The organism is Pontibacter lucknowensis, from assembly GCF_900156415.1.
Classification (GTDB): Bacteria; Bacteroidota; Bacteroidia; order Cytophagales; family Hymenobacteraceae; genus Pontibacter; species Pontibacter lucknowensis.
Genome location: NZ_FTNM01000001.1, coordinates 518482 through 749167, shown reverse-complemented (window position 1 = coordinate 749167; position 230686 = coordinate 518482). Strand labels below are relative to the sequence as shown.

222 protein-coding genes, 6 tRNA genes and 1 riboswitch (2 of these 229 running past the window's edge) are annotated in these 230686 nt (G+C 49.3%); of the genes, 129 read left to right on the top strand and 99 right to left on the bottom strand.

From position 1 onward, the window contains the following. Positions 1 to 93, bottom strand: the beginning of a protein-coding gene (locus BW972_RS03335; protein ID WP_007657364.1) for a GNAT family N-acetyltransferase. 339 nt of this gene lie to the left of the window's left edge; only the first 93 of its 432 coding nucleotides appear in the window; the start codon lies at positions 91 to 93; its stop codon lies off the left edge, out of view. 176 nt (positions 94 to 269) lie between these two features. On the opposite strand from BW972_RS03335, the gene BW972_RS03330 reads away from it, so the two are divergent. The 4 genes from BW972_RS03330 (at position 270) to BW972_RS03315 (ending at position 4704) form a co-directional block, all read left to right on the top strand. Further along, on the top strand, positions 270 to 767 hold the full coding sequence (locus tag BW972_RS03330; RefSeq protein ID WP_007657366.1) for a YajQ family cyclic di-GMP-binding protein: 498 nt from the start codon (positions 270 to 272) through the stop codon (positions 765 to 767). A gap of 28 nt (positions 768 to 795) precedes the next feature. Continuing rightward, complete coding sequence (locus tag BW972_RS03325) at positions 796 to 1578, top strand: TerC family protein (protein ID WP_007657369.1); 783 nt, start codon at positions 796 to 798, stop codon at positions 1576 to 1578. A gap of 149 nt (positions 1579 to 1727) precedes the next feature. Next, on the top strand, positions 1728 to 4043 hold the full coding sequence (locus BW972_RS03320) for a M28 family peptidase (RefSeq protein WP_076421029.1): 2316 nt from the start codon (positions 1728 to 1730) through the stop codon (positions 4041 to 4043). Positions 4044 to 4149: 106 nt separating this feature from the next. After that, the gene (locus BW972_RS03315) at positions 4150 to 4704 is read left to right on the top strand and encodes a DUF4142 domain-containing protein (protein ID WP_007657375.1); all 555 of its coding nucleotides are present in this window, start codon (positions 4150 to 4152) and stop codon (positions 4702 to 4704) included. A gap of 15 nt (positions 4705 to 4719) precedes the next feature. Here BW972_RS03315 and BW972_RS03310 read toward each other — a convergent pair whose 3' ends face one another. Next, entirely contained in the window at positions 4720 to 5388 is a 669-nt protein-coding gene (locus BW972_RS03310) for a hypothetical protein (protein ID WP_007657377.1), read from the bottom strand. A gap of 84 nt (positions 5389 to 5472) precedes the next feature. Between BW972_RS03310 and BW972_RS19825 the strand changes: the two genes are divergently transcribed. Further along, on the top strand, positions 5473 to 5679 hold the full coding sequence (locus BW972_RS19825; RefSeq protein ID WP_155800870.1) for a hypothetical protein: 207 nt from the start codon (positions 5473 to 5475) through the stop codon (positions 5677 to 5679). Between the two features lie 163 nt (positions 5680 to 5842). Here BW972_RS19825 and BW972_RS03300 read toward each other — a convergent pair whose 3' ends face one another. From BW972_RS03300 to BW972_RS03290, 3 genes are all read right to left on the bottom strand, one after another. Then, positions 5843 to 6850 carry a dipeptidase gene (locus tag BW972_RS03300; protein WP_007657381.1) on the bottom strand — a complete coding sequence of 336 codons (1008 nt, stop codon included), beginning with the start codon at positions 6848 to 6850 and terminating at the stop codon, positions 5843 to 5845. 138 nt (positions 6851 to 6988) lie between these two features. Next, entirely contained in the window at positions 6989 to 9457 is a 2469-nt protein-coding gene (locus tag BW972_RS03295; RefSeq protein ID WP_076421027.1) for a TonB-dependent receptor, read from the bottom strand. Between the two features lie 377 nt (positions 9458 to 9834). Beyond that, a complete protein-coding gene (locus BW972_RS03290) occupies positions 9835 to 10365 on the bottom strand; it encodes an RNA methyltransferase (protein WP_007657384.1) in 531 nt (176 codons plus the stop codon). Positions 10366 to 11010: 645 nt separating this feature from the next. Between BW972_RS03290 and mutS the strand changes: the two genes are divergently transcribed. The 4 genes from mutS to BW972_RS03270 all read left to right on the top strand — a co-directional run bounded on the left by mutS (position 11011) and on the right by BW972_RS03270 (position 15345). Further along, the gene (gene mutS, locus BW972_RS03285; protein ID WP_076421026.1) at positions 11011 to 13641 is read left to right on the top strand and encodes a DNA mismatch repair protein MutS; all 2631 of its coding nucleotides are present in this window, start codon (positions 11011 to 11013) and stop codon (positions 13639 to 13641) included. 165 nt (positions 13642 to 13806) lie between these two features. Then, positions 13807 to 13879: transfer RNA gene (locus BW972_RS03280), tRNA-Gly, on the top strand. A gap of 81 nt (positions 13880 to 13960) precedes the next feature. Further along, a tRNA-Leu gene (locus BW972_RS03275) sits at positions 13961 to 14044 on the top strand. A 419-nt stretch (positions 14045 to 14463) separates the two neighbouring features. Further along, entirely contained in the window at positions 14464 to 15345 is an 882-nt protein-coding gene (locus BW972_RS03270; RefSeq protein ID WP_234986278.1) for a class I SAM-dependent methyltransferase, read from the top strand. Positions 15346 to 15448: 103 nt separating this feature from the next. On the opposite strand, the gene BW972_RS03265 is transcribed toward BW972_RS03270, so the two are convergent. The 31 genes from BW972_RS03265 to BW972_RS03115 all read right to left on the bottom strand — a co-directional run bounded on the left by BW972_RS03265 (position 15449) and on the right by BW972_RS03115 (position 43525). After that, the gene (locus tag BW972_RS03265; protein WP_007652394.1) at positions 15449 to 15730 is read right to left on the bottom strand and encodes a DUF4242 domain-containing protein; all 282 of its coding nucleotides are present in this window, start codon (positions 15728 to 15730) and stop codon (positions 15449 to 15451) included. A 299-nt stretch (positions 15731 to 16029) separates the two neighbouring features. Then, positions 16030 to 17355: a rod shape-determining protein RodA gene (gene rodA / locus BW972_RS03260; protein ID WP_007652393.1), complete on the bottom strand. Its 1326-nt coding sequence runs from the start codon at positions 17353 to 17355 to the stop codon at positions 16030 to 16032. Between the two features lie 3 nt (positions 17356 to 17358). Further along, positions 17359 to 19188 carry a penicillin-binding protein 2 gene (mrdA, locus tag BW972_RS03255; RefSeq protein WP_076421022.1) on the bottom strand — a complete coding sequence of 610 codons (1830 nt, stop codon included), beginning with the start codon at positions 19186 to 19188 and terminating at the stop codon, positions 17359 to 17361. Then, positions 19185 to 19709: a hypothetical protein gene (locus BW972_RS03250; protein WP_007652391.1), complete on the bottom strand. Its 525-nt coding sequence runs from the start codon at positions 19707 to 19709 to the stop codon at positions 19185 to 19187. The genes mrdA and BW972_RS03250 overlap by 4 nt, the downstream gene beginning before the upstream one ends. Continuing rightward, on the bottom strand, positions 19702 to 20565 hold the full coding sequence (mreC, locus tag BW972_RS03245) for a rod shape-determining protein MreC (protein WP_076421020.1): 864 nt from the start codon (positions 20563 to 20565) through the stop codon (positions 19702 to 19704). Before mreC ends, BW972_RS03250 begins: the two co-directional genes overlap by 8 nt. 9 nt (positions 20566 to 20574) lie before the next feature. Beyond that, positions 20575 to 21600 (bottom strand): rod shape-determining protein, encoded by a 1026-nt coding sequence (locus BW972_RS03240; RefSeq protein ID WP_007652384.1) that lies wholly within the window; start codon positions 21598 to 21600, stop codon positions 20575 to 20577. 273 nt (positions 21601 to 21873) lie between these two features. Continuing rightward, positions 21874 to 23397, bottom strand: coding sequence for a bifunctional phosphoribosylaminoimidazolecarboxamide formyltransferase/IMP cyclohydrolase (purH, locus tag BW972_RS03235; protein ID WP_076421017.1), 1524 nt, complete (start codon positions 23395 to 23397; stop codon positions 21874 to 21876). Between the two features lie 77 nt (positions 23398 to 23474). After that, complete coding sequence (gene purN / locus BW972_RS03230) at positions 23475 to 24062, bottom strand: phosphoribosylglycinamide formyltransferase (protein WP_076421014.1); 588 nt, start codon at positions 24060 to 24062, stop codon at positions 23475 to 23477. Positions 24063 to 24143: 81 nt separating this feature from the next. Continuing rightward, positions 24144 to 24599 (bottom strand): DUF1801 domain-containing protein, encoded by a 456-nt coding sequence (locus tag BW972_RS03225; RefSeq protein ID WP_076421012.1) that lies wholly within the window; start codon positions 24597 to 24599, stop codon positions 24144 to 24146. Between the two features lie 49 nt (positions 24600 to 24648). Further along, positions 24649 to 25188 carry a DUF1697 domain-containing protein gene (locus BW972_RS03220; RefSeq protein ID WP_076421010.1) on the bottom strand — a complete coding sequence of 180 codons (540 nt, stop codon included), beginning with the start codon at positions 25186 to 25188 and terminating at the stop codon, positions 24649 to 24651. Positions 25189 to 25202: 14 nt separating this feature from the next. Continuing rightward, on the bottom strand, positions 25203 to 25706 hold the full coding sequence (locus tag BW972_RS03215; RefSeq protein ID WP_143731823.1) for a PaaI family thioesterase: 504 nt from the start codon (positions 25704 to 25706) through the stop codon (positions 25203 to 25205). Positions 25707 to 25762: 56 nt separating this feature from the next. Beyond that, the gene (locus tag BW972_RS03210) at positions 25763 to 26206 is read right to left on the bottom strand and encodes a Fur family transcriptional regulator (RefSeq protein ID WP_007652374.1); all 444 of its coding nucleotides are present in this window, start codon (positions 26204 to 26206) and stop codon (positions 25763 to 25765) included. A gap of 149 nt (positions 26207 to 26355) precedes the next feature. Further along, positions 26356 to 27201 carry a geranylgeranylglycerol-phosphate geranylgeranyltransferase gene (locus BW972_RS03205; protein ID WP_007652371.1) on the bottom strand — a complete coding sequence of 282 codons (846 nt, stop codon included), beginning with the start codon at positions 27199 to 27201 and terminating at the stop codon, positions 26356 to 26358. A gap of 114 nt (positions 27202 to 27315) precedes the next feature. After that, entirely contained in the window at positions 27316 to 27510 is a 195-nt protein-coding gene (locus tag BW972_RS03200) for a cold-shock protein (RefSeq protein WP_007652369.1), read from the bottom strand. Positions 27511 to 27628: 118 nt separating this feature from the next. After that, a complete protein-coding gene (locus BW972_RS03195; protein ID WP_007652367.1) occupies positions 27629 to 28126 on the bottom strand; it encodes a KdsC family phosphatase in 498 nt (165 codons plus the stop codon). Positions 28127 to 28219: 93 nt separating this feature from the next. Then, positions 28220 to 28462, bottom strand: coding sequence for a Fe-S cluster assembly protein IscX (iscX, locus tag BW972_RS03190; RefSeq protein WP_007652365.1), 243 nt, complete (start codon positions 28460 to 28462; stop codon positions 28220 to 28222). Between the two features lie 66 nt (positions 28463 to 28528). Next, complete coding sequence (locus BW972_RS03185; RefSeq protein ID WP_007652363.1) at positions 28529 to 28858, bottom strand: 2Fe-2S iron-sulfur cluster-binding protein; 330 nt, start codon at positions 28856 to 28858, stop codon at positions 28529 to 28531. Between the two features lie 110 nt (positions 28859 to 28968). After that, the gene (locus BW972_RS03180) at positions 28969 to 29748 is read right to left on the bottom strand and encodes a Rossmann-like and DUF2520 domain-containing protein (protein ID WP_076421008.1); all 780 of its coding nucleotides are present in this window, start codon (positions 29746 to 29748) and stop codon (positions 28969 to 28971) included. Beyond that, positions 29745 to 30971 (bottom strand): glycosyltransferase, encoded by a 1227-nt coding sequence (locus BW972_RS03175; RefSeq protein ID WP_007652360.1) that lies wholly within the window; start codon positions 30969 to 30971, stop codon positions 29745 to 29747. Before BW972_RS03175 ends, BW972_RS03180 begins: the two co-directional genes overlap by 4 nt. A 100-nt stretch (positions 30972 to 31071) precedes the next feature. Next, complete coding sequence (gene ccsA, locus BW972_RS03170) at positions 31072 to 33669, bottom strand: cytochrome c biogenesis protein CcsA (RefSeq protein WP_076421006.1); 2598 nt, start codon at positions 33667 to 33669, stop codon at positions 31072 to 31074. Positions 33670 to 33761: 92 nt separating this feature from the next. Then, on the bottom strand, positions 33762 to 34187 hold the full coding sequence (locus BW972_RS03165) for a cytochrome c maturation protein CcmE domain-containing protein (protein WP_076421004.1): 426 nt from the start codon (positions 34185 to 34187) through the stop codon (positions 33762 to 33764). Between the two features lie 114 nt (positions 34188 to 34301). Further along, complete coding sequence (locus BW972_RS03160; protein ID WP_234986277.1) at positions 34302 to 34577, bottom strand: CcmD family protein; 276 nt, start codon at positions 34575 to 34577, stop codon at positions 34302 to 34304. After that, on the bottom strand, positions 34564 to 35229 hold the full coding sequence (locus BW972_RS03155; protein WP_007652357.1) for a cytochrome c biogenesis protein: 666 nt from the start codon (positions 35227 to 35229) through the stop codon (positions 34564 to 34566). Before BW972_RS03155 ends, BW972_RS03160 begins: the two co-directional genes overlap by 14 nt. Positions 35230 to 35414: 185 nt before the next feature. Next, positions 35415 to 36056, bottom strand: a complete 642-nt coding sequence (locus BW972_RS03150) for a heme exporter protein CcmB (protein WP_007652356.1) — start codon at positions 36054 to 36056, stop codon at positions 35415 to 35417. A 292-nt stretch (positions 36057 to 36348) separates the two neighbouring features. Beyond that, positions 36349 to 37023 carry a phosphate signaling complex protein PhoU gene (phoU, locus tag BW972_RS03145; protein ID WP_007652355.1) on the bottom strand — a complete coding sequence of 225 codons (675 nt, stop codon included), beginning with the start codon at positions 37021 to 37023 and terminating at the stop codon, positions 36349 to 36351. 60 nt (positions 37024 to 37083) lie between these two features. After that, on the bottom strand, positions 37084 to 37848 hold the full coding sequence (pstB, locus tag BW972_RS03140) for a phosphate ABC transporter ATP-binding protein PstB (RefSeq protein WP_007652354.1): 765 nt from the start codon (positions 37846 to 37848) through the stop codon (positions 37084 to 37086). A gap of 10 nt (positions 37849 to 37858) precedes the next feature. Beyond that, positions 37859 to 38716 carry a phosphate ABC transporter permease PstA gene (pstA, locus tag BW972_RS03135; protein WP_076421002.1) on the bottom strand — a complete coding sequence of 286 codons (858 nt, stop codon included), beginning with the start codon at positions 38714 to 38716 and terminating at the stop codon, positions 37859 to 37861. Beyond that, the gene (gene pstC / locus BW972_RS03130; protein ID WP_076420999.1) at positions 38709 to 39584 is read right to left on the bottom strand and encodes a phosphate ABC transporter permease subunit PstC; all 876 of its coding nucleotides are present in this window, start codon (positions 39582 to 39584) and stop codon (positions 38709 to 38711) included. Before pstC ends, pstA begins: the two co-directional genes overlap by 8 nt. Before the next feature lie 72 nt (positions 39585 to 39656). Further along, a complete protein-coding gene (locus BW972_RS03125; RefSeq protein ID WP_076420997.1) occupies positions 39657 to 40655 on the bottom strand; it encodes a PstS family phosphate ABC transporter substrate-binding protein in 999 nt (332 codons plus the stop codon). A gap of 95 nt (positions 40656 to 40750) precedes the next feature. Continuing rightward, a complete protein-coding gene (locus BW972_RS03120; RefSeq protein ID WP_007652350.1) occupies positions 40751 to 41938 on the bottom strand; it encodes a porin in 1188 nt (395 codons plus the stop codon). A 294-nt stretch (positions 41939 to 42232) separates the two neighbouring features. Then, the gene (locus BW972_RS03115; RefSeq protein WP_076420994.1) at positions 42233 to 43525 is read right to left on the bottom strand and encodes a porin; all 1293 of its coding nucleotides are present in this window, start codon (positions 43523 to 43525) and stop codon (positions 42233 to 42235) included. Between the two features lie 520 nt (positions 43526 to 44045). Here BW972_RS03115 and BW972_RS03110 point away from each other — a divergent pair. Together BW972_RS03110 and BW972_RS03105 are read left to right on the top strand one after the other, a co-directional pair. Continuing rightward, complete coding sequence (locus tag BW972_RS03110) at positions 44046 to 46844, top strand: TonB-dependent receptor (RefSeq protein WP_076420991.1); 2799 nt, start codon at positions 44046 to 44048, stop codon at positions 46842 to 46844. A gap of 51 nt (positions 46845 to 46895) precedes the next feature. Beyond that, positions 46896 to 48248, top strand: a complete 1353-nt coding sequence (locus BW972_RS03105) for a hypothetical protein (RefSeq protein ID WP_076420988.1) — start codon at positions 46896 to 46898, stop codon at positions 48246 to 48248. Positions 48249 to 48446: 198 nt separating this feature from the next. On the opposite strand, the gene BW972_RS03100 is transcribed toward BW972_RS03105, so the two are convergent. The 5 genes from BW972_RS03100 to BW972_RS03080 all read right to left on the bottom strand — a co-directional run bounded on the left by BW972_RS03100 (position 48447) and on the right by BW972_RS03080 (position 52667). After that, positions 48447 to 48629, bottom strand: coding sequence for a hypothetical protein (locus BW972_RS03100; RefSeq protein WP_007652341.1), 183 nt, complete (start codon positions 48627 to 48629; stop codon positions 48447 to 48449). A gap of 268 nt (positions 48630 to 48897) precedes the next feature. Beyond that, entirely contained in the window at positions 48898 to 49890 is a 993-nt protein-coding gene (locus BW972_RS03095; protein ID WP_076420986.1) for an AAA family ATPase, read from the bottom strand. Positions 49891 to 50001: 111 nt separating this feature from the next. After that, a complete protein-coding gene (locus BW972_RS03090; protein ID WP_007652330.1) occupies positions 50002 to 50466 on the bottom strand; it encodes a hypothetical protein in 465 nt (154 codons plus the stop codon). Between the two features lie 370 nt (positions 50467 to 50836). Beyond that, complete coding sequence (locus BW972_RS03085) at positions 50837 to 51223, bottom strand: hypothetical protein (protein ID WP_007660960.1); 387 nt, start codon at positions 51221 to 51223, stop codon at positions 50837 to 50839. Positions 51224 to 51530: 307 nt separating this feature from the next. After that, positions 51531 to 52667, bottom strand: coding sequence for a hypothetical protein (locus BW972_RS03080; RefSeq protein WP_076420983.1), 1137 nt, complete (start codon positions 52665 to 52667; stop codon positions 51531 to 51533). Between the two features lie 35 nt (positions 52668 to 52702). On the opposite strand from BW972_RS03080, the gene BW972_RS03075 reads away from it, so the two are divergent. The 4 genes from BW972_RS03075 (at position 52703) to recO (ending at position 56753) form a co-directional block, all read left to right on the top strand. Beyond that, complete coding sequence (locus BW972_RS03075; RefSeq protein WP_076420981.1) at positions 52703 to 53026, top strand: 2Fe-2S iron-sulfur cluster-binding protein; 324 nt, start codon at positions 52703 to 52705, stop codon at positions 53024 to 53026. Positions 53027 to 53051: 25 nt separating this feature from the next. Continuing rightward, on the top strand, positions 53052 to 53645 hold the full coding sequence (locus tag BW972_RS03070) for a thymidine kinase (protein ID WP_007660956.1): 594 nt from the start codon (positions 53052 to 53054) through the stop codon (positions 53643 to 53645). A 90-nt stretch (positions 53646 to 53735) separates the two neighbouring features. Next, entirely contained in the window at positions 53736 to 56042 is a 2307-nt protein-coding gene (gene porZ / locus BW972_RS03065; RefSeq protein WP_076420979.1) for a type IX secretion system anionic LPS delivery protein PorZ, read from the top strand. Continuing rightward, on the top strand, positions 56043 to 56753 hold the full coding sequence (gene recO / locus BW972_RS03060; RefSeq protein WP_076420976.1) for a DNA repair protein RecO: 711 nt from the start codon (positions 56043 to 56045) through the stop codon (positions 56751 to 56753). Positions 56754 to 56809: 56 nt separating this feature from the next. On the opposite strand, the gene BW972_RS03055 is transcribed toward recO, so the two are convergent. The 3 genes from BW972_RS03055 to BW972_RS03045 are packed head-to-tail and all read right to left on the bottom strand — an operon-like array spanning position 56810 to position 59388. After that, the gene (locus BW972_RS03055; RefSeq protein WP_007661291.1) at positions 56810 to 57352 is read right to left on the bottom strand and encodes an FKBP-type peptidyl-prolyl cis-trans isomerase; all 543 of its coding nucleotides are present in this window, start codon (positions 57350 to 57352) and stop codon (positions 56810 to 56812) included. Between the two features lie 27 nt (positions 57353 to 57379). Continuing rightward, positions 57380 to 58342, bottom strand: a complete 963-nt coding sequence (locus tag BW972_RS03050; protein WP_076420975.1) for an FKBP-type peptidyl-prolyl cis-trans isomerase — start codon at positions 58340 to 58342, stop codon at positions 57380 to 57382. Between the two features lie 26 nt (positions 58343 to 58368). Next, a complete protein-coding gene (locus BW972_RS03045; protein ID WP_076420973.1) occupies positions 58369 to 59388 on the bottom strand; it encodes a DHH family phosphoesterase in 1020 nt (339 codons plus the stop codon). A gap of 246 nt (positions 59389 to 59634) precedes the next feature. Here BW972_RS03045 and BW972_RS03040 point away from each other — a divergent pair, with 246 nt between their 5' ends. Both BW972_RS03040 and BW972_RS03035 read left to right on the top strand, forming a co-directional pair. Continuing rightward, positions 59635 to 60054, top strand: a complete 420-nt coding sequence (locus BW972_RS03040; RefSeq protein ID WP_076420971.1) for a nucleoside-diphosphate kinase — start codon at positions 59635 to 59637, stop codon at positions 60052 to 60054. 98 nt (positions 60055 to 60152) lie between these two features. Continuing rightward, positions 60153 to 61307: a toxin-antitoxin system YwqK family antitoxin gene (locus tag BW972_RS03035; protein ID WP_040573874.1), complete on the top strand. Its 1155-nt coding sequence runs from the start codon at positions 60153 to 60155 to the stop codon at positions 61305 to 61307. Positions 61308 to 61365: 58 nt separating this feature from the next. Here the strand turns inward: BW972_RS03035 and BW972_RS03030 are convergent, their stop codons facing one another. After that, positions 61366 to 61680: a LysM peptidoglycan-binding domain-containing protein gene (locus BW972_RS03030; protein WP_007654673.1), complete on the bottom strand. Its 315-nt coding sequence runs from the start codon at positions 61678 to 61680 to the stop codon at positions 61366 to 61368. A gap of 206 nt (positions 61681 to 61886) precedes the next feature. Between BW972_RS03030 and BW972_RS03025 the strand changes: the two genes are divergently transcribed. Further along, the gene (locus tag BW972_RS03025) at positions 61887 to 62318 is read left to right on the top strand and encodes a lipocalin family protein (protein WP_007654681.1); all 432 of its coding nucleotides are present in this window, start codon (positions 61887 to 61889) and stop codon (positions 62316 to 62318) included. Positions 62319 to 62440: 122 nt separating this feature from the next. On the opposite strand, the gene BW972_RS03020 is transcribed toward BW972_RS03025, so the two are convergent. The 3 genes from BW972_RS03020 to dxs all read right to left on the bottom strand — a co-directional run bounded on the left by BW972_RS03020 (position 62441) and on the right by dxs (position 66728). Continuing rightward, a complete protein-coding gene (locus tag BW972_RS03020; RefSeq protein WP_076420969.1) occupies positions 62441 to 63616 on the bottom strand; it encodes an MFS transporter in 1176 nt (391 codons plus the stop codon). Then, a complete protein-coding gene (locus BW972_RS03015; protein WP_076420967.1) occupies positions 63609 to 64388 on the bottom strand; it encodes an alpha/beta fold hydrolase in 780 nt (259 codons plus the stop codon). The genes BW972_RS03020 and BW972_RS03015 overlap by 8 nt, the downstream gene beginning before the upstream one ends. A 417-nt stretch (positions 64389 to 64805) precedes the next feature. Next, complete coding sequence (dxs, locus tag BW972_RS03010) at positions 64806 to 66728, bottom strand: 1-deoxy-D-xylulose-5-phosphate synthase (RefSeq protein WP_076420966.1); 1923 nt, start codon at positions 66726 to 66728, stop codon at positions 64806 to 64808. A gap of 387 nt (positions 66729 to 67115) precedes the next feature. Here dxs and BW972_RS03005 point away from each other — a divergent pair, with 387 nt between their 5' ends. The 3 genes from BW972_RS03005 to BW972_RS02995 all read left to right on the top strand — a co-directional run bounded on the left by BW972_RS03005 (position 67116) and on the right by BW972_RS02995 (position 70297). Next, a complete protein-coding gene (locus BW972_RS03005; protein WP_234986276.1) occupies positions 67116 to 67886 on the top strand; it encodes a segregation and condensation protein A in 771 nt (256 codons plus the stop codon). A gap of 117 nt (positions 67887 to 68003) precedes the next feature. Then, positions 68004 to 69086 carry a lysylphosphatidylglycerol synthase transmembrane domain-containing protein gene (locus tag BW972_RS03000; RefSeq protein ID WP_007654689.1) on the top strand — a complete coding sequence of 361 codons (1083 nt, stop codon included), beginning with the start codon at positions 68004 to 68006 and terminating at the stop codon, positions 69084 to 69086. Positions 69087 to 69154: 68 nt separating this feature from the next. Continuing rightward, on the top strand, positions 69155 to 70297 hold the full coding sequence (locus tag BW972_RS02995; RefSeq protein WP_007654691.1) for an FAD-dependent monooxygenase: 1143 nt from the start codon (positions 69155 to 69157) through the stop codon (positions 70295 to 70297). Positions 70298 to 70345: 48 nt separating this feature from the next. On the opposite strand, the gene BW972_RS02990 is transcribed toward BW972_RS02995, so the two are convergent. Both BW972_RS02990 and BW972_RS02985 read right to left on the bottom strand, forming a co-directional pair. Then, complete coding sequence (locus BW972_RS02990; protein ID WP_076420961.1) at positions 70346 to 70888, bottom strand: GNAT family N-acetyltransferase; 543 nt, start codon at positions 70886 to 70888, stop codon at positions 70346 to 70348. A gap of 204 nt (positions 70889 to 71092) precedes the next feature. Continuing rightward, complete coding sequence (locus tag BW972_RS02985; RefSeq protein WP_007654698.1) at positions 71093 to 72082, bottom strand: aspartate-semialdehyde dehydrogenase; 990 nt, start codon at positions 72080 to 72082, stop codon at positions 71093 to 71095. A 196-nt stretch (positions 72083 to 72278) separates the two neighbouring features. Here BW972_RS02985 and BW972_RS02980 point away from each other — a divergent pair, with 196 nt between their 5' ends. Next, on the top strand, positions 72279 to 75074 hold the full coding sequence (locus BW972_RS02980; protein WP_234986275.1) for a lamin tail domain-containing protein: 2796 nt from the start codon (positions 72279 to 72281) through the stop codon (positions 75072 to 75074). 527 nt (positions 75075 to 75601) lie between these two features. On the opposite strand, the gene BW972_RS02970 is transcribed toward BW972_RS02980, so the two are convergent. From BW972_RS02970 to BW972_RS02955, 4 genes are read right to left on the bottom strand one after another with little or no spacing between them, the layout of a single operon-like run. Beyond that, positions 75602 to 77038 carry a TolC family protein gene (locus BW972_RS02970; protein WP_076420955.1) on the bottom strand — a complete coding sequence of 479 codons (1437 nt, stop codon included), beginning with the start codon at positions 77036 to 77038 and terminating at the stop codon, positions 75602 to 75604. Positions 77039 to 77042: 4 nt separating this feature from the next. After that, complete coding sequence (locus BW972_RS02965) at positions 77043 to 78398, bottom strand: HlyD family secretion protein (protein ID WP_076420954.1); 1356 nt, start codon at positions 78396 to 78398, stop codon at positions 77043 to 77045. Between the two features lie 2 nt (positions 78399 to 78400). Beyond that, positions 78401 to 80140, bottom strand: a complete 1740-nt coding sequence (locus BW972_RS02960; RefSeq protein WP_071530832.1) for a peptidase domain-containing ABC transporter — start codon at positions 80138 to 80140, stop codon at positions 78401 to 78403. Between the two features lie 9 nt (positions 80141 to 80149). After that, entirely contained in the window at positions 80150 to 80836 is a 687-nt protein-coding gene (locus BW972_RS02955) for a TetR/AcrR family transcriptional regulator (RefSeq protein ID WP_076421468.1), read from the bottom strand. 416 nt (positions 80837 to 81252) lie between these two features. Between BW972_RS02955 and BW972_RS02950 the strand changes: the two genes are divergently transcribed. Next, on the top strand, positions 81253 to 82518 hold the full coding sequence (locus BW972_RS02950) for a DEAD/DEAH box helicase (protein WP_076420952.1): 1266 nt from the start codon (positions 81253 to 81255) through the stop codon (positions 82516 to 82518). Positions 82519 to 82695: 177 nt separating this feature from the next. After that, the gene (locus BW972_RS19700; RefSeq protein ID WP_143731821.1) at positions 82696 to 82917 is read left to right on the top strand and encodes a hypothetical protein; all 222 of its coding nucleotides are present in this window, start codon (positions 82696 to 82698) and stop codon (positions 82915 to 82917) included. Between the two features lie 91 nt (positions 82918 to 83008). Here BW972_RS19700 and BW972_RS02945 read toward each other — a convergent pair whose 3' ends face one another. Together BW972_RS02945 and BW972_RS02940 are read right to left on the bottom strand one after the other, a co-directional pair. After that, positions 83009 to 83542, bottom strand: coding sequence for a dihydrofolate reductase family protein (locus tag BW972_RS02945; RefSeq protein ID WP_007653524.1), 534 nt, complete (start codon positions 83540 to 83542; stop codon positions 83009 to 83011). Positions 83543 to 83595: 53 nt separating this feature from the next. Further along, a complete protein-coding gene (locus BW972_RS02940) occupies positions 83596 to 83811 on the bottom strand; it encodes a YgaP family membrane protein (RefSeq protein ID WP_076421467.1) in 216 nt (71 codons plus the stop codon). A 114-nt stretch (positions 83812 to 83925) separates the two neighbouring features. Here BW972_RS02940 and BW972_RS02935 point away from each other — a divergent pair, with 114 nt between their 5' ends. From BW972_RS02935 to BW972_RS02900, 8 genes are all read left to right on the top strand, one after another. Further along, entirely contained in the window at positions 83926 to 84255 is a 330-nt protein-coding gene (locus BW972_RS02935) for a DUF2752 domain-containing protein (RefSeq protein WP_234986274.1), read from the top strand. 3 nt (positions 84256 to 84258) lie between these two features. After that, positions 84259 to 84645, top strand: coding sequence for a TM2 domain-containing protein (locus BW972_RS02930; protein WP_007653518.1), 387 nt, complete (start codon positions 84259 to 84261; stop codon positions 84643 to 84645). Between the two features lie 329 nt (positions 84646 to 84974). Then, the gene (locus BW972_RS02925; protein ID WP_076420948.1) at positions 84975 to 88136 is read left to right on the top strand and encodes a SusC/RagA family TonB-linked outer membrane protein; all 3162 of its coding nucleotides are present in this window, start codon (positions 84975 to 84977) and stop codon (positions 88134 to 88136) included. 17 nt (positions 88137 to 88153) lie between these two features. Then, positions 88154 to 89629: a RagB/SusD family nutrient uptake outer membrane protein gene (locus tag BW972_RS02920; RefSeq protein ID WP_076420946.1), complete on the top strand. Its 1476-nt coding sequence runs from the start codon at positions 88154 to 88156 to the stop codon at positions 89627 to 89629. A 146-nt stretch (positions 89630 to 89775) separates the two neighbouring features. After that, positions 89776 to 91446, top strand: coding sequence for an amidase (locus tag BW972_RS02915; protein WP_076420944.1), 1671 nt, complete (start codon positions 89776 to 89778; stop codon positions 91444 to 91446). Positions 91447 to 91552: 106 nt separating this feature from the next. Further along, the gene (locus tag BW972_RS02910; protein WP_076420942.1) at positions 91553 to 93955 is read left to right on the top strand and encodes a prolyl oligopeptidase family serine peptidase; all 2403 of its coding nucleotides are present in this window, start codon (positions 91553 to 91555) and stop codon (positions 93953 to 93955) included. Between the two features lie 580 nt (positions 93956 to 94535). Then, positions 94536 to 97679 (top strand): SusC/RagA family TonB-linked outer membrane protein, encoded by a 3144-nt coding sequence (locus BW972_RS02905; protein WP_076420940.1) that lies wholly within the window; start codon positions 94536 to 94538, stop codon positions 97677 to 97679. 22 nt (positions 97680 to 97701) lie between these two features. Continuing rightward, a complete protein-coding gene (locus tag BW972_RS02900; RefSeq protein WP_076420938.1) occupies positions 97702 to 99201 on the top strand; it encodes a RagB/SusD family nutrient uptake outer membrane protein in 1500 nt (499 codons plus the stop codon). Positions 99202 to 99334: 133 nt separating this feature from the next. Here BW972_RS02900 and BW972_RS02895 read toward each other — a convergent pair whose 3' ends face one another. Continuing rightward, complete coding sequence (locus BW972_RS02895; RefSeq protein WP_234986273.1) at positions 99335 to 100117, bottom strand: phosphatase PAP2 family protein; 783 nt, start codon at positions 100115 to 100117, stop codon at positions 99335 to 99337. A gap of 346 nt (positions 100118 to 100463) precedes the next feature. Between BW972_RS02895 and metK the strand changes: the two genes are divergently transcribed. Continuing rightward, positions 100464 to 101768, top strand: coding sequence for a methionine adenosyltransferase (metK, locus tag BW972_RS02890; RefSeq protein WP_076420935.1), 1305 nt, complete (start codon positions 100464 to 100466; stop codon positions 101766 to 101768). A gap of 93 nt (positions 101769 to 101861) precedes the next feature. On the opposite strand, the gene hpf is transcribed toward metK, so the two are convergent. The 4 genes from hpf to BW972_RS02870 form a co-directional block, all read right to left on the bottom strand. Then, entirely contained in the window at positions 101862 to 102164 is a 303-nt protein-coding gene (gene hpf, locus BW972_RS02885) for a ribosome hibernation-promoting factor, HPF/YfiA family (RefSeq protein WP_007653503.1), read from the bottom strand. A gap of 25 nt (positions 102165 to 102189) precedes the next feature. Next, positions 102190 to 103068, bottom strand: coding sequence for a tyrosine-type recombinase/integrase (locus BW972_RS02880; RefSeq protein ID WP_007653501.1), 879 nt, complete (start codon positions 103066 to 103068; stop codon positions 102190 to 102192). 70 nt (positions 103069 to 103138) lie between these two features. Then, positions 103139 to 103333 (bottom strand): 30S ribosomal protein S21, encoded by a 195-nt coding sequence (gene rpsU / locus BW972_RS02875; protein ID WP_007653500.1) that lies wholly within the window; start codon positions 103331 to 103333, stop codon positions 103139 to 103141. Positions 103334 to 103496: 163 nt separating this feature from the next. Beyond that, on the bottom strand, positions 103497 to 104636 hold the full coding sequence (locus tag BW972_RS02870; RefSeq protein WP_007653499.1) for an acyl-CoA dehydrogenase family protein: 1140 nt from the start codon (positions 104634 to 104636) through the stop codon (positions 103497 to 103499). 327 nt (positions 104637 to 104963) lie between these two features. On the opposite strand from BW972_RS02870, the gene BW972_RS02865 reads away from it, so the two are divergent. The 15 genes from BW972_RS02865 (at position 104964) to BW972_RS02800 (ending at position 120303) form a co-directional block, all read left to right on the top strand. Then, positions 104964 to 105710: a tyrosine-protein phosphatase gene (locus tag BW972_RS02865; RefSeq protein WP_076420933.1), complete on the top strand. Its 747-nt coding sequence runs from the start codon at positions 104964 to 104966 to the stop codon at positions 105708 to 105710. 22 nt (positions 105711 to 105732) lie between these two features. Then, positions 105733 to 106743 carry an NAD-dependent epimerase/dehydratase family protein gene (locus BW972_RS02860; RefSeq protein WP_143731819.1) on the top strand — a complete coding sequence of 337 codons (1011 nt, stop codon included), beginning with the start codon at positions 105733 to 105735 and terminating at the stop codon, positions 106741 to 106743. A 70-nt stretch (positions 106744 to 106813) separates the two neighbouring features. Then, positions 106814 to 108211: a tetratricopeptide repeat protein gene (locus BW972_RS02855; RefSeq protein WP_076420932.1), complete on the top strand. Its 1398-nt coding sequence runs from the start codon at positions 106814 to 106816 to the stop codon at positions 108209 to 108211. Further along, the gene (locus BW972_RS02850) at positions 108211 to 108999 is read left to right on the top strand and encodes a phosphosulfolactate synthase (RefSeq protein WP_007653495.1); all 789 of its coding nucleotides are present in this window, start codon (positions 108211 to 108213) and stop codon (positions 108997 to 108999) included. The genes BW972_RS02855 and BW972_RS02850 overlap by 1 nt, the downstream gene beginning before the upstream one ends. A gap of 84 nt (positions 109000 to 109083) precedes the next feature. Next, on the top strand, positions 109084 to 110034 hold the full coding sequence (locus BW972_RS02845) for a polyprenyl-phosphate transporter (RefSeq protein WP_040573598.1): 951 nt from the start codon (positions 109084 to 109086) through the stop codon (positions 110032 to 110034). Positions 110035 to 110036: 2 nt separating this feature from the next. Next, complete coding sequence (locus tag BW972_RS02840) at positions 110037 to 110783, top strand: shikimate dehydrogenase family protein (RefSeq protein ID WP_076420930.1); 747 nt, start codon at positions 110037 to 110039, stop codon at positions 110781 to 110783. An 88-nt stretch (positions 110784 to 110871) separates the two neighbouring features. Beyond that, positions 110872 to 111273 (top strand): YkvA family protein, encoded by a 402-nt coding sequence (locus BW972_RS02835; protein ID WP_076420928.1) that lies wholly within the window; start codon positions 110872 to 110874, stop codon positions 111271 to 111273. Positions 111274 to 111504: 231 nt separating this feature from the next. After that, complete coding sequence (locus tag BW972_RS02830; protein ID WP_007653489.1) at positions 111505 to 112083, top strand: RNA polymerase sigma factor; 579 nt, start codon at positions 111505 to 111507, stop codon at positions 112081 to 112083. Then, a complete protein-coding gene (locus BW972_RS02825; RefSeq protein ID WP_076420926.1) occupies positions 112067 to 113770 on the top strand; it encodes an outer membrane beta-barrel protein in 1704 nt (567 codons plus the stop codon). Before BW972_RS02830 ends, BW972_RS02825 begins: the two co-directional genes overlap by 17 nt. 92 nt (positions 113771 to 113862) lie before the next feature. Next, a complete protein-coding gene (locus BW972_RS19820) occupies positions 113863 to 114030 on the top strand; it encodes a hypothetical protein (RefSeq protein WP_155800492.1) in 168 nt (55 codons plus the stop codon). 19 nt (positions 114031 to 114049) lie between these two features. Next, on the top strand, positions 114050 to 114508 hold the full coding sequence (locus tag BW972_RS02820) for a hypothetical protein (protein WP_007653485.1): 459 nt from the start codon (positions 114050 to 114052) through the stop codon (positions 114506 to 114508). Positions 114509 to 114632: 124 nt separating this feature from the next. Beyond that, on the top strand, positions 114633 to 115001 hold the full coding sequence (locus BW972_RS02815; protein ID WP_076420924.1) for a hypothetical protein: 369 nt from the start codon (positions 114633 to 114635) through the stop codon (positions 114999 to 115001). 187 nt (positions 115002 to 115188) lie between these two features. Continuing rightward, on the top strand, positions 115189 to 117216 hold the full coding sequence (gene uvrB / locus BW972_RS02810) for an excinuclease ABC subunit UvrB (RefSeq protein WP_076420922.1): 2028 nt from the start codon (positions 115189 to 115191) through the stop codon (positions 117214 to 117216). A gap of 306 nt (positions 117217 to 117522) precedes the next feature. Next, positions 117523 to 119196, top strand: a complete 1674-nt coding sequence (locus BW972_RS02805; RefSeq protein ID WP_076420920.1) for a M28 family metallopeptidase — start codon at positions 117523 to 117525, stop codon at positions 119194 to 119196. 180 nt (positions 119197 to 119376) lie between these two features. Continuing rightward, positions 119377 to 120303 carry a DUF6624 domain-containing protein gene (locus BW972_RS02800; RefSeq protein ID WP_076420918.1) on the top strand — a complete coding sequence of 309 codons (927 nt, stop codon included), beginning with the start codon at positions 119377 to 119379 and terminating at the stop codon, positions 120301 to 120303. Between the two features lie 70 nt (positions 120304 to 120373). On the opposite strand, the gene BW972_RS02795 is transcribed toward BW972_RS02800, so the two are convergent. The 3 genes from BW972_RS02795 to BW972_RS19815 form a co-directional block, all read right to left on the bottom strand. Continuing rightward, complete coding sequence (locus BW972_RS02795; RefSeq protein WP_076420916.1) at positions 120374 to 122578, bottom strand: B12-binding domain-containing radical SAM protein; 2205 nt, start codon at positions 122576 to 122578, stop codon at positions 120374 to 120376. 415 nt (positions 122579 to 122993) lie between these two features. Further along, positions 122994 to 123227, bottom strand: coding sequence for a DUF2798 domain-containing protein (locus BW972_RS02790; RefSeq protein ID WP_007653476.1), 234 nt, complete (start codon positions 123225 to 123227; stop codon positions 122994 to 122996). 51 nt (positions 123228 to 123278) lie between these two features. Beyond that, positions 123279 to 123455 (bottom strand): hypothetical protein, encoded by a 177-nt coding sequence (locus BW972_RS19815; protein ID WP_159439839.1) that lies wholly within the window; start codon positions 123453 to 123455, stop codon positions 123279 to 123281. A gap of 143 nt (positions 123456 to 123598) precedes the next feature. On the opposite strand from BW972_RS19815, the gene BW972_RS02785 reads away from it, so the two are divergent. Further along, positions 123599 to 123883 (top strand): hypothetical protein, encoded by a 285-nt coding sequence (locus tag BW972_RS02785; RefSeq protein WP_143731817.1) that lies wholly within the window; start codon positions 123599 to 123601, stop codon positions 123881 to 123883. An 82-nt stretch (positions 123884 to 123965) separates the two neighbouring features. On the opposite strand, the gene BW972_RS02780 is transcribed toward BW972_RS02785, so the two are convergent. Then, positions 123966 to 125093 carry a DUF5074 domain-containing protein gene (locus tag BW972_RS02780; protein WP_076420914.1) on the bottom strand — a complete coding sequence of 376 codons (1128 nt, stop codon included), beginning with the start codon at positions 125091 to 125093 and terminating at the stop codon, positions 123966 to 123968. A 22-nt stretch (positions 125094 to 125115) separates the two neighbouring features. Further along, entirely contained in the window at positions 125116 to 127029 is a 1914-nt protein-coding gene (locus BW972_RS02775) for a TonB-dependent receptor plug domain-containing protein (RefSeq protein WP_083674055.1), read from the bottom strand. Positions 127030 to 127132: 103 nt separating this feature from the next. Next, positions 127133 to 127335, bottom strand: a riboswitch (cobalamin riboswitch). A 190-nt stretch (positions 127336 to 127525) separates the two neighbouring features. Here BW972_RS02775 and BW972_RS02770 point away from each other — a divergent pair. Then, complete coding sequence (locus BW972_RS02770) at positions 127526 to 128122, top strand: DNA-3-methyladenine glycosylase (protein WP_007653469.1); 597 nt, start codon at positions 127526 to 127528, stop codon at positions 128120 to 128122. 1 nt (position 128123) lies between these two features. Here the strand turns inward: BW972_RS02770 and BW972_RS02765 are convergent, their stop codons facing one another. The 4 genes from BW972_RS02765 to BW972_RS02755 form a co-directional block, all read right to left on the bottom strand. Then, on the bottom strand, positions 128124 to 130868 hold the full coding sequence (locus tag BW972_RS02765) for a TonB-dependent receptor plug domain-containing protein (protein WP_076420910.1): 2745 nt from the start codon (positions 130866 to 130868) through the stop codon (positions 128124 to 128126). A gap of 212 nt (positions 130869 to 131080) precedes the next feature. Further along, positions 131081 to 131254, bottom strand: a complete 174-nt coding sequence (locus tag BW972_RS19810) for a hypothetical protein (protein ID WP_155800488.1) — start codon at positions 131252 to 131254, stop codon at positions 131081 to 131083. Between the two features lie 135 nt (positions 131255 to 131389). Then, positions 131390 to 131821, bottom strand: a complete 432-nt coding sequence (locus BW972_RS02760) for a hypothetical protein (RefSeq protein WP_007653465.1) — start codon at positions 131819 to 131821, stop codon at positions 131390 to 131392. Positions 131822 to 132114: 293 nt separating this feature from the next. After that, a complete protein-coding gene (locus BW972_RS02755; RefSeq protein WP_076420908.1) occupies positions 132115 to 133311 on the bottom strand; it encodes a THUMP-like domain-containing protein in 1197 nt (398 codons plus the stop codon). A gap of 134 nt (positions 133312 to 133445) precedes the next feature. Between BW972_RS02755 and BW972_RS02750 the strand changes: the two genes are divergently transcribed. Further along, on the top strand, positions 133446 to 134135 hold the full coding sequence (locus tag BW972_RS02750) for a DUF4397 domain-containing protein (RefSeq protein WP_076420906.1): 690 nt from the start codon (positions 133446 to 133448) through the stop codon (positions 134133 to 134135). 163 nt (positions 134136 to 134298) lie between these two features. Then, the gene (gene ahcY, locus BW972_RS02745; protein WP_076420904.1) at positions 134299 to 135606 is read left to right on the top strand and encodes an adenosylhomocysteinase; all 1308 of its coding nucleotides are present in this window, start codon (positions 134299 to 134301) and stop codon (positions 135604 to 135606) included. A gap of 62 nt (positions 135607 to 135668) precedes the next feature. Here the strand turns inward: ahcY and BW972_RS02740 are convergent, their stop codons facing one another. The 4 genes from BW972_RS02740 to BW972_RS02725 form a co-directional block, all read right to left on the bottom strand. Further along, entirely contained in the window at positions 135669 to 136400 is a 732-nt protein-coding gene (locus BW972_RS02740) for a glycosyltransferase family 2 protein (RefSeq protein ID WP_159439838.1), read from the bottom strand. Between the two features lie 122 nt (positions 136401 to 136522). Then, positions 136523 to 137263 carry a LytR/AlgR family response regulator transcription factor gene (locus BW972_RS02735; protein ID WP_007653458.1) on the bottom strand — a complete coding sequence of 247 codons (741 nt, stop codon included), beginning with the start codon at positions 137261 to 137263 and terminating at the stop codon, positions 136523 to 136525. Between the two features lie 30 nt (positions 137264 to 137293). Then, on the bottom strand, positions 137294 to 140221 hold the full coding sequence (locus BW972_RS02730; protein ID WP_076420900.1) for a two-component regulator propeller domain-containing protein: 2928 nt from the start codon (positions 140219 to 140221) through the stop codon (positions 137294 to 137296). 273 nt (positions 140222 to 140494) lie between these two features. Beyond that, the gene (locus BW972_RS02725; protein ID WP_076420898.1) at positions 140495 to 142036 is read right to left on the bottom strand and encodes a glycosyltransferase family 2 protein; all 1542 of its coding nucleotides are present in this window, start codon (positions 142034 to 142036) and stop codon (positions 140495 to 140497) included. A gap of 270 nt (positions 142037 to 142306) precedes the next feature. On the opposite strand from BW972_RS02725, the gene BW972_RS02720 reads away from it, so the two are divergent. Genes BW972_RS02720 through nadD form a run of 4 tightly spaced genes read left to right on the top strand, consistent with a single transcriptional unit; the run spans position 142307 to position 144367 of the window. Then, positions 142307 to 142900 (top strand): sigma-70 family RNA polymerase sigma factor, encoded by a 594-nt coding sequence (locus BW972_RS02720; protein WP_007653448.1) that lies wholly within the window; start codon positions 142307 to 142309, stop codon positions 142898 to 142900. A gap of 25 nt (positions 142901 to 142925) precedes the next feature. Then, the gene (locus BW972_RS02715) at positions 142926 to 143207 is read left to right on the top strand and encodes a zf-HC2 domain-containing protein (protein WP_007653447.1); all 282 of its coding nucleotides are present in this window, start codon (positions 142926 to 142928) and stop codon (positions 143205 to 143207) included. A 6-nt stretch (positions 143208 to 143213) separates the two neighbouring features. Next, complete coding sequence (gene gmk, locus BW972_RS02710; protein ID WP_007653446.1) at positions 143214 to 143798, top strand: guanylate kinase; 585 nt, start codon at positions 143214 to 143216, stop codon at positions 143796 to 143798. Further along, positions 143795 to 144367: a nicotinate (nicotinamide) nucleotide adenylyltransferase gene (nadD, locus tag BW972_RS02705; protein ID WP_007653445.1), complete on the top strand. Its 573-nt coding sequence runs from the start codon at positions 143795 to 143797 to the stop codon at positions 144365 to 144367. The genes gmk and nadD overlap by 4 nt, the downstream gene beginning before the upstream one ends. A 75-nt stretch (positions 144368 to 144442) precedes the next feature. Here nadD and frr read toward each other — a convergent pair whose 3' ends face one another. The 3 genes from frr to BW972_RS02690 form a co-directional block, all read right to left on the bottom strand. After that, positions 144443 to 145006: a ribosome recycling factor gene (gene frr, locus BW972_RS02700; RefSeq protein WP_076420896.1), complete on the bottom strand. Its 564-nt coding sequence runs from the start codon at positions 145004 to 145006 to the stop codon at positions 144443 to 144445. 53 nt (positions 145007 to 145059) lie between these two features. Next, positions 145060 to 145845 carry a UMP kinase gene (pyrH, locus tag BW972_RS02695; RefSeq protein ID WP_007653646.1) on the bottom strand — a complete coding sequence of 262 codons (786 nt, stop codon included), beginning with the start codon at positions 145843 to 145845 and terminating at the stop codon, positions 145060 to 145062. Positions 145846 to 145930: 85 nt separating this feature from the next. Further along, the gene (locus tag BW972_RS02690; RefSeq protein ID WP_076420894.1) at positions 145931 to 146428 is read right to left on the bottom strand and encodes an acyl-CoA carboxylase biotin carboxyl carrier protein subunit; all 498 of its coding nucleotides are present in this window, start codon (positions 146426 to 146428) and stop codon (positions 145931 to 145933) included. 87 nt (positions 146429 to 146515) lie between these two features. On the opposite strand from BW972_RS02690, the gene BW972_RS02685 reads away from it, so the two are divergent. The 53 genes from BW972_RS02685 to hscA all read left to right on the top strand — a co-directional run bounded on the left by BW972_RS02685 (position 146516) and on the right by hscA (position 186246). Next, positions 146516 to 149068 (top strand): M1 family metallopeptidase, encoded by a 2553-nt coding sequence (locus tag BW972_RS02685; RefSeq protein ID WP_076420892.1) that lies wholly within the window; start codon positions 146516 to 146518, stop codon positions 149066 to 149068. Between the two features lie 155 nt (positions 149069 to 149223). Beyond that, positions 149224 to 149306, top strand: a tRNA-Tyr gene (locus tag BW972_RS02680). A gap of 40 nt (positions 149307 to 149346) precedes the next feature. Then, a tRNA-Gly gene (locus tag BW972_RS02675) sits at positions 149347 to 149419 on the top strand. 112 nt (positions 149420 to 149531) lie between these two features. Then, positions 149532 to 149603: transfer RNA gene (locus tag BW972_RS02670), tRNA-Thr, on the top strand. A 69-nt stretch (positions 149604 to 149672) separates the two neighbouring features. Beyond that, positions 149673 to 150860 carry an elongation factor Tu gene (tuf, locus tag BW972_RS02665; RefSeq protein WP_076420890.1) on the top strand — a complete coding sequence of 396 codons (1188 nt, stop codon included), beginning with the start codon at positions 149673 to 149675 and terminating at the stop codon, positions 150858 to 150860. A gap of 108 nt (positions 150861 to 150968) precedes the next feature. Further along, positions 150969 to 151041, top strand: a tRNA-Trp gene (locus BW972_RS02660). A gap of 28 nt (positions 151042 to 151069) precedes the next feature. Beyond that, entirely contained in the window at positions 151070 to 151261 is a 192-nt protein-coding gene (gene secE, locus BW972_RS02655) for a preprotein translocase subunit SecE (protein WP_007654324.1), read from the top strand. Positions 151262 to 151270: 9 nt separating this feature from the next. Then, positions 151271 to 151828 carry a transcription termination/antitermination protein NusG gene (nusG, locus tag BW972_RS02650; protein WP_007654323.1) on the top strand — a complete coding sequence of 186 codons (558 nt, stop codon included), beginning with the start codon at positions 151271 to 151273 and terminating at the stop codon, positions 151826 to 151828. 12 nt (positions 151829 to 151840) lie between these two features. Beyond that, entirely contained in the window at positions 151841 to 152284 is a 444-nt protein-coding gene (rplK, locus tag BW972_RS02645; protein ID WP_007654322.1) for a 50S ribosomal protein L11, read from the top strand. Positions 152285 to 152300: 16 nt separating this feature from the next. Beyond that, entirely contained in the window at positions 152301 to 152993 is a 693-nt protein-coding gene (rplA, locus tag BW972_RS02640; protein WP_007654321.1) for a 50S ribosomal protein L1, read from the top strand. 4 nt (positions 152994 to 152997) lie between these two features. After that, complete coding sequence (rplJ, locus tag BW972_RS02635) at positions 152998 to 153522, top strand: 50S ribosomal protein L10 (protein ID WP_007654320.1); 525 nt, start codon at positions 152998 to 153000, stop codon at positions 153520 to 153522. A gap of 42 nt (positions 153523 to 153564) precedes the next feature. Beyond that, positions 153565 to 153945 (top strand): 50S ribosomal protein L7/L12, encoded by a 381-nt coding sequence (rplL, locus tag BW972_RS02630; protein WP_007654319.1) that lies wholly within the window; start codon positions 153565 to 153567, stop codon positions 153943 to 153945. A 157-nt stretch (positions 153946 to 154102) separates the two neighbouring features. After that, on the top strand, positions 154103 to 157975 hold the full coding sequence (gene rpoB / locus BW972_RS02625; RefSeq protein ID WP_076420888.1) for a DNA-directed RNA polymerase subunit beta: 3873 nt from the start codon (positions 154103 to 154105) through the stop codon (positions 157973 to 157975). 102 nt (positions 157976 to 158077) lie between these two features. Continuing rightward, complete coding sequence (rpoC, locus tag BW972_RS02620; protein ID WP_076420886.1) at positions 158078 to 162403, top strand: DNA-directed RNA polymerase subunit beta'; 4326 nt, start codon at positions 158078 to 158080, stop codon at positions 162401 to 162403. Positions 162404 to 162409: 6 nt separating this feature from the next. Beyond that, on the top strand, positions 162410 to 162727 hold the full coding sequence (locus tag BW972_RS02615) for a DUF3467 domain-containing protein (RefSeq protein ID WP_076420884.1): 318 nt from the start codon (positions 162410 to 162412) through the stop codon (positions 162725 to 162727). 105 nt (positions 162728 to 162832) lie between these two features. Beyond that, positions 162833 to 163249, top strand: a complete 417-nt coding sequence (gene rpsL / locus BW972_RS02610; protein ID WP_007654317.1) for a 30S ribosomal protein S12 — start codon at positions 162833 to 162835, stop codon at positions 163247 to 163249. Positions 163250 to 163268: 19 nt separating this feature from the next. Further along, on the top strand, positions 163269 to 163736 hold the full coding sequence (rpsG, locus tag BW972_RS02605) for a 30S ribosomal protein S7 (protein WP_007654316.1): 468 nt from the start codon (positions 163269 to 163271) through the stop codon (positions 163734 to 163736). A 3-nt stretch (positions 163737 to 163739) separates the two neighbouring features. After that, positions 163740 to 165842 (top strand): elongation factor G, encoded by a 2103-nt coding sequence (gene fusA / locus BW972_RS02600; RefSeq protein WP_007654314.1) that lies wholly within the window; start codon positions 163740 to 163742, stop codon positions 165840 to 165842. Between the two features lie 12 nt (positions 165843 to 165854). Next, positions 165855 to 166160: a 30S ribosomal protein S10 gene (gene rpsJ / locus BW972_RS02595; RefSeq protein WP_007654312.1), complete on the top strand. Its 306-nt coding sequence runs from the start codon at positions 165855 to 165857 to the stop codon at positions 166158 to 166160. A 174-nt stretch (positions 166161 to 166334) separates the two neighbouring features. Continuing rightward, positions 166335 to 166952, top strand: coding sequence for a 50S ribosomal protein L3 (gene rplC, locus BW972_RS02590; RefSeq protein ID WP_076420882.1), 618 nt, complete (start codon positions 166335 to 166337; stop codon positions 166950 to 166952). 2 nt (positions 166953 to 166954) lie between these two features. Beyond that, positions 166955 to 167581, top strand: a complete 627-nt coding sequence (gene rplD, locus BW972_RS02585; protein ID WP_076420880.1) for a 50S ribosomal protein L4 — start codon at positions 166955 to 166957, stop codon at positions 167579 to 167581. 1 nt (position 167582) lies between these two features. Further along, the gene (gene rplW / locus BW972_RS02580) at positions 167583 to 167870 is read left to right on the top strand and encodes a 50S ribosomal protein L23 (RefSeq protein ID WP_040573765.1); all 288 of its coding nucleotides are present in this window, start codon (positions 167583 to 167585) and stop codon (positions 167868 to 167870) included. A 10-nt stretch (positions 167871 to 167880) separates the two neighbouring features. Beyond that, positions 167881 to 168705: a 50S ribosomal protein L2 gene (gene rplB, locus BW972_RS02575; protein WP_007654299.1), complete on the top strand. Its 825-nt coding sequence runs from the start codon at positions 167881 to 167883 to the stop codon at positions 168703 to 168705. Between the two features lie 3 nt (positions 168706 to 168708). After that, a complete protein-coding gene (gene rpsS, locus BW972_RS02570; RefSeq protein WP_076420878.1) occupies positions 168709 to 168987 on the top strand; it encodes a 30S ribosomal protein S19 in 279 nt (92 codons plus the stop codon). A gap of 1 nt (position 168988) precedes the next feature. After that, positions 168989 to 169384 (top strand): 50S ribosomal protein L22, encoded by a 396-nt coding sequence (gene rplV / locus BW972_RS02565; protein ID WP_040573772.1) that lies wholly within the window; start codon positions 168989 to 168991, stop codon positions 169382 to 169384. Between the two features lie 4 nt (positions 169385 to 169388). Further along, positions 169389 to 170141, top strand: coding sequence for a 30S ribosomal protein S3 (rpsC, locus tag BW972_RS02560; protein WP_007654291.1), 753 nt, complete (start codon positions 169389 to 169391; stop codon positions 170139 to 170141). 30 nt (positions 170142 to 170171) lie between these two features. After that, positions 170172 to 170594, top strand: coding sequence for a 50S ribosomal protein L16 (rplP, locus tag BW972_RS02555; RefSeq protein WP_007654290.1), 423 nt, complete (start codon positions 170172 to 170174; stop codon positions 170592 to 170594). A 3-nt stretch (positions 170595 to 170597) separates the two neighbouring features. Continuing rightward, on the top strand, positions 170598 to 170798 hold the full coding sequence (rpmC, locus tag BW972_RS02550; RefSeq protein ID WP_007654289.1) for a 50S ribosomal protein L29: 201 nt from the start codon (positions 170598 to 170600) through the stop codon (positions 170796 to 170798). Positions 170799 to 170813: 15 nt separating this feature from the next. Further along, on the top strand, positions 170814 to 171071 hold the full coding sequence (rpsQ, locus tag BW972_RS02545) for a 30S ribosomal protein S17 (RefSeq protein WP_007654288.1): 258 nt from the start codon (positions 170814 to 170816) through the stop codon (positions 171069 to 171071). A gap of 1 nt (position 171072) precedes the next feature. Beyond that, positions 171073 to 171441, top strand: a complete 369-nt coding sequence (gene rplN / locus BW972_RS02540) for a 50S ribosomal protein L14 (RefSeq protein ID WP_076420876.1) — start codon at positions 171073 to 171075, stop codon at positions 171439 to 171441. A 20-nt stretch (positions 171442 to 171461) separates the two neighbouring features. Continuing rightward, positions 171462 to 171785, top strand: a complete 324-nt coding sequence (rplX, locus tag BW972_RS02535; RefSeq protein WP_007654285.1) for a 50S ribosomal protein L24 — start codon at positions 171462 to 171464, stop codon at positions 171783 to 171785. 1 nt (position 171786) lies between these two features. After that, the gene (rplE, locus tag BW972_RS02530) at positions 171787 to 172341 is read left to right on the top strand and encodes a 50S ribosomal protein L5 (protein ID WP_007654284.1); all 555 of its coding nucleotides are present in this window, start codon (positions 171787 to 171789) and stop codon (positions 172339 to 172341) included. 5 nt (positions 172342 to 172346) lie between these two features. Beyond that, a complete protein-coding gene (rpsN, locus tag BW972_RS02525) occupies positions 172347 to 172616 on the top strand; it encodes a 30S ribosomal protein S14 (RefSeq protein ID WP_007654283.1) in 270 nt (89 codons plus the stop codon). A gap of 89 nt (positions 172617 to 172705) precedes the next feature. Continuing rightward, the gene (gene rpsH / locus BW972_RS02520; protein WP_007654282.1) at positions 172706 to 173104 is read left to right on the top strand and encodes a 30S ribosomal protein S8; all 399 of its coding nucleotides are present in this window, start codon (positions 172706 to 172708) and stop codon (positions 173102 to 173104) included. 14 nt (positions 173105 to 173118) lie between these two features. After that, positions 173119 to 173673: a 50S ribosomal protein L6 gene (gene rplF, locus BW972_RS02515; RefSeq protein ID WP_076420874.1), complete on the top strand. Its 555-nt coding sequence runs from the start codon at positions 173119 to 173121 to the stop codon at positions 173671 to 173673. An 8-nt stretch (positions 173674 to 173681) separates the two neighbouring features. Beyond that, positions 173682 to 174032 carry a 50S ribosomal protein L18 gene (gene rplR / locus BW972_RS02510; protein WP_040573759.1) on the top strand — a complete coding sequence of 117 codons (351 nt, stop codon included), beginning with the start codon at positions 173682 to 173684 and terminating at the stop codon, positions 174030 to 174032. Positions 174033 to 174037: 5 nt separating this feature from the next. Next, positions 174038 to 174556, top strand: coding sequence for a 30S ribosomal protein S5 (rpsE, locus tag BW972_RS02505; protein WP_040573757.1), 519 nt, complete (start codon positions 174038 to 174040; stop codon positions 174554 to 174556). Between the two features lie 5 nt (positions 174557 to 174561). Further along, entirely contained in the window at positions 174562 to 174741 is a 180-nt protein-coding gene (gene rpmD / locus BW972_RS02500; RefSeq protein ID WP_007654273.1) for a 50S ribosomal protein L30, read from the top strand. 1 nt (position 174742) lies between these two features. Beyond that, on the top strand, positions 174743 to 175189 hold the full coding sequence (gene rplO, locus BW972_RS02495) for a 50S ribosomal protein L15 (protein WP_007654272.1): 447 nt from the start codon (positions 174743 to 174745) through the stop codon (positions 175187 to 175189). Between the two features lie 5 nt (positions 175190 to 175194). After that, positions 175195 to 176511 carry a preprotein translocase subunit SecY gene (gene secY / locus BW972_RS02490; RefSeq protein ID WP_007654271.1) on the top strand — a complete coding sequence of 439 codons (1317 nt, stop codon included), beginning with the start codon at positions 175195 to 175197 and terminating at the stop codon, positions 176509 to 176511. A gap of 3 nt (positions 176512 to 176514) precedes the next feature. Continuing rightward, a complete protein-coding gene (gene map / locus BW972_RS02485; RefSeq protein WP_076420872.1) occupies positions 176515 to 177288 on the top strand; it encodes a type I methionyl aminopeptidase in 774 nt (257 codons plus the stop codon). Further along, positions 177289 to 177507, top strand: coding sequence for a translation initiation factor IF-1 (infA, locus tag BW972_RS02480; protein WP_007654265.1), 219 nt, complete (start codon positions 177289 to 177291; stop codon positions 177505 to 177507). A 5-nt stretch (positions 177508 to 177512) separates the two neighbouring features. After that, entirely contained in the window at positions 177513 to 177629 is a 117-nt protein-coding gene (gene rpmJ / locus BW972_RS02475) for a 50S ribosomal protein L36 (protein WP_007654264.1), read from the top strand. 9 nt (positions 177630 to 177638) lie between these two features. Continuing rightward, positions 177639 to 178016, top strand: coding sequence for a 30S ribosomal protein S13 (gene rpsM, locus BW972_RS02470; RefSeq protein WP_007654263.1), 378 nt, complete (start codon positions 177639 to 177641; stop codon positions 178014 to 178016). Between the two features lie 9 nt (positions 178017 to 178025). Further along, a complete protein-coding gene (rpsK, locus tag BW972_RS02465; RefSeq protein ID WP_007654262.1) occupies positions 178026 to 178418 on the top strand; it encodes a 30S ribosomal protein S11 in 393 nt (130 codons plus the stop codon). Positions 178419 to 178440: 22 nt separating this feature from the next. Further along, positions 178441 to 179046, top strand: a complete 606-nt coding sequence (gene rpsD, locus BW972_RS02460; RefSeq protein WP_007654260.1) for a 30S ribosomal protein S4 — start codon at positions 178441 to 178443, stop codon at positions 179044 to 179046. Positions 179047 to 179083: 37 nt separating this feature from the next. Next, positions 179084 to 180073 (top strand): DNA-directed RNA polymerase subunit alpha, encoded by a 990-nt coding sequence (locus BW972_RS02455; RefSeq protein ID WP_007654259.1) that lies wholly within the window; start codon positions 179084 to 179086, stop codon positions 180071 to 180073. Positions 180074 to 180143: 70 nt separating this feature from the next. Next, positions 180144 to 180656, top strand: coding sequence for a 50S ribosomal protein L17 (rplQ, locus tag BW972_RS02450; protein WP_040573755.1), 513 nt, complete (start codon positions 180144 to 180146; stop codon positions 180654 to 180656). 76 nt (positions 180657 to 180732) lie between these two features. Continuing rightward, positions 180733 to 181839 carry a glutamine-hydrolyzing carbamoyl-phosphate synthase small subunit gene (gene carA / locus BW972_RS02445; RefSeq protein WP_076420870.1) on the top strand — a complete coding sequence of 369 codons (1107 nt, stop codon included), beginning with the start codon at positions 180733 to 180735 and terminating at the stop codon, positions 181837 to 181839. 21 nt (positions 181840 to 181860) lie between these two features. Continuing rightward, positions 181861 to 183138 carry a phosphopyruvate hydratase gene (eno, locus tag BW972_RS02440; protein WP_007654254.1) on the top strand — a complete coding sequence of 426 codons (1278 nt, stop codon included), beginning with the start codon at positions 181861 to 181863 and terminating at the stop codon, positions 183136 to 183138. Positions 183139 to 183239: 101 nt separating this feature from the next. Next, entirely contained in the window at positions 183240 to 183539 is a 300-nt protein-coding gene (locus BW972_RS02435; protein WP_076420868.1) for an FtsB family cell division protein, read from the top strand. A 169-nt stretch (positions 183540 to 183708) separates the two neighbouring features. Then, the gene (locus tag BW972_RS02430) at positions 183709 to 184275 is read left to right on the top strand and encodes a helix-turn-helix domain-containing protein (RefSeq protein WP_007654252.1); all 567 of its coding nucleotides are present in this window, start codon (positions 183709 to 183711) and stop codon (positions 184273 to 184275) included. A gap of 111 nt (positions 184276 to 184386) precedes the next feature. Then, positions 184387 to 186246, top strand: coding sequence for a Fe-S protein assembly chaperone HscA (gene hscA, locus BW972_RS02425; protein WP_076421466.1), 1860 nt, complete (start codon positions 184387 to 184389; stop codon positions 186244 to 186246). Positions 186247 to 186311: 65 nt separating this feature from the next. On the opposite strand, the gene BW972_RS02420 is transcribed toward hscA, so the two are convergent. Beyond that, positions 186312 to 186653 carry a hypothetical protein gene (locus BW972_RS02420; protein WP_076420866.1) on the bottom strand — a complete coding sequence of 114 codons (342 nt, stop codon included), beginning with the start codon at positions 186651 to 186653 and terminating at the stop codon, positions 186312 to 186314. 3 nt (positions 186654 to 186656) lie between these two features. Beyond that, entirely contained in the window at positions 186657 to 187724 is a 1068-nt protein-coding gene (locus BW972_RS02415) for an Ldh family oxidoreductase (protein ID WP_076420864.1), read from the bottom strand. Positions 187725 to 187913: 189 nt separating this feature from the next. Between BW972_RS02415 and BW972_RS02410 the strand changes: the two genes are divergently transcribed. Next, the gene (locus BW972_RS02410) at positions 187914 to 190301 is read left to right on the top strand and encodes a tetratricopeptide repeat protein (RefSeq protein WP_076420862.1); all 2388 of its coding nucleotides are present in this window, start codon (positions 187914 to 187916) and stop codon (positions 190299 to 190301) included. A gap of 101 nt (positions 190302 to 190402) precedes the next feature. On the opposite strand, the gene BW972_RS02405 is transcribed toward BW972_RS02410, so the two are convergent. The 4 genes from BW972_RS02405 to BW972_RS02385 form a co-directional block, all read right to left on the bottom strand. Beyond that, a complete protein-coding gene (locus BW972_RS02405) occupies positions 190403 to 191197 on the bottom strand; it encodes a DUF5602 domain-containing protein (RefSeq protein WP_076420860.1) in 795 nt (264 codons plus the stop codon). Positions 191198 to 191229: 32 nt separating this feature from the next. After that, complete coding sequence (locus BW972_RS02400; protein WP_076420858.1) at positions 191230 to 192183, bottom strand: Ppx/GppA phosphatase family protein; 954 nt, start codon at positions 192181 to 192183, stop codon at positions 191230 to 191232. Between the two features lie 319 nt (positions 192184 to 192502). Further along, complete coding sequence (locus BW972_RS02390; protein WP_076420854.1) at positions 192503 to 193180, bottom strand: porin family protein; 678 nt, start codon at positions 193178 to 193180, stop codon at positions 192503 to 192505. Positions 193181 to 193244: 64 nt separating this feature from the next. Beyond that, the gene (locus BW972_RS02385; protein ID WP_076420852.1) at positions 193245 to 194144 is read right to left on the bottom strand and encodes a class I SAM-dependent methyltransferase; all 900 of its coding nucleotides are present in this window, start codon (positions 194142 to 194144) and stop codon (positions 193245 to 193247) included. 101 nt (positions 194145 to 194245) lie between these two features. On the opposite strand from BW972_RS02385, the gene dapF reads away from it, so the two are divergent. The 16 genes from dapF to BW972_RS02305 all read left to right on the top strand — a co-directional run bounded on the left by dapF (position 194246) and on the right by BW972_RS02305 (position 212112). After that, positions 194246 to 195031 carry a diaminopimelate epimerase gene (dapF, locus tag BW972_RS02380; RefSeq protein ID WP_007658032.1) on the top strand — a complete coding sequence of 262 codons (786 nt, stop codon included), beginning with the start codon at positions 194246 to 194248 and terminating at the stop codon, positions 195029 to 195031. A gap of 2 nt (positions 195032 to 195033) precedes the next feature. Continuing rightward, positions 195034 to 195552, top strand: a complete 519-nt coding sequence (locus BW972_RS02375; RefSeq protein ID WP_007658031.1) for a GNAT family N-acetyltransferase — start codon at positions 195034 to 195036, stop codon at positions 195550 to 195552. Between the two features lie 238 nt (positions 195553 to 195790). Next, positions 195791 to 199156, top strand: a complete 3366-nt coding sequence (gene secA, locus BW972_RS02370; protein WP_076420851.1) for a preprotein translocase subunit SecA — start codon at positions 195791 to 195793, stop codon at positions 199154 to 199156. Positions 199157 to 199293: 137 nt separating this feature from the next. Then, a complete protein-coding gene (gene deoC, locus BW972_RS02365) occupies positions 199294 to 199965 on the top strand; it encodes a deoxyribose-phosphate aldolase (RefSeq protein WP_076420849.1) in 672 nt (223 codons plus the stop codon). Then, positions 199949 to 200461: a sporulation protein gene (locus tag BW972_RS02360; RefSeq protein ID WP_076420848.1), complete on the top strand. Its 513-nt coding sequence runs from the start codon at positions 199949 to 199951 to the stop codon at positions 200459 to 200461. The genes deoC and BW972_RS02360 overlap by 17 nt, the downstream gene beginning before the upstream one ends. Positions 200462 to 200581: 120 nt before the next feature. Beyond that, a complete protein-coding gene (locus BW972_RS02355) occupies positions 200582 to 201781 on the top strand; it encodes a M20 metallopeptidase family protein (protein ID WP_076420846.1) in 1200 nt (399 codons plus the stop codon). Between the two features lie 5 nt (positions 201782 to 201786). Beyond that, positions 201787 to 202563, top strand: coding sequence for a porin family protein (locus BW972_RS02350; protein WP_076420844.1), 777 nt, complete (start codon positions 201787 to 201789; stop codon positions 202561 to 202563). A 146-nt stretch (positions 202564 to 202709) separates the two neighbouring features. Then, entirely contained in the window at positions 202710 to 203216 is a 507-nt protein-coding gene (locus tag BW972_RS02345; RefSeq protein WP_007659683.1) for an Hsp20/alpha crystallin family protein, read from the top strand. A 177-nt stretch (positions 203217 to 203393) separates the two neighbouring features. Then, positions 203394 to 204887, top strand: a complete 1494-nt coding sequence (locus BW972_RS02340) for a Do family serine endopeptidase (RefSeq protein ID WP_076420842.1) — start codon at positions 203394 to 203396, stop codon at positions 204885 to 204887. Positions 204888 to 205051: 164 nt separating this feature from the next. Then, the gene (gene amaB, locus BW972_RS02335; protein WP_076420840.1) at positions 205052 to 206626 is read left to right on the top strand and encodes an L-piperidine-6-carboxylate dehydrogenase; all 1575 of its coding nucleotides are present in this window, start codon (positions 205052 to 205054) and stop codon (positions 206624 to 206626) included. 383 nt (positions 206627 to 207009) lie between these two features. Then, positions 207010 to 207567: an RNA polymerase sigma factor gene (locus BW972_RS02330; RefSeq protein WP_007659677.1), complete on the top strand. Its 558-nt coding sequence runs from the start codon at positions 207010 to 207012 to the stop codon at positions 207565 to 207567. A 27-nt stretch (positions 207568 to 207594) separates the two neighbouring features. After that, on the top strand, positions 207595 to 208260 hold the full coding sequence (locus tag BW972_RS02325) for a hypothetical protein (protein WP_007659675.1): 666 nt from the start codon (positions 207595 to 207597) through the stop codon (positions 208258 to 208260). Continuing rightward, positions 208241 to 209368, top strand: coding sequence for a hypothetical protein (locus BW972_RS02320; protein ID WP_143731813.1), 1128 nt, complete (start codon positions 208241 to 208243; stop codon positions 209366 to 209368). Before BW972_RS02325 ends, BW972_RS02320 begins: the two co-directional genes overlap by 20 nt. Before the next feature lie 158 nt (positions 209369 to 209526). After that, on the top strand, positions 209527 to 209952 hold the full coding sequence (locus tag BW972_RS02315) for a RidA family protein (protein WP_076421465.1): 426 nt from the start codon (positions 209527 to 209529) through the stop codon (positions 209950 to 209952). Between the two features lie 27 nt (positions 209953 to 209979). Beyond that, on the top strand, positions 209980 to 211800 hold the full coding sequence (locus tag BW972_RS02310) for a MutS-related protein (protein ID WP_076420838.1): 1821 nt from the start codon (positions 209980 to 209982) through the stop codon (positions 211798 to 211800). A gap of 69 nt (positions 211801 to 211869) precedes the next feature. Beyond that, on the top strand, positions 211870 to 212112 hold the full coding sequence (locus BW972_RS02305) for a hypothetical protein (protein ID WP_007659671.1): 243 nt from the start codon (positions 211870 to 211872) through the stop codon (positions 212110 to 212112). A 116-nt stretch (positions 212113 to 212228) separates the two neighbouring features. Here the strand turns inward: BW972_RS02305 and tsf are convergent, their stop codons facing one another. The 6 genes from tsf to BW972_RS02275 form a co-directional block, all read right to left on the bottom strand. Next, positions 212229 to 213062, bottom strand: coding sequence for a translation elongation factor Ts (tsf, locus tag BW972_RS02300; RefSeq protein WP_076420836.1), 834 nt, complete (start codon positions 213060 to 213062; stop codon positions 212229 to 212231). 213 nt (positions 213063 to 213275) lie between these two features. Continuing rightward, positions 213276 to 214043, bottom strand: a complete 768-nt coding sequence (rpsB, locus tag BW972_RS02295) for a 30S ribosomal protein S2 (RefSeq protein ID WP_076420834.1) — start codon at positions 214041 to 214043, stop codon at positions 213276 to 213278. A gap of 21 nt (positions 214044 to 214064) precedes the next feature. Next, positions 214065 to 214451, bottom strand: coding sequence for a 30S ribosomal protein S9 (gene rpsI / locus BW972_RS02290; protein ID WP_007657861.1), 387 nt, complete (start codon positions 214449 to 214451; stop codon positions 214065 to 214067). A gap of 6 nt (positions 214452 to 214457) precedes the next feature. Further along, positions 214458 to 214907, bottom strand: coding sequence for a 50S ribosomal protein L13 (gene rplM / locus BW972_RS02285; protein ID WP_007657860.1), 450 nt, complete (start codon positions 214905 to 214907; stop codon positions 214458 to 214460). A 206-nt stretch (positions 214908 to 215113) separates the two neighbouring features. Continuing rightward, positions 215114 to 217255 (bottom strand): M56 family metallopeptidase, encoded by a 2142-nt coding sequence (locus tag BW972_RS02280; protein WP_076420832.1) that lies wholly within the window; start codon positions 217253 to 217255, stop codon positions 215114 to 215116. Between the two features lies 1 nt (position 217256). Then, positions 217257 to 217622: a BlaI/MecI/CopY family transcriptional regulator gene (locus BW972_RS02275; protein ID WP_076420830.1), complete on the bottom strand. Its 366-nt coding sequence runs from the start codon at positions 217620 to 217622 to the stop codon at positions 217257 to 217259. 222 nt (positions 217623 to 217844) lie between these two features. On the opposite strand from BW972_RS02275, the gene BW972_RS02270 reads away from it, so the two are divergent. After that, positions 217845 to 218825: an NAD(P)H-quinone oxidoreductase gene (locus BW972_RS02270; protein ID WP_007657858.1), complete on the top strand. Its 981-nt coding sequence runs from the start codon at positions 217845 to 217847 to the stop codon at positions 218823 to 218825. A gap of 65 nt (positions 218826 to 218890) precedes the next feature. Here BW972_RS02270 and BW972_RS02265 read toward each other — a convergent pair whose 3' ends face one another. The 5 genes from BW972_RS02265 to recA all read right to left on the bottom strand — a co-directional run bounded on the left by BW972_RS02265 (position 218891) and on the right by recA (position 223833). Next, entirely contained in the window at positions 218891 to 219604 is a 714-nt protein-coding gene (locus tag BW972_RS02265; protein WP_040574304.1) for an RluA family pseudouridine synthase, read from the bottom strand. Positions 219605 to 219869: 265 nt separating this feature from the next. Beyond that, positions 219870 to 220910 carry a sensor histidine kinase gene (locus BW972_RS02260; protein WP_007657852.1) on the bottom strand — a complete coding sequence of 347 codons (1041 nt, stop codon included), beginning with the start codon at positions 220908 to 220910 and terminating at the stop codon, positions 219870 to 219872. Positions 220911 to 220913: 3 nt separating this feature from the next. Beyond that, a complete protein-coding gene (locus BW972_RS02255) occupies positions 220914 to 221609 on the bottom strand; it encodes a response regulator transcription factor (protein WP_076420828.1) in 696 nt (231 codons plus the stop codon). Between the two features lie 196 nt (positions 221610 to 221805). Continuing rightward, positions 221806 to 222618: a DUF3108 domain-containing protein gene (locus BW972_RS02250; protein ID WP_040574299.1), complete on the bottom strand. Its 813-nt coding sequence runs from the start codon at positions 222616 to 222618 to the stop codon at positions 221806 to 221808. Positions 222619 to 222789: 171 nt separating this feature from the next. After that, positions 222790 to 223833 carry a recombinase RecA gene (recA, locus tag BW972_RS02245; protein WP_007657847.1) on the bottom strand — a complete coding sequence of 348 codons (1044 nt, stop codon included), beginning with the start codon at positions 223831 to 223833 and terminating at the stop codon, positions 222790 to 222792. A gap of 196 nt (positions 223834 to 224029) precedes the next feature. On the opposite strand from recA, the gene BW972_RS02240 reads away from it, so the two are divergent. After that, the gene (locus tag BW972_RS02240) at positions 224030 to 225142 is read left to right on the top strand and encodes a hypothetical protein (RefSeq protein WP_007657845.1); all 1113 of its coding nucleotides are present in this window, start codon (positions 224030 to 224032) and stop codon (positions 225140 to 225142) included. Positions 225143 to 225148: 6 nt separating this feature from the next. Here the strand turns inward: BW972_RS02240 and BW972_RS02235 are convergent, their stop codons facing one another. Further along, complete coding sequence (locus tag BW972_RS02235; RefSeq protein WP_007657843.1) at positions 225149 to 225838, bottom strand: GNAT family N-acetyltransferase; 690 nt, start codon at positions 225836 to 225838, stop codon at positions 225149 to 225151. A gap of 120 nt (positions 225839 to 225958) precedes the next feature. On the opposite strand from BW972_RS02235, the gene BW972_RS02230 reads away from it, so the two are divergent. Then, the gene (locus BW972_RS02230) at positions 225959 to 226825 is read left to right on the top strand and encodes an SDR family NAD(P)-dependent oxidoreductase (protein ID WP_076420826.1); all 867 of its coding nucleotides are present in this window, start codon (positions 225959 to 225961) and stop codon (positions 226823 to 226825) included. Between the two features lie 79 nt (positions 226826 to 226904). On the opposite strand, the gene BW972_RS02225 is transcribed toward BW972_RS02230, so the two are convergent. The 4 genes from BW972_RS02225 to BW972_RS02210 form a co-directional block, all read right to left on the bottom strand. Next, positions 226905 to 227336, bottom strand: a complete 432-nt coding sequence (locus tag BW972_RS02225; RefSeq protein WP_076420824.1) for a hypothetical protein — start codon at positions 227334 to 227336, stop codon at positions 226905 to 226907. A gap of 262 nt (positions 227337 to 227598) precedes the next feature. Then, positions 227599 to 228564, bottom strand: coding sequence for an AAA family ATPase (locus tag BW972_RS02220; protein WP_076420822.1), 966 nt, complete (start codon positions 228562 to 228564; stop codon positions 227599 to 227601). 6 nt (positions 228565 to 228570) lie between these two features. After that, positions 228571 to 229944, bottom strand: coding sequence for a peptidylprolyl isomerase (locus BW972_RS02215; RefSeq protein WP_007657837.1), 1374 nt, complete (start codon positions 229942 to 229944; stop codon positions 228571 to 228573). A 36-nt stretch (positions 229945 to 229980) separates the two neighbouring features. Further along, a protein-coding gene (locus BW972_RS02210; RefSeq protein ID WP_076420820.1) for a peptidylprolyl isomerase crosses the window boundary here: on the bottom strand, positions 229981 to 230686 show its final stretch. The gene runs 1604 nt beyond the window's last position; 706 of the gene's 2310 nt are visible here — the last part of the coding sequence; its start codon lies beyond the right edge, outside the window — the gene reads right to left on this strand; it ends in the stop codon at positions 229981 to 229983.

Sequence of the window (230686 nt, the reverse complement as noted above, 5' to 3'; positions counted from 1 at the left end):
CTTCGGTTGGTCCCATGGTTTTCGGAGGGTGTCGTAGCGTAGTTGGTAGTACTGTTTGAATTGCTCAGGTGTAGCGGGTTCTATGACTTGCATGGATTGATATCTGAATTGTTAATTGCCAGTAGAATTCGGCAGGTAATTTAGGGAAGCAATTTAGTAATCAACCACCAACAATTTATCCATTTAACAATTTAACCTCTCAACCATTTAAATAACTTTGTGGGTTATAAATCGTGTAAATCTTATCATTAAACCTAACCCGTAAAACTATGGCATCTTTCGATATCATCAGCAAAGTAGATCCGCAGACGATGGACAATGCGGTGAACGTGGCCCGCAAGGAGATCATGAACCGCTATGACTTTCGCGACACCAAAGGCTCGCTGGAGTTCGACAAGAAAAACAACGAAGTGCACATCAGCATGGAAAACGATATGCGCCTGCAACACACCGAAGACGTGCTTATCGGTAAAATGGTAAAGCAGGGCCTCGACGCCACTGCCCTTGATTTCTCAAAGGAGCCCTACGCATCTGGCGCCATGGTGAAGAAAGACATCAAAGTGAAAGCCGGCATCGACAAGGAAACTTCCAAGAAGATCATGAAGATCATCAAAGACAGCAAGGCCAAAGTGTCGGCTGCCATGATGGACGAAACCATCCGGGTGACAGGCAAAAAAATCGATGACCTGCAGCAAGTAATCGCGCTTCTGCGTACAAACGCCGAAGAAATTGGTATGCCGCTTCAGTATGTCAATATGAAGTCGTAGTACACTCACCTTACTCACCTTATACCTTATGTTTGACATATTCGCTAATCCGGATACCTGGATAAGTCTGCTGACCCTGACCTTTATGGAGGTGGTGCTCGGCATTGACAACATCGTGTTCATCTCGATCATTGTAAGCCGACTGCCCAAAGACCAGCAGGCCAAAGGGCGCAACATCGGCTTGACGCTGGCACTCGTTTTCCGTATCATCCTGTTGATGTTCATCACCTGGATCGTGAGCGCCAGTAACCCGATCTTCTCTATCAACCTGCCGTTTACCGACGAGGACTTCCCAGTGTCGTGGCGCGACATTATACTCTTTGCCGGTGGTCTGTTCCTACTGGCCAAGTCTGTAACTGAGATCCACAACAAACTTGAAGGGGAGGAAGAAGGCCATAATGCAGGACAAGGAACCATGTCGCTGGGCAAAGTGCTCATTCAAATCATCCTTATCGATATTGTGTTCTCCTTCGACTCCATCCTGACGGCCGTAGGCTTGGCACAGGAGATTCTGGTCATGATCATAGCTGTGATCATCGCAATGGGCATCATGTTGATTTTCGCCAAGTACGTAAGCGACTTCGTGAACAAGCACCCAACTGTAAAGATGCTCGCATTGGCCTTCCTGATCCTGATTGGCTTCATGCTGGTAGTGGAGGCGCTGCATCAGCACATCCCGAAAGGCTACATCTACTTCGCGATGTTCTTCTCGCTGATGGTGGAGATGCTGAATATGAAGCTGCGCAAGAAAACCGAACCGGTGCACCTGCGTCAGAACGAGGTGCTTCCCGAAGGCGATCCTTCGAGCTAAGATTATAGCATTAGCTATTGTCCCAAGCCCCGCCAGGTATACTGGTGGGGCTTTTGTTTTGCCGGGCGATTGGGTGCACTGAAAGGTATAAGTACAATGTATATAGGAATTTGCTATATTAACCGTATAGAACCACCCTATACCTGCCCATGTCTAAAAGACCTTATCTCGTTTCTTTATTCCTGCTGATTGCCCTTGTGGGGTTGAGTGTATACAGTGTTAGTCTGATGCGCCCACCTGAAGCCCTGCCTGCTGATGCGCCGGCTGCCGATTTTTCGGCGGAACGAGCCATGGCACATGTGCGCAGGGTGGCCAGTCAGCCGCATGCCATGGGCACACCGGGCCATGCCGAGGTACGCCGCTACTTGCTGAAACAGATGGAGATGCTCGGGATGCAGCCGGAAGTGCAGGAGGAGGTGATCGTCAATCAGGTGGGCGACGCCAACAACGTGGGTTATGTGTACAACCTGCTGGGTAGAATAAAAGGGACACAAGCGGGCGGCAAAGCCGTGCTGGTGATGGCGCATTACGATTCACAGCCTAATACCCCCGGCGCCGGCGACGATGGGGCGGGTATAGCCGCCATGCTTGAGACTGCCCGTGCCCTGCAAATGGGTGAGCCGCTGCAGCACGACGTTATTTTCCTGATGACTGACGGCGAAGAGTATGGCCTGTATGGGGCCAAGGCTTTTCTGAAACACCCCTGGGCGCAGAAGGTAGGTGTGGTCGTGAACGTAGAGGCACGCGGCAATGCCGGCCCGAGCATGACGTTCGAGATAAGCCCTGAAAATGGCTGGATTGTGGAGCAGTTTGCCGAGGCGGCGCCATACCCTTTTGCCAGCTCCATGATGTACGAGGTATACCGCAACCTGCCCAACAATACTGACTTTACCGTGTTCAGAGATGCCGGGTACACAGGAGTGAACTCCGCTTTCATCGACGGTTTTGTGCATTACCACAAAATGACCGACTCACCCGAGAACCTGGACCGCAATAGCCTGCAGCACCACGGCAGCAACATGCTGGCACTGGTACGGCACCTGGGCAATATTTCGCTCGATAACACCAGGGCGCAGGACAAGATTTTTTTTAACCCGGCAGGTAGCTGGCTGGTGCACTATCCGGCCGGTTGGAACCTGCTGTGGGCGGTACTCACGACAGTACTGCTACTGGCATGTATTGTGGTGGGTGTTCGCAGAAAAGCTTTTTCGGTGGTACAGCTGATCGGGGGCTTTATCGGCTTCCTGCTGGTGGTAGGCATCGTGGCGGGACTGACATTCCCTATCACCGGTTTTGTAAAAGGGATGTTGCCCTACAGCCACGACATCAACGGGGTATACGGGGCCGGGCAGTTCTTTATGGGCTACCTGCTGCTGGCACTGGGACTGATGTTGCTACTGAGCTGGTTGCTGTTGCGCTGGGTGTCAGTATTTGCCCTGGCCATGGGCGTTTGTCTGCTCTGGTTTGCCCTGATGGTGGCGGCCCTGCTGCTGGTGCCGGCAGCGGCCTATCTGTTCATGTTTCCGCTGCTTTTCTGCTTGTTGGCTATGCTGGTGCTTTTCCTCAGAGACCTGCACCAGCAGCCCGTTGGCTGGGCTTATGCACTAGTGCTGCTGGCAGGTATAGTACCCGCTATTTTCATGCTGATGCCCCTAGTGCGCTTCCTGTTTGTGGTGTTTGCCTTGCAGATGCCTGTCGCTACAGTAGTCACGCTACTTTTGCTTGCCGGCCTAGCTATACCTTTGCTGGTCACCATTGAGCGGAGCTTTGGCTGGCGTACACTGCCGCTCCTGCCCGCCTTTCTGCTTTTTGCCGGCGGTATACAGCTGTTTCGGGCCATCGAAGCGGAGAAGCCAAGCCCTGAACAGCCACTGCACAGTCATGTGAGCTATTACCTCAACGCCGATGACAGTGTGGCCGTCTGGGCATCAGCTTACCAGCGCACCGATGACTGGAACAGACAGTTTTTTCCTAACCCAAGTACAGGAGCTCTGACTGAAATATACCCGATGGCTGCCAGGCAGTATCTGAAAAACGAAGCAGAGCCTATACCTGTGCAGGCGCCGGTAGCCAGTCTGGTGAACGAAGGAATAGCCCCTGGCGAACGTGTGCTGACCATTCGGCTACAGTCGCCGCGTGGGGCCGCGCACCTGGATCTGGTGCTGCAGCCCTCCGAAGAAGACGGTATGCTGGGAGCCTCGCTAAACGGAGAGGCGCTTACCCTCGGCCCTATGGAAACAGCGCAGGGGCCGGTATACTTTGCCAAGGTGCACGGACTGCCGGATGCAAAAGAAGTTGAGCTGGAAGTGCGTCTGAAACAGAGCATCAGCTTGCAGCTATACCTGTATGATGTAAGCATTGGCCTGCCACAGCAACTGGTGCGGCAGCCGATGCCCGCGCATGTGATACCGGAGCAGGGCCGCGAAAGCAACCTGACGCTGGTCCGGAAGTCGTACCGGTTTTAAATCTGATAAGGGATTGCTGCATTTTTAAGTGTTTTTGAGCAGATGGCATAACTTGTGATGCCGGGCATACGGTATAGCTATTCAACTACCTGACGCCCCCTTGCTTATGCTCAACGATAAACTACTCACCCTTGCCTTCGGGCTTTTGTTTTTGCTGATGATCGCCTGTGGCGACAGTCCCGATACTGACCTGGCCAAAACTGCCACGCCGCCTGTGGTAAAGGAGATGAGCCGCAGCGCCGCCTTTATAGACTATGCTGCCAGCACCACGATGCTGCAAGCTGAGCTGGCCCGATTGGCCACCGAGCGTGCCCAATCCGAAGAGGTCAAGGCCCTCAGCGCAGAAATGCTCGAGTTCTACAACCGCGCAATGAAGCAATTGCAGGAAGTCGCCAAAGCAGAAGGACTGCACACGAGTTTGCCCGATTCGCTGGGTTCAGCTGACAAGGCTACTTTAGAAGAATTTGGGAAGTTGACTGGCGCTGAGTTTGACGAGCGCTACCAGGCTTATGTGTATGCGTCGCAGCGATCGCAGCTGGATCATTACAGAGAAATGCTGCTAAAAGCAGAAGAAGAGGAGATCCGGAACTGGGTAAATGAAATGCAGCTACAATTGCGGGCTCGCCTGCAACTGGCTGCACAATATGACAGTGTCAGGTAGGTGTAGCAGATAAGCTTAGCTCCAGAGATCGGCAGCTTTTCGGGCCATCCGGAAGAAAAGGTCTTTCTCCAGACCTGCAACCTGGCGGGCTTCACATTCAGAGTAGCCGTTTTCAGAGGCATTCAGGTAGTCGTAGTATAGCTGTGCCAGCTCCAGTGAGTCATCCTCAAACTGCTCTGTCATGTTTTCGCGCTGCAGTTTTTCAGGCTCAAACACTTTGGAAGGGTATAGCTTGTCCAACTGGTAGATCAGGTACTTCTGCGATGTGTTGTCAGAGCGCTTGCTTCCGCCACCCAGCAGTTGCTCCAGTGGCAGGTCGTCATCGTCATCATACTCGTCCTCAAACTCGTCGTCCACAGCAAGTGGTTCATATACCACCAGGTCGAAGCCGGTGAGCTCCAGGTAGTCATCAAACTGCTCTTTTATAGGTACCAGGGTAGGGGAGTCGTGCTCACTGTTGAGCACGTTGGCCATATGCAGAGCAATCTCCTTGCCTTTTTCGCCGGCGCCGATCAGGATCTGGTTGAATTGTGTGAAATCGCAACCCAGGTAAATGAATTTGTACTCATCATCGAGCACAGTAAAACACCACAAGGTGATGAACTCTGTATCGTCTATTACGACTGTATCAATATAGAGCTCATTGATCTGGATGTAGTAAGGTGTGTACTGCGGAGAGTCCATGGCTGATTCGGCTTTTGGTGTACAGTATTTGCGTATACGCAGTTTGTTTGCACATGGCAAAGTTTCTATATAGAAAATAAGCGAATGGCCTTAATCTTCGTGTCGGTAAATATAGTACAATACCCCACCAAGCGCTGTAATGCCTGCCCGGATCGCCCAACCAATGCCCTCACCCCACTGGTTAACCCAGTCCAAAGCCAGCAGATTGGCGCCTGTGAAACCAATAACGAGCGAAACCAGCCCGGCAAGAAGGAGAAAAAGCCCAATGAATTTCATAACAGCATTTTATAAGGTGACAGACCTGAAGTACAGAAGTATGTTATAACAAAGAATGGCTTGTTTTAAACAGTCTCTATATAGTCCACTTTAAATATAATAAATATTATTTTCAGCACAAGTTTTTTGCTGAAAAAGCGTTATTGGATGCTCTCATTCTATTGGATAAAAGCACGAATCAGGACCAGATTCGGTTGATAAAATTCTGTGCGTTTTTATAGGCAAGCTTGGCGAGCTGTTCTTCGGAGAGGTGGTTTTGCAGCCGCTCTAGTAGGAAACTGTAGCTGGTACCTGCCTGCTCGTGCTCCGGAAAATAAAAAGGGACACGCGTTGGATCCGGAAAATCAGCGGTGTAGAAATAGTCGGCTCCGAAACTGATGACATCTTCGGCACCCTTCCCAAAACCATACAGGATGTGCTCTATCAGTGCGTCAGGTTTCCCGTCGTTCACAAAAGCGCGCAGGAAGTTCATGCCGATCAGTCCCCCGCGATGAATAATCTCCTGCGCCAATTCGTCGGGCAGGTTACGGTTATGCACCCATACCGGCCTGAAGTTGGAGTGGCTGGCAATAACAGGTATGGCAAGCCGCTCACGGTCGATGTGTTCGAGGATGTCGAAAGCCAGGGCATCACTGGTGTGGGAGAGGTCCACGGCGATGCGGCGGCCATGCAGGTAGTCTAGGAGCATCTTGCCATCGCGGGAAATACCCCTGTCCGTCATATTACCGCCCCCGAAGCGATTACCCATGTGGTGCGTAAAACTGATGTAAAGCAGGCGGCCTACGGTATCGATGATCTTCTCTAGTTTCTTAAAGCCGTCTTCCAGCGGTTCGTCCTCTTCACAAAAACCGGACGCATTCTCAATGGCCGCTACCATGCCGATGTTACCTTGGCCAGACAGTACTTCTTGCAGGGTGCCTGGGTCTGAAACAGCTGTCAGGCAACTTCTTTCGTCTTCTGCCAGCTTTCTGAATATCTCGGCTTGCAGGTGCGCATAGTTGCTGCTCCCGGGAGCAGTGGCACAGTAAATAGCCATGGTCTGTAAGCGCACGTTGCCTTGCGTAAGGGCGGGCAAAGCACAACCAATCTCGGCCACATTGTCGATGGCCGAACCAGGTACATCCGACAGGTATACCAGCAGGTCGCAGTGTAGGTCAATAATGGGCAGTCGGGCAGGAGCAGTCATTGTGTTTGGTTTGGTTTCGGCTTAAGGTACGGAGAAGTCACGAAAGAAGGTATACCTGCGGATGCTGCTGCAGTAATAGTAGGCATATAAAAAAAGCCGAGGATTGCTCCCCGGCTTGCGTTTGTCTATCCATCGCTGTTAGTAGTCAAAGCCATCGTCACCGCCTCCCTGCTCATCGCGCTGCCGACGGCGCTCACGGTTGTTGTCTTCGCTGTTGAGGCGGTAAGTGAAGCCGATAAAGGCAATGCGTGTCTGGCGCTTGTTGTTGTTCGTCTGCTCAAAGCCTGGCCCAAAACTCTCAAAGTTAAACTCGCGGGTGTCGAAGATATCAGATACCCGGAGAGTTATAGTGCCTTTCTTATTAAGAACGTCCTTTTTCAAGCCCAAATCCACAGCATAGATTTCCTGCATCTGACCTTGAATGTCTGCCATCGGAGCACGGTAGTTGGCGGATACCTGAATGGCCAGGTCTTTCCAAACGGTCATCGTGGAATTGAGCTTTGAGTTCCAGGTCCACTGGTCGTTGCTTAGTTCCGTGTCTCCTCCTGCGTCATTCAATTCTACCCTAAAGCCCGATACGCTGGCATTAAGTCGCCACCACTTGTATGGATTGTAAGTGCCTACTAACTCTACGCCGTAAGACGAGCCACTGGCAAGGTTAAGAAAAGTAGTGGATGTAACACCTGTGGCTGCATCGAAGGTACGGAAGCGCTGAATCTGGTCGTTGGTACGACGGTAAAACACAGTGGTGTTGAACGATGTGTTGTCCCAGTACTTGAGGTAGCCCAACTCATAAGAGTTGATAAACTCCGGCAAGAGCTCCGGATTACCAGAACGAATGTTGAGTGTGTCAGAGTAATCGATGAAGGGGTTGAGTGACCAGGCACGCGGACGGTTTATGCGGCGGCTGTAGCTGAACTGTACCTTGCTTTCGGGAGAGAAGTCCTTGGTCACGAACACACTTGGGAAAAGGCTGAAGTAATCGTTTCGGAATACACCGTTATCTTGTGTCCGCTGGTCCGACTTGGTCAAGGTTTGTTCAGCACGTAAGCCTGCCTGAAAGCTCACACTACCTATTTTGTTACTATAGTTGCTGTAAAGGGCATGTACCTGCTCGTCATATACAAAGCGGTTGGTCACATTGTCGTTTATTAGCCACTGGTTGGTCTCAGGGTTTAAGTCAAAGAACTTGTTGTCGTTGTCGAGCAACTGGAAGCTGCTACGGTAACCAGCCTCAAAGCGGCTGTCTTCGTTGATCGGGTGCACGTAGTCTGACTGCGCCACAATACGGCGGGTTTTATCATCAGAAGTGATTCGCTGTTGGTTCATGCGGTCAACAGGCAGCCCCATGTCCAGGGTTGTCCGCTGCATAATGTTGTCCACTTCATCACTAAATCGCTCGGTATAGATCACGTCAGCGGTCCACTCGCGGCCTTTCTGATCGAAGGTGCGGCGGTAGCCGAGATTGTAATCCATCACACCGTCGTCTTCAGTACCACGTGTCTCGCGCAGATTCAGGCGCGTAAGGTTCATTTCACCATCCAGGTTGCGGTTCAGGATGCTGTTGAATCCACGCTCATCGCCGGTGCGGTACAGGGCGGATGCCGAGATGGTGTTTTTTGGGTTGATGCTATAGTCGGCCCCAAACCGGAAGCTGTGCGAGATATCGGTTCGGCGGTTAGAGCCCAGGTCTTCACGGAAAGTGCCCTCGTCCAGATTGGTCAGGAAAGAGCGACGTACGCCCGGGCGGTAGCTTCTGCGGAAATCGTAGCCACCGTTGAAATTCCATTTGTAATGGCGGTAGTTCAGGTTGAGCGAGCTGTTGTAGTTCTCGTAAGTACCCACATTCACAGTGGCAGTGCCATTGAAGCCGGGCTTCATGTTCTTCTTCAGGATCAGGTTGATCACACCGGATGTGCCTTCCGGGTCATACTTGGAGGAAGGGTTGGTGATCAGCTCGACACTCTCGATCATACTGGCCGGAATCTGGTCGAGCGTCAGGTTAGACAGTGCAGTGCGTTTGCCGTCTACCAGTATGGTTACGTTGGAGCTTCCCCGCAGGCTCACATTGCCATCAAGGTCCACATCCACAGAAGGCACATTCTGCATGGCATCGGCCACGCTTCCGCCCTGGGCCGCAATGTTCTGCTCCATGTTCACTACTTTTTTGTCAAGCTCAAACTCTACCATGGGGCGTTCGGTCACAATCTGCACCTCTTTGAGCTGCGTAGCGCCGCCTTTGATAGGTATGGCTCCCAATCGGATGTTACTGTCAGTGTCTGTTATCCTGATGTTAGGGATGAAGCGGGTAGGGTATCCTACGGAGGAGATGCGCAGAATAAATTGCCCTTGCGGTACCCGGTTGAGTTCGAACTTTCCCTCTATATCGGAAGTGGCGCCGGTTACCAGGCTGGAGTCGCGGGCAGTCAGGAGTACAATATTGGCGAATCCCAGAGGAGCTTTGGAGTTGGCGTCCTGCACAGTGCCGGATACTTTGCCGCGGGTACTGCTGGTGTTTTGGCTGGGTTGGTCCTGCGCTTGCAGGTCAGGTAGAGCGGTTAGGTATAGAAGTGCTGAAAAGAATAATGGTAAAACGTAGGTTCTCATAATTTTAGATACGGATATGTCAAGAAAGCGCTGAGATGCTTCAGGGTGAGAAGCGACGGGGTAGTGTAGGGAATTGTGCCGGGGCTGGCTGTTGCTTTCCATCTGAGAAGATCACAGTTCGCCCCGGCTTCAACTATTAGCCACAGGTAGGACAGACTGGAAAGGTAAAGGTTTAATCTGCGGGACAGATTTCCGGGAGAAAGGAGCAGGATTAGTGCAATTTTTTAGCTATTTGTTTTTCAATGATCTGATATTTAGGCATTTGTGTGCCTGTTGATTTTTTTAAGATTGTTGTTAAAACTTTATTTGAGATAGGTAGCATAGTAAAATTCCTGCCCTCGATAGCTTGAGACGGCAGGAATTTTACATAATGGCTACTATGGCATCACCTTACTTAGAAAGTCCCACACGACCACACCGGTAGCTACTGAAATGTTAAGGGAGTGCTTAGTGCCAAACTGCGGAATTTCGAGTACAAAGTCGGAGTGATTGATGACTTCCTGTTCTACGCCAAATACTTCATTGCCGAGCACCAGGGCATACTGCTGCTTCGCTTCAGGTATAAACTCGTTTAGCTTCAGGCTATTCTCAGCTTGTTCTACTGACCCAACCTTATACCCCTGGGTTTTCAGTTGCTTCACCAGTTCCAAGGTGTCCGGCACATGCTCCCACTCCACGGATTCTGTAGCGCCCAAGGCCGTTTTTTCGATGTCACGGTGTGGTGGTTTGCCCGTAATGCCACAGAGGTATACCTTCTCCACCATAAAGGAGTCGGCGGTGCGGAAAACAGAGCCCACATTATTGAGGCTGCGCACATTATCGAGCACCAAGACTAACGGTATTTTTTTCTTATTTTTGAATTCTTCAACCGAGTCGCGGTTGAGGTCGTCCATGGAAAGTTTGCGCATTGCGATGTTGGTAATGGGTAACTGGGCAAAGGTACAAAGAAAGGGTTGGCAGAGTAAGTGATTTTAGGATTGGAATGAATGGATTGGATTTTGGTGCAAGTATTAACCCACCCCTGCCCCTCCCAAGAGGGGAATCAGCTGCTGCTATTTTACAGGTATAGCTTTGTTAATGCCCCTTGATGCATATGCACAATTGTCATCCCCCTGCCCCCTTCGAAGGGGGACTTTCTGTAGCTGGCAGTTCTCAGGTATAGCTTCGTTGTTTCAGCGACAGACCACACATACTCCACGAACCCTTGGCACGCATTGCCAGGTAACTCTCAGCCACCTACGCAGCAGACAAAGATGCCAGGTGCGCGAAACGACTATCCATTGTTTGAGCGTTCAGCGAGTTTGGATAGTCTTGATTTTTTTGCTTACTTTTTTCATCAAGGAAAAAAGTAAGGCCCGCCTGGCCAAGGCAAAAGCCAGCTATTCAATAGCACAGCAGCTATACCTGCTAAATTGCAAACGATGCAACGACAACTGTTGCTATTCCTGGCACAGGGGCCAGAGGCCCCACCATAGCAAACATAAACGTGGACGCTCGCGCCATAGCATAATAAGATTAACCGGGAAGCTACTTCCCAGAAAGAATATACAAGTATGAAAGGAGGAGACAACGGCACAGTAACCCCACTGATGAAACAGTACAACGCCATTAAGGCGAAGCATCCGGGCGCGCTGCTGCTATTCAGGGTAGGGGATTTTTACGAAACCTTTGGCGAAGACGCCGTGCGGGCCAGTAAGATATTAGACATTGTGCTGACCAAGCGCGGTGCCGGCTCGTCTTCTGAAACAGCACTGGCCGGTTTTCCGCACCATTCCCTCGATACCTACCTGCCTAAACTGGTGCGTGCTGGTGAGCGTGTCGCCATCTGCGACCAGCTGGAGGACCCGAAATCGGTAAAAGGCATCGTGAAGCGGGGTGTGACCGAGTTGGTAACACCCGGTGTTTCCTTCAATGACCAGGTACTAGAAAAGCGCAGCAACAACTATCTGGCGGCTGTGCACTTTGGTAAGACCGAGGCTGGCGTGTCCTTTCTGGATATCTCTACAGGCGAGTTCATCACGGCACAAGGTGACAAAAACTATGTGGGCAAGCTGCTGCAGAGTCTGGCCCCGGCGGAGGTGCTGTTCTGTAAGCGCGAGAAAGAGACTTTCTTCCAGAGCTACGGCCCTGACTTTAGATACTATGCGCTGGAGGAGTGGGTGTTTAGTTATGACTTCGCCTACGAGTCATTAACAAGACATTTTAGTACGACCTCGCTTAAAGGCTTTGGTATAGAGGGGATGCAGGAGGGTATTACCTCGGCGGGCGCTATCCTGCATTACCTCTCCGAAACGCACCATCATGAAATCAGCCATATCGCCACCATATCGCGACTGGAGGAGGACAAGTATGTGTGGCTCGACCGTTTTACGGTGCGCAACCTGGAGCTGGTATACCCGCAAAATCAGGACGGCGTGCCGCTGATTCAGATTCTGGACCAGACTACCACGCCGATGGGTGCCCGTTTGCTCAAAAAGTGGGTAGTGCTGCCGCTGAAGGACGTCGTGCAAATCAAGCGCCGCCTCGATACGGTGGAGGCTCTCACCAAGCACGGCGAACTACTCGACGAGTTATACCTGCACCTGAAGCAAATCAACGACCTCGAGCGCCTTATTTCCAAAGTAGCCGTGCGCCGTGTGAACCCACGGGAGCTGATGCAGCTGGCCAAGGCGCTGGACGCTATTCAGCCGATTAAGAAAATGCTGGCTGCCAGTGGTATACCTGCGCTTGTAAAACTAGCTGATCAGCTGGCGCCATGCGACGGACTCCGTGAAGAGATCAAAAATGTGTTGAAGCCGGATGCCCCGATGCTCACCAATCAGGGCAACATGATCAACGACGGGGTGAATGAGGAGCTGGACGAGCTGCGAAAAATCGCTTTTTCGGGCAAAGATTATCTGGCCCAGCTGCAGCAGCGGGAAGTACGCAACACAGGTATAAGTTCTTTAAAGATTGCCTACAACAAAGTATTCGGCTACTACCTCGAAGTAACGCACGCGCACAAAGACAAAGTGCCAGCCAGCTGGATTCGTAAGCAGACGCTGGTTAATGCTGAGCGTTACATTACTGAGGAACTTAAGACCTACGAAGAGAAAATCCTGAACGCAGAGGAGCGCATCTATACCATTGAGTTCAGCTTGTTCAACGAACTGGTGCTGCAGGCTATGGATTATGTGGGGCAAATTCAGCAAAACGCTAAGGTGATTGCCGTGATCGACTGCCTGAGCGCCTTTGCAGGTATAGCCGTGGCCGGAAACTATGTGAAGCCCGAAGTGAGCGACAGCCATGTGCTCGACATCAAGAAAGGCCGTCACCCGGTCATCGAAAAGCAGTTGCCGCTGGGGGAGGAGTATGTGCCAAATGATATCTACCTCGACAACGAAGAGCAGCAGGTGATCATCATCACGGGTCCGAACATGGCCGGTAAGAGTGCCCTGCTGCGCCAGACCGCCCTCATTGTGCTGATGGCGCAGATCGGTTGTTTTGTGCCGGCCGAGGCAGCTAACATCGGTATCATCGACAAGATATTCACCCGCGTGGGGGCCTCAGATAACCTCTCGAAGGGCGAGTCGACCTTTATGGTGGAGATGACCGAGACGGCCAGCATCTTGAATAACCTGTCGGACCGCAGCCTGGTGCTGATGGATGAGATCGGGCGCGGGACGAGCACCTACGACGGCATTTCCATTGCCTGGGCCATTGTGGAGCACCTGCACAACCACCCAAAATTCCGAGCCAAGACGCTTTTTGCCACGCACTACCACGAGCTCAACCAGCTGGCCGAAGACCTGACCCGCGTGAAGAACTTCAACGTGTCGGTGAAGGAGACGGGCGGTAAGATCCTGTTCATGCGCAAGCTGGTGGAGGGCGGCAGCGAACACAGCTTCGGTATACATGTGGCCCAGATGGCCGGTATGCCGAACAGCGTGGTGCTGCGAGCCGATGAGATCATGCACCACCTTGAGAAAGAGAAGGTGTCAGAGAACGCACCGAAACAACGGATGAAGTCAGCTCCGAAAAATAACTACCAGCTAAGCATGTTCGAGCTGCAGGACCCGCAGCTGCAGCGTGTAAAAGAGCTCATGGAGCAGCTCGATATTAACACGATCACGCCTGTAGAGGCACTTTTGAAACTCAACGAGCTCAAATTGTTGTTAAAAGATAAAGGCGAAGTGGTACGCTGAAAGGTATAGCCGGGCTGCGTCTGAATTTTTTTGAAAATTTTCTCTCTGAAAATCAGGAGGAAAACAAAAAGTAGTAGAAAATTTTAGCGCAGCCTCTTGACTTCTGAAATTTTGTCTATATCTTTGTATCACTAAATCGCTAAGGGGTTTAGGAAATGACTAAAAGCGGGAGTAGCTCAGTTGGTAGAGCGCGACCTTGCCAAGGTCGAGGTCGCGAGTTCGAACCTCGTCTCCCGCTCAAATGAAGAAGATAAAAGACGTTGTGATAAGCAACGTCTTTGTTTTTTAAAGTCACTTCTTCGGGATCAGCCCGAAGGTTGCCGGGATGGTGGAACTGGTAGACACGCAAGACTTAAAATCTTGTGAGCGCAAGCTCGTGCGGGTTCGATTCCCGCTCCTGGTACTATAGTTTAAGAAAAAAGCCCTTGTAACGGAAGTTACAGGGGCTTTTTGCATTATAGCGCAACAGACGCGCAACAAAATTGCTGGAACCGAGTCCTAAACAGCGGCAGAAGCAGGTTTGCCGTATGTGAGGGTTCAAAAGTAAACAAACAACAGAGGGTAAGCTGATCACACATGGCTGGAGCAGAGAGTAAGAGCTTCTTTAAGACAGAACGGACTGTTGCTGATATCAGGGGAGAACTATTATTGAGTTCTTTTGAAGCCTGGGCAGCGGCTATGCTACAGCACCCGCTTAACACAGGGATCCCAATCCTTTTCCTCGATTTTGAAGCCGGACAAGATGGTTGCCCATTTAATAACACCAGTCCTCCTGCTCAAATATTAAGACTCCTTTACAAAAGCACAGGTACCCGGACTGATTTGAACAGAGCCGTCAAGACTGTCTTTTACGATACTGACTCCGCTGCTTTGAGCCAATTGCAGGAGCAAGTTGAGCAATTGCCTTACTTCCCAGAGTTGCAGCACACGCCGGTCTTTTTGGGTCAGGAAACAGCAGAAGCAGACCTAAGGCAGGTGCTGGACGAAGAGCCGGCTGCTTTTACTTTTATGAATCCATTTAGAAGCGGTTTTTCGCTTAAAGGACTGTGTGATTTGCTACAGCATGGGGAAGCGGGGCTGTTCGTGCATTTCACGCTACAGGACCTGCAAGTAGCTCTGAAAAAAGCAAAAACTGATGAAACATTGGGTATGTTATTCGGAGAGCGGCTTGGCCAGCTAAAAGACTTTCAGAAGAAGAACAGGAACATCGAAAGAAGAGAGGAATACCTGTTAGACAGCTTTGAAAGCATTTTGGCAGAAAAAGGCTGCTATACCTTCCGATTCAGGATTAACCGTCCTGATAAGATGCAAACGGGTCGCTATCTGGTATTTGCCTCTAAAGTGGAGCAAGCCTATACCCGTCTCAAAGACATCATGACGCAATACAGCGATTACCAGGAAGACGGCGTGCCATTATTTGGAGCTAACCTGCAGCATCAACAGATGTCCCTGTTTCAGGAGCATTATAAGTACTCCATCGCTAATTTAGTGCAAGACCTTTCTCGGCGGGCAACAGATTATAATAACCGTACAGTGCAGCAGGTACACGAAATGCACAGCATCGGTACCCATTATATTCTAGAGAACTACAAGGAGGCTTATGAGCAGCTACTGAGGCGGGGGAAAGTGCGTTTTATAAATCCCAAGACCGGGCAGGTTATTAGCAAGCCGACTTATACCTCTAAGATCAGGTATAGCGCCTGAAGTACTATCGGGCAGATAAGACAAAGCTATACCTGCTACCTGTGCTCAGCTAACACATACCTGTATAGCGGGTCACAGTAGCTCTTGTCAGAACTGAAGCTTACTAAGCTGGTTGTTCTGCGGTGACCGGATCTATCATGGCATGCACTCTTTTTACAGAGTTTGCTGGGAAACCACCTTGCTTTGCGTGTTCCCGCACCGTTTCTTCGTCTGGCGCATTGTAAATGCAATAGATCTTGTCATCCGTCACATAACTGTGTACCCACTGTATTTTGGGGCCCATATTATCCAGGACACCACAGGAAGTCTGTGAAATGGACTGTAACTGCTCCTGCGTTAGATTACCAGCGCCCGGAACTTCTCTTTCAATTACATACTTAGGCATTTTGTTTGGTTTTAAAGTTGGCTGTAACTCGTCTCTAGCTGCAGTAACTGGTATGCGAGGGAACTACTAAATGTTAACGTTATATGCTTTCAGTAAGCTATTTCAGCCTACAGCAATTTAGTGAACAGCCGTTTTCTAAGGACCAAACTATTGGAGGTAGAAGTGCTTTGAAAGTATGCTTTACTTTTCTGTAATGTATGGCCCCTTTGGTTGAAGAGCGGGATAAAAAAGGAAGTCCGTACAGCAGGCATGCTTCTGCACGGACTTGAAAATTTTGCTCCAGGATATAAGGCTAAACCTTATCGCACCAACTCCCTGTTCCTGTTCGCATCAATGGCCAGCAGAATAAACAGCAGGATGGTAAACGACCACAGCGAGGAACCGCCGTAGCTGAAGAAAGGCAGCGGTATACCTACCACTGGCGCCAGACCAATGGTCATGCCCACGTTGATGACGAAGTGGAAGAAGATGACCGACACGACACAGTAGCCGTAGGTACGGCCAAAGACGGACTTCTGCCGCTCGGCAATGTACACGATGCGCATCATGAGCAGCAGAAAGAGCGCTATCAGGATGGTGCTTCCCACCCAACCATGCTCTTCACCGATGGTGCAGAAGATGAAGTCGGTGCTCTGCTCGGGCACGAAGTCGAACTTGGTCTGCGTGCCTTCCAGAAAGCCCTTGCCCCAGAAACCGCCAGAGCCGATTGCGATCTTGGATTGTGTCACGTTCCAGCCATAGCCCAATGGATCGGCCTCTGGGTTAATAAGTGCCTTAATACGGTTCTGCTGGTGTGGCTGCAGTACGTCATTTACGAAATAGTCTACACTAAACACCATGCCTATCACCAGCACAAAAAGTGCGATCATGGTCTTGAAGCGGCGCATCAGACGATAATCCAGGAACATGGCCAGACCCATGAGCGCGGCGATGCCAATTAGCAGGTACAGCTTAGGCACAAGCAACGTCAGGATAAAAATAGCCGCTGCTGAGCCGCCAATAATAAGGATCAGCGGCGACATGCCTTCGCGGAAGAAAGCTAATATAAAAGCACCAAACACGAGTGCAGAGCCTGTCTCATTCTGCAGGATGATAATAACCGCTGGCAGAAAGGTGATGGCAGCCAGAATCATCTGGTCTTTCATCTTCTGCTGGCGCAGACTCACTTGACTCAGATATTTAGATATGGCCAGTGCTGTGGCAAACTTAGCTAGCTCTGCAGGTTGCAGGCGAAAACCACCTCCCAGATCGAGCCAGGAGCGTGAACCAGCTACAGGGTTGGCTACTGCCAGCGTAAAGAGCAGCAGGAGTATAATGCCCCCATAAATGGGGAAAGCCAGGTGCTCGTATACCTTATAATCGACCACGAGCAGCACAATCATCAGAATCACACCGGTGGCAATAAACGTTAGCTGCCTTCCCGAGTTGATGTCGAAGCTGAAGATGTTCACCACGTTGTCAGGGCTATAAACTACAGCATAGATGTTCATCCAGCCTAGCGCAACCAGCACAAAGTAGAGCAACACGGTGAACCAGTCCAGGTTGCCGAATACGCTCGTGGTCTGGCGACGGCTGCTTGGCTGCACCACTCTCTCCTTGAGTAATCCCTGTCCTCCTGTTGGCATACCTTACTTCGATTTAATGTTCAAATACTCACGGCTCAACACCCACTTCTCCTGCTCCTTGATCGTCACGGTGTCTGTCAGGTACTTCTCGATCATCAGGCCCGCAATAGGAGCGGCTGACTGACCTCCCCACTTACCGTGCTCCACATATACAGCAATCGCAATCTTAGGGTCTTCCATAGGGGCAAAGGCCACGAACACAGCGTGGTCAGGGCCTTGTGGGTTCTGGGCTGTACCTGTTTTGCCACATACCGTTATACCTACCTTAGACAGATTGGCGCGACGAGCCGTACCAGCACGCACTACTTCGGCCATACCTTCAATGATCGGGTCGAAGTGGTGTGGCTTTACGGAAGTATAGTGGCGCTCGTAGTTCTCCGCCAAAGGCTTGCCGTCCTCGCCAATCGAGCGGATGAGGTGTGGCGTTACGTAGTAGCCCTTGTTAGCGACAATGGCCATAAAGTTCGCCATTTGCAGTGGCGTTACACCAAGTTCACCCTGCCCGATGCTGAGCGAGTAAATGGTAGAGTACTTCCAACGGTTCTTGCCATACACACGGTCATACAGATCGGTGGAGGCAATGATGCCTGACTTTTCGCCAGGTATGTCAATGCCCAGTTTCTTGCCGAAGCCAAAGGTGAGCACGTGCTCGCGCCAGTCCTTCAGTCCCAGGGAAGTATCGGTAAAGGTATTTTTGGACTTGCCTTGGTTAATCAGCGCCTTGTAAGCCTGGAAAAACCACGGGTTGCAAGAGTGCTGCACGGCACCACGCAAATCGAGTGGCGATGGGTGTGGGTGGCAATTCACAAGGGATTTGTTGCAAGCGTATGTTGTGTTAGGGTTTATAACCCCATCTTCCAGTGCTATAAGGGCCTGCGTAAGTTTAAAGATAGAGCCTGGCGGGTTACGATCAGCCATGATCGGTCGGTTGAACATGGTCTTGTCCGGGTCCTGCAGCAATGTCATGTAATTCTTGCCGTAGTCTTTGCCGGTAAACAGGTTCGGGTCGTAGAATGGGGCCGAAATATAAGCCAGGATTTCGCCGGTCTTCGGCTCAATAGCCACGATGCTGCCTTTGGCGCCATTCATCAGGTGTTCGCCATAGGCCTGCAGATCCAAATCGATGGTGCTTACCATGTTCTGACCAGCCACAGAGAGGGTGTCATAAGCACCATCTTTGAAAGAACCTTTGTCGATGCCGCGCACGTTCACCATCTTGTACTTGACGCCCCGTTTGCCCATCAGGTATTTTTCATAGGCCATTTCTATACCTGCCTTGCCGATGTAGTCGCCGGGGCGGTAGCCTGCGTAAGTGCTGTCTTCGAGCTGTTTGGGGCTTATTTCGGCGATATAGCCAAGCGCATGTCCCAGACTCCGGTGCGGGTAACCGCGGGCCGTACGGGCGTTAATGTAAAATCCGGGAAAATCGATCAGGTTGTCCTGAATATGCGCAAAGTCTTCCGTGCTCAGCATTTGCTGGAAAATAGAGGGCTTCACCCAAGAGTAGGCACGGGCTTTTTTGAAACGCTCGCGGGCGTCTTCGATTGTAATATCCAGCATGCTGGCCAGACGCAGCGTGTCGATGTTACGGGCCTCTTTAGGCACGATCATTAGGTCGTACACGGGTGTGTTCTGCACCAGCAGATCGCCGTTACGATCGTAGATCAGTCCCCGGAAAGGGTATTGGATAACCGTCTTGATAGCGTTCGTCTCGGCAGCCTGCTTGTAGCTGCTGTCAACCACCTGGATGTAAAACAGGCGCAGCGCGTAGACGATGCCTACTGCCAGGAATATCGCTTGTATGACGTACTTTCTGTTTTCGAGATAATTCATCTATTCGCTCTCTTAAGGGAGAAGAACAGTAATTGTAGGATCACCATGACCACACCTGTAAACAACACGCTCAGTAAAATTTTAGGCACTGCGGCTGATAATCCATCCAGGCTGAAAATTTCCAGCAGGAAGACAGCCGTGTGATGCGCCAGAATCAGAGTAAGCGCATAAGCCAGAAACCAGCGCCAGCCCATCACATGTATGTTCACTGAATCATTGGTATCGTAACCATCACGCGGTGTGAGAAGGTTCAAAATGAAAGGCCTTAAATAAGCCAGCAACACACTTGCCGCGGCATGTATGCCCATGGTGTCGTAAAAAATATCTACCGCAAATCCGGCTATAAAGCCCAGGAAGAGCAGCAACACACGGTTCATGTTGATGGGCAGGAACAGCAGGAAAGCAATGTAAATAAAGCTGAAGCCGGTACCGAAGAGCACCAGGCTGTCCATCAGCAGTATTTGCAAAGCTACAAACACGACAAACTGTACGATATGTCTTATACCTAAGCTGCTATTCATGGGGGAGTATACCTGCTTCTACTTCTAGTGAATCCTGTTCTGGCCTGCGTGGGTTTTCAACCACGTACACATAGGACAGCTGTGCAAAGTCAACGGCCAGTTTTACCCGGATGGTATAAAAACTCTTGTCAAGCTCGCGTTCCACCTCACTGATCGTGCCCACCATGATGCCTTCCGGGAAAACGGTGTTATAGCCACTGGTCACCACAGTATCTCCTATTTCCGGCTTGATGTGCAGCGGGATATAGTCGAGCAGGGCGGTACGGTAATCACCACCTGTCCATTTAATCGTGCCGAAGGTGTTGTCCTTCTGAATTTTGGCCGAGATCAGCATTTGCGAGTGCAGCAGCGAGGTAACTGTCGCGTAATGCCGTGAAACCGTCTTCACACGCCCCACGGCGCCATTCGGGGAAATAACGCCCATACCTGGTTTTACCCCATCCAAACTGCCTGCAGCGAGTGTCAGGTAGTTGTTGGTGCGGCGTACCGAGTTGTTGATCACCCGACCGGCATGCAAAATAAAGGGCTCTGACTTGGAGGAATCGGAAGCGGCGTAATAGGTTGTGTCGAGCTGATCGGTGCTGTCCGCATCGGCTTCCTGCCTGTAATACATTAGCTGCTGGCGCAGGACGGCATTCTCCTGTGCCAGCGTGCTGTTAACAGACGCCAGCCGGAAGTAGTCGGTTACACCACTCTGAAACTCCAGTACACGTCCTACATAGGTGTTGGCGGAGTTGAACATGGCAGCTCCCTGGTACGTGTTGTAGCGCACGATCAGGAAGATGCACAGCGCCTCCAGCAGCACGAATATAAGGAACGCACGGAACCGGTATATAAAAGCAAATAGATTCCGCATGCGGTACTACTAGGTCAGCAGGACGTTCTTGAAGCCTTCTAAGTTTTTGATGGCCGCTCCTGTGCCGCGCACCACCGCTCTAAGCGGGTCTTCGGCAATGTGGATCGGCAGCTTGGTTTTGGCAGCCAGACGCTTGTCGAAGCCGCGCAGCAAGGCACCACCGCCTGTCAGGTGGATACCGTTGTCATATATGTCGGCAGACAGCTCCGGCGGAGCGATTTCCAGCGCCTTCAGTACCGCTTCCTCGATCTTCGACACCGACTTGTCCAGCGCAATAGCAATCTCCTGATAAGTCACCTTGATCACCTTTGGTATACCTGTCATCAGGTCACGACCACGGATCTCGTAGTCAGCCGGTGGGTTCTCCAACTCTGTCAGCGCAGAGCCAACCTCGATCTTGATCTTCTCGGCAGAGCGCTCACCTATCAGCAGGTTATGCTGGCGGCGCATGTAGTCCAGAATGTCTTTGGTGAACACGTCGCCGGCAATGCGGATAGACTGGTCGCACACGATACCCGAAAGGGCCACTACAGCGATCTCAGTAGTACCACCCCCGATATCCACAATCATGGAGCCGATCGGCTGCTCCACGTCGATGCCTATACCTATGGCGGCAGCCATTGGCTCCTGGATCATCCATACCTCTTTGGCACCGGCATGCTGGGCTGAGTCACGCACGGCTCGTTTCTCCACCTCGGTTATACCTGATGGGATACAAATTACCATGCGGTGCGAAGGCTGGAACAAGCGGCGACCCGTGTCAATCATCTTGATCATGCCACGAATCATCTCCTCGGCGGCGTGGAAGTCGGCGATCACACCGTCTTTCAGCGGACGAATAGTCTTGATGTTCTCGTGGGTTTTTTCGTGCATTTGCATGGCGTTGCGACCAATAGCGAGTACACGACCCGTGGTGCGATCCACGGCGATGATGGACGGCTCGTCCACCACAATCTTATCGTTATGAATAATCAGGGTATTGGCGGTACCCAAGTCAATGGCTATATCGCTGGTAAGAAAGTTAAATAGTCCCATTCTTAGTTTGTAAAGGCGTGCGGCTGCCTGTTATATGTTTAATATACAATATTTCTAATCAAAAACTAGCCGCAAAATTAGTGATTTTCAGCGGAATTAATAATGCTGAGGCGGAACAGGTAAAAGTTTTCAATTTTTTTCTTGCCCACGTTCCATACAATTCTCTTTGATGACCTACATAACGCAGGTATAGGTATAAAATTGGATAGTGCGCTAAGTAAAAAGCCTCACCCATTTGGGTGAGGCTTTTTAGATTGCAGAGGCTATATCTGCTTAGTGCTTGAAATGACGCACGCCTGTCATCACCATCGCCATGTTGTGGGCGTCGCAGTAGTCAATCGAGTCCTGATCTTTGATAGAGCCACCCGGCTGCACCACGGCTTTTATACCCGCCTGGTCGGCAATCTCTACACAGTCCGGGAACGGGAAGAACGCGTCGGAGGCCATAACAGTGTTGCTGAGGTCAAAGCCGAAGCCCTTTGCTTTCTCGATGGCCTGGCGCAGGGCGTCTACACGGGAGGTCTGGCCCACACCGCTCGAAATCATCATTTTGTCGGTAGCAAATACAATAGTGTTAGACTTGGTGTGCTTGCAAACCTTGGCTGCAAATACTAAAGCCTTTTTCTCCTCTGCTGAAGGCTCACGCTTAGTAACTGTTTTGAAATCGGCCTCTGTCTCAGTTTTCAGGTCTTTGTCCTGCTCGATCACACCGTTAAGCAGGGTTTTAAACTGCTTGGCTGGCAACTCTACAGGCTTTTGTTTAAGCAGAATGCGGTTCTTCTTAGTGCGCAATAGGTCAAGTGCGTCAGCGTCGAAATCCGGGGCGATCAGTACCTCGAAAAAAAGCTTGTTCAGCTCCTCGGCAGCACCCAGGTCGATGGTTCTGTTGGCAATGATTACACCGCCAAAAGCAGAAACCGGGTCTGTAGAAAGTGCATTCAGGTAGGCTTCTTTGATGTTTTCACCGGTAGCGCAACCGCAGGCATTGGTATGCTTCAGAATAGCCACAGCCGGTTCTTCGAACTCAGCGCCCAGTGCTACGGCAGCGTCTACGTCTACTAGGTTGTTGTAAGAGAGCTGCTTGCCGTTAAGTTGCTCAAACAGGTCTTCCAGCTTGCCGAAAAACGTCGCTTGCTGGTGCGGGTTTTCACCATAGCGTAGCGGCGTGGCCTCACGCACACTCTGCTTGAACACGTGGATATCCTGCTCTTTGCTCAGGTAGTTGAAGATGTGCGTGTCGTAGTTTGAGGAAATGTCAAAAGCCTTGGCTGCGAAACGCTTGCGGTCTGCCAGCTCTGTTGCACCGTCTTTTTCTTTCAAAAGTTCCACCACTTCGTCGTACTGCTCGCGCGAAGACACGATCAGCACGTCCTGAAAGTTTTTGGCTGCCGCTCTGATGAGGGAAATACCGCCAATGTCAATTTTCTCAATCACATCCGCTTCTGATGCACCCGATGCCACTGTCTCCTCAAAAGGGTATAGGTCAACCACTACGAGGTCGATTGGCGGGATCTCGTACTGCTCACGCTCAGACAGGTCGCTCTCGTTGGCACGGCGGTGCAGGATGCCACCAAACACTTTCGGGTGCAGCGTCTTCACGCGACCACCGAAAATAGAAGGATAAGCAGTCAGGTCTTCTACGGCCACTACGTCAGCACCTTGCTCTTCAAGAAAAGCCTGTGTGCCGCCTGTGGAGTAGATGGTGACATTGTGCTGCTTCAGGAGCTCTACCAGTGGCTCGAGACGGTCTTTGTAGTAAACCGAGATAAGTGCGGATTTGATTTTAACAGATTGCATAGGGTATGGGCTGTTTTTAATGTGCTAATTCTTTAATAGTTTATATGCCGATGCTCGCGTAACGTACTTGGTTCGCCCTAGGGCATTTCGAGTATCAAACGTTCCACTACTTCCGGCAGGTATTTGTGCTCCAGTTGCAGTACGCGGGCTGCCAGATCCTCGGGGGTGTCGTCGGGGTGTACGGGGCAGCGCTCCTGCAGCACAAACTCACCTTTATCGTACTCTTCATTCACGCGGTGGATGGTTATACCTGATTCCTTATCGCCCGCCGTAACAACGGCCGTATGCACGTTGAGGCCATGCATGCCTTTGCCGCCGTACTGGGGCAGCAGGGCAGGGTGGATGTTGATAATGCGGTCTGGGAAGGCCTTCAGGAAGTTCTGCGGCACTAGCCACAGGAAGCCCGCCAGCACAATCAGGTCGGGCTGGAAGGACTGTACCTGCTCCAGCACTTTAGTGGAGTTGTAAAACTCGTCACGGGAAAATAAAAAAGCCGGGACGTGGAAGGTCTCGGCTCGTTTAAGGGCATACGCTTTCGGGTTGTTGGCGAACAGGGCGGCCACACGAATCTCCGGGTGGTGCTCGAAGTACTCCATCAGGCGCTGTGCATTGCTGCCCGAACCTGAAGCAAAAATGACTATATTCTTTTTAGCTGCTCGTTCCAAAGTAAGGCTTTGTAATGAAGCTGCAAATATAGCGGGTTTGGGTATAGAAGCCAGCAAAAGAACGCAGAAAAGGTATGGCTTTTATCGCTTGAGCACGCTTTCGTATAGCTCAATCCACTCCTGCGGCGTCATCTTTGAGGCCAGTTCCCCAATCAATGCCAGCGGCACATGCTCCGCCTTTTTGAAACGGATACAGCTTTTGCCCATGTCGAGTTTGAATTTGCTATGCCTGGGGTATTCTTCTTTAAACCAATTCAGGAGCACTTCATCGGCATAGATGCCCATGTGGTAAACGGCGATGTGGTTCTTCTGCGAAGCGATGCCCATAAAAGGAAGCGGCTGTTTTGGGTCGCAATGATAGCCGGCTGGGTATAAGGTGTGGGGAACGGCGTAGCCTAACATGCCATAGCCCATCACTTCTTCGAAACCAGTGGGTATATGCCTGAGAATTACAGCTCTTAAGTCAGCCATGATTTGCTGCCGCTCTTCAGGCAGCTCGGTCAGGTATAGCTCGGGTGTTGGGGCGGTAGATTGCATTTTGATTTTGTTGCTTATTACGCTTATTAGTTTCCTTGCTGTGCTCAACTTATGCCTCTTCAGCCCATTCAATCATTTTGGATATAGTATTGAAATTTCGTGTAGTGGCCGTTACCTTAAGCTTTCGCTCCAGGAAATTATTGCTAAGCTTACTGTCGCTGAAGGCTTGGGGTATATACATATAGCCTGCTGTGGAGTTAAGGCTGAGTTTCTCCGGCGCAAAGTCTTGCGCAAGCAACGCCTGTACCTTTTCCTCAGGCGGCGACTCCTGAAAAGACACAAAAAATACCCGTGTCATAAGGTATTCTTCTCCCTGAAACGGGTTATTGTCGAGCATTTTTCTGAGCTCCTCACTTGTTCTTACCACGATGGCCAGCTCCGGCCCAATGTACTCTTTTATCAGTTGGTGTACCTTCACCTCTAGCTCCTTAGCCGATAAATCACTTTGGAGCACGACATTGCCACTTTGAATCCAGGTGCGGACCTGCTGAAAGCCGGCATCAGCCAGCACCTGTCGGAGCTGTGCCATTGGCACTCTGTTTTTCCCGGTAGGCATCACACCTCTGAGCAGAACGATGTATGTTTTCATGGCAATAAAAAGCGCTATACTTTAAGTTTTGCCTTTAATGACCAGGTAAACCGAAACTCCGCTACTTTATCACCACTTTGGTCGGTGCCAATGCTGGTGGCCACTACCGTTACACCGGCACCTGTGGCTTTTGTCTGATCTGCAGCTGCCTTTATACTTGGTCCGTCCTCGCAGGTGAACGTAATTTTTCCGACTGCCTTTTTCGAGAAATCCCCTTCCATGTGCACCACCAGCATCGATACGGCAGGATCCGATTTGTATGTCTGTGCCATGCATAGCAAGCCTGTCGAAAGCTCCGCTGCCATGCTCAGGCTGGCGAAATAGATAGAGCCGAAAGGATTTTTGTTGAGGTACTTATAAGGAATCGTCACCTCAGCCCGCTCCTCCGAAATGGAGCGCACCCGCAGATCGGCCATGTAAGCCATGGGCAGCTTGGCTAGCATGAACAGCCGCAGCTTATTAGGGGATGTGGCCAGTTGGCGGAACTGGTCGGCAGTGGTTAAGGTATGTACAGCCATAACAAGGGGTTATTTAAAGGTTTTGCATACGCGTTTAGAGCCATCAGGTATGGTTGCTATGCGCTTGCCAGTTGTTCTTTTGGTTGCAGCACGCATTTATCACACACGCCTTGCACGCAAAACCGAAATTCCTCTACCTGATACCCCTCTGGCATCCGTAGTGTAGGTACATATACCTCGTTCAGACAGTAAGTATGCCCGCAGGCGGTACAGCTGAAGTGGATATGGTCATGCTGGTGCCGGTGCCGGTTGCAGGCCTGCTGGCAGAGTGCATAGCGCGTGATGCCATCGGTGCTGGGTATGCTGTGCAGCAGTCCATGCTCCTCAAATGAATGCAGGGTGCGGTACAGCGTTACGCGGTCAAACTGTGGGCCAAGCTGCTGCTCAATGGCGGCATGTGCCAGCGCATGGCGATGCTCAAGAAACAATCGAAGCACCTCTATACGGCACTTCGTCTTGCGAAGCCCATAGGCCTCGAGTAACTGGTGAAGTTTGTTCATAAGATAGGGTAGGTTCGGGTACGGGTATTCGCTGCGCAGACAAACGAACTATGTAAATAACAAAAAGCAGATCTAAAACGCAAGACCTAAGCGGCTGGCGATCTGTTGCTTCAGGAGAAAGCCCAGGTATGCCTGGAAGGGGATACAGGCTAATTGATCAAAAGCATGGACAGGATGCCGGTCAGCATAATGAACTTGCCCAGGTTGCTCAGGAATGTGAAATCTCGCTTGCGGTCGGCCCGCACCAGTTTCACCGTCATCCAGATACTCGGAAGGAGCACAAGTAGTAGCATGTATACATCAAAGCCTATACCTGTGACGGGGTGGAAGATAACCAAAAGCAGGAAAGCCTGGAAAAGTGCGATGATTGGGTATAGCGCATATTTGGCCCGTCGTATACCCAGCACAATTGGCAGTGTTCGGCAGTCAAAAGAAGCGTCGCCCCGCACATCCTCCATGTCTTTTATAATCTCCCGGATAAGTGAGATCATAAAAGCAAACACTGCATAGCTAATCGTGATGTTGTTGAGTTTACCTGCATACACTGCTACCAGCAAGAGCATGGAGGCCCCTAGGAGCGCGACGACAACATTGCCTACAAGTGGCATTTTTTTGAAGCGGGCCGAATAGCCCCAAAGTAGCAGGACAGCCCCCAGGTTTATAAGACCTACCGGAATCGAGAGCCAGAACCCGAGTGCTATCCCTATAAATGAAAGCACCATGTGTGTGAACATGGCAGGGCGCCGCCGTATGCTCTTCCCGACTACCACACGGTCTGGCTTATTGATGGCGTCGATTTTTATATCGTAGTAATCGTTGATAATATATCCTGCTGCAGCAATACACACCGTCGAGAGCGTCAACAGCAGAAAGCCTGGCGTGGCTATACCTGAAAAGTTTATACCTGCACTCAGTAAACTAGCCTGTACCAGTGCCTGACTCAAGATGATGAGCAGTAAGTTGGGAAAACGGATGAGAGACAGAAATTCTTTCAAGACAGGGTAACAGGTATGACAGCAGCAAAGTTAAAACCGGCGTGTGGTACTGCAAACAAAGGGCATAAAAAAACCCCTTGCGGGAAGGGGTTTTCTTTGCGGTGTAGAGTTGAATCAGATTCTCTGTACGTTTACCGCATTGATTCCTTTTTTGCCTTCTTGCGTGTCGAAAGCTACTCTGTCGTGCTGCTGGATCTGCAGACCGTTCAGGCCTGTCACGTGCACGAAGAAATCCTCATTTGTTTCGTCTTCGGTGATGAAACCGAAGCCTTTTGACTCAATAAAGAACTTTACTTTTCCTGTCTTCATAAAAATGAAAATAAATAATTTTTAAATAAACTGTCTGTAAGATTAAAAAATAATTATATATATGCAAATATTTATGTAAAAGAAATTTGCTATTTGATTGAAGAAAAGTATAATGCTCTCACCAAGTATCCTGCGCTTTCATGATTTTCTCAATCAGTTCACGCACAGCACCCTTGCCACCATCTTTAGTTGAAATGAATGTGCAGACATCGCGTATGTCATCTGCGGCATCAGCAGGACAGGCTCTCAAGCCGCAGCGCTGCATCGCCTCCAGATCTGGCATGTCATCGCCCATGTACGCTACTGTGGCGGGGTGTATGCCTTGCATGTAAAGGTAGTTTTCCAGCGCCTCCACTTTATCGTCAGCTCCCAGGATGATGTCCTCGATTTCAAGTTCTTCAAGCCGTACGCGCACTCCGGGCTCGTTCTTAGCGGAGATAATAGCTACATTGTACCCTTGACGTATGGCGTGTTTGATGGCAAAACCATCTTTGATGTTGAAAGCACGGACTTTCTCGCCATCGGCGAATACATAGAGAAAGCCGTCGGTAAGTACGCCGTCTACATCAAAAACGAAGGTGTTGATGCGGCTAAGGTCAGGTTGTGTGATAGACATAGTGTAAAAGAAAAAAGGTCCTTTCTGGTGAAAGGACCTTTAAAAATATAGATTTAATTTAATATAACGAATTTTTCAGGGCTGAATATCAGCTTAGTCCTGGTTGTCGCGCCACTCGTATACCCAAGCCGCCTGAATCTGCTCCAGGTGGCCTTCGTTAGACTCTTCGCGCTTGCCGACAAAATTCGGCAGCGAAAGTACCCAGTCAAGCAATTCGGTAAAGCGAACGCGGTATATCTTTGACTCGTTGAAGTCATCGCCAAACTTCTCGTACAGCGCCATGGCTATGTCCTCGTAGTCATTCCAGTGAATTGGCGGTTCATAATTCTTATCCATGTGTTTATCAGTTATTTGGATGTTCGGTTATGTGATAAGCGGTTTTGGCCGGTGATCGGTGGCGGATTAGTGTCCCAGGAAGTCTTGTGGCGGTATGGTCACGACAACATCTTCGTTGCCCTGCACCACACATTGGCAACCCAGGCGGGAGTTGATGCGCGGGTCCACGGCACGGTCAATGTAATCCTCCTCTTTGTCAGTAATCTCAGGCAGGTCGTCCATACCCGATTCAATGTATACGTGGCAGGTACTGCAGCCGCATACGCCGCCGCAGTTGTGTTGCAGCTTGATGTCATTATTTAGGGCCACGTCCAGCACCGACTCGCCTTCCACCGCAGGGTGAACCTGGTCAGGCGAACCATCGCTAAACTTAAAGGTTATATTTACAACTTTCATCTGTCTTTCTATTTAAGGTGCAAAGTTATGAAACCCGCCCCCCGATTCAAAGCCGGGCGCTTTATACCTTCTTCGAATAAAACAGTATGACCGTTGAATAGGTTACAGGTTTACTCCTTGGGGTGCTGAACCTGAATACTTTGGGAGAGCAGTTGGTATACCTGCTGGTAGAGCGGCTGGTCTTGCAGCAACTTCAAATGCTCTTCTATTACATTTTGGTCTTGGCGCACTGCAGGACCTGTCTGTACATCGAAAGGGTGCTGTTGCATGGCCTTGGCGATGGTTTCCTGGATGAGGGGCTGGAGCAGCGTATAGGGTAAGTCTGCCTGTTGGAGCAACTCCCGGCTTATGCCTAGCAAGTGATTGGTAAAGTTGCAGGCAAACACTGCCGCCAGGTGGAGATGTTTTCTCTTTGTAGAACTTACCTCGTATACCTGTTCTGAAATACTATTTGCTACGAGCTGTAAGGGATGTAATGTTTCTGGCACGGTAGCTTCCAAAAGGATTGGGATATTTTTGAAGTCAACCGGTTTAGACTTGGAGAATGTTTGCAACGGATAAAAAACACTTGTCTGTGCGCCTGCTATACCTCGCAATGCTGCTAGCGGCTGCGAACCTGAGGTATGAGCTACGATAGCGCCCGCGGGCACCTGCAACTGTGCCGCTACTGAAGCCAGCGCCGCATCGGGCACTGCAATCAGGAACAGTTCAGCGTCAATGTTTCTCATGTCTAATGAGTCCAGTGTCATAGCTGACACTAACTCTTCCGCCAGCTCTTTCCGATGGGATGGGGTTGGGCTATACACTGCTACTATCTTATGTCCAGCTTGTTGCAAAGCTTTACCCAAGTGCCAGGCCACGTTGCCAGATCCTATGATGGATGTGTTCATGGGGTTGTTTGATGCTGCCTGATGACTTCTTGGTATAGATTAATTAGCTGTGGAATTACAGCTTTTTTAGAATATCTATTTAAGAAGTCTTGTCTTATGGCATGAGCGTCATACATGTCATAGTTTTTCATCATAAACAATATAGCAGCAGCAAGTTCATTTGGGTTGTTTTTTTCAATTAATATCCCATTTATATCTTTTACAATGGTTTCTGGTCCACCACACCTTGTAGCAATAATTGGCTTACCGCATGCAAGTGCTTCTATGTATACTATTCCCATACTTTCATCATGGCTCGGGAGTACAAAGGCGCTTGCCTGTTGATGCTCATTCCTAGCTCTTTCCCTTGTTAGAGGTCCAAGCCATTCTATGCAATGCTCAATATTTAACTTCATTGCCATAGCCTTGTATTCTTCGATAAGTGGTCCAGTTCCACCAATTCTAAAGGTTGCATTTATACCTTTTTGAGACAAGATTTTAATAGCATACAGAAGCACATCGATTCCTTTTCGGGGAATAATTTCACATACAGTAAGAAAAGTAAACTTAGAAGGCAATGACAATTTAGAGATGTTATTTAGTGACTTAAATAAAGTTTCATCTATAAAATTGGGTATTGTTTTTACATTTGGCAAACCCATCGAAATCATCGTCTTCCTAAGTGATTCTCCAACAGCAACATTCGCAGCGGCCTGCATGTATGGTTGTCTATAATAGCTAGTTAGATTGCCTTGCTTATCGGTATCATAGTGACTAGGAAAAGGTATCATGTGTTCAGTAATAATATAAGGTATATGTAATTTTCTGCCTAATTCAAGTGCGATGCGGCCTGCGGGGTAACCTACGTGTGCATGAATTAAGTCAACTCGCCCATACTGTTCTACAAATTGCTCAATATTATTCATATTGGCACGAATTATACCTTTCAAGTTTCCTTTAAATATTTTTCGTGACCATATATAAGTAGGAGATTTATATATGGTCAAATTTGGTATTATAGCAGTGCTTGTGGAAACTAAGCTGGCCGAAAAAATCTTGGGTATGTTCCATATATGGTCTTTTAACCATAGTAATGTTTGGTTATCCTTTTGTCCCCATAAGCTTACCCCAATATTTATGTTTGGAACGAAGCCACACAAATTATAAGTTTGTTCTTCTATAAAAGTACCATTGAGTGGATTGTCTTTACTAGGGTACCAAGAAGGAATTATAAATACGTTCATAGGTTAGTGACTTCATTAAATAATTCTGGAAAGGTAAGCTAATAAACAAATAAGGCAGGCTTTTTACAAGCCTGCCTTATTCAACTATGGTTCAATATAATTACGCCACCTGTGCTTTTCTCTCCTCCTTCACTTTTGCAGTTTTCCCTTCGCTACCATTGCCTTCTTTATTACGGCGAACAATCGCCATAACAAAACCGATAGACATGATAATGGTACCGATCCACAGGATATTAACAAATGGCTTCTCCATCGCTTTCAGGATGATGTAGTCTTTCTGCGTCACATTCACACCGATCTTGAACTTGTGATTCTCCGTGTCGATATTCAGGAAGGTGATGCGTATACCCAGGTCTTCGATGATTTCTGGTACACGACCCATCATCTGGTCTTTGATCATCAGCACAGGGTGGGCGTGGTAGTTCTTGCGCTCGCCCATGATCTTCATGGCAGCCTGAACCGCTACGTCGCCTTCGGCCAGTTGCACACCTGGCACTTGCTCAATTTGTTCGATGCCATTGAATACTGTAATGTAATCGTTGATAACTAGCGTGTCACCAGCAGAAACTTCATACTCCTGCAACTCACCCCAGTCCTTCTCTTCGTTCGGGTCTGGTACAGTGGAAACGTGGGTATACAGATCCTTGCCAGCAAAGTGCTTGATGTCAGGAGAGGCTAACAGGCCCATGTTCGGGTTCACTTGCGCTCTTGGGTATAGCACGAAGTTTTCCTTCTCGCTTGCATAGCTCACCTCGTAGTAAGTATTCTCCGGAGAAATCAAATCCAGCGTGTCGCCTGTCTCGAAATATACCTTGTCTTTTACCTGAATTCGGCCACGGGCGATGGCTTTGTACATGTCATCGGTCTGGTACAGGAGTTCCTTGTTCACATAGCCTGGCACACCTTTCACTTCCTGGAACTGACCATGGTAGCTTACCTTGAAGCGATCCATCTGCACAGGGGTGTTGCGCCACAGGAGCACATTGTCGCGGTTAATCTCGTCCGGGAACTCACGTGAGTAAAGCATACCGGAGTTATTCTGTGAAATGATGTTGGAGTAGCCTGAAGAGAACAGGATACCGATCAACATCAACGCTATACCGATGTGCGCCACAGCACCACCTGACAACGTTATTTTTTTCTGTAACAAACCAAGTATGATGCTAAAGTTGGCGAATACTGCGAACAGTGATACCACAAACAACAGGATGTATACCGGGTTGTCGAGCTTGAAGGTGAAGATATCGAACTTGTTAGACAGGATAATTACCAAGCTGGCAAACAACAATGTCAGCATCAGCGGCATGGTGATGGCGTCTTTGAAGCTCTTCTTGTTCGCCTTTTTCCACCACAGCAACTGGCCTATACCTGTCAGGATGGCGATGGCTACACCTGCCCATAATTGGAACTTGGTATAATGCGCAATCTGGTCTGCAGGCAGAGCTGCGTTTGATTCTATACCTATGAAACCAAGGAAAGAGTTGTAAACAGGTATAGAAGTCGTTACGAGCACTTGGAAAGCTGCCAGGCATAGCACGGCAGCACCGATGAATACCCAGAACTCCGCGCTATAAGTTGAAAGCTCTTTCTCTGTCGTCGGGATCTTCTTCCAGTTATATACCAGCAAGCCGATGGCGAGCACTGTGAAGGCCATCATATACGTGAACAACTGCCCTGACAAACCTAAGTCGGTGAAGGAGTGCACGGAGGCGTTGCCCAGGATACCGCTACGTGTCAGGAAGGTCGCGTACAGAATCAGGACAAAAGAGGTGATCACCAAAATGAACGTAGCGCGCAAACCTTGCTTGCTGCGGCGGTAGGCGATCATGGTATGTATACCACCCACCAGTACAAGCCACGGAATGTATACCGCATTCTCAACCGGATCCCAGTTCCAGTAACCACCGAAGTTTAGCGTCTCATAGGCCCAGTAAGCACCCATCATAATACCGATACCCAGCGTTACGGCCGCAAAGTGCGACCAAGGAAGCGCAGGACGAATCCACTCACTGAACTTGCCTTTCCAAAGACCAGCAATGGCGAAAGCAAACGGAACAAGCGAAGCAGCATAGCCCAAGAAAAGGGTCGGCGGGTGAATCACCATCCAGTAGTTCTGCAACAGTGGGTTCAGGCCCGTACCGTCGGCAGGCTTAAAGTTCGGGTCCATGGCAAACACCGGAGCGTCAGCCATGAAGTCGCGCATGAGGATGAAAGGGGAGGAGCCCAGCTTGAAATCGCCGATCACCACACCCAGAATCATGGAAGAGATGAAGATCTGCACGAAAGAGAAGATGGCCATCACAGGCGCTTCCCATTGTTTGTTCTTCTTGCCAGCGTTCATCAGCACCACGCCCAGGGCCACATGCCAGAACATCCAGAGCAGGAAAGAACCTTCCTGGCCTTCCCAGAAACAGGAGATCATGTAGTGCACCGGCAGATGGTTAGACGAGTGGCTCCAAGCGTAATAGTACTCGTAGCGGTGCTCGTAAATGATGTTGAAAAGGCTGAAGATAATGGCTACTACCGCAATCGCATGCACATAAAAGGCACCGCGTGCTAGTTTGCGCCAGCTGGTGTCGCCGCTCTCTTCGGTTTTTTGGCGCGCGGCCATAAAATAAGCATAGGAGGCTACAATGGCCGCTACAAAAGCAACAATAACACTCGCGTGGCCAAAGTCTCCGATTAGCGTATTAATCATTTCTGATAGTTAAAAGTTTAAAGTTAAAAGTTATGAGTTGTGCGGTGCTAAGAGTCTCACTTTTAACTCTTAACTCTCAACTCTTAACTTATTTACAGGGCTGCGGTGTTGGTTTGAATTTCGTTCTCCGTGTACTTAGACGGACACTTGAGGAGGATTTTGTCAGCCACGAACACTTCGTTCTGCATGTTGCCTGTAATTACAACTTGCTCAGAGCGTTCGAAGTCCTGTGGTTTTGGGTTGAAGTAAACTACACGCTGTTCGAAGCGGTTGGTATCCACAAGCGTGAAGGCGAAGTAGTTCGGGTCCTTCATCGGTTCATAATGCATGCCCACAATGTGGCCCTGATCATCTTTTTTGAGACGACCTACCACGTGTACTTTGGTAGAGTTACCGTCTTTGGCCAGCTCAATGGCATCGCCAAATGAAACATAGGTACTCGCGTCGCCAGCCGTGGTCATGATGATGCCAATGGCCATGGCGATAACGATAATGCCGATGATGTGTGACTTTTTCATCTTTATCTGATTATAGATACTCTGTTTCTGTTAGCCTAACACACGATAAGACGTTTTAAATCCATCGCAAATAGGGATATTTATCATTTTTTGCTCTTGTCGGGCAAAAAGAAATTAGCGGTTCACGTATTCGTCTTTCAGCTGTTTTTCCAGACGGCCTACTTTACGGTCGAGGGCAATCAGGTAGAACAACACGCCAGCTAACACAGTAAGCAACACGGCTACCACTACGTAAATCTTACCGTCCTGACGCAGGGTGTCGGCCATTTCGATGTTTTGCTGCGGAGCCGACGAGAACTCCACCATCTGGTCTTGGGCTATGGCTGGTTCAAAGGCCAGCAGCATACCCAGCATAAAGCAGCAAATGGCCAGTATTCTAAACATTTTCATATAATCGTTGTCTCAGTAATTCGAATCTTGATTTGACGTTTACGATCCAGATGCCTAGTAGCGTCCAACCCAGCACAGCAGGGTAGAACACCAGTCGAAGGCTACTATCCAGGTCGTAAGCGTTAAAGCCAGGGTTGCCACCATTGCCTGGGTGAAGCGAATCAGTCAGGCGGGGCAGGATGAACAGCAAAGGGATAAGGGCTGCGAATGCAAAGATGTTGTACACGGCGCTGATACGGGCACGTTGCTGTTGCTCGGCAAAAGAGCTGCGCAGCACGAGGTAGGCAAAGTAAATCAGCAAGCCAATAGCCGCACCGTTCTGTTTTGGGTCGTTGCTCCAGTACTCGCCCCACGTAAACTTGGCCCATTCCATACCTGTCACGATGCCAAGCACACCGAACAGAATGCCTACTTTAGCGGCTTCGTGCGCGATGATGTCGTTTTTGATGCTCGGCTTGCGCAGGTATTTAATAGAGTACACTACCGACACCAGCAGAATTAGAATCATCCCGAACCACATCGGCACGTGGAAGTACAGGTTTCGGATAGTCTCGTTCAGGATAGCCAATCGGGGAACATCCGACAGCATACCTACCGCCACGGTAAACACCAGCAGCAGCACGGTCAGTATTTTCCACCAGTTCTTCTTCATGTTCCTTCTTCTCTTGTTGATGATGGAAGCAGGCCTGCGCCTTATCCCATCTTACTTTTTATTTCTAACAGTTCTGTGGCCTGATTTGTCGCAAAGTTTCGCCCAAACTGTCTGTTAATTTTCGTTTAATCAGCTACTTGTGCTTTGTTTTGGGTTGGCTGTACCGCGCTTGTCAAAGCCATGCCTTACGAACGCCAAAGGTACGGGAACAAAATATAAGAAACAGTGACAACGATCATGTTTATGGCAAGCAAAGTAAGTAGTTCGTCGAGGCTGGCAGCCCGCTCCAGCCCATCCATGGCGTTTTTGGACATTTTTATCAGCATCAAGAGCATCGGCACTATTACAGGGAAGCTAAGCACGGCCATGAGCGTACTACTGTTGGCAGCCTTTGAGGCTATACCTGAAATCATGGTTAGTGAGGTAGCAAAACCGATGGCGCCAAGCAGAATACTCAGCAAAAACATCGGGATGTCCTCCACAGGGTTGCCTAACACAAAGGCGTAGAATACAAAGCAGATCAGCGCCAGTACCAGCATGAGGCAGGCGTTGTAAAGGATTTTGGCCAGAATGATACCCTGCGGACTTACAATAGAATAGAAATAGAGCAACCGGCCGCGGTTCTCCTGCATAAAGCTCTTGGCAATGGCGTTAACCGACGTGAAGAGCATAATAATCCAGAACAGGGCGTTCCAAACGGGCACTTGCAGCGCATTCGAGCGAAGCCCGAAGCTGAGGTAGCAGACGAACACCGTGCTGCTGACGTAGAGGAGCATGCCGTTGAAAGCATACTTCTGCCGCCACTCCAGCAGGAAATCCTTCTGCATTAAGTATATGACTTCTTTGAACAGCACCTTCGTAATTTTGCGCAAAGGTACGACACAAATTGTATAATTGCTAAAGTGGGGGTGGGGTATAGGTATAGCGGGCTGGAGCAGGAAAAGTATTTATGCTATGTCATTTCGAACACTAGTGAGAAATCTGGGGTATTAAGTTTGCCAATCCAGATTTCCCCCGTAGGTCGAAATGACAGAAAGAGATTGAATTCAGGCTGTTCGTTTCAGGAGATAATTATTCCCACAAAACAACAATTAAGTAATCAACAATTTATCAATTCAACTACTCCTTCTTTTTCTTCTTTTTACGGTGCTTCACTACCTTCGCTTCACGGTAAAAGATGATTTCCTCAGCCATGTTGGTTACCTGGTCGCCTACTCTTTCAAGCTTTTTAATGATGGAGAGGAGGGCAAGGCCTTCGGGAATCCGGTCGGGGTTATTTTGTAGGTATTTGCCGATCACCACGTCGGATTTGCGGTAGATTTTGTTCAAGGCCTTGTCCCGCTTGATGATTTGCTTAGCCAGTTTGGGATCCTCGCTCTTGAAGGCGGTACGGCACTCATTGAACATCACTAAGGCTTCGTCATACATCACCATCACATTCGTTAGCTCTACCAATTCAGGGTCGAAGGGGCGGTCGAGTTTGCAGGCGAAGCGGGCCATCCCTTCAGCGGTGTCGCCTATGCGCTCCAGGTTGGTGTTAATTTTGAGGATGGCCAGCACAGTGCGCAGGTCCACGGCTACGGGTGTGAACAAGGCAAAGAAGTTCTCGCACATGCGGTCGATCTTGAGGTCGAAGCTGTTGACTTTGCGCTCAAGCTTGATAATGCGCTGCGACAGTTCATGGTCGGCGTTCATCACGGCTTCGCGCCCGCTGGTTAGCTGGTGCTCCACCAAGTCCCACATCTCCAGCAATTTTTCCCGCAGGCGTTCGAGTTCTACATCTATATGAGGCATTCGTGTATCATTTATTTTGAGTGAGACTAATTTTTATACGTGAATCAGGTATAGGAATGCTTAACCGAAGCGGCCCGTAATGTAGTTCTGCGTGCGGGTGTCTTTCGGACTCGTGAACATGGTTTTGGTTTTGGCGTACTCCACCAACTCACCCATGTAAAAGAAAGCTGTATGATCACTCACGCGGCCAGCCTGCTGCATGTTGTGGGTTACGATTACAATCGTATAATCTTTCTTCAGCTCATAGATCAGGTCCTCGATTTTAGCTGTAGAAATCGGGTCGAGGGCGGAGGCGGGCTCGTCCATCAGGATCACCGAGGGCTGTATGGCCAGGGCGCGGGCGATACACAAACGCTGTTGCTGGCCCCCTGAAAGCGCCAGTGCCGATTTGTCGAGCTTGTCTTTTACCTCGTTCCACAGGGCTGCTTGTTGCAAAGATTTCTCGCAGGTTTCCTGCAGGATCTTCTTGTCCTTAATACCCTGAATTCTTAGACCGTAAACCACATTTTCATAAATGGTTTTAGGGAAAGGGTTGGGTTTCTGGAATACCATGCCCACTTCTTTGCGGAGCTCGTCTACCCGAACATCATCGGTATAAATATCTCTGCCGTCCAGCAAAATCTGCCCTTCTATGCGGAAGCCGTCAATGTAGTCGTTCATGCGGTTGAAGGTGCGCAGAAAAGTGGATTTGCCGCAGCCAGACGGTCCGATGAAGGCGGTCACAGCCTTCTCTTCCATGGCAATGTTGATACTTTTGAGCGCATGGAAGTCGCCGTAGTAAGCGTCGAGGTTAATGGCTTCTAACTTGCTGTGTTTTATGTTCATGGGTGAAAACTTACCATTTTATTTTCTTTTGCTGACGGTGGCGCAGGTATACCGCAATGCCGTTAAGCAAAAAGGTAATCAATAGGAGAATGATAATGGCCGCCGCCGCATTGGTCAAAAAGGCTGCCTGTGGGCGAGAAGTCCAGTTGAAGATCTGGATAGGCAATACGGTAAACTCGTCCATTGGCGAACTCGGCACGAAAGGCACGTAAGCCAAGGCCCCGATCACGATAAGCGGAGCCGCCTCGCCCACTGCACGCGAGAGTGCCAGAATCACCCCGGTGAGAATACCGCCAAACGAAGCGGGCAGCACCTGATACCATACTGTTTGCCACTTGGAAGCGCCCAGCGCAAAAGAGCCGTCGCGGATGGTGCGGGGCACGGCCTTAATGGCTTCCCGGGTTGTCACGATGATGATAGGGAGAATCAGCAGCGAAAGCGTGAGGGCTCCTGCCAGCAAAATGCCACCCAAGTTCATGATGCGTACAAAAAGCTCCAGGCCCAGCAGACCATAAATAATGGATGGCACACCCGCGAGGTTGGCGATGTTGATTTCCAGGAAATTCGAAAGCTTCGTCTTTTTAGCATATTCTTCCAGGTATACGCCAGCGGCTATACCTAAGGGGAAAGCAATCAGAGCGGACAGCACCAGAATCCAAATGGTGCCTGCCCAGGCGGTGAGTATACCTGCACGGGCAGCGCGACGCGACGGCAGGCTGGTCAGGAAGTCCCAGTCAATGCGGCCTATACCTTCAATCACGATGTCGATCAGGAAGATGGCCAGCACCACCAGCCCGATGAACGTACAGAAGATGCCGAACACCTGAAAGGCCTTGTCTTTGCGGCGGTTTTTCTCGGAGTTAGTCATACTTTTCCTGGTATTTCTTTTTGATCCAGAAGCTGAGGTTGTTCAGCAGAAATGTGAACACAAACAGCGTCATACCTGCTGCGAAAATGGTGCGGTACTCCAGCGAACCGTGCGGCACGTCGCCCAGACTCACCTGGACAATGTAAGTCGTAATCGTCTCGATGGGTACCAGCGGATTGAGTGTGAGGCGCGGTTGCTGACCTGCCGCAATTGCCACGATCATAGTCTCGCCCACTGCTCTGGATATAGCCAGAATCACTGACACCAGTATACCTGACGAAGCGGCGGGTACCATGACCCCAAAGGCGGTCTGCAGTCGGGTAGAGCCCATGCCATAGGCGGCTTCGCGCAAAGAGCGGGGCACGGCACTAATGGCGTCTTCGCTTAGCGAGGAGATCATCGGGATGATCATGATACCCATGACGATACCTGCCGACAGAGCGTTGAAACCAGCCAGCCCGGGTATAAACGATTGCAGAAAAGGCGTCACCACGGTCAGGGCGAAGAAACCATAGACTACGGTAGGTATAGTGGCCAGTACTTCGAGCAGCGGTTTGATGAAGGTTTTGAAACGGGCATTGGCATACTCGTTCAGGTAAATGGCGATGGTGAGGCCAATGGGCAGCGCCACCGCAATGGCTATGACCGTAGTCAGAAAAGTGCCCGCCACAAGGGGCATAATCCCGAACTTTTTCTCAGCGAAAAGCGGCGTCCATTCTTTCTCTGTCAGGAAGCGCACAATGGACACTTCGCTGAAAAACAGCACCGATTCCGAGAGCAATACCCAGATAATGCTGACCGTGATCAGGATGGTGATGGCGGCCGACAGCCACAGCAAGCCTTCGATTATTTTCTCCTGTACTCTCAAGGTGCTTATGATTTTAGCACAGGTATAGCCATTGTCTCCGCAGGCTATACCTGTACTGTGTATTTCAGGGAATTATTGCTGGTTGGTGGCAGTGGCGGCACCCTCTACAAACTGCTCGAACTTCTGTTTTTGCTCCTTGTAGATGTTGTCTGGCAGGGCGATGTAACCTACTTCCTGCGCCAGTTCACCCGCGTTGTCGAGGTAGAAATTGATGAAGTCCACTACTTCCGGTTTGTCGATGGCCTTGGAGCTAACGTACAGGAACAGCGGACGGGAAAGCGGCGCGTAAGAACCGTCTTTCACAGTCTCCAGCGATGGCAGAATGGCGCCTGCACCGTTGCTGTCGTCTTCGTCGTTTACAGGTATAGCCTTAAGCTTGCTCTTGTTCTCTTCGTAGTAGGCATAGCCAAAGAAGCCCAGTGCCAGCGGGTCAGTCGATACGCCCTGCACCAGCACATTATCATCTTCGCTGGCGGTATAGTCACCGCGGCTGGAGTGGCTCTTGCCCACAATGGCTTCGGTAAAGTAGTCGTAGGTGCCTGACTCTACGCCTGCCCCATAGAGGTGAATCTCCTGATCAGGCCATTCCGGGCGAATCTGGTTCCAGCGCTTGATTGTGCCCTGTGCTTCAGGCTCCCAGATTTTCTTCAGTTCAGCCACAGTGATGTCCTGTGCCCAATCATTGGATGGGTGCACGACCACCGTAAGACCGTCGTAGGCCACCGAAAGCTGCACAAACGAGATGCCGTTTTCGCTTGCAGTTTGCTCTTCGGAAGCGTTCATGGCGCGGGAAGCGTTCACGATGTCAATCTCGCCACGGGTGAATTTCTTCATGCCGCCGCCTGTGCCCGACACACCTACGGTTACTTTCACGTCAGGAGCCTCGGCACGGTATTCTTCGGCCACTGCTTCTGTCACAGGGTACACTGTCGATGAGCCGTCGATCTGGATAGAGCCCGTCAGGTCGCTATTTCCTTCCTGGCCATTGCCGACGCAAGAGGTCATCACAAGCGAAGCGCATAGTAGTGTTGCTGCGCTGAATTTTAATCGGGAGAAGCTAAGTTGTAGCATACAATTCGATTTTGGTTTATAAGATGAGTGTGATCGGTTTATGTTGAATTGTACTATGTTATGCGGATATACTGTTTTGGTAATCAGGTAGTTGTTTAGAAAGCTAATTCCATTTGCAGCCTGAACTGAGTTTGGTCTTCGCGTTCTGCTTCCTGTGTGAATGTTACGTCACTCTGTACCTTGAGCGAGTGCCCCACAATGTACCTGGACACACCCAGTGTATACTGCTCCTGATTTCGCAGTCCTGTTTCGGCTGTCGGATTATAGTCGGTGTAACGGCCTGCTACTTCCCAGTTGCTCGGCATAAGATAGCCTGCCTGCAGGTTTAGGGCGGTGCCAGTTACAAAGGTTTCTGCCACGTCACCAAACTCGTCCCGCAGTACCACTGGTCCACCCGGAGCTTTTCGGTTGGCATACTCACCCATGGCCGAAAAGCCACGGTACTTGAACATGGCGTCTACGAACCAGGTGCGCAGGGTGCGTGTTTCGCTCAGGAAGTCGCCAAGCTGTGCCTGTTCGCGTGCGGCGTTGTTATTATAGTCGTAGGAAGCGGCCAGCGAAAGTTTAGGTGTTTGCTCACGCTCGATGTCGCTGCTCACATAGTCGCCGTTGCCTTTAAACTCGCCGAAGGGCAGTATTTCAACACGACCTGTGTAATCGTATCCTCCTGAGTTGTTCACGGTGATGTCACGTCCCTCACCCATCGAGATAGACCCGATCTCTCGCAACACGACCTGTCCCAGTTGGTGCTCGTGGTGTAGCTGCAAGCCGGCGTCACGGTCAAGGTTAAAGCGGGAGTTGAGCAGGCTGCGGTCTACGAACTGAAGTTTCTGTGAAGAGATCACCCGTTCCCGGTTACCCGGCAGTTTGGTCTGTCCCACCCACAGCCGCAGGTTAGGCGTGAGCGCCCACTTGGCCACAGCATCCAGTATAATGTTGTCGGCATTGTTGGTCACGTCGGGTACATCGCTGCCGATATCGCTGTTGCTTAGGCCGAGCTCTATTTTATACACGAGCCGTGGCGAGAAGGCAAAACCATCAAATTTGAGGCGTGACCGTCGCACAAGGAAGCGATCTTCCCAGTTTTTTGTATTCGGGTCGTAGCCGCCCTGGTATTGCAGCTGGAAGCGAGCCCCAAGTTGCAGACTAAAGGAAGAGTCGGCTGCAATGAACTGTAGTCCTTTGCCAAACGTGCTTTTATTTATGGTCTGAGCTTGTGTGCTGAAGGTACTGAGGCAGATGGTGAAGAGTGCTAAGAGCACTCTTGTGGTGTAGTGGTTCACGTGCTGTATTAGTTAAGGTGAGAATTAAGCTAATGCCATGCAATTTTTATAGGTTAAGCCGCGGTAGTCTACGCCGCGCCTTGTTTTTGTTTTTTCAGGATTCGCCATGGTTAGTCAGGCCATTTATGCTGTTCCTGAATCACGCTACAAAATAACGCCTCTAGTATTACCTGAAGGTTATGGCCATATTACGAATATGTTAAGGATTGAGGTATGGAGGGGCTAAGGTATAAACGGTAACAGCCGCTGGCTCCAATAAACCGGCGGCTGCATGAGGTATAGTATAGCCTTAACTTAGAAGTTGAACTGAGCCTGTAGTCGTAGGCGGCTGCCATGCTGGCTGTTGTCGAAGTTCTGGGCGTTGCGGATGGTGCGGTCGCCGATGCTGTAGTCGGCTGTCAGCTCTATGCTTTTGTGCACCAGCCACTCTACACCAATCTCGGTTTCATATACGCTATAGCTGGGGGCGTCGCGTTCATGCTTCTTGCCTCCTTCGTAGTGCTGCAACTTTACGAAAGGGATAATTACCTGCGAACCGACTTCTTTGCGGTACATGGCCTGGGCGTAGCCACCGTGCAGACTCTTTACTTCAATGGCATTAGTCTCTGGGTTAAACTCTGGACCACGGCCTACGTTGTATTCCGCCTGAAAACCGAATGGCTGCGGGTATACGACCAGGGTGGCTGCGATGCGCTCATCGTCAAAACCGTCTTTCAGATATTTGTCAGCTATACCTACGCCTGGCGAGAGTTGGTCCGGCGTGACAGTGTACTTGCCTTTGTAAGCCTGAATGCCGGGCTCAATAATTTGTTTGTTGCCTACCAGCAAAGGGTAGGAGAAGCGAGTAACCACGTGCTGCGTATTGTTGGCTTCAGGGCGGTTGGCTGTCTGGCCGTTAAAGATACCGATGCCGAATACACCATAGTTTCCAGATCCCTTCAGGCCAGCGCTGGTCAGCATCTCAAAGCGCTCCTGTATTACCTCAGGCGTCCAGTAAAAGAAAATCCCCAAATCACGCTCGTTGGCTATAGCACTGTTCAATCCGTCGTTTCGGTCAAGAGCCAAGCGGTTGCTGCTCGACTGCAGGTTCTCAAAGCCGTAAGGAATCTTGCTTTGACCCACCCGGAAGCGGTATACCTTGTCCTTGTCGAGCGACACGTCAAAGTAGGCGTCGCGGAGCTGGAGGAAGTGCAGGGCGTTAGAAGAAGGCGAGGAAGCGAAGTCAGGCTGAATATAGATCGAGAGACGATCACTCACATCACCACTGAAGATCAGACGGCCACGACGCAAAAACACGCCACCGCCCTCACCAAGGGATTTGTCGCACTGGTCGCACTTGAGGTTGGGATTGGTTTCAAGCAGGCGGTTGTAGCGCACCTGGGCATAGCCACGAAGTGAGATTCTTTCATACCAAGCCTTCTTTTTAGGAGCTTCCTGCACTGCCGCCGGGGCTGGCTGCTGCACAACCACTGACGTGTTTTGTACAGTGGCAGTATCTGTGGTCTGCGCCTTTACTTCCTTTGAAAACAAAAAGCCTGTAGCTAGCCCTGCTGTGAGGATAGCACGCGTTACGGTTGTTACCTTCATCTTTGGGTGAGTATGGGTTACTAAAGCCTTAGTCTGTTTCCGCCGCGGAGTCTACTCGCTTTGGGAAGGCTCTGTCGAATCTGAAAAAGAGCTATGAGTTTGATTCATAGTACTGTTTTACTTTCAACGCCGCAAAGGTCGGGTGCTAATGTTACTCGTCTGTTATGGCTATGTTAAGTTTATGTTACCAAAATCCTGAGTAGATATAAATCTGTTTTGGGCATAGGTATGGGCGCTGATATGGAGGGAAGCCATGATCCCGCATCATCAATAGGTAGAGAAGGGAAAATATAGACTATAGAGACGGCAGAGGAGAAAAACGGCCATTGGCTATACCTGTTCAGAATTACCATTATACGTGCTTTACAATAATAAGGAGTAGCCAAAACAACATTGAACGCATACTTAACAGTGACTTAACAAAGCACCTCGATCTTTAACAGTTTAGTAACCGGGCGGTAATTTTAGCTTAAAAGGCCGACTCTACTTTTGCAGCGAGACTAAGATACAGTTAAGCGCAATGAAATCACTTTTAACACTTCTCACCATCCTGACCACCACCGTTTTCGGTTTTGCCCAGCAGGGTACGCTGTCAGGTAAAGTAACAGACAAATCAAACGGCGAGGCCATCATCGGTGCCGTGGTCTTTATCAAAGGCTCTTCCAAAGGCACTGTTACGGATTTTGAAGGTAAGTACAGCCTTCCGCTCGAGGCCGGCCTGTACCAAATCTCCATCACGTCGCTCTCTTATAAACCTACGGAGCATACCAACATCAAAATAGAAACAGGCAAGACCACCACCTTGGATGTGCAGATCGAGCAGAACAGCACCGAGCTACAGGCGGTGACCATCGTGGGAACGCGGCAGACCAACACCGAGCTGGCCCTGATGGAAAACATGCGGCAGAGCGAAGTAGTGGTAAGTGGTGTGTCAGGCGAACAGATTGCCAAGTCGCTGGACCGCGACGCCGCCGAAACCGTGAAGCGTATACCGGGCGTCACAATCATGAACGACCGTTACGTGGTGATCCGGGGCATGAACCAGCGTTATAATACCGTGATGCTGAATGATGCCCTCACACCCAGCACCGAGCCCGACGCCAAAGCCTTCTCTTTCGATATCCTGCCGACCAGTGTGATCGACCGGATCATGATCTACAAGAACGGATCGCCGGAACTGCCGGGTGAGTTCGGTGGTGGTGTGATCAAGATCTACACCCGCAACGTGGTGGACGAAGACAAGACCTCCATTTCTTTCTCCAGTTCCTACCGCTCCGGTACTACTTTCCGCAACTTCAACACCTACAACGGCAGCAAAACGGACTTCCTCGGTTTCGACAACGGCTACCGCGCTATACCTAAGAGCTTCCCGGACAACCTGAATAGTGTGAATCAGGAGCAGCGCAGTGTGCTGGGCCGCGACCTGCCAAACTCCTGGGCACCCGAACTGGTGTCGGCTATACCTGACATGCGCCTTTCGTTTGGTGTGAACCGCAGACTGGATATCGGCTCGGTGCGTCTGAGCAACGTGTCGGCTGTGTCGTACAGCAACACGCGCACTAACACGGTCGGTACACGTGACACCTACCTTTCCTTTATACCGGAGCTGGGCCGCAGCGAGCGCCAGTTTAGTTTCAACGATGAAGTGTCGGCGCATAACGTGCGACTGGGTGTGATCCACAACTGGACCGCCCGCCTCAGCAATAACCACAAACTGGAGTTCCGCAACCTGTTCAACCAGCTGGGCAGTAGCGAAGTGCTGCGTCGCGAAGGTATAGACTTCTCCAATGCCAATCAGGAGCAGCTCAACTACTCGCTGCGCTACGAGAGCCGTACCATTTACTCCGGCCAGCTGCAGGGCACGCACGACCTGAACGACGAGAAAAGCACCCTGACCTGGACAGGTGGTTACGCCTACACCAACCGCAACGAACCAGACTACCGCCGCTTCCGCACCTTCCGCGATGCCGGCTCTGCAGGTCCTTACGAAATGACTTACAAGTTCACGCCAAGTTTGAACGACGCCGGTCGCTTCTACTCCGAGCTCGACGAGAACACGGTGATGGCCAACACCCAGTTTGAGCACCGCTTCAGCACGGCAGACTCCGCTGCCGAGCATGCCCCGAAAGTGAGAGTGGGCCTGTACGCCGAGCGGAAGCACCGTAACTATGACTCCCGCTACTTCTCTTACATACCTGCCAACATCGGCTCTTTCGACAACAGTATTCTTTTCCAGCCATATGATCAGGTGTTTGCACCGGAGAACATTAACAGCCAGACGGGCTGGCGAGTGGAGGAAGACGCTAATCCGCAGAACAACTACGAAGCGCAGAGCAACTTACTGGCCGGCTATGTGGGCGGTGCAACGCCGCTGACAGGTGCATTGTCGGTATCGGGTGGGGTGCGTGTGGAGTACAACGAACAGGAACTGCGTTCGGTGAATCTGGATGGCTCACGCCTTAATAGAAGTAACCCGGTGTTAAGCGTGCTTCCGGCAGCTAACTTCACCTATACCTTCAATCCGCGCTCCATGCTGCGGGCTGGTGCGAGTATCAGCGTCAACCGTCCGGAGTTCCGTGAGCTGGCCCCGGCCCCTTACTATGACTTCATCAATTTGCTGGAAGTGACGGGCAACCCGAACCTGGAGACAGCCACGATCTACAACGGCGATCTGCGATACGAATTCTACCCGAACCCCACAGAGATCCTGTCATTGGGCGTGTTCTACAAGTACTTCAACAAGCCGATCGAGACGGTGTTCCAGAACACGAGCGGCGCTAACAGCATCACTTTCGACAATGCCCGCCAAGCCTACAGCTATGGTCTGGAAGCCGAGGTGCGCAAGTCGCTGCTGGGCCTGACCGCCTCACCACTGGTAGACAACCTATCGCTGGTGCTGAATGCCGCGCTGGTGCAGAGTCGCGTGCAACTCGACGAGAAGTACGACAACCAGAGCACCGACAGACCCATGATGGGACAGTCACCATACGTGGTGAACACCGGACTGTATTATCAGGATGATGCCCGCCAGTTGCAGTTCAGCATGCTCTACAATGTGATCGGTACCCGCATCTTCGCGGTGGGCAGCAACCTGCGCCCGACCGTGTACGAACTGCCCCGCAATGTGATCGACTTCTCGGTGACCAAGGCCTTCGGTCAGAATCTGGAGCTGAAGGCAGGTATACAGGACATCCTCAACCAGAAGACACGCCTGATCCAGGACTCCAACGACGATGCCAAAATCACAGGTATAGACGAGTCCTTCCGCGAGTTCCGCAAAGGCCGCTACGCCACGATGGGCGCCACCTACAAGTTTTAAAAATTGATTTCCCAATAGAAAACCAAACCCATATACCTTAATTCATTACTTATGAAAAAGCTATTTAATTTATTACTGGTTGCTGTTGTTTCAGTTTCCCTTTTCGCCTGTGACAAGGATGACGACACAGACGAAACAACACCAAAAGGCATCGAATTCACGATGGTTCAAGAGAGCGGCATGACATCCGTTTCAGGCTCTACAGAAGAGAACTTCACGATGAAAGCCGGCACAAAGTACTTGCTGAAAGGCTTTGTGTATGTGAAAGACGGCGCAACGCTCACCATCGAGCCGGGTACCATCATCATGGGTGACAAAAACTCAAAAGGTACTCTGATTGTGGAGCGTGGCGGTAAGATCATGGCGCAAGGCACCAAGGAGAAGCCGATTGTGTTTACATCGGCTCAACCAGCCGGGCAGCGTGCCGCTGGTGACTGGGGTGGCCTGATTATCCTGGGCAAGGCTCCTGTGAACCTTGGTAACAATGCCCGTATCGAAGGTGGTGTGGACCGTGAGTACGGCGGCACAGACGCCAACGACAACTCGGGTGTATTGAAGTATGTGCGTATCGAGTTTCCAGGTATAGCCTTCCAGCCAGACAACGAAATCAACGGCCTGACCATGGGCGGTGTTGGATCTGGTACCACAGTGGATTACGTGCAGGTTTCTTACTGCGGTGATGATGCTTTCGAAATGTTCGGTGGCACGGTAAACGCCAAGCACCTGATCGCTTACAAGACAGTGGATGACATGTTCGACACGGACAACGGCTACTCAGGCAAACTGCAGTTCCTGCTGGGTATCTCTGACCCGAACATGGCCGATGTGTCTGGTTCCAACGGCTTTGAGTCGGATGGTGATGCCCAGGGTTCTGACGCTACACCGAAAACTTCGGCTGTCTTCTCGAACGTGAGCTTGTTCGGCCCGAGAGCCACTGAGAATACGCAGTTCAACAGCAATTTCAAGCGTGGGATGCACATCCGTCGTAACAGTAACATTCAGGTACATAACTCATTGTTCGCTGGCTGGCCGACAGGCTTGCTGCTGGACGGTACCAAGTCACAGGCTAATGCCACAGCAGGTACGCTGGCTATCAAAAACACCGTAATCTCGGGTTCTCAAAATGCCCTGACAGTAGAGAGCGGCAGCACATTTGACGTGGCGGCCTGGTTCAACGCAGCAGACAAAGGCAACAGCGTAGTGGCGGATAATGCGTCACTCAACATCAGCGGTAGCTTCAACCAGACTGCTCGTCCGGTGTTCACAGGCAACAGCCTGCAGAGCGGCGCTAGCTTCGACGGACTGGACAATTTCTTTGAGCGTGTGACTTACAGAGGTGCTTTCGGCTCAGAAGACTGGACTGCTGGCTGGGCTAACTTCGACCCGAACAACACAGCTTATTAATTATAAAAACACTGATTGCGCAAAATGGGTGAGATCAATTGCGGCAATCAATAGTAGTGTGGCTTAGTCTCCCACACTACGCCCAAGACCCGCTCTTACGAGACGGGTCTTATTTTATGCCTATACCTGTAGGAGGATTACAGCACAGGTATAGCTGGCCTATACCTGTCAGGCTAAACCTGCAAAGTAGGCTATACCTTAAAAATCGGTAACAGAACTGGTGTCGCCGCCCAGGTACTGAAACAGGAAGTAAGCCAGTACAGCCAGCACGATTATACCTAAACATCCGATGCCACCGCAGCCACCACGGCCCCTGCCACCACCGCCTCGGCCACCGAACAATTTACTTAACATCCAGAATTTGAATAAGCCTCTTAACATGGTTTATACCTTACCTTAAGTTCGAAATTATAAATCTGATGTGGCTACACATTGTCACAGGCAAATCAGATTTAAAACTTACGCGAATGCAAACAAGGTAGTTCAGGATAACAGTAGTATGACAACTGGGAGGAGTAAGTTTAGGGAATCGCTACTCTTCGGATTGCTAGAATCAGATGGGTAGAAAAGCCTGGCTTTTGCCTAAAGCAAAACAACCCCGGCCATAAGTATAGCCAGGGCTGTTATGTTGTACTGGTATAGCTGTGTTTTAGCTGATCGGCACTTTTCTTAAAATCGCCTCGATGAAATCCTTTGTGCGGATGCCATCTGCCTCTGCTTCGTAGTTGAGGATAATGCGATGGTTCATCACGTCGTGAGCCACTTCCTTGATGTCCTCGGGAAGCACGTAGTCGCGGTCGTCGAAATAGGCGATGGCTTTGGCGGCACGGTTGAGAGCGATGCTGGCACGGGGTGATACACCAAACTGGATGTAATCGGCAAACTCGTTCAGATCGTACTCAGCAGGGCGGCGGGTCGCAAACACCAGTTCGATGATATACTTCTCGAGCGTCTCTGATATCTGCACCTGGTTGATCTCGCTGCGGATGGCGAAGATGTCTTCCTTGGAAAGCACCTTATTCACATTATCATTGAAAGCCATGTTGGCCATGCGGCGCATGATCTCCAGTTCGTCTGCTTTCTTCGGGTAGTCGATGTATACCTTCATCATGAAGCGGTCGACCTGCGCCTCCGGCAGCGGGTAAGTGCCTTCGTGCTCCACCGGGTTCTGCGTGGCCAGTACCAGGAAAGGAAGATCCAACTTATAGGTAGTCTCGCCGATCGTTACCTGTTTCTCCTGCATGGCCTCCAGCAGCGCCGACTGCACCTTGGCAGGGGAGCGGTTCACTTCATCAGCCAGAATCAGGTTGGCGAAGATAGGGCCCTTCTTTACCTCAAACTGGGAGGCATTCTGGTTATAGATCATAGTGCCGATCAGGTCGGCAGGCAGGAGGTCCGGTGTGAACTGAATACGCTGAAAGTCGAGGCGTAGGGCGCGGGCCAGTGAGTTAATGGTAAGGGTTTTGGCCAGGCCTGGCACGCCTTCCAGCAGGATGTGGCCTCCGGTAAAAAGACCGATCAAAAGGCGGTTCACCATATAGGACTGTCCCACTACTACTTTCCCCACTTCCTGAAAAACCTGCTTTATCTTCTGCTGGTGGTCTTTCACCTGGTCCGGATATACTAATTCGTCTGCTGGCATAGCTCAATGGCATTTAAAGGCCCTAAATATAGTGATTCTAAGGGAGGGGCGCAATTAAATGCTTCTGGCTATGTCGCCATGGTATAGGGAGGGCTAAAAGAAAAGAGCGCCTTAGGCGCTCCTTTTATGTTCTGTCTCAAATATGATGGAGTTACTGGCCTGTTGCTTCAATGCTTCCATGCGCTCTCGCTTGGCTTGTCTTACCAATTCTATCATGCTGTTGAGCCTGTTTTCCTCTACATCTTCGATCGGCAAAATCATAGTGGTATGAGGTGACTCGATGTGGATGCGGTGCTGTCGCGTCATCAGGTACAGCATCAGGAAAAAACCGCTCAGCAGCGCAAAGGCATCGTTAAAATAAACGAAAAAAGCCGAAACGACGCTAAAAGCAAGGTATAGGGATTTGCCTGTGGCTTTAATTTGCCACGAAGTGATATCTTCGAGCATAACGGACTGGTAGCTTCTGAAAAGCCAGTTGTTCTGCCGCAGAATAACGCGGTGTGTGGTAAGCGTCAGCTTCTTATCCACCGTTTGGATAAGGTGCCTTTCTCCACCAAGAAGTCGTGTTACTGCCATTCCTGATGGAGCATTAAGTTTGTTTATTTTCGTGTTGAGTCGTAGCGAGTGTATCACAGCTAAAAATTGGTGTTATCTATACCCAGGATTCCCGGAAGCACCAAAGGGTTGCATGCAAGTCCGGAACAAAGTTAAATAAATAATAATTCTTATACGAAGCCAATTAGCTCTGTATAGGTTTTATTATAATTTCACCCCAGTGGTACTATACCTACGGCAAGTAACTTTTTAGGATTGTAAATTAGTCTGCAAAAAGTTTGCCCATTTGAGTGATTTGTAATAAAAATTAAAAATAAATTATATTTATATATAGAAGAAGCCGCCCTAAACGTTTAGAGCGGCTTCTTCTATAAGTGCTTTCGGGTTATTTCTAGGCAGTTAGGTAAAATTCTCCTTCGTGTCCATGCGCACGCTGGTTCTTGAAGCGACCAATATCAGTCTGCATATTCTCGTAAATTTCCAAAATTTCTTCTGAATCCTGTGTCAACGGTTTTATGTGCTCAAGCAGTAATTTAGCTGCCAGCGGATAGAACTTGGAGTCGTCCGTATTTTTGGCATTTACTTTAAAACTGCTTACATGCGTTTCCAGCTTTTTCAGGCTAGGGTGTTCGCCCTTGAACTCCTGTATGGTGTCGCGGAGCTTCTCCCGTATCATCAGGTACAAATCCTCTTCGAAGGTCATCCCGAAGTCATCATCCTCCTCTTCATCATCGAAGCTGTAATCTAAGTCTTCATCGTAATCGAAATCGTCTCTCATGGCTGATAATAAGGTTATTTTGAATTGTTAGTACGCACAGTTGTTCTTTGGGTGTTGCATAAAGTATACTGTTTTCTTTCCGAACAGATACATAAAAGCAGGGCAGCATCTGATTTAAGCTCCCAAAGAAAATGCATAAATAATGTTTCGTATTCGTTTTTGCAATGCCTCAGGGCACACCTGTATTGAATTATTTTGCTGTTGAAAAAAATGTGACGGGATATTGAATTGAGATTAAAGCGGATAGGCATAAAAAAAGACCTGCTCCCGAAGGAGAGGTCTTCTCTGTAATGTCGACTGCCTGTGCTTAGGAGAACTTGCGTTCGATCAGGCGGAGCAGTTTGTTTACGCTGTCCTGCTTCTTGCTCCAGTCATATTTGCGGGCCAGGTCATGGGTGACAAAGTGCATCGCCTCTTCCGGAGTTCTGAACTGGTCTAGCTGCTGGATGGTGTTGTAGTAGGTCATGTTGTCGCCGTCGAACAGCTCGTTGATGAAGCTGAAACGCTGGTTGATCGAGATAGAGTTTTTAAGCGACTCAATCTTACGGTTGCTCAGCGAATCGCCAATAGAAGCGGAAGCAGGCTTACTGAATTTCTCGTTCATAGTCGGACGCTCCGCCTTAAAGCGCTCGTTTAGGTTATTGTCTGAGATGGCGGCAGGTCTGGGTGCAGCTGCTACCGGCGCGGGAGCAGGTGTAGCCACAGGTGCAGAGGCTTCTCGTTGTGCCATATGGATAGGCGCTACCACATCCTTTTCCTCCACAGGAGCGGCCGGCGTAGGCTTGGCCAGCGAAGCAGCATAAGCAGCCAAAGGCGAGATCTGCTCCTGTCTGATCTCTTCTTCTGTAATTGGCAGTAGGCTGTTGAATGCTTCCAGTACTTCTGACAGCGGCGCAATGCCATCACGGTTAGCGTTCAGGTATAGCCTGAAGCGGCTCAGGATATAATCGCGGTCGCGGTTGGAAGGGGAGAGCGTGCCTATAAAGCCTGTAAACAGTTGTTTGTCCAGGTCAATGTACTTCAGGTTCTCCTGCAGTTTGGGCAGCGTGATGTCTTCCTGAATGCGCAGGAATTTCTCTTCGAAAGTGGCTACTGGTGCCAGCTTGAGCAGGAATGTGTCGTAGATCGCCTTCTGAAGGAGCGGCTCAAAAGCATCGCGCTTGATCAGGATTTTGCGCGAGAGCACATTCATAAAGTTGAGCAGCGCTTCCTTTACCTCTTCATGCTCATAGTCAAAGTAGGGGCTGCGCAAGTTGGCCATTTCGTGGTGCCACTTGAGCAGGAGCTCTTTTATTACAAACAAATTGACCTGTTTAATGGGCGTAAAGCCAATTAGTTGGGGTCCGTTAATCGTGTCGTGCGCAGCAAAGTGACGGTCACAAAGTACATTTGCCAGTTCTTTGCTGTAACGTTCAAGCCTTAATTGATTATATTTGTCTTCCATTGGTATACCTTTCTTTCGTAAAGTTAATAAATAATATGCCAAACTTAACGGTGCAAAACCTGTTCGATCGGCAGGTAAAAGTGGCACCCGGCCAAACACTGCTGCAGGCCATACAAGCCGAAGGCATCGACTGGATGCACGCCTGCGGAGCCAAGGGGCGCTGCACCACCTGCCGCATCATTGTGCAGGAGGGGCTGGAGCACTTCGGGCCGCTCACTGACAGCGAGCAGCGCTACCGTGAAAGAGGCCGCCTACAAGCTAACGAAAGACTAACCTGCCAGTGTACATTAGTAAGCGGAGATGCCCAGGGCCGCGTGCCCCGGCAGACCATGCTCCCGCACATGAAGTATAGCAACTAGCCAATCAGCCATTACGAAATAGTACATGTTTATAGAACCGCGCGTAGGTAACGAAAACCACGCAATCAGAAGAGGGTGGATAGAGGTGATCTGCGGATCGATGTTTTCGGGGAAGACCGAGGAGCTGATCCGGCGACTGAACAGGGCCAAGATCGCCAAGCAGAAGGTGGAGATATTCAAGCCGACCATCGACAAGCGCTATCATGAAGAGGATGTGGTGTCGCACAACGCCAATGCCATACGCTCTACACCGATAGACTTTGCGCAGGACATGCTGCTGCTGGGCGGCAGCTGCGATGTGGTAGGTATAGACGAAGCACAGTTCTTTGACGACGGCCTGGCTGAGGTATGCGTGAAGCTGGCCAACAGTGGCGTGCGTGTGATCGCCGCCGGCCTGGACATGGACTACCTGGGCAAACCCTTTGGACCGATGCCGGCTTTGATGGCGGTGGCCGAGTATGTGACTAAAGTACATGCCATCTGTGTGCAGTGCGGTGATATTGCGACTTACTCTTTCCGCAATGCTTTATCAGAGCAGCAGGTGCTGCTGGGTGAAACGGAATCCTACGAAGCCCGCTGCCGCCACTGTTTCCAGGAGGGAATCAAACAGAAGAAATAAATTGGTAGTGCTATACATGTGGCCGAGGCCGCAGTGTGTTGCATATGATTCCTGATAAACTAAGCGAGACCCATACCTAAATTTATACCTGTGCCGAAGCTGCTTTTGCGTCTGCTATACCTGTCTGTAGTGCTGCTTTGGCTGCCAGCAATGGTGCAGGCACAGAGTCCGGTAGGTATAGGGCAGTGGCAGCTTCACGTACCCTATACCCAAGGCAGGGCCGTGGCCGATGCCGGTGACCGCGTATACCTGGCAGCTGATCAGGGCCTTTTTTATTATGACAAGGAGTACCGGAATGTGCAGCCCATTACCCGTATCGACGGACTGAGTGAGCAGCGCATCAACACCATTGGCTACGATCCGGAAACAGCTACACTTGTTATCGCCTACGCCAACGCCAACATCGACCTGCTACAGGAGAACCGCATTGTCAATTTGTCGGCTCTGCTCCGGATAGCCATCGACGGGGACAAAACCATTCATCATATTCACATCCATCAGAAGACAGCCTACCTCTCCACTGCTTTTGGCGTAGTGGTGGTTGACCTGGCCCGGCAGGAGATTAGAGACACTTATACTAATCTGGGGCCTGGTGGTGAGCACATGGCCGTAAAATCGAGTGTCGTACAAGGCGACTGGCTATACCTCATGACGGACCGGCAGGTATGGCGTGCCAATCGTCTGACAAGCAATCTCAAAGATTTCCGCAGTTGGCAGGCAGTATCTACTGGCCTTCCACAAAATGCCAACCTAACTGCCATGGCCTCTTTTCAGGATCAGGTATACCTGGCAGTGGCAGGTCACGGACTTGGGATACTCCGGCAAGGCACTCTGGAGTCAGTGCCTATACCTGAGGTTGGTACCATTATACACTTACAGGCTTCTACCAATAACCTGCTAGGAGTTACAGAACAGGGTGTTTTGCTGGTCGACAACCGTAGTGCAGCTTCCATGTTGCAGCACTCAGGCATGCAGGCGCCGCGCATGGCTGTGCAGGATGCTGACGGCACGACCTGGATAGCAGACAGACGCAGCGGCCTGATCGCCTGGGGACTTGAGAGTGAGCCAAAATCCTTTATCCCGCCCGGGCCTGCATCCAGCAACAGTTTTCGGGTAGCTGCCGGTAATGGCGTAGTGTATGTGCTCAGCGGAGGATACAACGAAAACTACCAGCCGCTTAACCGCACCGACGGCTACTACGGCTACCAGGACGGACAATGGTATAACAACAGCCCTGCTTTGTCGCCGGCAGGTGGCACGCCGCTCCGGGATTTTGTGGATGCTACTTACAATCCGGTGACGGGTCAGGTATACATGGCTACCTACGGGAATGGCTTGCTGGTCTGGAAAGGAGAGGAGCAACCGCTGCTGTACAATGGTACTAATAGTACGCTACTCAGCACTCAGCCAACTACCGACCGTACCGAGCATGTACGCTTGACCGATGTGGCCGTAGATGCTGCCGGGCAGGTATGGGTGGTGAACCGCCACCAGGTAGCCGGTGCACCGGGCTTGCATGTGCTGCGTCCTGACGGGGAGTGGCAGGGGTTCAGCCTGCCAGGTATAGCCGATAACAGCAGCCTGGAGCGACTGGCGATAGATGACAATGGTTACAAGTGGTTGAGCATTAGTAGGGAAAGTAATGTGCGCACTGGCTTGGTGGTATACGACGAGGCAAGACAGCAGGTACGGGAGCTCAGAGCCGGAACAAGCAATGGCAACCTGCCAAGTGGTGCCGTATACGGCATCACTAAAGATAGAAATGGCGATATGTGGGTTGGGACAGCCGCTGGTGTGGGTGTATTTTACAGCACAGCCGCTGTGTTTTCTGGTCAGCCATACGATGCACGCATTCCGATTATTGAGGGGCGTCCGTTACTGGGAGGGCAGCTGGTCCGTGACATAGCCGTGGACGGCGCTAACCGCAAGTGGATGGCAACTGACAACGGACTCTGGCTTTTTAGCCCGGATGGAGATCAGTTGCTGCAGCACTTTACAGCCCAGAACAGTCCATTACCCTCTAACAAAGTATTATCAGTGGCTATTGAACACCGCTCAGGCGAAGTGTTTGTGGTGACAGACCAAGGGGTCGCTTCGTATCGCTCGGGTGCCACAATCACGGAAGGAAAGCCTGAATGCGCTCAGGTATACCCGAACCCGGTGCGGCCTGATTATACCGGTCTGATTGGCGTATCCGGATTGCCGAACAATGCTGATGTGCGCATCACCGACATCAACGGCACACTGGTGTACAAAGCAAAAGCTACTGGCGGAACCCTCACCTGGGATGCCCGCGGGTACAACGGCAAGCGTGTCAAAGCCGGTGTATACCTGGTCTTCGCCGCTGACCGGGAGGCCCGTCAAACCTGTATCACTAAAATAGCCGTACTGGAGTAAATGTTAGTCAAGACAAGAGGCATCGTACTCAACTATATCAAGTTTCGCGAGTCGTCGATCATCGCCAAGGTATATACCGAGCAACTGGGTGTGCAGTCGTATATCGTGAACAGCGTGCGCAAGAAGGGCACAGGCTCCCGCATTGCCCTGTTTCAGCCCTTCACGCTGCTGGATATGGTGGTCTATACCTCCCAAAAAGGCGGCTTGACGCGCATCTCCGAGTATAGGAGCGCTTATCCATACGCGACCATACCTTTCGATATCCGCAAGAGCAGTATCCTGTTGTTTCTGTCCGAAATGGTGTCACGCACTATTAAAGAGGAGGAGGAGAATCCGGCGCTGTTTCACTTTCTTTTCAACGCCATCATCGAGTTTGATGAACTGCAGGATCATTTTGAGAACTTTCACCTGGTCTTTCTGCTGCACCTGAGCCATCACCTGGGTTTTGGGCCGAGCAGCGGGACGGAGATTGTAGAGCAGGTGGCTTTCTCTCCCAATGCACAGTCGTTGACCGATGCCCCTCCCGTGCTGGCGTTGCAGGCTTACGAGCAACTTTTTGATCAGCTGCTGCATACGCCAGCGCAGGCGGCTATACCGAACGGTAAGGTGCGTCGCGAAATGCTTTCCATCCTGATCCGGTATTACCAACTCCATGTAGAGCGGCTGGGCGAGATAAAATCGCTGGCCATCTTATCAGAAGTACTTAGCTAAAAAACAGAAAAGGCGATGCATCTGCATCGCCTTTTCTGTTAGTATTAAAGTAGCTGTTAGCGTACCTGCAGTACATCTATTTCGAAGATCAGCACGGAGTTTGGCGGAATACTGTTGCTACCGTAGTAGCCATACCCCAGGTAAGATGGGATATACAGGTTTGCTTCTTCGCCTTTACGCAACTGCTGAAGTCCTTCGTCCCAGCCTTTGATCACCTGACCAGCACCTACTAGCACCGAAAAGGGTTTACCTGTTCTGAAAGAGCTATCGAATACATCGTTGCTGATGTTTCGGCCAATGTAGTTTACCTCTGCATACTGCCCTGCCTTGATTTTGTCTCCTTCACCTTCTTTCTTAGTTAGGATATAAAGACCGCTGTTCAGGCGCACTACCTTGGTCGTGTCTACATTATTAGTCCTGAAATACTTCCTGATCGTCTCCTCATCTATTTTCTTCTGAGCTTCAATTTGCTCAGGCGTTACATAGTAAGGGTTCCTGTTATCTTCTTTGCATGATGCAAAAGAGACCAGTACAACGAACAAGAAAAGAGCTTTTGCAAACCATGTGCTCAGTTTCTGCTTTTTGTGTGTCAGGTTCATGATATTCAGGTTAAAGGTAATCTGATATTAGTTTTTAATGTCAACAAGCTCCACGTCGAAGCGCAGGATCGAGTTGGCTGGCATTTGTTCGCCACGAGCCTGCTCGCCGTACGCCAATGTAGATGGGATCAACAGGATAGCCTTGCTACCTTCGTTCAATTGCGCAATACCATCATCCCAGCCCTGGATCACCTGACCCTGGCCAAGCGGGAACGTAAACGGCTGACCACCGCTCATCGGGTTGTCGTAAGAAGACTCCAGTTCCTTGCCGTCCAGGAAAGACAGCTTGTAGTGCACCGATACGTTGTCGCCGGCTTTGGCTTTCGGGCCTTTGCCTTGTTCTGTTATTACGTAGTACACACCGGCATCGGTTTTCTGCACATTCTGCAGGCCTTTCTCTTTGATGTACTCCTGAATTTTAGCGTCGTCGATCTTTATCTGCTCTTTGGCGCGCTCCTGCTGGGCCAGCATCTGCTCTTCGAACATCTTCTGCTGATCGGCTATTGCGTCCTGCTCAGACTGCACCTTTTCGGCTTTCAGGTAGAACGTGAAGTGTGTGCCCGGCTTCACGAACGGAGGCATGGGCTGGTTAAACGTGTTGGCGAAAAGCGAATCAACGCTGATCTTGAACACACCACTGTCACCGGCGCGCATCATGGTCAGGGCGTCTTCCAGACTACCTTTAAAGGTTGGCTCCATCACCGGAAGCATCACTGGCTGGCCCTGCTGGCGTGAGTCGAACAGCACAGAGTCATTGGCCGTGCGGTACGACATGTGCATGGTGATCACCTGGCCGAGACGGGCACCGGAGGTGTCGTCAGCAGCAATCTCGCCACGGTTCACGTACTCACCGTCTTTTTGCTCATATACTTTATAAGCCAGGCCGTCGGCCGTGGTATAAAATTCGTCGCTTTTGTTTTTGTCGCCACAAGACTGCAGCAACATGGCACCGGCTAGCACCGGCAATAAGAACTTTGATTTAAATAGCATGGGTTATAGGTTGGATAAAATATGTTTTACTTAACAGAAGCCAGCAACTGCTCTTTGTACTGCGGCAGCAGGCTTTCAAATTTGGCTACGGTGTTCTCGAGTGTGTCAAGAGACATGCCGCCGGCTGCATTTTTGTGACCGCCACCGTTAAAGTTCGCACGGGCAAATTCGTTTACCGAGAAGTCGCCCACCGAGCGGAAAGACATCTTCACAGCTTGTACGCGGTCGATGATTACGGCTGCAAAAACAATGCCCTCAATCGAGAGCGCAAAGTTTACCAGGCCCTCGGTATCACCTGTCTTAGAGTCATAAGCCTTTAGCTCATCGGCTGTAATGGCAATGTAGGCCGTTTTATATTCGGGCAGCACCACCAGTTTGTCTTTGAGTGCATAACCCAGAAAGCGCAGGCGCAGTTCCGAGGAGCTGTCGTAGATCAGGCGGTGTATGTTAGAGGTGTTTACCCCAATGTGCAGCAGGTCGGCAATGATCAGGTGCACGTTTTTGGAAGTGCTCGGGTGGCGGAAAGAGCCTGTGTCGGTCATAATGCCGGCGTAGAGGCACTCGCCTATACCTGTGTCTATCTTGTCGCCGTCGCCCATCGCCTTGATCAGGTCGTATACCAGCTCGGCTGTGGCGGCTGCCTTCGGGTTAGAGAAGTCAAGATCGGCAAAATCCTCGGGCTGCAGGTGGTGGTCTACCAGTACCTTGGTGCCCTTGGCGTTGCGGATGTACTCGCCCATCTCGTTGATGCGCGACAGGTTAGAGAAGTCGAGGCAGAAGATAACCTGTGACTCTTTGATGATACGCTGCACGAGGGCATCGTTTTTCTCAGAGTATACGATCACATCTTCATTGCCTTCCATCCAGTTCAGAAAGCTTGGGTAATCGGAAGGCGTGATCACGGTAACCCGGTGGCCTATTTTTTTGAGGTATCCGGCAAGACCCAGCGACGAGCCAAGGGCATCGGCGTCAGGTTTATGGTGGGTGGTGATCATCACCTCTTTAGGTTCTCTCAGAAGCTCTTTGAGAGCATTAATGTCATGCATAAAGCTTGTTATAAATCCGCTGATTAATAGGGATATAAGGCGCGAATTTCTGAAGAAATAACTTCTAATGCAATAAAATAGCGTTTTAAGACGCCGTAGGCCGCTCTAGGAGGGGGCGGAAGGTATAGCAGGGCGTGCTCCGGTATAAATATTTGCAGAAAGTATGGGCGAAGTGCTGCTATAATTGAGCTAAATGCACTAATTTTGCCCTTCAAAACGAAACATACACACATTAACAGAATAGACATGGCTGGAAACATCACATTTACCATGATTAAGCCGGATGCAGTGGCGGATAACCACATTGGTGGCATTACTAAAATGATCGAGGAAGGCGGCTTCCGCATCGTGGCGATGAAGAAGACAAGACTGACGGAGGAGCGTGCCGGTAAGTTCTATGAAGTGCACAAGGAGCGTCCTTTCTACGGCGATCTGGTAAAATACATGTCATCCGGCCCGATCGTAGCCATGATCCTGGAGAAGGACAACGCTGTGGAGGATTTCCGCAAGCTGATCGGCGCTACCAACCCTGCTCAGGCTGAGGAAGGCACCATCCGTAAGGTATACGCCAAGTCTATCGAGGCAAACGCCGTGCACGGCTCTGACTCAGACGAGAACGCGCAGATCGAAGGCGACTTCTTCTTCGCTGCCGACGAGCGTTTCTAGGCCACTAAAGACTACTTATTGATTTCTCAAAAGCCCGCAGGACTTGTATGGTCCGGCGGGCTTTTTTGATTATGTTTGCCGCCTGAATTTATTCTTTTATGAAACACGCTATACTTTCTGTTTTCTTTACGCTATGGTTGGGTACGGCCTTCGCGCAGCAAGAAAAGATGATATTCTATAACACGAACTGGCTGATTACCAAGCAGGAACATGCGGCATTTGCCCGCTCAGTTATAATGCCGGATACAGTAGCCAAATTCAGCACGTTGCGAGGGTTTAGTTTCGATGGCGATGTGATTGACTACTACTCGAACGGCAAGGTGCTGGCAAATGGCTTTTATGATAAGGGGGTGAAGAGAGGACACTGGCAGTTCTTTCATTTTGATGGGAAACCAGAGAGCAGTGGCGCCTACGAAAACGACCATCGTGTGGGAGAGTGGAAGTTCTGGTGGCCCAACGGCCAGTTAATGAACGTGCTGCTCTATGACAGCCTGGGCATAAAAGTAATGCACAGCTGGAGCGAAGACGGGAAACAGCAGGTGGTAAACGGCAACGGCAGGGTTAGCATCAAGCTGGAAGAGGACGAAAATAGCAAGGCCATGTTAGAGGGGAGTTACCGCAACGGTCTGAAAGATGGGCTTTGGCGCAGAACCAATAAGAAAGGGCAGTCAGAGATAGAGCAGTTATTCTCTAATGGTGAGCTGGTAAAAGACCAGAAATTCAAGCCAAGTTTAGCTTATCTTAATCCGGGCATTGATAGATTTGAAGTAGGGAATGAGCCTTACTATTTGGAAAAAGTAGAGAGGTGGATGGTTGACCCGCAAATATATGCAGGGAATTATCCTGTAGTAGCTAGTGTGATGGGATGGGAAGTGGAAGCTGTGAAAGTTAAATCGAAGCCGGACTACTATAAGGTATATGCTCAACTGGAGGGCAAACCCTTTATATATGAAGAGCATCCAACAACAGCACCTGAGTTTCCAGGTGGAGATAAGGCTTACCAGAGTTACATGAACAAATACATCATTAACCCTTTGAAACTATCAGGGGTTAAATTTGAGAAGGTAGTTTATGTAGACTTTGATATCACGGATGAAGGAAAGGTAGGAAATGTGATTCTCCCAAAAGGTATACAGGAAGAAATAGTAAAAGACATTATCACAAAAGGATTTACTGCAATGCCTATATGGAAACCTGCGACCCGTAACCTTGAACCCATTTACACGCGGTATAGATATCCGCTTAATCTATAAAACAAAAACAGCCGGCTTCTGCAGAAACCGGCTGTTTTTGTTTTATAGCAAGTGCTGCTTAAGTTCTCGGAATTTTAAAACGCTGCCCCGGACGGATCAGGTCTGGGTTTCCACCGATAGTGTCCTTGTTCGCTTCGTAAATTCTGTTCCAGGCGTTGGCATCGCCGTAGAGCTTCTTGGCGATCTTGGAGAGTGAGTCGCCGCTCTGCACGGTATACACATCCTGGTTGGCACTTGGGTCTGTTACCTGCTGCTCGTCTTTGTTTGTGAAAAACTTATGGTCCTCGGACTGACCGGGCACTTTGTTAACCTGATCGGAGCTCTTCTTGGCAGGTTCTTGTTCTCCTTTTTTGAAAAAATCACGCAATCCCATATTTCAGTTATTTTAATGTCAGTACTCGTTTTAAGCAGAACCGTGAATACACAGCTGCTTAAATAGATACGCCAATAGGGGGGCATGGTTGTGGTGCCTGCGTGATTGGTTTCATTAAGGCGGCTTGCATTAACTTTCATATATTTTAGCCGTAATCAATGCACGTCTCCTGCATGAGCAGGCGCAGGTATGTACAACCATAAACTATGAATAAGATGAATGCGACATTGAACAGAGTAAAAACCTCCTGGACCTTTGTGATGGCCTTCATGCTGATGGCCTTCATGGCTAGCTGCGGAGGCAATAGCGATGATGCGGGTAACGCCAACATGATCTCAGGTGGCAGCAGCAAGACCTGGAAAGCTGACAAAGAACTCACCGCCTCCGGCGACAAAGACAAACTGACCAGAGAAGAGAAGCAGGAAACAATGCAGTTTTACTCGGATGGGCGCTTTGCCATGGGTGGCGGTGGCTCACTTGAAACCGGCACCTGGACCTACGACCAGGCAGGCAGACGATTGTCGTTGACTTTTGAAGGATCTGACGTGTCGCAGAACTTCACAGTAGAGAAACTGACAGACAAAGAAATGCACCTGGTAGGTGGTGATGGCTCTAAAATGGAGCTGAAAGCCGACTAAGAAATAAGAGTATATTTTTGAGCAGGAAAGCCGGTCCGATTTGGGCCGGCTTTTTTGTTAGGTAGGCAAATACAATGCATAAGCTGCCAAATCAGGTATAGCCAGACAAGTTACGCTGTGCTTCATACCAGGCGTCGCAGCGCCAGTAAGCCCAGTGCCGGCCCGACAGCCAACAGCGCCAGGGTATAGTGCAACTGCAACTGCGTGAACAAAAAGCCTGTGAGCTGAATGCTGATCACCGTTATGGCGAAACCAATGGCAACTACAATGGTAAGTGCTGTGCCAACCAGCTGTGGAGGGGCGGTTTGTGCAGTAAGGGCCGAGAACTGCGGCGAATCCCCCGCCACAACGATGCCCCAGAAGAGCAGGAAAGGTATGAGCAGTTGCGGTGTATCCAGTTGCAGCACCGCCAGCGAAAGCAGGCAGCACAGGCCGGAGAGCAGCAGTTGCACGAAAGCCACCCGAGCGCTTCCCCATACCTGCGAGAGATAGCCACCCCCAATACAGCCTACTGCTCCGGCCGCAATCACGGCAAAGCTGTAAGCCGATACCTCACCGGGACTGAGTTGTGGAATTGCCAGTGCCAGGATCAGCGGCGTGAATGCCCACAAGGTATAGAGCTCCCACATGTGACCAAAGTAGCCAAAAGCCGCTGACCGGAAAGCCCGGTCACGGAAAGCCTGCAGCATGTTGCTGAGCTTGAAGGTCGCGCCTTTCTTCAGATATGGTCCGTCAGGCACAAACAGGTATAGGAGGAAGCCTCCTGTAGCTGCCATGGCGCTTACCGCTAGCATCACTTGCTGCCAGGGTAGTTCAGCACCCAGTGCCCGGATCAGGTGCGGGAATGCTGTCCCCAGTACTAAAGCCCCCACTAAGTAGCCAATCGCCTTGCCCAGACCCGTGTTGTACCAGCTGGCTGCTATTTTCATCCCCACCGGATAGATACCTGCCAATAAAAATCCGGTGAGCGCCCGAAGCAACAGCACGGCATAAAGGTCTTTCGCAGCAAATACCACCAAGGCATTGGCTGCAGCTCCCAGCAAAGCACACAGCATGAAGAGCAGGCGAGGCGACACCCGATCGGCCAGCGATAGAAAAGCGAAGACCAGCGTGCCCGCTATAAAACCCAGCTGCACCGCCGAAGTCAGCAGCGCTAAGGCACCGTCCTGCAACTGCAACGAAGCCTTGAGCTCCGGCAGCACCGCATTGCCGGCAAACCAAAGTGAGGTACCCGCAAACTGCGAAAGCACAATAGTAGGAAGGACGCGGGCTGGAGGCGCTTTTAAAACCTCACCCATAAATCGTTTCAGCGAATTTCTCGAGGGCTTTGCGGGTCTCGTAGGTGCGCTCGAACATGCCCATGTGGCCAGTTTTGCCGAGGAAGTAGACCATGCTGTTGTCGGGCAGGTGGCATTGCTCCAAGGCTTTGTCCAGCGGTACAGCGCCGTCTTCTTTACCGAAAATGAACAGCACCGGAAACTTAGCAGCGGCAAGCACATCGGTTCTGTCCTGGCGGTCACGCATGGCGGCCAGGCCTTTGGTTACACTCTCTTGGGGCGTCGAAGTGCCAATTTCTTTCATCAGCGCAATTTCCTTCCTGAGCCGATCGCGGTTTTCGCTGTAGAAGAGCGGTTCTATAAAAGACTGCATGAATTTTTCTACGCCGTGCTTCTCCACAAACTCGATGGTTTTGTTTCGGTTTTCCTTTTTCTCGTTGGTGTCGGGTAGGGCGGAGGAGTGGAAGAGGCAGAGGCCGCTGAGCATGTGGCTATACCTTTCAGCAAAAGCCATCCCTACATACCCACCCATGGAATGGCCCACCAAAATGCACTTCTTCACATTAAGCTGCTCGAGCTGCTGCTTCACATAGTCGGCCATACTTTCCATGCTGTAGTCTGCTATACCTTGCGTGTTGTCGCCAAAGCCGGGCAGGTCCAGTGCCACTGTTCTGAACTTTTGTTGCAATGGATTTGCAAAATCAGCCCAAACAGCCGTGCTCTCGCAGAAGCCATGCAGGAAAACGATGGGATCGCCGGAGCCTTGGTCGGTATAGGTAGCATGCTTTGTCATAGTATGTGGGGTTTATCTGTAGGGACGGGTCGCGACCTGTCCGAATCATGCACGAGTAGTTTTCAGGTGGTATAAAAGTATAGATTGGCAGGTATATCGCAAAGGATAATTTCTTGTTTCATCGCCATTGGTTTTACGGCGGGCTGGTTACAACCCAATGCCGTCAATTTAAGCCGTGTTTGTCATTTCGACTGGGAGTAGAGGCCCTCTATCAGTGAGAAATCTGAAGCATTGCAGTAATGCTTAAATAATCCAGATCTCTCCATTCTGTCGAGATGACAGTTTGGATATAATGTTTTTTTAAGTTAGCGGCAATGGGCCGCGACCTGCCCCTGCAATGGAATTAAAACAAAAACCCCGCAGCTCTCGAAGAACTGCGGGGTTTGTCTTATAACCTTATATCAAATGTAATTCGTCTTATACCGACACTTTCGCTGTTACACCGATCAACTCTCTCACGGTGTTCTCGATAGCTGTCGGGTCGAAGCCAGCGTCGCGGTGCAGTTCCAGCTGAGAGCCGTGCTCGAAGATCTGGTCAGGTATACCGAGGCGCTTCACTTGAGAAGTATAGCCGTTGTCAACCATGAACTCCAATACGGCGCTTCCGAAGCCACCCTGCAGACAGCCGTCTTCCACCGTAATCACTTTACTATACTTGCTGAAGATGTGATGCAGCAGCTCCTCGTCCAATGGCTTGCAGTAGCGCATATCGTAGTGGCCCGGGTTGATGCCTTCGTAGCTCAGTTTCTGGCAAACGTCCACGGCATAGTTACCAATGTGGCCGAATGTCAGGATTGCTACTTCTTCGCCTTCCTGCACCGTGCGGCCTTTGCCGATCTGCTGCAGTTCCAGCGGAGTGCGCCACTCTGGCATCACGCCTTCGCCACGTGGGTAGCGAATGGTAAACGGACCAGCTCCTTCTTGTGAAGCTGTATACATCATGTTGCGCAGCTCCTGCTCGTTCATGGGGGCGGCTACCACCATGTTTGGGATGCAGCGCATGTAGGCAATGTCATAAGCACCGTGGTGCGTTGGACCATCGGCACCAGCAAAGCCGGCACGGTCGAGGCAGAACACCACGTGCAGGTTCTGGAGGCACACATCGTGCACCACCTGGTCGTAACCGCGCTGCATAAACGTGCTGTAGATGTTGCAGAACGGTATCATGCCCTGCGTGGCCAGGCCAGCAGAAAAAGTCACCGCATGCTGCTCGGCTATCCCTACGTCAAAGGCACGGTCCGGCATTGCCTTCATCATGATGTTGAGCGAGCAGCCAGATGGCATCGCAGGCGTCACGCCCATGATCTTGTCATTCTGCTCAGCCAGTTCTACCATCGTATGGCCAAAAACGTCCTGGTACTTAGGAGGCTGCGGCGTGTCGTGGTGTTTCTTGTAAATCTCACCTGTTATCTTATCGAACAGACCCGGTGCATGCCATTTGGTCTGGTCTTTTTCGGCGAGGGCAAAGCCTTTGCCTTTGGTAGTGAGTACGTGCAGAATCTTCGGACCAGGTATACGCTTGAGGTCTTCCATCACCGACACGAGGTGGTTGATGTCGTGCCCGTCGATCGGGCCGAAGTAGCGGAAGTTCAGGCCTTCGAACAGGTTGCTCTGCTTTGAAAGTGTAGCCTTGATGCCGCTCTCTACCTTAGAGGCAATGTGCTGTGCATTTGGACCGAACTTGCTGATCTTGCCTAGTACATTCCAGAGCTCATCGCGCAACTTGTTATAAGTGCGGGAGGTGGTAATGTCGGTTAAGTATTCTTTCAGAGCACCCACATTCGGGTCGATGCTCATGCAGTTGTCGTTGAGAACTACCAGCAGGTTGGCATTGGTAGCGCCGCCGTGGTTCAAGGCTTCAAAAGCCATACCGCCCGTCATGGCACCATCACCGATCACAGCGATGTGGTGTCGGTCTTCTTCCTGCTTGTATTGTGAGGCAACGGCCATACCCAGCGCCGCCGAAATGGAGGTGCTCGAGTGACCTACGCCAAAGGTGTCGTATTCGCTTTCTTTACGCTTCGGGAAACCAGAGAGTCCGCCATACTTGCGGTTGGTATGGAAGTTGTCGCGACGGCCGGTCAGGATTTTGTGCCCGTATGCCTGATGCCCCACATCCCATACCAGTTGATCGTAAGGGGTCTGGAACACATAATGCAGTGCTGTGGTCAGCTCTACTACCCCAAGGCTGGCCCCAAAATGACCGCCGTGGATTGATACCACATCGATGATGTATTGTCTTAACTCCTGGCTTACCTGTAGCAGTTGCTCTGGCTTGAGTTTGCGCAGATCGGCAGGCGAGTCGATAGAGGCAAGCAGCTCTCCGGGTTTGATGATCATAGAAATGTCTTTAATATAGACTTCCAACAAATTTTTCCGGCAAAAGTTTGCAACGCGCAAAATACAATCAGCCAGACAAAACGTAAAGTTAGCAAAATTCAGAATACAAGCTGCTATTTCTCCTCCCTATCCTGTCAGGGCAGCCAACAGTGGTATATGCGATAAGTGTGGTAAGTGGTTGATAGCCAATAAGGATTTCGTGCGATGGAACTTAACAGCAATTGCGCCACTTGATAACGTTACACTTATACAGGTGTAAGCTTATTTTGTTTGGAAATCATGCAGGTACGGCCTCTATAACGTAGCCCTCGCGCTGCTATTTCATCCGAATAAATTAGTATTTTTGTCCATCTGCAGCGATCAGCGCATTAACCAAAGGCCAGAGAAGTGAGTTTCGAAATTAAATTACCGTTGTTTGAGGGGCCGTTCGACTTGTTGCTCTTCTTCATTGAGCGTGACGAGTTGGATATACACGATATTCCCATCTTCCAGATCACCAATGAGTTCATGGGCTACCTCCGGCAGCTGGAGAGCCTAAATATCGAGGTGGCCAGTGACTTTATCCTGACGGCTGCCACCCTGATGCGCATCAAGGCCAAAATGCTGCTGCCCCGCACAGAGAAGGATGAGGAAGGCAATGAGATAGACCCACGCCAGGAACTTGTGCAGCACCTGTTGGAATATAAGAAGTACAAAGCGGTGCTCGGCGACCTTGGCCAGATGGAAGACTTCCGGCTGGCACAGGAAAACCGCGGTAATGTGCACGAAGAATTGCAGCAGATCGCCAATGCCAACCACTTTGAGTACGAACTGCAGGACCTGAGCCTCTACAAACTAATGCGGGTGTTCGACAAAGTGATGCACCGATTCGAAGAGGAGCAGAACCGTCCGAAGCACACCGTGCTTACCTATCCTTATACCATAGAGGAGCAGCGGGACTATATCACCCGTATCATTGAAGAGAAGAACCAGATAGCATTTTCTGAGATCATTTCGGCCTTCCCGGACAAGATCGGCATGATCTTCAACTTCCTGGCGATCCTGGATATGCTGCAACTCAACCTGATCGGTATAGAGGTAGGGGATGGCTTCAATGACTTTGTCATTACCAAAGCTGAGGGACAGGCAGCTCAGGTGACGCAGCTTATCCTTGAGTAGCATTTCCCGGAAATCCTGAAAAAGCCGAACTGTTTCCCCCGAGTTGCCGAATAGTTAAGTAGTTTTGCACGTCAGCCGCTAAGAGCAAGCGCAAAAAGCTGGGTTACGATAGCCTGAATGGACCAGAATAAAAAGACCATACTGAAGAACTTTAGTCCGATTAAGATCCTGATCCCGGTACTGCTGGGTTTGGGCGCTACGGCCTGGCTGTTCATCAAAGACGATAAGCTCAGTGATCTGAAAGGTATAGCCGAAGCCAATTGGTGGTGGCTGGCCGCTGCGCTGCTCGTGCTTGTGATCCGTGACCTGGGCTACATGTACCGCATCCGCAGCCTCACCGACAAGTTCCTGACCTGGCGCAACAGCCTCGATGTAATTATGCTCTGGGAGTTTGCCTCGGCCATTACGCCCTCAGTAGTGGGTGGTACTACCATTGCCACCATTGTGCTCAACAAAGAAGGTATACCGCTGGGCAAGTCGCTGGCTTACGTCATGCTCACGGCCGTGCTCGACAACATGTTCTTCATCATAGCGGCTCCTATTGCACTGCTGGCCACGCAGGGTGAGGTATTCCCTGACTTTGGCCTCTCGGCTACCGATGTCAACGCACTCAAAACCGCATTTTACATCAGCTATACCCTCATCGCTGTCTATACCTTCATTATGATCTATGCCTTGTTTGTACGTCCGCGTGCTTTCAAGTGGATTCTGCTGAAGCTGACCGGCTGGAAGCTGCTGCGCAAGTGGCGCATCAACGCCTTCCACCATGGCAACGAGATCGTATGGGCCTCGCAACAGCTGCGCGGCAAAGACTTTAACTATTGGGCCCGGGCCATCATCTCTACTATTTTTGTGTGGAGTGCCCGCTACTTCCTGCTCAACTGCCTGATCGCAGCCTTTACCGATGTGACCTTTGCCGAGCACATGCTCATCATCTCCCGCAATCTGATCTTCTGGATCGTGATGCTGGTTGCCATTACGCCGGGTGGGGCAGGTATAGTTGAGATGGCTTTCCCGAGCTTCTTCGGCTTGTTCCTGGGCCGCTTCAGCAACATCGTGGTGGTGCTTTACCGCCTCATCACTTACTACCCATACCTGGTGCTGGGCTCTATCTTCCTGCCAAAGTGGGTGGCCAAGGTGTTTGGCCGCGCTTCTGTGGAAGAGGAAGAGGTAAGCTACCACGATGCCTCTGCCAAGTAAAACTTGCCGGATCAAACAAGTCACTTTTCTTGTTCTGTCAGTATAAGGTATAGAAACACATCTCATTTATGAAAGCCATAGTAGTAGGAGGCGGAATCGGAGGACTGTGTGCGGCACTTGCGCTGCAGCAGGCAGGTATAGACACCACCGTGTACGAGGCAGCTCCTAAGTTCAGAGGACTGGGTGCTGGCGTAGGACTTGCCGCCAATGCGATGCAGGGCCTGCAAAGGCTCGGTGTGATGGACGATGTGGTCGCAAGAGGCAAGCAGCTCGATGCACTGGTGATCTTCGACGAGCACGGCCAGGAGATCAGCAACATGGACACCCGCCGGCTGAGCAACAAGTACGGCATCAACAACTTTGTGATACACCGCGCCGACCTGCACGAAGTGCTGTTGAGCCACCTCGCACCAGATTCTTTGGTACTGGGCAAGCGCTGTGAAACTGTGGAGCAAAACGGTGACCAGGTGCAGGTCATGTTCGCCGATGGCACCCATGCCACGGCCGATCTGCTGATCGCTGCTGACGGAATCAGCTCGGTTGTACGGCAGCAACTTATACCTGACAGCATCCCGCGCTACGCCGGCTATACCTGCTGGCGTGCCGTGATCGACAATCCGGGGGTGGAGATCAACAAAATGATATCAGCAGAGACCTGGGCACCGGAAGGCAGGGTAGGTATAGCGCCTTTGCAGGGCGACAAGATTTACTGGTATGCCTGCATCAATGCTCCGCAGCGTGATGAAAAGATGCGCCGCATGACTCCCGAAAAACTTGCCCGCCACTTCGAAATGGTGCATTCGCCTGTAGAGGCTGTGCTGGCTTCCACTTCACAAGACCAACTCATTTGGAACGACATCGCTGACCTGAAGCCTCTGAAACATTTTGTATACGGCCGTATAGTCTTGCTCGGTGATGCAGCCCACGCCACTACGCCCAACATGGGGCAGGGCGCCTGTCAGGCTATAGAGGATGCTGTGGTACTGGCCCAATGTCTGAAGCAGGAACCTGTGCTGGCCAGTGCCCTTAAGCGCTACGAGAAACGCCGGAAGGCCCGCACAGCTAAAGTGATCGGTCTTTCCCGCACACTGGGAGAAGTGGCGCACTGGAGAAACCCCTTGTTAGGTAAGCTCCGCAACACGCTTTTCCGTGCCATGCCCCGGTTCATTACCCAGCGGCAAATGGAGGATTTGTATCGGGTGGATTTCTGATCAGGACCTGGGAGTTCGTTTTCCTTGTGTGTTGAAAAGAATAAGCTGCTACTGCGGCGTGGCAACAGGTACACCTGCCCTTTTATTCTCCAGCTTCCAGTAAATGACTTCATCATCTCTGACCAGTTCCTGCATGCCCAGTTTTTCGAGTATTCGGATAGAGGCCGTGTTTTCTAAGAGGCAACTGGCCGTCACTGCTTTCACCCCATTTTGCTGAGACGCCCAGTCTACCAATCCTTTGGCCGTTTCCAATCCATACCCTTTCTGCTGTTCCTGCTCTATGATTGAATAGCCGATGTCCACAGCCCCGTCCTGATTCGGGAGCCCCTTAAAACCAGCGTCACCGATTACAGTGGCATTGTGTTTCAGCACGATCATCCACGACTCAAAGCCAGTCGGTTCGGGTAACTGCTCGAGTCTTTTGATAATCCTGGGCAATGTATCCATGCTCTCCTGGTCGGGCCAAAGAGGAGTTATCTGCAAGCCAAGGTATGTAAGCACACCATTGTCACCGCCATAAAGTGCGCGGGCTGCCGCAAGCGTGAAAGGTACAAGCACGAGCCTTTCGGTATGGATATATTGGAGTTTCATGATCTTTGGCGCAGAGAGCTTAAATATGCAGGCATAAGTTACATGTTCTAGCAAGAGAATTGAGTGTTAGAAGCACATAAATGCAGCATAATAGAAAAGTCAGCAAGTTCTTTTTGGATTACACTTTTTACCGGTTTGTTAGAATAAAAAAGGAAGCCCCTTCAAGAGCTTCCTTTTTCGTTTTTTAATTAATCCTCTTGAAACTTACACCAATCCCTGCTTCACCAAATACTCGGCAATCTGCACCGCATTGGTCGCGGCGCCTTTGCGCAGGTTATCGGCTACGATCCACATGTTCAAGGTGCGTGGCTGCGTTTCGTCCAGACGTACACGTCCAACCAGAACGTCATCCTTACCGTGTGCGTCTTTTGGCATTGGGTATTGCAGGTTCTTTACGTCGTCTACTACCTTCACGCCTTCTGTCTCGTTCAGAATGCGGTATACCTCGTCTAAGGTGAAATCCTTCTCGAACTCCACGTTCACCGACTCGGAGTGACCACCCATCACAGGTATACGCACTGCTGTAGCCGTTACCCGGATAGAGTCGTCGCCCATGATCTTCTTGGTTTCGAGGATCATTTTCATCTCTTCTTTGGTATAGCCGTTGTCCTGGAACACGTCGATGTGCGGCAGCACGTTCAGGTCGATGGTATAAGGGTAAGCTTTCTCGCCCTCTTTGCCCTCGCGCTCGTTCATGAGTTGCTCCACCGCCTTTACGCCTGTACCTGTCACGGACTGATAAGTGCTCACGACAATGCGCTTCGCCTGCAACTCTTCGTGCAGCTTGTTCAGGGCTACCACCATCTGGATGGTAGAGCAGTTCGGGTTGGCAATGATCTTGTCTTCTTTCGTCAATTCTTTGGCATTGATCTCGGGTACCACCAGTTTCTTGCTGGGGTCCATGCGCCAGGCCGATGAATTGTCGACTACCACGATCCCTGCCTCTGCAAACTTAGGGGCCCACTCGGTAGAGGTGCTGCCGCCTGCCGAGAAAATAGCAATTTGCGGGGCGGCCGCGATCGCGTCCTGCATCCCGATTACCTTTATCTGTTTACCCTTAAACTCCATCTGTTTACCAACAGATCTTTCAGAAGCAACCAACAATAATTCCGTTACCGGGAAGTCGCGCTCCGCCAGTACTTTCAAAATCTCGCCGCCCACTAGTCCAGTGGCGCCTACTACTGCTACTTTCATTGTTTAGGGTATATGGTTAATGTGTTATGTTCCACTAACTAACTTATCTGAGTCGCGTAAAAGTTCTAAATCTTTCAAAAGTGGCCGGTTTCCTGACCTCACTGCGTCTCCGAAGACCTGTGAGTGTCTAAATGTTTGCCTTTGCTTTTCCTTTTGCGGCTGCGAAGTTCGTAAGTTTTCACCACAATATCTGCGCATGAAACAAACTTTACGCCAAGCATTTGTAAATACAGAATCCGGCTTTCCTCTCTTGAATAAAGTGCTGGTAGCAGACCAGGTAACCGGGAGTTGCATCGATTGCCAGGCTGTTAACCAAGATTCTCTCAGCATGGCAAAATGGGTGATGCGGCTGGTTGCGGGTATAATTCACTGCATTTCTCATGCCACCAGGTCAGTAATTGCTCAAAAGGTACTAATTGCAGGCCTGTTGCTCCTGTTCCTGCCATACCTTGCCACAGCCCAACTTCAGGATGACTTCTCTGATGGCAACTTCACTCAGAATCCCACCTGGACTGGCGATGTGAACGGCTTTATCGTAAATCCCCAGAACCAATTGCAGAGTAGCGGGCCGGCAGTGACGGGCACTGTGCTATACCTGTCCACGCCCTCGCAGGCGGCGGTAGGTACTGTTTGGGAGTTTTGGGCCAACCTGCGCCTGGCGACTTCTGCCAGCAACTATGCCGACATCTTCCTGATCTCAGACAAAGAAGACCTTAAAGCTGCTGATGCAAACGGCTATTTCGTGCGCATTGGAGGTACGCCCGACGAAGTGAGCCTCTTCCGGAAAGACGCCGGTAAATCACCAGTCATCATCATCAATGGCGAGGATAAAACTGTGGCGACCTCTAATAATATCGTGCGGGTGCGGGTAACGCGAGGGCTGGACTATACCTGGCAGTTGGAAATAGATGTGACCGGAACAGGCCAAAGCTACAGAAGCCAAGGCTCCGTAACAGATGCTGCACACAGACGTTCCGCTTACTTCGGGGTGCTGGTCAGGTATAGCTCAGCCAACAGTCAGCGCTTTTACTTTGATGATTTTCGGATCACCGATACTAGGCCACCCGTGTTAGAAAACGCTCAGCCATTGAGCACACAGTCGCTGGAGTTGCGTTTTAATGAGCCGCTCAATCCTACAGCAGCCCAAAATACAGCAAACTATACCTTAAACGGTAGCGCTAAGCCAGCATCCGCTGAACTTACAGAAAACGGGACCGTGCTGCTCACATTTGCGCAGTCACTACGGAACGGAGCCAATACGATTGCGGTGGCAGGTATAGCTGACCTGTATGGCAATACTTTACAGGGGCCGGTGGAGCTGACTTTCCAATATGCGCTGCCGCCTGTGCTGCCCGGGTATAACGAACTGCTGATCACCGAGATCATGGCCCGTGAAACGCCTGCCACCGGGCTGCCTGCCGTGGAGTATATCGAGCTGCACAACCCGACCGAGAAGGTGCTCATGCTGCAAGGTATACGCTACTCGGATGCCACTTCTACCACCACACTGCCCAACGTGCTCCTGCAGCCCGGAGAGTATGCGGTGGTGGTGCCGAATGTGCAGGTGGCCAATTTTAGCCAGTTTGGCCGCGTGATCGGTATCAGCAATTTTCCGAGCCTGAACAACACCGGCGAGCTGCTGCAACTGCGCCAGCCCAATGGTCGTCTGATCTATGCTGTGAACTACAACGATGCCTGGTACCGCGACAATGCCAAGCGCAACGGTGGCTGGAGTCTGGAGATGATTGATGTGACAAATCCCTGCGCCGGCGCCGATAACTGGATTGCCTCCAATGACGCTCGCGGCGGGACGCCTGCCCAACCCAACTCCGTAGCCGCCTCTATACCTGACAACACACCGCCTGTCTTGCTTGGCGTGACGGCACTGGCACCCGACCGGCTGTTGCTGCGTTTTAACGAGCGGCTGGACAGTGCACAGGTTGCTGCAGTGAGCCGCTATACCTTGAGTCCGGCAGGTATTGGTATAGCTGCCGGACAGGTTGCTTCGCCGCTATTTGAAGAAGTGGTGCTGCAGCTGGCTAACCCCCTCCAGGAGCGGCAACTGTATACCTTGACCGCCACAGGTATACGCGACTGCGCCGGTAACCTCAGCTCACAACCGCTCACAGCTACCTTTGCCTTGCCCTCCACACCTGAGCCTGGCGATGTGGTGATCAACGAAGTGTTGTTCAACCCAAGGCCGGGTGGTGTAGACTTTGTAGAGCTTGTCAATCGCAGCGATAAATTCATCAACCTGCAAAACTGGTACTTGGCTAACGTCAGCAATGACAGCATTGCCAATCGGCGCGTGATCACGACAGCCAATTATGTGCTGGAGCCGGGTGCTTACGTAGTGCTCACCGCCAATCCGGAAAACATTAAAAATAACTATCCCGCTGCCCGCGAGGAGACTTTTTTAAGAATGGTGTCACTACCCTCTTATCCCGACGCGGCCGGATCTGTGGTGCTTCTGCAGACAGCTAGCCGCATCGCAGACCGTTTCGACTACAGTGAGCGCATGCACTTTAGCCTGATCGACGACCGCAACGGCATTTCGCTGGAACGGATCCGGCTGGACGGCCCGACCTCGGCAGACAACTTTCATTCAGCTGCTACTTCGCTAGGCGCTACGCCCGGCTACCTTAATTCGCAGTCACAGCCAGGTATAGCGGCACAGCATGTGTTCAGCATTGAGCCCAAGGTTTTCTCGCCGGATGACGATGGGTATGAAGATTTCACTACCGTCAATTACAGTACTGACCAATCGGGCTTTGTGGCCAACATCACCATCTTTGACGCACAGGGCCGGGAGATACGCAAGTTGGTGCGGAACGAACTGCTAGCCTCCACAGGTTTCTTCCGCTGGGACGGCACCCGACAGGATGGCACTAAAGCCGCTATCGGCTACTACCTGTTCTATATCGAGCTCTTCGGGCTGGATGGGCAGAAGAGCGTGCACAAAGAACGGGTGGTGATAGGAGGGAGGCTGTGAGAGTTTGGTAAGGAAAAGTTGGGAGTTTGAGTTGTAGCGACGTTACACCGAAACATCGTCCGCGATTAAGCGGTCTTTCGGACCTTTAAGTCCGAAAGCATTTCTGCAGGGAATATCCTTGTTCCTGTATTCCTGCAAAACTTACACACAGGCTGTGGACATCCCCAACAGTTTTTCGGGATATGGCTGTCCCGAAGAGCTTTTTAGGAGTGAATTTATTGGATATGGCTGCCTCTATAGCGAAGGTCCCGAACTGCCTGGATCGTGCAGAGATAATCCTCTCCCCGGAGGGGCAGGGTGGGCTAATCATGCACCCAACAATTAACAAGCAACAATTTATTCTTCAACCATCAGCAATTCAACAATCATCATTAAGCTATTTGCAGGTATAGCCCCGCCGCCCTCCTTTTAATTCCAAAACAATCTTCTTAAACTAACTTTTTTAGAAGGCGACTAAATATGTTAGCAACTTTGTTGATAACTCACACTTATCCACAGGTGCTTGCTATAATTTTTAGAATTGAGGTTTATTCCTGCTGCATGTTACCAGCTGACCAGTAGAGTTGGGCTTTGATTTTAGCGTATTTGCTGCGCAGATCATAGAGCTTGATCTGTGACTCCAGTAGCTTCTGCTCACGTGAATTGATTAGGAAAAGAGAACTTTCGCCTGCTCTGAATTTCACGATTTCGCCTTCCTGTAAGATGCGGGCATTAACCACCATTTGCTCCTGCAGCGCAAGCTGCTCTTCCAATGCCAGCCACTCATTGTACACCATCTGCACCGCATTTTCGATTGCCCTTAAAGTAAATGACTGCTGAAAGCCTACTTCCTGCTGCTTTATTTTGGTGAGCTGCAGTTTGCCACGTTCTTGTCGCAAGAATAGTGGTTGGCTGAAGCTGATACCCACTTTGTAGTTGTTGCGCATGTAAGGCGCCTGAAAGGCTTCTCCGTTCATAAAAAAGTCGCTCTGCAGCAGATTATACTCTACATCCAGCTTCGGCTTGAGTTTATCAGCGGCGAAGCGGCGCTCTACTTCCAGCTGTTGTCCCTTCAGGTCGAGTTTGACGATATCAGGATGGTTGACCTTGGCCAGCGCTACTAATTCCTGCAGGTCTTCGGGACTAAGTGGATCCAGTTCGGTGCCTTCCGCCGAAGGAACGGCATTGGCGGCAAGCTCCAGCGGCTGATTGCCTTCGTCCCACAGGTGCATCTCCACCTGCAGCTTGCTGTTGTTGTACTGCTGCAGGGCGGCGCTCAATAATACCCGGCGGTTGAGGGCCTCGGTGCGTGCCTCTACTGTGTCGATAGCAGCCAGGTCACCTTGTCGGGCACGCTCGTTCACAGCCCGGGTGCGAACTTCGGCTAGCTCCAGGGCCTCCCGGTATACCTGTACCTCATTATAATAGTATAGCCAGTCCCAGTAGTCTTTGGCCACGTCGAGCAGCAGTTTGTTTACCAGCTTGAGGCGGTCGGCTTCGGCCATCTGGGGCAGCAATTGCGCCTGCCGCACGATGGAGCGGCGCTCGTCCATAAACAAGCCTTGGCCAAGCGGTATGGCTATACCTGCATAGCTTAGTCCGTTGGAGGGGGTATATTTTTCAGGATTCAGGTAGGGGCCACTGTTGCGCTCATAGCCTGCCAGCAATTGGGGGCCAAACCACAACGGCACCCGCAGGCTGTTGTTCCAGTAGGTATAGTACTCCTTGTCCGAAAACTGCTTCTCGCCATATTTGCTGCTCAACATGGGGTCAAAGCCACCACGGGCCATGCGTATTTCCTGATCCGCCTGGCGGGCAAGCAGCGCTGCCTGAGCCGCCAGCGGGTGATGCGCCAGCACCTGCTCGTAGAGCGCATGCATGGTGAGTACCCGCACCGAGTCAGCCGACTGGGCTATACCCGGCCGGGCTATACCTGTCAGGCACAGCAGCAACAGCGAAAAGACTAAAAAGGGATATCTTCTCATGTACTTATTTCTCTTCTTTGGTCTGGGAGTTGGCGCCATCCACAGGCAGCGTACCCGTGTAGTCTGGCGGGAAGCCGTTGAGTTGGCGCCATAGTTCGTACCAGATCGGCACGGTGTTCAGCATAGCCCAGCCCTGTACGCCTGAGCCAATGCGAATTGCCTCGGGCCATTCTTCCTGCTCCGGGTCCTGCACCACCAGCATGCGGTACAGGCCGTTGGTGGCGGTATTGTCGATCACAGCTACTTTGCCGCCAAACGTACCGAAGCCCAGATTAGGCCAACCCGAGAAGACGAGTGCCGGCCAGCCATCAAACTGCAGGCGTACAGGAGCGCCGCGGTAGAGCAGGGGCAGGTCCATGGGTTGTACGTAAAGCTCCACGGCCAGGCGTGGGTCCTCGGGCATGATGGTGGCAATGGCCTCTCCTTCTTTGATGGTTTCGCCTATACCTGCGCGAAGCGTCCGTACCAGGTAACCCGTTTGCGGCGCTACCACCTGGTAAAAGGTGCTGCGCACCAGCGTACTGCTGTACTCGCTCCGCAACTTCGACACATCGCCGATCGTGCTGTACAGGTAGGCCTGGTTCGAATTGAGCTCCGATTCAGCTTTGGCGAGCTTATCGGCATACTCCGCCTGTAGTGAGCTCAGTTCAGTATAGGCATTCTGCAGTTCGGCACGGGTGCTGCCCAGTTTGTTTTCGTTGGCAATGAGCTTGGCTTCCGCTTCCTGTAGTTTCAGACGTCGGGCCTCCAGTTCAGTCAGCGACTTTAGGCCTTGCCTGTACAGTTCTTCCTGTCGCACATACTGGTTGCGGGCTATTTCCACTTCTACACGCTGCGCTACCAGGTCTGCACTGTCACTCTGCACCTTCAGCCGTGTCTGGGCTATCTTATTGCGCGCCTTATCCAGACTGAACTGCAAACCTTCCCGCAATGCCTGTATCTGGTCCTGCAGTGCCTCGGACTTGGCTCTTGTAGCTGTGGCGGCTCCTTCCTTAGCCTGCACCTGTTCATCCAGGCGGTCGAGCAGCTGCGGGTCGAAGAACTTTTCCTTCACCTCCGACAAACTTACGATCGTATCGCCTTTCTGCACCAGCTGGCCCTCCTGCACATGCCAGCGCTCAATGCGACCTGCTATGGTGCTTTGCACAGTCTGTGGCCGGTCTTCCGGATTCAGGGCGGTGAGTGCGCCGCGCGACGAAATATTCTGCGTCCACGGCAAAAACAGGATCAGGATCAGGAAAAGCACAATACCGATGATCCAGTAAGCCAGCGTACGCCCGAGCTTCGGTGTGCGTACCATGTCCATTGCCTGCATGGCCCTGTGCTCCCGCGATGGGGTATAGGGATCTTTCTCTTTCATGGTTATACAGTCAGGTTGGCCAGTTGCTGATAGGGTGTGCTGTGGCGGATCTCTTCGTAATTGCCGTTTGCCACGAGTTGCCCACCTTTCAGGAGCAGCGTGCGGTCGCAGATGGCCATCACTTCCGGATCATTGGAGATAATAAGAAGCGTCCAGCTGAACTCTTGTGACGAAAGCATTTGGATCAGGCGCAGCTTCTCGTGCTTCTCCATACCTCCCCAGAAGTCGTCGAGGAGCAGCATTTTGGGGCGCAGCACCAGGCAGCGGGCCATAATGATCTTGCGCGACACACTGGCCGGCAGACGAATACTGCCACCGGTCAGCTCCGTTTGCAGGCCGTCTGGCAGTTCATGTATAAATTCGGTGAGGCCTACGTTGTCAGTCGCCCAGACCACGTCCTCGATCGGTACGTTCGGTATACCGAGCGTGATGTTCTCCAGGATGGTTCCGTCAAACACCTGTTCCTTGGAGGTGTTGTCACCGATCAGGCGGCGCATGCTATTCTTGTCGAGGTCGCGCATCGAGAGATTGTTGTAGGCAATGCTGCCTTCATAGTTTTCGTACAGGCCAAGTAGCAACTGGCTAAGCGTCGACTTGCCCGACCGGTTAAAGCCCGCGATGCACACCCGCTCTGAAGCCAGCACGTCAAATGAAACGCCGTTGATAGCATATTCCTCTACGTTCGGGTACTGGTAGCGCAGGTTCTTCACCTGTATCGACAAGCCCTGTCCTCTGTCAGGCATGGCCACACCACGCTCTTCTTCCAGGGGCATATCGGTCACCTGCCCCAGCTTGTCAAGGCTGGTAAGCATGTCATAGATGGTATCGAGTTTGATGATGATCTTCTCCACCGCCGTCATGATGAGGATGATGACGATCTCGGAAGCCACAAACTGCCCGATGTTGATTTCCCGCTGAATCACGAGGATAGCGCCCAGCACCAACAGGCCTCCCGTAATCACAGTCTTGAAACCCACAAAGCTGAAGTACTGGGTCATCAGTACCCGGAAGTGCTGCTTGCGAGCCTTCAGGTAGCTGGTGACAAAGCCGTTGGTCTTCTCGGTGGGCAGATCAGACTGACCGGCCAGCTTAAAAGTGTTCATCGAACGGGCCATTTCCTGTAGCCAGGCGACCAGCTTGTACTTGTATTTCGACTCGGTGATGCTAGTGTCGATGCCGCGGGGACTCGTAAAATATAGGATGCCGATCAGCACGATGACCAGGATCATGCCGAACACGATGAAATAGGGATGGTAGAACGATAGCAGAATCAGGCCGAAGACGATCTGTATGGCAGACGTGGTAAAGTCAGTCAGCAGCTTGGCCATCGATTTCTGCAACGAAATAGTGTCGAAGAAGCGGTTCATCAGCTCAGGTGGGTAGTAGCGATGCAGGGCCTCCGACTGCAGGCGCGGCACCCTGAAGGCAAAGTCAAAAGCTGTGCGCGCAAAAATGCGCTGCTGTATGTACTCCACCAGCCACAGCTGCATGATCTGCATACCACCCACTATAAGCAGGCCCAGCACGATCAGGGTGATCAGTACCACCACCGACACCGTGATCTGCCCACTCGAAATAAAAGCGATGATGCTCTGAATACCTAGCGGCAGCGAAAGGCTGATAAGACCCGCCACGATTGCGTAGATGTACAGGTACACGATCTCACGTTTCTCAGCGGCAAGGAGCTGCCAGAAACGCTGCATCGGCGTGTAAAGAGGTTTATGTTTATATGCTTTACTCATGTGTCTGTTTTATCTTTTCTGGTCAACTGCCGCAAATACCAGATGTTTTAAAAAAGTAGCCGTTTCTTGGGGAGAGCGCTTTGTGCCCTTGATCTCGGTGAGCGAAGGCAGGTGCTCGGCAAAGAACACCTGCTGGTGGGCTGCCTCCATGATCGTGCTGATGAGGGCATGCGGGTAAGGGTAGTCGGGATTTATTGCGAGCACCATTTCGGCTATATGGTGGCACAGGCGCTTGTACTCCAGGAAATAACCGTCCTTGTTGTCATCGTCTACTTCCTTGGTCAGGTATACCTTGGAGGCCTCAACGATCACGATCCTGTACAGGGCGCTTTCGTTGATGTGCAGCGTAGCAGGGTTGTCAATGCCGGAGGAAGTGATTACGTCTATGGCACGGCTCAGGCGCTCCCGCGGATCAGCTATGTTGTTGGTGTGGAACAGTACAAAGTGGTCAAGCCAGGCCCAGTGCCACGACACCAGGTATACCAGCAGCTTGTGCTTGTTCTCAAAATAGCGGTAAATGGAAGCTTCCGTAGAGCCAATTATATTTGCCAGCTTCCGGAACGTGAACTGCTCAAAGCCCAGATCGTCGATCAGGCGAATGCTCTCGTTGATGATGCGGCGGCCCAGTTCAGTGTTCTCCGGGTCACGCATGTAAGCTTTGTGGTTCAGGTTTATTTTAATGCTGGTCGTGTTCATGTGCTGATGACTTTTTAAGACTACGCCTGTGTCAAGTGTCCGTTCCCTTTTTTTGATGCTACTGTCCCTTTTGCAGCTGCTCATTATTCGAGATTGGTTTCCGCAAAGTTATAACAACTTTCTTTGATAATAGTAATGCTATTATAAAAGTTTATTTTGCTTCTTTATTTTTGATCTTTTTACTGTATCCCGGCCAGGTGATGTGCTTATACCTTTTAGCGAGTTTATACCTTGAAGCGAGCCGGTGATTAAGTGTTTAGATAAACTGTTGCAGGGGAGTAGCCTTTGAAGGGATGCTATGTTGCATTCGTTGCAAGCCGGGGCCATACCTTAAGCGAATCAGAAAAAGAAGCTGTACCTTTACAATTCGCTGCGACCTTACGTAAAGACCAGTAGCCAATCAGCAAAGCATTATCATGAAGTTCGAAGATTACCGCATATCCGATGAGATCAAAAAAAGCCTGAGTAAGCTGGGTTTCCGGAAGCCAACCGATATACAGTTCAAAGCGATCCCTCCGATCATGAAAGGCGAGGATGTGCTGGCGATTGCCCAGACAGGTACCGGCAAGACGGCCGCTTTCGCTATACCTGTGCTGGATAAGCTGCAGTACCAGATCAATCGCCGTCGCTCCGATGGCATCAAGTGTGTGGTGATGGTGCCCACCCGCGAACTCGCTCTGCAGATCACCGAGGTGTTTGAAGAGCTCGGTCGCCATACCCGCGTCAAGACCTTCTGTGTATTTGGTGGCGTGGAGCAGGGCCCGCAGATCGCTAGGCTGGAAGCAGGTATAGACATCCTAGTGGCTACACCAGGCCGCCTGTTCGACCTTGTGAGCCAGGGCTACATCCGGCTGGAGCGCGTGGAGACACTCGTGCTGGACGAAGCGGATCATATGCTCGACCTCGGTTTCATCCACGACATCCGCCAGCTGATCACCAAACTGCCACGCAAGCGGCAGACCCTGTTCTTCTCGGCCACTATAAACGAAAAGATCAAGGAGCTTGCCTATTCGCTTGTGAACAAGCCGGTGCGCATTCAGATATCCCCGAAAGATCCGGTTTCGAAAAACGTGGACCACTCCGTGATGTACGTGGAGATGGACGAGAAGCGGTTCTTCCTGGAGCGGGTTGTGAAAGAGAACCCTGATAAAAAGATACTGGCCTTTGTCCGCACGCAGGTGCGGGCTGAGCGCGTAGTGGCTGCCATGGAGCGCGTAGCCATTGCTGCGATGAGCATTCATGGCGGCAAAGAGCAGAAAGATCGCCTCGAAGCCCTGAAAAAGTTTAAGAAAGGGGAGGTGAAGCTGTTGATCGCCACGGATGTGAGCGCACGCGGCATCGACATCCCGAGCGTGGACTATGTAGTGAACTATGACCTGCCGGAGCAGCCCGAAAACTACGTGCACCGTGTAGGCCGTACAGGCCGTGGTATGGCCAAAGGTATAGCTGTGTCCTTTTGCAGTGCCGAGGAAAAGCCAATGCTTGATGAAATACAGACCTACCTGACCAAAGACATCAAAGTGCTCCAGCTCGACCCTGAAGACCGCGAGGCAACCATCGATTTCAGCGCCGAGGCCAAATTTGACTGGAAAGCCCTGATGAAAGAGGCAGAGGAAACAGAGTCAAAAATAAAAGCCGCCAAATCGAAGAAAGCGAAAAGCAAGGCTAAAAAGAAGAAATAGTCTGACTATGTACCCTACTTGCGAAGCCTGCCCGACATGTCTGTTTGGCAGGCTTCTTTTATGCCCGTTATTTAGGTATAAATCCAGTCTATTATTGCATGATTTACGTATAACATAGTATAAACTATTTATAAATACATAGCGGAGCAGCCGTTATTTAATAGAAAGGAGTGTGAGATGAGACGCCATAGAAGAAGCTACCTTTCAGGATTATTTTTTAATACTGGAAATTATGATGTGCCAACTGTTGATACGAGTTTCGGTTTTTCCAGACAGTTTACGGACACTGTTAGCCAGGGGCTGATGGATGATGAAAGAGTGGAGCGCGAGCACCAGAAAGAAGATGCCGAAAAAGAACTGGATCAGAGGAAAACCGATCAGGAAAATCCTGAATTGTAATCGCAGCCAATCAAAGCCCTAACGTACTAGCACCTGAACACGGAAAGTCCTCAGCTGCCTTATGCAGCTGAGGACTTTCCGTGTTAGATTATCAGCAACTATACCTCACCTGCAGGAAGCCATTGCGGTAAAGTTTGTTCTCAGTCGGGATCAGCTTTAGCTTATGCTCTTCCGTATCAGCAGAAAACAGCGGAATTCCTTTCCCCAGCACAATCGGGATGTATGTCAGTATAATTTCATCCAGTAAGCCAGCATTGAGGACTGTAGCATTCAGCTGTCCGCCGCCAATGAGCCAGATGTCTTTACCTGGCTGCTCCTTCAGCTTTTCTATAAAGTCTACCACAGCGTTTTTCACAAAGGAAACATGCTCCGTGTCCTGCTGTTCGGAGCGACTGAAAACATAGTTTTTCAGGTCAGGGTAGGGGAAAGGCATGTCGAAACCCATGACCTGCTGGTACGTCTTACGCCCCATCAGGGTGGTATCGATCGTTTGCAGGAAGGCCGTGTAGCCGAAATCTTCGTCAGGTATGTTGTACTTCTTATCGTGTAACCAGTCGATGTTTCCGTCGGGCCGGGCAATGAACCCGTCGGTGCTGGCAGCAATGTACAGGATGATTTTTCTCATAGCGCTATAGGTACGTAAAACCCAAGCTTCTGTATAGCCACTTTTGCATATAATTAAAGTACAGCGCTTTTTACACGGTGTTGCTCCCCGGTGCAGCCATTGTATCCGACTGCCTGGTTGACGGGGCAATAGCGCAGCATGCCCGTAACAATAGGTATAACCCCAATAGCTGACAATGCCTTTATATTATAGTATGCACCCACTCCGATAATGGCAAGGCCTGCCAATACGCGTACTTTCTGTTCAGTCAATCCTACGTTGCATTCCATACAGTTCTCCATTTAGATTCTTCCTAGTCATACGACAGACATGTGGGCAGATGTTATCATTTGGATGTATTATAACTTGCACAATCACGATATTAAATATACCTTATGGTGGCAATGCGAGGAATTAACAGAAATAGAGCCTTTTACGCAGCCTGGCGGGTACTCCCGGAAGCGGGTGCCTGGATAATTGGCTTACTGCTGCTGGCTGGTATGGAGCCTGCAGGCAATCATCTGTTCAGCCTGTGTCCCATCAGTTGGGTGTGGCAGGGTGGCTGCCCGGGCTGTGGTCTGGGGCATAGTGTGGCTTATTTATTCAGAGGCGACCTGGCCTCTTCCTGGCAGGCCCACCCGCTGGGCTTGCCTGCTCTGCTTATATTGTGCTGGCGTGTGTTGGAGCTGTTAGTGCAATCACGCCAGTTATACCTGTATCATTCTAAACTATAAACTATGGCTAATGTATTTAATTTAATGCCTGAACTTGAGCCCGATGAGATGGCTTATGTACAAGGCCTGCTGAACGCTATGTCGGACTACGAGGCGCAGCAGTTCGTTTCTGTTTACAGATCCCGCCGGCGTGAACCGCTGCTTGTGCTCATTACTGCTGTGATCGGATTTTTTGGAGTGGCCGGTGTCCATCGTTTTGTACTCGGGCATATAGGGATGGGGCTGCTATACCTGTTCACAGCCGGTCTGTGTTTTATAGGTACCATTGTAGATGTGATCAATTACAAGCGGCTGGCATTTGAGTATAATATCAAGGAGGCGCAGCAGGCACATGCGATCGTGATGGCGCAATCAGGTAACTATGGGGGCTCCGGCGGTTACGGTGTTTAGCTTTTGTTACGGACGCTACTGTTGTTGTTATAACACTCTCCGTATGAAGCAAGCTTTTCCCTGAAAAAAAGAGACCACCTGGAGAGGTGGCCATGCATTGGTTATTTCATCTTAAGACTACTGTTTTATCAAATGATGTGGCCTTCAATGTGTTGTAAACGTCATTTTGTGGCTTTCAATGCTGTCTGAGGGCTTTTAAAGGGCATAAAAAAATATTACGAAGAATCTTTGTTAAGGTTTTGTTAAATGTTTTTAATGCCTATATTTGGAGATAAAACTATTCTATTATCTAATCTATTTTCAACAACCTAACAAAACAAGTGTAGTTTATGAAGAAAGTATTACTACTTAACTTCTTGTTCTTGTTTGCGCTTTTGGGCCAAGTAGCGGCACAAAGTCGGACAATAACAGGTAAAGTTACAGGGGCAGGGGACGGAGCACCTCTTCCTGGGGTGTCTGTAGTTGTGAAGGGTACCACTACTGGTACAGCAACTAATGCAGACGGTTCATTCAGCGTAAACGTGCCAGATAATGCGAACACTCTGGTGTTCCGTTACATTGGATACGTGGCAAAAGAGGTGGCGATTGGCGCAAATACTTCTATTAATGTATCATTGGACATCGACAGCCAGCAGCTGTCAGAGGTTGTGATCCAGGTGCCTTATGGTACTGTTGCGAAAACAGCCTTTACTGGTGCTGAGTCAACTATCACGACAAGAGCGATCGAGAGACAGCAGGTAACATCTGTTACACGTGTGCTTGAAGGCCTTGTACCAGGTATCCAGACTACCAACGGTGGTGGTGCTCCTGGTTCTAACGCATCTGTGCGTATCCGTGGTATTGGTTCTGTTAACTCTAGCAACGAGCCACTTTATGTAGTAGACGGTGTTCCTTTCGACGGTACGCTTCAGTCTATTTCAACTGACGACATCGCGTCTGTAACAGTATTGAAAGATGCTGCTGCTGCGGCCCTTTACGGTGCACGTGCTGCCAACGGTGTGATCATGATCACTACTAAAAGAGGTAAGACTGGCAAGCCTAGCATTGCTGTTAACCTGAGAAGAGGTATTTCTGACCGTGCTATCAAAGAGTACGAGCGTGTAAACGAGCAGGAGTACTATGAATTGATGTGGGAGGCTATGCGTAACGCAAACCTTGGTGGAGCACCAAAGCCTGGCCAAGATCTTACAGCTGCTAACAAGTTTGCTTCTGACAACATTGCAGGTGGTAACGGTCTTGTTTACAACCCATTCAACGTGCCTGGCAACCAGGTGATCGACCCAGCTACTGGCCGTCTGAATCCAAATGCTCGTCTGCTTTACAGCGACTCATGGGCTGATGAATTGTTCCAGCAGTCTAACCGTACTGACGTGAACATGAACGTGTCTGGTGGTGCTGAGAAGAGCGATTACTACCTTTCTGTTGGTTATGTTAAAGAAGAAGGTGTTGCTAAATTCTCTAACTATGACCGTGTGAATGCTCGTGCCAGCATCAATACGCAAGTAACTAACTGGTTGAAGTCTGGTATCAACATCGCTGGTAACATGTCTGAAAACCAGGGTAACTTCTCAACTGGTACTGCTACATCTAACCCATTCTACTACACTCGTTACATGGGTCCTATCTATCCAATCTGGCAGCGTGATGGCGAAGGTAACTTCGTAACTGACCCTGTAACAGGTGGTAATAGACTTGACTGGGGTAACGCTGACCAGATGGGTGCCAGACCTTATGCGCCAAACTCTAACCTGCTTGGTACACTGGCCCTTGACGAAAACTCCATGAGAAGAAGCGAAGCAACTGTTAATACTTTTGCTGAAGTGAAATTCCTGGAAGACTTCACTTTCAAAACTACTTTCGGTGGTAACTACTACAACGGTTTCAGCACAGGCTACCAGAACTCACAGTTCGGTGATGCGCAAAACGTAGCTGGTCGCTCTACTAAGGCTGACAGAAGAACTACTTCTTATACTTTCAACCAGGTATTGACGTGGAACAAGCAGTTCGGTAACCATAGCCTGCGTGCTTTGGCTGGTCACGAAAACTACGATTTCGAAACCAGAAACGTAACTGCAACCAGAACTGGTTTTGCCTTCCCTGGCTCAGCTGAACTTGCTGGTGCTGCTACCATCACTGGTGGTTCTTCCACTTTTGCTGATCACAAGATCGAATCATACTTCTCTCAATTGAACTATAGCCTTTCTGATAAATACATGGCTTCTGCCAGCTTCAGAAGAGACGGTACTTCACGCTTCCACAAAGACTCACGTTGGGGTAACTTCTACTCTATCGGTGCCGGCTGGAGAATTTCAGAAGAAGACTTCCTTTCTGCTGAGTGGATTGACGAGTTGAAGCTGAGAGGTAGCTATGGTGAGCAGGGTAACGAGAATACAGGCTCTGATGACGCAGACTACTACAGATGGCAAGGTCTTTACACACTGGGTTGGAACAACGTAAACTCTCCTGGTGCTATCGTTACTGCTCTTCCTGCCCCAGAACTGGTATGGGAGTCTAATGCAAACTTCAACATTGGTGCTGACTTCAGATTGTTCAACAAATTAGAAGGTACAGTGGAATATTTCCAGCGTATCTCTAGCAACCTATTGTTCGCGGTTCCACTTCCTTATTCAACAGGTGGTCTGAGCAAGTGGGAAAACATCGGTACGATGTCTAACAACGGTTGGGAATTGCAATTGGGTTACAACGCTATTTCTACTGGCGACTTCGACTGGAGAGTAGACCTGAACCTGACCAGCTATAAGAACAAGATTACGGAGATGCCAAATGGTGATCCACAAATAGATGGCACTAAGAGAATGGCAGAAGGTAAAGATAGATATGCTTTCTGGCTGCGTGAGTACTACGGTGTAGACCCTAACAATGGTGATGCCCTGTACCGCACTGACCATACAATGTATAAGCCAGACAACGCAGCTTACCAGATCATCGGCCAGGATACAGTGACAAACGCTATCAATAACGCCACTTATGCTTACCATGGTACAGCTATCCCTGACCTGATCGGCGGTTTCTCTAACTCATTCCGCTATAAAGGCTTTGACCTCGCGGTATTGATGACATTCCAGGTAGGTGGTAAGTTCTATGACAGCAACTATGGTAGCTTGATGCACAGAGGTACTTATGGTACACACTTCAGCAAAGACATGTTGAACCGTTGGACTCCAGAGAACACACAGACAGACGTACCTAGACTGCAGCAAGGTCTTGCTACACAGGATGGTGCTTCTACAAGATGGTTGTTCGATGCGTCTTACCTGAACATCAAGAACATCAACTTGGGCTATACACTGCCAAACACGTTGACTTCAAGAGTAGGTGTAAACAATATGCGTGCATTCGTGTCTGTTGACAATGCCAAGATCTTCACGAAGAACGAAGGTATGGACCCACAGCGTAGCTTCACTGGTACATCAGACTTCACTTACCCAGTGATGCGTACTTTCACGCTTGGTCTAAACGCTAACTTTTAATTAGGAATATTATCAGTATGAAAAATATAGTTAAAAAACTAGCTCCGCTGGCACTGGCAGTTTTAGTGCTGACGGGCTGCGAGAAGGAGTATCTGGATACTACTCCAGCATCTGCGGTGCCAAATGAAATGGTATTTGGCACAACAGAGGGTGCCACAGTAGCATTGAACGGTATCTATCGTTCTATGTGGACATCATGGGATTCGAGACACGATTTGTTCGGGCCTAAATCTACTGACTTATCCATGGACATGATGGGTAATGACGTGATTACACCTGTTCGTGGATACGGTTGGTATGTAAGTGATTACAACCACTCGGCTTACGGAACTGCTACGAACATATCTCGTTCTGGCGGTAGCTGGAGAAGCTATTACAGAACCATCAACAATGCGAACCTGCTTATCCAAAATGTTGATGGCGCCGCTGGTACGCAGGCCCGTAAGGACTACATCAAGGGTAATGCTCTGTTCCTGAGAGCCCACTCTTACTTCTACCTGATTAACCTGTTCCAGCATACTTATAAAGGCCATGAAAATGCGCCAGGTGTGCCTTTGTACACGGAGCCAACTACTGAAGGTAAAGGTCGTGGTACTGTACAAGAGGTTTACAACCAGATCATCGCTGACCTTGATGCTGCTGAAGCATTGCTGGCAGGCCAAACGAAAGATCACGTTTCGCACATCAACCAAAAGACAGTTAAAGGTCTTCAGGCTCGTGTAGCGCTGCAGATGGAAAACTGGGAAAGAGCTGCTACAAAAGCTAACGAAGCGCGTCAGGGTTATACGCTGATGAACGCAGCTACTTACAAAGCAGGTTTCGGTGCTGCTAACTCTGAGTGGATGTGGGGTCTTCAGATTCCTAACGACCAGTCTACGATCTACGCTTCTTTCTTCTCTCACATGTCTAACACAGCAGCTGGTTATGCTGGCCTGGGTAGCACGAAGCTGATCACAAGAGAGTTGTACGAGAAGATGTCTGCTACAGACGTTCGTAAGGAAATTGTTCAGGCTCCTACTGCCGACAACAAAGGTACTTACCACAACTACGCTTCTCTGAAGTTCAAACTGCCAATTACTGGTTCATGGGCAGCTGACTACGTAATGATGAGAGCTTCTGAAATGTACCTGATCGAAGCTGAGGCACTTGCCAGACTTGGTAGAGATGGTGAAGCCGTTGCTGTACTGGAAACACTTGTAAAAGCAAGAGACCCTCAGTATGCAGCACCAGCTACTTCTGGTACAGATCTGATCGAGGAAATCATAATGCAGAGAAGAATCGAACTTTGGGGTGAAGGTTTCTCTATCCTGGATCTGAAGCGTCTGAACAGACCAATCAAGAGAATTACTGGTACCGCTGCAAACGGTGAGCACGTTGCTGCTCTTATCCTTGTAACAGAACGTTCTATCACGGATCCACAGATTCTTTATAGAATACCTCAGGATGAGCTTAACAACAACAAAGCGCTTTCTGCTGGTGACCAGAACCCATAATCGATTCTGAAATACTTAGAATCTAATAAGAGACCGCCCCTTGCATTGCGAGGGGCGGTTTTTTTGTGGCTATTACCAAACTACCGAGACCATAAATAAATGATAATTGCTAACTTATAGGTCTGAATGACTCACAAACAGAATTTATGAAAAGATCATATACCTATACCTTGTTAGGGGCGACATGCTTCCTCTCAGGAGCCTTTATTACGAAGTTGGCTGATGACAAGATCACAGTGGATGTGCTTCGGAATGCGCAGCAAATGATTGGACTGAAGTTTACGGATGCACAACTGGATTCCGCTACAGCAAGCGTCGCTGAGTTCAGGAGCAGCTACCAGCGCATCAGAGAACAACCGTTGTCAAACGATGTAGCGCCGGCCCTACAGTTTAACCCTATTCCTGTGGGGTTTGAGTTTGAGCAAAAGCGTGAGAAGTTTGAAGTAGAGCGGCGGAAAGGCATAAAGCTGCCAGCCAACAGAGAGGAGCTTGCTTTTTATTCGGTCCCACAGCTGGCAGAATTAGTACGCACAAAGCAGATCAGCTCAGAGGAACTTACCAAATTCTTTCTGGATCGGTTGAAGCAGCATGGGCCTACCTTGCAATGTGTGACCAGCCTGACAGAGGAGCTGGCACTGGAGCAGGCCAGGCGTGCAGACCAGGAGATAAAAGCCGGAAAGTATAAAGGCATGCTCCACGGTATACCTTATGGTGTGAAAGACCTGTTGGCAACAAAGAGGTATAAGACCACATGGGGATCCGTTCCTTACAAAGACCAGCAACTTGACCTGGATGCTACCGTGGTACAGAGACTGGAGCAGTCTGGTGCTGTGCTGGTAGCCAAACTGACATTAGGCGAACTGGCGATGGGTGATGTATGGTATGGAGGAAAAACACGGACTCCCTGGGACTTAAATAAAGGTTCAAGCGGCTCCTCAGCCGGATCAGCTGCAGCAGTAGCTGCGGGTTTACTGCCTTTTGCAATCGGAACCGAGACCCTTGGCTCCATCGTGTCACCTTCCACTGCCTGCGGTACCACAGGACTGCGCCCTACCTTTGGCCGTGTGAGCCGACATGGTGCCATGGCGCTGAGCTGGTCAATGGATAAGATCGGGCCAATCGCCCGCTCCGCCGAAGACTGCGCCATCGTGTTCAATGCCATTCACGGCCCAGACGGAAAGGACCTGACCATCGTGAATGCTCCTTTTAACTACAATAAGAACATTGATGTGCGAAAGCTGCGGGTAGGATATCTGCAAAAAGACTTTGAACGAGACTATCCTTTCAAGGAGAATGATAAAACCACACTGGAGGCACTTCGAAAAGCAGGTATAGAGCTCGTGCCGATTGAACTGCCAAACCTGCCAGCGCGTGATCTGACTATGACCATCTCGGTGGAAGGGGCAGCCGCTTTCGACGAACTAACCCGTAGCGGCCGTGACAGTATGATGGTGCAGCAGCACAAGAACGCCTGGCCAAATATTTTCAGGGCTGGACGCTTTGTTACCGCCGTGGAGTATTTGCAAGCTCAGCGGGTGCGCTCACTTATCATACAGCAGATGCACGAGAAGCTGAAAGGTATAGATGTATACCTAAGCCCATCATATGCGGGCAGTAACCTGGTGATGACAAACCTGAGCGGCCATCCGTGTGTTGTACTGCCGAATGGCTTCCAGAAGAACGGTATGCCTACCACGATCACCTTTATGGGGCAGCTCTACGGCGAGGCTAAGGTGTTGGCATTGGCCAAGCTATACCAGGACCTGACAAACTTTGACGAGCAGCGCCCGCCTATGGCGCTTAGCAGCAATAAGTAAGTCAAATCCCTCGTCTGCAAGAGCAGGATGCCCCGTTTGGCATGTTTAAGATTTATAGCTTAATTTTATCTTCAACTACAACCTAATCTAAAACACAATATCTATTATGCTTCTTAAGAAGAAAGCCCTCCTCCTGATGTCCTGGTTCGTACTGGCTGGCGGAGCCGCTGTACAGGCGCAGGAAAACAGCAGTAAGCTGAGTGTGGAGAAGATCATGCGTGATCCGACCTGGATCGGCACCTCGCCCAGCAATGTGTTCTGGTCAGAGGACGGCAAGAAGATCTACTTCAGCTGGAACCCTGATGCCAATCGAAGAGATTCGCTTTACAGTGTGTCGGCAAACGGTGGCAACCTGCAGAAGGTGAGCCCGCAGGAGCGTCGTGCCCTGCCAGGGACCTGGAATGCACGCTATAACAGAGCCAAAACGCAGAAGGTATACGAGAAAAACGGTGACATCTACTTGCTCGATATCAAGAGCGGTAAAACGCAGCAGATCACCAATACGGTAGAGCGTGAGAATAGCCCATCGTTTAGCCACGACGAGAAAAAGGTAGCCTTTGTGAAAGACGGCAATCTATACCTATGGACGATTGCCAATGGCCAGCTGGCGCAGCTGACCGACTTCAAAAAAGGTAACAAACCAGGAGAGGAGGGCAAGAACCCGCAGCGTGAGTGGCTGAAAGAGCAGCAGCTGGCTTTACTGCAGATCGTACGTGAGCGTGAAGCGGATAAGGAGGCAGCCAAAAAGCAGCAGAAAGCTGACAGTCCGGCCCGTCCGAAGGAAATTTACATCGGTGATAAATCGGTTGACAACATCGTGCTGAGCCCGGACGAGCGCTACATCAGCTACCGCATGGCTACAAGACCTAAAAATGCCAAGGTCGCCATTGTACCAGACTTTGTCACTTCATCAGGGTATACCGAGGATATCAACACACGCACAAAAGTAGGAGATGCGCAGGCAACCTATGAGTCATTTGTGTACGACATCAGCCGTGACACTACTTATGCGCTGCAGGTAGGTGGCATTGAAGGTATAAACGACCAGCCAGCTTACATTAAAGATCGTGATACAAAGGCGAGCGCAGCGAAAGAACCTGCTACTAAAGCCGCTAAACCAGAAGCACGAGCCGTGACCATGTTCGGACCAATCTGGTCAGACAATGGCAAGCACGCCGTCATGGTAGCCCGCGCAGCCGATAACAAAGACCGTTGGATTCTGAAAGTAGACCCTGCCACGGGCAAACTGAGCACTCTAGACCGCCAGCGAGACGAAGCGTGGATCAGTGGCCCAGGTATAGGCTATGGCACCGGCGATATCGGTTTCATGCCAGACAATGAGCAAGTATGGTTCCAGTCAGAAGAAAGCGGTTACTCACACCTGTACACTGTAAACCTGAACAATGGCAGCAAGAAAGCCCTTACAAGTGGTAAGTTTGAGGTTTCCGGTCCTCAGATCTCCAAAGACAAAAAGAGCTGGTATTTCACAGCGAATAAGGCACACCCAGGCGAGAAGCATTTCTATAAGATGCCGCTCAATGGCGGAGAGATGACCCAGCTGACTTCTGGAACAGGTGCACATGAAGTAACCCTGTCACCAGACGAGAAGACAATGGCCATACGCTACTCTTACAGCAACAAGCCATGGGAGCTGTATGTACAGGACAACAAAAAAGGAGCTAAGCCGCGCCAGGTGACATCTTCGCTCACCGAGGAGTTCAAAGCCTACAACTGGCGCGAGCCGGAGGTGATCAGCTTCAAAGCAAGCGATGGAGAAGACGTGTATGCCCGACTGTATCGTCCGGAGAAGGCGGTAGCCAATGGACCTGCTGTGATCTTTGTACACGGTGCCGGCTACCTGCAGAATGCCCACAAGTGGTGGAGCTCTTACTTTAGAGAGTACATGTTCCATAACTTCCTGGCCGACAATGGCTATACCGTACTGGATATCGATTACCGCGGCAGCGCCGGCTACGGCCGCGACGTACGCACCGGCATCTATCAGTTTATGGGTGGCAAAGATTTGAGCGACCATGTAGATGGTGCCAAGCTGCTAGTGGACAAGTATAACGTGGATCCGAAGCGTATCGGCATTTACGGTGGTTCCTACGGAGGCTTTATCACATTGATGGCTATGTTTACGGAGCCGGATGTGTTTGCAGCTGGTGCAGCGCTGCGATCAGTTACAGACTGGGCTCACTACAACCATGGCTATACCTCCAACATCCTGAACGTACCGCAGCTCGATAGCCTGGCTTATGCCAAGAGCTCGCCGATCTACTACGCGGAAGGGTTAAAAGGAGCGCTCCTGATCTGCCACGGTATGGTGGATACGAACGTGCACTTCCAGGATGTGGTACGCCTGACGCAGCGTCTGATCGAGCTAGGCAAAGACAATTGGGAACTGGCTGTATACCCGGTAGAGGACCACGGCTTTACGGAGCCAGCCAGCTGGACCGACGAATACAAGCGTATCTACAAGCTCTTCGAGGAGAATCTGAAGAAGTAAAGAGATTGTTTCAGCTAATTAAAAGCGTGAAGTGCGAAAGTGCTTCACGCTTTTTTTATGGCATCTGGTCTGCTTTTCTAACTGCGTAACTAATGTGATTTTGCACGGGCTTTATACTTGTAGTAAGCAAATCAAGTAGTGTAAGTGTGTCAGGTTAGAGGGAAAAATAGCCGGTTTCCATAACTATTTCCTATGCTGCAGGCATCCCAAACAGGCAGTAAAGAATTGCGGAGGTAAGAAATATCCAATTGACTTTTGGGCTAATTGTAGGTATACAATAGGTTTTCGGCCGTTTTTTCAATTTAAAGGTGAAGGTAAAAGTGCAGGTAGTTCTTGCTTAAATGTAAAAAGGTGAATTTGAGTTAGAAAATTTATATTTAAACAATACGTGTATAGGGTTTCTATATATTATTTAATATTAGGTGATTACATTATTTGTGGATGAGTTAATCTGGTAAAAAAGTTGTTTGATGTAGATAGAGGCATGTTTTTTTGGATGTCAGTTTACATTAACTGTTTGATGTTGTAACTTTAGGTATTTAATCAAACACAATTTTACCAATTTACCTAATCTTACTTTATGAGAAAAGTTCTATTTATGGGCTTGGTGATGTTGTTCGCCCTGGTGAGCCAGGCGTGGGCGCAAAGCCGAACCATCTCAGGTCGGGTAACCGATGCTGGGACAGGACAACCACTACCAGGTGTAGGTGTGGCAGTGAAAGGTACTACCGTAGGAACGTACACAGGAGTTGAAGGTGACTTCACCGTGAACGTGAGCGGAGACGATGCTACCCTGATAGTTTCCTACTTGGGTTATGTTAAGCAGGAAATTAGCACAACTGGTCGCACTACAATCAATGTACAGCTACAGGAAGACAGCAAAACACTGTCGGAAGTAATGGTAGTTGCTTACGGTACTGCGGATCAGAAATCATTTACAGGTTCCGCTTCCGCTATCAAGTCAGAATCGATTGAGAAACTGCAGGTGAATGACGTGACCAAAGCGCTGGGTGGTTTAACCCCAGGTGTACAGGTTGTGCAGAACAGCGGTCAGCCGGGTTCTACCGGTCAGATCCGTATCCGTGGTATCGGTTCAGTTGCCTCTTCTTCTACTCCACTTTACGTAGTGGATGGCGCGCCTTACTCTGGTGACCTGAATGCCATTAACCCGAACGACATCGAGTCGATGACAGTGCTGAAAGATGCGAGTGCTGCTGCTCTTTACGGTTCACGAGCAGCCAACGGTGTAGTGGTGATCACTACAAAAGGCGGCAATGCTCCGAAGAAGCCAACCATCACTTTTGGTGCCACCTATGGTATCTCTGACTTCGCTGTAAAAGATTATGAAACAGTTAATCCGGGGCAGTTCTACGAATTGACATGGGAAGCGCTTCGTAACGATGCAAAGTCAAACAAAACCCTGTGGGAAGGCAAGTTTGCCTCTCCTGAAGAGTATGCTTCAAAGAACGTTGTAAGCCAGATTGCAGGCGGATCAGCTAACGGCCAGCAGTACAACCCTTACAACGATGCAGAGCCAATAGGCCTTGACGGCAGACTGAAAGCCGGACTTACGCCAGCCTGGGAAGATGACTGGAGAGATGCCCTTTACAGAAAGGCTACCCGTCAGGAGTACGATTTCGGTATCCAGGGTGGTAGCGACAAAACCAATTACTACTTCTCCGGTAACTACCTGAATCAGGAAGGTGCTTTCATTACTTCAGGCTTTAAGCGTTACACTTCACGTCTGCGCGTAAGTTCACAGGTTACCGACAAGATCAAGTTTGGCGTAAATGCCCTGATCGCTAATACAGACCAGAATGCCCCTACTTCAAGCGGTACCTCTTTCAGAAACGTGGTATCATGGGGTAGAAACATCGGATCTGTATACCCAATCTATAGAAGAAGAAGTGCTGATGGTACATTTATCGACAACCCATCTGAGTTCGACTTTAACGCAACCCGTCCTTACGGTGGCAACAGCAACCCGGTAGGTACAACAGAACTGGACATGCTGAAGCGCAATGTACTTACCTGGAGCCTGAATACCTTCGGTGAAGTTACACTTCCGCTTGACCTGAAATACAAAACTACTTTTGCACTAACAGGCGACAACACCAAGGACTTCACATTCTACAACCCGAACTTTGGTGACGGTGCAGGTGTGGGTGGTCGTGGTACGCAGTGGAGAAGCTCTTTCGTAGAGTACACCATCAACCACATCCTGAGCTACAGCAAGGCAATTGGTCAGCACCAGATCGACGCTTTGGGTGGTTTTGAGGCATTCAATTACAAGTACGACTACATGTATGGTCAGAAAACCAACTTCCTGGCGCTGCCTGGCTATACTGAGTTGGACAATGCTTCGACTATCACTGATTTGAGCAGCCAGTCTGACAGACGCTCACTGATGAGCTACCTGGGTCAGGTGAACTACAACTTCATGGACAAGTACTACCTGTCTGGCTCTTTCCGTCGTGACGGTTCTTCCCGTTTCCATGCAGACAACCGTTGGGGTAACTTCTTCTCTATCGGTGGTTCATACAGAATCACACAGGAAGATTTCATGAGCGCACTGCCATGGGTGAACGATGCGAAGCTACGTGCCAGCTACGGTACTTCCGGTAACGAAGGACTGTTGACTTCTGGTGGCGGTGTTGACTACTACGCTTACAGAGGCCTATATACCTCAGGCTATAGCGACCTGGGTGCTCCTGGTATCATCCTTGACAAACTGGAGAACCGTGTGCTTTCATGGGAAAAGCAGGCTGCCTTTAACGTAGGTATAGATGCGACAATCTTCGACAGACTGGATGTTTCCTTCGACTACTACAGCAGAACTTCCAAGGACCTGTTGTTCAATAAGCCGCTGTCTCCTTCTACCGGTTTCACGTCAGTGTTTGACAACCTGGGAGCCATGCGAAACAGAGGTGTGGAACTGAATGTGGACGCCAGAATTATCGAAGGCGATGACTTCAAATGGTCTGCTAACCTGAACGCTGCACACAACAGAAACGAGCTGACAGAACTGCCACAGGAAACTATCCTGATGGGTACAAAGCAGTTGAAAGTAGGCCGTTCTATCTACGACTTCTTTATCCAGGATTTCGCTGGAGTTGATCCAAGCACTGGTCTGAGCCTGTGGTACAAAGATGTAAAAGATGCTGAAGGTAATGTAGTTGATAAAGTGACTACATCTAACTACAACGAAGCAAGCCGTTACTATGTAGGCACAGCGCTGCCAGATCTGACAGGTGGTGTGACGAACAACTTCGCTTACAGAAACTTCGACCTGAGCGTGTTCTTCACTTACAGCGTTGGTGGTGAGATACTGAACACGGACTACAGCAACCTGATGCACGGTGGTGACAGACGCGGAACCAACTGGCATGCAGACATCCTGAACAGATGGACTCCTGAGAACACCAACACAGATGTGCCAAGAATGGGAACTTCTCAGAACCTGAACACGAACGCTAACTCATCCAGATTCCTGGTAGATGCTTCGTACCTGCGTCTGCGTAACGTGACGCTGGGCTATACGCTGCCTCAGAACCTGCAGGATAAAGTTGGCCTGAAGAATGCCAGAATCTTTGTACAGGGCGACAACCTGTGGACGTTGTTCAATACGCCAGGCCTGGATCCAGAACAAAGTATCGATGGTATCACAAACAGCCGCTTCCCAACACAGAAAACTGTATCGGTAGGTGTGCGTGCAACTCTGTAAGAACTTATTTTAGTAGAGAAAAATGAAGATTAAGAATATAAAGTTTGTTGCAGCTATACTTGGAGCCACACTGAGTTTAACTGCATGCGAGAAAGATTTCCTGGAGGCTGTGCCTTCTAACAGTGTGCCTGCAGAACAGGTGAACACTACGAAAGAAGGTATGGAGGCTGCGCTGACAGGTATCATCCGTTTGATGCGCCAGGCGCCGGTAAACCAGGGAGCCGTGAGCCACGACAGCTACGGTGTGCCGTCGCTGATGCTGACCTTCGATGTGATGGGACAGGACGTAATGGCCAATACCAACTGGTATGTATACCAGTATGAGCTTGACAACAAGCTGGTTACTTACCGTGGTACCCGTATTCTTTGGGGCCACTCCTACAATCTGATTACGAACGCGAACAGCATCATTGCCAACGCTAAAAACCTGGGTGATGCCACTGAGCAGGAGAAAGCAGGATTCGAGGCAGAGGCAAAAGTGATCAGAGCATTTTCGTACTTCAACCTGGCGCGTGTGTATCAGCACACTTACCTGAAGGATAAAAATGCACCGGCTGTTCCACTGATGCTGGAGCCTACCACGCCATCAACTCAAGGTAAGGAAAGAGCAACGCTCGAGCAGGTATACAGCCAGATAGTGACTGACCTGACTGAAGCTGAGCAAGCGCTGACCAACGCAAGACCAAGCAAGAGCCGCATCAACAAGAATGTGGCGCAGGGTATGCTGGCCAGGGTATATCTGGAGATGGGGCAGTGGGACAAAGCAGCTGAGTTTGCCCGTAAGGCACGCACTGGTTATCCGCTGATGACGCCTACTGAATACCAGGCTGGTTTCAATAACTATGGCAATGCAGAGTGGATCTGGGGCTTACCGCAGTCTGCTGACCAGAACAACGCCTATGCATCATTCTATTCTTTCATCGATGGCCGTTATAAGGTGCTGGAAGACGGAAGCCGTGAGTACGTTCGCAGAGGGTATAACAACTTCCGTGCAAACGACAGATTCGTAGAGCTGTTTGATGAGAATGACGCACGCCGCGAATTCCAGGAAGATACAGAAGCCTTTACGCTTAACAGCAAAGGTGAGAAAATCTGGAGCTACGACCGCTTTACAATCACGAAGTTCAAAGACCTGGCTAACCTGGGTGGGCACATTCCATTGATGCGTTCTGCAGAGATGCTTTTGATCGAAGCAGAGGCGCAGGCAAGACTGAACAATCCGGTGGAAGCGCAGTTGCTACTCCTTGAGCTGCGTCAGCAGCGTTACGAGGCAGGTACAGTTGTGCTGCCTACGCTGGCTATCGGTGATGCGCTCCTGGAAGAGATCTTTGTAGAGAGAAGAAAAGAGTTGTATGGCGAAGGCTTTGGCTTGTTTGATATCAAGCGTCTTCAGAAGCCATTGGTGCGAGAAGGTAACCACACGGCTATGCTTGGTGTAACTCCTGCCAACTCTGATCTGTTTATCCACCAGCTTCCGCAAGGCGAGATGGATGCGAACCCTAATGCTGAGCAGAACCCATAGTTCCCGCTTTTGATCAAAGGAAAGGCTGCCCCAAGTGGGGCAGCCTTTTTTTATTGCTCAGCAGCTTGCATAAGCTGGTAGCCTGCTGCAGTGGCCTAATACCGGGTCTTGAACAGAATCTTTATGGCACAGTTTAAAAGGTATAGCTCAGGTTGGCGCCCTGCGAGGCAGTACCGGCAAAGGTCGGAATTATGGTTGGGCTGAGTGAAAAACCGCTGGTATTAGACTTCTTGTGCAGTTGTGGTACCACCACACCAACAGCGGCTCCCACAGCGTAACCCAGCAGGTTGTCACTCAGAAAGTGCTTACCGGCTCGCAGGCGCAGGTAGCCTACTGCGGCAGGCACAGTGGCTGCACCGAGCCATACGTACGTACGGGCCGGGGAGTCTGGGTTGAAATCATGGAATACCTTGGCAAAGAAAAAGGATGCCGCCGCCGCCGCAGTGGTATGGCCGGCATAAAAGGAGTTGCGGGCGTTCGCGCGCATTTTCTCTCCCATCTCTACATCCGGACTATACACCAGGGGGCGTGTACGGGGGGCAAAGGCACTTGTCATGGTAAAGATCGCACCTGTTACAGCCATAGTCTGCACATAGAGTCCAAACACCTGACCGGCATTGCTGCGTACATCGTCATCAAAAGCCAGGAAAAAAGGAAGCGCAAATGAGCCATAGAATGGGATATCACTTATTTTCTTTGCCTGCTCTGAATCATAGCCAACTGAAAAGCGGTCGAAGCTGTTCACCTGGTTTCTGTTCAGGTTAGCGATTTGTTGCTCTGTCAGTCCTTCCTTGTCCTGCATGCGGGTGAGGCCGTAATAGCTGAGGCCCATACCGGCAGCGGTTATAGGGGCGTCTATTGTAAATTTGGTTTTATAAGGAGAGTTATTTTGAGCCAGGCTGACGTGTGCTGTCATGGCCAGGCACCATATCATTATAATATACTTTTTCATCGTTGAGTCTTAAATGTGCAATTTTAATGATTGAAACGAGGCTATATATAAAAGGTTTTCTATAGCTATTTTTAAGCTGCTGTGCCTTGTGGCTATATTTTACTTTCTTGCAGACACTGTGATAGATAAAATACTTTTTATGTGTTAGATACAATTTCTAAAGAAGAATGTTTCGCAGCTCCGTTAGATTCCAAATGCAAGTATATCTTGTGTAAATGATCGTTTTTATTGTGGCGGAATTGGCGTAGCTTTGCAATCGCTGTCGTTACCGGCAGTTGGTTTATACTTTGTACCTAAACCCACTATTGAAATGCCATATTTATTCACCTCCGAGTCTGTATCAGAAGGACACCCGGATAAAGTAGCGGATCAGATTTCTGATGCCCTCCTAGATGAATTTTTGAAGCAGGATCCACAGTCTAAAGTGGCTTGCGAGACGCTGGTAACGACAGGCCTTGTTGTGCTGAGCGGCGAAGTAAAAACAGAAGCATACGTAGATGTGCAGAAGGTTGCCCGTAATGTGATTAAGCGAATCGGCTATACCAAATCAGAATATATGTTCGATGCCGACGCCTGTGGTGTTATTTCGGCTATACACGAACAGTCTCCGGATATCAACCAGGGAGTGGAGCGCACAAACCCAGAGGATCAGGGTGCAGGTGACCAGGGGATGATGTTCGGTTATGCCACAAGCGAAACGGACAACTACATGCCTTTGGCGCTGAGCATATCACACCTGCTGCTGCAGGAGTTGTCTGCTATTCGCAAAGAAGGTAAGGAGATGACATACCTGCGGCCGGATGCCAAGTCGCAGGTGACTATCCGTTACAGTGACAACCACTTGCCTGAGAAGATCGATACGATCGTGATTTCAACGCAGCACGATGAATTTGTGCTTCCGGAAACAGACAGCAATGAAGCCAAGCTGGCTGCTGAAAAGCAGATGGTAGCTCAGATTAAGGCTGATGTAGACAGCATTCTGATTCCGCGCGTACTGAAGCAATTGCCAGAACGCATTCAGAAGCTGTTCAACAACGAGATCACCTACCACATCAACCCAACCGGCAAGTTTGTGATCGGCGGCCCGCACGGCGACACTGGTTTGACTGGCCGTAAGATCATCGTTGACACCTACGGTGGCAAAGGTGCACACGGTGGTGGTGCTTTCTCTGGCAAGGATTCTTCTAAGGTAGACCGTTCTGCGGCCTATGCGGCACGCCATATCGCCAAAAACCTGGTGGCTGCGGGTGTAGCGGATCAGGCCCTGGTGCAGGTAGCTTACGCTATCGGCGTTGCCAAGCCGGTTGGTCTGTATGTAACTACTTATGGCTCTACCAAAGTAAAAGACGCCAGCGGTAATGTGATGAGCGACGGAGAGATTGCTGAAAAGGTGAACAAACTGTTCGATATGCGCCCTTACGCGATTATACAACGCTTCGGTTTGCAGAACCCAATCTTCTCTGAGACGGCCGCCTATGGCCATATGGGTAGAACACCGGGTAAGAAAACGGTAGAGGTTTTAGTGAACGGCCAGAAGGAAGTAAAAGAGTTTGACACATTCACGTGGGAAAAACTCGATTATGTAGATAAGATCAAAGGAGAGTTCGGTTTATAACCAGCCTTACCCTAATAAAGCAAAAGGCCTGCTGAGCGATCAGCAGGCCTTTTGCTTTATACCTGTGGTAGGTATAGCGGTTATCAGAATGGCTTAATGATGTGCCATTTGCTTCTCCTTGAATTTTTTCAGTTGTCTGCGCATTGCCTCAACAGCTGCATCGGCGGCTGCTTCAAAAGATGAGGCATCTTCTTTTGAGAATAGGGTGGAGCCGGGTACGAATAACTTGATCTCTACTGTTTTATTGTTTGTTCCGTCGTTGTTGTTATGTTTAAGAAACACCTCGCCTTCTACAATGCGGTCGTAGAATGTTTCCAGTTTGTCTACTTTCTGCTGGATGAAATCGGTCAGCTGTCTGTCAGCCTCGAAGTGGATTGAATGCATCTGTAGCTTCATAATCGTAACATTTTATGGTTAAACTTTATGCTTTTGGATGAGCCTTCTCGAAAATCGATTTCAGCTTCTCTATCGAATTGTGTGTGTATACCTGCGTAGCGGCCAGGCTGGCGTGTCCCAGCAGGTCTTTGATGGCATTCAGGTCTGCGCCATTGTTTAGCAGGTGAGTAGCGAAGGAGTGTCGCAGCACATGCGGGCTGTTATGTTCGGAGGTGGTGACCAAGCTGATGTACTTTTTAGCGACACGATAAACGAACTTCGGATACAGTGGACGTTCTTTATTAGTAACGAGCAGCCTTTCCGAATTGTTATTGCCAAACAGGCTTTTCTTGTGCTCTAAATACTGCCTGATGGCGGCCACCAAGGTATCGTTCAAAGGAATGATGCGCACCTTGTTTCCCTTGCCCAGGACACGTACTGTTTTGGCGTGCAGGTCTACGTCTTCATGGCCTATACCTATAAGTTCAGCGAGTCGCATACCAGTGCCATACAGGAACTCCAGTATCAGGCGGTCACGCTGTCCTTCAAAAGTGTCTTCAAAGGTAAAGCTGTCCAGAAAGTGGTTAAAGGGCTCCTCCGGTACAAAGGCAGGCAGCTTCTTCGAAACTTTAGGGGCTTTGATGCGCAGCATCGGGTTGGCGCTGATGCGCTGCTGACCTAACAGGAATTTATAGTAGGAGCGGAGGCAGGCAATTTTGCGGTTGACGGAACGGGCCTCCAGGTTTTTGTGCACGAGCGTGAGTATCCAGGACCGTATGATGGTATGGTCTGCCTCGGCGGGATCAGTAATCTGGTAGGTGTCCTGCAGGTACTGCGCGAACTGCCCCAGATCAGTGTGATAAGAAGTAAGGGTGTGCGGACTGTACCGCTTTTCGTACTCGAGGTACTTAAAAAATAATTCCATACCTTGGTATAACAGATGTGTCTGTCATTTATACCAAGGTATGGAAAAATAAAATATCTTTAAAGAAAGACTAGTAGTTTTCGTTAGCGAAAAGCTGCTGCTTGTACTTCGCTCTTTCTTTTTGCTTTCTCTTAGAAACAGATGGTTTTTCGAAGAACGTTCTCGCTCTCAGTTCTTTCAGAACACCAGTTCTCTCGAATTTCTTCTTGAATCTCTTCAAGGCACGGTCCACAGACTCGTTATCTTTTACGTTTACAATAATCATATTTTTGCTCGCTTCTTCTGATATTTAGGGTTGCAAATTTAATCAATGTTTATCTTAAAAATCAATAGGTTGAGCAAAATATTTACGCAACCCACTGAAAAAAAGGTGCCTGCACAGCCAAAACAGCCTGCAGGCACTATTTTGCGTGGGCAAAGATAGCCTTTTATTTCAGGATAGCTCTGGAGATAACAAGCTTTTGAATCTCGCTGGTTCCCTCACCGATGGTGCAAAGCTTGGCATCGCGGTAGTACTTCTCTGCCGGGTAGTCTTTCGTGAAGCCATAGCCGCCAAAGATCTGCACGCCTTCATTTGCCACTCTTACCGATACCTCAGAGGCGTATAGTTTTGCCATGGCAGACTCCTTGTTCACGTTCAGGCCGCGGTTTTTCATGTCGGCTGCCTGGTAAGTGAGGAGAGCCGCTGCTTCAATCTCGGTAGCCATGTCAGCCAGCTTGAAAGCGATGCCCTGGAAGCTGGAAATTGACTTGTTGAACTGCTGACGTTCCTGTGAGTAAGCCAGTGCTGCCTCAAAAGCACCCTGCGCTATACCTAGCGAAAGCGCTGCAATCGAGATGCGGCCACCGTCCAATACTTTCATCGCCTGAATGAAGCCTTCTCCCACGTTGCCCAGAATCTGGTCTTTATGCACACGGCAGTCTTCGAAGATCAGCTCTGTGGTCTCAGAGGCGCGCATACCCAGTTTGTCTTCTTTGCGACCAGCGCTAAAGCCCGGCGTGCCTTTCTCAATGATAAAAGCAGTCATGCCATGGGAGTCACCTACTTCGCCTGTACGCACAATCACAACAGCTACATTACCAGTTTTGCCGTGCGTGATGAAGTTTTTCGCACCGTTGATTACATAGTAGTCGCCGTCCTGTACTGCTACGGTGCGCATGTTGCCAGCGTCAGAACCGGTATTAGGCTCTGTCAGGCCCCAGGCGCCGATCCACTCAGCAGTGGCTAATTTGGGGAGGTATTGCTTTTTCTGGGCTTCGTTACCGAACTGCAGAATATGGCCGGTGCAAAGCGAGTTGTGCGCCGCCATGGACAGGCCGATAGAACCGTCAATTTTAGAAAGCTCCGCAATAGCGGTCACATATTCCAGGTAGCCAAAGCCGGAGCCACCGTATTCGGTTGGAACCAGCACGCCCATCAGGCCCAGTTCACCCAGCTGCTTGAACACCTCCACCGGGAACTCCTGACTCTCGTCCCATTCCATCATTTTCGGTTTGATGTTTTTGGCGCCGAAGTCACGGATCATGTCGGCAATCATGCGCTGGTTTTCTGTATAGTTAAATTCCATTTAAGTTTTTTGTATTAAAGTCGCGTGTATTAAACTGAAATTTGAATAAAGGGTTTACAAAACTAAACAAATAAGCCTGATTGGCAAATTCGGGGTTTTAGTTTGAATTAACCGATGTCAGAACAGAGGTTGTGTCTTTAGCCTGGAGCAACTCAAGTAGCGTAAGCCCATCAGGATTTTGTGCGTTAAGCGTGATCTTCTTTTAATAAACCCAAACGCGCTGCGTTTATTTTGATAGCGTATAATATTTGCGTTATTTTGATGTTGCGTTGCCGTGTTTGGCAACGTTTGTGTTTTGTGCCGTGTACATACGGTTGAATTGAGCAAATGATAAAGTTTTTCCAGAATCTGTTTGGCAAGGAAGAAGTACAGGTTGAGTCGCTGGGTGTGCTCGGCGTGGACATGCACTCCCATATACTGCCAGGTATAGACGACGGCGCCGCCACGGTGGAGCAGTCGCTGGAGCTGGTGCGCGGCATGCAGGAGCTAGGCTACCGCAAGCTGATCATGACGCCCCATATCATGAGCGATTTCTACCGCAACACGCCCGAGATCATACGCACACAGCTGAAAGTGCTGCAGGATGCCGTAACGGCCGAAGGCATTGAGATGGAACTGGCCTGCGCCGCCGAGCACTACCTAGACGAGGCGCTGCTGCAGAAGTTGGAGGACAACGAGGAGCTGCTCACGTTTGGCGACAATTACCTGCTGTTCGAGACCTCTTTCCTGAACGAGCCGCTCAACCTGCGCGAGGCCATCTTCCGGATGCAGTCACTGGGTTATAAACCGGTGTTGGCCCACCCCGAGCGCTATACCTATTTTTATGGCAAGTTCGACGACCTGGTACGACTGCGTGAACAGGGTGTGCTGTTGCAGCCGAACCTGAATTCCCTCACCGGCTATTACTCGCCGGGTGCCAAAATAGTCATTGAAAAACTTATTGATGCCGGCCTGGTTGACTTTCTGGGTTCTGATGCGCATAGCCCGAAGCACGTTGCCAACCTGCAAAAAGTGCTTTGCTCAAAGTACCTAGTGAAAGCCCTGGAGCTTCCGCTACTCAACAGTAAATTATAATCCCTTAACTTCCCCTATACCCATGTCGATGGTTTTCGTGACAGGCGGCAGTGGCCTGATTGGCAGCTATCTTATACCGGCACTCGTTGCGCAGGGCCACCGTGTGCGTGCGCTGTACAGGGGGCAGGTGCCGGCTGTCGCGCAGGCCGACCAGGTAGATTGGGTGGAGGGCGATATACTGGATATTGCCTTGCTCCGGAAAGCATTGAAAGGAGTAAGCTACGTGTTTCATAGCGCCGGATTAGTGTCTTACGCCCCACAGGATGCCGAGCTGTTGCAACAGGTGAATGTGGAAGGTACCGCTAACATAGTAGATGCCTGTCTGGATGCAGAGGAGGAGATCAAGCTATGCCATGTGAGCTCGATCGCGGCTATTGGCCGCAGCAAGGAAACGACCCTGCTGAATGAAACCAGTAAGTGGGATGCCGGTGAGAAGCAATCAGCTTACGCCGAGTCGAAGCACTATGGCGAGCTGGAAGTATGGCGAGGTATAGCGGAAGGTCTGCAGGCCGTGATCGTGAACCCCTCCGTCGTACTGGGGCCAGCCGACTGGAACCGCAGTAGCACCCGCCTCTTCAAGTATGTATACCAGCAGCGACCTTTCTATACCCCGGGCAGCGCCAACTTTGTGGATGTGCGCGATGTGGTGGAAGCTATGATGCGGCTGACATTCTCGGATGTTTCCGGCGAACGGTTTATACTGAATACAGGACAGCTCACTTACAAAGAGTTCTTTGCGGAGGCTGCACGATGTTTCGGCAAAAAAGCCCCCTCCATGAGAGTTTCTCCGGCGCTGGCCGAAGTGGTGTGGCGGCTGGAACATGTCCGTGCCTGGCTTACAGGAGGCCGGCCACTGATCACCAAAGACACGGCACGCGTAACTGCTAAGAGCCACCTGTTTGACAATCAGAAAGTTCGGAAAACAACGGGTATGGAATTCAGGCCACTGAGCGAATCCATCGCCTGGACGTGCCAGGTTTTGCTGCAAATAGCACAGAATCAGAGAGGTCCGGAACTGACCCGCGCAAACTAAACTATTTGCAGTTTATAAATGTAGTTAAAAGACAAGAGCTGCCTTTTTAGCAGTTTGTGGGATATAGGAGATGAAAGAGAATTTTGACGAGCACAGCGAGGATTCTGAACTGATTATTCGGTTCGAGCAGATGCTGGGGACTAACGAGACCGTTTTTTTTGACCTGACCGATTTTGAATATATCATAGACCACTATACCGCCAACTTTGATTATAAGAAAGCGCTGCTGGCCTGTGATTCTGCTATAGCACAATATCCTTTTTCGACCGGGCTTCAAATAGACAAGGCGCAATTGCTGGCAATGTCCGGCAACTTCGATGACGCCATGGTGCTCATCGACCAGGTAGCCGAGGTGGAGCCGCAGAACCCTGACGTGCTCCTGACCCGGGGCATCATATTCACGCAGCGCGGCGAGTACCGCGATGCCGTAGACCATTTCAAAAAAGCGCTGGCCTTTGCTGAGGACCGCGACGATATATACTTCAATATTGGCCTGACCTATCAGAGTTGGGGCAAGTTCAGCTCGGCTGTTAAGTACTATAAAAAGTGCATTGAGCTGAACGTGGAAAATGAGGCCGCCATGCAGGAGATCATCTACTGCATGGAGATTACAGGAACCATGCGCGAAGAACTTCCATTCTTCCAGGCCTTTATCGATAAAGACCCCTACTCGTATGTGGCCTGGTTCAACCTGGGCAATGTGTACAACAAGCTGGGGTCTTACGAAAAAGCCATTGCCGCCTACGATTATGCCACCATCATCAAGCCTGACTTCATTACGGCTTACAACAACATGGCCAATGCCTATGTGTTTATAGGCGAGTATACCAAAGCCATTGAGGCCTTTAATGGGATGCTGGAGCATGGGTCGCCTTCGGCGGAGGTGTTCTGCAACATAGGTGAGTGCTACGAGAAGATGCAGCAGTGGGACCTGTCGCGCCGTTACTACCAGAAAGCCATCGATCTGGATCCGGAAATGGACGAAGCCTGGTTTGGGATAGGCGTAGTGCTGGACGCGCAGGGAAAGTGGTACGAATCGGTGCACTTCTTTAAGAAGGCTGTCACGCTTTATGACGACAGTGTGGACTACTGGGTAGCCTTGGCCTCAGCAGAATATCATGTAGGTCATGTGGTATCGGCACTGGAGAGTTATGCCCGCGCAGCCGAAATCCAACCCGAGGATAAAGACATTTACCTCAACTGGTCAATCATCCTCTATGAGCAGGGAAACTTTGAGGAGGCGACCGAAATTATTCTGAATGCGATAGAATTGCAGCCTGACGAGGCTGAGCTGTATTATAGGGCTTGCGCCTATATGCTTTCGGCAGGAAAATACCGCGAAGCATACAATTATTTGGAAAATGCGTTAATTTTGGACTTCGATAAACATAAGCTGTTGTTTGAGTTCTTCCCTGAGCTGGAGTCGCAGCGCGCATTATCCCGATTAATTGACCAATACCGCAAGTAATGAACAGCAACTATATTTTAAATGGCCTGCCAGAGCGTGAAGTGAAACCCCGTGACCGTGGTTTCACCATGGCAATGGACAAAGGCCTGAGTATACGTGAAGTAGAGGATTTCCTGGAAGTAGCAGGGGAGTACGTAGACATTGTAAAACTGGGCTGGGCCACTTCGTATGTGGTGCCTAACCTGCAGAAGAAACTTGACGTGTACCGCGCAGCCGGTATACCTGTATACTTTGGCGGCACTTTGTTCGAGGCTTTTATCGCCCGCAATCAGTTCGATGATTATCGTCGCGTGCTGGATAAGTACAACATGACTTTCGCCGAAGTATCCGATGGCTCAATTGAAATGAACCACGAGAAGAAGTGTGGTTACATCCAGACCCTGGCAGAGCAGGTAACTGTCTTGTCAGAGGTTGGCTCCAAGGACGCTGAGAAGATCATTCCTCCTTATATGTGGATCAGACTGATGAAAGCCGAACTGGAGGCTGGTGCCTGGAAAGTAATTGGTGAGGCCCGTGAGGGTGGTAACGTAGGTTTGTTCCGCTCTACAGGCGAGGTGCGCAGCGGTCTGGTAGAAGAGATTCTGACGCAGGTCCCGTTTGAGAAAATTCTGTGGGAGGCCCCGCAGAAAGCACAGCAGGTGTGGTTCATCAAGCTGCTGGGTGCCAACGTGAACCTGGGGAACATTGCACCAAATGAGGTAATTCCGCTTGAGACGATCCGTCTGGGATTGCGTGGTGATACGTTCAACCACTTCATCAACAACGGACAGCCAATCATAGACGCTTAATACATAACAGATAAAAGAAAATTGCCCATCGGTCAGCCCGACGGGCAATTTTTTTGTGCTTAGCTAAATCCAGATTTTAAAAGCATGAGACGACGATCTTTAAAAGAGTACCTGCTACTGTTTTCGAAAGGGATGGGCATGGGGGCAGCCGATGTGGTGCCGGGCGTGTCCGGCGGTACGATCGCCTTCATCACGGGCATTTACGAAGAACTGCTGGACTCTATTCGCTCTGTCAACGGAGAGGCGCTGCGCCTGCTGTCCCGCTTCGACCTCATGGGGTTTTGGCGACACATCAACGGGACCTTTCTGGTAGTGCTGGTAGGAGGTATCCTGTTTTCGATCGCCTCCCTTTCCAGGCTGGTAGTTTACCTGCTTGAGAATCACACTATATTGCTGTGGGCTTTCTTCTTCGGTCTGATTGTAGCCTCTACGGTGGTAGTGGGTAAGAAAATAACCAAGTGGCGACCCATCGTGCTGCTGGCAGGTATAGCGGGTGTGGCTATTGCCTACTGGGTGACCATAGCAGTGCCCATGCAAACGCCGGAGGCTTACTGGTTCATCCTGCTGTCTGGGGCTATTGCCATTTGCGCCATGATCTTGCCTGGCCTTTCGGGGAGCTTCCTGCTGCTGCTTATGGCGAAGTATGAGTTTATGATGAACGCCCTCAAGGAGCTGAAACTGGACATTATCGCGGTGTTTGCGGTAGGCTGCGTGACAGGCTTGTTGGCTTTCTCGCATGTGCTCAACTGGATGCTCAAGAACCATTACAATACCACGGTGGCACTGCTGACGGGTTTTATGGTGGGTTCGCTTAACAAGGTATGGCCCTGGAAAGAGACCGTGGAAACGTACACTGATCGTCACGGTGTGGTAAAGCCGCTGGTGCAAGAGAACATTTCGCCAGGTGCCTTTGAGCAGCTAACCGGTGAGCCATCTTATCTGCTATACGCTATTGGCTTAGCTATCTTCGGCTTCCTGCTGGTATACCTGATCGACCGCCTCACAGACGACCCCAACACAGTGGAAAGGGTATAATCATGCGCAGGTTCGGACTCATTGGCAAGAAGCTCGGGCACTCATTCTCGAAGCGCTACTTCACCTCAAAATTTGAGCAGGAAGGTATAGCCGATGCGGCTTACGAATTGTATGAACTGCCTGACATCACAGCATTTCCTGATCTGCTGGCAGGTGAGTCTGCTTTGGTTGGTCTGAATGTAACGGTGCCTTATAAAGAAGCCGTTATCCCATACCTGCACGAACTGGATGAAAGTGCTGCCCGTATAGGGGCCGTGAACACCATCAAAATAGAGGGAGGCAGAACAAAAGGCTTCAACACCGACTTCATTGGTTTTCGGGATACGCTGCGGCAGTTCTATCCGGCCGGTGAAGGCGCCAACGCTTTGGTACTCGGAACGGGCGGTGCTGCGAAGGCAGTATGGGCTGCCCTGGATGCACTGGCTATACCTTATACCTCCGTCTCCCGTAACCCTACTGAAAAGCAGCTGCACTACGATGCCGTAACACCGGAGGTACTGAAGGCTTATACGCTGATTATCAATACGACACCGCTGGGTATGGCCCCTGATATAAGCAGTGCTCCAGCTATACCTTACGAGGCACTGATGCCTGGTCATTATCTCTACGACTTGGTATATAATCCGGAGGAAACCCGGTTCCTGCAAAATGGGCGCTTGGCTGGGGCGCATACGATCAATGGCCTGCCCATGCTCTACGCACAGGCCGATGCCGCCTGGAAAATCTGGGCGAACGAAAAGTCCGAATAAAATATTGCGTTTATTTTATGTTATTATGAAACTTTCTGGTGGGGCTGCTGCGTAAGGAGAATTAAATCACTCCCTTACTCTTACACCCATGATGCAGTTGACCTACCTTCGCCAGAAAGCGCATGAGATGAATGCGGAGATATACGCCCTATACCTGTCTGCCCGTCACCCGGAGGTGAGATGGTATGTGCCGCTTCTTTTGGCCTTGGTCATCGGCTATGCAATTTCACCCATCGATCTGATTCCTGACCTGGTGCCGGTATTTGGCTTCCTGGATGATGTAGTATTGGTGGTACTGGGTATACATGCTGCCTACCAGTTGGTGTCCAAAAATATCCTTGGGCAGGCCCGTCTGCAAGCGTACGAAGTGTTGAGCCAGGAAGGCGAAGGGGCTACCGGTGCTTACCAGATCATCGGTTATACCTGGATGCTGATCGCTGCGCTTGTTTCCATCATGCTCTACAAACTTTTGTTTTTAACACTGCTTTAAACCTTCTCTCACCTTAAACAAACCCGGCGAAGGCCTTTCCCTATCGGAGAGGCCTTCGCTGTTTATACACTGTTTTACTGTTGTTGGAATAATTAATTTTAATATATTTACCATGCAATTGTTCTTGGTGCGCTTTAATACTACCAACCAGAGGTGAAAAAATATTTTTTTGTGCTTGCAACCATTGCCTCGCTATGGGAATCATAGGAGTGAAGCTAAAAGAAGAGGCGTTTGAAGCTTTTTACAAAACCTAAATCAGAAGAGGAGAAACTCATAGAGGGATGCATTGCCGGCAAGCGGGATATGCAGCGACTGCTCTATGACCTTTATTCCCGCAAGATGATGGCGGTATGTATGCGATACGCCCCGACTAGCTTTGAGGCAGAGGATATGATGCAGGAAGGCTTTGTGAAAGTGTTTGCCAACATTCAGAATTTTAAGCGGGACTGTCCGCTGGAATTTTGGGTGCGTCGCATCATGATCAACACAGCCCTGAAACAGCTGCGGCAGAAGTCGCTCATGACCGTTTCACATGAAACGGAAGAAGCGGGCAATATCGCATCGGAGGACGTCAACCTGACGGGTTACTCCATGGACGAACTGCTCGGCATGATCCAAAGCCTCGCTCCACGCTACCGCATGGTGTTCAACCTGTACGCCATCGAGGGTTACAATCACAAAGAAATAGGGGAGATGCTCGGCATTTCCGAAGGTACATCTAAGTCACAGTATTCACGTGCGCGGGCTATACTGCAAGGTATGCTCGAGCGCCAGGATAAAACATATCAAGAGCATGTCATCAGCCAATAACCATAAGCGAAACACTCTGGAAGATGAGTTCCAGCGTCGCCTTTTCGATGCGGAGGCCAGGCCTGCACCGGACCTTTGGGCCCGTATAGACCACGACCTGACAGTGCAGGAAAACAAAGATTATAAGAAGCGTGTCCTGTTCTACCGGCAGCTTGCCGCAGCCTGTTTTGTGCTGTTTGCTGTCACAGGTGCGCTGTTGGCCTACTACTACAACGGCAGCATGAACCAGGGAGGCGTGCAGCCAGGTATAGCCGCCCTGCCTGCAGCCAAGCCCGCTAATGCTCCTGTAACCGTAGAGGAGGCCATGAGCGCCTATGCCGCACAGCAAGAAGAGGCTTCTGCCATGGCCTACACTCCTGTTGAAGAAACAGCACAGGCCAATAGCGCGGCAAGTGCAGCTGGAATGCGCCAGGGCAAACAGCCGGTTACTGCGGAAACCTCCGAACTGAGCAACGAACCACAGGCCGGCGACTACTTCAATGTGGCGCCGGGCTACAGTCCATACCTGGGCTATACGCCAATGCCGGGCCGTAGCAGAGGCTATGTGTCAGGAGGTTTCCCGGGCAGTAACTCTGGCGCTACACAAGGCAGTCTTTTTGCGCCTGGCAACCGCTATACCCAAATCATTACCTGGGAGAGCGTGACGATCACGTTCGGTAACAACACAGCAGCTGCAGGTCAGCCATTTCCATTAGGTAACCAGTCGATGGTAGCCAAGCCGAAGTCCTTCGCAGAAATGAGTGAGGCACACCAGGCCAGCCGCCAACATACAGCCGAGGTGGCGCAGGGAGCACTTGCTGCTCAGCAATCAAAATCGGCTGATGCAGTAACCAAGTCAAGCAGCCGCTGGAGCCTGAACCTGGCCTATGCCCCATCAGTTTTTGAACAGAACATCGGCCTGCCGGATCCACTAGCCATGCCAGGCTCCAACAACAGGAACATGCTCAGCATCGCTGCGTCTGGGCCAAGTGTAAATGCTTCACAGGAGTCTTTCCAGAACATGACGGCTGCACGTGAAGAGTTTGAGGAGAGCACGCAACCGGCTTACTCTTATGCGGTAGAGGCCAAAGCCGGCTTCAAACTGAAAGAGAAACTGAAGCTGCTGACAGGTATAGGGTATAGCGAGAGCAGGACGCGTTCGAAGTCGAACTACATCGTACGTCAGTTCTGGGTGAAGCCCCGCTCTAACGAGCGCTACGAACTCAGTCCGTCTACTTTCTTTGTGTCTTCGCTGAACGACGGCTTCTCTTCTGACTCAGTGAGTGTGGCCCGTACAGGGGATGCATATGCTACCGAGTACAAGTACCGCCACCTGACAGTGCCACTGGGCTTGCAGTACGAGCAGGATATCAATAAAGACTGGTTTATGTATGTAGCTGCAGGTGCGGCTGCCAACTTCCTGCTGGAGTCCAGCGTGACGGCTTCTAACCAGGACGTGCAGTCGGTCAGCTACGCTGCCAACGACAGCGAATCACCTTTCCGCAACGTACAGTTCTCCGGCAATGCATCTGTGGGTGTGGGCAAGCGCATCACGCCAAACCTGACACTGGCACTCGGGCCGGAGGTGCGTCACTACTTCAGCACCCTGGTGGCCGATCCTGACAAAGCCGCCGCGCCGCAGGGCAGACCCTATGCGATCGGTATGAACATGAGCCTGAACTACCAGTTGAACAGCTCGCGAAAATAATTTCTGATTTTTTTTTTGAAGCCTTGCAACCCTTCGGCTCCAATGGGAATCATGTAAGTGTAGAGTGATTGGTTGATTTAAATAAAAGCGCTATGCAAATGATGCTGTTCATGAGATCCGTTCTTCAAACACTGTTGGCCCTGGTGGCCGCCGGCCGCGAAAATATATCTGGGTGGTATGTATTGCTGGCGCTCTTATTTCTTTCTGTGCTGCTCTCGGGCTGTGCATTTCAAGACAATTCCTTTTTAGGCGGCTTCTAAACCAGCGCCTTTCCACGCTATGAAAAAAATATGGGGGCTTGCGGCCATGGCCACTATCCTGTTAGGGCTGGCGACAGGCTGCGCAAAATCAGATGAAGACATGCAACCGGTTACAAAGGAGAACGGACTGCGCGAGTCCGTGCAGGGTAAGTGGCGGATTGAGCGCGTGAATAACAAACTGTGTCGCGGCGGTACTTGCACCTCAGTGATGTACACAGGCACCGCGAATGATTACTTTGAGTTTAAGCCTGACAGTGCTTACCTGCAGCGGGCGAGCATGCAGAGTTCTAACAGTGTGTACCGCGATAGTTTCAAAGCGGACTACTCGCAGCCAAACTCGTTTGTGCTGAGTAACTTTGGATGGTCGGCCCGGTTCAGAGTCATGCACCGCGATCAAAGGTTGCTGGTACTGGAGGGAATCTATTACGGATCTGATCCAAGTGCCATATTTACAGATACTTACTATTTATACAGATAAAGGGGCTCCTAACACAGGGCATAGATGCTGGCAAATGAAGAAGACTAATCATTTAACAGTCTGGCAACCAGTGCCCGTGTTGGGTAGCCCTGCTCACCAAGCACCATTAGTACAACATAAAACTATGAAGAGTGTCCTGTCCATCATTGTGCTATACCTGCTGCTGGCGCTGCTGCTTGTAAGCTGTGCTGACCAGGAAGAGGCAGTTCCGGCCTGCCTGCAGGTAGAGGTGGTAGGACCTGACTGCGAAGCCGGCTGGTACGTGCTCCAGATCATGGATGCCGACGGTACAGGCGAACAGCGCAGCAACCAGTACATTGGACAATTGCAGAGCGGCTTTGTCACCACCGACAATCTGCCCGAAGACCTAAGGCACTCCGGTAAAGTAGTCTACTTATCTCTTGAGCGCAACACTGAGTACGGACCGCTTTGCACTGCAGTCTACATGATGTTCCCGCCGGTGCGGGTAAAGCAGGTTTGCTCAGATGAATAGAACAGTTTTTACAGTGCCTAATTTATATTAATTGTTAGGAATAGTTAAACATGCAAAAGCCTGCTCTCAGAGCAGGTTTTTTGTTTTCGGAGAATTCCTGTTCTGCCTGCTATTATATTGACAAAAGCTAAACTTACAGCCCATTTTTCATGTTATAGTATATCTTTACAAGTTGTAAAACCAACGAATGGATTTTAAGCTAACATCAGAATTTCAACCAACCGGCGATCAGCCAAAAGCGATTGCCCAACTCACAGAAGGCGTTAACAAAGGGGAGCCTGCGCAGGTGCTGCTGGGTGCCACGGGTACGGGTAAGACCTTTACCATGGCCAACGTGATCAAAAATACCGGCAGGCCAACACTGGTGCTCTGTCATAACAAGACTTTGGCTGCGCAGCTGTACGGCGAGTTCAAGCAATTTTTTCCGGATAACGCAGTAGAGTACTTTATCTCGTACTACGATTACTACCAGCCGGAAGCCTATATCGCTTCTTCGGATGTGTTCATCGAAAAGGACCTGCAAATCAATGAAGAAATCGAGAAGCTGCGTTTGCATACCACCTCTGCGCTGCTCTCCGGCCGCCGCGATGTGATCGTGGTAGCGTCGGTGTCGTGTATCTATGGCATCGGTAACCCGGAGGAGTTTGGCAAGAACGTGATTTACCTGGCACCGGGTCAGCGCTACAGCCGTAACAACCTGCTCTATACCTTTGTACAGATTCTTTATAGCCGTACTGAGGCCGAGTTCACACGTGGAACATTCCGCGTGAAGGGCGATACCGTAGACATCTTCCCCGCCTATGCTGACTTCGCCTACCGCCTCTATTTCTTCGGCGATGAGTTGGAGCAGATCCATCGCATCGATCCGGAATCAGGAAAGAAGATAGCTGACGAGAAAGCCATTACTTTATACCCTGCCAACCTCTTCGTGACAGGCAAGGACACGCTGCAGCAGGCTATACATGAAATACAGTACGACATGGTGGCGCAGCACGAATACTTCCTGAAAGAAGACCGTCCGGTTGAGGCGAAGCGCATCAAGGAGCGCACCGAGTTTGACTTGGAGATGATTCGCGAACTGGGCTACTGTTCAGGTATAGAAAATTACTCCCGCTACTTTGACCGCCGTTCGCCGGGTGCGCGTCCGTTCTGTTTGCTCGATTACTTCCCCGACGATTTCCTGATGGTGATCGATGAGAGTCACGTAACGATACCACAGGTACGCGCCATGTGGGGCGGCGACCGCTCCCGCAAGGTAGCGCTGGTAGAGTATGGCTTCCGCTTACCAGCCGCCATGGATAACCGTCCACTCACTTTCAACGAGTTTGAGAGTTTGATGCACCAAGTGGTATTTGTAAGTGCCACACCGGGCGATTACGAGATACAGAAATCAGAGGGCGTGATCGTAGAGCAGATCATCCGTCCGACTGGTCTGCTTGATCCGGAGATTGAGATACGGCCAAGTGCGAACCAGGTCGATGACTTGCTGGACGAAGTGGACGAGCGCATCAAGCGCAAAGAGCGCGTACTGGTGACGACGCTGACTAAGCGTATGTCGGAAGAACTGACCAAGTATATGGACCGCCTCAACATCAAGGTGAAGTACCTGCACTCTGAAGTAAAAACCTTGGACCGTGTGGAAATTCTGCGCGAACTGCGACTCGGGGAGATCGATGTGCTGGTAGGTGTGAACCTCTTACGTGAGGGACTTGACTTGCCGGAAGTGAGCTTAGTGGCTATTCTCGACGCTGATAAAGAAGGCTTCCTGCGTGACCAGCGTTCGTTGATCCAAACGATGGGTCGTGCCGCCCGTAACGAGCGGGGCCGGGTAATCATGTATGCCGATCGCATTACAGGGTCTATGCAACGGGCCATTGAGGAGACCAACCGCCGCCGTGAAACGCAGATGGCTTATAATTTGGAACATGGCATTACACCGCGTACCGTTCTCAAGACCAAGGACGAGATATTTGAGCAGACATCTGTAGCCGACGCTAAGAAGAAAGAGGTGAAGATGTATGCTGGTCCGGAGGAGGTATCGCTTGCGGCAGAACCGGTGATTCAGATGATGAAGCGCGACGAACTCGAGAAACTGATTAAGAAAACCGAGAAGCAGATGGAAGCCGCCGCCAAAGACCTGGACTTCCTGCAAGCTGCCAAGTACCGCGACGAGCTGGCTGAGCTACGCCAGTTGCTCAAGACAAAGCGAGACTGATAAGTCAGAAAGTTGAGAAGCTAGAAAGTATAAAAGCACTCACGGCATAAAGCTGTGGGTGCTTTTTGTTTTAAGAAAACCTGTGCTGGGCCTGATCCCGCTGTGTTTTCCAGACCCGCGAGTGTCTGTACCAATGACCGGGGCTATACCTGACCTCAGTTTCAAGAGGAAGCTGCCAGCCAGCTACGCTGCAAATGGTCTTGAAGCACTCGCTACTTTTTTTCCTGAACAGCTTTATGTACTTTAACACTTCTGTAGCGGCTATACCTCAGTAGCCTCAGCTAATTAAAGCAACCTTATTTCACTATGATAAAAAGAATCAGACCCCTGTTCCTGCCGGTATTACTGGCCGGAGCGTTCACAGCCTGCCAGTCTTCCAGTCCTGAAACTGGAGAAGCCGGTGCCGAAACCGTGGCCGCACTTACAACAGAAAGCTACGAGCAATACCTGACTGCCCTTGCTGCCGATGATATGGAGGGCCGCAAGCCGTTCACTTCGGGCGAGCAGAAAACACTGGATTATCTGGAGCGGGAGTTTAAGGCGCTTGGAGTAGAGCCGGGCAATGACGGCAGCTATTTCCAGGAGGTACCAATGGTGGAGGTGAATACGACGGCTAGTTCAAACATGACCATCAAAGGCAAGCAGCAGGAGCTGAAGCTGGAAGGTCGTAATGACTATGTGATCTGGACCAAACGCACCGACGAATCCATCAACATCGACCCAACAGATATGGTGTTTGTGGGCTTTGGCGTTGTGGCGCCGGAGTACAACTGGAACGACTATGCCGGTCTGGATGTGAAAGATAAGATTGTGGTGATGTTGGTGAATGACCCGGGTTTTTATACCCAGGACCTGGCCGTATTCAAAGGCAAAGCTATGACTTACTACGGTCGCTGGACTTACAAATTTGAAGAGGCAGCCCGACAGGGGGCAAAAGGAGTCTTGATCATCCACGACACGGAGCCGGCAGGCTACGGCTTCCAGGTAGTGCAGAATAACTGGAACACTTCCAAAATGTATCTTGACAGCCGTGGCAGCGAAACCTACAAGTGCGCCATGGAAGGATGGATCACTACCCCCGTAGCTGAGAAACTCTTCGCCGCTGCAGGTATGGATTATAAGTCTGTACTTAGCAGAGCGTCTAAGCCAGGCAACAAACCTTTCCCGCTAAACCTGCAGGCGAGCACTTCGCTAAAAGTGAAGACCCGCTACGATAAGACATCTAACTTCATCGCCAAGATCACCGGCAGCACCCGCCCTGACGAGACGATCATCTATACCGGCCACTGGGACCACTTGGGTATAGGCAAGGCCGATGCGACAGGCGATAGTATCTACAACGGTGCTGTGGATAACGCCAGTGGTGTGGCCGGCCTGCTCGAGATTGCCAAGGCATTTAAGAATCAGCCGACGCAGCCGGAGCGCACCGTCGTGTTCCTGGCCGTGACGGCGGAGGAGCAGGGACTTTGGGGCTCAGCCTACTATGCTGAAAACCCGGTATTCCCGAAAGAGAAGACGGTGGCTAACATCAACATGGACATGATGAACCCTTATGGTAAGACAAAAGACGTGGTACTGTACGGGATGGGCCAGTCCGAGCTCGAGGACTATATCACAGCGGAGGCTGAAGCGGCTGGTCGTTACATCGCGCCGGAAGAGAATCCGGAGGCAGGCCTGTATTACCGCTCCGATCACTTCAATTTTGCCAAAATAGGTATACCAGCGCTGTTTATCGGGCCTGGAGTGGACCTGGTGAATGGTGGTAAAGAACTGGGCAAGAAGAAACTTGACGAGTACTACGCCAACTATTACCACAAAGCAGCCGACCAGGTGCATCCGGATTATAAAATGGATGGGGTGGTAGAGGATCTGAAACTGCTTTACCAGGTAGGTCACCGTTTGGCGGGCTCATCGGAGTGGCCACAATGGAAGGCAGGTTCTGAGTTCAAGGCTGTGCGGGAAAGCTACATGAATAACTAAATGTATCACCCTCCTTTCTGTGAAGCCGCACGAACAGCTGTTTGTGTGGCTTCATCTTTTTTGCACATCTGTCATCGGTTTGCCTTTACGTTAAAGCTGTTGCAGCAGAATAAAGTATCTGATAAGGTATATATATTATGAAATTTGTGTAGATTGAATAGTAAACAAACCAGAAAATCTATGAAAACGCTCTTCCTTTCCCTGCTGCTGGCTGGTAGCATAAGCACTGTTACGTGGGCACAATCTGCTGCTGAGGCTAATGCAAAGTATGATGCCAAAGACTATAAAGGCTCCGGACAAGTATACGATCAGGTGTTAAAAAATGGGAAGGGGAGTACCGCAGATCACTACAATGCTGCCTGTTCCTGGGCCTTGGCAGGAGACAAAGACAAGGCCTTTGCGCACCTTGGCAAAGCCATCGACAAAGGCTATCTCAACATCAGTCACCTGAAACAGGACAGCGACCTGAACAGTCTTCACAGCGACAAGCGCTGGGAAAAGCTGGTGCAGCAGCTGCAGGCGAATGTGGATAAGGCAGAAGCCAACTACAATAAACCCTTGAAGGCACAGCTGGAGCAAATCTATGAAGATGACCAGAAATACAGACGCATGATCGGGAAAGTGCAGCAGGAGCACGGGCCGCAGTCAGAGCAGTTTCAAGAACTGATTCGTAAAATGTGGGCTGCTGACAAGGAAAACCTGGAGCAGATAATAGCGATTATTGAAGAGCACGGCTGGCCCAAGAAAAGCATGGTAGGAGGGGCGGCTAGTCAGGCGGCCTGGGCAGTGATACAACATATAGGCCAGGATCAAAAGGAGCTAATGGAGAAATACCTGCCCATGATGCGGGAAGCGGCAGAGAAAGGGGAGTTGCAGAAAAGTAGCCTGGCACTTACAGAGGACAGGGTGCGCATGTACAACAACCAGCCACAGCTCTACGGCAGCCAATTAAAGAATAACCCTGAAACCAATAAGCCCGAGTTTTACCCGATAGAAGATGAAGCGAATGTGGATAAGCGCCGTGCGACGATAGGTATGGAGCCTCTGAGCGAATATGCGAAGAGGTTCGGGCTGGAGTATACTCCTCCTACTTCTGATAACAAGTAATAGTAACAAACAAAAAAAGGGGAGAGGTGTAGTTTAGGTGCCTCTCCCTTTTTTAATATTGTTCCAGTTGCTACAGCAACAGCAACCCTTTCTCACGCAACTCAAACCACACTGGTGAGGCCAGGAACTCTGAGAAGTTCAGGTGCGCATCCAGCGGATAGGTTTCTTCCAATTGCTTCAGCGAAATAGACGGGGCATCTTCTGAAGTCAGCAGCGTGAGTTGCTCCAGCAGCCACTGCCCAATGTTGGCTGTGGTCTTGATCTGGAAGTCCTCCGCCTTTTCGTAGAAGGTAAGCACACAACGTTCAATGGTCTGGCCTTTCTTGGCATACATCATAAAGTCGATTTCGGGCACGTTGCCGAGCCAGAATACACGCGCCAGTTTGCGCTCGCTGTCCGGTTTGGCTGGTTCCTGTATGGCCTTGGCGATCAGGTTGCGGTCTGTAGTGACGCGCGGCACTTTGAAATCGAACCAGAAAGAGAGTGGCTCCTCCAGCCCCACACCATGCATGTAGTTGTAGATGGCTTTCGCTAAACCCTGGCCGAACAGCTCGTGGTCGGTTCCCTGCGGGTCATCGTGCCAGAGGTCGTTGTTGGCAAAGTCACCTTCCGGAGGACCAACTTTCACCACACCAAATTTCTCGGGATGCTTACCTACCGGGCTATGCGCCGTCATGCTGAAGCGGTGCCAGTAGCCGGACTGGATCACGCCGTTCAGGAAAAGCTGCCGCACCACTTCCAACGAGTCAATCGTTTCCTGGGCGGTTTGCGTTGGGAAGCCATACATGAGGTAGGCATGCACCATGATGCCAGCTTGTGTGAAGCCGTCCGTTACACGTGCCACCTGCGCAATGCTCACACCTTTTTTCATCAGGTCCAGCAGTCGGTCAGATGCCACTTCCAAACCACCCGACACAGCGATACAGCCTGAAGCGGCCAACAATCGGCAGAGGTCGGGGGTAAATGTCTTCTCAAAGCGGATGTTGCCCCACCAGGTAATTTTCACACCACGGCGGATCAGCTCGATGGCCAGATCGCGAAGGGCGGCTGGCGGTGCGGCTTCGTCTACGAAGTGGAAGCCGGTCTGGCCAGTTTGGGCGATGATCTGCTCGATGCGGTCAACCAGCAATGTAGCCGGCGCTGTTTCGTAGCGGGAAATGTAGTCGAGCGTGATGTCGCAAAAAGAGCAGCGCTTCCAATAGCAACCGTGGGCCACAGTGAGCTTATTCCAGCGGCCGTCGCTCCAGAGGCGATGCATCGGGTTGATCACGTCGATCACCGACAGGTAATCCTGCAAAGGCAAGTCGCTGTAGTCCGGCGTTCCTACTTCAGTATGCGGAATATCTTTGTCGAGACAGCCGTTAATGAACTCTACCTTGCTATCCTGTAGCATGAATGTTCGCTGCAGAAAATCAACCTGGCGTTCACCTCGCAAGTATTCCAGCAGCTTCAGCCAAGGACCTTCGCCGTCATCCAGGGTTACAAAGTCGATGTATTTGAACAGGCGCGGCTCGCGGAGGCTTCGCAGTTCCGTATTAGGATAGCCGCCACCCATCATCGTATGGATGTGCGGGTATTGCTGCTTGATATACTGTGCCAGTCTCAAACCACCATACAGGTTCCCTGGGAAAGGTATAGAGAAGCCCACCACATCCGGCTGCACTTCCTGCAGGCGCTCCTCCAGCAACTCCAGCAATAGCTGGTCTACCAGGTTTGGCTCCGTCTGCAGCGACTCCTCCAACGGGTCAAAGGAAGTGGCCGACAAGGCTAGTTTCTCGGCGTAGCGGCTGAAGGCGAAATAGGGGCAGATGGTTTCTTTGATCAGGTCACCCAAGTCCTCCAGGTATAGCGTGGCCAGGTAGCGGGCTCGGTCGGTGATGCCCATGCTGCCAAAAGCCCAGTCAATGTCCTCTACCTGGTCGAAGCGTGAGGCCTCGGGCAGGTAACGGCTGTAGCTGATCTGCTGAGCCAGGGTGGTGTCCTTGTTCTGCAGAAAACGGATGACCGGCTCAATGGTGTTCAGGTACTCCCGCCTGAGTCGCAGGATGCGTCGGCTGTTATCCGACAGCTCAAAATCCCCCTTTTCTACAGCCTCAAATATTCTGCTTAGTCCACCTCTCGAAAACATACGCAGCACCAACTCAATGCCAAAGTCAGCTTGGGTAACGGTATAGCCCTGCCCCTTCAGAAAGCCTTTGATGTAGGCAGTGGCGGGGTAGGGTGTGTTGAGCTGCGTGAGCGGCGGCGTGATGAGCAGTATGGTTGGCTTCTTCAAGTCTTGGGATTCTTAAAATAAGAACGCCCCAAAGGGCGCGGACTGCAAAACTACTGATTAAGTAGCGCTTTCTAAACAATTACTGCCTGCTTAACACTTCTTATGCAGGCAGGGTTCAGTCTGGAATTGTTGTAAATGAGCGGCTTAGGGAATGACAGGTGTAACATCGAATAAATTATGCATTAAAGCGATATTTTATTATATAAATCAATCTAAATATCACTATATTTGCATTATTATCATCTATAGTTGAATGCTTCTAGGCGTAAAAGCAAAGGTTAAATCAGTGAAATAAATTTCATGAATAATAACCCGAAGCAATGGCTTGTGATGGTGTAAGTGTTTCAATTGTTCCCTAAAACAAAAGGCCCGTGATGCTATCACGGGCTTTTCGTTTGTAGAGGTATAGCAGTGCTTATCTGAACAATTGCGAGGTCTTGTTTACAATATAATTTGCACCCGGCACAACAGCCAGCACAGTACCTGCCACCAAAACAAACAGTACCACAAACATGCGCAGCCAGTTACTGAAGAAGTTATCAGCAAAGCCGAAGGTATAGAGCTGCAGGGCAGAGGCTACGAGCAGGCACAGCAGGGAGATAACCAGCAACTTGCGTTTAAGCGCCGGGTTCATCAAGTTCTTTTTCATGGCAGACCAGGTATAGCCGCAAAGTTAAGGGTTAGGCTGATTGTTGCGTCATCAGGCGTGTCCTTTTTGTGCCTCGGCATCAGAGCTATCGTCTTTGGTGTGGCCCGGATTGTTCGCTCCTGAACCCTGTGGCGGTGGGGTTTGCTTGTCGGTAGCTACTTTTTTCTTGTCCGAAGACATTTCCTTGCTGCTCTTTTCCTGATCAGACTTATTTTTCCCGTTCATCATAGCTTCATGTTTTAGTGCACTATGTCATACGGCAAACGGACGAGCTGTGTAGCTTTTTTTAACTCTAATTGTAGGCTGGTCGTACATTAAAGAGCTATACCCTGATGTGGATTGGCACTTTGAAAATCTTAACTGAAAAAACTATGAAATCTATAAAGACAACGGCTGCTGTACTTGGTTTGCTTATGGGCGTAGGTATGGCGGCCTGTAACACAGGTACCGACCCAGGTGAGACAAACGTGGAGCGGAGCGAAATTGAGTATCCGGAGGAGCAAGACCGAGCCGGAACATACGGCGACACCACTGAAAACCACGAAGGAATATATGAAGGCCGTGAAGGTACCGCCATCGGCGACAGTGCCTACAACCAGGAAGGTGACCGGCAGAAACGTTATGATGAAAATCTGAAACCTAATCCGAATCAGTAATTCGGATCAGGTATAAAAGCACAATGCCCGGCTCTCGCAATAAGAGGGCCGGGCATTTGTGCTTTTGGGGATAACGGATTAATTATTTGAATACAAAGCCGTTCGGGGCAATACCAACCCTAAAGGAATCTATAGCAGCTCCGCTCTGTGGGCTGTAGCGTACTACCCAACCGTTGGAGGCATAGTCTGTCGCCTTGCCAGCGTAAATCGTGCCGCTGCCAGGTTCCACACCCAGGCCATTGAAGCCATATGGCACATAGGTGCCCCGGTCGATGAGTGGTTGAGTGGCCAGTGTGGTCGTGTTGACATCCTGCACCCATACCTTGTTGTTGAATACATAGTAGAGCTTGTCTCCGTTCTGATTTGGCGTGAGCTTGTCTGGAGATGGCGCATTTTTGGTGAAGGTGAGCGTCGCGGCTACCGAATTGCTGCCTGTGTTGATCTTGGCGAGGGAGCCGGGGGTGCTGTTTTCTTCACTGACAGACCAGTCGGTTGGGTCATAAGACTTGATGCCGCGGCTACTTACCCAAAGCATGTTGTTTCGGTCCAGTGCCAGGCTGCTCGGGCCGTCGTTTACGGTGATAGAAGTTTCTATCGCGTCAGTAGCCGTTTTGATTACCGTTACCGTATTGCCGCCACTGTTGGCTACGTAGAGCTTTCCACCCTGCAGGATTAGTTGCTCCGGTTGCACGCCTACAGTGATTGTTTTGGTAACGGTCAACGTTTGGAGATCTACCACTGCCACACGGCCGTTGCCATATTCATAAGTAGCCGGGTCGTAGCCAAGCCACTCCGTTACATAACCTTTATCATCGTTCAGGGCCGTAAAGTAGCGGGGAGCTTCCAGACCGGCGATCTCACCTTCAGCTTTCAGGGTGTGGGCATTAGTCACTACCACCTTACCGCTATTGTTCATCACCAGGTATAGTCTGTCGCCATGCTGTACCATATGCTGTAACACGTCGCCGAGCAGAAGCGGAGCATTCACCTTCTTAAAAGACTCGTTCTCCACAGTTTTACTATCGTGGCTGTAGAAGCTCATCGAGGCGTTTGATTTGGTCATGGCACCTTCATTGGAAACCAGGACACCATTGCGTGCATATTCTCCGGCCGGCTCGTTGTCCTTTTTGTCACAGGAAGTGATAGTGAGCGCACTAAAGGCAAAGGCAGCTGACAGGAAGTAGCTGCGGAAGCGGGTAATTTTTTTCATGTTATTGAGGTATGTATATAATTTAAGGTATGATAAAGCGCAGGCTGGCCGCAAAGCTGCGGGGTGGCATCGGCACGTTTTCGAGCACAGTATATTCACGGTCGGTTATGTTATCGCTGCGTACTGAAGCGACAAACTGATACTGACCGAGGCTGAACTTTCTGTGCAGTGCCAGGCTGAGCAAGGTATAGCCAGGCAGGCTGCCGGCGTTGCTGTTATCGGTATAGCGGAGGCCGGTATGTGTGATGTTGCCGAGGAGCGTCCAGGAGCGGAATGTAAGGTCAGCACCCAACTGGGCTTTGTGCAATGGCACGTGCGCAAGCTGTTGGTTCAGTTCCTGGTTTCCTTCGTAGGCCTTTACCTGCTCGGAGGAAGTATAGGTATAGGCGCCCGTAACAGCCAGTAGCCAGTCGCCTATTACGGTACTGGCGCGACTGCTGAGTTCTATACCTTGTGAGCGAACCTTCTGCAGGTTGCGGGGAGACCAATAGCTGGAAGTGATCGGCATCCATTGTATCCAGTTGTCCACCAGCATGCGGTAGACAGACAATTCAGAATCCAACTGCACACTGCCCAGGGTATAGCGGTGACGCAGTCCGGTTTCGTAACTCCAGCCTTGCTCCGGTTTGATGTCCGGATTACCGCCCGGTTGCCAGAATCGCTCGTTCAGCGTCGGTACCCGGTAGCTGCCCGACACGTTGCCCTTCAGGTATAGCTGGTGATTACCCTGCTGCAGCATGAGCCAATTGGCACCCAGGGTAGGGGCGGGAGTAGGGTTGTAGCCTTTCACGAAAGCCTGTCGCAGGTTTAGGCTCAGGTCGAGCCGCTTGCCAGGGTCGTAGCGGAAGAGCAGGAAAGCCGAAGCGCGGTCTTCAGTTACTTGTTTGCCATAGCCTTGCACATTGGCGTCAAAGTGCTGCAAATTAAGGCCACCCCGCAAACTCCAGCGGCGTGCATAGGTATAGGTCTGCTCAGCCTGCACCTGGTAAGTGTTGATATCAGTGGTAGAGTAGTTGTTATTGTCGGTGTAGCGGAGGTAATCATTGAAGACGGCTGCTTTCACGGAGGTTTCGCCCCAGTTGCTGCTGTGGTTCAATTCCGCCATCAGGCGCAGGTTCCGGTCGAGTTGTTCGGCATTGGTGTTGGCAGCGCCCAGCGCCGGAGCTACTTCCCGGTCGGCAAAGGTATACCAGCCATGCAAAGCAAGCCGGGTGTTGGAAGAGAGCTGCCAGCTCAGGTCCTGCGTAAAGCCATGCTGTGCTACCTGTGCCTGGTCCTGTCGACGAGCCGGTGCTCCAATGCGACCGTAGTCCCGGAAAAAGAAGTCGTTTTCTGCTGCCAGGCGATAGCCACTCAGTGCGACAGAAAGCTTTTGGCCGCTGTAGCGGACGCCTGCGCTGGAGAAGTAGCGGCCGAAGCTGCCGGCCTCCTGCATCACATCTGCTCCAAAGCCGGGTTCTTGCCGGGTTGGGGAGTTAAGCAAAACAGCCCCACCGATCGCGCCACTGCCATACATAGCACCTGCCGCTCCATGCTGCACCGCAATGCTTCCGATACTGCTCAAAGGCAACAAGGACAGATCGCTCTGCCCCAAGGCTGGCTGACTGATGTTGAGGCCGTTCCAAAGCACGGCAGTATGCGTAGCGCTGGTGCCCCGGAAGGAAGGAGTGGAAATGCCGCTCGCACCGTTCGTTTTCAGAAAAACCGGTGTGCGGGACTGCAAGGCATCCGCTATGGTGCCGGAGGCATAGGTGCGGATGAAACTGCTGTCGATTGTGCTCACGCGGCTGCCGGAGGCAAAAACCTCGGCGGGCTTGCCGAATATCTCGACGGTGCGCAAGTGATACAGCGTTGTATCCTGCTGTGCCACGGCAGCCGGTGCTATACCCAGCAAAAGGGCCAGGTATGATAAAAGACGGTAATGAAACTTTGCCACGTATACGCTTGCTTAGATCCCGAAGCATGCAGGCAGGTATAGGCAGGAACAGCGCGCGCAGGTATAGCGAAGGCCGTGCAGCTTTTTACCCGAAAGCATACGACTAATTGTTGTCGGACTGGCAGGTCTCCTGGCTCTCTTCAGGTTAGCCAGCCTTCCCGTGCGTCGTGCGGCACAGTGGCGGTGGTTTTGGCTAACCCTTTTTAAGAAGATCACAGTTGCGGGAACAGCATAGGTATCTCACCTATTTCCCTTTTAAGGCTTTGTCGCGGAAACAACAAGGCCACCAATCTGAAGGCAAAGGTAATTGTTTTAACGAAGAAACAAGTAATGAGTAATGACGAATGAGCGATTAGATTTAGTGAGTTGCATATGATAACGAACAATAATGCGCGGATAAGGTATTGGTCGATAAGCTTGTTTCACGTATACCTGTTCATCATTTGCTTGCAGGCAGCTATGAATTAACTACTCATTCATCATTATTCATTACAAAGTGAAGCTCAGAAAAGACTTTTATACCCGAGCGGATGTGGTGCAGGTGGCGCAGGACCTGCTGGGGAAATACCTCTACACGAACCACGGTGGCATCCTCACCGGAGGCATGATCGTGGAAACAGAAGCTTACTCCGGCACAAACGACAAGGCCTGCCATGCGCACATGAACCGCCGGACCCAGCGTACCGAGATCATGTACCACGAGGGCGGAGTGGCTTATGTATACCTGGTGTATGGCATGTACAACCTTTTTAACATCATTACCAATGTAGAAGGAAGCGCCGACGCCGTGCTGGTACGGGCCATTGAGCCGACAGAAGGCATAGAAGAAATGCTGCTGCGCCGCAATATGCTCACCCCTAAACCCAACCTTACTGCCGGGCCGGGCGTGCTTAGTATCGCCTTAGGTATAGACCGCCGCCACTACGGCGAACCACTCACCGGCGACACCATCTGGATAGAGGAAGGTATAGACGTACCTGCTGAAGGTATAGCTATCGGCCCCCGTGTAGGTATAGACTACGCCGGCGATGATGCCCTGCTGCCTTGGCGCTTCTGGCTAAAGGGCAACAAGTGGGTCAGCCGGAAAAAGTAGACTATGGCTGTATCCGTGTGTCGCTGCTGAAGCGATAGGAGGTCGCGCCTACCGTACCCTGCTTTGCTATACCTTCGCACACGGCCACAAACTCAGTAATGACATCTGACGTGAAGAACGTAATGGTTGCTCTGCCACTGGCATCGGTTTTAACATTCGGTTGCCAGTGCAGGGTGCTGCGGTAATCGGGCAGGTTGTGGCGGTCCTGGGGTACATCGTAGCGCGGCGAATAAAACTCCGATGGCTTGTTGTAGCCGGCCAGCTTGAAATTGATCGTGCCGGGAGATTTTTCATTCGCATAGTTGTAGTTCGGATTGCCTCTCTTGGTGAAAAGCGCAATCACGCCGCCGCCTGATGAAGAGCCATAGATGGCAGCATTAGCTCCTTTCAGCACCTCAATCGCCTCAATGTCCGAGGGGTCGAGCATGTTTACTGTCTCTAGTTCAACGCGCATACCGTCCAGTACAAACAGTGGCCCGTCGCCGCGTATCATAACACTGGTCTCACTGCCCGAACCCGTAACATGCACTCCGGCTACACGGCCAGCCAGGTATTGTAGTACATTTGGATATACTACCGTGAATTTGTCTAGCTCAATACGAGCATCTGCGTTCTCTTTAAAATAAATGCGGTGGTCATTGCTGAACTCCTGCTTTCTGGCTGTTATGTCTACCTGTTTCAGTTGAATGGCACCCGTCGTCAGGCGGTGCTGGCGGTCTGCCTTTGCCCAGTCGCTCATGCGCCTGCGGTAGGCTGTTATTTGGTCAGGCGATAGGGTGGCTCCTTCCAATGCCTGAAAATTAGGTATAGGGGCAGTGGTCCGATCCAGGTGAATCAGCTGGTTGTTGCTGCCCTTTGGCGTTCGCGCCTGTATGAAGACCTTCAACGTATCCTCAAAGTCCAGCCCTACAAAACGGAAACTACCGTCGGGGTTCGTCTCTGCCATGATCAGGTTAGGCAGGGTAGGTATAGTGTCTTTTGGAGCCGTGTTTGGTGTGAAGATGAGCGTCAGATTACTTTTCTGCGGTGTCTTCTTACCGAGCTCTTTTTCTACTTTCCCTGAAAATGAAATACTCTCCTCCGGAAGATGTGGGGTGGTTTGCAGCTTGTCCTGTAGCAGGTTGTCCCAGTTGAAGCGGCGCCAGCCCTGGGTGAGCAGCAGCAGGTCCAGGTGGCGGCGTGCCTGTGACTGCTTTTTGTCAAAGTAATAAGCGGGCTGCTCGATATTGCCTCTCAGCTCACCCTGCAGGTATAGCTGCGTGTAAATGTTGTTTTCGTAAGGCTGCTGGTTCTGGTCGATGAGGGCGTCGCGTACGGCGAGCGAGAAATTACCGGCTACCGGCATGCCGTTAGCATCGCGGGCCTCGAGCTGCATGGTCACTTTTTGTCTTTTGCCATACATGGCCTTGTCGGTTGTGATATTGAGCTGAAGCTGTGGCGGATGGTTCACAAAGGCCAGGCGTTCGCTCAGGGCTTTGCCGTCAGCGCTGAAAAGGGTGAAGTGGATCAAACCCACCGGGAACCGGGATGCAGGTATAGCTGACTCCAGTACCGGTTTATCGGTGTTGGCTCTCACCGCAAAAATAAGGCTGTCCGCAGCATGTGCAATCAGATACATAGGGCCTTGTGTAACCTGGTTGCTGAAGTTATGCTCTATCCGGAAGTTTACTGTATGTTCACTATGCTGTACGACCTGCAGCACCACGCCCTCAGGCTGTGCCTCCGGTAGCTTATACCTGGCTGTGCGACCATTGGGGAGCTGTACCTGCGCAGTGTAGGTTTTGCCGGGTTCGGGCATAAACGTAAAAGCGCCCATACCCAGGTGCTCACTTTTAAAGTCCATTACCATGTTACCTTGCTGGTCCTGCACCATGCCTGCTACCTGCTGTCCTTTGCCGCTTATGTCCACGGCTTTGAAACCTATCCGCGAAGGTATACCTGCCACGAGGTGTCCACCCTCTGGGAAAAACTGCAGGTCGAGTGCCGGCTGGCCTACCGGCAGGCGGTAACTTCGCTGGAATGGATTGCTCTTATCATCGGACTGCACGATCAGGAGGGCCTCCCTCACGCTACCACTCTGGGCATTGCTGAAGAAAAGCGGTAGCCGGGCTATACCTTGCGCATCTGTTTCCAGGCTACCTGACTTGCCTTTTTTACCATCCAGCACCAGTTGTGTCTTTAGTTTCAGGTTCTTTAGCGGTTCAAAAGGGTGCTTGTAAAACTGCAGACTGGTGATGATGGAGTCTCCGGCTGCGGAGGTGTGCGTCTGGAAAGTAATACTGGCTTTGGCCTCCGTAAGGGAGGGACTGGCAATGTTGAGTTCTCTGGTAAAAAAGTACTGCGGGTCGAAGTTGCGCATCCAGTTCGTGTAAGCCCTGAGCTGGTACAGCCCCTCTGATAAAGTGTCGGGTAGGTAGAAGTCCCCGTGTGCCATGCCATTTTGCAGCTTCAGCTTCCTGCTCAGGCGCACTTTGTTGTCAGGGCCTACCAGGTCTGCGTAGAGTACCGTGCTCAGGCTATCAGTTGTGTTTTGAGAAGCATATGCTTTGAACCAGATAGTCTCGCCGAGGCTGTAGAGCGCTTTGTCCTGATGGAGGTAGATGCTCTCCTGTGGGTGCAGGGTATAGAACTTCTGAAGTTGGAGCGCAATGCGCGTAATCAGGTCGTCGTTGCTGTCCTTTTTGAAGCTGAAAGCAAGCAGCAGTAAGACAAAAGGCAGTGATAAGAAAAGTAAAGGTTTGCGCATAGCTTGGCTTATGTTGATGGGTACTTGAGCAGATCAAATATTAAGCCAATAATATATAATAAAAAACTTATTATGTCTAATTAATCATTTAAAATAATGCTGAACATAAAGCTAAGCCTGTGCAGGTTTGAGAGCGACTGTATAATAAGAGCCCCGGCTGTTTACTGGGTCACAGTATAACCGGGGCTCCTAGAGTGAGTGTTAATCGATCGTTAGTGTTTTTTCTGCTCGTTGTCTGTGCGGGCCTGTGGCGTCGGGTTGTTAGAGCCCTTTTTCCCTACCGCATCCTTGTGCAGGTCGTTGCCTATGTCCTTTTTGCTACCAGGCTTATTCATGCCCGACTGCTGATTTTTCGGCATGTTCTTATTTTCTTTTTCGTTTTTCATAGCTTTAAAATTTCAGTTCGTTTAAAATCGTGTCTTATACTAAGTTTACGAAGTTCAAGAACGCTAGTTGATGTAAATAGGGAAGCCCGCAGCATCTGCCACGGGCTTTTCTGTAATATATTCAGCTAAACTATATTAGGAGTTATTATTGCTGGAGCCTGAGTTGTTGTCCTTGTTACTCTGACGCCCTGCTTGTGCGTGTCCCTCTGAGTCTCCGTGCCAGCCTTTTCCCTGGCTTTGGCTGCTACTGCCTTGTGACTGGTTGCTGCTTCTGGCCTGGGACTGGCTACCCTGAGATGAACTGTTGCTGATAGATGACGATGAGCTGTCATTTTTATGGCTCTGTCGGCCGGCCTGTGCATGACCTTGCGAGTCACCGTGCCAACCTTGGCCCTGGTTGCTGCTGCTGGTCTGCGATCGCTGGCCGCTCTGGTTCATTGGATTGCTTTGGGAGCGAGAAGTGCTTTCAAACTCACCTGATTCATTTCTTGGTTGATTCTGATTATTATTTCTGTTTTGATTCAGATTGTTGTTCTGATTTTGGTTCTCTTCATTATTGCGTTTCATAGCTTTCAAGTTTTATGTTTAACATGGTGTCTCCGTGCCAGACGGGACCCTCTGTTTTACGGACTAAGGTTTTAACAGTTAGCAGCTTAAGCAGGTCAGTGTTGGAACAGGTATAGCAATAAAACCGGCTGGAGCAATTATGGTTATATAGTGCTATGTAAGTATAACATCAGATGTATGTATTTGTGGCTGAACCTATTGAGAGCGTAATCTGAAAGGACTAAAAAGAAAGGCGGTAGGATTTTATGAAGAGCTGCCAAAATTAAAGCTCCATAAAAAATCTGAAAAAAAAATTATAGGGCAGGGGCGATTGCTTTCCGGCAAAAGATCACAAGCGGCTTCTGGTGCATGTCTGTGGTAAAGAAAAGGTATTCTGCACCTCCTTCTTTTATACCTGTCTTCTTGCGAATGTCAGCCACTGACTCTGGAAAATTGCGCACCGTGATGTTGGCTTTGCGCTGCGGGAGCCTGGCAAGGATTTCTTTTTTGTTATATCGGCCCGTGCCCTGGCAGGCAAAAGCCCGGCCCGGGAAATCAGGTATAAGCTGATCAGAGGTATAAAGGTGACTGTTAGGATGCAGCTTCTGCAGGCCAAACTGGCTGGCCACACTGCGGTAGGCGCCTGATTTAAGTATAGCGGAGTTAGGCTCGTAGAGATAGGCCTTTGGATCAGCGAAGCTGACTGACGTTTGCTCTTCCTGCTCTTTATCGAAAGTAAGCGTTTGAATGCTACCGTCTGGCATCAGGTTGATCGCATACCGTCTGGGGTTTGCCTTTGCACCGGGCTGAAGCAGGTATAGGACTTCCTTGCACTCGTTGTGCAGTGCGATTACCCATACTCTGGCTACTGAACCCAGTTGCTCAAGCGCCAGCTCAATATCAAGCATGGGGGAGGTTTTGAGCAGCACAGCATCTGCTTTTTCAAACAGCGCCGGCAGCAACTGCAGTACATCCGGTTCACAGTCTTGCAGCAGGTGCACCTTCTCTTGTTTATCACTACGACGTGCCGGATCCAGGTATAGCACATCGGCTTTACCAGTAAACTGCTGCAGAAAATCTTCTGCGGAGGAGTTGACAGCATCAATATTAGTAGCGCCCAGCAGCTTGAAATTATAAGAGGCTATTTCTGAAAGTTCGCTGTTCTGCTCCACATGCACCACCTGTTTAATCTGCTTCGAGAAAAAGAAACTGTCTACCCCGAACCCGCCTGTCAGGTCGACGAGCAGCTTGCCTTTTATCAGCGAAGCTTTGAAGGCAGCAGTTGCCTCTGAGGAAGTCTGCTCTACTGATACGGCCGTTGGAAATACCACATCCGGATAGGCTACCCAGGTCGGCAGTTTGTCAATGGCTTTTTGCCGTGCCTGGATCTGCTTTACCAGTTCAGCCACTGGTAACTGTGGGTAGCGGCTTGCCTGCAGCATCAGCTCGGCAGGGTTGCGATGCTGGTGCTGCCGCATATAATCTTTCTCTTCGGGAGTGTAGTGCTTCATGGTACACTGCAAAGGTACAAATTTAATCAGCCCTGTTTTTCTTATAAAAAACGGCCAACCGCAAACAATCCCTATACCTGCTGGTTGTAATCACAGCTAAAAGAAATTTTTAATAAATAATTTATCAGACTACTATGAAGAAATGGATGAAAATCATGATGCTGGCGGTGCTGCCAGCCATGGTGCTAACAAGCTGTGATGATGACGATGATGACATGACCGTCATCGAAAACGCGAATGTACTGGTGGTGCACGCCTCACCTGACGCACCGGGCGTTGATTTATTGGTGGATGATGAGAAAGTGAATTCGGCAGCCCTTACCTATCCAAATAATACAGGCTATTTGGAAGTGCCGGCTGGTCGCCGAAACATAAAAGTAAATGCTGCTGGCACTAACACATCAGTTATCAATGCGAACCTGGATCTGGAGCGTAACATGAACTACTCTGTATTCGCGATCAACACGTTGAGCAATATAGAGCCACTGGTGCTTATGGATGACCTGAGTGCACCGGCCTCCGGTAATGCGCACGTTCGTTTTGTGCACCTTTCGCCAGACGCCCCGGCAGTAGACATTGCCGTAACTGGTGGACCTGTTCTGTTCAGCAGCAGCGAATTCAAAGATGCGACTCCTTTTACCCCTGTACCGACAGGTTCTTACGATCTGGAAGTGAGACTGGCCGGAACAGAAACTGTAGTGCTGGCCGTGCCTAACGTGCAATTGGCCAGTGGCCGCATCTACACTGTATTTGCCAGAGGTTTCGTGTCGCCACCTGCTGACAACACGAACTCGCTTGGTGCCGAGATCATTACTAACCGATAACCACGAAGAAGACGCTACCTGGTTGAGGCCTGTGCCATTGGTACAGGCCTCAATATTTTTAAGGTATATTCAAACTAATTGACTTTCAGTTGAGTAGTGCTATTATGTTGAAGTTGAGTGAGAAATTTTGTAATTTTGTGCTTCCCTAAGAAAAAAGTAAAATATGATCGATACAACACTTAAGTACAAAGTAAAAGATATTTCGCTGGCCGAGTGGGGCCGCAAAGAGATCAGATTGGCAGAGGCTGAAATGCCTGGTCTGATGGCTATCCGTGAAGAGTATGGCCCGAGCAAGCCATTGGCTGGTGCCCGCATCGCTGGCTGCCTGCACATGACCATCCAGACGGCTGTGCTGATCGAAACACTGGTAGAGTTGGGTGCTGAGGTTACCTGGTCATCTTGCAACATCTTCTCTACACAGGACCATGCCGCTGCTGCGATTGCTGCTGCTGGTATCTCTGTCTATGCCTGGAAAGGTATGACAGCTGAGGAGTTTGACTGGTGCATTGAGCAGACACTGTTCTTTGGCGAGGACCGCAAGCCGCTTAACATGATCCTGGACGATGGTGGTGACCTGACCAACATGGTGCTCGACAAGTATCCTGAGCTTGCTCCGGGTGTGAAAGGCCTTTCTGAAGAAACGACAACAGGCGTTCACCGTCTGTACGAGCGTATGAAGAACGGAACACTTCCGATGCCTGCTATCAATGTAAACGACTCCGTAACCAAGTCTAAGTTTGACAACAAGTATGGCTGTAAAGAATCGTTGGTAGATGCGATCCGTCGTGCTACTGACGTGATGATGGCTGGTAAAGTAGCCGTTGTAGCTGGTTACGGTGACGTAGGCAAAGGATCTGCCGCTTCATTGCGTGGTGCCGGTGCCCGTGTGATCGTGACAGAAATCGACCCAATCTGCGCCCTGCAGGCTGCCATGGACGGCTTTGCGGTGAAAAAGATGGTTGATGCTATCAAGGAGGCTGATATTGTTGTAACCGCTACTGGTAACAAGGATATTATCACAGAGCGTGAGTTCCGTCTTCTGAAGGACAAGGCGATCGTTTGTAACATCGGTCACTTCGACAATGAGATCGACATGGCTTGGCTGAACAAGAGCTACGGCAACACAAAAGATACTATCAAGCCGCAGGTAGACCTGTACAACATCGAAGGCAAAGACATCATCGTGCTGGCTGAGGGCCGCCTGGTAAACCTGGGATGCGCAACTGGTCACCCTTCATTTGTAATGTCAAACTCATTCTCTAACCAGACACTGGCCCAGATCGAACTGTGGACAAACGCTGAAGCTTACGAGAACAAGGTATATACCTTACCGAAGCACCTGGACGAGAAAGTAGCCCGCCTGCACCTGAGCAAGATTGGTGTGGAACTGGACGAACTGTCTTCAGACCAGGCCGCTTACATCGGTGTGACAGTAGAAGGCCCTTACAAGCCGGAGTACTACAGATACTAATTTTGAGTATTGCTTATAAACAGGAAAGCCGGAGCATCAGCTCCGGCTTTCCTGTTTATAAGCTATTTCTTAAACTTTCCCATTTTCAGCATTTTGTATACCGAGGCTTTGGCCTGCTTAAACCTGTTGTCGAGTTTGAGGTATTTGTTGGCTTTGTCGCGGAAGTGGATGCGGCGATGCCAACCCAAATGATTAGTGTAAGGCTCCTCCAGGATGAAAGCGGTATAGCCCAGGTCGGCGTAGAAATCTGAGATCTCTCTCTCAAACTGCCCCGGCGTATACTGCTCAAAGCTGCCCATCAGGCGGTAGTCACTCACGCGTTTCAGGCTGGGGTTAAGCGTAAAGATATCTTTCTGAACTTTCCGGTAGCGTATACCTTCAAACTCAGCCACAGTAGGGCTGAAAAAGTCGGCAGGGTACTCTTCGGCACTACGGCCCCATACTGTAATCAGCTTCGGGAAAGCTTCCATCAATACAAGGGAGTCCTCAATAAAGCCTTTGCGCAGAAAGTCCCAGTCATCCTCGCAATGGAAGATGTACTCGGTCTTTACCTGGCTGTAAGCTTTGTCGATGCTCTTCTGCTGGCCGAGCTGCTCCGGGTTTACAATCGTCTCAAACTTGTCGTAGCTGAATTTGCGCAGTACGCTCTCCAGCCCCTTGCCGTCTCCGCTATCCTCTATGATCAGGATTTTCTCAACGGGGTAGGTGTTGAATTTGAAGAAGCTGTGCAGTGTAGCCTCCAGCAGATCGAAGCGGTTGCAGCTGGTAATAACGACAGTAATTCCCTTGGGCATATTCATTTAAAAAGAGTGAATGCACAAAGATAGGGGGAGCACTAAATTAATTGCCCTGGCTCTGTATATATTTCAGAGTCAGGGCAACCTGTAGCTTCACGTATGACTGGTGATTTTTGCTATTAGATGATGTTGAAGCGCGACATCAGGGCCTTCTTGTAGGATTTACCGATCGGGACTTCTCCTTTGGAGAACACGACTGCGTTTTCTTCCAGCGCCTCTACTTTGTCGAGGTTGGCAATATAAGAGCGGTGCACCCGCACAAAATTGCCGGAAGGCAGCTTGTGCTCCATGTCCTTGAGTGTAGAGCTGACCAGGTACTTTTGATCTACAGTGACAATGAAAGAGTAGTTGTCATAGGCCTCTACCCACAGGATGTCGCTATACTGTACCTTGATGATGCGGTGCTTTACCTTTACGAAGATGTAATCAGTCTGTGTCTCGGCTTCTTTGGGGGCTTTGCCTGCGCCGTTGTCCACTACTTTGTGCCCGGAGTCGTGTTTGTAAAGGGCAAGCTCGATAGCAGAACGCAGGTTTTTCTCGTCAAAGGGTTTAGCCAGGAACCCATCGGGCTCTGTTTTCTTTGCCCTGTCCAGTGTAGCCTTGTCGGCATAGGCGGTCAGGTAGATGAAAGGGATGTCAAACTCCTCCCGTATTTTAGAGCCGATCTCTATCCCATCAGCATCACCTTTCAGGTTCACATCGAGCAGCACCAGGTCTGGTTGCAGGGTCCGGATCATCTCAAGAGTGTTCGCACCGGAGTCGATGCCACACGTCTGGTAGCCTAGCTCTTCCAAACAGGCAGCCAGGTCTTCTGCGATTATAATTTCGTCTTCCGAAATAAGAATTTTTGGTTTTGTCATAGCATTAATCTCATACGTAAAATTAGCTAGTTACGATGCCAAAACAAAATACAATATTGATTTTGTACCATTATTATTTTGGAATTCGATATTGCCTCCAAGTTTTCGTGCCAGTGAGGACACCAGTTGGAGACCAAATGATTTTTTGCGCCGTTCTTGAAAGTCGCTAGGCAAGCCCACGCCGTCGTCATGTACTGTCAGGGTATAAGCGTTTTCGTGTTCTGGCCTTAGGTAAATAGCGACTTGCCCATAACGGTTGGGGAAGGCATATTTAATAGAATTGGAAACAAGTTCATTCACAATCAGCCCTAATGACAGGGCTGTGTCTGCCTCCACCATGATAGTAGGTATATCGAGCTTGATTTTGATATGGCGCTCTTTGGTGCCGTATGTGGCGCTCAGGCCTTCGCATATATCTTCTATGTAGGCGTTCAAATCAATAGAGGCCAGGTCTTCGTGCTGGTAGAGGCGCTCGTGCAGAATAGCCATCGATCTCACCCGGCCCCTGACTGACTGCATTACTTCAAGTGCATTCGGGTCTTGTACGTGGCGGGCCTGCAGGTTGAGCATGCTCATAATGATCTGCAGATTGTTTTTAACGCGATGATGGATCTCCTTCAGTAGAATTTCCTTCTCACGGTTTTTTTCTTCCAGCAGCTGTGTTCGATACTGTACCTTATGTTCGAGCAGCGTATTCATTTTTACCAGACTTCTTTCGCGCAGCCTGATCAGGCTGATCGTTGCGCCGGTGGCTATGAGTACCAGTAGCACGATGAACCACTCTCTGCGCCACACCGGAGGTACAATGGTGAAGGTATAGGTAAGAGGACTAGGCGTCCAGTAGCCGTCGCTGTTGGCTGCGAGTAACTGAAAGGTATAGGTACCCGGGTCGAGGCTGGCATAGGTGGCAAAGGAATGATCCGTGACAGCAGACCAATGGTCGTCATGTCCTTTGAGGCGGTAGCGGTAGCGCACACGGTCGGGGGCAGTTAGTGATATGCCATGAAAGTCAAATGTCAGGTGGTTTTGATGGTGTGGGAGCCGAAGATTTACAGGGAGCTCAGTAGTTGAGTCTGTCGCATAACCCATGCTCGCCCAGTCAGTGGGTTTCAGAAAGAGCATGATATTGGTCAGGATTGTATTGGGGTATACCTGATTGCGCCTGTCCATGTCAGGCAGGTACATGGTCAGGCCTTTGGCGGTGGCAAACCACACGGTACCGTCTGGCGTCTGGGTGATACCCTTGTTGCTGACTTCAAGACCCCGAAACCCCTCCTGATTTGCATACGACCGGATGCTGATGCGCCCCCGGGTATGTAGCTGATCAAGCTGCACTTTTAGTACGCCCCGACTGGTGCCGACCCACAGGTGATTGGTGTTATCAACAAAAAGGCTCTTTATACCTTCATTGGGCAGTCCGTTCCGGGAGTTGTATACCTTGGGAGCCCTCCACTTGTCATGCCAGGCCATGATGCCGTAATTGAAACCGCCAAAGTACAGGGTGCCCCACTCGTCCTCTGCAATAGTGCGGATCTCACGAAAGCCAGCTTCGCCCAGTCCTTTGGCGGCGGCCAGGGCGTTGTTCTCGTACCGGAACACACCTTTTTCGGCACCAACCCATATTCTGCCCTGGCTGTCACGATGTAGGGCATACACATTGCCTGTAAGCTGTGGCTTGTGCAATGGCTTAATAAATTGCTGGTTGGGGGGCAGAACAGCCAATCCGGCGGCAGTTGCGAGTAGCAGGTCACCATTTCGCATGAGCATAGCCTGAAACACCTCTGCTGAGGGCAGCCCCTGCGCCGTGCTGTAATGTGTTACTTTGCCGGGCCCCAAACGGTATAGGCCTTTGCTGGTACATACCCACACATCATTTTCATGTGCTACCCACATACTATGCAGGGTGGTGCCTCTGGGCCAAATATCAGTCTGCAGCCAGTTTAAAATACCTCCTTCCATATAAGCAGCATAGCCGTCATCAGTACCCAACCACACCCTGCCTTTGGTATCTTGCGCCAGAGCTGATATAACAGGCTCCTTCACCTGTCCCATATCAAAAAAGTGTACAAACCAGGGGTTACGGTACTGCATCAGGCCATGGCCAGTTGTTCCAATCCAGATATTCCCTTCACGATCTGTTGTGATGCAGTTGACTCTGTCTGTGCGCAGACCGCTGAAGCGGGTCAGGTGCTGAAACTCTTTGCCATCGTATTTAAGCACGCCATTCAGGTTCAGACTTAACCATTGATGACCGTAGTTGTCAGTTGTGAAGTCTCTTATATTCGGACTCGTTATACCTGCCGGCAACTCAAAGTGCTCCAGCTTGTTTTGCCGGAAAGTTGCCGCGCCGTTGGCAGTACCTATCCAAATAGTACCGTCAGGTGACTGGTTTAGCACATTAACGCTGTTATAGGGCAGGGAGCTGTTGGCGGAGGTATAATTAGTTGTTCCTTTCGATGTGATGCTGTACACGCCCTGGGAGTTGCTCCCTGCCCAGAGCTCGTTTGTGGCTGTGAAAAGCACGTCATTGTAACGGATGGGTGGTAATTCAGTGTGCTGCACAAATGCATTCTTGGCCAGGTAGTAAACGCCACTGTCTGTTGCTGCCCATATAGTGCCTTGGTTATCTTCTGCTATACTGTAGACCCCTCCGGGCGGCAGGCCAGCCTCCAGGTCATAAGCATAAAAGTTATTGCCCGTGAGCAGCATCAAGCCCTTATCAGTAGTCCCGATCCAGATGCGCTGGCGGCTGTCGAGCAGCAGGCAGCTTATACTGTTGCTGCTCATGCCATCGCGCTTGGTATAGGTATGGAAGGTAGACCCGTCAAAGCGACTGAGCCCCCCCAGCGTAGCTAGCCAGAGCTGCCCTTTGTGATCCTGCAGGATGTCATTCACCTGAGATTGCGGTAAGCCCTGCTCAAGCGACCAGTTTCGGAAGTTGAACTGTTGCGCCTGCAAGTTTAAAGAAACTGCCAGTAAGAGTGTAAAAGCAATAAGGCGCATCCGGAAGCAAGGGCGTTAGAAGTGACAACACAGGAAGTTAATTTATTTTGTAATAAAAAATAGCTTAATATTTACATTACTCTAAAGCTGTAAATTTGTTGCCTGCAGGCTATACCTGATGTTATAAAATTACTTTGTGTGTGGAAGGCTTAATAAAAATCAATGCCTATACCTGTTGCAGAGATCCCAGGCAACAGGTATAGGCATTGGCAAGAAGGGTATAGATACTTATTTTTTGTGAAAGTGCTTATCGATGCCGTTGGGGCAAAAGGTGCTTTTTTCAGAAATGGCTTTCTCAAGGAGTGCGTCATTAGCTGCCAGGCTTTGGCGGGAGTTCTCCTGATGATGTAAATGATAGGCTACACCGCCAAAAGCAAGGTTTTGCCGCTTCGTGCCGCTGTTTAGCAAGCGGATTGCAAACTCACTATCTTCTCGTCCCCAGCCTACAAAATCCTCATTGAATCCGTTGACGCGCACAATGTCTTCCATCCAGAAGCCCATATTGCAGCTCTTGATCGAAGCGATGCCGGCCTTGTCCTTGCTAAACAGCCTTGATAGAAAAGGCGAGTTAGTAGCATTGAACCGGTTTTTTATACCCGATGAAAGAGGCGAAATGGGAGAAGGACCGCGACTGAACAGCTTCTGGCTCAACTCTGGACTCAGGAGCACACGCTTTCCTTGCGTAAAATAACCTTTGCGGGCAGCACGACGATGGCCCTTTAAGAAGTCAGGATGCAGCACCATATCCCCATCAATGATCACCACATACTCACCGGTTGCCATTGCAATGGCTCTGTTGCGACTCTCTGCAGCTCTAAAACCCAGGTCTTCCTGCCAGCTATGCAGCACCGGTACCGGCGACTCTTTCGCTAGTTGCGCTACAAGAGCACGTGTGTCTTCGCGGGATCCGTCGTCGGCCACAATGATTTCGCGCGGGAGCTCGCTCTGCTGAAAAGCACTACGGAGGACTGTGCCTAGGGCTTCCTTCCAGTTATAGGTTGTTATGACCAGGCTGATGCCCAGGCGCTGGTTCTCTTCGTGCAGTTTCATGTATTTGTAAAAAGTGCCGTTGGCGTTCGAGAAGGAGATGGCCATACCTTCGTACCCATACAGAAACCCACGCTGCAGCACATAGTTCCTGAAAAGCGAGAAAGCCCACTTGAAATAACTGATGGCAGGAGAGGAGCGCTTCCGGAACCTTTTTTCTTTGGCGAAGAGTGTGGTATACTGGTCCATCTTGGCAATCAGCTGCGATATGCTGTTGAAGGAATAGTGATCCATGGTGCCACGCAGAGCCTGTACCTGTAAGCCATCTGTTATAATGTACTCGTGCACGGGCAGATCAGCAAAGCGGGTAGTGCCTTTGTGGTAAAGACGCAGTACATAGTCATTATCCCATCCACAGGCTTTGATATGCTTTTTGCCGTAAAAGTTATGGCGCAGGAAGCTGTATACCTTATGCGTATCGCGGAGGTCGAGCTGCAGAATTTCTTCTGTTAGCTGAGGTGAAAGCACTTCGTCGCTGTCAACGGAGAGGACCCATGGGTGAGAGGCGTGCTGCGCGGCCAGGTTCTTCAGCGGTCCAAATCCGATAAAGGTGTGCTGCACGATGCGTACATTCGGGTAGCGGGCCGCAATAGCCATTGTCTCGTCCGTAGAGCCATTATCCAGTACAATTATCTCAGGAAAGCGCTGCAAGGAATGCAGACAGCTGAAGAGATGCTGCTGGCTGTTTTTAGTCAGAATGGTAACCGATATTGGTTGGCTCATGTGTGGGAACTCCCTATGTGGTTGGAGTTGCAAAATTAAGCTTTAACACCTAAACCAGTGAAAAAAAAGCTCAGGAACTGCTGAAAGTTCTGAAAATCCGTATGTTTCTAATAAAGAAAGGAATAAGAGCGGCTTAAGAGCTGCCTGTCCTGCGCATACCAATGTGGCTCCCGTGCAACCCAAAGGCGCCTAGAAAGGTATGTAATTAAAATTTCTATATTTGCGTATAATTACGCGATGACGACTTTATAAATTACAAAATCAAGTCAAATGAGCGAGCAAACAGGTAAACAGTTGAGTAAAGAGGAAAAAGATGCCCGGTTCGAGGCGGAGCTACTGCCTGTGCTGGATCCTCTGTACAATTTTGCCTACAGGCTCACCCTCGATGAAGATGATGCCAATGACCTGGTACAGGAGACTTACCTGAAGGCATACCGCTTTTTCGATTACTTTGAACAAGGAACTAATGCAAAAGCCTGGCTGTTCCGAATCCTGAAGAACTCTTTCATTAATGAGTTCCGGAAAAAGAGCAAACAGCCTGCCAAGGTAGATTATAGTGAGGTCGAGGGGTACTACAATTCGGACGACGTAGAAGGCGAGGGCGGCGTGGCCTCCACCACCGACATGCGCACCGAAAGTGTACAGGACCTGATTGGCGACGAGGTGGCCAGTGCCCTGAACGCATTGCCAGTCGACTTCAGAACCGTGATCATTTTATGTGATCTCGAGGGCTTCACCTACGAGGAAATGGCTAAAATTCTGGATATACCTATAGGTACCGTGCGCTCCAGGCTGCACCGTGCCCGTAACTCTTTGAAAGAGAAGTTGGAAAAGTATGCGAAGAGCATGGGATATAACAGTTAGAATAACCTAAAGAGTTTGAGTTAAGATGGAATCGAAATTTACAGAAGCGCACCAGAAACTTTCTGAAGACGGGCATGAGTCGGAATGCGACAAGATTGCCAAGTTGTTGGACCTGATGATTGATGGAGAAGCCTCCACAGAAGAGCAGTCCTACTTTAATACTCACATCGAAGAGTGCGTTCCCTGCTTCGAAAGCCATCAAAAGCAAAAACTCCTCAAAGGGCTTGTAAGTGGTCATCTTAAGCGCGTAATTGTGCCGGAAAGCTTAGCTTTGTCCATTAAAGCCAGAATTCAAGAAACTGTATAACCTCTGATGCAAGGAAAGATTATCATTTTTTCGGCACCCTCCGGCGCCGGCAAAACTACTATTGTAAAGCACCTCTTGCAGGTAAACCCACTACTTGCCTTCTCTATTTCGGCCTGCACACGCGACAAGCGCGGCCGCACCGAAGAAAACGGAAAAGACTACTACTTCATAACACCGGAAGAATTTAAGCAGAAGATCGCTAAAGACGAATTTGTAGAGTGGGAAGAGGTATACGAAGGCGCCTTCTACGGCACTTTGAAATCTGAAATAGAACGTATCTGGGAAAGTGGCAAACACGTGATACTGGACGTGGATGTAAAAGGGGGACTGAGTATAAAGCATTTTTACAAAGAGAGAGCACTGGCGGTTTTCGTGAAGCCGCCTTCAATAGAGGAGTTGGCCAAGCGCCTGCAGGCCCGCAACACCGACTCTGCTTCCAGCATTTCGAGCCGTGTATTCAAAGCGGAGTTTGAGATGAAGTTTGAAGACCAGTTCGACAAGGTGATCGTAAACGACAATCTGGAAGAAGCCTGCTCTAAGGCAGAAAAACTGGTAAACGAGTTTCTGAACGCTGAACCGGCCATCGTATGAAAGTAGGGCTGCTGTTCGGCTCCTTTAACCCCATTCACATCGGGCACCTGATACTGGCTAATTTCATGGCCAATAACACAGACCTGGATACGGTTTGGCTGGTGGTGTCGCCACAGAACCCCTTCAAGCCCAGCAATACGCTGCTGCACGAGTTTGACCGGCTGCATATGGTATCATTGGCCGTGGCTGATAACCCAAGTCTAGGCGTTTCGAACATCGAGTTCAACATGCCCAAGCCGAGCTATACCATCGACACGCTTACCTACCTGCAGGAAAAGTACCCAAGCTACGAGTTTGTATTGATCATGGGGGAGGACAATCTGCCACTCTTCCCAAAATGGAAGAACTATGATCGTATACTGGAATATCACCGTGTATATGTATACCCGCGCTCTGGCTCTGTTACCACCGAATTGCCGGCTATGCCCAATGTGACTTTCATCAAGGCTCCTGTGCTGGATATATCGGCTACATTTATTCGGAAATGTATCAAGGAGGAAAAGTCGATCAAGTATATGGTGCCAGACGAGGTGGCAGAGTATATCAAGGTGCACAAGCTATACCTGTAAATAATGCACAGGCATATAAAAGGAGAAGCCCGCTGAATGCTCAGCGGGCTTCTCCTTTATAAAGGTATGAGATGCTTACACGGTCATGATCTCAGCTTCTTTCTTCGCAAGGAGCTCGTCCATTTTCACAATGTAGCTGTCTGTCATCTTCTGAACTTTAGCTTCCGCATCACGCACAGCATCTTCTGAGGTGCCTTCTTTCTGCAGTTTTCGCAGTGAGTCGTTCACATCTTTGCGAATGTTGCGAATCGCAATCTTGCCGTTTTCAGTCTCGTTCTTCACTTGCTTCACCAGGTCACGGCGACGCTCTTCCGTCAGTGGCGGAATGTTCAGACGGATGGAATCTGCTTCATGCTGCGGATTCAGGTTTAGGTCACTGTTTTTGATGGCTTTGCCAATTTCAGCAACCATGTTCTTCTCCCATGGCTTGATCAAGAGCGTGCGTGCGTCTGGGGTGGTAATACCAGCAACCTGAGAGATAGGAGTTGGAGTGCCATAATAATCTACGCGCAGATCCTCTACCATGGCAGGAGAGGCTTTGCCAGCTCTGATTTTAAGCAGCTCAGAGTTTGTATGCTGTACCGATTTTTGCATCGACTCCTCGGCTTCGCTGAGGTAAAACTGAATTTCTTCCGTCATATCAATTTTAGCTTAATAAGGTTCTTCTGTTATCTTATGTATACTGCAATTTATTAATTCTTGTCAGTTGAGCCTGCTCCTTCTGAAGCCTGGATATTATCGATGGCTTCTTCTATTGAGTCTGCCAGGTCTTCCATGCTTACAAGCGTGCCGATTTTCTCGCCCTGTACCAGTCGCTTCAGGTTGCCTCCGGTGTTCATGTCGAATACAATGATTGGCAAGCCGTTTTCCTTGCAGAGTGTAAAGGCAGTCATATCCATTACGTTCAGGCCTTTCTCGAACACGTCTTTGAATGAGATATTCGAGTAGAAAATTGCGTTCGGGTCCTTCTCTGGGTCAGCTGAGTATATGCCGTCTACACGGGTACCCTTCAATACAACGTCCGCTTCTATTTCGATGGCACGAAGGCTGGCGGCTGAGTCGGTTGTGAAGTAGGGATTGCCTGTGCCAGCTCCGAAAATAACGACACGTCCTTTTTCAAGGTGACGCACTGCACGGCGACGTATATAAGGCTCACATACCTGCTGGATATTAAGGCCAGAAAGTAAGCGGGTATAAACGCCTAGCTTTTCGAGCGCACTCTGCAAAGCCATGCTGTTGATGACAGTTGCCAGCATGCCCATGTAATCACCCTGTACGCGGTCAAGGCCCACCTGCTCAGCTTGCACACCTCTGAAGATGTTGCCTCCACCAATCACTACTGCTACCTCAACGCCAAGTGCGGCCACTTCTTTAATCTCCTGCGAGTACTGCATCAGCCTGTCAGAGTCAATGCCGTACTGCTGTTCTCCCATTAGCGCTTCGCCGCTTAACTTCAGCAATATTCTTTTATACTTCACGGTCGTTTTATAGTAATGTTAACATTTATGGTGCTCATGTCGCGGCAAGGCAGTACGTGCTGCCCATCCGGCAACACAAAAAAAATTAAAATTGAATCAGGATCTGATTTTTCTCCACGTTCTGCTTCACGGCTACCTTTATTTCCTTCACCACGCCGTCTCCAGGAGATTTGAGGATGTTCTCCATCTTCATCGCCTCCAATATCATGATAGGGTCGCCTTTCTTCACTTCCTGCCCGGGCTGTACTTTTATTTCAAGTATCAAGCCAGGCATAGGTGCCTTCACATCGTTCACTTTCTGGGCGTTGGCGTTGCTCATACCTAATTTGTCAAGCAGCAGGTCAAAGCGGTCTTTCGCGCTCACGGTCTGCTTGATGCCATTTATCTTAAAAGTGAATGTTTTGGCCTGATAGTCAGCTTCTACCAACTCTGCGGTATACGACTTATCGTCTTTTATGATATGATATCTGTTAGGGCCAAGGGGAGAAATGTCCCAGTTGAAAGGTGATCCATTAAGGAGAATAGCGTCTTTTTGAATATCAACCTGCCATGTCTTGTCGTTAGCGGTTTTTATCTGGAGCATCTTTGTAAATCAGGTTTTGGAAGCTTAAAGATAATTGATTTATCAGAGTATTTTTAGAAATTGAGCTCAAAATTAAAACATTCCATCATGAATCATAGGTTTCTGAGCATAGTTGGCCTTGCTGCCGCTATGGCTTTTACAGGCGGCTGCAGCGTGAACAAACAAACGAAGGCGACTCCCGCGGTTGAGCCAGTAACAGGTAAACCGGCTGTAGAAGTTGCCGAGCCTCCTGTCTGGGCCCCAAAGAACCATGCCTTCAACCCCTCCAAAACACGGGTGCACGACTTGCTGCATACCAAACTGCGCGTGAGTTTTGACTGGGATAAGCAATATCTGCATGGCATCGCAGAGCTTACCCTCAAGCCTTATTTCTATCCCCAGAATAAGCTTGTATTAGATGCCAAAGGTTTTGATATCCACAGCGTGAACCTAATGAATGGTTTTGACGCGAAGGAGCTTCAGTATATCTACGATGGAATGAAGCTGACAATTGACCTGGACAAAACGTATACCCGAAACGACAAGTATCTCATTGAGATAGATTATACGGCTAAGCCAAATGAACTGGCAGTAGGTGGCAGTGATGCGATCACCGAAGACAAAGGACTCTACTTCATCAACCCGAAAGGGGAGGAGCCAAACAAGCCACGCCAAATCTGGACCCAGGGCGAAACCGAAGCGAACTCTGCCTGGTTCCCGACAATCGACTCGCCAAACGAGCGCATGACGCAGGAGCTATACATTACCGTGGATCAGCAGTTCACCACACTCTCCAACGGCACCTTCGTCTACTCACGCAAAAACCCGAATGGCACCAAGACCGACTACTGGAAAATGGAGCAGGCTCACGCGCCATACCTGACCATGATGGCCATTGGGGAGTATGCCGTAGTAAAAGACAAGTGGCGTGACCTGGAGGTGAACTACTATGTGGAGCCGGCTTATGAGAAAACTGCGAAGAAGATATTTGGTAATACGCCCGAAATGCTTGAGTTCTTCTCAAAAAAACTAGGCGTGGATTACCCCTGGTCGAAATACTCGCAGGTGGTCGTGCGCGACTTTGTGTCAGGAGCTATGGAAAACACGTCGGCCTCTACTTTCATGGAAGATCTGCAACTGAATGAGCGGGAGCTTCTCGATAAAAACTGGGATGGCATCATTGCGCACGAACTGTTCCACCAGTGGTTCGGTAACTACGTGACCACAGAATCCTGGGCTAACCTGCCGCTTAACGAGGCGTTCGCCAACTATTCTGAATACCTGTGGACAGAGCACAAGTACGGTGCTGATGAAGCCGCCTTCCATCACCTGGACGAATTGGGGCAGTACCTTGATGAATCCGAAAGTAAGCGCGAACCGCTGATTCGCTATCGCTATGCGGATCGGGAAGACATGTTCGACAGTCACTCCTATGCCAAGGGCGGCCGTGTGCTGCACATGCTACGCAAATATGTTGGGGACGAAGCCTTCTTCTCTTCACTTAACCGCTACCTCACACAGAACAAATTCTCAGATGTAGAAGTGGCTGAATTGCGCATGGCCTTTGAAGATACTACTGGCGAAGACTTAATGTGGTTCTTTGATCAGTGGTTCCTGCGAGCCGGTCATCCGGAGCTTAAAGTTAGCCATACTTATCAGAACGGTGCGCTTGCGCTTCAGGTATGGCAGCAACAGGATACAATATACCAGCCAGTGTATAGGTTGCCGCTGAAAGTAGCAGTTTGGGAAAATGGCAAGAAAGCAGAACATAGTATCGAGATCACAAAAGCAAACCAGGTGTTTAACCTGCCTGTGGATGCAGAGCCGCAACTTGTGCTGTTTGACAGCGAGCAGCAGCTACTTGGTACTGTAGAGCATGCGAAGACAGCCGAAGAATTGGAGTTTCAGTTTAACAATGCAGGCGGGTTGGCTGCAAAACTTGCGGCATTGGAAGAGTTGGAGAAGGAGTTAAGCCAGCAGGAAATGGTAAGCCTGTTACAGGGCGTTTTGAAAGACGAATTCTGGGCTGTGCGAAACCTGGCTTTAGATGTAGCGGGACGATTGCCAGCTAAGCAGACAGAAACGCTGGAGCCAATTGTGAAGCGAATAGCTGAAAGCGATGCAAAGGGTGAAGTAAGAGCAGGTGCGATCATGCTGCTTTCTGAATGGGGCGATGATGAGTATAGTGAGCTATATAAGAAAGCAATGGAAGATGACTCCTACAAAGTGGCAGCCGCAGGTATACTGGGCTATGCTATGACAGAGGCACCTGACATCAACCAACGCCTGGCTAGTTTTGAAAAGGAGACAAATGAGGAAATCGTGCTGGCGCTGGCTTCATACTATGCAGTGAAAGGAGGAGCGAAAAAGTATGATTGGTTTATGAAGCAGATGAAAAATGCCAAAGGAGCAGGCCTTTATTATCTGTTGCAGAGCTACGGCGCATTTATGGCGGTAAACCCGGAAGCCTATACCCCCGAGGCGATTGGTATGCTGGCAGAATTAGCACAGGAGCATCGACTGTATTACGTACGCATGGCTGCCTTTCAAACACTTATGGTGCATTCAGAGCGTCCCGAGATAGTAGAGTTGCTTAAAGAAATAAGAGCGAATGAGCAAGATAAAAGGCTTCTGGAACTGTACAATCAGGTTGCGTTGTAGAGCACCCAGAAAAAAAAAGTGAATAATTTTTTAGAGAATATTTGACTGGAAAGAAAAAGCGCTTAATTTTGCATCTCCTTAGAACGAACAGCGGACTGAAAAACAGTTTTGAAGTGCTAAGGAAAGGCTGAATAAGTCAGCCAGGTTGAATATTAGGGGAGATTCCAGAGCGGCCAAATGGGACGGACTGTAACTCCGTTGTAGTGATACTTCGCAGGTTCGAATCCTGCTCTCCCCACAATTAAGACCACGCTATTTAATGGTTTGCTTCATTAAAAGCGGGAGTAGCTCAGTTGGTAGAGCGATAGCCTTCCAAGCTATAGGCCGCGAGTTCGACCCTCGTCTCCCGCTCAATAAGCAAACGGCGTGCTGCTTATCAATTATGGGTTGCTTTGTAAGGAATTTCATGAAGATGGATTTCCTTTTTAGTATAAACTCATTTTTAAGATAAGTGATGGCAAAAGCCGACGTAGCTCAGGGGTAGAGTACTTCCTTGGTAAGGAAGGGGTCGTGGGTTCAATTCCCATCGTTGGCTCAAAGTCCGTTACGTGTATAATTAACGCAACATACTTAAACGTTTTAACCTTAATTTAATTATCATACAATGGCTAAAGAAACATTTGACCGTTCCAAACCGCACGTAAACATCGGTACTATCGGTCACGTTGACCACGGCAAAACAACTTTGACTGCTGCCATTACTACAGTTTTGGCTAAGAAAGGTCTTGCTGCACTTCGCGACTTCTCTTCTATTGATAACGCTCCGGAAGAAAAAGAAAGAGGTATTACAATCAATACTTCTCACGTAGAATACGCAACTGAGAACCGTCACTATGCTCACGTTGACTGCCCAGGTCACGCTGACTACGTGAAGAACATGGTTACTGGTGCTGCTCAGATGGACGGTGCTATCCTTGTGGTTGCTGCAACTGATGGTCCAATGCCACAGACTCGTGAGCACATCCTTCTTGCTCGTCAGGTAGGTGTACCTCAGCTGGTAGTATTCATGAACAAAGTTGACATGGTGGACGATCCAGAGCTTCTTGAGCTTGTTGAGATGGAAATCCGTGAGCTTCTTTCTTTCTATGATTTCGACGGCGACAACATTCCAGTTATCCAGGGTTCTGCTCTTGGTGGCTTGAACGGCGACGAGAAGTGGGTGAAGACAATCGAAGAATTGATGGCTGCAGTTGATAGCTATATTCCGATTCCAGCTCGTTTGACTGACCTTCCATTCCTGATGCCAGTTGAGGACGTGTTCTCAATCACTGGTCGTGGTACTGTAGCTACAGGCCGTATCGAGCGTGGTGTGATCAACTCTGGTGAGGCAGTTGAAATCCTGGGTATGGGTGCTGAGAACCTTAAGTCAGTAGTAACTGGTGTTGAGATGTTCCGTAAGATCCTTGACCGTGGTGAAGCTGGTGACAACGTAGGTCTATTGCTTCGTGGTATTGAAAAATCTGATATCCGTCGTGGTATGGTTATCTGTAAGCCAGGTTCTGTGAAGCCTCACACGAAGTTCAAGGCTGAGGTTTACGTTCTTTCTAAAGAAGAAGGTGGACGTCACACGCCGTTCTTCAACAAGTACCGTCCACAGTTCTACTTCAGAACGACAGACGTTACTGGTGAGATCATGCTGCCAGAAGGCGTAGAAATGGTTATGCCTGGTGATAACATCACTATCGAGGTGAACCTGATCAACGCAGTAGCAATGGAGAAAGGTCTGCGTTTCGCTATCCGTGAGGGTGGTAGAACAGTAGGTGCCGGTCAGGTAACTGAAATCCTTGACTAATAATATATAAAACTGACCCGTTTCTGGAATCTTTTTCGGAAACGGGTTTGTTTTTAATATTCTTTTAAATAAATTTGCACTCCAATTAAAATTGGTGTGCATTTTTTTACGGGTGTAGCTCAATTGGTAGAGTAGTGGTCTCCAAAACCATTGGCTGGGAGTTCGAGTCTCTCCACCCGTGCAATTTAAATCCTATTAAAGCGAAGGCGATGAGCAAAGTAAAAGGCTACATAGACGAGACAGTGGAGGAAATGAAAAACAAAGTTTCATGGCCTGCATATTCTGACCTGCAGAATAGCTCTGTATTGGTGTTGATCGGGTCTTTAATATTTGCTCTGGTAGTTGGAGCTATGGATTTCGTTTTTGATTCGTCGCTGTCTTGGTTTTACAACCAATTTTAATTTGAGTCTATGGCTGATTTAAAATGGTATGTGGTTCGCGCTGTAAGCGGACAGGAGAAAAAGGCAAAGGCGTATCTGGAGAACGAAGTAGTAAGACAGAATCTTGGAGAGTACGTTCCTCAGGTTCTCATACCAGCCGAGAAGGTGTATGAGATGCGTGGTGGAAAGAAGAAGATCAGAGAGAGAAATTTCTTTCCGGGATATGTACTGGTACAAGCTGATCTTTCACATGGAGAAGCTGAACACATTATCATCAGCACACCAGGCGTTATCGGCTTCCTTGGGTCAAACGAAGGCGGTCAGAATAAAAAGCCGGTTCCGCTTAGGCAGTCTGAAGTAAACAGAATCCTGGGTACTGTTGACGAAGCTGAAGAACAGGCAGAAGTATTGGATACTCCATTCTTAGTTGGAGAAATGGTGAAAGTGATGGACGGTCCTTTCAGTGGATTCTCAGGTACTGTGGAGGAAGTGTTCGAAGAACGTAAGAAGCTTAACGTTATGGTAAAGATATTCGGCCGTAACACACCAGTTGAGCTGAATTACATGCAGGTAGAAAAAGAATCGTAGTAAATACAAATAATGGCAAAGGAAATAAAAGGTTACCTGAAACTTCAGGTAAAGGGAGGTGCCGCGAACCCATCGCCACCGATTGGACCTGCACTTGGTTCTAAAGGTCTTAACATCATGGAGTTCTGTAAGCAGTTCAATGCTAGAACCCAGGATAAGCCAGGACAAGTGTTACCAGTGTTGATTACAATATACGCAGATAAGTCCTTCGACTTCGTTATTAAGACGCCTCCTGCTCCGGTATTGTTAATGGATGCTGCTAAGATTAAGGGTGGTTCTAAAGAGCCAAACCGTAACAAAGTAGGTTCAGTTACATGGGATCAGGTAAGAGAGATTGCAGAGCTGAAAATGCCTGACTTAAATGCTTTCAAACTGGAAGCCGCCATGAAAATGGTAGCTGGTACAGCTAGAAGCATGGGTATTACAGTGTCTGGAAACGCTCCGTGGAACGAATAATTAGAGTTAAAGGATAATGGCGAAGATTTCAAAGAACAGGAAAGCAGCCTTAGAAAAGGCTGACCTGACAAAAGAGTATTCTTTAACAGATGCGGCTTCAGTAGTAAAAGATATCACTTTTACCAAGTTTGATGCCTCTGTTGATATTGATGTACGCTTAGGCGTTGACCCTCGCAAAGCCGACCAGATGGTTCGTGGTATTGTTACCCTTCCACATGGCACAGGTAAAGACGTAAAAGTACTGGCATTGGTAACACCTGACAAAGAGCAGGAAGCCAAAGATGCAGGCGCTGACTTCGTAGGTCTGGATGACTATATCCAAAAGATTGAAAAAGGCTGGACAGATGTAGACGTGATCATCACGATGCCAGCTGTAATGGCTAAAGTAGGTCGTTTAGGTAGAATCTTAGGTCCTCGTAACCTGATGCCAAACCCTAAATCTGGTACAGTTACACAAGACGTAGCTAAAGCAGTAAAAGAAGTTAAAGCAGGTAAGATTGACTTTAAAGTTGACAAGTATGGTATCATCCATACAAGTGTAGGCAAAGTTTCTTTCTCACCAGAGCAGTTAGCTGCTAACGCTGCAGAAGTGATTGCTACACTGAACCGCCTGAAGCCATCTTCAGCAAAGGGTACTTACATTAAGAGCATAACATTGTCTAGCACAATGAGCCCGGCCGTAATCGTTGACAAGAACGCAACTATCTAAGAACATGACCAGGGAAGAAAAAGAGATAATTGTTAAAGACCTGAGCGAGAAGTTAGCGAACACTAACTATTTCTATATCACAGATGCATCTACTATGACTGTAGCGAGCATCAACCAGTTCAGGAGATTAGCCTTCGAAAGAGGGTTGGAGTACAAAGTTTACAAAAACACTTTCATTAAGAAAGCATTAGATACCTTAGAGGCAGACACCACTAATCTGGAAGCTATCCTGAAAGGATCATCTGGTATCTTGTTTTCTACTGAATCAGGCAATGCTCCTGGTAAGCTTCTGAAAGACTTCAGAAAGAAAGGTAACGCACTTCCATTATTGAAGGGTGCCTATATTGATGGCGGTATCTACATTGGCGAAAACCAACTGGATACACTTGCCAGCATCAAGTCTAAGCATGAGCTTATCGGTGATATCATCGGCTTGCTTCAGTCTCCAGCTAAGAATGTTGTTTCTGCTCTTCAGAGCAGCGGCGGCAAACTAGCCGGTATCCTGAAAACCCTATCTGAAAAAGAATAATTTTAAAAACGTAATCAATAAGTAACTTTTAATTTCAATAAAATGGCAGATTTGAAAGCATTCGCTGAGCAGTTAGTAAACTTAACTGTGAAAGAGGTTAATGAACTAGCTACAATTCTTAAGGATGAGTATGGTATCGAGCCAGCTGCTGCTGCTCCAGTTATGATGGCTGGTGGTGGTGCTGCTGAAGGAGGAGCTGCTGCAGAAGAGAAAACTTCTTTTGACGTAATCCTTAAGTCAGCTGGTGCATCTAAGCTTGCAGTTGTTAAGCTTGTAAAAGAATTGACTGGTCTTGGCCTGAAAGAAGCTAAAGAACTGGTAGACGGCGCTCCTAAGCCTTTGAAAGAAGGTGTGGATAAGAACGAAGCTGAATCACTGAAGAAGTCTTTGGAAGAAGCTGGCGCTGAAGTAGAGGTTAAATAATCTCACTTACCAACATACCGAGAACAGGTAGACCTGGCAGTTTAGTCAGGTCTTTTCCTGTTTGTATACGGATTCAAATTTGAATCCTTTTTTTGCCCATGGCTATACGAATGGCTGTGTGCTGGAATCATATTGTAAACGTTAAAATTCCAAGGCTTTGGCTAAGAATAAAACGACAGAGCGAATCAATTTTGCCTCTATAAATCCGGTAATTGACTATCCTGACTTCTTAGATGTTCAGCTACAGTCATTCCAGGACTTCTTCCAGCTGGAGACTCCTGCTGAAAATAGAGCACAGGAAGGTTTGTTCAAGGTGTTCGCTGAGAACTTTCCGATTTCCGATTCACGAGAAAACTTTGTACTAGAGTTTATCGACTACCATATCGACCCGCCAAAATACTCAGTAGATGAGTGTATTGACCGTGGTCTAACTTATTCGGTTCCGCTAAAGGCCAAGCTTCGTCTCATCTGTAACGATGAGGACAATGAAGACTTTGAGACAATCGAGCAGGAAGTGTTCTTGGGTAATATCCCATACATGACCGAGAAAGGCTCATTTGTTATCAACGGTGCTGAACGTGTTATTGTATCTCAACTTCACAGATCTCCGGGTGTGTTCTTTGCTCAAAGCAAGCACACAAACGGTACAAAACTTTATTCTGCCAGAATTATTCCTTTCAAAGGATCTTGGGTTGAGTTTGCAACAGACGTAAACAACGTCATGTATGCCTACATTGACCGTAAGAAGAAATTTCCGGTAACAACGCTCTTGCGTGCTATTGGTTATGGTACAGATAAAGATATCCTTGACCTGTTCGGTCTTTCTGAAGAGTTGCCTGCTACAAAGACAAATCTGAAGAATGCGATCGGCAGAAAGTTGGCTGCACGTGTGTTACGCACATGGACAGAAGACTTTGTGGATGAGGATACAGGTGAAGTAGTATCAATTGATCGTAACGAAGTACTTCTTGAGCGTGATTCAGAAATTACGCAAGACGATATCGACGTTATTCTGGATTCTGGTACCAAGTCTATCATTCTTCACCGTGAAAACGTGAACATTGCGGACTATGCCATTATCTACAATACGCTTCAGAAGGATAATTCAAACTCTGAGAAAGAAGCAGTAGAGCAGATTTATCGTCAGCTTCGTAATACAGAGGCGCCAGACGAAGAAACTGCGCGTGACATTATCCAGAAGCTGTTCTTCTCTGACAAGCGTTACGATCTTGGTGAAGTTGGCCGCTACAGAATCAATAAGAAGCTCGGTCTGGATACAAACTGGGACGCAAAAGTGCTTACAAATGAGGACATCGTTCTTATTGTAAAGTATCTGATCGGTCTGATCAACTCCAAGGCTGTAGTAGATGATATAGACCACTTGAGCAACCGCCGTGTAAGAACGGTAGGCGAGCAGCTATATGCGCAGTTTGGCGTTGGTCTTGCCCGTATGGCAAGAACAATCAAAGAGCGTATGAACGTGCGTGACAACGAGGACTTCAAGCCTGTTGATTTGATCAACGCGCGTACGCTGTCTTCTGTGATCAACTCGTTCTTCGGAACTAACCAGCTATCTCAGTTTATGGACCAGACTAACCCACTGGCAGAAGTGACGCACAAGCGTCGTGTATCTGCATTGGGACCAGGTGGTCTATCCAGAGAGCGTGCAGGTTTCGAAGTACGTGACGTTCACTACACGCACTACGGTCGTCTGTGTACAATTGAAACTCCGGAAGGTCCGAACATTGGTCTGATTTCATCACTATGCGTGCATGCTCGAGTAAACCACATGGGCTTTATCGAGACGCCTTACCGCAAGGTAAACGAAGGTATAGTAGAGATGGATGGATCGGTTGAATACCTGACAGCAGAAGAGGAAGATACTCACCACATCGCGCAGGCTAATGCCATTATCGATGACAGTGGTAACTTCATCAATGATAGAGTAAAAGGTAGATTCGAAGGTGACTTCCCTGTGGAAGAACCTAAGACCTATACCTATATGGACGTTGCGCCGAACCAAATTGTATCGGTAGCGGCATCATTGATTCCATTCCTGGAGCACGATGACGCCAACCGTGCCCTGATGGGTTCAAACATGCAACGCCAGGCGGTTCCACTTTTGAAAGCAGAAGCACCAATCGTAGGTACTGGTCTGGAAAGAAGAGCGGCTATTGACTCAAGAGCACTGGTAATCGCTGAAGGTGATGGTGTAATTGACTTCGTAGACGCTAATAAGATTGTTGTAAAATACGATCTGACAGAAGAAGAGAAGTTGGTTGCCTTTGATGCAGAGTATGTAACATACAACCTGATTAAGTTCAGAAGAACGAACCAGGATACCTGTATCAATTTAACGCCGATTGTTTACACTGGACAGCGTGTAACCAAAGGTCAGCCGCTGTGCGAGGGTTATGCTACTAATAATGGTGAACTCGCAATCGGTCGTAACATGCAAGTGGCGTTCATGCCTTGGCAAGGTTACAATTTCGAGGATGCTATTGTTATCTCTGAAAAAGTAGTAAGAGATGATATCTTCACTTCTATCCACATCGAGGAATTCGAGCTTGAAGTTCGTGAGACCAAGCGTGGTGAAGAAGAACTTACTTCTGAGATTCCGAACGTGAGCGAGGAAGCCGTGAAGAACCTGGACGAGAACGGTATTATCCGTATCGGTGCTGAGGTTCGTGAAGGTGATATCCTGATCGGTAAGATTACACCAAAAGGTGAGACTGACCCGACACCGGAAGAAAAACTTCTACGTGCCATCTTTGGTGACAAAGCCGGTGATGTGAAGGATGCATCGCTTAAGGCGCCGCCATCACTGAACGGTGTAGTAATTGAGACAAAACTTTTCTCAAGACCTAAGAAAGACAAAAACCTGCGGGCTAAGTCTAAGAAAGAGGTTGAAGAGCTTAAAGTTAAATACTCGAAGGATCTGAACGCCATTAAGAATGTGATGGTTGATAAACTGGTGGCTCTGCTGGAAGGCAAGACATCGCAGGGTATCAAGCACAAGTTCGGCGATGAAATCCTGACGAAAGGAGTTAAGTTCTCTCGCAAGAACATCATTGAAGCATTGTTCCCAGAAAAGAACCCATATAAGGACGAAAGTAACTATGCGGTTCCGGAAGAGGTGAACATGTTTAAGGATCTGATTCTGGAGAACTGGACTGCCGACGAGAAGACCAACAGCATGCTGGTGGAGCTTGTGAAGAACTATAACAAGCGCCGCAACATCACTTCTGCGCACTTCAAGCGTGAGCGATTCACACTGGAGGTAGGAGATGAGTTGCCAGCAGGTATCGTGCAGTTAGCCAAGGTATACATTGCGAAGAAGCGTAAGCTGAAAGTGGGTGACAAGATGGCTGGTCGTCACGGTAACAAAGGTGTGGTTGCCCGTATTGTGCGTGAGGAAGATATGCCGTTCCTGGAAACAGGTGAACCAATGGATATCGTGCTAAACCCATTGGGTGTACCTTCAAGGATGAACATCGGTCAGATTTATGAAACCGTGCTTGGATGGGCCGGCAAGAAGTTGGGTAGAACTTATGCTACTCCGATCTTCGACGGTGCTACAGAAGAGCAGGTACAGTCTGAATTAAGAGAAGCTGGATTGCCTAGCTTCGGCCGTACATACCTGTACGATGGTCTGTCAGGTGATCGTTTCGATCAGCCGGTAACAGTAGGTGTGATTTACATGCTTAAACTGGGCCACTTGGTTGACGATAAGATGCACGCACGTTCTATCGGACCATACTCACTTATTACGCAGCAGCCATTGGGCGGTAAAGCTCAGTTCGGTGGGCAGCGTTTCGGTGAGATGGAGGTGTGGGCTCTCGAGGCATTCGGTGCTTCGAACGTACTGCAGGAAATACTTACAGTGAAATCTGACGATGTGATCGGCCGTGCGAAAGCTTATGAAGCAATCGTGAAAGGCGATGTGTTGCCGAAGCCAAATATCCCTGAATCATTCAATGTATTGATTCACGAGTTAAGAGGTCTGGCACTCGAGATCACCTTAGAATAGTAAAGTATAAGCTAAGCGTCCTGGCAAAAGTCAGGGCGCTTAGCGCACTTTATACAGATTCGCTGTAAGGCATATTCATTGTATCGACATTATTGTAATAATATGGCATTTGCAAAAAACAAAAAGCTAACTCAGGACTTCTCCAAAGTAACGATAAGCCTGGCCTCTCCAGAGTCGATTCTGGAAAGATCAAATGGCGAGGTTACAAAGCCTGAGACAATCAACTATAGAACCTATAAGCCTGAGATGGGTGGTCTATTCTGCGAAAGAATATTCGGACCTGTAAAGGACTGGGAATGCCACTGCGGAAAATATAAGAGAATCAGATATAAAGGCATCATCTGCGACCGTTGCGGTGTGGAGGTTACTGAGAAGAAAGTGCGCCGTGAGCGCATGGGCCACATCGAACTGGTAGTTCCTGTAGCGCACATCTGGTACTTCAAATCTCTTCCGAACAAAATCGGTTATCTGTTAGGCTTACCTACCAAGAAGCTTGACCAGATCATCTACTATGAAAGATATGTAGTAATCCAGCCAGGTATTTTGGCAGAAGACGGTGTGAACACACTGGACTTCCTGACCGAAGACGAGTACCTGGATATGATTGACAAGCTCCCACGCGAGAACCAAATGTTGGATAACAACGATCCAAACAAGTTCATCGCGAAGATGGGTGCTGAAGCATTGCAGATGCTGTTGGAGCGTACGAACCTGGACGACTTGTCCTACGAGCTTCGTCACGCTGCCGCTCATGAGACGTCGCAGCAGCGTAAGGCTGAGGCCTTGAAGCGTCTTCGTGTAGTGGAAGCATTCCGTGATGCTACAACAAGAATCGAAAACCGACCAGAGTGGATGATCATCCGCATGGTTCCTGTTATTCCACCAGAGCTTCGCCCACTTGTTCCGTTGGATGGTGGCCGTTTCGCTACGTCTGACTTGAACGACCTTTACCGTCGTGTTATTATCCGTAACAACCGTCTGAAGCGTCTGATTGAAATCAAAGCTCCTGAAGTAATCCTTCGTAACGAGAAGCGAATGCTGCAGGAAGCGGTTGACTCCCTGTTCGACAACTCACGTAAAGTGAACGCTGTTCGTGCAGAGGGCAACCGTGCGCTGAAGTCACTCTCTGACATGCTGAAAGGTAAGCAGGGACGTTTCCGTCAGAACTTGCTTGGTAAGCGTGTTGACTACTCTGGCCGTTCGGTAATTGTAGTTGGTCCAGAACTGAAGCTGCACGAGTGCGGTCTGCCTAAGAACATGGCAGCTGAGCTTTTCAAGCCGTTCATCATCCGCAAGCTGATCGAAAGAGGCATTGTTAAGACTGTAAAGTCAGCCAAGAAAATTGTAGACCGTAAGGACCCTGTTGTTTGGGACATCCTGGAGAACGTGCTGAAAGGCCATCCAGTACTCCTTAACCGCGCTCCTACGCTCCACAGATTAGGTATACAGGCATTCCAGCCGAAACTGATCGAAGGAAAGGCGATCCAGCTGCACCCATTAGTGTGTACGGCATTTAACGCCGACTTTGACGGTGACCAGATGGCCGTGCACGTTCCACTTGGACCTGCTGCTGTTTTGGAAGCTTCAATGCTGATGCTTGCTTCGCATAACATCCTGAACCCTGCTAACGGTGCGCCAATTGCGGTACCTTCTCAGGACATGGTACTTGGTTTGTACTATGTATCAAAAGGAAAGCGTAGCACAGAAAACGAACATATACCTGGTGAAGGCATGAGCTTCTACTCTGCGGAGGAAGTAATTATTGCCATCAACGAAGGTCGTCTGTCTAAGCAGGCTTATATTAAAGTAAGAACCAAGGTTAAGAACGAGAAAGGCGAACTCGAGACAAAACTGATCGAGACAGTTGCCGGTCGCGTGATCTTCAACCAGTTTGTTCCGGAAGAAGTTGGATACATCGACGAGCTGTTAACGAAGAAAAAACTTCAGCAGATCATCTCTCGCGTGTTCAAGGAAACAGGTATGGCTCGTACAGCCCACTTCCTGGATGATATCAAGACACTAGGTTTCCAGTCTGCTTACAAAGGAGGGCTTTCAATGGGTCTGGGCGATATCCAGATTCCAGCAGAGAAAGATATCCTGGTAGCACAGGCCAAGAAAGATGTAGACGCTGTATGGCAGAACTACTCCATGGGTCTGATCACTGACAACGAGCGTTACAACCAGGTAATTGATATTTGGACTCGTATCAACAACCAGATTACTGAAACGTTGATGCGCCGTCTGGAGAATGACGACCAGGGCTTCAACTCGATCTTCATGATGATGCACTCAGGTGCTCGTGGTTCGAGAGAGCAGATTCGTCAGCTGGGTGGTATGCGTGGTCTGATGGCGAAACCTCAGAAATCATTGCAAGGCTCAGTAGGTGAGATTATCGAGAACCCGATCCTTTCTAACTTTAAGGAAGGTCTGGATGTAATCGAGTACTTCATCTCTACACACGGTGCCCGTAAAGGTCTTGCTGATACTGCCCTTAAAACTGCGGATGCTGGTTACCTTACACGTCGTCTGGTAGACGTGTCACAGGACGTTATTGTGAACGAAGAAGACTGCGGTACACTGAGAGGTCTGGAAGTGAGTGCACTGAAGGATAACGAAGATATTGTGGAGTCGCTTTCTGAGCGTATCCTGGGCCGTGTAACTGTACACGATGTCTATGATCCGATTACAAACGAACTGATTGTAGAGTCAGGCTCAGAAGTAACAGAGGAAGTAGCACGTGCTATAGAGAACACTGCGATCGAGACAGTAGAGATTCGGTCTGTACTGACTTGCGAATCCAAGCGCGGTATCTGTGCTAAGTGCTACGGCCGTAACTTGGCAACAGGCTTTATGGTGCAGAAAGGTGAGGCTGTTGGTGTAATCGCCGCACAGTCAATCGGTGAGCCTGGTACACAGTTGACACTTCGTACATTCCACGTAGGTGGTACAGCATCAAACATTGCAGTAGATGCTATGATCCGTGCGAAGTTCGCTGGTAAAATCGAATTTGAAGATGTTCGTACGATCGAAACCATCAACAATGAAGGTGAGCCAGTGAAAGTAGTAATGGGTCGTTCAGGAGAGGTTAAGATCGTTGATCCGGCAACTGGTAAACTGTTAATCAGCAACCACGTGCCTTACGGTTCATTCATCACCGTGAATGATGGGCAGCTTGTAGAAAAAGGTGACCAACTGTGTATGTGGGATCCATATAACGCAGTAATCCTTTCTGAGTTTGACGGTGAGATTGCTTACGAGTCAATCATAGAAGGTATAACTTACCGAGAGGAATCGGACGAACAGACAGGATACCGTGAGAAGGTGATTATCGATACGAAAGATAAAACCCAGAACCCGGCTATCATTGTGAATCCGAAGAGTGGAGAGTCGAAAGGCTATAACATTCCAGTAGGAGCTCACTTGACAGTTGAGAACGGTGAGAAAATTAAAGCTGGTCAGATCCTGGTGAAAATCCCGCGTGCAATTGGTAAAACACGCGATATTACAGGTGGTCTTCCACGAGTGACTGAACTATTCGAGGCGCGTAACCCTTCTAACCCGGCGGTTGTATCTGAGATTGATGGTGTGGTAACATATGGTAGCGTGAAGCGAGGTAACCGCGAAATCTTCATTGAGTCGAAAGACGGAGTGAAGAAGAAGTACATGGTGCCGCTTTCTAAGCACATCCTGGTACAGGACAATGACTTTGTTCGTGCAGGTATGCCACTTTCAGATGGAGCTATTACACCAACAGACATTCTGAATATTCAAGGGCCGGGTGCAGTACAAGAGTACCTGGTAAATGAGATTCAGGAAGTATACCGCTTGCAGGGTGTGAAGATCAACGATAAGCACATTGAGGTAGTAGTTCGCCAGATGATGCAAAAAGTTGTGATCATCGACGCAGGTGATACAAGCTTCTTGGAACACCAGGTGGTTGACAAGATCAACTTCATGGAAGAAAACGACCGCATTATCGACATGAAAGTGGTAGAGGAAGCAGGTGACTCAACTAACCTGAAGCCAGGCCAGATCGTGACAGCTAGAAGACTGCGTGACGAAAACTCTAGTTTGAAACGTCGTGACTTGAAACTGGTGACTGTACGTGATGCATCTCCAGCAGTTTCGCGTCCAACCTTGCAAGGTATTACACAAGCTTCATTGGGTACACAAAGCTTTATTTCAGCAGCGTCGTTCCAGGAAACTACGAAAGTACTGAGCGAAGCAGCGATCAAAGGTAAAGCCGATGAACTGTTAGGTCTTAAGGAAAACGTGATCGTAGGTCACCTGATCCCGGCTGGTACAGGTCTGCGCGATTACCAAAACTTAATTGTTGGAAGCCAGGAAGAATACGATTCATTGGTAGAATCAAAGAAGTCTGGAGTTGGAAGCCGCGCCAAGCAGCAGGAACTACAGAACAATAGATAAGCAGGTATGGCAGAGGAACTGAAAAATCAAAATCAAATAAACATTGAGTTATCTGAAGAGATAGCAGAGGGGGAATATGCCAACCTGGCAATGATAGCCCATTCAAGTGGCGAGTTTGTGATTGATTTTATAAGACTGATGCCAGGATTGCCTAAAGCAAAAGTGAAATCAAGAATAGTTATCACGCCAGAGCATGCCAAAAGATTATTGGCGGCTCTGGCCGATAACATTCAAAAGTTCGAAAGCAGCTTTGGGGAAATTAAACCGGCAAATGAAGCACCATCTTTCCCAATGAACTTTGGAGGAACAGTAGGCGAAGCCTAATGTGCTAATAATTAATGAATTAAAATTTTGAATTTGCAAAATGGTTTTCCTACCTTTGCAGACCAAATTTTAGAGTGAAAAATATCTATAATTAACAAATTATAAATGCCTACTATACAGCAATTAGTAAGAAAGGGAAGAGAGAAGTTAACTTCAAAGTCGAAGTCTCCAGCCCTAGATTCATGCCCACAACGCCGTGGTGTATGTACAAGAGTGTATACAACCACTCCTAAGAAGCCAAACTCAGCTATGCGTAAAGTAGCTAGGGTTAGACTTACGAACGGTAAAGAAGTGAACGCTTATATCCCAGGTGAAGGTCACAACCTTCAGGAGCACTCTATTGTGCTTATCAGAGGTGGTAGAGTGAAAGACCTTCCAGGTGTTCGTTATCACATCGTACGCGGTGCACTGGATACAGCCGGAGTTAACGGCCGTTTGCAGTCACGCTCGAAGTACGGTGCTAAGAGACCTAAGCCAGGCCAGCCAGCCGCTGCTGCAGGTAAAGGTGGTAAGAAAAAATAATTGATAGAATTATATTACAATGAGAAAAGCAAAGCCTAAAAGTAGAGTTCTCCTTCCTGATCCAAAATTCAAAGAGACCTTAGTAACACGTTTCGTAAACTATCTGATGGAAGATGGTAAGAAAAGTATTGCTTATGGTATCTTCTATGATGCTGTAGAATTAGTAGAGCAAAGAACGAAAGAGAACGGCCTTGAGACTTGGAAGAAAGCATTGAACAATGTGATGCCAAGCGTAGAGGTAAAAAGCCGCCGCGTAGGTGGTGCTACTTTCCAAGTGCCGACTGAGGTTCGTCCGGATCGCAGAGTATCTCTTGGTATCAAGTGGATGATCTCTTACGCTCGTAAGAGAGGTGAGAAGACAATGAAAGACAAATTAGCTGGTGAGATCATCGCAGCTGCAAAAGGTGAAGGTGCTGCCGTTAAGAAGAAAGACGACACGCACAGAATGGCCGAGGCAAACAAAGCATTCTCACACTTTAGATTTTAATTAATGGCAAGGGACTTAAAATACACACGTAATATTGGTATTGCCGCTCACATTGACGCTGGTAAAACAACAACAACAGAGCGTATACTTTACTATACAGGTAAATCTCACAAATTAGGTGAGGTTCACGAAGGTGGTGCTACCACTGACTGGATGGAGCAGGAGCAAGAGCGTGGTATCACAATTACTTCCGCAGCTGTTACTGTAAACTGGCCATACAGAGGTAACGACTACCATATCAACATTATCGATACTCCAGGTCACGTAGACTTTACAGTTGAGGTAAACCGTTCACTGCGTGTACTGGATGGTCTGGTATTCCTTTTCAGTGCAGTTGATGGGGTTGAACCTCAGTCTGAGACAAACTGGAGACTTGCTGACAACTATAAAGTAGCTCGTATCGGTTTCGTTAATAAAATGGACCGCTCGGGCGCTGACTTCCTGAACGTATGCCGTCAGGTAAAAGAAATGCTTGGTAGCAACGCTGTTGCACTTCAGTTGCCAATCGGTTCTGAAGACAACTTCAAGGGTGTAGTTGACCTAGTTAACTTCAGAGGTATTGTATGGAATGAGAGCGATAAAGGTATGACCTTTACTGAAGTTCCTATTCCAGATGATATGATAGAAGAAGCAGAGGAATACAGAGAGAAACTTTTGGAAGCTGTAGCTGAATATGATGAGACTTTGATGGAGAAATACTTCGAAGATCCTAATTCAATCACAGAAGCAGAAATTCTTAATGCTCTTCGTGCTGCAACTATTGACATGGCAATCGTGCCAATGCTGTGCGGTTCTTCTTTCAAGAATAAAGGTGTACAAACAATGCTTGACTATGTAATGGCATTGCTTCCATCACCAGTTGACAAAGAAAGCATTATTGGTACAAACCCTGACACAGGTGCAGAAGTAGCAAGAAAGCCGTCAGAGACTGATCCATTCGCAGGCCTTGCATTTAAAATTGCTACAGACCCTTATGTAGGTCGTCTTTGCTTTGTACGTGCATACTCAGGAGTACTTGACTCAGGATCGTATGTGTATAACTCAAGATCTGGAAACAAAGAGCGTATCTCGCGTATTTTCCAGATGCATGCCAATAAGCAAATCCAGATTGACAAACTGCAAGCTGGTGATATTGCTGCAGTAGTAGGCTTTAAAGACATCAAAACAGGTGATACACTTTGCGATCAGAGCGCTAAAATCGTTCTGGAATCGATGGAGTTCCCTGAGCCAGTAATTGGTTACGCAATTGAGCCTAAGACGCAGGCTGACTCCGATAAAATGGGTATGGCAATCGCCAAACTTGTTGAGGAAGACCCAACCCTCCAGGTAAACACTGACGAGGAAACAGGTCAGACTATCCTTAGAGGTATGGGTGAGCTTCACCTTGAGATCATCATCGACCGTATGAAGCGTGAATTCAAGGTTGAACTGAACCAGGGTGCTCCACAGGTAGCTTACAAAGAAACTATCACGAAAGCAGTTGAGCACAGAGAAGTGTTCAAGAAGCAGTCAGGTGGTCGTGGTAAGTTTGCCGACATCGTGTTCACAATGGGACCACGTGAAGATGGCAAGCAAGGACTGGAGTTCGAAAATGCAATTGTGGGTGGTGTGATTCCAAGAGAATTCATCCCGGCAATTCAGAAAGGGTTCGAAGAAGCAATGAAGAATGGTATTCTGGCTGGCTTCCCAATCGACTCTATGAAAGTTCGTTTGTTCCACGGTTCATTCCACGACGTTGACTCTGACTCACTTTCTTTTGAACTGGCTGCACGTCAGGGCTTCAAAGAAGCAGGTAAGCAGTGTGCTCCGAAACTACTTGAGCCAATCATGGCTGTAGATGTAGTGACTCCGGATGAGTACACAGGTCCTGTAACTGGTGACTTGAACAGAAGAAGAGGTATCATGAAAGGTATGGATACGAAAGGAACATCTACAGTAGTGAAGGCAGACGTTCCGCTTTCAGAACTGTTTGGTTACGTAACTGACCTTCGTACCATTACTTCAGGTAGAGCAACGGCTTCTCTTACTTTTTCTCATTACGAGCAAGTACCACAAAACCTGGCCGATGGCATCATTGCTAAATTAAAAGGAACTGCAGCTAAATAGTAGTAAAAGATAATGAATCAGAAAATTAGAATTAAGCTTAAGTCTTACGACCATAACCTGGTAGACAAATCTTCTGAGAAGATTGTAAAAGCTGTAAAGGCTACTGGAGCTATCGTAAGCGGTCCTATTCCTCTGCCTACAGAGAAGGATAAATTCACAGTTCTTCGTTCACCACACGTGAACAAGAAATCCAGAGAGCAGTTTCAGCTTTGCACTTACAAGCGTCTGGTTGATATCTACTCTACAAGCTCTAAAACAGTAGACGCACTGATGAAGTTAGAACTTCCTAGCGGTGTGGATGTTGAGATCAAAGTTTGATAAGAACAGATCGAATATTAAAAAGAGAACCTTCGGGTTCTCTTTTTTTATGCGCTGATTAATAATATTTTAGACAAAAGTTGCTAAAGCATTTTAAATTTTATTAACTTTGCACTCCCTTAGCGAGAGCTGTGGGATAAAATCATTATATCCATCTTTTAAAAAACAAGTTGAATGCCTGGAATTATCGGTAAAAAAATCGGAATGACAAGCCTCTTCACTACAGATGGTAAATACACGCCAGTTACGCTTATTCAAGCAGGACCATGTGTAGTTACTCAAGTGAAGACGGTTGAGACTGATGGCTACGCAGCGGTGCAGCTTGGCTACGGCGACAAAAAGCTTAAAAGAGTAACGAAAGCAGAAGCTGGACATTGCAAAAAAGCTAATACGACAGCCAAGAAAAAAGTTGCTGAATTCGATGTAGAAGGAATATCTCTGAATCTTGGTGATACAGTAGATGTGAATCTCTTCGAAGAAGGAGAGTATGTTGACGTAGTGGGTACATCAAAAGGTAAAGGTTTTCAAGGCGTTGTAAAGCGTCACAACTTTGCCGGTGTAGGTGGCCAGACACACGGTCAGCACAACAGAGCAAGACACCCTGGTTCAATTGGTGCGTGCTCTTGGCCATCAAGAGTATTCAAAGGTATGCGCATGGCCGGTCGTATGGGCGGTAACCGTGTTAAGATACAGAACTTAACAGTGGTTCGTGTAATCGCAGACAAAAATCTGTTAGTAGTTAGTGGCTCTGTTCCAGGTGCCAAGAATTCTTACGTGTTAATTGAGAAATAAAAATGGAGCTTTCTGTATTGAATATTAAAGGTGAGGATACAGGTAGAAAGGTAACACTTTCTGATGCTGTGTTTGGTGCTACACCGAACGAGCATGCAATGTATCTTGACGTGAAGCAGTACCTGGCTAATCAGAGACAAGGTACGCACAAGTCCAAAGAAAGAAACGAAGTAGCTGGATCTACTAAGAAGATCAAAAAGCAAAAAGGTACTGGTGGAGCTCGTGCAGGTAGCTTGAAAGCTCCTCTTTTTGTAGGTGGTGGTAGAGTATTTGGACCAAAACCAAGAAACTACAGCTTTAAGCTTAACAAAAAGCTTAAGGAAGTTGCTCGTGCTTCTGCTCTTTCATTGTTAGTAAAAGACAATAAAGTTTCTTTGGTTGAGGCTTTCACTTTTGAAGCTCCGAAAACGAAAGAATTCAAAAGCATGCTTAGCAACCTGAAGGTAGAAGGTAAAACTTTACTAGTAATACCTGCAGTGGATAAGAATGTTGTTCTTTCCGGCCGCAACCTGAATAAGGTGAAGATTTCTACAGCTAGCGATTTGAATACATACGACCTGTTGAATACAGACCGTGTACTGCTGGTTGAAGATTCAGTTAACATTATTGAAAACCTCCTAAGCGCATAATATTATGATCCTGAAAAAACCGCTTCTGACGGAAAAATTCGCTGCCATGAACGAGGTTGGAAAGTATGCTTTCGAGGTGAACATTAAAGCCAACAAAGTAGAAATCAAAAAGGCAGTTGAGAAGCTTTACGGAGTTACTGTAGAAAAGGTAGCTACCATGAAGACGCAAGGCAAAGTAAAGAGCAAGTATACTAAGTCTGGCGCTGTAACTGGCCGTACATCTTCTAAGAAAAAAGCAATCGTTACCCTGAAAGAGGGTGAAGTAATCGACTTTTACAGCAGCATTTAATTAAATAACAATGGCTTTAAAGAAGTTAAGACCAACAACACCAGGTCAAAGATTCCGTGTAGCGCCAGCGTTCGATGAGATCACGACGGCTACTCCAGAGAAATCTTTGTTGGCACCGAGTAAAAAATCTGGTGGACGCAACAACTCAGGTAAAATGACTATGCGCTATATGGGCGGTGGTCATAAGCAGAAGTACAGAGTGATTGACTTTAAGCGTACAAAGCACGGTGTGCCTGCTACGGTTAAAACAATCGAGTACGATCCGAACAGAACTGCTCGTATTGCACTGCTTTATTATGCAGACGGTGAGAAAAGCTATATCATTGCACCATCTGGAATCCAGGTGGGAACTGAGATAGTTTCAGGACCAGGTAATGCACCAGAAGTAGGTAACTGCCTTCCTTTATCTGACATTCCTCTAGGTACAATCATTCACAACATCGAATTGCAGCCTGGCCAAGGTGCAACACTTGCCAGAAGTGCAGGTTCTTATGCACAGCTAGTTGCAAGAGAAGGTCGCTATGCAACTATCAAGTTGCCATCTGGTGAACTTCGTATGGTGCTTGTAAATTGCTACGCAACTGTAGGAACAGTTTCTAACTCTGATCATATGAATGTTAAGATTGGTAAAGCCGGTCGTAACAGATGGTTAGGTAAGCGTCCAAGAGTACGTGGTGTTGCCATGAACCCTGTCGATCACCCTATGGGTGGTGGTGAAGGCAAGTCATCTGGCGGTCACCCACGTTCACGCAAAGGCTTGCTGGCTAAAGGTCTTAAGACACGCAGCAAGAAAAAGCATTCTGAGAAACTTATAGTTAATAGAGGAAAGAAATAGTAAATGGCTAGATCATTAAAAAAAGGGCCTTATATTGACTATAGGCTCGAGAAGAAAGTAGACGTGATGAACGAGTCTGGTAAGAAGACTGTTATCAAGACTTGGTCACGCAGATCCATGATTTCTCCGGATTTCGTAGGTCACACATTCGCAGTTCATAACGGAAATAAATTCATTCCTGTTTATGTGACTGAGAACATGGTAGGTCACAAACTTGGAGAGTTTGCCCCAACCAGAAACTTTAGAGGTCATATTGCTAAAAAAGATAAAGGCAAGCGATAAAATGGAAGCAGTAGCAAGACTTAAGAACGTACCTACTTCTCCTCGCAAAATGCGATTAGTAGCGGGTCTGGTACGCGGCAAGAGCGTAAACAAAGCCCTTGGATTATTGAAATTCGAAGCAAACTCAGGTGCTGCAAGAATTGAAAAGCTCCTTTTATCAGCTCTTTCTAACTGGCAGCAGAAGAATGAAGATGCTCGCATAGAAGATGCTAATCTTTATATCAAAGAGATCTTTGTAGATGAAGGTAAAATGCTGAAGCGTCTGCGTCCTGCACCACAGGGCCGTGGTTACAGAATCAGAAAAAGATCTAATCATGTGACTCTTGTAATAGACAGCATGACTGAAGAGCAACTTGAGCAACAGCAATCAAAGAAATCTAAAAAAGCCAATAAGTAAGAACATGGGACAGAAAGTAAATCCGATCGGTTTTCGCCTAGGAGTTATCAAAGGTTGGGATTCTAACTGGTATGGTGGCAAAGATTTCGCTGAGAAACTGGTTGAAGACGAGAAAATCAGAAAGTATATTTTAGCGCGTATTCCTAAAGGTGGTATTTCTAAAATTATCATTGAAAGAACCCTAAAGCGCATCACTATCACTATCAACACTGCCAGACCTGGTGTAGTAATCGGTAAAGGCGGACAGGAAGTAGATAAGATCAAGGAAGAGCTTAAGAAGCTTACTAACAAAGATGTTCAGATAAACATTTTTGAAATTAAGCGTCCTGAGCTTGATGCAAAGCTGGTAGGTGAGTCTATCGCTCAGCAGCTGCAGGCCCGTATCTCTTTCCGTCGTGCGATGAAGCAAGCGATTGCTTCTGCGCTGCGTGTTGGTGCTGAAGGTATCAAAGTTCAGGTTTCAGGTCGTCTAGGCGGTGCTGAAATGGCAAGAACTGAGCACTACAAAGAAGGCAGAACTCCTCTGCACACACTTCGTGCTGATATCGATTATGCATTGTCTGAAGCTCAGACTGTATATGGTAAGCTAGGTATCAAAGTATGGATCTTCAAAGGAGAGGTTTACGGTAAAAAAGACCTTACTCCTAATGCAGACATGGATACCAAAGGTGGAGCAGGTGCACAGGGTGGCGATAGAAGAGGCCGTGGTGATCGCAAGAAAACTGACGGAGCTCCTAAGCGTAAGCGTCGCCAATAATTGATTGATAACATTATTAAGTTTTAGAAAATGTTACAGCCGAAAAGGACTAAATATAGAAAAATGCAAAAAGGCCGCGTGAAAGGTCTGGCTCATAGAGGCAGTACTATTTCATTTGGTTCTTTTGCGATCAAATCACTGGAGGCTTCATGGATTACAAGCCGCCAGATTGAAGCTGCTCGTATCGCCATGACAAGAGCAATGAAACGTGAAGGCCAGGTATGGATTCGTATTTTCCCTGACAAGCCGGTTACGAAAAAGCCTGCAGAGGTTCGTATGGGTAAGGGTAAAGGTTCTCCTGAGTATTGGGTAGCCGTGGTTAAGCCAGGTACCATCATGTTTGAATCAGATGGCGTTCCTATGGAAGTGGCAAAAGAGTCACTTAGATTAGCTGCCCAGAAGCTGCCAGTTAAAACAAAGTTTGTAGTACGTAGAGATTACGTTGAGAAATAGTATATGAAAAATTCAGAGATTAAAGCTTTGTCTTTAGAAGAGCTGAAAGAGAAGCTTAATACGGAGCAAACAACCATGCAGAACCTGCGTTTTGCACATGCTATCTCTCCGTTGGAAAATCCGATGAAAATCCGTGAGACGAAAAAAGCAATTGCTCGTCTGAATACAGAAATTCGTCGCCGTGAAATTGAAGCTAACTCTTAATACTTAATAGAAATCATGGAAGAGAGAAATCTTAGAAAAGAAAGAAGTGGTAAGGTTGTTAGCAACAAGATGGACAAGTCTATCACTGTGTTAGTGGAAAGCAGAATGAAGCACCCAATCTATGGTAAGTTCGTTAGCAAGTCCACCAAATTCATGGCTCATGACGAGAAGAACGAGTGCAACATCGGTGATACCGTACGCATTCAGGAGACACGTCCTCTAAGCAAAAACAAGAACTGGCGTTTAGTAGAAATAATAGAAAGGGCGAAATAAAATGATACAGCAGGAATCTAGATTGAACGTAGCCGATAACAGTGGAGCCAAAGAAGTTCTTTGTATCCGTGTTCTAGGTGGTACAGGCAAGAAGTACGCTTCTATCGGGGATAGAATCGTAGTAACTGTAAAATCAGCCCTTTCTTCTGGCAACGTTAAAAAGGGAACTGTTTCTAAGGCAGTTATTGTAAGAACAAAGAAAGAGATCAGAAGAAAAGACGGTTCTTATATCCGTTTCGACGACAATGCCGCTGTTCTTCTGAATGCTAACAACGAGCCACGTGGTACGCGTATTTTCGGACCAGTTGCGCGTGAGCTTCGTGAAAAGCAATTCATGAAAATTGTTTCGTTGGCACCTGAAGTTCTTTAATCATTAATTCAGACATCAAGATGAATAAGAAAAAACTTCATGTAAAAACTGGCGATACAGTAAAAGTGATTGCCGGTGACGACCGCGGAAAGACAGGCCGCATTACAGCTGTTAATATCGAGAAGCAAAGAGTTACAGTTGAGGGAATTAATATGGTGACGAAGCATGCAAAGCCTAGCGCCAAGAACCCTCAAGGTGGTATCTCTAAAATGGAAGCTCCTATTCATGCCAGCAACGTAGCTTTAGTAGATCCTAAGTCAGGAGAAACCACCAAAGCTGGCAGAAGAAAAAACAGCGAAGGTAAAACAGAGCGTTATTCTAAAAAATCAGGAGAAGTAATCTAATATGGCAACTGCAAGATTTAAAGAAAAATATCAGAAGGAGGTTATACCTGCCCTGAAAGAAAAGTTCCAGTATAAGAACGTAATGCAGGTGCCGAAGATCACTAAGATCTCTATTAACAAAGGTATCGGTGCTGCAGTAGCTGACAAGAAACTTGTTGACATCGGAGTAGAGGAACTGACGACCATCTCTGGTCAGAAGGCTGTAGCTACTATCGCTAAGAAATCAGTTTCTAACTTCAAGCTTCGCGAAGGCATGCCAATTGGTGCACGTGTGACACTAAGAGGCGAGCGTATGTACGAGTTCATGGACCGTCTTCTAACAATCGCTCTTCCACGCGTACGTGACTTCAGAGGTGTTAGTGATAAAGGTTTTGATGGTCGTGGCAACTATACACTTGGTGTAAAAGAGCAGATCATCTTCCCTGAAATCAGCATAGATAAAATCAAAGCCATTAGTGGTATGGATATTACCTTCGTAACGACTGCTCAAACAGATGAGGAGAGCTATGAGTTGCTTAAAGCGTTTGGTATGCCTTTCACTAATATTAAGAAATAAGAAAAATGGCTAAAGAAGCAGTAAAAGCGAGAGAGCTTAAAAGACAGAAGTTAGTGGCAAAGTACGCTGCGAAGCGTGCTGAACTTAAAGCTAAAGGAGATTACGAAGGACTTGATAAGCTTCCTAAGAATTCATCTCCAGTAAGGTTACATAACCGTTGCAAGCTGTCTGGAAGACCACGTGGTTACATGAGAAAATTCGGTATCTCACGTGTAGTGTTCAGAGAACTGGCTGTTATGGGTAAAATTCCTGGTGTAACAAAATCGAGCTGGTAATTTTTTCTTAACATATTAAGAAAGAAGAAAAGATATTCTTATCTTTGCCGCTCGCTTAGAAAAAGCGTTCAAGATTTAAGTGATTCATAATGAACTCAGATCCAATAGCAGATTATTTAACTAGAGTGCGTAATGCCATCAAGGCAAACCACAGAGTAGTTGAAATACCATCTAGCAATATCAAGAAAGAGATTACAAAAGTATTGTACGAAAAAGGATACATTCAAAGCTATAAGTTTGATGATTCCTCTGTACAAGGTACTATTAAGATCGCTCTGAAATACAACCCTACCACTAAGCAATCTGCTATTGTGAAACTTGAGAGGGTAAGTAAGCCAGGGCTTCGTAAGTATACCGGAAATGACAGCTTGCCACGCGTTCTGAACGGGTTGGGTATTGCTATTCTGTCAACTTCCAAAGGTGTAATGACTGAAAAAGAAGCCAAGTCACTGAATGTAGGTGGTGAGGTATTGTGTTACGTTTACTAATAGGAGGATAGACAATGTCACGTATAGGAAAATTGCCAATCACTCTGCCGACAAACGTTGAAATTGCTGTTGCAAAGGATAACGTTGTTACTGTAAAAGGTCCTAAGGGAACACTAACTACTCCGGTAGATAAAGACATTATTGTTAAGCAGGAAGAAAACCAGATTGTGGTTGAGCGTCCTACTGAGCAGAAGCGTCACAAAGCTATGCATGGACTTTACCGTTCACTTATCAACAACATGGTGGTAGGTGTAAGTGAAGGCTATAAAGAGCAGCTGGAGTTAGTGGGTGTTGGTTACAAAGCAACTGTACAGGGAAATGTACTGGAGCTTGCTCTTGGATACTCACACAATATCTTCATGACCATGCCTGAAGAAGTTTCTGCAACTGCAGTAACAGAAAAAGGTAAAGCACCAGTAATCACGCTTGAAAGTAATGACAAGCAACTGATCGGTCAGGTAGCTGCTAAAATCAGATCACTTCGCAAAGTAGAGCCTTATAAAGGTAAAGGTATCCGTTTTGTAGGAGAAGTTGTAAGAAGAAAAGCTGGTAAGACAGCGTCTAAATAATCATCATCATGTCTGTTAATAAAGTATCAAGAAGACTTAGAATTAAGAGAAGTATCAGAAACAAGATTTCTGGTACTTCTGCCAGACCAAGATTATCTGTTTTTAGAAGCAACAAAGCTATCTATGCACAGCTGATCGATGACACTACAGGAAAAACTTTGGCGGCTGCCTCTTCTGTGAAGCTTGATGGTGTATCCAACGCTAATATTTCAGTGTCCAATCAGGTTGGAAAAGAAATAGGAGCTAAAGCTCTCGAGATGGGTATCACGCAGGTGGTGTTTGACCGTTCTGGATACCTTTACCATGGTAACGTAAAATCATTGGCTGAAGGCGCACGCGAGGCAGGCCTTAAATTCTAAGAATTATGTTGAAAAATAATATTCGTAGTGTAAAGGCTAGCGAGATCGAACTCAAAGAAAAAGTTGTTGCGATCAATCGTGTAGCTAAAGTTGTAAAAGGTGGTAGAAGATTTAGCTTTGCTGCCATCGTTGTAGTAGGTGATGGTAATGGTGTTGTTGGATACGGCCTTGGTAAAGCAAACGAAGTAACTGACGCTATTGCTAAAGGTATAGACGATGCAAAGAAGAACTTGGTTAAAGTTCCTCTTTACCATCACACTGTTCCACATGCAATGGAAGGTAAGTACTCAGGTGGTTTCGTTCTTGTTAAGCCTGCAGCTCCAGGTACTGGTGTAATTGCCGGTGGTGCAATGCGTGCTGTATTGGAAAGTGCTGGTATCAAAGACGTACTTTGCAAGTCTAAAGGGTCTTCTAACCCACATAACGTGGTAAAAGCAACTTTTGATGCGCTGTCAAAAATGCGTGATCCTTTGGCCGTAGCTCAGCAGCGTGGTGTTAATTTGCAGAAAGTATTTAACGGTTAATTGAGATGGCTAAAGTAACAATCACACAGGTTAAAAGCATTATTGACAGACCAAAGAACCAAAAGCTTACAATTCAAGCGCTAGGTCTTGGTAAGATCAATAAATCAGTAACTGTTGAGAAAACACCTCAGATTGCTGGTATGATTAACAAGGTTCACAATTTAGTAGAAGTAAAGGACATTTAATATGTATTTGAATTCATTAAAACCTGCAGAAGGGTCTGTTAAGACTAGAAAGAGAATAGGCAGAGGAACTGGCTCAGGTAGAGGTGGAACTTCTACTAGAGGTCACAAAGGTGCCAAGTCTCGTTCAGGCTACTCTCAGAAGTCAGGCTTTGAAGGTGGTCAGATGCCACTTCAGAGACGTGTACCTAAGTTTGGTTTCAAAAACTTCAACAGAGTAGAGTATAAAGGAATAAATTTAGATGTTCTGGAGTCTTTGGCTGCAGAAACTAATGAAAAAGTTTTTAACTTTGATTTCTTCAAGGCACACGGTTTAGTGTCCAAGAACGACAAAGTTAAGATCTTAGGTAGAGGAGAGATATCTAAAGCTGTAGAAGTACACGCTCACGCTTTTTCTCAAACTGCCATTTCATCCATCGAAAAAGCAGGCGGTAAAACAGTAGCCCTTTAATTTTTATGAAGAAGTTTATAACAACAATTAAGAACATTTTTGCTATTGATGATCTAAGAGTACGAATACTCAATACCTTAGGTTTTATAGCTATTTTTAGATTAGGTTCTTATGTTGTTCTTCCTGGTATAGATCCTAACCAGCTCAAGGCCAACACCGAAGGTATATTTGGCCTTTTGGATACGTTCTTAGGTGGAGCATTTAGCAATGCTTCCATCTTTGCGTTAGGGATCATGCCATACATTTCAGCTTCTATCGTATTACAGCTACTTACTATAGCCGTTCCGTATTTTCAAAAAATGCAGAAGGAGGGTGAGTCTGGTAGAAAGAAAATCAACCAAATCACCCGAGTTCTTACTATTATCATTACGCTTGCTCAGGCAGTAGGCTTTGTTGCTACGATTAACAGCGAAGCAATTGTAATAAATACCACGCTGTTTACCATTAGCTCCATGATTGTGTTAACATCGGGCACAATCTTCTGTATGTGGCTTGGTGAAAGAATTACAGATAAAGGTATAGGTAACGGTATATCAATGCTGATTATGATTGGCATTATCTCTCGTTTCCCAGGTGCCATTGTTGCTGAAGCCTTATCTAAAGAGTTAAATGGTGCACTGCTGTTTATTTTTGAGTTAGTGGTTCTCTTCTTTGTAGTAATGTCTGTAGTAATGCTTACTCAGGCTGTAAGAAGAATCCCAGTACAATATGCTAAGCAGGTTGGCGGTAGCTCGCTATACAGTGGACAGCGCCAGTTTATTCCTTTGAAAGTAAATGCAGCAGGTGTTATGCCTATCATTTTCGCTCAATCGTTGATGTTTCTACCCTCTATGATTGCTTCAATCTGGGCAGATTCAAATGAAACAGCGAGTTATATAGGAGCGACATTCTCTGATTTCACTTCATGGCAGTACAATGTAGTGTTTGGATTGATGATCCTGATATTTACATACTTCTACACAGCGATTACTGTTAATCCAAATCAAATTGCTGATGACTTGAAGCGTAGTGGTGGTTTTGTGCCGGGTGTTAAACCTGGTCGTTCTACCTCAGAGTATATTGATAATATTCTTACAAAAATCACGCTGCCTGGTGCTATTTATCTAGCGCTCGTTGCAATCTTTCCTGCTATCGCCATGCTATTTGGAGTAACTAGAGAGTTTGCTCAGTTCTACGGGGGCACTTCACTGATCATTATGGTGGGTGTTGTTCTCGACACATTGCAGCAGATTGAAAGTTATTTACTAATGCGTCATTATGATGGCATGATGAAATCTGGTAAGCTTAGAGGCAGAACAGAGAATATTGCCATGGTATCCTAATAAATGATTTTTTACAAGACTGAAGAAGAAATAGAGCTAATTCGCCAGAGTGCTTTAATATTAAGTAAAGCACATGGCGAAATAGCTCTTCTTATAAAGGAAGGGGTATCAACTCTTACCCTTGATAAAAGAGCTGAAGAGTTTATTAAAGATCATGGAGCTGTTCCATCTTTTAAAAACTACAATGGGTTTCCTTTTAGCCTCTGTATCTCGATAAACTCGACTGTAGTTCATGGAATGCCAAGTAATTACGTTTTGAACGATGGAGACGTAATTTCTGTTGACTGTGGAGTCTATTATAACGGTTTTCATAGTGACTGTGCATATACCCATGCTGTTGGTAATGTTTCTGAGGAGGTTTCACATCTGTTAGATGTTACAAAAGAATCCTTGTACAAAGGGATTGAAAAGGCAGTTGTTGGAAATAGGCTTGGTGATGTCAGCCATGCAATCCAGACACATGCTGAAGCTTCTAAATATGGTGTCGTACGAGAATTGGTAGGGCACGGTATAGGACGTAACCTACATGAGGCTCCTGAAGTGCCTAATTACGGGAAACGTGGACAGGGATTAAAGCTTCAAAATGGATTGGTACTTGCGATTGAGCCAATGGTAAACCTCGGTACCAGGTATATTATTCAAGAAGAGGATGGATGGACAATCCGGACCCGTGATAATAAACCCTCTGCTCATTTTGAGCATACAGTTGTAATAAGAAAAGATCAAGCAGAAGTATTAACAACTTTTGATTATATAGATAAAGCTAAACAACAATAAATGGCGAAGCAGTCCTCTATCGAGCAAGACGGTACTATCATCGAAGCATTATCAAATGCAATGTTCCGGGTAGAGTTAGAAAATGGTCATCAGGTGATCGCACATATCTCAGGTAAAATGAGAATGAATTACATCAAGATTCTGCCAGGTGACCGAGTTAAATTGGAGATGTCTCCTTATGATTTAACTAAAGGAAGAATTGTTTATCGATATAAATAACTACAATGAAAGTCAAAGCATCAGTAAAAAAGAGAAGTGCTGAATGTAAAGTGATCCGCCGTAAGGGGAAGCTTTATGTTATCAACAAAAAAAATCCAAGATATAAACAAAGACAAGGATAATTATTAATTATGGCAAGAATAGCAGGAGTTGATATTCCGGACAACAAAAGAGGAGAGATCTCTTTGACGTACATCTATGGTATAGGTCGTAATCTCTCTGTGCAAATCCTAAACAAAGCCGGGGTGGATCTTGACAAAAAGGTGAAAGACTGGACCGAAGATGAAGCTAATGAGATCAGAAATGTGATTGCAGCTGAGATCAAAACTGAAGGTGTTTTGAGATCAGAAGTGCAATTGCATATCAAGCGTCTTCTTGATATTGGCTGCTACCGTGGTTTGAGACACCGTAAAGGTCTACCTGTACGAGGTCAGCGCACGAAGAATAACTCGCGCACAAGAAAAGGTAAGCGTAAGACAGTAGCAAACAAGAAGAAAGCTTCTAAATAATTTTTGATCATGGCTCAGAAAAGAAAAGACAAAGCTAAGAAGCGTGTTGTAGTTGTTGAATCAACAGGCCAGGTACACATCAAAGCTTCTTTCAACAATATTATTATCTCAGTAACCAACAACGCAGGACAAGTTATCTCTTGGGCTTCTGCTGGTAAAATGGGTTTTAAAGGTTCTAAAAAGAACACTCCTTACGCTGCACAAATGGCTGCTGCAGATTGCGCAAAGGTTGCTTATGACCTGGGTATGCGTAAAGCTGAAGTATTTGTTAAAGGCCCTGGTGCAGGTAGAGAGTCCGCCATCCGTACTGTACAGAATACTGGTATCGAAGTAACAACTATTAAAGATGTTACACCACTTCCTCACAACGGATGTCGTCCTCCTAAACGCAGAAGAGTTTAATTAGTAAATTAGATTAAATACAATGGCAAGATATACTGGTCCTAAAAGCAAAATCTCCAGAAAATTCAACGAGGAGATTTTTGGCCCAAGCAAAGCATTAAAAAAGAAAAGCTATCCTCCAGGACAGCACGGCCGTGGTCGTCGTAAGAAGCAGTCTGAATATGCAGTTCAGCTTGCTGAAAAGCAGAAAGCAAAATATATCTATGGTATGCTGGAGAAGCAGTTTGCTAACCTGTTTGACAAGGCAGCTCGTAAAGGCGGTATCACTGGTGAAAACCTGTTGATCCTTCTTGAGTCCAGACTTGATAACACAGTTTACAGACTGGGTATCGCTCCGACAAGAAGAGCTGCCCGTCAGCTAGTTTTGCACAAGCATATCACTGTTAACGGCGAGATCGTTAACATTCCATCATATAGCTTAAAAGTTGGTGATACGGTAGCCGTGAGAGAGAAATCAAAATCTCTTGAGGCGATTACAACTAGCCTAAGCGTACGTAACGCACGTGCATTTAGCTGGTTAGAGTGGGATGGTGCTGAGATGGTTGGTAAATTTGTGTCTGCGCCACAGCGTGACCAGATCCCTGAGAAAATTCAGGAGCAGCTGATCGTCGAGCTTTACTCTAAGTAAGCCGCTTAATCAATTTTTAACCTTTAACACTGCAAGTATGTCAATATTAGCATTTCAAATGCCAGAGAAAGTTGTAATGGAAAAAGCCGACGACTTTCATGGTTTATTTGAATTCAAGCCGCTTGAAAAAGGTTACGGAGTAACCATCGGTAATGCTTTGCGAAGAATTTTGCTTTCTTCTCTGGAAGGTTACGCAATTACTAGCGTTCGCATACCTGGTGTACTGCACGAGTTCTCGTCTGTTGAAGGCGTAGTGGAAGATGTATCTGACATCATCCTTAATTTGAAAATGGTTCGCTTTAAGAAAATAAGCGAAGTCATTGATGATAAGATCACTGTATCTATCTCAGGTCAGGATAAATTTGTAGCTGGCGACATCAGCAAATTCTCTACAAGCTTTGAGGTTCTAAACCCTGAGCTGGTAATCTGTAACCTGGACAAGAACATGACTCTGGAAGTAGAGCTTACTATTCAGAAAGGACGTGGTTACGTTCCTGCTGAAGAAAATAAGCCGGCTGATCAGGTTTTTGGTCTTATTCCAATTGATGCCATTTTCACGCCAATCAAGAATGTAAAGTTCAGCGTAGAAAATACACGTGTTGAGCAGAAGACTGACTATGAAAAGCTATTGCTTGACATACAGACTGATGGTTCTATACATCCTGAAGATGCCTTGAAAGGCGCTGCCAATATTTTGATCCAGCACTTCATGCTCTTCTCTGATAACACAATGACTTTCGAAACAGCTAAGCCTGAAGAAGAAGAAGCTGTGGATGAAGAACTTCTGCACATGCGCAAAGTCCTGAAGACTTCACTTCAGGATATGGATCTTTCTGTTAGAGCTTACAACTGCCTCAAGGCTGCCGACATCAAAACCCTTGGCGACTTGGTGCAGCTTGACATCTCTGACATGATGAAGTTCCGTAACTTCGGTAAGAAGTCTTTGACAGAGCTTGAGAATCTGGTGCAAGAGAAAGGCCTGACTTTTGGCATGGACCTTTCTAAGTATAAATTAGAAGAAGATTAATAATCCTGCGGCATAATTCCCGATCCCCGGGTGGGTTGATCGACGGTATGCACGTGCACAATTCAAAATAATGAGACACGGTAAAAAAATCAATCATTTAGGAAGAACCGCTTCGCACCGTAAAGCAATGCTGTCAAACATGGCTGCTTCGCTTATCCTGCACAAGCGTCTTTCTACAACAGTAGCTAAAGCGAAAGCACTGCGCAAGTATGTGGAGCCTCTACTGACAAAATCTAAAAACGACACAACTCACTCCAGAAGAACTGTATTTGCTTACCTGCAAGACAAAGAGTCTGTGAAAGAGTTGTTCGACGAAGTATCTGTAAAGATCGCTAACAGACCCGGTGGTTACACTCGTATCCTGAAGACTGGTTACAGACTTGGTGACAATGCTGAAATGTGTGTTATCGAGCTTGTTGACTACAACGAGGATATGTTGACTACAACTGGCGCTGCCGGTGGTGCTAAGAAAACTCGTCGTCGTTCTTCTTCTAAGAAAAAAGGTGCTGAGTCTACTGAGGCTTCAGCTCCAGCAACTCCAGAAGCAGAGGGCACTAAAGATGAAACAAAAGATGCTGAATAAGCTTCATTTGTGAAATATTGCAAAGGGACATGACGTAAGTCGTGTCCCTTTTTTATTTTTGTATCAAATTATTAAAATGAAAAAACACACAACTTCCGAAGCTATTCTTTTATTGCAAGATGGTACCGTATTCACAGGCAAGAGCCTGGGGCGTATCGGTACAACAGGTGGTGAGTTATGCTTTAACACTGGTATGACTGGCTATCAGGAAATCTTTACGGATCCATCGTACTATGGTCAGTTAGTTGTCACTACTTTTTCACACATTGGTAACTACGGTGTTCAATCTGATGAAGTCGAATCAGGGAAAGTACAGATCAATGGTCTTGTGTGTAAAGAGTTCTCACACTTCTTCTCCCGTAAGCGTGCAGAAGGTTCTTTGCAAGACTACTTTGAAAAAGCAGGTATAGTTGGTATCTGTGAAATCGACACGCGTGCTCTTGTGCGCCACATTCGTGACAAAGGCGCTATGAATGGTATCATCTCTTCTGAGACTGCTGATGTAGCAGCATTGAAGCAACGATTAGCTGAGGTACCATCTATGGCTGGTCTTGAGCTCTCGTCGCATGTGAGCACGCCTGAGGTGTATGAGATGAAGCCTGAAGTTGTAAAGTATAGAGTTGCTGTGCTCGACCTTGGTGTAAAGCGTAATAGCTTGAACAACCTGGTGGCTCGTGGCTGCGAGGTGAAGGTATTCCCTTATGATACATCATTTGAGGAAATGGAAAAGTGGAACCCGGACGGTTACTTTATCTCTAATGGTCCTGGTGATCCTGCTGCTACTACAATTGCCATTGAGAGTGTGAAGCAGATATTGGATAAGAACAGACCTATGTTCGGAATATGCATGGGACACCAGATGCTGGCACAGGCCAACGGTATTGCAACCTACAAAATGCACAATGGCCACAGAGGGCTCAATCACCCTGTTAAGAACCTGATCACTGGCTTGAGCGAGATCACGTCGCAGAACCATGGTTTCGTTGTGGATTCGGAGCAACTGAAGAACCACCCGGACGTAGAAGTGACGCATATCAACCTGAATGATAATACGGTGGAAGGTATTCGTATGAAGTCGAAGCCAGCATTCTCGGTGCAGTATCACCCTGAGTCTTCCCCTGGACCGCATGATTCTGTTTACCTATTCGATGATTTTATCACACTGTTAGAGCAAAACAAGTAAAACTATATAAAAAACAAACCGATGAGCTTAATTACAGATATTAAAGCCCGCCAGATCTTTGATTCAAGAGGCAACCCGACAGTAGAAGTTGATGTGTTTACAGAAAACGGCGTATTAGGCCGTGCTGCTGTTCCGTCTGGCGCTTCTACGGGTGTGCACGAGGCGGTAGAACTTCGTGACGGTGACAAAGGCAGGTATATGGGCAAAGGTGTACTGCAGGCCGTTCAAAACGTAAACGAGAAAATAGCTGAAGAGCTTGTCGGGTTTCCGGTGTTCGAGCAGAACCTGCTTGACAAGATCATGATTGAGTTAGATGGTTCTGACAACAAAGCCAACCTTGGTGCCAATGCAATCCTTGGTGTATCGCTTGCTATAGCACGTGCAGCCGCGCAGGAGCTGGGTATGCCATTATACCGCTACGTGGGTGGTGTTAATGCTAACACGCTGCCTGTGCCGATGATGAACATCCTGAACGGTGGCAGTCATGCTGACAACGCCATCGACTTCCAGGAATTCATGATCATGCCAGTTGGTGCTCCTTCTTTCTCAGAAGCACTGCGCATGGGCTCTGAAGTATTCCATCACCTGAAGAACGTGCTGAAGAAAAAGGGTCTTTCTACAAACGTAGGTGATGAAGGCGGATTTGCGCCAAACATTGCGTCTAACGTAGAGGCAATTGAGGTAGTGCTCCAAGCAATCGAGGCAGCTGGTTACAAGCCAGGCGATGATATGATGATCGCCATGGATGCTGCCAGCTCCGAGTTTTATGACAAGTCTACAGGGCTCTATACCTTCAAGAAGTCGACTGGCGACAAGCTGACTTCTTCTGAAATGGTAAGCTACTGGAAAGAGTGGACCGAGAAGTATCCGATTGCCTCTATAGAAGATGGTATGGATGAAGACGACTGGAAAGGCTGGAAAGAGCTGACTGAGTCTATCGGGAACAAGGTGCAGCTGGTAGGCGATGACCTGTTTGTAACAAACGTAAACCGTCTGCAACAAGGTATAGACCAAGGGGTGGCCAACTCTATCCTGATCAAGGTAAACCAGATTGGTACGCTGACTGAGACGATCAACGCCATTAACCTGGGTCTGCGTCACGGATATAAGAGTGTGATGTCACATCGCTCAGGAGAGACGGAAGATAACACGATTGCTGACCTGGCAGTAGCGCTTAACACTGGACAGATCAAGACAGGATCGGCTTCCCGTTCTGACCGTATGGCTAAATACAACCAGTTGCTTCGCATTGAGGAGGAGCTTGGTGAAGTGGCTTATTATCCTGGAAAGAAGTTCTAAAGAACATCTAGAAAATATTTTACCGATAAGGGTGTGGGTTTATGACTCACACCCTTATTTTTGTGTAAAGCCCTCAGAATAATATCTATAGTTTCCTATATATGCTTCAACGTATACCTAAGTTTGTTCGCAGTTTTTATTTCATTACAGGTATGCTCTTCCTGGTATGGATGCTTTTCTTTGATTCCAACGACTTTATTACACAGTACCGCATGAGCAGGGAGTTGCGCGATAAAGAAAAAGACAAAGAGTACTACCTGGAAAAAATGGCCGAGGTACAGCAGGACCGTGAGGAACTGATGGGTAATCCGGAACTGCTTGAGAAGTTTGCAAGGGAGAAATACCTGATGAAGCGTCCGGGAGAGGATGTATTTATAGTTGTGCCGAAAAAAGAGGAGTGAGAATACAGATCCGATGATGGATGGTCAGAAAGCTGTTTTAACGAACAGCTTTCTGCATTTATAGACCTTAGGAGCCTAAAAGTCATGAATGTCGTAGGAATGACATAGAAACACCGGCAGCTCGGATGATACTTTTGATGTAGTATTGAGAAACAAATCTGTAGAATCGATGAAGCAATTAGGAAACAAGATTATCGAAATACGAAAGCGAAAAGGCCTGAGCCAGGAGGAGCTATCGGGAATGGCAGATATAAGCTTACGGACGCTGCAACGTATAGAGAAAGGGGAGACAGAGCCGCGGGGCTATACCTTAAAATCTATCTGTCAGGCACTGGACGTAGACGTAGAGGAAGTGTATGACTATGGCAAGGAACCAGATAAAGGCGTGTTATTGCTGATGCATCTTTCGGTACTATCTTATCTGTTAATGCCGCTGGGGAATCTTGTTTTTCCACTGATCATCTGGATAACACAGAAAAAGAAAGTGCTCCATGTGCACGAGCAAGGTATAAGTCTGCTAAACTTCCAGATCACCTGGTCTTTGGTTACTTATCCACTGGTTATGCTTTTTGCCTGTATGAAGATCATGCATTATCCTGGTTCGTGGTATGTGTTTTGCGCCTATCTGGTGCTATACTTCCTGAATGCACTTCATGTGATTAGAGTTTGCTGGCTGGTTAGCAAAGATGCTACACAAAATCCTTACCCTGTTTCGTTGGCTATATTAAAGGTATAAGCCCCTGTATCAGGTATAAACCGGGGCCATCCCCACATAGCCCCTTATTTTTTCGTAACTTTGCGTATAGCGCTGCTCAGGTATAGGGTGGCCTCACCAAAGTATAAGAACATGGCAAAAGTTGCGATAAACCTTTCTACGGGAGCCCTTCAGCAGGAAGAGGTGATCGTAGGTATAGATCTTGGGACTACCAACAGCCTGGTAGCCTATATACATCCCGAAACCAAAAAGCCGGTAGCTATAAACGACCTCGGTCGCGGTACCATTGTGCCTTCTGTGGTGCACTTCACCAAGAACGGCGAGACAATTGTGGGCAACGAGGCAAAAGAATACCTCACCACCGATCCGGCAAATACCATTTATTCTGTGAAGCGCCTGCTGGGCAAGTCTTACAAAGACCTGGGAGAGCACAAAGACTATTTCGGCTATAAGATCATCGATGATGATAGCGAAGGACTGGTGAAGATCAGAGTAGGGGATAAGTTCTATTCCCCAATTGAGTTATCCGCAGAGATATTGAAAGAGTTGCGTGAGCGTGCCGAGCATGCTTTGAAAACGCCTGTGAACAGAGCCGTGATCACAGTGCCGGCTTACTTCAACGACTCACAGCGCCAGGCTACACGCGATGCCGGCAAATTGGCAGGACTGGAAGTGCTGCGCATCGTGAACGAGCCGACTGCTGCCTCACTGGCCTACGGTATAGGTATAGATCCTTCAGAAGAGAAGACGATCGCTGTGTATGACCTGGGCGGTGGTACCTTCGATATCTCTATTCTGAGCCTGCACCAGGGTATATTTGAAGTGCTCTCTACCCACGGCGACACCTACCTGGGCGGCGATGACATGGACCGGGCCATCATCAATTACTGGATCCAGGAAAATCAATTAGTGGCTGATACGCTGAACGAGGACAAGAACCTGCAGCAGGAACTGCGCTTGAAGGCAGAGGAGGCCAAGAAGGCCTTGAGCCAGCAGCAGATCTATACCAGCAAGGTAAATGATATTGAATGCGGTATTACACGCCACAAGTTTGAGGAGCTGATTGCCCCGATCGTGGCCAAGACAATTGACAGCTGCCGACAGGCGATGGGCGATGCCAAGCTGGAGCCGGAGCAAATCGATGCCGTGATCATGGTAGGTGGCTCTACCCGCGTGCCGATGGTATACGAAACGGTGTCGGAGTTCTTCGGAAAGCCTGCTAATAATACGCTTAACCCAGATGAAGTGGTAGCCCTCGGTGCTGCCATTCAAGCCGATATCCTGTCAGGTAATCGCAAAGACATCCTGCTGCTGGACGTGACGCCGCTCACACTAGGTATAGAAACCATGGGCGGACTGATGGACTCGATCATTCCCCGCAATTCCAAGATTCCGACCAAAGCCGGCCGTCAGTATACCACTTCCATTGACGGGCAGGTGAATATGAAAATCTCGGTGTACCAGGGCGAGCGTGATCTGGTGAAGGAGAATCGCAAGCTAGCTGAGTTTGATCTGAAAGGTATACCGGCCATGCCTGCCGGCTTCCCGAAAGTGGACGTAAACTTTATTCTAAACGCCGACGGCATCCTGAAAGTGGAGGCGATCGAGTTGCGCTCGGGTGTGCGGCAGGAGGTAGAGGTGAAGCCGCAGTACGGACTGACAGACTCGCAGGTGGAGCAGATGCTGATGGACTCTATCACGCATGCCCGTGAGGACGTGTCGGCTCGTATGGTGATCGAAGCACGCACCACAGCTGAGCAGATGCTGTACCAGGTGGAGCGCTTCCTGGAGAAGAACAGCCAGCACCTGACAGAAGAGGAAATTAAACTGACGCAAGAGAATTTGCAGAAACTGCGCGACGTGCTGCCAAGCGGTGACAAAGATCAGATTCTGAAAGCTGTAGATACACTGGAAGAGCAGACAAGTCCGTTCGCAGAACGCGTGATGCAGATCTCCATCAAGCAGGCGATGGCAGGCAAGAAGATAGAGTAGGCTATACCTGTTCCCTATACCATAAAACAAGAAGAGCTGACCGTGATGGCCAGCTCTTCGCTTTTTTATGACTGACTAAGCGAAAGCAGTGCGTCGAGTAAGGTATAGTTCAGGTATAGCAGCGTGATCGCGACGATCGCCCCAACCATGATACTGGCATATGGTTCGTCCTGTTCGCGTACGCCTTTAATGCCCCAGTATATGTAGGCGACCAGGGCAAGTAATCCATATAATAACAGCAGCACAGGTATAGCGATCAGCACTGATTCCGGAACAAGCCGCCAGAAATAGTTGAACCCGAGCCAGGCTACATTCAGAATCCAGGACAACACGAGCATCAGGATACTGCGCCTTGTGGAGCCTAAGCCTAATAGCCTAAACAGGGCTATACCTTTGTCCGTTGCCATGACTTAGAATTTTATGCCGAACTTCTTGCCTACCTCTGTCAGGTCTTTCTCTACTGGCGGCAACAGCGGTATGCCTTTCTGCAGGCGTTTGGCTGTCATGATGCGCTCCGGGTCACCCGGTATAAGCACGGCTTTTTCGCCACGTTTTACCTGAGCGTTACGGAAAGCGTTGATCCAGTTATCCATATGGTGCTTGAACTCGTCAGCAGGACGGAAGGCGTCTATGCGCATAGCGCCGAGGAAGTGCCCTATACCTTGGCCCACCGGGTCGGCGGGAGGAGCGAGGAAGCTTACGAAAGGCGGTACCCACGGGCCATAGTTGGCACCCGACAGCACACCTGAGAAAATATCGACGATAGAGCCGAGCGCATAGCCTTTGTGACTGCCGCGGTTTTTGGTGCTGCCCAACGGGAGCAGTGCACCACCAGCTTGTACTTCAAAAGGGTTGGTAGAGCCCAATCCGGTAGCCGTCTGTACCCAGCCGCTTGGCGTTTGCTTTTGCTTGCGCTGCAGTATTTCCAGCTTGCCGTTGGCGGCAGTAGTGGTGGCGAGGTCGGCTACAAAAGGAGGTTGCTCATTGGCTGGCACGGCTACTGCAATCGGGTTAGTGCCGAGCATACGCTGCGTTGAGTGCGTTGGTGCTACCAGCGGGCTGGCATTGGTCATGGCCATGCCTATCATGTCGCGCTGCAGGGCCTGCATGGCATGGTAACCGGCTATACCGAAGTGGTTGGAGTTGCGCACCGATACCCAGCCCGAACCTACGTTCTCGGCTTTTTTCATGGCAATTTCCATGGCTCGTGGCGCTACCACCAGTCCAAGTCCGCCGTCGCCGTCTACCGTGGCTGTGCTGGGCGTTTCGTGGGCTATGGTGATATTAGGCTTCGGGTTGATGCGGCCGGCTTCCCAGAGGCGGATGTAGCCACTCAGTCGGGCCACGCCGTGGGAGTCAACGCCGCGCAGGTCGGCTTCCAGCAATACCTGGGTGGCTAGCTGGGCATCTTCCAGAGAGCAACCAATGTTCAGGAAAATCTCGCGGGTGAAGTCAAAGAGGTGTCGGTATGGATACATAGCAATCTTGTTAGTGCCGCAAATTAAAAAAATATCAGGCCAATGCCTCGCAATTCCTCAAGCGATTGTCCTTCACGGAATTTATACCTTTGAACATCATTTATATACCCTTTTTTCTATACTTTCGGAGTTTAGTAGAAAAGTGGAATGGATTTTGACTTGGCGAAGTCAGGCTAAAACGATAAAACTATGAAAAGAGCATTACTTCTGATCTGGATACTCACAGTGGCTGTTGCTGTACAGGCACAGAGCCGACTCGCGTTTAACGAAGCTATACCTGTTTCCTTCCTGATCAAGCAGGAAGCAGCCGGCAACAGCAGTCAGGTAAACAGCAACAAGATCATACAGCTGCTAACCGAGGGAGGTACGACTACTAGCAAATCCGGCGGGCGCCCAAGCCGTAAGCCTGAGTTTGTAGTAAGATTAGAACAGCAGGCCCGTATTGCCAAAGCCGGTGATCAATTGCAGATCAAGGTGCAACTGCAGCAAATTGGCGTGAGCGGCGATGTACATTACCGTGGCTTCGACCTGGGCAGCGTGCTCTTGCCGGAGCAGACCAAAATGACGGTGCGCTTGCTCAACAGTCAGCAGAAAGAAGTGAAGCGCTATAGCCTGCCTGCCCTGAACCTGAAGCCGAACGGCATCGTGGCGCTGGAGACAACCGTGCCTGATACCGCCAACAGCCAGGGCTATACCTTAAAAGTGGAAGGACTGGAGCTGGTGTATACCCACGCCGATGTGCAGGAACTGGAAGAGCGTATCAGCCTGATCAAAGACTACTATGCCGCCGACACCACCCTGAACAAGATGCTGCAGGACGTGGTCCTGATCAAGCATGACGACGTGGACCGCATCAAGCAACAGGACCAGCGCCTACGCGAGATGGAAGAAATGCTGCAGAAGCTGCAGGACAAGCGTTTCTCTGACAAGCTAAGCCTGAACCAGTATGACCCGCAGCGCTATGTAGCCAAGTCGAACCAGCTGAACCAGTTGCTGAAAGAACGTCGCAAAGCGGTGAACCATACCCTGGCTACACTTGATCAGCAGTTCTATAACCGAGGCATCAGCCTGATGGCGCGCAATAACCTGGCTGCTGCCAGCACCTATTTTGTGAAATCACTGGAGGTGAACCCGCGCTTTGCGCCTGCGCACCTGCAACTGGCCCGACTGGATTTTATGAGTGGCAAGGTGCACGAAGCGGCCGGCCGTACCCGTGACATCCTCACCCAGATGCGTGTAGACCCTGAAACCCAGCAGATGGCTTTGGGACTAGCGCACGACATCTACAGCACATTTATGGCAGAAGGCCATGCGCACAACAGCCGTGGTGATTACCGCAGTGCCGTAGCCGCCTACGCCGATGCCCGCAACTTGTGCAGCACCCTGGGCGGATTACGTTGCAACATGCCTGCACTGAATGACGGTGAAGGCCGAGCCGTGTATGGCTATTATCGCAGCATGGTAGAGGAGGGCAAACGTTCTTTGAGCCGTGGTGACCTGGCACAGGCTGAGCAGATGGCCGACGATGCCTATACCTTCCAGCGCCAGTACGACTACCTGCTGCACGATGCCACTGAGGCGGCTGAACTGCAGGGACAGGTGAAATACCAGTATTATGTGCAGCATATCGACAAAGGTCGTCAGGCCATGAAGGCGAAAGACTACCGCTATGCACTGGAGCAGTTTGAGTCGGCTATGACGTTGGAGCAGGGCTATACCTTTCAGCCGGTACGTGAACTAAGCAACTTGCTGCAGCAGGCAGCCAAGCCGGTGCTGCTGAGTCAGCTGGCTGATGGCTATACCCTGGCCATGAGCAACCGGTTGAGTGATGCCAGAGCAGTAGCCAGCTCAGCTGAAAATATGCGCAGTCGCTATGCCCTGGAACGTGACACTGAGGTGCAGGCCAAGTACATCGAGCTACGCGACCGCATTTTCACGCAGGAGTGCCTGAACGTGCAGGCTGACTACGACCGTCATTATGCCGCTGCGCAGTCTCTTGTGAAGGAGAAAAAATTCATCGCCGCCGACCAGGCTTATCAAGCCGCCCTCAATGCAGCGGCATCAAAAGCAACTTGCACCATTGCCACGTTCACGGCAGAAGACGGTCAGTCCACCATTGCCGATGCCGCAGCTTACCAGCGCATGCTCGAAGAAGCTAACCGTATGGTAGCGACTGGTCGCTATACCGATGCGATAAAACGCTACAACGATGCTGAGCAGCACTACCTGAGCAAGTCAATCGCTCGCTTTGGGCTGGATCACATTTCACTCTATAACTTTGCACAGGGACAAAGCAAGTTGGCCTTTACTGCTACTGTGGTAGATCATTTCACGGGCATCCGACAAGAGAAAGCGGCTCTGCAATTGCTCACTGACCTGCTCGATAGGGGTTATTCTAAAGGCAAGACCAAGAAAACACAGCAACAGCTAGGTATACAGTTAGCTATAAAAGACGTAACCAGCGGTCAGACTGAAACGGCCAAGGTGATGGCCGCGAGTTATACACAAGGTGACAAGAAACTGAAGCATCTGGGCAAGGCCTACGAAAAGGAGCGCAAGAAACTGGCGAAGGGTTAAGCTTCTTACAAGCACTGGGATATAGCTGAAGAATACCTACTTATAAACGAAAAAGCCTGCTTGAACAGTAGGCTTTTTCGTTTATAAGTAGGTATAGCATCTTATTTCAGCTGCATGTTATCTAGCCAGATCACATATTCCTTCTTATCTGCATCATAATAGAAGCCGTAGCGGGTAGGGTAGTAGAGGCCTTTTTGCTGAAACTCTTCCGGCTGCTTCAGATCAAAAGTATCATCAGGCTTCGACTGCAGGTACTCCACCGTGTACATCGGCTCAAAAAAGATGACGCGGCCATCATAAGAGCCATAGATCATGGTCTGGGTAAACTTCTCGCCATTCAACTCAGGGCTATGCCGGTCTACCCAGTGCTTGCCCATTTGCGGTACGTTCACCTGCACATCAATATAGTCTGCTGGCAGGTAGCGTGGAGCAGGTTCTATCATTAGTTTAGGATCGCTCACTTCGTCGCCGATTGCCTTGCGCTCTGCCGACGAGATCATGTAAAAATGCGCATCGAAGTGAGGCAGTTCGTACAAGGCAGGCGGGTGCCCCATCGGGTTCCAATCCATCACGATATGCTTGAAAGGTGTCTGCTGCATGATCTCTTGCGGCAGCTCCATCTCGTAATAGATCATGTGCCCGTGTCCTTCGGAGTTGTCTTGTTGAGGGAGCGTATTAACGGCTTGTTCCGAGAAGCGTACACCTACAGCAGCGGGATTACCGGCTTCATCAAACGTGGCCCAACTGTAAGCAGTACCTTCTCCTACATGTATGGTCTTGCCATGTATAGTCTGGTTAGCCAAAGGTGAAGTTTTATCGTCATAGTCGTCGCAGCCGGAGAACAGCATGACCAACGAAAGCATGAAGCTGATCTGGAATAATCGTTCAGGAACCATTGTGATAAGTATAATCTGGGATGCGTTCTTGTTTAAGCGTTGTTGAAGCCCTCTTCCTGCAGCACCTTCTGCAGTACCCCTTCTTTTAAGGCATAAGCCGACACCCTAATCTCTTTCAGTTGATAGGTCTCCAACACGAAATCCACCAGTATACTCGCCAGCACGATCATATCAACCCGCATCTCCAGCATACCCGGTATTGCCAGGCGTTCGTCGTGGGTTTTGTGCAGCAGTTCCTGATATATCTTGTAGAAGTCAGAGACCTGCAAGGCAGCGGTGGCAGGCTGCGAAAGTTGTCGGGTGTTATCGCCGCGGCTGAGGGCATCGATGTCGCAAAGGGTATCGAAGGTGCCGGAAGCCCCTACCATACGGACAGGCTTATGCTCCGTGACAGCTTCTGTGAGTGGCTGCAGTTGCGCCGCCAGGAATTGTTTCTCGGCAGCTACCTGCGTATTAGGTATAGGGTCGTCAGTGAAGAACTTATCCATTAATCGCTGGGCACCTACTTCAAAGCTTTGCTTCCAGAAGATCTCCTGGTCATTGCAGATGATAAACTCCACACTACCCCCGCCGATATCCATAATCAGAGAGGTCTGACCATCGAGCACACCGGCCGAGCGCACACCGTGATAGATCAGTTCCGCTTCCCGGTCGCCGTCTATTATCTCTACCTGTATATCGGTCTGCTTGTAAATGTCTTTAATGAAATCCTCGCCGTTGCTGGCACTGCGTACCATACTCGTCGCCATAGCCCGTACTGTCTCTACATTATATTCATCAATCTGTCTGCGGAAATCCTTCAGTGTTTTCATCGCCCGCTCGTACGCTTCCGGCGCAATTGTGCCTTTGCTGATACCGCCCTGGCCGAGACGCACCGGGAGCTTGGTTTTCACAAAGTCTGTGCGATTGCCGCTTTCGTCTACCTCTGTAATGAGGAGGTGAAAGGTGTTAGTGCCCATGTCGATGAGTGCGAGGCGTTTGGTCATAGGGGGAGGGTTATTTTAAATATTAGCAAGTGAAGCGAAAATTATCCCAATCGAAAATAAGAGAATATAAAATGCTACTGCAGCAGATATAATGGCAAACAGCAGAAAGAATAGGTATACTAATACTTTCTGTATTGCCGGGTAGTTTGTATAACTCAAATTATAGAATGGGGTTTTGGTAGCATAGAAATGCGACCAGATGAAAACTGCCAATGCACCTAAGAATGCCCCAAGAATACTGGACAACATGCCGATTGATAATCCGCCTTTTAGTAGAATCATATGAGTTGTTGAAAGCTAATTGTCAAAAAGAGCGAAATCATCCTTTGAGTTTGTAGGCTATACCCAGCAATAGATTAGTTGACTTCGTTTTAATAGCTCCATCGTTATAAACTGGCGTACTGCTAATATTGTATAGACCCAGATTATGGCGAAGCTCCAAAGTCAGTATTGTTTTTTTAGTAACAGGCATACCAGCACCAAGACCAGCGGAAAAACCCATGTCAAGTCTCTTAAAATTTTCCGTATTATCCATGGACGAACCACTCTGTAGCTGAGAGCTTTCAGTTACATCCATTTGTTTCAGAAGAAAACCTAGATAAGGGCCTGCGTTCAGGAAGAAAATGGGTTTACTTCCTAAAGTCATTCTAGCCATCAAGGGAAGTATGAGATAATCGTAGTTCGAGCGTCCGGGTATTAGCTCAGATTGGTTACCCCATTCATTCATATGTTGAACCTGATAGGTTATTCCTTTTCTCTCAAAGCCAATACCTGAGCGCAGGGACAGTAACTCTGTGAAACTATACTCCAATGAGATGCCAGTTGAGAAGTTATCGGCTCTTTTGATATTCCCACCTTCATCAACGAATTCATTGCCCCATAATTTGCTACGGTTTGGACCTCCTTCTATACCTATAGTTATGCCGTTGTTTTGAGCTATAGCTGCTGTTGAGCTTAAGGTGAGCAAAGCCCAAAAGAGGATTGTAAGCTTGTTCATGTAAATTATAAATCAGGGTATTTCTTTTGTAAAGTTATTTGTTATTTCTCAGTCACGAATAAGCTTATACATACTTCCCCTCCGAACTAAACCGAAAGAACGTCCCCAACGGCAGTTTCCGCTCTCCTCTATCATGCAAGTATATCTCACCCAGCTCTTCATTCTTAATCTGCTCTCCAAACGTCAAACGCATCAGGTTGTCCAGAATCAAAGCGGAGAAACCTAGCGAATAGAGGTTGATCACCAGGAAATAGTCGGTTTTTTCGAGCATCTGGTGGCAGAGCTTGATGAGTTCGTTCAGCTCGTTTTCCAGTTGCCACTTCTCACCATTTGGGCCGCGGCCGTAGGCGGGTGGGTCCAGGATGATGCCGTTGTAAGTGTTGCCGCGCTTCACTTCACGACGGGCATATTTCATGGCGTCTTCTACGATCCAGCGCACATTGTCGAGGCCACTGGCCTCCATGTTGTCGCGGGCCCAGAAGTTGACTTGCTTCACCGAGTCGAGGTGCGTTACGTCGGCGCCTGCGGCTTTGGCGGCCAGAGTGGCGGCACCAGTATAGGCGAACATGTTGAGCACCTTAGGCGTTTTAGTCTTCAGCGAGCGGGTTTTGTTGTAGATGAATTTCCAGTTGCTGTCCTGCTCCGGAAACAGGCCCACGTGCTTGAACGAAGACAGGCCCAAACGGAAGCGCAGTTTCAGGTCGTTGTATTGGTAGTTGATGTACCACTGCTCGGGCATTCCTTTTTGGAGCTTCCACTGGCCTCTTTCTTGACTGCCTTTGTCGCGGGTGAACACGGCATTGGCCATGCGCTGCCACTCCGACTCGGGCAGGTGCTTGTCCCAGATGGCCTGTGGCTCGGGACGGGCCACGTAGTACTGGCCAAAGCGCTCCAGCTTTTCAAAATTACCTGAGTCAACGAGTTCGTAGTCAGACCAGTTTTCTGTTGTTAAAAAGGAATACATATATTTGCTGTTTATATCCGGCTGTGTAAGGTTGGCAAATTACGAATTATATGCCGTGCCTGAAAATTGCACGCAAGAGCTGGTTTAATTGTTTCTACTATATGGCACTTAGCTTTTACAAATACCAGGGTACTGGCAACGATTTCGTGATGATCGACAACCGGAAACTGACCTTCCCGGCAACTGACGAGCAACTGATCAAAAGCCTTTGTAACCGCCGTACAGGTATAGGCGCAGATGGACTGATCCTGCTGCAGAACCACGACGACTACGACTTCGAGATGGTGTATTACAATGCCGATGGTCGACTGGGATCTATGTGCGGAAACGGTGCCCGCTGCACCGTGCGCTTTGCCAAGCAGTTGGGCGTGATTGAAGACGTAGCCTATTTCCTGGCTGCCGATGGCGAGCACCAAGCCACGATCGAGCGGGAAGAAATTCAGCTGAAGATGACTGATGTGGTAGGAGTAGAGCGCATCGAAGATGATTTCTATCTCAATACCGGATCGCCGCATTATGTTCGTTTCGTGGAGAATATCGATAACCTGGATGTGTATGCTGAAGGCCGTCTTGTCAGGTATAGTCCCCGCTTCAACGCAGTAGGCACAAATGTGAACTTTGTGCAGCGCCTGTCGGATAACAGCATTTATGTACGCACCTACGAACGTGGCGTGGAAGACGAAACCTTGTCTTGCGGTACTGGCGTAACGGCTTGCGCGCTTATAGCCGGATTGACAGGTATGGAAAGCCCCGTTTCTGTGAAAACTCCTGGTGGAAACCTGAAAGTAGCTTTTGAGCAGGACGGCATGGGCTTCCGCTACATCTACCTGATCGGCCCCGCCAAGCTGGTGTTCACAGGTACAGTGCCGGTGCCGGAGAAGGTATAACCATGTTTCTTCGCTCCGAACATACCTACCTACGGGCTCTTGAACCGACCGACCTGGATTTTCTCTATACCTTAGAGAACGATATCTCCACGTGGCATGTTGGCAACACGCTTACGCCTTACTCTAAATTTGTGCTGGAGCAGTACCTCGAAAATGCCGCCCTCGACATATACACTGTCAAGCAGCTCCGCCTGGTTATCTGCAACCATAAACTAGACCCCATCGGCGCCATCGACCTCTTCGACTTCGACCCACTGCACCGTCGCGCAGGTATAGGTATCGTCGTTTCGGCTCCTCACCGCGGCCAAGGCCATGCTTCCGAGGCGCTCAATCTCTTGCTTGGTTACTGCCAGCACACCCTACAACTGCACCAGGTATACTGCAGCATCACCGCCAGCAACCACACCAGCCTTAAACTTTTCAAAAACGCCGGCTTCGAGGAAGTAGGCGTCCGCCGCGAATGGCTTCGCAAATCCGATGGGAATTGGGATGATGTGGTGGAGATGCAGCGGGTGTTTTAATCCCCATCCTGTCACAATGCCACAAACCAACTTACTACTTTCCCTTTCTGACACAGGAATTTACACTGCCTGAGCTTTGTTGAGAAAATAAGTATAGCCTATCGGCAAATATGGCAGAAACGCCATGCGGCTGTCATTCTGGTATTGTTTTGGTGCATTGCCTTAGATATATCAGAAAAACAGCTTATTTTTGACGATATTGCAAACGCAGGATTTCATTTAAGAATAACAAATACAGATGTTTGATTTTTTCGGTAAAACCGTTGCGAAACTATTCGGAACCAAGTCCGACAGAGATATAAAGGAGGTAGTGCCTTACGTATCCAAAATTAACGAGGAGTACGCAAAGCTCAACAGCCTCACCGACGACCAGCTTCGTCAGAAAACAATCGAGATCAAAGGCATTATTGATGAGCGCCTGAAGCCTACCGACGAGAAAATAGCCGCGCTGCACAAGCGTGTGGCCGACGAGCCGGAGCTGAACATTGTGCAGAAAGAGAATATTTTCTCGGAGATTGACGAACTGGAGAAGGATCGTAACAAAGAGCTGGAGGTAGTACTGATGGAAGTACTGCCTGTTGGTTTTGCCATTGTAAAAGAAACTGCCCGCCGCTGGAAAGAGAACGGTCAGCTGGTAGTAACCGCCAACGACATGGACCGCGAACTGTCAGCTCGTAAGCCAAATGTGCAGATCGACGGTGACAAAGCCATTTGGGCAAACAAGTGGATGGCTGCCGGCAACGAGATCACTTGGGAAATGCTGCACTATGATGTGCAGTTGATCGGTGGTATCGTGCTGCACCAGGGTAAAATTGCTGAGATGGCCACAGGTGAGGGTAAAACATTGGTAGCGACGCTGCCTGCCTTCCTGAATGCCCTTTCGAAGCGCGGTGTGCACGTGGTAACCGTGAACGATTACCTCGCCCGTCGTGACTCCGAGTGGATGGCGCCGTTGTTTGAGTTCCACGGCATCACGATCGACTGTATCGACAAGCACCAGCCTAACTCTGAAGCCCGCCGCAATGCCTACCGCGCGGATATCACGTACGGTACCAACAACGAATTCGGCTTTGACTACCTGCGCGACAACATGTCTCGCGAGACCAAGGACCTGGTACAGCGCAAGCATCACTACGCCATGGTCGATGAGGTAGACTCCGTGTTAATTGACGACGCCCGTACGCCACTGATCATTTCTGGGCCGGTGCCACGTGGCGACGAGCACGAGTTCTACCAATTGAAGCCACGCATCGCCACCCTGGTTGATGCGCAGCGTAAAGTCGTGATGAACTTCCTGACCGAAGCCAAGCGCCTGATCAAAGAAGGAAACACACAAGATGGTGGTCTGGCTTTGTTCCGTGCCTACCGTGGCCTGCCAAAGAGCAAGCCGCTAATCAAATTCCTCAGTGAGACGGGTAACCGCGCCATCATGCAAAAGGTAGAGAATTACTACCTGCAGGATAACTCCCGTATGATGCCGGAGGCCGATGAGCCGCTTTACTTCACCATTGACGAGAAGCACAACCAGATCGAGCTGACTGAGAAAGGTATCGACCTGATCACTGGGCAGGGTGAAGATCCGCAGCTGTTCATCCTGCCGGATATCGGTACAGAGATCGCCAACATCGAGAACGACAAGTCGCTCAACGAAGAGGAGTTGCTGCACGCAAAAGAAAAACTGATCGCTGATTTCCAGGAGAAGTCGAAGCGTGTGCATACCATCAACCAGTTGCTCAAGGCCTATACCTTGTTCGAGAAGGATACCGAGTATATCGTGACGCCGGACAACAAGGTGAAGATCGTTGATGAGCAGACAGGTCGTGTGATGGAAGGTCGCCGTTATTCTGACGGTCTGCACCAGGCTATCGAGGCGAAAGAAAACGTGAAAGTAGAGGATGCGACGCAGACCTATGCTACGGTTACGCTGCAGAACTATTTCCGTATGTACCACAAGTTGTCAGGTATGACAGGTACAGCCGAGACAGAGGCAGGTGAATTCTGGGACATCTACAAACTGGACGTGGTAGTGATTCCTACCAACCGTCCGATCCAAAGAAAAGATGAGCACGATAAGGTATACAAAACCACTCGTGAGAAATACAATGCTGTAGCCGACGAGATCGTTGAATTGACCGAAAAAGGCCGTCCGGTGCTGGTAGGTACTACTTCGGTAGAGATCTCGGAGCTCCTGAGCCGTATGCTGACGCTTCGCAAGATCAAGCATCAGGTACTCAACGCCAAAATGCACCAGAAAGAAGCCGAGATTGTGGCGGAAGCTGGTAAGCCGGGTACGGTAACCATCGCGACCAACATGGCCGGTCGTGGTACAGACATTAAGCTGACGCCGGAGTCGAAGGCTTCCGGTGGTCTGGCCATCATCGGTACGGAGCGCCATGAGTCTCGCCGTGTGGACCGCCAGTTGCGCGGTCGTGCAGGTCGTCAGGGTGACCCGGGTTCTTCGCAGTTCTTCGTGTCGCTGGAGGATAACCTGATGCGCCTGTTCGGCTCTGACCGTATTGCCCGTCTGATGGACCGCATGGGTCTGGAAGAAGGCGAGGTGATTCAGCACTCCATGATCACGAACTCAATTGAGCGTGCGCAGAAGAAGGTGGAGGAAAACAACTTCGGACAGCGTAAGCGCCTGCTCGAGTACGACGACGTGATGAACGCACAGCGTGAAGTGGTGTACAAGCGTCGCCGCAACGCTCTATACGGCGAGCGTCTGGAGCTCGATATCTGGAACATGATCTATGATATCAGCGAAGACATGGTGGTGAACTACAAAAACACCGCTGACTACGACAACTTCCAGCTGAACATCATCCGTGTATTCGGTATCAACACTGCTATTACAGAAGATGAGTTCAAGTCTGTGCAGGCCAACCAACTGGTAGAGCGACTGTACAACGAGGCGTTGAACCATTACCTGACGAAAAACAAGCAAACAGCCGAACAGGCTTACCCAATCATCGAGAACATCCATCTGAACCGTGGACCGATGATCGAGAACGTAGCGGTGCCATTCACAGACGGCAAACGCCAGTTAGCCGCCGTGGCAAATCTGACCAAGACGTATGAAAGCCATGCCATGGAGTTGATTCGTGCGATGGAAAAAGTAATTACGCTGGGTACGATCGACCAGGCCTGGACCGACCACCTGCGCCAGATGGACGACCTGAAGCAGGTAGTGCAGAACGCCGTGTACGAGCAGAAAGACCCGCTGTTGATCTACAAGTTCGAGTCGTTTGAGCTGTTCAAGCGAATGATCGGCAAAGTGAACGAAGAGACGGTATCCTTCCTGTTCCACGCCTACATACCAGTGCAGGCACCAGAGCAGGTGCAGGAGCCACGTGCGCCACAAATGCCAAAGCCGCCAGTGTTGCACGAGCAGAAAGAGGAAGTGCACTCGTCGCTGGAGCATAACAGCAGCCCGATGCACGCTCCGGAACCGGAGAAGATCATGCCCGCACACTCTCAAAAAGTGGCCGGTCGCAACGATCGTGTAAGCGTGCAGTACAATGATGGCCGTGTGCTCAAGGACGTGAAATTCAAAACGGTAGAGGAGGATTTGCTCCACAACCGCTGCGTACTGATTGAAGACTAATCCCAGATAGCCGCCTTCTGAAAAGTCTTGCGGCTATTCTTTTACATGATCATCTGAAAGCAAAGGATATAAGAACGGGTGCAATACCCAGGCATTATATCCTTTGTCTTTGTTTAAAACATCTTTTGTCAAGAATTATGTCAGGAGAAGATCTTGCTACTTATATAGACCACACTATTTTGCGACCTGATGCGACAGCTGAGCAGGTGATGCAATTGTGTGACGAGGCCCGCAGCTACGGTTTCGCGGCAGTGTGCGTGCCACCATGCTATGTGCAGGCAGCTGCCGAGCGACTGGGGCCAGGCGCAAGAGTGAAAGTGGCCACGGTGGTGGGCTTTCCGTTAGGTTATCAGCATCCGAAAGTAAAGTTTCTGGAGACTCACCAAGCCATAGCAGACGGCGCAAATGAAATTGATGTGGTAATGAACGTGTCGTTCTTTAAGTCTGGCAGGTATAGCGAGATACAGAATGAGCTGAGCGACCTGGCGAACTTCTGCCATCTGAAAGAGGCGGAGCTGAAAGTGATCATCGAGACGGCTTTGCTTTCGCAGGACGAGATCTCCAAATCCTGTGAGATATGTGCCGCAGCCGGTGTAGACTTTGTGAAAACCTCGACAGGCTTTGCTTCGGGAGGTGCCCGGGTAGAGGATATTCAGCTGATGCGCCGTGTACTGCCGAGCCACATCAAAATAAAAGCCTCGGGAGGCATTAAAACATACGCCGATGCCCTGGCGTTAATTGAGGCGGGAGCTGACCGGTTAGGTTGCTCTGCCAGTATTCAAATTGTAAAGCATGAACAGAGCGCTTAGTTTTCTTTTTATTATTGCCCTGATAGTATCATCGGCCTGCAAGCCTTCAGCAGAGGCCCGCACAAGTTCACCGGACAGAACCACTACCAGTGCCCGTGTAGTAGATGACATCAGCGTATACCGTCCGACTTACCCGGCCGATGCGGCCAATGCCCCGGCAGCTGCCAGAGTAGAACCGACTAACCATGCGAATGCCAAGGTAGCCGTGCTGATGGACTCGGTGGCCAGTGTGAACAAGAACATACGCTATGCGCAGGGTTACCGCATACTGGCCTACAACGGCTCGGAGCGCCAGACCGTGATGGACCTGCGCAAGGCGATCATCGCCCGCGTGCCTGAGGAGAAAGACTACCTGACTTACCAGCAGCCAAACTTCAGACTAAAAATAGGCGACTATTTTACACGCATGGAGGCGCAGCAGGTGCTCAACCAGATCAGTGATCTTATACCTAACGCCCACATTGTGCAGGAGCAGATCAACATACCTAAAAACTAAGGTATAGCGAGCCGCTACAGGTATACAGCGTTGCAGTTGCTCAGGCGGCTGCAACGTTTTTCTTTTTATATTTGACAGAAGTTACCAGGTCAGTCAATGGCCTGTCGCCCTATTACTTACATGAATCAATTAGCACAGAAAATAAAAGAGCTGGCCACAACCTATACCCAGGACACGGTAGGTATACGCCGGCACCTGCACGCCAATCCGGAGCTTTCCTTTGAAGAGCACAATACGGCTGCCTACGTGGAGCAGGTGCTGCAAAGCTACGGGCTGGAAACTACCCGCATGGCTAACACCGGAGTGGTTGCGCTTATCAAAGGCCGTAAGCCGGAAAGTAAAACCATTGCCCTGCGTGCCGACCTGGATGCACTGCCGATCACAGAACAGAATGCCGTAGACTACAAATCAAAGCATGAGGGCGTGATGCATGCTTGCGGACATGATGTGCACACGGCTTCTTTGCTGGGAGCTGCCCGCATTCTGCAGGAGCTGCGCAACGAGTTTGAAGGCACAGTGAAGCTGGTGTTTCAGCCGGGAGAGGAGAAGTTTCCGGGAGGCGCCTCCATCATGATCAAAGAGGGAGTGCTGCAGCAACCGGCTCCGACAGGTATAATTGGTCAGCACGTGTTCCCGATGCTACCGGCCGGCAAGGTCGGTTTCAGGTCAGGTATGTACATGGCCAGCGCCGACGAGATTTACATCACCGTGAAAGGCAAGGGCGGTCACGCGGCCCTGCCAGAGCTCAATGTGGACCCGGTGTTGATCACATCGCACCTGATCGTGGCCCTGCAGCAGATCGTGAGCCGCCATGCCAGTCCTAAGGTACCAACAGTGCTTTCTTTCGGAAAAGTAGAGGCCTTGGGAGCTACTAATGTGATTCCGAATGAGGTGAAGGTAGAAGGCACTTTCCGGACCATGGATGAGGTATGGCGCAAAGAGGCGCACCGCCGTATACGCAAACTGGCCGAGGGACTTTGCGAAAGCATGGGCGGCAGCTGCGACATCGACATTAAGTTTGGCTACCCTTTCCTGAAGAATGACCCTGATCTGACCGGGCGTGCCCGTGAGGCAGCAGCGCTATACCTGGGAGCTGACAATGTAGTGGATTTGGACCTTTGGATGGGAGCCGAGGACTTTGCCTATTACTCGCAGGAAGTGGCCGCCTGCTTCTACCGATTGGGTACTCGCAATGAGGACCGTGGCATTACTTCGGGTGTGCATACCCCGACATTTGACATTGACGAAGCAGCACTGGAAACCAGCATCGGCCTGATGGCCTGGATTGCCGTGCAGGAACTGGCAGCTGAAAACCGATAATATTTATGAGAAAGCTATACCTGATACTCGCATTGGCAGTGCTGCCGCTTCTAAGCAACGCCCAAAGCAAAATAAAGGCACCAACTGCCATCTGGCCTGAGTTGCAACTGAGCTATGGCCTCGGCGATAATGGTTTGCTGTTTCTGCAGAATCAGTACCGCATCAACACTGACGAGCGCTACAACGGCATGGGCAGCTTCGAACGCATAGAGTTCACGCTGGGTTATGAGCATGCCTTCACGGATTACTGGCTGGCGGGTGCTATGTTCCGCTATGCCAAGGAAGACATGCCCTCGAGTAACTTTACCTCGGCTTTTATCCGTCATGCTGGTAACATCAAGGGCTTATATTTCAATAAACAGCTGATGCTGGATTACGTGAACCAGGAGCGACGCGATCCTTTTGCACGGTTCAGGCTGATGGCAGAGTTGGGCAAGCGCCTTCCGCTGGGGCAGCGCTTCATCACGCCGTCACTTTCTTACGAGATGTTTGTGGTGAAGGAGTTCGGCGAAGAAACAAACGAATTGTTGATACGCACCATCGATCGCACCCGTCTCAGATTGGACGCCACTTACGAGATTAGCGAGCGGTTTCGTGTCACGCCTTACTTCCTCCGCCAGACCGATTACTACTTTGTGGAGGTGGGGCCAAAATATGACGAAGACGGGGTGCTAATCGAGCAAGGCTATACCACGAAGCGCAACCGCATTTCACCCGTCTTTGGCCTGGAGCTAAAATACACTATCAATAGAGCGGTTTCTACAGGCAGCTATACCTACTAAGTTTCTGAAAAATTGACAGGAACGTCAGCTTTAAGGAGCTTATTAAATGACATTATTTCATGATTTTATAAAATAATACGACTGGCAAAATTTTGGCTATATCCTGATTGTAAGTGAAAACAAAAACTTAAAAAAAGGAGGTAGTTATGGTACTTAGAAAATATAACGGCATGCAGGATGACATGCCTCAGACTTTCAGTTCAATGCTAGACAGATTCTTCAACGAGTCTGTAAACTCAAGGGGCTTCGCAGGTTTTACACCACATGTCGATGCCTGCGAAACCGAGAACGGTTACGAAATTGAAGTAGCCTTGCCAGGTATTCGCAAAGAGGACATCTCGATCGATTTCCAGGAAGGTAAGCTAACGATTTCGGGTGAGCGCCGCTTTGAGAAGAAAGAGGAAGGGCGTCGCTACCAGATGCTGGAAACACAGTACGGTACTTTCTCCCGCTCTTTCTATCTGCCTGACAATGTAAATGCAGACAAGATATCTGCACAACTGCAGGACGGTGTGCTCGTGGTGAACGTGCCAAAAGACGAGCAGAAAACGATGAAGCGCCAGATCACAATCTCAGGTGGGGAGGAAGCGAAGCAGCCAGCGAAACAAAAGCGAGTGGCAGCCTCAGCCACTGAGAACGGAAGAGAAAAATAAGAACAGCGAATAACAAAAAAGAGGCCACCTAAACTGGCCTCTTTTTTGTTATAGAAATGTTAAAGAATGCGAATTGCCTTGACCTTGTATACCACCGTATAGTATATTAGCGTTATAGGTTTGTTATATATATAATCCTTAATATTAGATATTCACCAATCAGGAGGAGTTCAATACATGAAGACGAAACAGTTTATTGTTGGCCTCACACTTTCGGCGCTGATGGGCGGCGGTGTGGCAGTAGGCAGCTATAAGTTGCTGGAGAATGATAGTCCGCAGGGAGTAGAGACTCAACAGCAGTATCCGACCGTACGCTACACGAGCGATATGCGCAGCAGCGATGTGATCGTACCGGAAGGTCTTAATTTTATAAAAGCAGCGCAAGTAACTACCCCTGCCGTGGTGCACGTGATGACCGAGTATAGTGCGCGCACGGCACAGCGCAGTAATACGCCCATGGACCCGTTCCTGCGTGAGTTCTTTGGCGACGGCTTTGGAGAGCGTGTACCGCGTGGCCCTCAGATGGGTTCCGGTTCCGGCGTAATCATTGCCTCTAACGGCTACATCGTGACCAACAACCACGTAATCGACCGTGCCGACAAAATAGAAGTGACGCTGGATGATAAGCGTAAGTTTGAAGCCACACTGGTAGGTACCGATCCTACCACTGATTTGGCGCTGTTGAAGATCAACGCGGACAAATTGCCAGTAATACGCTACGGTAACTCTGACGATCTGCAGGTAGGGGAGTGGGTGCTGGCTGTAGGTAACCCGATGAACCTGACCTCTACAGTAACAGCTGGTATCGTGAGTGCCAAGGGGCGCAACATTAACATTCTGCGCACTACCCAAAACCGCGACCTGAGCATCGAGTCATTTATTCAGACAGATGCGGCTGTGAACCCGGGTAACAGTGGGGGAGCTCTGGTAAACTTGAATGGTGATCTTGTAGGTATAAATACCGCTATTGCATCGCAGACAGGCTCTTTTGCCGGTTATTCTTTTGCTGTGCCTTCGGCTATTGTGAGCAAAGTTGTAGATGACCTTCTCAAGTATGGCGAAGTGCAGCGTGCCCTGTTAGGAGCCCGCATTCAAGAAATTGATGCTGCCCTGGCAAAAGAGAAAAACCTGAGCACGCTGAATGGTGTGTATTTGGCTGAAGTAGAAGAAGGTGGCGCCAAAGAAGCTGGTCTTCGCAATGGTGACGTAATTACAGCGATCAACGATGTGAAAGTAGCCCGCTCTTCGCAGTTGCTGGAGCAGGTGGCCCGCTACCGTCCTGGTGATAAAGTGAAAGTGGAATACCTGCGTGATGGTAAGAGTCGCACAGCCAATGTAACACTGAAGAACCTGAATAACAGCACCGAGATTTCGAAGCGTAGCACTGCCAACTCCGTAACCTTTGACGGTGCTACATTTGAGGCAGTGAGCAAGCAGGAAATGAACAAGCTAGGTATAGACGGTGGCGCCAAGATCGCGAACGTTGCCAAAAGCAAGTTCCGCGACACTGGAATGAAAGACGGTTTCATCATTACACGCATCGATAAGTATGCGGTGAACGTGCCTTCCGATGTGGAGCGCCACCTGAAGAACTTTGAGACCGGCATTGTTTATATTGAGGGTGTATACCCTGACGGTCTGAAAGCCTACTATCCGATCGGAAAGCGCTAAGACCTAACTATAGCATAAAAAGCTTCTGCCATGCATGGCAGAAGCTTTTTTGTTTTAATAGAAGAGAAAAAAGGCCTATCTTCATGCAGCAGAGCGGTCTGCACGTCAGCTCGCTACTGTAGATCACAGTTACAACACCTTTAACTCAAAACACAGGTAAAATTATGAAACAGACCATAGATGAGCTGCCATTGACGAAAGCGATTGCCGATGTGCTGCAGCAGCTAGGTATAAAAGAACTGAACCCAGCCTACAGCACTGGCCTGAAATGGGGCGGCGAAAATAACACTACCCGCGATATTTATTCCCCAGCCGATGGCAACCTGATTGCGACCGTGAACATGGCCAATGCCGACAACTACGAGCAAGTGGTAAGCACCGCTCAGGAAGCCTTTAAGGTATGGCGCCAGATGCCGGCACCGAAACGAGGCGAGGTTGTACGCCAGATTGGAAACAAGCTGCGTGAGCACAAAGAGGCGCTGGGCAAATTGGTGAGCTACGAAATGGGCAAGATCCTGCAGGAAGGCCTTGGCGAAGTACAGGAGATGATCGACATCTGCGACTTCGCTGTTGGTTTGTCTCGCCAGTTGCACGGCTACACGATGCACTCTGAGCGTCCGCAGCACCGCATGTACGAGCAGTACCATCCGCTGGGCATCGTGGGCGTTATCTCAGCCTTCAACTTCCCGGTAGCCGTTTGGAGTTGGAACGCCATGCTGGCCGCTGTTTGCGGCGACGTGACCATCTGGAAACCATCTGAGAAAACACCTCTTACCGCCATCGCCTGTCAGCACATCATCCGCGACGTGCTGGCCGACAACGAATTGCCGGAAGGTATATTCAATGTGATCATCGGTGATGCTGAGATCGGCAGCCTGATGGCGCATGACACCCGCGTGCCACTGGTATCTGCTACAGGCTCTACCCGTATGGGCAAGAAAGTGGGCGAGGCCGTTGGTGCTCGTCTGGGCAAGTCGCTGCTGGAGTTAGGTGGTAACAATGCCATCATCATGACAGAGAATGCCGACATTGAAATGGCGCTTCGTGCCGTGGTGTTCGGTGCCGTGGGTACCTGCGGACAGCGCTGTACCTCTACCCGCCGTTTGATCATCCACGAAAATATTTTTGATCAGGTACGCGACCGTTTGCTCAAAATCTACCCGAACCTGCCGATTGGTCACCCGCTGAGCGATACCACGCTGGTTGGGCCGCTCATCGATAAAGACGCTGTAAAGGCCTTCCGGAATGCATTGGAAGAAGTGCAGAAAGAAGGTGGTAAGCTATTGACTGGTGGTGAAGTGCTGGAAGGCGAACAATACGCAACCGGAACCTATGTGACGCCAGCCATAGTAGAAGCCGAGAATCACTACCACATGGTGCAGGAAGAAACCTTTGCGCCAATCCTATACCTGATCAGGTATAGCGGAGGCGTAGACAATGCCATTGAAATTCAAAACGGAGTGAAGCAGGGCCTTTCTTCTTCTATTTTCTCGACGAACATGCTGGAGACAGAGGCCTTCTTAAGCCATTGGGGCTCTGACTGCGGCATTGCTAACGTAAATATTGGTACGTCTGGTGCTGAGATCGGCGGAGCTTTTGGTGGTGAGAAAGACACAGGGGGCGGCCGCGAGTCTGGTTCCGATGCCTGGAGAATCTACATGCGTCGTCAAACCAACACCATCAACTACAGCCGCGAACTGCCACTGGCGCAGGGTATCAAGTTTGATATTATGGATTAAGGATCAGGATTTGGCGGATTTTTTAGGATGGACAGGATTGGATAACCTTTGTGCTAAGCGTAACACATATTGAATTTTGAACCAGTAATCTATTTCAGAAGACATACTCAATCCTATCTATCGTAATCCTGAAAATCCTGATTCATACTAAGCCAGCTCCATCCGGAGCTGGCTTTTTTGTGACCATACCTGACAAATAAGTGAAGCGTTGTAATGCAACTGTGAGCAACGGATAAATTTTAAAAATATTTTGCAACTTGATGCAACCCAACGGATTCGCTTGTGTCTTTAGTGCAGAAAGTAGGAAGGGGAGGCAAAGATATAAGATGAAATAAGAGAATAAGTCGACTAACAAGGCAAAAAAAACGATAAACGAGGCGATTTTGGAAAAAGGCACTTTTCAGGATGTAAATGCACAAGTAGTGCAGCGCTGCAGGGAAGGGGATAACCGTGCCCAGTACGAACTGTACAAATTGTACTCCAAAGCCATGTTTAACGTGAGTATGCGCATCACCAACGACTATGCCGAGTCTGAGGACGTGCTGCAGGAAGCCTTCATCAGCGCCTTCAAAAACCTGCATTCTTATAAAGCAGAAGCTTCATTCGGGAGCTGGCTCAAAAGGATTGTGATCAATGCCTCGGTAAACGCGGTACGCAAGCGACGCTCGGAACTGGTGCCGCTCGAAGACCGCATCGCCGGGGACATACCTGACGAGGAGTATGATGATGATACCGAGTGGCAGGTAGAGCAGGTACGCCGCGCCATACAGCGCTTGCCTGATGGCTACAGAGTGGTGCTGAGTTTATACCTGCTGGAAGGCTTCGACCATGCCGAGATTGGAGAGGTGCTGGGTATAAGCGAGTCCACTTCGAAGTCACAGTACAGCCGGGCCCGCAAGAAGCTGCTGGAGATTATGAAAGACACACATTCCATGGCCTAGCCGTGGTTGATTATAAAGAGAAGAGAGATGAAAGATAGATTAAAGGAATTTGTGAATGAAAACCGGGAGGACTTCGACATGTTCGAGCCCAGACCGGAGCTTTGGCAGGAAATCTGTTCCGAGCTGAATACACAAAAGGCACTGGAGGAGAAGCCCCGCAAAGAAGCCAAGGTGATCAGCATCAACTTCGGGGAGCGACTCAACTTCACTGCCGACTTCATGTTCATGAGGGTGGCCGCCACCATTGTGCTCTTGCTGGCCTGTGGTATCACCCTCTGGATGGTGAAACAGAACAGCCCGACTGCTACTAACATCATCGCCGCAAATACTACAGTGGGTGAGCAGCCTTCCGTGTACCAGGTGGCGCCAGAACTGGCCGAGGTGGAAGTGTACTACACCAGCCAAATCAACAGCAAACGCGAAGAGCTAAGCGAATACGACCTGAAAGTGCTGGGCTTGGATGAGACACGCGCCATAGACCGCGAACTGGCCCGTCTCGACAGCAGCTATACCCAACTCAAGAATCAATTACATACCACGCCGAACACCGACCAGGTGATGGCGGCCATGATCCAAAACCTGCAGATCCGGATCGAAGTGCTGAACCGTCAGTTGGAAGTGCTCAAGAAAATAGAAGCTATAAAAGAACAGGATACTACTGAACCACAGAACAATGGAACGACAACTATTTAAATCATTGCGCTACCACATAGCTACGCTTTTGGTTATACTGCCAGCCCTGGCCATGGCACAGCCTTATGCGCCGGAGCCTTGCCCAAGCCAAATGCCACCTGCGCCACCAGCCCTTGACGCGCAGCAGACACTGCCACCTGCTCCTCCTTTGCCACCAGCGCCTCCTGTGGTGGTGCCGCCGCATCATTCAGGCTGGCAGGAAGCTGAGGTTTATTCGTATAGCTCTGAGAAGCGCAAAACTTTTGAAAAGACCTACAAGGTTAACAAGTCCGATGTGCTGAATATCGATAATAAGTTCGGCAACGTGCACGTAAGCACCTGGAACCGCAACGAGATTCAGGTAAAGGTCGATATTGTCAGCCGAGCCAACTCAGAGCAGGCAGCGCAGGAGATGCTGAACAAGATCAATATAAGCGATAACCGCAGTGGTAATACCATTGTTGTGAAGACTGAAATGGGGTCTATGAACTCTAACGGTCGTCACCAAAGTTTCGAGGTCAACTACACGGTGAACATGCCAGCTGATAATAACCTGGTAGTGAAGAATAGCTTTGGTAACGTATACCTTCCCGACATGAAAGGCAAAGTGGATCTTCACGTGCGTTACGGTGCCTTTAAGGCAGGTAATTTGACGAACTCTTCCAACTCAATTAAAGCTTCGTATTGCCGAAGCATTCCAAACACCATCGGATACCTGAACAAAGGCAATGTGGATCTGGCGTATTCTACCCTTAGTCTGAGCAATACGAATGGTATAAACGGCTCTGTGAAGTACAGTGATCTAAAGATTGGCAATCTATCCGAAGTATTGGAAATGGATGTAAAATACAGCTCCTTTAAGATTGACAATGTGAAAAAGAATTTCAAGAACATCTCACTCAACAGTGGTTATACTCCAATCCAACTGCACTTTGAGGATGATTCAGCATTCGATTTTAATGTCAATGTACAGTTTGCAGAGTTTCAAGTGGATCGCAACCTCGTGAAGTTTACCACTCTGGAGAAAGGCCATACTTCAGCGGAGTATAAAGGCAAGTATGGTAACTCAACTTCCAAAGGCTCTATCAACATCACGTCCAAGTATAACGACGTGAAGTTTACAAAATAACAAATTGATTTATAACCTATTATCATCGATTGGGTTGAATAATAGAGTTTGTTTAAGGTGAGAGATGCCGGCTGGTTCATAGGCCGGCTCTTTTGTTTAAGAGGTATGGGGGAAGCTGCTTGACGCAGAATGCTGGCAAGAATGTTTTATATTTGAGTATGACAAACGATAAAGAGCTTCTCAATTCATCGAAAGCCCCTGAGCCGGTGGGGCTATACCCGCATGCCCGCCGTGTGGGCAATCTTTTGTTTCTGTCTGGCGTTGGACCAAGAGAACGTGGCACTAAGAAAATCCCAGGTGTAGAGCTGGACGAGGCAGGTAACATTACGTCGTACGACATAGAGGCGCAGTGCCACTCCGTGTTCCAAAATGTGCGCTATATTCTGGAGGACGCAGGTTCTAGTTGGGCAAACCTGGTAGACGTAACGGTCTTCCTGACGAACATGAAAGATGACTTTGCGACCTACAACCGCATCTATGCCGAGTATTTCAAGGATAATCAACCTTGCCGCACTACCGTGGAGATAAACAAACTGCCAACCCCTATTGCCATCGAGTTGAAGTGCATCGCCACGATCGATTAGGCTATACCTGCAAACAAAATAGTTTACGTGAACAACAGAGAAAACGAATTTAAGCAGCGGGCCTCGGCCTACGCTGAACAGGAGCAGAAAGCAGCCGGTAAATCTAAAACAGTTTCGTGGTTGCGTGTGGTGGTATTTGTGGCGGGAGCTATTACGGCTTGGCTCTTTTTCAGAGATGGCAACACCAGCGCAGGCATCATCAGCATCGTCGGGTTTTACATTCTGTTTGTGCTGGTCATGCGCTGGCACAGCCAGCTCGACTACAGGTACAAACAGTTGCAGTTGCTCGGCAAGCTCAACTTGCAAGAGATTGATCGTCTGCAAGGCAAACTGCATGGCTTCGATGGCGGCGATGACTTCAGAGACGATCATCATCCCTATACCTCCGACCTGGATATCTTCGGTCCGGACTCACTTTTCCAGTTGATGAACCGCTCCGTGACGAGCATTGGCAGACTACGGCTTGCTCAATGGTTTCGGCAGGCAGCTCCTACCCCAACAGTGTTGCGCCGGCAGGAGGCGGTGGCAGAATTGGCTCAGCCTGAGCAACAGGAATGGCTGCAGCAGGCCATCGTGAAGCCGATGCATTACAAGCACACCGAGGCAAACACCCATGAGTTTTTTGACTGGCTACGGGCGCAGCACTTCTATAAGGAGCATCCCTGGCTGAAGCTGTTGGTGTTTGTGCTGCCTATATTGACCTTAGGGTCCATTGCGGCTTGGTTCTATGGCTACTCGGGGTACATCGCGGTTGGCTTTTTAGCTATCCAGTACTTGCTGGGTCTCAAATTCCAGAAGCAACGCGACGATTATTATGACAAGAGTATTGGTATGTATGAGGCTATGCAAAGTTACACTGACCAGCTGCGCCACCTTGAGCCCCATACCTTCAAAGCTTCAATGCTGGAGGAGATTCGAGCAAAGCTCTACCGAGGCAACACGCCTGCTTCCGCTGCTATCGGCAAAGTAGCTACCATCATCGATTATTTCTCCTGGCGACTGAGCACGCTGATGAGCTTTTTCCTGAACACGATCCTGATGTGGGATTTCGTGTGGATCTACCGGTTAGAAGTCTGGAAAGCAGAGCACCTGGAACAGGTAGAAGCGTCACTGGAACTGTTGGCGGAATTTGAGGCGTTGGCTAGTATGGCAGCTTACCAATATGCCCAACCGCACTTTGCTATACCTCAGCTGAGCGCTATACCTTTTGAGTTCGATGCTGAGGGGCTGGCGCATCCGCTCATTTTTTCGGTGGAACGAATCGCAAACGATTTTCAGATGCAGGGAGCCGGCAGGACCATTGTGGTGACAGGCTCGAATATGTCTGGTAAGACGACCTTCCTGCGCACCGTAGGCATCAACATGGTGCTGGCCTTCATGGGAGCAGCCGTATGCGCCCGCCGCCTCACAGTGGCCCCTACGCAGGTATACACCGCCATGCGTACCGCTGATAATCTAGCTGAAAACACTTCGTCTTTTTACGCCGAACTCAAGCGCCTGCGCATTTTGCTCAATATGACAGAAGGGGAAGAGCCGGTCTTCTACCTCCTCGACGAGATACTCAAAGGCACGAACTCCCGCGACCGACACGCTGGTGCCATGGCCCTGATCCGGCAGTTGCACCGCCGCAACGCCTCCGGCCTTATCTCAACGCACGATCTGGAACTGGGCGCGATGGAGCAGGAGTTGCCAGGCAGTGTCGAGAACTTCAGTTTCAACAGCACCATTGAGGGCGACAAGATCCTGTTTGACTATACTTTGCAGCGGGGTATCTGCCGCAGTTTCAATGCCAGCAAGCTGATGCAGTTGATGGGGATTGAGATGGAGCGGACCGATGCGGCAGGGTAAAGGCATGTACCTAAAGCCTGATTTTACGTTAGCATAGCAACACATTTAAACCAACCAGTAAATAAACCTATGAGAGTAGTAGCCGACATACCTAACCCGCACGTGAAAATCACGCTGCACTCCTATAACGGTAAGTATATTCTGAAGCTAGAGAAAGCCAACCTGGAGCAGATTTATAAAATAGAAGAAACCGAGGTAGCAGGAGATGAGGGCGCCATTGCCCTGCTGGACGAGGAGTTCATCGAAGCTGTTGTGAACCGTTTCCAGGATATGCGGGATGCCTTTGTGTCGACAGTTAGACGGAATGACTAAATACAGCCAGTACATTGTATCTCAGCAGTAGACTATCAACTGCTGCATAATACAGGTATAGATAAAAAAAGGCGCTGATCACTCAGCGCCTTTTTCAATATGGTTACCAACGTGGTTTAGCCGATAGCTACACGCTTAAACTCAGATACAGTCAAACCTTTGCTAGTCTTCTCAAGCAGCTGAGAGATAGTCAAAGAAGAGTCTTTTACGAACTCCTGGTTCAACAGCGTGCTCTCTTTGTAGAACTTGTTCAGTTTACCTTGAGCGATTTTCTCCAGCATTTGCTCTGGCTTGCCTTCAGCACGTGCCTGCTCTTTGCCGATCTCGATTTCACGCTCGATAGTAGCTGCGTCAACGCCGTCTTTGTCAAGAGCGATTGGCTTCATGGCTGCGATCTGCATCGCGATGTCCTTACCAACTTCAGTTACATCAGTACCGTTGGTGTTGTTCATAGCTACCAACACACCCAGTTTACCGTTAGAGTGGTTGTACGCTACTACTTTCTCAGCCTTTACAGTCTCGTAAGAAACCACGTCGATTTTCTCACCGATTTTACCCATCAGATCCGTGATGTGGTCTTGCAGTGAACGACCGTCAGCCTGAGCTGTTGCTAGTAATTCTTCTTTAGAAGAAGCGCCAGTAGAAACAGCTGCATCCAGTACTGACTGCGCCAGGTTTTTGAAGTCTTCTACTTTTGATACTGGCTCAGTTTCGCAAGCAAGAGCAACTACAACACCTGTAGTACCATCTTCGCTTACCTGAGTCAACACAATACCTTCAGAAGTAGCATTGTCAGCACGCTTGCTGGCAATCTTCTGGCCCTGCTTGCGCAGAATATCTTTAGCAGCTTCGAAGTCGCCGTTGGCTTCAGTAAGTGCTTTTTTGCAATCCATCATACCTGCACCAGTTTCCTGGCGAAGTCTGTTAACGTCTTGTGCTGTAATAGCCATGATTTTATAATTAAGAATTATGAATTAATAATTAAGAATTATCTACTGTGAGGTTTTCCGAAAAGAAGTACTGGAACTGGTCTATTACTTTCGCAGTCTTTAATTCTATATCAGAATTTCTTTTTCTCCTTCCTGATTCCCCTAAAACAAACTGAACATTGAAGCTTTAAGGCCCAATGTTCAGTTTGTTTACTATGCTATATGCATGCGAGATTATTGCTCGTCAGCTTCCTGCTTGGCTTTGATGCCTTCTTCTTCAGAACGCTTGCGCTCAGTCTCTTCTTTGTCCACTTTACGCTCAGACAGACCTTCTTCAATGGCCTTACCCATAATAGAAACGATCAGGGCGATAGACTTAGAAGCGTCATCGTTTGCTGGGATTGGGAAGTCAACCGTCTCAGGGTTTGAGTTTGTATCGCAAACTGCGAATACAGGCAGGTTCAACTTCTGTGCTTCTTTTACTGCGATGTGCTCACGCTTCACGTCCACGATGAACAGAGCAGCTGGCAGGCGAGACAGGTCGGCGATACCACCCAGTACACGCTCCAGTTTCTCACGCTCACGAGAAAGCATCAGACGCTCACGCTTTGCGATAGCTGCATAAGCTGTGTTGTCTTTCACCATCTTATCGATAGTAGACATTTTCTTAAGCGACTTACGCACAGTAGCGAAGTTTGTAAGCATACCACCTAACCAACGGTCAGTTACATAAGGCATTTTAAGACGACGAGCTTCTTCAGCTACGATGTCCTGTGCCTGCTTCTTGGTAGCTACGAAAAGGATTTTGCGACCAGACTTGGCGATGTTCTTGATAGCTGAAGTAGCTTCCTCAAGGGCAACCAGTGTCTTGTTCAGGTCAATGATGTGGATACCGTTCTTCTCCATGAAGATGTACGGAGCCATTTTCGGATCCCACTTGCGGGTAAGGTGACCGAAGTGAACACCTGCCTCAAGTAATTCTTTATAATTAGTACTTGCCATGTTGTTGATACACCTTTAATATTAACGTTTACTGAACTGGAATGAACGACGCGCTTTGCGCTTACCGAACTTCTTACGCTCCACCATACGAGGATCTCTGGTTACGAATCCTTCTTTGCGGAGTGCAGATTTAGTCTCGGCGTTTTCTACTACCAGTGCTTTCGCGATAGCAAGTCTAAGTGCTTCAGCCTGGCCGCTTACACCACCACCTTTTAGATTAGCAGTAACATCGTACTTGCCAATAACTTCTAAGGTTTGAAACGGCTGATTCACAATAGTTTGCAGTACTTCGTCAGGGAAGTACGCCTTGATATCTTTACCGTTAATAGTGATATTCCCTTGCCCGGCCGTCATGTAGATACGAGCCACCGAGGTTTTTCTTCTACCAGATGTATTGATAACTTCCATTAATTATTAGATGTTGAGGGTTAATTCTTTAGGCTGCTGAGCTGCAAATGGATGCTCGCTTCCTGCAAAAACATGAAGATTACGGAATAGCTCGCGACCTAGTGGGCCTTTTGGCAACATGCCACGAACAGCACGCTCTACAAGCAGTGTAGAGGATTTAGCCTTAAGCTCACGTGGAGAAGTCTTGCGCTGACCACCTGGGTAACCAGTGTGCGACAGGTAGTACTTCTGATCCCACTTGCGGCCTGTGAAACGAACATTATCAGAGTTGATAACGATTACGTTGTCACCGCAGTCAGCGTTTGGCGTGAATGAAGGCTTGTTCTTGCCTTTCAGGATCTTGGCGATTTCAGACGCCACGCGACCCAAGCTTCCTTGCCCTGCATCAATAATCACCCAGCCTTTGTTGGCTGTCTTCTTATTGACAGTAAGGGTCTTATAACTTAAATGATCCATTTTTGGTGGTTGTAAGCGATTTATTTAACAATTAATTTTTTCTCGAGGGTTCTTGAAAAATGGTCACAAAGATAGAAAGTCTTTATTTGATATGCAATACTTGATGTAGAAATATGCTGGAATACAGGAGGATAGTGTAAAAAAATAGGCAGCGGCACAAAGCTGCGCCGCTGCCTGTAAGCGAGACTATTATCTATACCTGTGTATTACCTCGGTGCAAGGGTAGTGGCGATCCTTACTTCGCCGGTTTTTTTGTTGCCCTGCACTATTACAATGTTGTCAGCATCCAAAATACTCTTTAAAGCCCCCTCATTATAAGTTGCACTGGCGCGGGACTTCTTATTCTTTGAAGCAAGCTCGATTTTCAGGCTGCTGATTTTCCCGCCTTCATACTTTTCGTTAAAGTTCAGGTCGAAGCCACTGCTTTTGAACGCCTGCTGTGCTACTTCCAATTCACGCTTCGTAATTTCTTCTGGCCAAAGGAAGTACGCCACATGCTCTTCTGTTTCTACTACACGAGCTCCGCCTGCCTTAGGTATAGCAGGGCCTTCATACTTGCCGGGCGGTGGGGGCGGGGGAAGCTGCTCGCCAGCAGGTGCAGGAGGCGCGGGTGGTATTGCCTCTTTGCCAGAGGCAGGAGGCGGTGGAGGGGTGCCAGGTGCCTTCGGCATAGCTAACGGTGGCGAAGGTAGATTCTTCAGTTTCTTGTTGAATTCCTGTACCTGACGGGAGTCCTTATTCTGCTTTGTGATAATGACAACTACCCCTGTGGCGGTTTTATCATTTAAAAGTATTTGAGCAGATTCGCCCCTGTATGTACCCATGCTATGAATCGATTCCTTGTCATGTGCTATAGCTAGGGCGGCATCCTTGTTGGAAATTACTCCATCAATGATGTAATGTTTCTCCACGGGCATTATTACTTCTGCTATAACATCCTCTTCTTTGGGAGGAGCAGGTGGTGCAGGTGGGGCATCTGGCGCAGCCGGTACAGGGGGTGGTGGAGGTGGCAACTCCGGCAGCACGTACTTGCGCTCCAATTCAGCAAGGCTGGCAGCATCTGATGTAAAATACACCTCTGTGCCACCGCCATTCAAGGCGATCACAATGGCATCTTTGCCATCTATTTTTTTACTGCGCACGCTCTTGATCGAACGATTCTGTTTTAGTTGGTTGATCAGTTTTTCGGTGTTTGGCTTGCCGGCGTCCTGATCCGGGTTATCTCTTCTGATAACTGGCGGTGCACTGGGCATTCCGCCATACTTCAGCTCGGCAGAGGCCATGCTTTGTTTGTTACCCAAGGTATAGACCTCCTCAGCGCCGGACTTCAGGGCCACTACTATTTTTCCGTTCGATCTCCAGGAGACTTTACTTACCTCCGGGTTACGCGCATAAAAGGCGGCGTATTCATCAATTGGCTCTGTTTGCGCTTGGGTTGCCTCTTCCGGGAGAACGGCCTCTGTTATCGAGGATATATCCTCCTGTGCGGCGCTCCGGAAAGCAACCAGTAATACGGTGACAAGGGGCAACACAACCAGCAATCGGAGCCGGTTGGCCTTATTTGTGGGCATTTTGTTCATCATGGCAATTCTTCGTTTAAGGGATGGGAAATTAAACTGATTGGCAAGCTGAGGTTGTGTGGCGCCCACAACTTTCAGTAAAAGGTATTGGTAGGCTACTCTATCGACGCCAGCATTTACAACATGCTGGTCAGCTATAAATTCAAGATTTTCTTTCATGGCCTGTTTCATCAGCCACACCCCCGGGTTGAACCAGTAAAACACGGTGCTCAGTTCAGCCAGCAACACATCCAGGGTATGCCAGCCGTTCACATGTATCTGCTCGTGCCGCAGGATCGATTCCAACTCAGGCGACTGGTGCTGCGCAGGGTTCAGGTAAATGGTTTTCCAAAACGAAAAGGCTTCGCTTATACCTGGCACTTTGCGAAATGCCACGCCCTGGTAAGTGGCAGGCACAGAGGTGCGGTGTATGCGGTAGAGCGACACAAACTGCACGATCAGCCGCAGCAGCATCAGGCCGCAGCCGAGCCAGAACAGCCCGACAGGTATAAGCCAGTAGTCGAATGCGGGGGCCTGCTCAGGTATAGCGGTTGGTGTCCACTCAGGTATAACGATGGCGTAGCTTTGCACCACGGCCAGCTCTTCATGGCGGCTGAACAGCTCGTTGAGGTCCACCAGCGGGTACACGGCCGAGAACAGGATGCCGAACACCAGGAAAAGCCGGTTGAGGTGGTAGAACGTGAGCTTGCGCAACACCAGGTGGTAGGCCAGGTAAAAGAGCACCAGGGCCACGTTCGCTTTCAGCAGGTATAGGAGCAGGGTTGGCATATCAGTTTGTCTTTTTGTTTTCGATCATGTCGATAATCTCTTTCAGTTCCTCGGCGCTGATCTGCTTTTCCTTTGCAAAAAAGGCCACTAACTCTTTGTAGGAGTTTTTGAAGTAGTCACCCACAAAGCCTTTCATGAAGCGATTTTTGTAGTCTTCTTCCTTGATGCTCGGGGTATAGCGGTAGGTATTGCCAAATTTTTCGCTCTGCAGGAAGCCTTTCTTCTCAAGGTTCTTCACCGTAGAGGCCAGTGTGGTATAAGGCGGCTTCGGTTCTTCCAGCTTTTCCAGAAACTCCTTTATAAAACCACCATCCAGCGACCAAATCGCCTGCATGGCTTCCTCTTCCTGTTGTGTGAGCTTTTCCATAGTTCTACGATGTTTTCGTATAGTTACGAAAGTTTCGTAGAAAGGTCAAGTGTTTGTGCTATAATTCTTTGAATATTTTTCAGGATGCTTCACAATCCTGCTAATGCTGCCTGTAGACGCGGTTTTGGGAATAATGCGGAAACATCTAATTTTAAGAGGCGTCTTAAGTGTAGCGATGTACCTGGTATAGGTATAGCCATCCATTTATCTAAACTGACCAACATGAAAGCCATACTTGTAAAAGAGCCCGGCGGACCGGAGCAACTAATGCTGGGAGAATATGAACAGCCATTGCCTAAACCTAACGAACTGCTGGTGCGCGTGCGCGCCACTGCGCTCAACCGTGCCGACACCTTGCAACGACAGGGTAAATACCCGCCTCCGAAGGGAGAAAGTCCGCTGCTGGGCCTCGAAATAGCCGGAGAGGTAGTAGAAGCAGGTATAAACTGCACCCGTTTCAAAAAAGGCGACAAGATCATGGGCCTGTTGCCGGGCGGCGGCTATGCCGAATATGCCGTGATACACGAAGAAATGGCCATGGCTATACCGGACAACCTGAGCATGGAAGAAGCTGCCGCTATACCTGAGGTATTCCTGACGGCCTGGCAAGCGATCTCCTGGCTAGGCAAGTTGCAGGCCGGCGAACGCATACTGATACACGCCGGAGCCAGTGGGGTGGGTACGGCAGGTATACAACTGGCCCGTGCCCTCAAGGCCCAGGTGCTGGTAACAGCTTCTGAGAACAAAGTAAAAGCCTGTCTGGACCTGGGAGCGCATAAAGCTATCAATTACAAAGAGGTGCCTTTTGAAGACGAAGTGCTGGCCTACACCAATTCTGAGGGGGTGGATGTGATCGTGGACTTTATCGCCGGTCCATACTTTAATCAAAACATTGCCTGTCTCCGCCTGGATGGCAGGATGGTGCTGTTGGCTAGCCTGGGCGGTGGTAAAGTAGAAGAGTTTGACCTACGCCAGATTCTGGTCAAGCGCCTGCAGGTGATCGGCTCTACGCTGCGTTCCCGCACCCGTGACTACCAGATCCGTCTTACGCAGGACATGGCCGCTTTTGCGATGCCTTTATTTGAGAACGGCACGATTAAGCCAGTTGTTGATTCTGTATTTGACTGGGCTGATGTGGCTGAGGCGCACCGCTACATGGAAGCCAACAAGAACATCGGCAAGATTGTGCTGCGGGTAAGTTAGGAAGGCTATACCTTATACAAGCAAAAAGGGGACTGATGTCGCATCAGGCCCCTTTGTTTTTTACGCTAGTTGTACTGCCGTAGTTGCTTTATCAGCACTGCTATGTCTTTCGGATAGGGTGCTTCTATTTTGATCGGCTCCTCGTTCATCAGTCTGAAGCCAATGGTGTGCGAGTGCAGCGCAAATCGTTTAATAAGCGGCTGTTCTTCTGTTTGCTGCTTCAGGTTAAACTTGCGCTTCAACGTGCTCAGATATAGGTCCTCGCCGCCGTACAGTTTATCTCCTACAATCGGTGCTCCCAGGAAAGCCAGGTGAATGCGAATCTGGTGCAAGCGACCCGTTACCGGCATACATTCCAGCAGGGTATGGCGACTGTAGCTTTCCAGGGTCGTAAAGTAAGTCTCTGCCGGTTTGCCATGCGGCGTAAGTTTGGCGACGCCTTTAGCACCTGCCAGTATGGATCGGTTCACGAGTTGGTCTTCGAACTTATGCACACCCCAGGCCACGGCATGGTATACCTTATACACCTCGCGGTGCTCAAACTGCATGGACATGTGGCGGTAAGCCTCCGGATTCTTAGCAAACACCAGGCAGCCCGAAGTGTCTTTGTCGAGGCGGTGACAGGCTTGCAGATCCGGGTTATGCTGCTTGGCGAGCTTAAGCAGGTTGGTGGTATTGGGAGTGCGGTCTTCGAGGGTGGACAAAAACGGTGGCTTATTCACCACCAGAAAGTCCTCATTCTCAAATATAATCAGGTCTTTAAAAACCGGGTATTTCATGCGTAACTGTATCATTAACAAGCGCGGCTATACCTTAGCCACGCAGCATGCAAAGATACGCAAATTTGGTGGGGGTATTAATTGTTGATTGCTGATTGTTAATTGTTGAAAGATTGAATTGCTAAATGGTTAAATTGTTGAAACTCCCATATACATTAATGTTTTCATCCCCCGTTTATGGATTTGATCTTCCAGGAAGTGGGATAGCTGAGGATATACCTAGTTTATTATTTAACAATCAGCAATTTAGCCATTTAGCCACCAGCTATCCCTTCGCCTTGAGCAGTTTAAAGCGGAGCGTAGTCCCTTTGCCGAGCTCGCTTTTTACAGCGATGAAGGAGCGATGGGCTTCGATGATGTGTTTGGAGATGGCCAGGCCGAGTCCTGAGCCTCCTTTGTCGCGGGAGCGGCTCTTATCGATGCGGTAGAAGCGCTCGAATATGCGGTTAATATGCTCCTGCGCTATACCTGTACCATCGTCTTTTACGGTAATGGTATAGCGCTTGCGACCTTCTGTAAACGAAACCCAGATGTTGCCGCCCGTTCTACCATACTTGATGGCATTGTCTACGAGGTTGATAAACACTTGCCGTATTCGGTTGGGATCGGCATGCAGCATGACCTTTTCATTTGGTTCCACATCCAGCAGGTGCAGTCTTATCCGGCTGTTGCTGGCTTTCTGCTCCAGCTGCTCAAACACCTCCCGTACCAGCTGCACAGTGTCAAAGTCTTGCTTCTCCATTTTCACTACGCCCTTTTCGAACTGCGAGATGCTGATCAGGTCCTGCACCAGGGTGTCGAGACCATCAAGGCTATTGGCTGCTTTCTGTAAAAACTTATCGCGCACGGTGGGGTCGTCCATGGCGCCGTCGAGCAAGGTATGGATAAAGCCTTGCGCAGCGAAAATGGGAGTCTTGAGCTCGTGTGATACATCAGCCAGAAACTCGCGGCGCATGACCTGCAGGTGCCTGAGTTCGTCAATTTCCTGCTGCTTGCGCTCTGCAATCTGGTAGATGTCGTCTTTTATTTTCCGGAGCGGGTCAGCCGTAAACAGGGAACGGCCCTCTGCTTTGCGGTATTCCTGTTTTTTGATTTTCTCAAGGCTGGAGTACACGTTTTTGATCTCACGGAACACCAGCGCCTCGTACGAGAAATAGATCAGCAGAAAGCAGCAGATGAACACCAGTACAAGCGCTGCCATTAAGCCCCTTGATGAAAAGTAGCTGGCTAAAGCCAAAAAGGCTGTGAGCACAAGGGCCACTGCCAGGGATACCAAAAGGGCGAGCGTACGGGAGTTCAAGTTCATGTATCAGTCCGTGTTAAACTTATAGCCAACACCCTTGATGGTTCTGATCTGATCTTCCCCAATCTTCTCACGCACTTTGCGGATGTGAACGTCCACAGTTCGGGCGATCACATAAACATCACTTCCCCATACGTTGTTGAGTAGCTCTTCGCGCGTAAATACTTTGTTTGGAGTGGCTGCCAGAAAGGACAGGAGTTCAAACTCTTTTTTCGGGAGCGTGATCTTTTCTTCGCCTTTGTACACGGCAAAGCTGGTGCGGTCTATACGCAAACCTCCAATCTCGATCACCTGTTCCTGCTCTTCCTGCTGCGCATCGCGGCGTGCGTAGGCTGCCAGGCGGCTGAGCAGGGCACGGGGTTTAATAGGTTTTGTGATGAAGTCGTCAGCGCCGGCGTCGAAAGCGGCAACTTCGGAGAACTCCTCTGACCGGGCAGTCAGGAATATAATGTGTGTCTGGCGGAAGTCCTGCTCTTCGCGCAGCTGACGGCAGGCGGCTATACCGTCCAGTACCGGCATCATCACATCCATCAGAATCACATTCGGCTTAAAGGCATGCGCTACCTCTATGGCCTTCTTGCCGTTCTCGGCCTGGGCTACGTCGTAGCCTTCGCGAGCCAGGTTGTACTGCAGTAGTTCCACGATATCCGGGTCATCGTCAACTACCAGTATTTTGTAATGGGCTTGGGTTGGTGTCTGCACGTGTTTATGATTAGAGTTGCCTGTCAGCAGAACAGGCAGGTATAGCTATTGTTGGAAGCCATTTAATTGCATCCATTTCATGACAAAGATATTATTTCGGCAGGTATAGAATGCGTAGATAACCAAATCATAATATTTTCTTAACATTGGCAGCGCATGTAAAAAAAAAAGCCAGCTACTAGAGCTGGCTTATCCTTTATTTCTGTGCCACAAGGGCAGGTTTATGCTTCAGGTTCTTGTGTTCGTACAGATCCACTTTTACAGCGCCCACAAACATATCAGCCGAGATCAGTACCGGCACCTTGTTTCGGTCATCTGACAGGTATACCGTGATCGCATCCTCTCCCTTAAAGAGCTTGTTCTTAGGCATTCGAGGCACCAGTTTAATGGCTCTGAAGGAACCGGCCTTAGTGTTAACCGTTTCGCGGCCCTGGTACGTTACCACCATGTCAAATGCCTCCTCATCAAAAAAACCTTTGATGCTGAACTTGTCGCCCGGTTTAAAGCGGTCATAATCCAGTGTGCGAAGGTAATAGAAGCCACTTACGATATCCTGGGCGCCGGCTGGAATTTTATGCGTGCTTTGCTTCTTGTCCTTATTTTTTTTCTTCATCTCTACCTGCGCCGTGTTTGTGAAGTGGTTAAAATCCACCGTCTCACGCTTGCGGTAGCTTCCTTCCTCTATATTACGGAATGAGCGGTGAGGTAAAATAGCAGCCGTGTCAATGTAAGACTGCCAGGTGTCACGAATCCTGATGAAGAGGTCGAATGAACTGGTTGTCTTGCCGTATACAGTTGCCTTGTAAGTTGGTCTGTCATTAATGCGATGCAGGCCAGGCGCTATGTCAATCACGGCTTCGGCCGCTGTGATGGGGCCGTAGTGCACTTTGTATTTAAGCAACTCTCCTGCTGTGAAGCTTTCATTCGGGACAGTGCGTAGCGACTCCTTGGCCACAAAGCCAGAAAGAGCAACTAACACTAACACAATAACTGGTAATATCCTTTTCATAAGCTAATGGGTAAGGCTGGTGTCGTTTACAGTTTGTATCCAACTATTATACCAAAATCAGGCCTTTACACTAAGGTAGTATCTTATATTCACACTACCAACAACTTAAAACGCAAAAAGGTGCTATGTAGCATAGCACCTTTTTGATTACTTGTTAGCAGGGAATAATGTTCATTCCGCACCGCTTGGATCTTCCAGCGCAGCGGCCACTTTTTCAGGCTCGCCTTTCACGATCGCTCTGATCTTTGCTTCGATCTCTTCCTGCAGCTCTGGATTGTCGAGCAGGATCTGCTTCACGCCATCGCGGCCCTGGCCCAGCTTGTCGCCGTTGTAAGAGAACCACGAGCCTGACTTCTGCACTACGCCAAGCTCTACACCCAGGTCAAGAATCTCACCTACTTTAGAGATACCCTCGCCGTACATGATGTCGAACTCTACTACTTTGAACGGAGGCGCTACTTTGTTCTTCACTACCTTCACACGTGTACGGTTACCGGTGATGTTGTCAGCAGACTCTTTGATCTGGCCAACACGGCGGATGTCCAGACGCACAGAGGCGTAGAACTTAAGGGCATTACCACCCGTAGTGGTTTCCGGGTTACCGAACATCACACCGATCTTCTCGCGAAGCTGGTTGATAAAGATACAGCAGCAACCGGTTTTGTTGATCGTACCGGTCAGCTTGCGCAGTGCCTGTGACATCAAACGAGCCTGAAGACCCATTTTGCTGTCACCCATGTCGCCTTCCAGTTCGCCTTTCGGTACCAGGGCGGCAACAGAGTCAATTACAATAATATCGATCGCACCGGAGCGGATCAGGTGATCAGCGATCTCCAGGGCCTGCTCACCGTTGTCAGGCTGAGAGATCAGCAGGTTTTCAGTGTCTATTCCAAGTTTTTCGGCATATACCTTGTCAAATGCGTGCTCTGCGTCAATGAAGGCAGCCAGGCCACCGGCGCGCTGCGCCTCTGCAATAGCATGCATGGTAAGCGTGGTTTTACCAGAGGATTCAGGACCGTAGATCTCAATGACACGGCCGCGCGGTAAACCGCCAATTCCTAAAGCAATGTCAAGTCCAAGCGAGCCGGTAGAGATAGCCGGAATGTCTTCCACTTTGTTGTCGCTCAGCTTCATTACGGTGCCTTTACCGTAAGTCTTGTCAAGCTTGTCTATCGTCAGCTGCAGGGCTTTTAGTTTTTCGTTGCTTACGCTCATGTGTGTTTAATTAAATAGCTTTATATTGATGTGAAATTACGACGTTCAAAATCAATTTGCAAAAAAAGTAACAGGTATTTTGCTAAATATTTTAGTTGAGTATGGCCGTCTTGTTACAACATATATCGATAGGCTTTTGTGCCATATTATTCCCTTTTTTATGAGATATTTCAGGCTTTTATTTTGTGTCTTTACTGTGCTTTACAGCCCTTTAGCCTATAGTCAGCTCAACAACGACGCACTCAAGCTGACCATACCTGTCAAACCTGAAAATGCTAATCAGATTAGAATTGGCTTGCACGCCTTTGGCTTTTCTAAAAACAACGAGTACTTCAATAGAATAGCCGATGGCTACACCTTGTTTGGCTACCATCTGCTGCCGCGGGTAAGTTATTATCCGTCTGCCTCAGTGCGGATCGATGCGGGTGCTTTCCTGTGGAAGGATTTTGGCAGCTCAGGTTATCAGGACATCCAGCCAACCTTCACCGTGAAATGGCAACGTGAAAACTGGGCCTTTGTGTTCGGTACTTTAGAAGGTAACGTCAGTCACGATTATGTAGAGCCGCTCTATGATTTTGAGCGTGTGATCAACGACAGGCTGGAGAACGGTCTGCAGTTTTTGCTGAACACGCATCGCGTCAAACTGGACGCCTGGATTGACTGGAGCAAGATGATCTACCGGGCAGACCCTGTGCGGGAGGAAGTGGCTGGCGGTGTCAGTTCCGCTTTTCACCTGCTCAACATACCTGGCAGAGCAGAGGGTGATACCATACGCCTGGCTATACCTGTGCAGTTCACGGCGCAGCATAAGGGCGGACAGATCGATAGTTCGCCCTTGCCTTTGCTCACGGTAGTCAATGCGGCTGTGGGGGTGGAACTGGAACGGCGGCTGCCGCATCGGGTGCTCCACCGGGTATACACCAAAAATTATCTGCTGGGTTTTAATGACTACTCCAATACCTTTCAGCTCCCTTTTACGAAAGGAGGCGCCATCTACCTAAATGCAGGTATAGACACGAAGTATCAGGATGTGATGCTGAGCTATTGGCGTGGCGACGGGTATATTACAGAACTAGGGGGTAAGCTTTTCCAATCGGCTTCCACAACTTACAAAGATCCTGACTACATCCAGGAAGATCGCCATCTGTTGATCCTGCGTCTGATGAAGGACATCGAAATCATGGAAGACCTATACCTGACACTCCGGTTGGAGCCTGTGGTCGACCTTGACAATCCGAAACTGGAGTTCTCGAATGCGCTGTACCTGACGTTCGACACTGATTTTTTTGTAGCGAAGCCCCGTAAGTAATGAGGTCTACACGGCAGTCTGGGAGTCGCGCTCTTTGAGCTGAGTTGCCTGCTCGTAATCGTCGCGGGTCATGCCGTAGTAGCGCAGGTCCAGCAGCTCTTCTGAGTCAGCACCCTTGAAGTCGCTTCGCAGCACACCTTCTTTTACGAAGCCGCAATTCTCGGCCAACTGGGAGCATACATTATTATAGTGTGTGCAGCGCATGTATACCTTGTTGAGTTTCACGTCCTCAAACGCAAAATGCAACACCGCTTTGAACGCCTCCTGTGCCAGGTCCAGCATCTCAGACCAACTTGTAAAGTATAACGCTGCCTCTGCTTTTGGCACAGAACGGTCTATGTTCTTGAGCGTGATGTCGCCAATGTATGTGTTGCTCTCCCGAAGCCAGACCCCAAAGTCGAATTGCTTGCGGTTGTCCCAGTCACTGCGCAACTGGGCTAGCTGTATGCGTGCATCTTCGAGTGCGCGTACCCGGGCCACTCTACCTGTAAAGGCGGGACTCAGGGCTGCTGTGTTCTCCTGAATAAGCCGCATAAACTCCTGCTCGTCGCCTTCTGCGTAGGGCCTCAGTACCAGGTGTTCTGTTTCCAGTTGTTCTTCAAAGGCGTCGGGCAAGGTATTGTATAAATAGCTCATAGCGATGGTGTAGTTATAATGAAACAGATGTGACGTTGTTCCGCCTGCTTTGTTTGTCATACGCTATCCAGCTAAAAATGTGGAAATTATCTTCCTTGTCCTGTCACGGGTTAACCGACCAGCGGCCATAGCCGTTACAAGCTTATACAATACATGTGCTTTAACATTAATCAATTAACTATGAAAAACAGATTAGAAGGCAAGGTCGCTATTGTGACAGGCGGCGGTACAGGTATAGGAGAGGCCATCTGCAAGAAATTTGCGCAGGAAGGTGCCCGTGTGGTGGTAGCAGGCTTTCCAGAGGACCCCGTAGACGATGTAGTGAAGGAGATCCAAAAGGAGGGAGGAGAAGCCATCGCTTATAATGGTGATATCTCCAAAGAAGTCAATGCCAAGGAATGCGTCGAGTTGGCTGTAAAGGAGTATGGGCAACTTGACATCCTGATTAACAATGCCGGTGTTTTTCCGGAGGTGAACATGCTGCAGGACTATACAGAGGAGGCGCTGGACTACATGATCAAGAACAACATCAAGTCAGCATTTGCCATGAGCAAGGCCGCGCTGCCCGAATTGCACAAAACAAAAGGAAACATCGTGTCGGCCGGATCAGAGGCCGGTGTGATCGGTATAGCACAGAATGCGCCCTACGGTGGTACCAAAGGATTTATACATGCTTTCATGAAAGGGCTCGCTGTGGAGCAGTCTCAGTTTGGTGTACGGGTTAATGTTGTAGGCCCGGGACCAATCGATACCGCCTGGACGCACAAAAGCACCGGACCAATGGATAAGAAGATGGTGAAGACCATGAAGGTAGCCACGCCCATGGGCCGCCGAGGCAGCCCGGAGGAGGTAGCGAACGTCTACTGCTTCCTGGCCTCAGACGAGGCTTCGTATGTGACGGGTGCACTTTATATGGTTGATGGAGGCATCACGGTCACCAAAGGCCCTGTAGGCGAGGAGGCGGACTCCAGCATGAAGAAGCAGCCCAAAGGCGACCTGGACCTGGAGCACTCCAAAGAGGGGCATACCTCCATCCGGAATAAGTAAGCTCTCCGTGTCATAAAGAACAAAGCGCCCGCAGGTGTAAGTCTGCGGGCGCTTTGCTTTTATCAGGTATAGTCGCTGGCTATTGATTCAGTAGGAAAGGGTACTTGAAGTGTTTGGGGCTGTTAAGTTGCTGTTGGCGCATCATCACCTCCAGGGTATGGGCCGTTTCATTGAAATACTCCAGTCTGCGGATCAGCATTTCTTTTTGCAGTACCACGCCGCCTGCTGTTTTCATGTAGGCTCGCTTTTCTTCCAGTACGCGCTGCAAAGTATCCATTACTACGTTCTCGTTCTGCTCAAACCAGCGGGTGAAGTCTTCCAGGCGAGCAGCACCTGCTGTTTCAGATTTGAAGTCAAGGCCGTGCAGGCGCAGGATGTCAGCCAGCAGGTCTACCTCTAGCGGAATAGATACATTATAAGGCATGGAGCGAACTTCCAGTTTGCTGTTCAGGGCTCCGATGATAGTGGCCAGATTGTCTTTAAAGCGAACGTATAGCGCTGCCGCCTCCATAAGTTTCAGGGTAATATGTCAAAAATCAGTACAGCCGCAAAATTACACCAATAAGCTTAGATTGCTAAATTGTTTGAAGAATTGTTGGTTGTTGACTGTTAATTGTTGACTCTTGAATAGTTGAGTTGTTCAATTGCTAGATTGTTGGAAACCTGTGTATAGCAAGGTAATGTGGAAGTCACGATTTTAGTTTCACACTTTAAGTATATTCAGCTATCTGAAGTTATACCTTATTAACTTCTAAACAATCAGCAATTAACGTTTACAGCAATTCCTGGATCAGCTGCTCCACTGTGATGCCCTCAGCCTCAGCCTTGAAGTTGCGCACGATGCGGTGACGCAGGATAGGGAGTGCAACAGCCTGCACATCTTCTATATCAGGCGAGTACTTGCCATTGAGCAGGGCGTTACACTTCGCCCCAATGATCAAATGCTGCGAGGCACGCGGACCGGCACCCCACTCCAGGTATTGACTAGCCCGTTCTGACCCCATCGCTGTATTAGGACGGGTTTTGTGCACCAGTTTCACGGCGTACTCCACTACATTGTCCACTACAGGCACGCGGCGCACCAGTTGCTGGAAAGCCAGGATGTCATCAGCGTGCAAGATCTTGTCAAGTGCCACACGGGCAGCGCCGGTGGTGTTCTTCACGATCTGCAGCTCCGACTCGTAGCTTGGATAGCCCAGCGTGATGTTGAACATGAAGCGGTCGAGCTGTGCCTCAGGCAGGGGATAGGTGCCTTCCTGCTCGATCGGGTTTTGGGTGGCGAGCACAAAGAACGGGCGTGGAAGTTCGTAGCGCTTGCCGGCAACTGTCACGGCATACTCCTGCATGGCCTCCAGCAGGGCTGCCTGTGTTTTGGGAGGAGTACGGTTGATCTCATCCGCCAGAATGATGTTGGCAAAGATAGGACCCGTTACAAAGTTGAAATTACGGTCCTTGTCCAGTGTCTCGGCACCCACGATGTCACTCGGCATCAAATCCGGGGTGAACTGCACCCGACTGAAAGACATGTCCAGCGAAGAGGCGATGGTCTGGATGAGGAGGGTTTTGGCAAGGCCAGGTACTCCAACTAATAGGCAGTGCCCCTGACAAAAAACGGCTGTGAGCACCAGGCGCACGACCTCTTCCTGTCCTACTATAACTTTAGATATTTCGGAAGTGAGGTCCTGGTAGGAGCGGTGCAGCGCATCGGCTGCTTCTTTGTCAGAGGTATACTGCTTCATGGGTGTCTATTGCGTTAAGTCAAGCACTTTACATCGGTCGTAGTCCGGATCGATCTCAATGAATACGGTGTCAATGTTTTTTCGGAACCACTCATCCACAGCTTTGTCTCTTTTCTGTGCCAGGGCGGCAGCGGCGATCTTCTGGTAGTCGTCGCGCAGGTTGGCGAGGTGAGGAGACGATTTGTAACGAAGCTGGATGATGCGGGCTGCTTCTCTACCGTCAGGCGTTGTGAAGGTAACCGGCTTCGACACATCACCAACTTTCATGGTGTCGATTACGAAGAATATACCTGGTTCCACTTCATCCATCGGGATGTAAGAGCTACCAGTCATACGGCTCATCAGGGTACCACCGTTGTCTTTTGTGTTCTTGTCGTCTGAAAAATCTTTGGCAGCCTTGGCAAAGCTGATGCTGTCATTCACGATCAGCGTACGCACACTGTCCAGGGCGGCGATGGCATCCTGCACATCCACACGGGCGGTGGCAGGCTTGATCAGGATATGACGTGTGTTGAACTCCTGGCCTTTGCGCTCGATCATCTGGATCAGGTGGAAGCCGAACATTGACTCTATGACGTTAGACATCTGCCCCGGCTCGAGGCGCAGCGCGGCGGCTTCATACTCTGGTACCAGTTCTTTCTTCTTAAAGAAGCCCAGTTCTCCACCTGCTTCTGCTGAACCAGGGTCTTGCGAGTACTCACGTGCCAGTGTGGCAAAGTCTTCTCCAGCCACAATGCGCTCACGTAAAGCTTCCAGTTGCTGGCGGGCAGCCTGCTTCTGCTGGCGGCTCACCTCTGCGTACTTCACGATGTGGCTCAGTTGCACCTCGCTGGAGAAGTAAGGCAAGCTGTCAGCAGGGATCTGGTTGAAATAGCGACGCACCTCTTTCGGTGTAACGGTTACTTTCTCAGTGATATCACGCTGCATCTTCTCAGACACCATTTGGTTGCGAACAGTGCGGCGCAGTTCGTCGCGCAACTGCTTGATACTCTTTTTGTAATACTGCTCAAGACGCTCGGTGCCACCCACTTGTGAGGCAAGGTACTCAATTCGGCGGTTCAACTCACCGGTTACGGCAGCTTCCTCCACTACAACTGAGTCAATCTCGGCACGGGCCAGCAACAGCTTCTCCTGTACCATCGACTTAAGTATCTCGCACTTCAACGGCTCGTTCTGTTCGCTTGGCTGCTGTTTGTTCTGGGCCAGGTACTGCAGGTAGCTGAATTCAAGTTCGGAACGCAGGATCACATGGTTGTCTACCTTGGCAATGATGCCGTCCAGTTTTTTCTGGGTAGGTGCTTGTGCCGTAGCTGTAAATACTGTGATCAGGCTGAGCAGTAGCAGGGCTAGGTTTTTCGTTTTATAGATTGTGTTATGCATGTTGGCTTCTATCGGTTCTCTCGTTGCGGACCCGCTTTATTTTCTGATAATTTTATCGACCTCTGTCTGGTTAACACTAACTGGGTTCTTTTCCTGTAGCTGCTTTACCCACTGCTCGTCCAGGTAGTTCTGGTAGTCGGCCGTTACCTGACCTCTCACTTCAGAAAGCTGCTTTGGAGCAGGAGCAAGTACGTCGTGCACGATCACCAGGTACTGGCGTCCGTTCAGTTCGGTATTATAAGATCCTTTTTCCCACTTCACAGCGTCCACAGCTTTGTTTTCGCCTTTCTGGAATTTTTTCTCGACGATCTGTACACCCAGCGGGTTGCCAGCATTCAGGTTGTCAGCCAGTGCGCTCAACTCTGAAGAGTAAAGCGTGAATGACACGCGTCTGTTGCGGCGGCGACCTGTTTCGGTATTGTCAGCAGCGGCTTGTTTGGTTTTGCCCAGTGCTTTGGCGCTGAGCTGGTCTGCTGCTACGCCACGGGCCGTCAGGTAAGCCATTATAGCCTGTGAACGCTCTGCGGAAAGATCACGCTTGCCAGCTGCTTCACGTGCATCGGCATGGCCATTCACTTCCAGCGTCAGGTTTGGGTTGTTGCTTAAGCGGTCAGCAAGTTCGTTCAGTCGGGCTATACTTGCCTGATCCGGGGTGGCGCTGTTTGTTTCGAAGGTAATATCAGCAGGTTTGCCGTTGCGTACCTCGTAGCGGCGCTCGCTCAACTGCTGCTGTGCTTTGGTG

Coding starts and splice junctions, on each gene's coding strand:
- BW972_RS03330 (WP_007657366.1), top strand. CDS start 270: ATGGCATCTTTCGATATCATCAGCAAAGTAGATCCGCAGACGATGGAC.
- BW972_RS02800 (WP_076420918.1), top strand. CDS start 119,377: ATGAAAACGCTCTTCCTTTCCCTGCTGCTGGCTGGTAGCATAAGCACT.
- map (WP_076420872.1), top strand. CDS start 176,515: ATGATTTTTTACAAGACTGAAGAAGAAATAGAGCTAATTCGCCAGAGT.
- rplD (WP_076420880.1), top strand. CDS start 166,955: ATGGAGCTTTCTGTATTGAATATTAAAGGTGAGGATACAGGTAGAAAG.
- rpsH (WP_007654282.1), top strand. CDS start 172,706: ATGAACTCAGATCCAATAGCAGATTATTTAACTAGAGTGCGTAATGCC.
- rplP (WP_007654290.1), top strand. CDS start 170,172: ATGTTACAGCCGAAAAGGACTAAATATAGAAAAATGCAAAAAGGCCGC.
- BW972_RS02950 (WP_076420952.1), top strand. CDS start 81,253: ATGAAGTTCGAAGATTACCGCATATCCGATGAGATCAAAAAAAGCCTG.
- BW972_RS19820 (WP_155800492.1), top strand. CDS start 113,863: ATGCAAATGATGCTGTTCATGAGATCCGTTCTTCAAACACTGTTGGCC.
- BW972_RS02220 (WP_076420822.1), bottom strand. CDS start 228,564: ATGAAGCAGTATACCTCTGACAAAGAAGCAGCCGATGCGCTGCACCGC.
- BW972_RS02235 (WP_007657843.1), bottom strand. CDS start 225,838: ATGACAAACAAAGCAGGCGGAACAACGTCACATCTGTTTCATTATAAC.
- BW972_RS02420 (WP_076420866.1), bottom strand. CDS start 186,653: ATGGCAACGGACAAAGGTATAGCCCTGTTTAGGCTATTAGGCTTAGGC.
- BW972_RS03090 (WP_007652330.1), bottom strand. CDS start 50,466: ATGGCAGTAACACGACTTCTTGGTGGAGAAAGGCACCTTATCCAAACG.
- rpsB (WP_076420834.1), bottom strand. CDS start 214,043: ATGGCAAGTACTAATTATAAAGAATTACTTGAGGCAGGTGTTCACTTC.
- BW972_RS02265 (WP_040574304.1), bottom strand. CDS start 219,604: ATGAAATACCCGGTTTTTAAAGACCTGATTATATTTGAGAATGAGGAC.
- BW972_RS03050 (WP_076420975.1), bottom strand. CDS start 58,342: ATGCTATTTAAATCAAAGTTCTTATTGCCGGTGCTAGCCGGTGCCATG.
- ahcY (WP_076420904.1), top strand. CDS start 134,299: ATGATCGATACAACACTTAAGTACAAAGTAAAAGATATTTCGCTGGCC.
- BW972_RS03080 (WP_076420983.1), bottom strand. CDS start 52,667: ATGGAAGACAAATATAATCAATTAAGGCTTGAACGTTACAGCAAAGAA.
- rpsL (WP_007654317.1), top strand. CDS start 162,833: ATGCCTACTATACAGCAATTAGTAAGAAAGGGAAGAGAGAAGTTAACT.
- BW972_RS02825 (WP_076420926.1), top strand. CDS start 112,067: ATGTCATCAGCCAATAACCATAAGCGAAACACTCTGGAAGATGAGTTC.
- BW972_RS02400 (WP_076420858.1), bottom strand. CDS start 192,183: ATGACCAAACGCCTCGCACTCATCGACATGGGCACTAACACCTTTCAC.
- BW972_RS03055 (WP_007661291.1), bottom strand. CDS start 57,352: ATGAACCTGACACACAAAAAGCAGAAACTGAGCACATGGTTTGCAAAA.
- BW972_RS03215 (WP_143731823.1), bottom strand. CDS start 25,706: ATGGCTGTACATACCTTAACCACTGCCGACCAGTTCCGCCAACTGGCC.
- rpsQ (WP_007654288.1), top strand. CDS start 170,814: ATGGAAGAGAGAAATCTTAGAAAAGAAAGAAGTGGTAAGGTTGTTAGC.
- BW972_RS02280 (WP_076420832.1), bottom strand. CDS start 217,255: ATGCCAACCCTGCTCCTATACCTGCTGAAAGCGAACGTGGCCCTGGTG.
- tsf (WP_076420836.1), bottom strand. CDS start 213,062: ATGGCTATTACAGCACAAGACGTTAACAGACTTCGCCAGGAAACTGGT.
- rpsN (WP_007654283.1), top strand. CDS start 172,347: ATGGCTAAAGAAGCAGTAAAAGCGAGAGAGCTTAAAAGACAGAAGTTA.
- BW972_RS02930 (WP_007653518.1), top strand. CDS start 84,259: ATGGCTAATGTATTTAATTTAATGCCTGAACTTGAGCCCGATGAGATG.
- BW972_RS02835 (WP_076420928.1), top strand. CDS start 110,872: ATGATGCAGTTGACCTACCTTCGCCAGAAAGCGCATGAGATGAATGCG.
- BW972_RS02860 (WP_143731819.1), top strand. CDS start 105,733: ATGTCGATGGTTTTCGTGACAGGCGGCAGTGGCCTGATTGGCAGCTAT.
- BW972_RS03175 (WP_007652360.1), bottom strand. CDS start 30,971: ATGAACGTATTTATAATTCCTTCTTGGTACCCTAGTAAAGACAATCCA.
- mutS (WP_076421026.1), top strand. CDS start 11,011: ATGAAAGGAGGAGACAACGGCACAGTAACCCCACTGATGAAACAGTAC.
- purH (WP_076421017.1), bottom strand. CDS start 23,397: ATGCAATCTGTTAAAATCAAATCCGCACTTATCTCGGTTTACTACAAA.
- BW972_RS02900 (WP_076420938.1), top strand. CDS start 97,702: ATGAAGATTAAGAATATAAAGTTTGTTGCAGCTATACTTGGAGCCACA.
- rplQ (WP_040573755.1), top strand. CDS start 180,144: ATGAGACACGGTAAAAAAATCAATCATTTAGGAAGAACCGCTTCGCAC.
- metK (WP_076420935.1), top strand. CDS start 100,464: ATGCCATATTTATTCACCTCCGAGTCTGTATCAGAAGGACACCCGGAT.
- secA (WP_076420851.1), top strand. CDS start 195,791: ATGTTTGATTTTTTCGGTAAAACCGTTGCGAAACTATTCGGAACCAAG.
- rplM (WP_007657860.1), bottom strand. CDS start 214,907: ATGGATCATTTAAGTTATAAGACCCTTACTGTCAATAAGAAGACAGCC.
- pstB (WP_007652354.1), bottom strand. CDS start 37,848: ATGAACATAAAACACAGCAAGTTAGAAGCCATTAACCTCGACGCTTAC.
- BW972_RS02820 (WP_007653485.1), top strand. CDS start 114,050: ATGAAAAAAATATGGGGGCTTGCGGCCATGGCCACTATCCTGTTAGGG.
- BW972_RS03015 (WP_076420967.1), bottom strand. CDS start 64,388: ATGACAAAGCATGCTACCTATACCGACCAAGGCTCCGGCGATCCCATC.
- BW972_RS02990 (WP_076420961.1), bottom strand. CDS start 70,888: ATGAAACTCCAATATATCCATACCGAAAGGCTCGTGCTTGTACCTTTC.
- rpmD (WP_007654273.1), top strand. CDS start 174,562: ATGGCTAAAGTAACAATCACACAGGTTAAAAGCATTATTGACAGACCA.
- BW972_RS02375 (WP_007658031.1), top strand. CDS start 195,034: ATGTTTCTTCGCTCCGAACATACCTACCTACGGGCTCTTGAACCGACC.
- BW972_RS02215 (WP_007657837.1), bottom strand. CDS start 229,944: ATGCATAACACAATCTATAAAACGAAAAACCTAGCCCTGCTACTGCTC.
- rplK (WP_007654322.1), top strand. CDS start 151,841: ATGGCAAAGGAAATAAAAGGTTACCTGAAACTTCAGGTAAAGGGAGGT.
- BW972_RS03020 (WP_076420969.1), bottom strand. CDS start 63,616: ATGGGTGAGGTTTTAAAAGCGCCTCCAGCCCGCGTCCTTCCTACTATT.
- rpsC (WP_007654291.1), top strand. CDS start 169,389: ATGGGACAGAAAGTAAATCCGATCGGTTTTCGCCTAGGAGTTATCAAA.
- BW972_RS02995 (WP_007654691.1), top strand. CDS start 69,155: ATGAAAGCCATAGTAGTAGGAGGCGGAATCGGAGGACTGTGTGCGGCA.
- BW972_RS02405 (WP_076420860.1), bottom strand. CDS start 191,197: ATGGTTCCTGAACGATTATTCCAGATCAGCTTCATGCTTTCGTTGGTC.
- BW972_RS19700 (WP_143731821.1), top strand. CDS start 82,696: ATGAGACGCCATAGAAGAAGCTACCTTTCAGGATTATTTTTTAATACT.
- BW972_RS02690 (WP_076420894.1), bottom strand. CDS start 146,428: ATGCTCCAGATAAAAACCGCTAACGACAAGACATGGCAGGTTGATATT.
- BW972_RS02230 (WP_076420826.1), top strand. CDS start 225,959: ATGAAAAACAGATTAGAAGGCAAGGTCGCTATTGTGACAGGCGGCGGT.
- BW972_RS03165 (WP_076421004.1), bottom strand. CDS start 34,187: ATGAAAAAGTCACACATCATCGGCATTATCGTTATCGCCATGGCCATT.
- BW972_RS02275 (WP_076420830.1), bottom strand. CDS start 217,622: ATGGAAAAGCTCACACAACAGGAAGAGGAAGCCATGCAGGCGATTTGG.
- fusA (WP_007654314.1), top strand. CDS start 163,740: ATGGCAAGGGACTTAAAATACACACGTAATATTGGTATTGCCGCTCAC.
- BW972_RS03315 (WP_007657375.1), top strand. CDS start 4,150: ATGCTCAACGATAAACTACTCACCCTTGCCTTCGGGCTTTTGTTTTTG.
- rplE (WP_007654284.1), top strand. CDS start 171,787: ATGGCAACTGCAAGATTTAAAGAAAAATATCAGAAGGAGGTTATACCT.
- tuf (WP_076420890.1), top strand. CDS start 149,673: ATGGCTAAAGAAACATTTGACCGTTCCAAACCGCACGTAAACATCGGT.
- BW972_RS02880 (WP_007653501.1), bottom strand. CDS start 103,068: ATGGAATTATTTTTTAAGTACCTCGAGTACGAAAAGCGGTACAGTCCG.
- BW972_RS02805 (WP_076420920.1), top strand. CDS start 117,523: ATGATAAAAAGAATCAGACCCCTGTTCCTGCCGGTATTACTGGCCGGA.
- BW972_RS03155 (WP_007652357.1), bottom strand. CDS start 35,229: ATGAAGAAGAACTGGTGGAAAATACTGACCGTGCTGCTGCTGGTGTTT.
- BW972_RS02780 (WP_076420914.1), bottom strand. CDS start 125,093: ATGAAAAAAATTACCCGCTTCCGCAGCTACTTCCTGTCAGCTGCCTTT.
- BW972_RS03180 (WP_076421008.1), bottom strand. CDS start 29,748: ATGAACACATCCATCATAGGATCTGGCAACGTGGCCTGGCACTTGGGT.
- BW972_RS02415 (WP_076420864.1), bottom strand. CDS start 187,724: ATGTATCCATACCGACACCTCTTTGACTTCACCCGCGAGATTTTCCTG.
- BW972_RS02390 (WP_076420854.1), bottom strand. CDS start 193,180: ATGAACAAGCTTACAATCCTCTTTTGGGCTTTGCTCACCTTAAGCTCA.
- BW972_RS02720 (WP_007653448.1), top strand. CDS start 142,307: ATGAGCGAGCAAACAGGTAAACAGTTGAGTAAAGAGGAAAAAGATGCC.
- rpsG (WP_007654316.1), top strand. CDS start 163,269: ATGAGAAAAGCAAAGCCTAAAAGTAGAGTTCTCCTTCCTGATCCAAAA.
- BW972_RS03125 (WP_076420997.1), bottom strand. CDS start 40,655: ATGCTACAACTTAGCTTCTCCCGATTAAAATTCAGCGCAGCAACACTA.
- BW972_RS02270 (WP_007657858.1), top strand. CDS start 217,845: ATGAAAGCCATACTTGTAAAAGAGCCCGGCGGACCGGAGCAACTAATG.
- mrdA (WP_076421022.1), bottom strand. CDS start 19,188: ATGAATTATCTCGAAAACAGAAAGTACGTCATACAAGCGATATTCCTG.
- BW972_RS02855 (WP_076420932.1), top strand. CDS start 106,814: ATGAAAGAGAATTTTGACGAGCACAGCGAGGATTCTGAACTGATTATT.
- recA (WP_007657847.1), bottom strand. CDS start 223,833: ATGAGCGTAAGCAACGAAAAACTAAAAGCCCTGCAGCTGACGATAGAC.
- BW972_RS03105 (WP_076420988.1), top strand. CDS start 46,896: ATGAAAAAGCTATTTAATTTATTACTGGTTGCTGTTGTTTCAGTTTCC.
- BW972_RS02725 (WP_076420898.1), bottom strand. CDS start 142,036: ATGAGCCAACCAATATCGGTTACCATTCTGACTAAAAACAGCCAGCAG.
- BW972_RS02250 (WP_040574299.1), bottom strand. CDS start 222,618: ATGAAAAGGATATTACCAGTTATTGTGTTAGTGTTAGTTGCTCTTTCT.
- BW972_RS02870 (WP_007653499.1), bottom strand. CDS start 104,636: ATGGAATTTAACTATACAGAAAACCAGCGCATGATTGCCGACATGATC.
- BW972_RS03185 (WP_007652363.1), bottom strand. CDS start 28,858: ATGAAAGTTGTAAATATAACCTTTAAGTTTAGCGATGGTTCGCCTGAC.
- BW972_RS02385 (WP_076420852.1), bottom strand. CDS start 194,144: ATGTATTCCTTTTTAACAACAGAAAACTGGTCTGACTACGAACTCGTT.
- BW972_RS02345 (WP_007659683.1), top strand. CDS start 202,710: ATGGTACTTAGAAAATATAACGGCATGCAGGATGACATGCCTCAGACT.
- BW972_RS03295 (WP_076421027.1), bottom strand. CDS start 9,457: ATGAGAACCTACGTTTTACCATTATTCTTTTCAGCACTTCTATACCTA.
- BW972_RS02765 (WP_076420910.1), bottom strand. CDS start 130,868: ATGCGCAAACCTTTACTTTTCTTATCACTGCCTTTTGTCTTACTGCTG.
- BW972_RS02980 (WP_234986275.1), top strand. CDS start 72,279: ATGAAACAAACTTTACGCCAAGCATTTGTAAATACAGAATCCGGCTTT.
- BW972_RS02940 (WP_076421467.1), bottom strand. CDS start 83,811: ATGGAATGCAACGTAGGATTGACTGAACAGAAAGTACGCGTATTGGCA.
- BW972_RS19825 (WP_155800870.1), top strand. CDS start 5,473: ATGGCCTTAATCTTCGTGTCGGTAAATATAGTACAATACCCCACCAAG.
- BW972_RS02340 (WP_076420842.1), top strand. CDS start 203,394: ATGAAGACGAAACAGTTTATTGTTGGCCTCACACTTTCGGCGCTGATG.
- rpsD (WP_007654260.1), top strand. CDS start 178,441: ATGGCAAGATATACTGGTCCTAAAAGCAAAATCTCCAGAAAATTCAAC.
- rplJ (WP_007654320.1), top strand. CDS start 152,998: ATGACCAGGGAAGAAAAAGAGATAATTGTTAAAGACCTGAGCGAGAAG.
- BW972_RS03210 (WP_007652374.1), bottom strand. CDS start 26,206: ATGAACAAACTTCACCAGTTACTCGAGGCCTATGGGCTTCGCAAGACG.
- rplR (WP_040573759.1), top strand. CDS start 173,682: ATGTCTGTTAATAAAGTATCAAGAAGACTTAGAATTAAGAGAAGTATC.
- BW972_RS19815 (WP_159439839.1), bottom strand. CDS start 123,455: ATGATGAACGGGAAAAATAAGTCTGATCAGGAAAAGAGCAGCAAGGAA.
- BW972_RS03225 (WP_076421012.1), bottom strand. CDS start 24,599: ATGCAATCTACCGCCCCAACACCCGAGCTATACCTGACCGAGCTGCCT.
- BW972_RS03220 (WP_076421010.1), bottom strand. CDS start 25,188: ATGAAAACATACATCGTTCTGCTCAGAGGTGTGATGCCTACCGGGAAA.
- pstA (WP_076421002.1), bottom strand. CDS start 38,716: ATGACTAACTCCGAGAAAAACCGCCGCAAAGACAAGGCCTTTCAGGTG.
- BW972_RS03070 (WP_007660956.1), top strand. CDS start 53,052: ATGTTTATAGAACCGCGCGTAGGTAACGAAAACCACGCAATCAGAAGA.
- iscX (WP_007652365.1), bottom strand. CDS start 28,462: ATGGATAAGAATTATGAACCGCCAATTCACTGGAATGACTACGAGGAC.
- BW972_RS02320 (WP_143731813.1), top strand. CDS start 208,241: ATGGAACGACAACTATTTAAATCATTGCGCTACCACATAGCTACGCTT.
- BW972_RS03160 (WP_234986277.1), bottom strand. CDS start 34,577: ATGAAAATGTTTAGAATACTGGCCATTTGCTGCTTTATGCTGGGTATG.
- BW972_RS03240 (WP_007652384.1), bottom strand. CDS start 21,600: ATGGGACTATTTAACTTTCTTACCAGCGATATAGCCATTGACTTGGGT.
- BW972_RS02360 (WP_076420848.1), top strand. CDS start 199,949: ATGAACAGAGCGCTTAGTTTTCTTTTTATTATTGCCCTGATAGTATCA.
- rpsJ (WP_007654312.1), top strand. CDS start 165,855: ATGAATCAGAAAATTAGAATTAAGCTTAAGTCTTACGACCATAACCTG.
- BW972_RS02905 (WP_076420940.1), top strand. CDS start 94,536: ATGAGAAAAGTTCTATTTATGGGCTTGGTGATGTTGTTCGCCCTGGTG.
- mreC (WP_076421020.1), bottom strand. CDS start 20,565: ATGCGGAATCTATTTGCTTTTATATACCGGTTCCGTGCGTTCCTTATA.
- BW972_RS03200 (WP_007652369.1), bottom strand. CDS start 27,510: ATGAAGACAGGAAAAGTAAAGTTCTTTATTGAGTCAAAAGGCTTCGGT.
- recO (WP_076420976.1), top strand. CDS start 56,043: ATGTTAGTCAAGACAAGAGGCATCGTACTCAACTATATCAAGTTTCGC.
- rplX (WP_007654285.1), top strand. CDS start 171,462: ATGAATAAGAAAAAACTTCATGTAAAAACTGGCGATACAGTAAAAGTG.
- BW972_RS03035 (WP_040573874.1), top strand. CDS start 60,153: ATGAAACACGCTATACTTTCTGTTTTCTTTACGCTATGGTTGGGTACG.
- BW972_RS02970 (WP_076420955.1), bottom strand. CDS start 77,038: ATGAGAAGATATCCCTTTTTAGTCTTTTCGCTGTTGCTGCTGTGCCTG.
- BW972_RS03085 (WP_007660960.1), bottom strand. CDS start 51,223: ATGAGAGACGATTTCGATTACGATGAAGACTTAGATTACAGCTTCGAT.
- rplO (WP_007654272.1), top strand. CDS start 174,743: ATGTATTTGAATTCATTAAAACCTGCAGAAGGGTCTGTTAAGACTAGA.
- BW972_RS02895 (WP_234986273.1), bottom strand. CDS start 100,117: ATGACAGCACACGTCAGCCTGGCTCAAAATAACTCTCCTTATAAAACC.
- BW972_RS03030 (WP_007654673.1), bottom strand. CDS start 61,680: ATGGGATTGCGTGATTTTTTCAAAAAAGGAGAACAAGAACCTGCCAAG.
- BW972_RS03325 (WP_007657369.1), top strand. CDS start 796: ATGTTTGACATATTCGCTAATCCGGATACCTGGATAAGTCTGCTGACC.
- BW972_RS02410 (WP_076420862.1), top strand. CDS start 187,914: ATGAAAAGAGCATTACTTCTGATCTGGATACTCACAGTGGCTGTTGCT.
- BW972_RS02735 (WP_007653458.1), bottom strand. CDS start 137,263: ATGACAAAACCAAAAATTCTTATTTCGGAAGACGAAATTATAATCGCA.
- BW972_RS02965 (WP_076420954.1), bottom strand. CDS start 78,398: ATGAAAGAGAAAGATCCCTATACCCCATCGCGGGAGCACAGGGCCATG.
- hpf (WP_007653503.1), bottom strand. CDS start 102,164: ATGAAGCTACAGATGCATTCAATCCACTTCGAGGCTGACAGACAGCTG.
- rpmJ (WP_007654264.1), top strand. CDS start 177,513: ATGAAAGTCAAAGCATCAGTAAAAAAGAGAAGTGCTGAATGTAAAGTG.
- BW972_RS02850 (WP_007653495.1), top strand. CDS start 108,211: ATGAACAGCAACTATATTTTAAATGGCCTGCCAGAGCGTGAAGTGAAA.
- rplC (WP_076420882.1), top strand. CDS start 166,335: ATGCCTGGAATTATCGGTAAAAAAATCGGAATGACAAGCCTCTTCACT.
- secE (WP_007654324.1), top strand. CDS start 151,070: ATGAGCAAAGTAAAAGGCTACATAGACGAGACAGTGGAGGAAATGAAA.
- BW972_RS03250 (WP_007652391.1), bottom strand. CDS start 19,709: ATGAATAGCAGCTTAGGTATAAGACATATCGTACAGTTTGTCGTGTTT.
- BW972_RS03000 (WP_007654689.1), top strand. CDS start 68,004: ATGGACCAGAATAAAAAGACCATACTGAAGAACTTTAGTCCGATTAAG.
- BW972_RS02685 (WP_076420892.1), top strand. CDS start 146,516: ATGAATCATAGGTTTCTGAGCATAGTTGGCCTTGCTGCCGCTATGGCT.
- rpsU (WP_007653500.1), bottom strand. CDS start 103,333: ATGATTATTGTAAACGTAAAAGATAACGAGTCTGTGGACCGTGCCTTG.
- phoU (WP_007652355.1), bottom strand. CDS start 37,023: ATGCCTCATATAGATGTAGAACTCGAACGCCTGCGGGAAAAATTGCTG.
- BW972_RS02755 (WP_076420908.1), bottom strand. CDS start 133,311: ATGAAGCACTACACTCCCGAAGAGAAAGATTATATGCGGCAGCACCAG.
- BW972_RS02315 (WP_076421465.1), top strand. CDS start 209,527: ATGACAAACGATAAAGAGCTTCTCAATTCATCGAAAGCCCCTGAGCCG.
- BW972_RS02455 (WP_007654259.1), top strand. CDS start 179,084: ATGTCAATATTAGCATTTCAAATGCCAGAGAAAGTTGTAATGGAAAAA.
- rplA (WP_007654321.1), top strand. CDS start 152,301: ATGGCGAAGATTTCAAAGAACAGGAAAGCAGCCTTAGAAAAGGCTGAC.
- BW972_RS03095 (WP_076420986.1), bottom strand. CDS start 49,890: ATGCCAGCAGACGAATTAGTATATCCGGACCAGGTGAAAGACCACCAG.
- rodA (WP_007652393.1), bottom strand. CDS start 17,355: ATGCCAACAGGAGGACAGGGATTACTCAAGGAGAGAGTGGTGCAGCCA.
- BW972_RS03150 (WP_007652356.1), bottom strand. CDS start 36,056: ATGCAGAAGGATTTCCTGCTGGAGTGGCGGCAGAAGTATGCTTTCAAC.
- gmk (WP_007653446.1), top strand. CDS start 143,214: ATGCAAGGAAAGATTATCATTTTTTCGGCACCCTCCGGCGCCGGCAAA.
- BW972_RS03115 (WP_076420994.1), bottom strand. CDS start 43,525: ATGAAGGTAACAACCGTAACGCGTGCTATCCTCACAGCAGGGCTAGCT.
- BW972_RS02955 (WP_076421468.1), bottom strand. CDS start 80,836: ATGAACACGACCAGCATTAAAATAAACCTGAACCACAAAGCTTACATG.
- ccsA (WP_076421006.1), bottom strand. CDS start 33,669: ATGATTAATACGCTAATCGGAGACTTTGGCCACGCGAGTGTTATTGTT.
- BW972_RS02740 (WP_159439838.1), bottom strand. CDS start 136,400: ATGCCCAAGGGAATTACTGTCGTTATTACCAGCTGCAACCGCTTCGAT.
- rpsE (WP_040573757.1), top strand. CDS start 174,038: ATGTTGAAAAATAATATTCGTAGTGTAAAGGCTAGCGAGATCGAACTC.
- rplL (WP_007654319.1), top strand. CDS start 153,565: ATGGCAGATTTGAAAGCATTCGCTGAGCAGTTAGTAAACTTAACTGTG.
- BW972_RS02815 (WP_076420924.1), top strand. CDS start 114,633: ATGAAGAGTGTCCTGTCCATCATTGTGCTATACCTGCTGCTGGCGCTG.
- rpoC (WP_076420886.1), top strand. CDS start 158,078: ATGGCATTTGCAAAAAACAAAAAGCTAACTCAGGACTTCTCCAAAGTA.
- BW972_RS02715 (WP_007653447.1), top strand. CDS start 142,926: ATGGAATCGAAATTTACAGAAGCGCACCAGAAACTTTCTGAAGACGGG.
- BW972_RS02750 (WP_076420906.1), top strand. CDS start 133,446: ATGAAGAAATGGATGAAAATCATGATGCTGGCGGTGCTGCCAGCCATG.
- dxs (WP_076420966.1), bottom strand. CDS start 66,728: ATGATCATCAAACCCGGAGAGCTGCTTGCCTCTATCGACTCGCCTGCC.
- frr (WP_076420896.1), bottom strand. CDS start 145,006: ATGACGGAAGAAATTCAGTTTTACCTCAGCGAAGCCGAGGAGTCGATG.
- BW972_RS02845 (WP_040573598.1), top strand. CDS start 109,084: ATGAGACGACGATCTTTAAAAGAGTACCTGCTACTGTTTTCGAAAGGG.
- secY (WP_007654271.1), top strand. CDS start 175,195: ATGAAGAAGTTTATAACAACAATTAAGAACATTTTTGCTATTGATGAT.
- BW972_RS03045 (WP_076420973.1), bottom strand. CDS start 59,388: ATGCATGACATTAATGCTCTCAAAGAGCTTCTGAGAGAACCTAAAGAG.
- BW972_RS03265 (WP_007652394.1), bottom strand. CDS start 15,730: ATGCCTAAGTATGTAATTGAAAGAGAAGTTCCGGGCGCTGGTAATCTA.
- BW972_RS03195 (WP_007652367.1), bottom strand. CDS start 28,126: ATGTCTATCACACAACCTGACCTTAGCCGCATCAACACCTTCGTTTTT.
- BW972_RS03025 (WP_007654681.1), top strand. CDS start 61,887: ATGAATAAGATGAATGCGACATTGAACAGAGTAAAAACCTCCTGGACC.
- BW972_RS03040 (WP_076420971.1), top strand. CDS start 59,635: ATGGCTGGAAACATCACATTTACCATGATTAAGCCGGATGCAGTGGCG.
- BW972_RS02790 (WP_007653476.1), bottom strand. CDS start 123,227: ATGAAAAAGAACTTGATGAACCCGGCGCTTAAACGCAAGTTGCTGGTT.
- uvrB (WP_076420922.1), top strand. CDS start 115,189: ATGGATTTTAAGCTAACATCAGAATTTCAACCAACCGGCGATCAGCCA.
- BW972_RS02325 (WP_007659675.1), top strand. CDS start 207,595: ATGAAAGATAGATTAAAGGAATTTGTGAATGAAAACCGGGAGGACTTC.
- BW972_RS02910 (WP_076420942.1), top strand. CDS start 91,553: ATGCTTCTTAAGAAGAAAGCCCTCCTCCTGATGTCCTGGTTCGTACTG.
- BW972_RS02435 (WP_076420868.1), top strand. CDS start 183,240: ATGCTTCAACGTATACCTAAGTTTGTTCGCAGTTTTTATTTCATTACA.
- BW972_RS03110 (WP_076420991.1), top strand. CDS start 44,046: ATGAAATCACTTTTAACACTTCTCACCATCCTGACCACCACCGTTTTC.
- rpsM (WP_007654263.1), top strand. CDS start 177,639: ATGGCAAGAATAGCAGGAGTTGATATTCCGGACAACAAAAGAGGAGAG.
- rpsI (WP_007657861.1), bottom strand. CDS start 214,451: ATGGAAGTTATCAATACATCTGGTAGAAGAAAAACCTCGGTGGCTCGT.
- BW972_RS03300 (WP_007657381.1), bottom strand. CDS start 6,850: ATGACTGCTCCTGCCCGACTGCCCATTATTGACCTACACTGCGACCTG.
- nadD (WP_007653445.1), top strand. CDS start 143,795: ATGAAAGTAGGGCTGCTGTTCGGCTCCTTTAACCCCATTCACATCGGG.
- rplV (WP_040573772.1), top strand. CDS start 168,989: ATGGAAGCAGTAGCAAGACTTAAGAACGTACCTACTTCTCCTCGCAAA.
- rplB (WP_007654299.1), top strand. CDS start 167,881: ATGGCTTTAAAGAAGTTAAGACCAACAACACCAGGTCAAAGATTCCGT.
- BW972_RS03310 (WP_007657377.1), bottom strand. CDS start 5,388: ATGGACTCTCCGCAGTACACACCTTACTACATCCAGATCAATGAGCTC.
- BW972_RS02985 (WP_007654698.1), bottom strand. CDS start 72,082: ATGAAAGTAGCAGTAGTAGGCGCCACTGGACTAGTGGGCGGCGAGATT.
- BW972_RS02615 (WP_076420884.1), top strand. CDS start 162,410: ATGGCAGAGGAACTGAAAAATCAAAATCAAATAAACATTGAGTTATCT.
- BW972_RS02840 (WP_076420930.1), top strand. CDS start 110,037: ATGCGCAGGTTCGGACTCATTGGCAAGAAGCTCGGGCACTCATTCTCG.
- BW972_RS03100 (WP_007652341.1), bottom strand. CDS start 48,629: ATGTTAAGAGGCTTATTCAAATTCTGGATGTTAAGTAAATTGTTCGGT.
- BW972_RS02760 (WP_007653465.1), bottom strand. CDS start 131,821: ATGAAACGCAATAATGAAGAGAACCAAAATCAGAACAACAATCTGAAT.
- BW972_RS02350 (WP_076420844.1), top strand. CDS start 201,787: ATGAGAAAGCTATACCTGATACTCGCATTGGCAGTGCTGCCGCTTCTA.
- infA (WP_007654265.1), top strand. CDS start 177,289: ATGGCGAAGCAGTCCTCTATCGAGCAAGACGGTACTATCATCGAAGCA.
- BW972_RS19810 (WP_155800488.1), bottom strand. CDS start 131,254: ATGAAAAACGAAAAAGAAAATAAGAACATGCCGAAAAATCAGCAGTCG.
- BW972_RS02915 (WP_076420944.1), top strand. CDS start 89,776: ATGAAAAGATCATATACCTATACCTTGTTAGGGGCGACATGCTTCCTC.
- BW972_RS03290 (WP_007657384.1), bottom strand. CDS start 10,365: ATGCGCAAACTTTCCATGGACGACCTCAACCGCGACTCGGTTGAAGAA.
- BW972_RS02865 (WP_076420933.1), top strand. CDS start 104,964: ATGATAAAGTTTTTCCAGAATCTGTTTGGCAAGGAAGAAGTACAGGTT.
- BW972_RS03075 (WP_076420981.1), top strand. CDS start 52,703: ATGCCAAACTTAACGGTGCAAAACCTGTTCGATCGGCAGGTAAAAGTG.
- rpmC (WP_007654289.1), top strand. CDS start 170,598: ATGAAAAATTCAGAGATTAAAGCTTTGTCTTTAGAAGAGCTGAAAGAG.
- rpsS (WP_076420878.1), top strand. CDS start 168,709: ATGGCTAGATCATTAAAAAAAGGGCCTTATATTGACTATAGGCTCGAG.
- dapF (WP_007658032.1), top strand. CDS start 194,246: ATGGCACTTAGCTTTTACAAATACCAGGGTACTGGCAACGATTTCGTG.
- BW972_RS02925 (WP_076420948.1), top strand. CDS start 84,975: ATGAAGAAAGTATTACTACTTAACTTCTTGTTCTTGTTTGCGCTTTTG.
- BW972_RS02960 (WP_071530832.1), bottom strand. CDS start 80,140: ATGAGTAAAGCATATAAACATAAACCTCTTTACACGCCGATGCAGCGT.
- BW972_RS02305 (WP_007659671.1), top strand. CDS start 211,870: ATGAGAGTAGTAGCCGACATACCTAACCCGCACGTGAAAATCACGCTG.
- carA (WP_076420870.1), top strand. CDS start 180,733: ATGAAAAAACACACAACTTCCGAAGCTATTCTTTTATTGCAAGATGGT.
- rplF (WP_076420874.1), top strand. CDS start 173,119: ATGTCACGTATAGGAAAATTGCCAATCACTCTGCCGACAAACGTTGAA.
- BW972_RS02920 (WP_076420946.1), top strand. CDS start 88,154: ATGAAAAATATAGTTAAAAAACTAGCTCCGCTGGCACTGGCAGTTTTA.
- BW972_RS02785 (WP_143731817.1), top strand. CDS start 123,599: ATGAAATCTATAAAGACAACGGCTGCTGTACTTGGTTTGCTTATGGGC.
- amaB (WP_076420840.1), top strand. CDS start 205,052: ATGAAACAGACCATAGATGAGCTGCCATTGACGAAAGCGATTGCCGAT.
- BW972_RS02935 (WP_234986274.1), top strand. CDS start 83,926: ATGCGAGGAATTAACAGAAATAGAGCCTTTTACGCAGCCTGGCGGGTA.
- BW972_RS02260 (WP_007657852.1), bottom strand. CDS start 220,910: ATGAACTTGAACTCCCGTACGCTCGCCCTTTTGGTATCCCTGGCAGTG.
- BW972_RS02945 (WP_007653524.1), bottom strand. CDS start 83,542: ATGAGAAAAATCATCCTGTACATTGCTGCCAGCACCGACGGGTTCATT.
- BW972_RS02355 (WP_076420846.1), top strand. CDS start 200,582: ATGAATCAATTAGCACAGAAAATAAAAGAGCTGGCCACAACCTATACC.
- eno (WP_007654254.1), top strand. CDS start 181,861: ATGAGCTTAATTACAGATATTAAAGCCCGCCAGATCTTTGATTCAAGA.
- BW972_RS03320 (WP_076421029.1), top strand. CDS start 1,728: ATGTCTAAAAGACCTTATCTCGTTTCTTTATTCCTGCTGATTGCCCTT.
- BW972_RS02225 (WP_076420824.1), bottom strand. CDS start 227,336: ATGGAGGCGGCAGCGCTATACGTTCGCTTTAAAGACAATCTGGCCACT.
- BW972_RS02430 (WP_007654252.1), top strand. CDS start 183,709: ATGAAGCAATTAGGAAACAAGATTATCGAAATACGAAAGCGAAAAGGC.
- deoC (WP_076420849.1), top strand. CDS start 199,294: ATGTCAGGAGAAGATCTTGCTACTTATATAGACCACACTATTTTGCGA.
- rplN (WP_076420876.1), top strand. CDS start 171,073: ATGATACAGCAGGAATCTAGATTGAACGTAGCCGATAACAGTGGAGCC.
- nusG (WP_007654323.1), top strand. CDS start 151,271: ATGGCTGATTTAAAATGGTATGTGGTTCGCGCTGTAAGCGGACAGGAG.
- hscA (WP_076421466.1), top strand. CDS start 184,387: ATGGCAAAAGTTGCGATAAACCTTTCTACGGGAGCCCTTCAGCAGGAA.
- rpsK (WP_007654262.1), top strand. CDS start 178,026: ATGGCTCAGAAAAGAAAAGACAAAGCTAAGAAGCGTGTTGTAGTTGTT.